The following is a 203,987-nucleotide window of genomic DNA, read 5'->3' as shown; positions in this document are numbered from 1 at the left end:
CACGCTGTTGAGTTCTCAAGGATCGGACGCACCCACACACCCACCCCATCAGGGCAAGAAGCGCAGGGCAACTTCACAATCTTATCTGTCCCGACCAGGCTGTCAAATCGACGCGCCGTGAGGATCAGGACCAGATCCGCTGTCCCGTCTCCGGGGCAACCGTTCTAGCTTATCCGTCTCGGCGAGCTTGTCAAATCGACCATCTCGGCGGGACAACCACGCTCCCCGGGCCTAAGGACCGGTGCCGATCTCACGAGTGAGAAGAGCTTGAGGTGGGTGGTTCGCTGCTTGGAGGGGAGCCAGGCCTTCAGGCCTTCCGCTCAACCGCTTGGGGCGAACAAGTAATAATTTACGTGGATCCCGGGCATCCGGCAAATCAGTCGCGGAGCCCGGGCGTGTCGCCCGTTGTCCGCCGCAGCGCGGCCGCGATCCCGCCCGCATCGTCGAGCTGCTGCGGGGAGAGCGCGTCGACGAACAGCTCCTTGACCGCGCGCAGGTGCGAGACCGAGCCGGCGCGGAACAGCTCCAGGCCGGCGGCGGTGATCGCCACCTCCACGCCGCGTGCCTCCGCCTCGCTCGCGTCCCTCATGATGAGGCCGCGGCCCTCCATCCTCCTCAGGTGATGGGACAGCCTGCTGCGCTCCCACCCCACGGCATCCGCCAGCTCCGAGGAGCGGAGCGTGCGTCGCGGCGCCTCACTGAGGGCGAGCAGCACGGCGTAGTCGCCGGACGACATCCCCGACTCCGACAGCATCCGGCCGTCCAGGGTCCTCCGCAGCGCGTCGGCCGTCTCGATGTACTCGCGCCAGACGCGCAGCTGCGCAGGGGTGGGCGTGGTCCTCGTCCTGTCCGCGGGCATCCGTCCTCCTCGGGAATGGATGGGCCCACCTTACGGTTGGTGCGATTGACACGTCAATCAAACCGGCGTCGCACAGGAAGGTCGGCACATGATGAGCGCCACGGTCGAGGACATCGAGTTCGGGCTGAACTCCTTCGGGGACGTCGCCACCGACGCCGGCCGGGTGATGTCGGATGCCGAGTCCCTGCGACTGCTGGTGGACGAGGCGCAGCTCGCCGAGTCCGTGGGCCTGGACGTCTTCAGCATCGGCGAGCACTACAAGGAGGACTCGGTCGACTCGGCCACGCCTGTGGTGCTGGCCGCCGCAGCGCAAGCGACATCCCGCATCCACCTGGGCACCTCCGTGACCGTGCTGTCCACGCAGGACCCGGTGCGGCTGTATCAGCAGTTCGCCACCGTCGACGGCATCTCCGGCGGCCGCACCGAGATGGTGCTGGGTCGGGCATCCGCCATCGAGTCCTTCCCCCTGTTCGGCTACGACATCGCCGAGTACGAGGAGATCTTCGAGGAGAAGCTCGAGCTGTTCACGCGCCTGATGCGCGAGGATCGGGTGACCTGGTCGGGGAAGTACCGCACCCCGCTGGAAGACGTGCGCCTGCATCCGCGGATGCCGGAGGGCGGCATCCCCGCCTGGATCGGCATCGGCGGCAGCCCCGACTCCGTGATCCGCGCCGCCCGGTACGGCCTGCCCCTGATGATGGCCATCATCGGCGGGCGTCCCGAGCGCTTCGCCGGCCATGTGGAGCTGTACCTGCGCGCCCTCGCCAAGTACGGCCACCGGGAGCTGCCCGTCGCGCAGCACTCCATCGGGCTGATCGCCGACTCGGACGACGAGGCGAAGAACATGCACTGGAAGTACTGGGAGCCGATGGTGCAGCAGCTCAGCAAGGAGCGCGGCTTCTACCCGCCGACGCCGGAGCGCTACGCGGAGGAGGTCGACTCCGGCGCGCTGTACGTCGGCTCGCCCGAGACGGTCGCACAGAAGATGGCGAAGGCGTTCCGTGACAACCACCTCTCCCGCTTCGACCTGAAGTACGACCTGACGCACCTGCCGCGCGCGGCGCGGGAGGACAGCATCCGCCTGTTCGGAGAGAAGGTGGCGCCGCGGGTCCGCGAACTCCTCGCCCAAGACCCGGGGAGCTGGTATCCGACCCGCCGCCCGGTCGCCCAGATCACCAAGGACGGCAGGGCCGTCCATGCCTGACACCACGAATCCCCAGGAGAAGACCATGACCACCATCGGCATCCTCGGCGCCGGCAAGGTCGGCACCGCGCTCGCCCGGCTCGCCGTGGCTGCCGGTCACCGCGTGCTGATCGCCGGCTCGCGCGATCCCCAGCGCATCGCGCTGACCGTGGAGGTCCTGGTGCCGGGCGCGACCGCGGTGCTCGCCGCCGACGCGATCCGCGAGGCGGACATCGTGGTGCTCGCTCTGCCGCTGGGCAAGCACGACTCCCTCGAGGCCGACCTGCTGCGCGGCAAGCTCGTGATCGACACGATGAACTACTGGTGGGAGACCGACGGCATCCGTGACGACCTGAACGATCCCCGCACCTCGACCAGCGAGCTCGTGCAGGAGCACCTCGCGGGCGCGCGCGTGGTGAAGGCGCTGAACCACATGGGCTATCACGACCTCGAGGACGAGGCCCGCCCCGCCGGCGCGCAGGGCCGCAAGGCGATCGCGGTGGCCGGCGACGACGCGGACGACCTGGCGACGGTGTCGGCTCTGGTAGACGCGCTGGGCTTCGATCCGGTGCTGGCCGGCGCGCTCGCGGACGGCGTCGTGCTGCAGCCCGGGTACCCGACCTTCGGCGCGAACGTCACCGCCGGGCAGCTGCGCGAGCTGATGGACGCCGCGGCCGTGCAGCACGGCACGGCGCTGGAGGCCGCGCGGCGTTCGGCCTGAGCCGGGACGGATGCCCTGCGCGGGCGCCCCTGACGGCAGAGCGCGGCCGCCGGCAGGCGCAGCATCCGCGGCCGCCGGCAGGCGCAGCATCCGCTCTTCTGAAGGACACTCGCGGTTCTGAAGGATGCGCGGGCGCCGAGCGTCCTTCAGAACCGCATTCATCCTTCAGAGTTGGCGGGTAGCGAGCACCCGACTTACACCTCTCTCAGCCGCCACGCCCGAATCGAACCGATTCGATCCCTGCACTTCCGGAACTGTAAGCGCTTCCAGTAGCCTGTTCGCATGGCACAGCTCGAGCAGGTCGCATCCCCCGGTTCCGAATGGTGGCGCACGGCCGTCATCTACCAGATCTATCCGCGCTCGTTCGCGGACGCCTCGGGCGACGGCATCGGCGACCTGCCGGGCATCACCGCGCGACTCGACGACCTGAAGAGCCTCGGCGTCGACGCGATCTGGCTGAGCCCGTTCATGACGAGCCCGCAGAAGGACGCCGGCTACGACGTGGCCGACTACCGTGACGTCGACCCGCTGTTCGGCACGCTCGCCGACTTCGACGCCATGCTCGATGCGGCGCACGCCCGCGGCATCCGCGTGATCGTCGACCTCGTCCCCAACCACTCCAGCGACCAGCACGCCTGGTTCCAGCAGGCCCTCAAGGCCGCACCCGGCAGCCCCGAGCGCGCCCGCTACGTGTTCCGCGACGGACGAGGCGAGAACGGCGAACTGCCCCCGAACAACTGGGAGAGCGTGTTCGGCGGCGGCATGTGGGAGCGCGTGACCGAGGCCGACGGCACCCCCGGACAGTGGTACCTGCACATCTTCGACGCCAGCCAGCCGGACTTCGACTGGACCAACGAGGAGGTGCGTGAGGAGTTCCGCAGCATCCTGCGCTTCTGGCTCGACCGCGGCGTCGACGGCTTCCGAGTCGACGTCGCGCACGGGATGGTCAAGGAGGCCGGCCTTCCGGACTACGCGCCCGTGGCCGACGCGGACTCCATGGGCGGCGGCGAGGAGAACGTGCCGTACTGGGGCCAGGACGAGGTGCACGACATCTACCGCGACTGGCACAAGGTGATGGCCGAGTACGACGGCGACCGCGCGCTGTGCGGAGAGGCCTGGCTGCCCACCCTGAAGAAGACCGCTCTCTGGGTGCGCCCCGACGAGATGCACCAGACCTTCAACTTCCCGTACCTGATGACGGAGTGGGATGCTGCGGCGCTGCGCGCCGTCATCCGGGACTCCCTGGACGCCTTCGGCGAGGTGGGCGCTCCGAGCACCTGGGTGCTGTCGAACCACGACGTGATCCGGCACGCCTCGCGCCTGGCGCTGACGGCGGACAGCCCGCAGGGCGACGGCATCGGGCCGAAGTCGAAGGGCAAGCCCGACCCGGCCATCGGGCTCTCCCGCGGGCGTGCGGCGACCACCGTCATGCTCTCCCTCCCCGGTTCGGCGTACGTCTATCAGGGCGAGGAGCTGGGCCTCCCCGAGGCGATGGAGATCCCGGACGAATTCCGCCAGGACCCCACCTGGTTCCGCACGAACGGCGAGCGCTACGGCCGCGACGGCTGCCGCGTGCCGCTGCCGTGGACGGCATCCGGCACGGCGTTCGGCTTCAACGACACCGGCGCGTCCTGGCTGCCGCAGCCGGCCGAGTGGGCGGGCTTCGCCCGGGATGCCGAGGAGCAGGACCCGGCCTCGACCCTGAATCTGTACAAGGCGCTGCTCGCGGAGCGCCGTGCGCGTGCGCTCGGCTCCGGCTCGCTGGTGTGGGACGACGTGGATGCCGCTGCCGTGGCCTTCCACCGGGGCGACCTGCACGTGGTGGCGAACCTGGGCGCCGAGCCGATCGAGCTCGGCGAGGGCGTCACGTTCGTGATCCAGTCCGAGCCGTTCGCCGGCACCGCACTGCCTCCGAACACCGCAGCCTGGTTCACCCGGGCCTGATCCCGTGCGCGAGACTTGCCTTGCGGCGTGAGACGACCGCCCTCCCCGGTGGCCGTCTCACGCCGCAGGGCCGGTCCCGCGGCACCAGAAGAGCAGGAGTGACGACATGGTGAGCATCGACGAGGTCGCCAAGCTCGCGGGGGTGTCGACCGCGACCGTGTCGCGAGCGCTCAGCGGACGGGGACACGTCTCGGCCGGCGCCCGCGATCGCGTGCACGTCGCAGCCGAGACCCTCGGGTACGTCGTCTCCTCGCGGGCGTCGAGCCTGGCATCCGGCCGCACGCAGAACGTCGGCGTGATCGTCCCGTTCCTGGACCGCTGGTTCTTCAGCACGGTGCTCTCGGGCGCGACCAGCGCCCTGATGCGCGCAGGCTACGACATCACGCTCTACAACATCACCGCCGATGCCGCCGTCCGGCGAGAGGTGTTCTCCACGTTCCTGCGTCGCCAGCGCGTGGACGCGGTCGTCGCCGTGTCCATCGAGCTCGACGACGACGAGACCGGCCAGCTGCTCGACCTGGGGCTGCCGGTGATCGCGATCGGCGGCCCGAACCCGCGGCTGCGCACGCTCACCGTCGACGACACCGCGGTCGCCCGCCTGGCGACCGATCACCTGATCGGCCTCGGCCACCGCGACATCGCGCACATCGGCGCGAACCCGGAGTTCGACATCGACTTCCACATCCCGACCCAGCGCCGGCTCGGCTTCGAGCAGGCGCTGACGGATGCCGGGATCACCCCGAACCACGCCTTCCTGGAGCCCGCGGACTTCACCGTCGACGGCGGCTTCCGCGCGGCCAAGCAGCTGCTGGGGCGCCCCGGCCCTCGTCCGACGGCGATCTTCGCAGCATCTGACGAGATGGCGATCGGCGCGATCCTCGCCGCCCGCGATCTGGGCTTCCGGGTGCCGCAGGACCTCTCGATCGTCGGGATCGACGGGCATGAGCTGGGCGAGTTCTTCCAGCTCACGACCGTCGACCAGTTCCCGATGGCGCAGGGCGAGCGCGCCGCGCAGGCGATCCTCGCGCAGCTCGAGGGCGGTGCGGATGCCCCCGGCGGCGAGCTGCCCTACGAGCTGATCGTCCGCGGCACGACCGCGCGAGTGTAATCGCGGGCTGGTCCTGCGTGCGGCGGCGCAGGCGCAGGCGCGACCGCGCCGAGCACTTCGCGCGGAGATGTGCGCTTCCCGCGGACCGAATCACAGCATCCGTCCGCGCGAAGCGCACATTCCCGCGCCAAGCGCACGGGCATACGAGAGCGCGTCGCGGCGCGCGGCGACGACCGCGCGGGGTCAGCGCACGGTGAACCCGGCCCGCAGCAGCGCCTCGTCGCGGGACGACGGGCCGACCAGCAGCTCGAAGTCGCCGGGCTCGACGATCCGGCGACCGCGGGCATCGACGATCGTGCAGTCCGCGACGGGCAGTTCGATGCGCACGCGCTGCGACTCCCCCGGCGCCAACCGCACCTGCCGGTGGGTCTTCAGCTCCTTGTCCGCCCAGCTGACGCTGGTCACGGAGTCGCGCACATAGACCTGCACGGTCTCCAGCACCGGCCGCGAGCCCGTGTTGGTCACCGTCACGTCCGCGGCGAGCGTGTCGTCGGCGCCGAACGAGGCCGAGAGCACGGTCAGCGCTGAGTACTCGACGGTCGTGTACGACAGCCCCTCGCCGAAGGCCCAGGCGGGCGACTGGGTCAGGTCGGCGTAGCGGTGGCCGTGCTGGCCGCGGATCTGGTTGTAGTACGTCGGCTGCTGGCCGACGTGACGCGCGAACGAGATGGGAAGCCGTCCCGAGGGCTCGATGGCACCGGTGATCAGCTCGGCGATCGCGCGGCCGCCCTGCATCCCGGGGTTCGCCGCCCAGATCACGGCGGCGGCCCGAGAGGCGGATGCCGGCAGCACCAGCGGCTTGGAGGCGAGCAGCACGATCACCACCGGTCTCCCGGTGGCGATCAGCGCGTCCAGCAGCGCGTTCTGCCCGCCGATGAGCTCGAGCGTCGCCGTGGATCGCCCCTCGCCCACCAGCTCGATCCGGTCGCCGACGACGGCGACGACGACATCCGCGGCCTCCGCCTCCCGGACGGCCTCGGCGATCAGCCGCTGATCCGGCGGCGTCGGCACCACCAGCGGCGGGCGCGGCTGTCCGTCGGGGAACCTCGCACCGAGCGGGTCGTCAACCAGCGTGAGGATGTCCGCGCCGCGCGCGTGACGCACGGTGAGGCCGTCGACGGCGCGGAGCCCGTCGAGCACGGTGGTGATCATCTCCCGCGGCTGCCCGTCCAGCCAGCCCGCCTGCCCCGAGCCGCCGGCCCAGTCGCCGAGCTGGGTCTGCGCATCGTCGGCGAGCGGACCGACCACGGCGACCCGCAACGGCTCGGCAGCCGGCGGGAGAGGCCCACCAGGCGCAGCCGGCGAGAGCGGGCCACCAGGCGCAGCCGGCGAGATCGGGCCACCAGGTGCAGCCGGCGAGATCGGTAGAGTCCCGTCGTTCTCGAGCAGGACGAGCGAGCGCCGCGCGACCTCGAGGTTCAGGTCGGCGTGCGCCCGGCTGCCGACCACCGCGCCGAGGTGCTCGGACGGCATCCGCGGGTCCTCGAACAGCCCGAGGTCGAACTTGAGAGTCAGGATGCGGCGCACGGCGTCGTCGAACGCGTCCGGCGCGATCAGCCCCTGCTCCACCGCGGCGAGCGCGCCTTCGAAGAACCGTGGCGTCGTCATGATCATGTCGTTGCCGGCCTTCGTCGCGGCCGCGGCGGCGTGCGCGTAGTCGGGCTGCACGTGCTGCTCCCACACCATGCGCCCGACATTGTCCCAGTCGGTGACCAGCGTGCCGGTGTAGCCCCACTCGCCCTTGAGGACGTCGGTGAGCAGCCAGTCGTTCAGCGTGATCGGCACGCCGTCCGTGGTCTGGTAGCCGAGCATGAACGTGCGGCAGCCCTCCCGGGCGACGCGCTCGAACGGAGGCAGGAACCACGAGCGGAGCTTGCGGGGCGAGATGTCGGCCTCGCTGGCATCCCTCCCGCCCTGTGTCTCGGAGTAGCCGGCGAAGTGCTTGGCCGTGGCGAGGACGGCCGTGCGATCCGACAGGCCGTCCCCCTGGTAGCCGCGCACCATCGCCGACGCCAGCTCGCCGATCAGGTACGGGTCCTCGCCGAAGGTCTCGTTCACCCGCCCCCAGCGCAGATCGCGGGCGATGCACAGCACCGGGGAGAAGGTCCAGTGGATGCCCGTGACGGCGACCTCCTCGGCGGTGGCCCTCGCGACGCGCTCGAGCAGATCGGCGTCCCAGGACGCCGCCATGCCGAGCTGGGTGGGGTAGATCGTCGCGCCGGGCCAGAACGAGTGGCCGTGGATGCAGTCCTCCGCCACCAGCAGCGGGATGCGGAGCCGGGTCTGCGCGACGAGGTCGTTCGCCAGCAGGATCCGCTCCGGAGAGGTGTGCAGGATCGATCCCGCGTGGCGGGAACGCACCGCGTCGTCCAGGTCCTCGCGGGCGTCCAGCTGCAGCATCTGCCCGACCTTCTCCTCGAGGGTCATCCTGCTGAGCAGATCCTCCACCCGATCGGCGGTCGGCAGAGCGGCATCCTGATAGGGGTGGGAGGTCAACGTACCGGTTCCTTCGCGTGGTTCTCACCGGGCTGAGCTCCGGCCTCATCGGTGCGGGCGGATGCCGGCTGCGTCCGCACCGAGGTGACGGCGGCGTTCAGATCCAGGCCCTTCTTCCTCATGGCACGAGCGCGCTCCCCCGCGGAGCGGAGCCGCGGGTTGACGTACTCGTCGATGCCGAAGTTGATCAGCGCCAGGGCGACACCGACCAGCGCGATGCACAGGCCGGCGGGCACGTACCACCACCAGTAGTCCGGGAACGCGTTGTTCTGCTGCGCCCAGAACAGGATGGTGCCCCAGTTCAGGTTCGACACCGGGATCACCCCGATGAAGGCGAGCGTCGTCAGCCCCAGCACCGCGGCGGTCATGGTGCCCACGAAGCTGGAGGCGATGATCGCCATGAGGTTCGGCAGCATCTCCACCAGGATGATGCGGTGCAGCGGCTCGCCGTTGGCCCTGGCGGCCTGGATGAAGTCGCGGTTGCGCAGCGACATGGTCTGCGCGCGCAGCACCCGGGCGCCCCACGCCCATCCGGTCAGCCCCAGCACCGCCGCGATGACCCACAGCGGCGGGTCGGCGAACTGCGACGCGATGATGATCATCAGCGGCAGCCCCGGGATGACCAGGAAGACGTTGGACAGCGCCGACAGCGACTCGCTCTTCCAGCCGCGCAGGTAGCCGGCTGTCACCCCGACGACGATCGCGACCGCCGTGGCCATGATCGTCGCCAGGAATCCGACCACGAGCACGCCGCGGGTGCCGTAGACCATCTGGCTGAACACGTCCTCGCCGATGTGGGTCGTCCCCAGCAGGTGCTGGAGCGACGGCGGCTGCAGCGTCTGGTCGAGGTGCTGCGCGGTCGGGTCGTATGGGGCGATCAGCGGCGCGAGGATGGCGACCAGCGTGAAGATCGCGAGGATGACGAGCCCCGTGGCCGACTTGGCGTTGCTGAACATCGCCATCGATGCGGCGAGCTGACTCCAGAACGTCTTCCGCCGCGGCGCCGGGGGCGCGGTGAACGCCTGCTGGGCGATCAGGTTCTGCGTGGGAGCGGTCATGATCAGGCCTCCGTCTGCCGGGTGCGGGGGTCGAGGATCGCGTAGGCGATGTCGGCGAGGATGTTGGCGATCAGCACGGCGAGGACCAGCACGAGGAAGATCCCCTGCATCAGGGCGAAGTCCTTGGCGTTGGTCGCGCTGAGCAGCAGCAGGCCGATGCCCGGGTAGGAGAACACCATCTCCATCACGATCGTGCCGCCGACGATGAACCCGAGGGCCAGGGCGAAGCTCTGGATCTGGGGCAGCACGGCGTTGCGAGCGGCATAGCGCCACAGCACGCGGTTGTCGGGCATGCCCTTCGCCTGGGCGACGGTGACGTAGTCCTCGTCGAGCACAGTGAGCATCATGTTGCGCATCCCGAGCACCCAGCCGCCCAGGGAGACGAGCACGATCGTGATCACGGGGAGCGCGGCGTGCGAGACGACCTGCGAGATGAACTCGCCGTTCCAACCAGGCTCGACGCCCACCTCGTACGCGTGGCCCGCGGGGAACCATCCGAGCAGGGTGGCGAACACCGCGATGAAGATCAGGCCGAGCCAGAAGTAGGGCACGGTGCCGAGGAACGTGGTGATGGGCACCAGCGAGTCGAGCCTGCCGCCCCGCTTCCATCCGATCACGGCGCCGAGCACGGTGCCGATGATGAACGAGATCACGGTCGCCACGCCCACCAGCCCGAGCGTCCACGGCAGCGCCGCGGCGATCGCCTGACCCACCGGCGCCATGCCCGTGGATATCGAGACGCCCAGATCGCCGTGCAGCAGGTTGCCCCAGTAGGTGAGGTACTGCTGCCAGAGCGGGATGGACTTGTCCAGGCCGAACAGGATGCGCAGCGCCTTCTCGGCATCCGGCGTGAGCTGTCCCTGACTGCGCGCCATGTACGCGTCGACCGCGTCGCCCTTCATCAGCCGGGGGAGGAAGAAGTTGATGGTGATCGCCGCCCAGGCCGTGAACGCGTAGAACGCGACGCGACTGGCGATGAACCGCCAGGGCACGCGGATGCCGCCGTGCTCGGCCTTCGTCGCCGTCGTCCCGACCAGTGTCGGGTCGGTCGCCTCCGTGATGGCGGGCTGCTCCGCGGATGCCCGGTCCACCGCCTCCGCCGATGTCTGCTCCGCGCTCATCGTGCGCCTCCTGCCTGTGTCGCGGCGGTCCGGAAGAACTCCTCCGGGTCGGGGGAGGCGGCGCGCAGCTCGCGCGTGTAGGGGTTCTTCGGGTTCAGGATCACGTCGTCTGCCGGCCCGTACTCGACCGCCCTGCCCTGGTTGAGCACCATGATCTCGTCGCTGAAGTGCCGGGCCGTGGCGAGATCGTGCGTGATGTAGAGCACCCCGAGCCCCTGCTCGCGCTGCAGGTCCGCGAGCAGGTTGAGCACGCCCAGGCGCAGGGACACGTCGAGCATCGAGACCGGCTCGTCGGCGACCAGCAGCGCGGGCCGGGATGCCAGCGCACGGGCGATCGCCACGCGCTGGCGCTGCCCGCCGGACAGCTCATGCGGGCGTCGCTCCATCACGGCATCCGGATCGAGCTTCACGCGCTCCAGCAGCCGGCGCACCTCGGCGTCGATCTCGCCGGGCGGGACGACCTTGTCCAGGCGCAGGGGACGCTCGACGTGGTGGCGGATGGAGTGGTACGGGTTCAGCGAGGCGAACGGGTCCTGGAACACCATGCGCAGCTGCTGCCGGTACTTGCGCAGCCCGCGCCCGCCGCGCGGGATGGGCGTGCCGTCGAGCAGCACCTCGCCGTGCGTTGGCGTCTCGAGCTGCGTGAGGATCTTCGCGATCGTCGACTTTCCGCTGCCGGACTGTCCTACCAGTCCGATCGTCTGATGCGAGCGGAGCGTGAAGCTCACATCGTCGAGGGCCCTGATCTGCCCCGATCCGCGGACGTTGTAGATCTTCGTGACGTTCTTGAACTCGAGGGTCGTCATCGCGTCACCACTCCTCTCTCGCCGGTGAGGCGGGGGAACGAGCGCAGCAGGTTCTGCGTGTACTCGTGCCGGGGGTTCGTCCACAGCTCCCTCGCGTCCGACAGCTCGACGATCTCGCCCTCGCGCATCACGGCGATGCGGTCGCTGATCTCCAGCAGCAGGGGCAGGTCATGGGTGATGAACACCACCGAGAACCCGAACTCATGGCGCAGCTGCGAGATCTGCTTGAGGATCTCTCGCTGCACCAGCACGTCCAGGGCGGTCGTGGGCTCGTCCATGACCATCAGCTGCGGTCGCAGCGCGAGGGCCATCGCGATCATGACGCGCTGGCGCATGCCGCCGGAGAGCTCATGCGGGTACGACCGCGCACGCTGAGCGCCCACCTTCACGATCTCCAGCAACTCGTCCACCGCCTCACGGCGCTCACGTCGTCCCATGCGGGGCCGGTGCACCACGAACACGTCGTCGAGCTGCGAGGCGATGGTCGCCACGGGGTTGAGCGCGTTCATGGCGCCTTGGAACACCATGGAGACCTTGTCCCAGCGGAAGCGCCGCATCTGCTCCACGTCGAGCGCGTGCAGGTCGATGTCGGCGCCGTCCTCGTCGTGGAAGACGACGCTGCCGCCGGTGATCACCGCCGGGGGCTTGAGGAGTCTCTGCACGCCGTAGGCGAGCGTGGTCTTGCCGCTCCCGCTCTCGCCGGCGAGACCGATGATCTCGCCGCGGCGGATGTCGAGGGTGACGTGCTTGACCGCCTCGACCGGCGGATCGACGTCGTACACGACCGAGAAGTCGCGTATCGAGAGGAGGGGATCTGTCATGAGGGAGGACCTTCGGCTCGGTGCAGGTCCGGGGCGGGAGAGCCCGCCCCGGGCCTGCGATGACGACTACTTGACCGGCTTCAGGTTCATCAGCACCTGGACGGCGGACGGCTGAGTCGGGTCGGCCGTCGCGTACTGGTCGCTCTCGCTCGGCCAGCCCGTGAACGTGCGGGTGTTGTACTCCGCCAGCTGGGGATGGGTGCCGATCGGGATGGCCGGGACGTCCTCGACGAAGATCTTCTGGATCTTGTTGAGCGCGTCGGTGCGGGCTGCGTCGTCGGATGCCTGGGCGTACTGCTTGAGCAGGGCGGTCGCCTCCGGATTGTCGTAGCGGCCGAAGTTGTCGGAGACCTTGCCGCCCGACGCCTGCTCGAGATAGGCGCCGTTCATGACGTCGTCGTAGATGTGCCACGGGTTGGATCCGGATCCCGACCAGTGCAGTGCCGCATCGAAGTTCCCGGTCGCCATGTTGCTGAACCACGTGTCGGCGTCCGGGGTCGCGACCTTCGCGTCGGCGCCGAGGGTGCTCTTGACCTGGGTCGCCACAAGCTGGATGCCCGTGACGTAGTCGTTCCATCCCTGCGGGTCCTGCAGGGTGAACGAGACCGGGTTGCCGGACGGATCGATCAGGGCGCCGCCCTTCCAGGTGTAGCCGGCGTCGGTGAGGATCTTCTTGGCGCCGTCGACGTCGACGGTGAAGTTCTTGTCCTTGTACTCGGGGGCGATGTACTGGTCGCCGGTGGGCTGCGGGATGCCGGTGACGTTCTTCAGCTCCGGACCGGCGTTGCTGCGCGCCTTCTCGGCGTGCGCCTTGCGGTCGACGACCATGTTGACGGCCTTGCGGAACGCGACGTCGTTGAACGGTGCCTTGGTGGTGTTGACCAGGATCATGTCCGGGCTCAGGACGTTGGCGCCCCAGAACACGTTGTGCTTCGGGTCCTTGTCGACGAAGTTGGTCTGGTAGTCGGTGATGAAGATCTGCGCCCAGTCGGCCTCCTTGCTCTGCAGCGCGCGGAGCAGGCCGGTGTTGTCGTTGTACTCGAGGTACTTGAGGGTCGCCACCGGGACCTTGCCGCCCCAGTAGTCGCTGCGGGCGCTGAGCACGACGCCCTGCGACGAGAAGCTCTTGATCGTGTAGGGCCCGGTGCCGATGGCATCCTTGACCGGATCCTTGGTCGGGTCGGCGATGCCCTTCCACTGGTGCTCGGGGACGATCGGCACCTGGAGGACGTCGCCCTGCTTGACGAACTTCGACTCGCTGAACCTCATCACGACGTCGTCGCCGTCCTTCTCGATGCCGCTCAGCTTCAGGCCGCCGAGATCGAGGGCGGGGGTGTTCTTGATGAGGGTGAAGGTGAAGACGATGTCATCGGCGGTGAACGGCTTGCCGTCGTTCCACTTCACGTCCTTGCGCGGGGTGACCGTGAGCTGCGTGTAGTCGCTGTTCCACTCCACCTTCGAGGCGAGCCACGGCGTGGTCTCGTTCTTGCCGACGGGGTTGACCATGGCGAGGGGCTCGTAGATCATCCGGTCGTACGCCAGCGACATGCCGGAGCCGGTGCCGATGAACGGGTTGTTGATCTGGGTCGAGAGCACACCGGCGCCGTCCGGCTTCGCGACGGTCAGCGACGTGCCGCCACCGCTGGACCCGGCCGAGCCGCTCGACGAGCATCCGGTCAGGGCGAGCGCACTCAGTGCGGCGATCGCAGTGCCTGCGATCAAGTACTTCTTGAGCTTCATTGCTTCTCCTAGGGCACGGTGTCCTGGTGCGAGGGGCGAGCGTCTGCGCTCGTCCTCCGAGTTTCACTTACTGGCGAGAAAGTGAATTGAGGGTAGGTTACCTACTAGTAAGTAAGCTTTCAAGAGAGCATTATCAGACCGTTACACTCGCCCTGAGGAGGACATCGTGCCGAAGGCCACACAGGACACGCCCCGCACCCGGGCGGCGCAGCACAAGCGCATCGAGATCCTGAACGCGGCCGTCGAGATCTTCGGGAGCAAGGGCTCGACCAACGGCACGCTCGCGGATGTGGCCGAGCAGGTCGGACTGACCCACGCCGGCGTGCTGCACCACTTCGGCTCCAAGCAGAGACTGCTGCTCGAGGTGCTGGCGTATCGCGACCAGGCCGACGTCGCCGATCTCGATGACAAGCACATCCCGGGCGGCCTCGAGCTGTTCCTGCACCTCGTGCGCACCGCGTTCGCGAACGAGCGTCGCCCCGGCATCGTGCAGGCCTACACCGTGCTGTCGTCCGAATCGGTGACCGACGACCATCCGGGACGGGAGTACTTCGAGGACCGGTACATCACGCTGCGCCGCGAGGTCACCGAGGCCTTCGAGGTGCTGTGCAGGGCGGAGGGTGTCACCGACTCCGACACGATCGCCCACGCCGCCGCCGCCATCCTCGCGGTCATGGACGGCCTGCAGCTGCAATGGCTGCTGCATCCCGAGATCGTCGACCTCGGTGAGTCCAGCGAGTTCGCGATCACCGCGATCGTCAACGGCGTGCTGCATCCCGGACCCCCGCTGGAGTCCTACCGCCGCTGATCAGGCCGTGCGCGCCGCGGGTTTCGCCCGCGACACGATGAGATGCAGGACCATCGTCGCCGCGAGGACCACCGCGGATGCCGGCACCAACCCGTCGGCGGGAAGTCCGGATGCCAGCAGCGCGCCGCCCAGCATCCCTCCCAGCGCCGAGCCGAGCTGCATGCCGCTGCCGTTCAGCGCCAGCACCAGTGACATCGCGTCGGGGGCCAGGTCACCCAGCCGCGACTGCAGGGCGACCCCGGAGCCGCCGTTGAAGAACGCGCAGCAGAAGAACCAGGCGAACGCCGCGACCGCACCGGCCGCACCCGGGAGCAGCAGCCCCGCGGTGCCGAGCAGCGCGACGACGATCAGGATGCCGACGATCAGCGAGATCACGTGCACCGGGTCGAACCGGTCGGTGGCGCGCCCTGAGACGATGTTGCCGAACAGGCTGACGACGCCGTACCCGAACATGGCCGCGATGATCGCCGGCCCCTCGCCGACCCGCGGCCCGAAGATCAGGGTGGCGTAGGTGAAGCACAGGTAGCTCGCGCACATGATCCCGGTGGCCACGAGGATCGAGCCCACAAGGGCCGGACGGGCCAGCGGCTTCAACGTCTCGCGCAGCGACAACGCCGGCAGATGCAGTCTCGGAACGTTCACCAGGATGCCGATCAGCGCGACGGCGCCGACCCCGGTGACCAGGTACAGCGGCAGCCGCCAGTCCTCCTGGCCGATGACGAGTCCGATCGGAACGCCCAGGGCGGTCGCTGCGAGGAAGCCGCCCAGCACGAACGACAGGGCACGCCCGCGGCGCTCCGGCGCGGTCTTGGCGAGGACGTAGGCGCTCACGACCGCACTCAGCAGCGAGCCGCCGATCGCGGAGAGGATGCGGCCGCCCATCGCCATGGCGTAGTTCACGGACAGCGCGATCACGAGATTGCCCACGACGAACACGGCCAGCGACGCGGAGATGATCCCCTTGCGCTCCCAGGCGCCGGTCAGCGCGCTGAGCACGGGACCCGCCAGCGCCGCGGTGAGCGCGAACACCGCGACGAGCTGCCCGGCGGCGGGCTCGGAGACGTCGAGGTCCTTCGCGATCTGGGGGAGGAGACCCGCCAGGACGTAGCCGTCGATGCCCATCGAGAACGTCGCCATCGCCAGCCAGAGCAGGGCGCCGAATCCGGCGGGGCGGGTCTCATCCTTCGTCACCGATCCATCCTTCCAGAGTCCGGGGCCGTGCCGGCCCGAGCGGATCCTTCGGGACAACGGTCGCCGGCCGAATCGCGCCGGATACGACGAACCGGCCCGCGAGATCTCGCGGGCCGGTTCGTGGCATCGGTTCAGAGCGGGCGGATGTTCATCGCCTGCATGCCCTTGGGGCCACGCTCGGCCTCGAACTCCACCTTCTGGTTCTCGGTGAGCTCCTTGTACCCCGACGATGCGATCGCCGAGAAGTGCGCGAAGAGGTCGGCGGAGCCGTCGTCCGGCGCGATGAAGCCGAACCCCTTCTCCGAGTTGAACCATTTCACAGTGCCAGTGGCCATGTGCTTTCTTCTTCCTGTTGATACGGCCGCCGAGACGGCCGGGTGCGTCCCGGCGGAAAGCCGACGGACGCGGATCGCGCCTCCCGGACGGGAGCGGATGAACGTTGCGGTCGCATGCGCGGTGTCCGCGTGCGAGATGGAATGGGGCGATGGTGACGGTCGCCGAGGTGAGAGATCACCGGGGCCTCCGGATCGGAGGACATGCAACCGTACCACGCGTACCTGCCGCCGAGCCGACCCCGGTGGCTAGGCTCAGCGTCATGAGCATCGACCTCGAAGCGCTGTACATCGACCTCCATCAGCATCCTGAGCTCTCGTTCCAGGAGACCCGTACCGCCGGCATCGCCGCCGGCCATCTGCGCGACCTCGGACTGGAGGTGCACGAAGGTGTCGGCGGAACAGGCGTCGTGGGCGTGCTCGCCAACGGCGAGGGGCCGACCGTATGGGCTCGTGCCGACATGGACGCCCTGCCCGTCACCGAGGAGACGGGTCTGCCCTACGCCTCGGAGGCGACGGGCATCGATCCGGACGGCAACGAGGCCGGCGTGATGCACGCCTGCGGCCACGACATGCACGTGACCGCCATGATCGGCGCGGTCGAGCAGCTCGTGACGGAGCGGGATCAGTGGCAGGGCACGCTGGTCGTCGTGATCCAGCCGGCGGAGGAGCTGGGCGCCGGTGCGCGCGCGATGCTCGACGACGGCGCGCTGGACCGGTTCCCGAAGCCGGACATCGTGCTCGGTCAGCACGTCGGGCCGCTCCCGGCGGGCGCGGTCGGCCTGCGCCCCGGACCGCAGATGTCGGCATCCGACGGGCTGCACGTCGTCCTGCACGGCCAGGGCGGGCACGGCTCGCGGCCGGATTCCACGATCGACCCGGTCGTGATGGCGGCCGCGACGATCATGCGCCTGCAGACGATCGTCTCGCGCGAGGTCGACCCGACGGGCATGGCGGTCGTCACGGTCGGTGCCGTGCACGCCGGCACGAAGAACAACATCATCCCGGCGGAGGCAACTCTGGAGCTCAGCCTGCGCTACCCCGATGACGCGGCCCGCGAGAAGGTGCTGAAGAAGGTCGAGCGCGTGATCCGCGCCGAAGCCGCGGCATCCGGTGCCGAACGCGACCCCGAGATCTCGACGCTGCACACGCTTCCGGCGACGATCAACGACGCGGATGCCACGGCGCGGGCGACCGCGGCGTTCCAGGCGGCGTTCGGCGAGCAGGCCGTGATCGACACCGGCCTGATCACCGGCAGCGAGGACGTGTCCTGGTTCGCACGGGATGCGGGAGTGCCGCTGGTGTTCTGGTTCTGGGGCGGCGTGGACCCGGCCGTCTTCGCGGCGGCCGTGCAGAACGACTCGGTCGACCACGACATCCCGACCAACCACTCACCGTTCTTCGCCCCGGTCATCCACCCGACCATCGAGGTGGGCGTGAAGGCCCTCGTGACGGCTGCGCGGGAGTTCCTGGACTGAGCGAGCGTCGCCTCTGAAGGACGGATGACGTTCTGAAGGAGATCCCAGGCGGCGTCATCCTTCAGAACGTCGATCGTCCTTCAGAAGGGCGCGCCGGATGCCGGGCGTCAGGCCTCGATCACCCGGTGGTTGATCTCGAGGGCCTCGCGGTGCAGGCGCTCCATGCGCAGGTCGAGCTCGCCGGCGGCATCGGCCGCCTCGGTCAGGCTCTGCACCAGGTGGGCGGGAACACGCCCGTCGAACTTGTAGTGGATCTTGTGCTCCAGGCTCGCCCAGAAGTCCATCGCGATGGTGCGGAACTGCACCTCGACGGGAACGGGGATCGCGCCGGTGGACAGGAAGACGGGCACCTCGACGATCGCGTGCAGGCTGCGGTACCCGTTCGGCTTGGGCTCGGCGATGTAGTCCTTCACCATCAGCACGGTGATGTCGTCCTGCCGGGTGAACAGCTCGAACAGGCGGTACACATCCGTGACGAAGCTGCAGGTGACTCGCACGCCGGCGATGTCGGTGATCTCCCGCCGGATGACGTCGAAGTCAGGGTCGATGCCCTTGCGAGCGACCTTCTCGACGATGCCGTCCGGTGACTTCAGCCTGCTCGAGACGTGCTCGATCGGGTTGTAGGCGTGCATGTGGGTGAACTCGTCACGCAGGATCGAGATCTTCGTCTCGACCTCGCGCATGCCGAACTCGTATTCGCGGAGGAAGCGCTGGAACTGATCCCGCAGCTGCTTCGCCTGGGCGATCGCGACCTCGTCGACAGGCACCGTGCTCATGCCCTCGACGTTACGCCGTGCGGTTCGGAATGGGCTGGACGCTGCAGTATCGAGATGGGCCCGGAGACGACGGATGCCGGGGATGCCGCGTCAGCGGCGTCCCCGGCATCCGGAGCAGTGCGTCAGGCCTTCGGCGCAGCCGGGTCGGCGGGAGCCTCGGGCGCAGCCGGAGCCGCCTCGGCGGGGGCCGAGGGAGCCTCAGGAGCGGCGGGAGCGCCCTCGACCGGAGCGGCCGGCGGAACCGGGGCGCCCTGCGCGGCGGCATCCGCCTGCGGGGCGACCGGAGCGTACTGCGGAGCCGCACCGTCGACCGGCGGAACCGGCTGGTAGTTGAGGCTCTGCGCGAGGGCGCCGTGCGTCGACGGGTCGTTGGCGTCGTACGCCAGCGCGGAGCCCTGCTTCTTCACCTTGGAGGCGGCGACGAAGTACTGGATCACGCTGACCACGGTCAGGATGACACCCGCGGCGAGCGGGTACCAGAAGACCGTGTAGCGGAACTCGCCGTTGGCGTCGGGCTTGGCGAACAGCACCTGGAAGAACGGGATGGCGGCGCCGACCACGAACACGGCGGCCCACAGCACGACCATCCAGCGCATCTTCTTCAGCGACGACTGGGAGACCTTGCCCTTCTTGTCGACCTTGGGCTCCAGCAGACCCTGCTGCTTGCGGGTGAGCAGCGCGAAGACCAGCGCGAGCACCAGGATGACGATGGCGACGATGAGCAGGATCAGCCAGACCATGAGCGTGGGGTTCGAGGTGGGCTGGTTCTTCACGTACTCGTTGTACTTGTCGACCGTCGCGCTGTACGCGTCGACGGCGGCACCGAGATCGGCATCGGCCTGCTGCGCGGCGCTCTGGTCCTGTGCGCTGATCGCGTCGGAGAGCGCGCCGGCGGCGGCGGCCATGTCGCCGGCCTCCCCTGCGAACTCCTTGGCGAACGCGGCGCTTCCGCTGTCGGCCTTCTGCGCGACCTTGGTGAACTCGCTCTTGGCGGTCTCGGCGGCGGCCTGGAACTTCTTCGAGGCGGTGGCGATGTCCTCGAGCGGTGCGGACTGGTCGGAGTAGACCGCGCCGAACTCCTCGGCGGCGGTGCTCAGCGCAGAGTCGACCTTGTTCAGGTCATCGGTCGTGTCGGCCATCGCGGGCGCTGCGGCCCCGACGACCATCATCAGGCCCGCGATGACGGCGACCACCGTCAGACGCGCGCGGGTTGCGATTGCAGTCATAGAGAAAGTTCCCCCCTCAGCCCGCAGCGTGCGGGTCGTGTGCGGCGCCGCCCTCCGACGCCCCCGACATTCTAGGAGAAAGCTGAGAGTCTCGGGCAACCCGTTTCCGCCGCGCGCCCTTCCGCTCGGTCAGACCGCGATCGATAGTGCCGCGGTGTAGCCCTTGTCGACTCCCCCGGTCATGGTCGCCACCTGAAGGACACCGCCGTCGTCGCCGAACACCATGTCGCTCTTCAGCGTCACCTGCGAGGCGTTGCGCACGCTCTTCTCGTAGCCTGCCGTGGCGTACACCTTGGCATTGGTCTCCTCGGGCAGCGCGATCTGCGAGGTCTTCACGATCGGTCCGGTGGCGACGGCTGTGGCCACGTCCTGGTAGACCTCGAAGTGGATGTGCGGCCATCGGCCCGAGTAGCAGGCCGGATAGATCGACGTGAAGCGCACCGTGCCCGTGTCATCGGTCTCCTGCACGCCGCGCAGATAGTTCTCGTCCTTGGCGGCATCCGAGTAGAGCGAGTAGTTCCCGTCGCGATCGCAGTGCCACAGATAGACGCCCGCGCCCGCCATCGCCTTGCCGGTGGCCGCATCGCGGACGGTCAGCACCACCTCCAGCGGCACGCCCTTCGCCGTGGTGGTCGACGAGCCGAAGCTGGAACGGATGTCGCTGCGCACGATGCCGGAGTCGTCGAGCACGTTCACCCCGTTGGAGCCGTCGCCGGGGTAGGGCCCTGCGGTCTCGTTCGGGACCTCACCCTCGAGCAGGTCGCCGTCGTCCTCCGCGGCCGGCGCGCCGCCCGGAGCGCCCTGCGGCGGAGCGGCCGATCCGCCCGATCCCGATCCCGTGGACGCGGATGTGGTCGGCGCGCAGGCCGCGAGCAGCGTCGTCGCCGCGATGCCGCCGAAGATGCCCAGCATCCGACGGCGGTCGATCAGGGTGCGGATGTCGTAGACGAGTCCGCGATGGTCCTCATCGATCTCGTGGCCGTTCTCGTCCAGCCAGCGGGGGTCGGTGGTCTCGGTGCTCATGTTCTCGTCCTCTCGTCGGGCGGGCCGCCCACGTTCCGAGGCAACCAGCACGGCCGATGACCGATGCAGGAGGATGCTCAGCGGACGCCGTGAGCAACCTGTGCGAATCGAATGAGCGGCTTCGCAGATCGGGGCTTGCATGGCACTAACTTAAGTCGTTAAGTTAGTGCCATGGACCTCGCCTACGAACTGCACGATCTGGTCCGCACGCTCGACAGATGGGCGGAGCAGATCCTCAGGCCCGAGGGCCTCAGTTACAACCAGTACGTCGCTCTCGTCATCCTCGGCGAGCACCCTGGCGTCACCGGGCGCATCCTCGCGCAGGCCGTCGGCGTCACCGAGGCGGCGGGCAGCGGGATCGTCCGCGCTCTGCTCGCCGACGACCTCATCACCGACCAGGCCGGCCCTCGTACCGGTAACCGTCGAGAGCTTCATCTCACCCCGCGTGGCGTCGACAGGGCCCAGCACTGCGGCCGGCTGCTGGGACGCTCCGTCGACGACAACGCCCGCGCCATCGGCATCGATCCGGCCGCTCTGGCCGCCACCATCCGCGCCCTCCATGACGAGGTCCGCACCGTGCGCGCCCCCTCCGGAAAGGACCGTCCATGACCTTCTTCCTCGCCGCGGCAGCCGCCGTCTGCGGACTCGCCCGCCTCGCGATCTTCGTCAGCCTCCACGTGATCAGGAACGAGTACTCCCCCGTCCGGCACGCGGTCAGCGACTACGCCGTGGGGAGCACGAGAAGACTCAGCAGCATCATGACCTGGGTCACCGTGCCGTTCTGGGGGCTGCTCGCGGCCGCCGTCGCCACGGGCCTGAACGATTGGGCGGATGCCACGGGGATCGCCGTCGCCCTGGCCGTCCTGGCCCTGATCTTCCTGGTGCTGCCGTTCGTCCCCACCGATCTCGAGGGCGAGAAGGCGTCGCTCATCGGGCGCCTGCACTATCTGCTCGCGATCGCCTGGTTCGCCATCAGCTACGCGTGCATGGGCAACTTCACCCGCCTCTTCTCCGCCCTGGTTCCGGAGTGGCTGGCCGTGACGCTCACGGTCATCTCCTGGATCGCCGCCGCCTCCCTGACGGTCAGCGTCATCGTGCTCGTCGTGAAGAAGCTCCGCACGTGGGTGTTCGGGATCTCCGAGCGGGTGTTCATCCTCTCGGTGAACCTGTTCTACCTCGGCGTCGCCGTCGGACTCCTCCTCGTGGGGTGATCAGGCGTCGCGCGAGCGCCAGAGCAGCCAGACGAAGTACGGGGCGCCGATCAGGGCCACGACCAGTCCGGCCGGCAGCTGCGCCGGCGCGAGCACGGTGCGTCCGATGGCATCCGCCGTCCCCACAAGCACCGCACCGAGCACCACCGACACCGGGATCACGCGGCTGTGCCGCGCCCCCACCAGTGCGCGGGCGGCGTGCGGTGCGACCAGGCCCACGAAGCCGACCACCCCGACCGCCGAGACGCTGAGCGCCGCCAGCAGAGCAGCAGCACCCAGCAGACCGAGCCGGGCCCGCTCGAGCCGGACTCCGACCAGTCGAGGCGTGTCCTCGTCCATCGCGACGATGTCGAGCTCGCGACGCTGAGCGATCACGAACGGCAGCGCGACGGCCAGCACGATCGCCAGCGGGATCACCTGCTCCCACAGCCGCCCGTAGGTGGTGCCCGACAGCCAGGTGTAGATCTTCGGTGTGTCCCACGGGTTGGAGCGCAGCAGAACGAACGTGGTCAGCGCCGTCGCTCCGTAGGAGACGCCGATGCCGATCAGGATGAACCTGTCCGCGCTGAGGCCGCCCCTCCACGACAGCGAGTACACGAGCAGGAAGGCGAGCAGCGCACCGGCGATCGCGGCGGCGATCATCCCGAAGGTGGAGGCCGCGACGCTGGTGACCACCAGCACGGCGCCGAGGCCCGCGCCACCCGTGATCCCGAGCAGCCCCGGCTCCGCGAGCGGGTTGCGGCTGACGGCCTGGGTGATGGTGCCGGCCAGCGCGAGAGCGGCACCCGCGACCACGGCGGCGATCACCCGCGGCGAGCGCTCGTCGAGGGCGAAGGAGACCAGAGGCGGCGCCTGGTGCTGCATCCACAGCAGGATGTCGCCGGTGAGCAGCGGCGTGGCGCCCACCAGCATCCCGACCAGGATGACGGCGGCGAGCAGCGCGACGCCGACGGTCAGCACGACGGCGAAGCGGCGGGTGCTGCGCACCCCGAAGCGGATGCCGGGCGGGCGGCGTGTCGGGCCCGCGTCGCGCAGCCGGCGGGCCATCGCGATCAGCACGATCGCGCCGAGGAGGGTGGTCGCGACACCTGTGGGCACCGCGATCGCTCCCTCGGCGCCGATGATCGCGCGGAGCACGGCGTCGGCGCCGATCACGACGATCGCGCCGATGAGTCCGGTCGCCGGGATGAGCAGCACGTGCTTGGTGAGCAGGGGGAAGACGCGGGACAGCAGTCGGGCGAGCACCGGCGCACAGAGGCCGACGAAGCCGATAGGGCCCGCCAGCGTGACCGCGGCGGCGGTCAGCAGCACGGAGAGCAGGATGCCCATCACCCGCGTGGAGCGGATCGGGACGCCCAGGGAGGATGCCGTGTCGTCGCCGAGGGCGAGCACATCGAGGCGCCGCGTCAGCACCAGGGCCAGCGCGATGGCGACCACGATCACCGGCGCCGCGCGCAGGAACGCCTGGATGCCCAGCTGGGACAGGCTGCCGCTGCCCCAGGCGAACAGCCCCTTGGTCTCCTCCTCGAACAGCACCAGCAGCGTGGAGGTGCCGGCCTGCAGCGCCAGGGCCAGTGCGGACCCGGCGAGCACGAGACGGGTGGTCGACGATGCGGCGCCGCCCGCCAGCCCCAGTACGATGCCCGCGGCGGCGAGCCCGCCGGCGAAGGCGACGATGCCGGATGCCCAGAACGGGATGCTCACCCCGAACGCGGTCGCCGCGGTGACCGCGAAGTACGAGCCGGCGGTCACGCCGAGCGTGTCCGGCGAGGCGAGCGGGTTGCGCGCGAGCGACTGCATGAGCAGCCCGGCGACGCCGAGGGCGGCCCCCACCGCGATCCCCGCCGCCAGCCGCGGCATCCGCGAGCCGAACAGCACATCGGTGTCCGCGAACACCGCTCCGCTGGTGCCCTGCGTGAGATGCCACAGTGACACCGCGACCAGGACGACGAGCAGCGCGAGGAGCACGCCCGCCGCGGGCACGGCGCCCCGGCGGGGCGTCACGCCCCCGGCGAGCGTGTCCAGACGCGCCTCGGTCACTTGGTGATGACGGCTACGTACGCGTCGACGATCTGCTCGGCGGAGCGGGGTCCGCCGAAGGTCCAGATGCCCGCGGGGAACGCGTGGATGCGCCCGTCCTTCACGGCGGGGATCGAGGCCCAGGCGGGGTTCTTGGCCGCCGCGTCGATGAAGCTCTCCGAGTCGGGATCGGCCGTTCCGGTGTGCAGCAGCATGGCGTCGCCGACCGTGGTCATGCCCTCGATGTCGGTCTGGCCCAGACCGTAGGCGGGATCGACCTCGCCGGTCCAGGCGTTCTCGAGCCCGAGCCGCTCACCGAGCTCGCCGATCAGCGAGCCCTGTCCGAAGGGGCGCAGGGACACGTTGCCGCCGTCGACCCAGCCGTCGAAGAACACGAAGGGCGCACCTTCCAGGGAGGCACCCGCGACGGCCTTCTCGCCCTCGGCGAGCTTCTTCTCGAACTCGTCCTTGACGACGTCGGCGCGCTCGGTGCGGCCGGTCGCCTGCGCGATCAGGTCGAAGGTCGCGAGCATCTGCTTGATCGGGTCCTTCGCGTCGGCGCCGGTGGTGCTGAGAACCGGGACGCCGTACTTCTCCAGCTGCGTGATGATCGCGTCGTCGCGGGTGCCCGCCTCGACGATCACGAGGTCGGGCTCGGTGGCGAACAGCGCATCGAGGTTGGGCTCCTGACGGGTGCCGACGCTCTTGACGTCCTTCGGCAGCTCCTCGGCGGTGTCCCAGGTGCGGTAGCCGTCGGCATCCGCCACCGCGACCGGCGTGAGGCACAGCGACAGCACGTCCTCGATCTGCTGCCATTCGAGCACGGCGACCTTCGCGGCAGGCTTTTCCAGCTTGACGGTGCGTCCCAGCGCGTCGGTCAGCTCGACCGGCTTGGTGGAGGTGGAGGTGCTGTCGTCGGCGCAGCCGACGCCGCTCGCCGTGGAGGTCTTCGCGTCGGTGGGCGCGGGGGCCGCCGTGGTGGTGCCGCAGGCGGTGAGCGCGAGGGTCAGAGCGCCGAGCGTGGCGAGGGCGGCGAGGGGCTTGTTCATCAGGATGGCTCCGGGATGTCGGGGTCGGGGTCGGGGAATCGGGTACAGGGAAGGTGCGCGGCGATGCTGCTGCGGGAGATCAGACCGAGAGCGCGGCGAGGCCGCGCCGCGCGCGGTCGTGATGCCTGCCGCGCGGAGAGACCCGCACCCGGCCGGTGCGCAGGTCGTGGTCGGCGTCGATGGGCAGTCCGTACACCTCGGTGAGGTTCTCGGACGTGAGCACCTCGTGCGGGAGCCCCGAGGCGTGCACGCGGCCGCGGTGCATGAGCACGACCTCGTCGGCGACGGATGCCGCGTGGCTCAGGTCGTGCAGCACCACGCCCACGGCGGTGCCGCGGTCGGCCAGGTCGCAGATCAGGTCGAGGGTCTCGACCTGATAGCGCAGGTCGAGATGGTTGGTGGGCTCGTCCAGCAGCAGGATGCCGGTGTCCTGCGCGAGGGCGGTGGCCAGCCACACGCGCTGCAGCTCCCCGCCGGAGAGCTCGTCGACGGCGCGCTGCGCCATGTGGTCGAGGCCAGTGAGCTCGAGCGCCTGGGCGACGGCATCCCGGTCGGCATCGGTCATTCCGGCGAACCTCCGGCGATGCGGATGCCGGCCGTAGGCGACGACGTCGCGCACCTCGAGCCCGGAGGGGTGCGGGCGGGACTGCGAGAGCATCGCGACCGTGCGGGCGAACTCCCTGGCCGAGAGTGCCGCAGCGTCGCGCTCACCCCGGTCGTCGACCACGCGGACGATCCCCTCGTCGACCCGGTGCAGCCGGGCCAGGGCGCGCAGCGCCGTGGACTTGCCACTGCCGTTGGGTCCGATCAGAGCGGTGACGACACCGGGGCGCAGGTGCAGCGACACCTCGTGCACCACCCGGTTGCGGCCGTAGCTGAGGGCGAGCGATTCGCCGTGCAGCTCGTCCGTGCGGGCCTCGGATGATTCCTTCGGAGTGGTCACGTTAGGAGAGCCTAACCTATGCTGAAGTGGTGAGCCACCACCCCTACCGGACCTTCCGCACCACCGTCGCCCGCATCCAGAAGCTGACGCCGAGCTTCACGCGCGTCACCCTGACCGGCGACGACCTGGCGCATTTCGGCACAGACGGCCTGGATCAGCGCATCAAGCTGATCATCCCCTTCGCGGACGGCACGATCACCGACGTCGGCCAGTTCGACGAGACCCAGAGCATGACCGAGTGGTACCGGCGCTGGCGCGAACTCCCCGATGAGCAGCGCAATCCGATCCGCACCTACACGATCCGCTCCCCGCGTCCCGCCGACCGCGAGATCGATGTCGACTTCGTGCTGCACGGCACCGAGGGCCCGGCCTCCGCCTGGGCGACGGGTGCCCAGGTCGGCGATCCGCTGTTCGTCGTCGGCCCGGACTCCCGCTCGGGCGAGCAGGGCGGGGGAATCGAATGGAAGCCGGGAGACGCGACCTCCGTGCTGATCGCGGGCGACGAGACCGCCATGCCCGCGATCTGCTCCATCGTCGAATCACTTCCCGCGCACATCACCGGCGAGGTGTGCATCGAGGTGCCGTCCGAAGCGGATGCCCTTCCCCTGACTGCTCCCGAGGGGATCCGTGTGAGCTGGCTGGGCCGCGGCTCGACCGCGCACGGTGTGCGGCTGAGCGCAGCCGTGCACGCCTGGGGGCGCAGGCGCGGCGCATCATCGGCATCCGCTCACGGCGCGGAGCCCATCCACGCGCTCGACGAGGACGACAGGGCAGACGCGTCCGATGAGATCCTCTGGGAGGTTCCCGAGACGGTGTCAGGCGGCGAGTACGCGTGGTTGGCCGGCGAGGCCGGCACGATCACCGCGCTGCGGCGCCACCTGGTGCGCGATCTCGGCATCGACCGTCACTCGATCGCGTTCATGGGCTACTGGCGCCGCGGCCGCGCCGAGGCATCCTGACCTCAGCCGCTCAGCGCGGGGAGCGGGCGTCGGTCAGGTACTGGCCGGAGAGGATGCCGGGCAGTCCACGGCCCCGACGGGTGAAGAAGAACATCACGCACGCGACGAACATCGCGGCGCTCGTCAGCGGCACGGCGATCCCGCCGATCAGCCCGATCGTCGACACCCCGGCCACACCGCCGACCCAGCGCAGCAGACGCGCGACCGGCTGAGGCATCCGCGCTCCGTCATAGCGCAGCTCCACCGCGAGGTCTCCGACCGAGCGGCCGGTCGCCAGGATCGTCGCGAGCCAGAACGCCCCCGCACCGCCCGTGCCGACCAGCTCCGACAGGGTCCCGTCCAGCACGGCGGTCCGATCGCGCACCACGTACTCCAGGAACAGCTGCATCCCCACGCCCAGCGTCGCCGAGACCAGGAAGAAGCCGAGCCCGTCGCAGATCATCGCCAGGGCTCGGCGCCCACGGGTGACGGGGCGCGGCATCCCGGCATCCGCCGCACGGGACAGACCACGGTGCGCCCGAGGCACCACGAGCCCGAAGAGCGAGCCGAGCAGGGCGCCTGTCGTGTTGGTCATCAGGTCGCCGACGTCGAAGAACCGGTACGCGCAGGGATAGATGCCCCAGACCCCGGTCAGCTGCGTGGTCTCGATGAACAGAGACAGGCCGAGGCCCACGAGCAGGGCCGTGATGACACCCCGTCCGCCCAGCACGCGCAGGAAGAAGCCCAGCGGCACGAACAGCAGCACGTTGAACGCGAGCTGCAGGATGCCCGGATGCGTGAGGGGGTTGCCCGGCGCGGCGAGCGCCTGCTGCACGTCCCGCACCACCGACATCGGGTCGGTGATCGCCCCGACGCAGCGGATCGACGAGGGCTCCGGAAGCGGCAGCAGCGTATACGTCCAGATCGCCCAGAAGTAGATGAGCGCGGCCAGCCACATCAGCAGTCGCACCGGGCTGAGCCGCCCGCGGCGACGGTAACTGATCGCCACGAACGGCACGAAGAGGCCGATGCCGACGAGTACGCCGATGCCGATCGCGATCGCTCCGGACATCACCTGCTGGCTCATCGGAATAAAGTCTACGGGCGCCGTGTTGCACGGCCGCTCGCGCAGGCGTATTCTCGCCCGTCGTGGCACACGACGCACGCGAGAACACGGATGCCCCGCAACTCGCCAAACGCATCCTTCTCGGCGACCCGCTGACGACCGAGCAGGTCAACGACCAGCTGCTCCCCAAGCGCATGGCCCTGCCGATCTTCGCGTCCGACGCGCTGAGCTCGGTGGCCTACGGGCCGCAGGAGATGCTGATGATCATGCTGATCGGCGGGACGGCGTTCCTGACGCTCAGCCCGTGGGTCGCGGCGGCCGTCGTGCTGCTGCTGATCGTGGTCGTGCTCAGCTACCGCCAGATCATCAAGGCGTACCCCTCCGGCGGCGGCGACTTCGAGGTGACGCAGAAGAACCTCGGCGAGGTGCCGTCGGTGATCGTCGCTGCCGCGCTGCTCGTCGACTACGTCCTCACCGTCTCCGTGTCGATCGCGTCCGGCGTCGACAACATCATCTCGGCGGTACCAGGGCTGAACCCATGGCGCGTGGAGCTGGCGGTCGGTTTCGTGATCCTGATCGTCATCGTCAACCTGCGCGGCGTGCGCGAGGCATCCACCGTCTTCGCGATCCCGACGTACGTGTTCATCGGCTCGGTGGTCGTGATGATCGGCACCGGACTGGTGCGGATGCTGCTCGGCGACGCCCCTGTGGCGGCGAGCGCGGCGTACACGGTGCAGGCCGAGAGCCTCAGCCAGGCGGCGATGGTGCTGCTGATCCTGCGCGCGTTCTCCAGCGGATGCTCCGCCCTGACGGGCGTGGAGGCCGTATCGAACGGCGTGCCGGCGTTCCGCGTGCCGAAGATCCGGAACGCCAAGACCACCCTGGCGATGATGGGCTCGATCGCCGCGCTGCTGTTCGCCGGCCTCACCGCACTGGCGCTGATCTCGGGCGTCAAGTACGCCGAGAACGCCTGCGACCTGGTCGGCTTCGACTGCTCCAACCCCCAGCCGAGCCTGATGGCGCAGGTCGCATCGGCAACGTTCGGCGCCGGCAGCATCCCGTTCTTCATCATCCAGGCCGCCACCGCGTGCGTGCTGCTGCTGGCCGCCAACACGGCGTTCAACGGCTTCCCGCTGCTGGGCTCGGTGCTGGCTCGCGAGGGCTATGCCCCCAAGGCGCTGAACACCCGCGGCGACCGGCTGGTGTTCTCCAACGGCATGATCCTGCTGGGTCTTGCCGCGGTCGTCGTGCTGGTGGTGTTCCAGGCGAACCTCACCAACCTCATCCAGCTGTACATCATCGGTGTGTTCGTGTCGTTCTCGCTCGGCCAGATCGGCATGGTGCGGCACTGGAGGCGCGTACTGCGCGAGACGCATCACCGACCGCTGAGCGAGGTGGCCACGGAGCGGCGCTCGGCCATCGTGAGCCTGTCCATCAACTCCCTCGGTGCCGTGATGACCGTGAGCGTGCTCATCATCGTGACCATCACGAAGTTCACCCACGGCGCCTGGATGGTGTTCTTCGCCATCCCTGTGCTCGCTCTGCTGATGCTGGGCGTCAAGCGGTACTACCGCGACGTCGAGAAGGAGATCGCGATCGAGGACACGACCCACTTCGGGTCGCGCGGCGACGTCGCGATCGTGCTGGTGAACCGGATGCAGAAGCCGGTCATCAAGGCCCTGGACTATGCGATCGCCGCACGTCACGAGAAGACGATCGCGCTGCACGTCGCCCTCACGCCCGAGGACGGCCAGGTGCTGCAGCGGCAGTGGCAGGAGTACAAGATCCCCGTGCCGCTGGTGATCGTGGACTCCCCGTACCGCACCTTCGCACAGCCGGTCGAGCAGTACATCCGCAAGTACCGCGAGAAGCACGGTCCCGCGGTGGTCACGGTCTACCTGCCGCAGTACATCGTGGGCCACTGGTGGGAGTCGGTGCTGCACAACCGCCGCTCCCGCCGGATGGCCAACCAGCTGATGCTCGTGCACGGGGTCTCGATCACGCTCGTGCCGTGGCTGCTCGACTCGTCCGAGCTCATCTACGGACGCCGTTCGCGCCCGCTTCCGGGCCAGGAGCGCGCCGGCCGGCCGTTCGCCCTGTACGGCGGCGACCAGCGGAGTGGCGAGCGCCGCGTGCACCGGCCCGCTGGGCCCCCGGACCAGGGCTGACGCATCGAGTGCGCCCCTTGCCGTCGAGTGCACCGTTTGCCGACGTCGGCAGGTGGTGCACTCGACGGCATTCGGTGCAGTCGTCGCCGAAGCCCCGGCCGTGAGCACGGCGCATGGATCCGCGGCGGCGCCGTAGGGATTCCGTGAGGATCGCGTCCGACCCCCGCTGACCGGAGTGGGATCGGAACGTGCTCGATCTCATCTACCTCGCGCTGACCGCGCTGGTCTTCGTCCTCATCGGCCTGATCGCCAAGGGGGTGGAGTCGCTTTGACCGCCTTCGCCATCGCCGCGGCGGTCCTCGCCGTCGTGGCCATCGGCTACCTGCTCGTCGCCCTCGTGCGCCCGGGGAGGTTCTGATGAACGACCTCTCGGCCGGCATCCTGCAGGGTGCCACGCTGGTGCTCATCCTGGTGCTGCTGTACCGCCCGCTGGGCGATGCCATGGCGCTGGTCTACACCAGCCCCCGGCACCTGCGCATCGAGCGCGGGCTGTACCGGCTGTTCGGCGTCGACCCCGAGTCGGAGCAGACCTGGCGGGCCTACGCCCGCGGGCTGCTGCTGTTCTCGGTCGGCGGGATGCTGGCGGTGTACCTGCTGCAGCGGATGCAGTCGCTGCTGCCGTACTCGCTCGGGCTGCCGCCCGTGCCACCGGGCCTGGCGTTCAACACCGCGGCATCGTTCGTGGCGAACACGAACTGGCAGTCGTACTCACCCGAGCAGACCGTCGGCTTCGTCGTGCAGACGTCGGGGCTGGCCGTGCAGAACTTCCTCTCCGCGGCGGTGGGCATCGCCGTCGCGATCGCCCTGGTGCGCGGTTTCGCGCGCCGCGGCTCCGGCACCATCGGCAACTTCTGGGTGGACACCACCCGCGGCGCCATCCGGCTGATGCTGCCGATCGCCGTGCTCGGTGCCGTCGCGCTGATCGCCGGCGGTGTGGTGCAGAACCTGACCGGAGTCGCCGACGTGCACACGCTGGCCGGCGGGACCCAGCACATCCCGGGCGGGCCGACCGCCTCGCAGGAGGTCATCAAGCTGCTCGGCACCAACGGCGGCGGATTCTTCAACGCGAACTCCGCCCACCCGTTCGAGAACCCGACGCCGTGGACCAACCTGTTCGAGATCCTGCTGATCCTCGCCATCCCGTTCGCGCTGCCGCGCACCTTCGGGCGGATCATCGGCGACGACCGTCAGGGCTATGCGATCGTGTCGGTGATGGGCGTGCTGTTCCTCGCCTCGACGACGCTGCTGTCGGTGCTCGAGTCGGCGGGCGGAGGCGCGGCCCCGCAGCTGGCGGGCGCGGCGATGGAGGGCAAGGAGCAGCGCTTCGGCATCCTCGGCTCCACGCTGTTCGGCAGCGCGTCGACGCTCACATCGACCGGTGCCGTGGACTCGATGCACGACTCGTACACGCCGCTCGGCGGCATGATGCCGCTGCTGAACATGATGCTCGGTGAGATCGCCCCCGGCGGCGTCGGTTCGGGCCTGTACGGGATGCTCGTGCTGGCCGTGATCGCCGTGTTCGTCGGTGGGCTGCTGGTGGGGCGCACGCCCGAGTACCTGGGCAAGCGCATCGGACAGCGGGAGATGACCCTGGCGAGCCTGTACATCCTGGTCGTCCCGATGCTCGTGCTGGGCGGCGCGGCGCTGAGCTTCGCGATCCCCGGCATCCGCGCGGACGTGGAGAAGACCAGCATCCTGAATCCGGGCGCGCACGGACTGAGCGAGGTGCTCTACGCCTTCACCTCGGCCGCGAACAACAACGGCTCGGCCTTCGCGGGCCTCAACGCGAACACGCCGTGGCTGAACACGTCGCTGGGCGTCGTGATGCTGCTGGGACGCTTCCTGCCGATCGTGCTCGTGCTGGCCCTCGCCGGCGCCCTCGCGCAGCAGCGGAGCGTGCCGGCCACCACGGGCACCCTGCCCACGCACCGCCCGCTGTTCATCGGGCTCCTCCTGGCGGTGGCGATCGTCATCACCGCCCTCACCTACTTCCCCGTGCTCACGCTCGGGCCGCTCGCCGAAGGACTGGTCTGACATGACCCTCACCGACACCCCCGTCCACCACCACGACGACGCGCATCATCCTGATGCGCCCGCGGCACCCTCGCGCGCGTTCGGCTGGCGCCAGCTGATCGCCGCCGTCCCCGGCGCTCTGCGCCGGCTCAACCCCGCGCTCCTGCTGCGCAATCCGGTGATCCTGCTGGTCTGGGCGGGCGCCGCCTTCACCACGGCACTGGCGATCGCCGAACCCTTCCTGCAGGCGCCGATGCCCGGCATCCCGGCGGGCTTCACCTGGGGGATCGCCGTCTGGCTGTGGCTGACCGTGCTGTTCGCCAATCTCGCGGAGTCCGTCGCCGAGGGACGAGGCAAGGCACAGGCCGCGAGCCTGCGCCGCACCCGGACCACCACCACGGCCCGGCGTGTGACGGCGTACGACCCCGCCGACCCGCTGGCAGAGCACGCCTCCACCGAGGAGGTCGCCTCGTCCGAACTGCATCTCGGCGACGTCGTGATCGTCGAGGCCGGCGAGCCGATCCCCGGGGACGGCGACATCGTGGCCGGCATCGCCACCGTCGACGAGTCGGCGATCACGGGCGAGAGCGCGCCCGTCATCCGCGAGTCGGGTGGTGACCGCAGCGCCGTCACCGGAGGCACCCGCGTGCTCTCCGACCGGATCGTCGTGCGCATCACCTCGAAGCCGGGCGAGACGTTCGTCGACCGGATGATCGCGCTCGTCGAGGGCGCGAACCGGCAGCGCACGCCCAACGAGATCGCGCTGAACATCCTGCTCGCGAGCCTGTCGATCGTGTTCCTCGTGGTGGTGCTGGCGCTGAACCCGCTCGCCGGCTACGTCGCCTCGCCGGTCGGCATCCCCGTGCTGATCGCCCTGCTCGTGTGCCTGGTCCCGACCACGATCGGCGCCCTGCTCAGCGCGATCGGGATCGCCGGGATGGACCGGCTGGTGCAGCGCAACGTGCTGGCGATGTCGGGGCGCGCGGTCGAGGCCGCCGGCGACGTGTCCACCCTGCTGCTCGACAAGACCGGCACGATCACCTACGGCAACCGCCGCGCCGACGACGTGCGTCCCGTCGCGGGCACGGACGCCGCAGAGCTGCTGCGTGCAGCCGCACTGTCGTCGCTCGCCGACCCGACCCCCGAGGGCGCCTCCATCGTCGAGCTGGCGGCCGCCCGCAGCATCCGGGTCTCCTCGCCGGAGGGTGCGGTGTCGGTGCCGTTCACGGCGCAGACCCGGATGAGCGGGATCGACCTGCCCGACGGGACGGTCATACGCAAGGGCGCCGGCTCGGCCATCCGCGCCTGGCTGGAGTCGCAGGGAGCGGATGCCGCGGATGCCTCTGCCGAGGCCGCACGCTGCGCCGACGAGATCGCGGCGAGCGGCGGCACGCCCCTGGTGGTGGCGACCGCCGGCCCCTCGAAGGACTCGGCAGCCCCGGCTGCCAGGATCCTCGGCGTCGTCCACCTGAAGGACATCGTCAAGGACGGCCTGCGCGAGCGGTTCGACGAACTGCGGGCGATGGGCATCCGCACCGTGATGATCACGGGTGACAACCCTCTCACCGCCGCGGCGATCGCGAAGGAGGCCGGAGTCGACGACTTCCTCGCGGAGGCGACCCCGGAGGACAAGCTCGCCCTGATCCGCCGCGAGCAGGAGGGCGGCCGGATGGTCGCGATGACCGGGGACGGCACCAACGACGCTCCGGCGCTGGCGCAGGCCGACGTGGGCGTGGCGATGAACACCGGCACCTCGGCGGCGAAGGAGGCCGGCAACATGGTCGACCTCGACTCCGACCCGACCAAGCTGATCGACATCGTGCGCATCGGCAAGCAGCTGCTCATCACCCGCGGTGCGCTCACCACGTTCTCGCTCGCGAACGACATCGCCAAGTACTTCGCGATCATCCCGGCCATGTTCATGACGGCGTTCCCCGGTCTGGGCGTGCTGAACATCATGCAGCTGCACTCCCCGGCATCCGCCGTGCTCAGCGCGATCGTCTTCAACGCGATCGTGATCGTGTTCCTCATCCCGCTCGCACTGCGCGGCGTGACCTATCGTCCGGCCAGCGCGGCGCAGATGCTGCAGCGCAACCTGCTGATCTACGGCCTGGGCGGCGTGATCGCCCCGTTCATCGGCATCAAGCTCATCGACCTCGTCGTGAGCCTCATCCCCGGCTTCTGACCGGGCGAGGAAAGGACTCCCATGTCGAATCTCCGCACCACCGGTCGCACCGCGCTCGTCGCCGTGCGCGCCGTGCTCGTGTTCACCGTGCTGCTCGGCATTCTGTACCCCCTGGCCGTGACCGGGATCGGGCAGCTCGCGTTCCCCGCGCAGGCGAACGGCTCCGTCGTGACCGTCGACGGGAAGGCCGTCGGCAGCGCCCTGATCGGGCAGGCCTTCACCGCCGAGGACGGCACGCCTCTGCCGCAGTACTTCCAGTCCCGGCCCTCGGCGTCCGGCCAGGACGGTTATGACGCGATGGCATCCGGCGGGAGCAACCTCGGCCCCTCCAACCCCGACCTGCTGGCGCAGATCCGGCAGCGCCGCGCCGCGATCGCGGCGTTCGAGGGCGTCGACCCGTCACTGATCCCGCCGGATGCCCTCACGGCATCCGCTTCGGGCCTGGATCCGCAGATCAGCCCGGAGTACGCGCTGCTGCAGGTGCGACGCGTCGCAGACGCGCGCGGGCTGACCGCCGCCGCCGTGCACGCACTGGTGGAGTCTAGGATCCAAGGACGGGACCTCGGATTCCTGGGCGAGCCGCGCGTGAACGTGCTGGAGCTGAACCTCGCCCTCGACCGGCTCTCGAGCAGCGAGGAGGGCTGATGGCACGCGGGCGGCTGCGGGTGCTGCTGGGCGCAGCGCCCGGTGTCGGCAAGACCTACGAGATGCTCGCCGAAGCGCACCAGCTCTCCGCGGCCGGCCGCGATGTCGTGATCGGGATCGTCGAGACCCATGGGCGCTCCGCGACCGCCGGACAGGTGGCAGGACTGGAGACGATGCCGCGGCGCAGCATCCGCCATCGCGACGTGGAGCTGACGGACCTCGACGTCGACGCCGTGCTCGCCCGGGCACCCGAGGTCGCGCTGATCGACGAGCTCGCGCACACCAACGCGCCCGGCTCCCGTAATGCCAAGCGCTGGCAGGATGTGGTTGAGCTGCTGGACGCGGGCATCGACGTGCTGACGACCGTGAACGTGCAGCACATCGAGTCGCTGAACGATGTGGTCGAGAAGATCACCGGGGTGGCGCAGCAGGAGACCGTGCCGGATGCCGTGGTGCGCGCCGCGGATGACATCGAGGTCGTGGATCTGGCCCCGCAGTCCCTGCGCGACCGGCTTTCGGCTGGGCAGGTGTATCCGGCGGAGCGGGTTGATGCCGCGCTGTCGAACTACTTCCGGCTCGGCAACCTCACGGCGCTGCGCGAGCTGGCGCTGCTGTGGCTGGCCGACGAGGTCGACAGCGCGCTGCGCAGTTATCGCGAGGCGCACGGCATCGACTCCGCCTGGCAGACCAGGGAGCGCGTCGTCGTGGCCCTGACCGGGGGTCCGGAGGGCGAGACGCTCATCCGGCGGGGAGCCAGGATCGCAGCCCGCTCGGCCGGCGGCGAGCTGATGGCGGTCCATGTGTCGACCCAGGACGGCCTGCGCACGGTGACCCCCGGCGCGCTCAGCTCCCAGCAGCAGCTCGTCGCCTCTCTGGGCGGCACGTTCCATCAGGTGGTCGGCGACGACATCCCCGCGACCCTGGTCGAGTTCGCGCAGTCGGTCGACGCGACCCAGCTGGTGATCGGGGTGAGCAGGCGCGGCCGGCTCGCCGCAGCGCTCACCGGTCCGGGGATCGGCGCCGGGATCATCCGCAGCTCCGGCGACATCGACGTGCACATCGTCAGCCACTCCGCGGCCGGCGGCCGGCTCACCCTGCCGCGCGTCTCCGGCGGCGCGCTGGGATGGCGCCGCCAGGTGCTCGGCTGGGCGGTCGCCCTGGTCGGCGGACCGCTGCTGTCCTGGCTGCTGTTCTCGCTGCGGACGGAGGAGTCGATCACCTCGGACGTGCTGGCCTACCAGCTGCTGGTGGTGATCGTCGCCCTGATCGGCGGGCTTCGTCCGGCCCTTTTCGCGGCCGTCCTCTCGGGCCTGACCCTGGACTATCTGTTCGTGGTGCCGCTGTTCACGATCACGATCGCCGAGCCCCTGCACGCGCTGGCGCTCGTGCTGTACGTGATCATCGCCGTGCTGGTCAGCATCGTCGTCGACCAGGCGGCCCGGCGGGCACGGGCGGCACGGCGGGCGTCGGCCGAGGCGGAGCTGCTGGCCACCGTCGCCGGCAGCGTGGTGCGTGGGGAGAGCGCCCCGCTGGCGCTGGTGAGCCGCGCCCGCGAGGCGTTCGGGCTGAGCGGGGTGCGGCTGATCGCACCGGACGGGTCGGTGCTCGCCACGGACGGCGAACCGCTGCCGGATCGGGCTCCGGTCCTCGTGCCCGTCGGCGAGCAGCAGGGCGGACCGCGGGCCGTGCTGGAGCTCCACGGCGACGAGCTCGATGCGCCGGCTCGCCGGCTGCTGGATGCGATCGTCGCCCAGCTGGCTGCGGCGATCGAGCACACCGAGCTGACTGCGGCGGCCCGCCATGCCGAGGTGCTGGCCGCCACCGACCAGGTGCGGGCAGCGCTGCTCTCGGCGATCAGCCATGACCTCCGTCGACCGCTGGCCGCGGCGATGGCCGCGATCGGCGGGCTGCGCGGCGCGGGACGGCTCAGCGACGCCGACCGTGGCGAGCTGCTCGCCACCGCGGACGAGAGCCTGTCGGTGCTCACCCGCCTGGTCACCGACCTGCTCGACGTCAGTCGCGTCGAGGCCGGCGTGCTGGCGGTCTCGCTCAGCCCCGTGGACGCCGCGGATGCCGTGCTCTCCGCGATCGACGAGCTGGGCTCGGGCCCGTCCGAGATCGACCTGAACCTCGACCCGGATCTGCCGCCGCTGCTCGCCGACCCCGTGCTGCTGCAGCGCGTGCTGGTGAACGTGATCGCCAACGCGCGCCGGCACTCCCCCGAGGGGAGCCGGATGCTGGTGACCACCAGCAGACTGGGCGCGGTCGCCGAGATCCGCATCATCGATCGCGGCCCCGGGGTCGCCACCGACCGGCAGGAGACCATGTTCGCCCCGTTCCAGCGTCTCGGCGACTCCGACAACACGATCGGGCTCGGCCTGGGCCTGGCCCTCTCCCGCGGATTCACCGAGGGGATGGGCGGTACGCTGACCCCCGAGGACACGCCGGGAGGAGGCCTGACGATGGTCATCGCCCTGCCTGTGGCCCCGTCCGAGCCCGAGGTCGTCTCATGAAGCTGCTGGTCGCCGACGACGACCCGCAGATGGTGCGCGCGCTGCGGATCACGCTCGCCGCGCACGGGTACGAGGTGGTCGCCGCCGTCGACGGCCCCGGCGCGATCGCCGCGGCCGCGCAGACCCATCCCGACATCGTCCTGCTGGATCTGGGGATGCCGCACCTCGACGGCGTGCAGGTGATCCAGGCGCTGCGCGGATGGACCGCCATCCCGATCATCGTCGTCTCGGGCCGAACCGGCTCGGCCGACAAGGTGGAGGCGCTGGATGCCGGCGCAGACGACTACGTGACCAAGCCGTTCCAGATCGACGAACTGCTCGCCCGGCTGCGCGCGCTGTCGCGCCGCGCCGCAGCCGAGTCCGGCGAGGCGACCGTCGCCTTCGGTGACGTGTTCGTCGACCTGTCCGTCAAGTCGGTCACCCGCGCCGGGACGCGCGTGCATCTGACGCCGACGGAATGGCGGATGCTGGAGCACCTCGCCCGGCATCCCGAGGCACTCGTCACCCGGCAGGAGCTGCTGCGCGAGCTATGGGGCTCGGATCAGGTCGCCGACACCGGCTACCTGCGGCTGTACATGTCGCAGCTGCGCAAGAAGCTCGAGGCGGATCCCGCGCATCCGGTGCACCTGCTCACCGAGCAGGGGATGGGCTACCGGCTGGTGCGCTGATCACCCCCGTACGGGGGTGGACGGGTAGCCGGCCCGGGAGCATCCTGATGCGATGAGCAATGGCGCTTCCTATGCATCCGGAACCAGCACGACCCCGCTTCTCGGCCAGACGATCGGCGGGATGCTGCGTGAGACGACGGCCCGCTTCGGCGAGCGAGAGGCTCTGGTGGACTCGGCATCCGGCCGCCGCTGGACCTTCGCGCAGCTGCTGCACGACAGCGAGCGCCTGGCCTCGGCGCTGCGCGAGCTCGGCATCCGCAAGGGCGACCGGGTCGGCATCTGGGCGCCGAACTGCGCCGAGTGGGTGCTGACGCAGTACGCGACCGCGCTGATCGGCGCCATCCTGGTGAACGTCAACCCCGCGTATCGCACGCATGAGGTGAAGTACGTGATCGAGCAGTCCGGGATGGCGCTGATCGTCAGCGCGGTCGAGTACCGCACGTCGAAGTACGCCGAGATGCTCGCCGAGATCGGCTGCGAGCAGACGCTGTTCATCGGCACCGATCGCTGGGATCAGCTGATCGACGCGGCGCCCGCGTTCGAGGACACGGATGCCCTGGCCTTCGACGACCCGATCAACATCCAGTACACGTCGGGCACCACCGGGTTCCCGAAGGGCGCGACGCTGACGCACCACAACATCCTCAACAACGGGTTCTTCGTGGGCGAGGGCATCGCCTACACCGAGCAGGACCGAGTGTGCCTGCCGGTACCGCTGTACCACTGCTTCGGCATGGTGATGGGCATCCTCGGAGCGCACTCGCACGGCGCCGCCGCCGTACTGCCGGCGCCGGGCTTCGACCCCGAGATCACGCTGCAGGTCGTGCAGGATGAGCGCATCACCTCGCTCTACGGAGTGCCGACCATGTTCATCGCCGAGCTGGCCCATCCTCGCTTCGCGGAGTTCGACCTCTCGTCGCTGCGCACCGGGATCATGGCGGGTTCACCGTGTCCGGTTGAGACGATGAAGCGCACCATGACGGAGATGGGCATGCGCGAGGTGGCCATCTGCTACGGGATGACCGAGACCTCGCCCGTGTCGACCATGACCAAGATGGACGACGACGTCGCGGCCCGCACGCAGACGGTCGGACAGGTGATGCCGCACGTCGAGGTCAAGATCATCGATGAGGACGGCCAGGTGGTGCCTCTGGGCGTTCCGGGGGAGCTGTGCACGCGCGGCTATTCGGTGATGCTCGGCTACTGGAACGAGCCCGCGAAGACCGCCGAGGCGATCGACGCAGGGCGCTGGATGCACACCGGCGACATGGCGACCATGGACGAGAACGGACGGCTGCAGGTGGTCGGCCGCATCAAGGACATGGTGATCCGCGGCGGCGAGAACATCTACCCGCGCGAGATCGAGGAGTTCCTGTACTCGCACCCCGACGTGCAGGACGTGCAGGTGATCGGAGTTCCCGACGAGCAGTACGGCGAGGAGCTGATGGCCTGGATCGTGCTGCGGCCCGGCGCTTCCGCGCTGACCGCCGAGGACGTGCGGACGTTCGCGACCGGCAGGCTCGCGCACTTCAAGATCCCCAGGTACGTGCACCTGGTCGACGCGTTCCCCATCACGATCACGGGCAAGGTGCGCAAGGTCGAGATGCGCGAGATGGCCGTGCAGCTGCTGGCCGGGCGCTGAGCGCCGACGGCGGTGTAGGTTCTATGGCGGGCGGCGGCACCGGGGCACCGCCCGGCAGGAGGTGCGGGATGCCGTTGTTCGGATCCTCATTCCACGCGCTGCGCGACCGCAGCGGACTGGACATCGTCTTCGGCGGCATCGCGCGCCCGCGCGCCAACCACTTCGCCATCTCGCACACGCTCGGCGGCCGCACCGATCGGCTGAACGGTCTGGTCATCCGCACCGGTCACGGCCTGGGCGGGCTGGTGATGGCATCCGCCCGTGCGGCGACGGTGCGCGACTACCTCAGCGACGGGCACATCACCCACGCCTACGACGCCGCGGTGGCGGCGGAGCGGATGCGCACGGTCAGCGCCTTCCCGGTGATCGTGAAGGGCGACGTGCGCGGGGTGATCTACGGGGCCACGCGCGATGCCGCGATGCTCACTCCCGAGGCGTCCGCGGCGATGAAGCGCGTCGCCGACGGGTTCGGCTACGACCTGGCCGTGGAGGAGGCGCTGGCGCAGCGCGCGGAGGTCGCGGATGCGGCAGCGCGGATGCGCTCGGGCGAGCACCCGGCCCCCGATCGCGAGTGGGAGGATGTGCGCGTCGCGTTCGCCGAGCTGCGCGAGCTGGCGCAGGACGTCGAGGATGCCGGCATCCGCGCGCGGCTGGATGCCATCCTGCAGCGCATGGCCCATCCGCGATCCGCGGAGGTCGCGCCGTTGTCCGCGCGCGAGGTGGACGTGCTCGCCCTGGTCGCGATGGGCTGCGGCAACGCCGAGATCGGCACGCGCCTGAATCTCGGTGCCGAGACCGTGAAGAGCTACCTGCGCACGGCATCCCGCAAGCTCGGCGCGGCCAACCGGGTCGAGGCCGTACGGCTGGCCCGCGCCGCGGGGCAGCTGCCCTGAGGCGGCGGGACACCACCCAGGTCGCAGTACGTCCTGCTCTCGGCATCCCCCGTCGGTCCGGGTGGCAGTTCGTCCCGCAATCAGAGCGGCCGAGCGGGACGAAGTGCGACCCGGGTATCGCGTGCACTCGGAGAACGCGACGAAGTGCGACCCGGAGCGACCGGCCGCGGCCGCCGCCGGTGGACACGTGAAGGCACATGGCGTGGCAGCGGCGCGGGACCCCGGCGCTACGCTGGCGGAATGGCTTCATTGAGCACCGTCGACTGGCCGATCCGGACCGAGCGGCTGCGGATCCGGCCGCTCGAGGACGCGGATCTCGACGCGGTGTGGAAGTTCCGAGGGCTGCCCGAGGTGAACAGGTGGCTCGGCCGCGCTCCGGCCACACGCGAGAGCTTCGGCGAGACGTACTCCGACCCCGGGCGGCGGGCGATCACCTTCGTGATCGAACTCGCGGATGCCACCGGCGGCGCACCGGCGATCATCGGCGACCTCATGGTCAAGGTGGGGGATGCATGGGCGCAGGCCGAGGTCGCCGCGGAGGCGGAGGGCACCGAGGCGGAGCTCGGCTGGGTGCTCGCGCCCGCGTACGCCGGCCGCGGATACGCCTCCGAGGCGGTCCGCGCGGTCATCGACCTCTGCTTCGGGACGCTCGGTCTGCGCCGCGTGCACGCCGGATGCTTCGCCGCCAACGAGCCGTCGTGGCGGCTGATGGAGCGCCTCGGCATGCGCCGTGAGGAGTTCAGCCGGAAGACTGCCCTGCACCGCTCGGGCGAGTGGATGGACGGCATGAACTACGGGCTGCTGGCCGAGGAGTGGCCGGGCCGCCGCTGACGTCGCCGACCCCGCCACCTCCCGGCGGCGTCAGCGGGCGACCACCCGTTCGGGGCGCAGGTCGAGGCGGCGCAGCGCCTGGGCGTTGAGCGCCACGACGATCGTGGACAGGCTCATCAGCACGGCGCCGACGGACATCGGCAGCACGAACCCGATCGGGGCGAGCACGCCGGCCGCGAGCGGCACCGACATCAGGTTGTAGCCGGCCGCCCACCACAGGTTCTGCTTCATCTTGCGGTAGCTCGCCTGCGACAGCTCGATCACCGAGACCACGGAACGCGGGTCGTCGGATGCCAGGATGACCCCGGCCGAGGCGATGGCCACGTCCGTGCCTGCACCGATCGCGATGCCGACGTCGGCCTGGGCGAGCGCCGGGGCGTCGTTGACGCCGTCGCCGACCATCGCGACCTTCTTGCCCTCGCGCTGCAGCTCGGCGACCTTGGCGGACTTGTCCTCGGGCCGCACGCCCGCGAACACCCGCTCGATACCCAGCTCGCCGGCGACCGAGCGCGCCACGGCCTCGGCGTCACCGGTGATCATGACCACCTCGACGCCGCGCCTGCGGAGCGCCGCCACCGCCTCGCGCGACTCGGCGCGGATCTCGTCCGCGAGCCGCAGCCCGCCGATCACCCGCCCGTCGCGCACGACGTGCAGGATGATCGCACCCTCGGTGCGCCAGCCGGCGGCAACCGGCACCTCGTCGGCTCCGACCTCCTCCAGCAGCCGGGGTCCGCCGACGCGGATCTCGTGCCCGTCGACCGTCGCGGTGACGCCGACGGCCGGCGAGGACGTGAAGCCGGTCGCACCGGCGACGGTCAGGGCGGATGCCGCGCGCACGATCGCCCTGGCCAGCGGATGCTCGCTGTCGGCCTCCGCGGCCGCGGCGAGCGCCAGCACGTCGTCGTCCGACCATCCGTCGACCGGCGCGATACCCGTCACGGTGGGCTCGCCCTTGGTGAGCGTGCCGGTCTTGTCGAACAGCACGGCATCGATGTCGCGCATGGTCTCCAGCGCGAGACGGTCCTTCACCAGCACTCCGGCGCGGGCCGCGCGCTCGGTCGCGATCGAGACGACCAGCGGGATCGCCAGGCCCAGCGCGTGGGGGCAGGCGATCACGAGCACCGTGATGGTGCGGATGACGGCCTCATCCGGCAGGCCGACGAACGTCCAGACCAGTGCGGTGATCACAGCGGCGCCCAGCGCGAACCAGAACAGCCAGGCGGCGGCCCGGTCGGCCAGCCGCTGAGCGCGGGAGCTGGACGCCTGCGCGTCGGCGACGAGCTTGCGGATTCCGGCGAGCGCGGTGTCGTCGCCGGTGGCGGTGACCTCGACGCGCAGCCCGGAATCGGTCGCGACGGTGCCGGCGGTGACGGAGTCGCCGATGGTGCGGCTGACCGTGCGGGACTCCCCCGTGAGCATGGACTCGTCCATGTCGGCGCGACCGTCGACGATCACGCCGTCGGCCGGGATACTGCCGCCGGGGCGCACCCGCACGATGTCACCCACCCGCAGGTCGGCGGGGCTGACGACGGTGATGTCGTCGCCGTCCACCCGCTCGGCTTCGTCGGGCAGCAGGGCCGCGAGCGAGTCGAGGGCCGAGGTGGTCTGCGCGAGCGAGCGCATCTCCAGCCAGTGCCCGAGCAGCATGATCACGATCAGCAGGGCGAGCTCCCACCAGAACTCGAGCTCATGGTGCAGGACGCCCAGGCTCGCGCCCCAAGAGGCGAGGAACGCCACGGTGATCGCCAGGCCGATCAGCAGCATCATGCCGGGCTTGCGCGACCTGAGTTCGGAGACGGCGCCGGTGAGGAACGGTCGCCCGCCCCAGACGTACATGACCGTGCCGAGGATCGGGGCGATCCAGCGCGCCCAGCCGGGGACCTCGTAGCCGAGGATCATCGCGAACATGCCGCTGGACGCGACCACGGGGGCGGCGATCAGCAGGTTGATCCAGAAGAGCCGGCGGAACTGGCCGACGTGGTCGCCGTGTCCGGCGTGGCCCCCGTGACCGGAGTGGTCGCCGTGGCCGGCGTGGTCGCCGTGGCCGGCGTGGTCCCCGTGCCCTGCGTGACCATCGTGGCCCGCGTGCACGCCATGCCCCGCGTGCACGCCGTGCCCCGCGTGCGCACCATGACCGGAGGAGTTCTCAGCCATGGGAGGAGGCTCGTGCTCGGAGGCTCCTCCCATCGAGGAGTTCTCCTCCCGAACGGGCGCGTGACGCATATGCTCGGCGTGGTTGTGCGGGTCCATCGGGGCCTCCTCGGCATCCGGTGCCGGGGGTACCGGCTTCTGATGTCTTCCAACTAAGATACCCCCAGGGGGTATTCCCGACAAGGGTCCCGAAGATGTCGACAGAGGAGGCGCACCATGCAGCGCAGCACCGGCGCGCCCCTGCTGCTGGCGATCGCACTCGGTGTGGTCCTCGGCCTGCTCGGAATGCACACCTTCAGCGCCGACCCGGTGGGACACGGGCCGGGCCTCGTCACCCACGCCGTCGAGGCCGACGACGCCGCCCACGACTCACCCCTGAGTGCAACGGCGCACGGCGAGCCAGGATCCCCCGCGCAGGGCCTCTCGTCCGCCGCACAGCCCGAGCCCTCGCACTCCGGCATGGCCATGACGTGCGTGCTGGCCCTGCTCGCGGGTCTGCTGCTGGCGATCCGCCCCTCGCTCGCGCGGCGTGTGCTGCGCCGCATCCGCTCGGGCGCGGTCCGCAGCAGGGCATCCGCTTCCCGCACAGCGCCACGTCGTCCGCCCTCGCACATCACGCTCTGCATCAGTCGGACCTGAGTCCGGGATGGACGCCGCGCGCGGCGTCACCCCCACGACCCAGACGACAGATACCAAGGAGACTCAGATGCGAATCCGCACACTCACCATCAGCACCATCACGCTCGCCGCGGCCCTCGCGCTGGCCGGATGCTCGGCCCCGTCCGACATGAACGGGATGGATCACGGCTCCTCGAGCACCTCACCCGCGCCGAGCAGTCCGAGCGGCGCCACCGCGGCGGCCCAGGCCGACATCGACTTCGCGATGAACATGATCGCCCACCACCAGCAGGCCGTCGAGATGTCCGACATCGTGCTCGGGAAGGACGGCACCGCCCCGCAGGTGGCCGAACTGGCCGAGCGGATCAAGAACGCCCAGCAGCCCGAGATCGACACCATGCGGGAATGGCTGACCGGGTGGGGGCAGGACCCCGACATGGGCGGGATGGACCACGGCGGCGGGATGATGTCGCCCGACGACCTCGCGGCGCTCGAGGACGCCGACGGCGTCACCGCGTCCCGCCTGTTCCTGGAGCAGATGATCATGCACCACGAAGGCGCCGTCCAGATGGCCCGGAAGGAGCTGGCCGCCGGGAAGGACGCCGACGCCCTGGACCTCGCGCAGCGCGTGGTCGACGATCAGACGGCCGAGATCACCGAGATGCGGAAGATGCTCAACACGCTCTGACACTCGGGCGCACGAAGGGGGCGGGTCGCGATCGCGACCCGCCCCCTTTCGTCGTCGCCCGCTCGGTGACGTCGCTCAGCGGAAGGAGCGCAGACGAAGGCTGTTGCCCACGACGAACACGCTCGAGAAGGCCATCGCCGCTCCCGCGAGCATCGGGTTCAGAAGGCCCAGCGCCGCGAGCGGGATCGCCGCGGTGTTGTACGCGAACGCCCAGAACAGGTTGCCCTTGATGGTGCCGAGCGTGCGGCGCGAGAGACGGATGGCATCGGATGCCGCGCGCAGATCCCCGCGCACGAGGGTGATGTCGGATGCCTGGATCGCCGCATCCGTGCCCGTGCCCATCGCCATGCCCAGATCGGCCTGCGCGAGGGCGGGTGCGTCGTTGACGCCGTCGCCGACCATCGCCACGACGCGGCCCTCGGCCTGGAGCCGCGCCACGACGGCGACCTTGTCCGCCGGCAGCACCTCGGCGATCACCTCGTCGATGCCGACCTGCGCGGCGATGTGCCGGGCGGCGGCCTGGTTGTCGCCGGTCAGCAGCACGGGCGTCAGCCCGAGCGCCTTCAGCTGCGCGACCGCCTCGGCGCTGGTCGCCTTGACCTCGTCGGCGACCACGATCATGCCGCGCGGCACACCGTCCCAGGCGACCAGGATCGCGGTCTGCCCTGCGGACTCGGCATCCGCCTTCGCCGACAGCAGTTCGGCGGACGGATGCACGGACCAGTCCTCCAGCAGCGACAGACGCCCGACGAGCATGGCGCGTCCTTCGACGACGCCCGTGACGCCGCGACCCTCGTGGTTCTGGAACGACTCGACGGGCGGGAGCTCGACGACCGCCCCGTCCGCGGCCGCGGCGGATGCGATGGCCCTGGCGATCGGGTGCTCGCTGGCGTGCTCGATCGCTCCGGCCAGCCGCAGCAGCTCCGGGGCATCCGTGCCCTGTTCGGGCACGACGGAGACGACGGACATCCGGCCCTCGGTGACCGTGCCGGTCTTGTCGAGGACGATCGTGTCGACGCGGCGGGTGGACTCGAGCACCTCGGGGCCCTTGATCAGGATGCCCAGCTGCGCGCCGCGACCCGTGCCGACCAGCAGCGCCGTGGGGGTCGCCAGGCCCAGGGCGCACGGGCAGGCGATGATGAGCACCGCCACCGCGGCGGTGAAGGCCATGGATGCGGGGAAGCCCAGCAGCAGCCATGCGGCGAGCGTCACCAGGGCGATGCCGATGACGATGGGCACGAAGATCCCCGAGATCCGGTCGGCCAGCCGCTGCACCTCGGCCTTGCCGGTCTGCGCGTCCTCGACGAGGCGCGCCATCTGGGCCAGCTGCGTGTCCGCGCCGACCCGGGCGGCTCGCACGACGAGGCGCCCGCCGGCGTTCACGGTGGCGCCGGTCACAGCATCCCCCGCCGACACCTCGACCGGGACGGACTCGCCGGTGATCATCGACCGGTCCACCGCCGACGTGCCGGAGACGACCACGCCGTCCGTCGCGATCTTCTCGCCGGGCCGGACGACGAACTCGTCGCCGACACGGAGCTCGGCGATCGGGATGCGGCGTTCGACCTGGGTTCCTGAGCCCGTCGAAGGGCGGAGCACCGCGACGTCCTTCGCCCCGAGCTCCATCAGCGCGCGCAGCGCCGCCCCCGCCTGGCGCTTGGCGCGCTTCTCGAAGTAGCGCCCGGCGAGCACGAACATCGTCACGCCCGAGGCGACCTCGAGGTAGATGCTCCCGGCGCCGTCGGTGCGCTCGAGCGCGAACGAGAACCCGTGCGTCATGCCCGGCATCCCGGCGGTGCCGAGGAACAGCGCATACAGCGACCACAGGAACGCGGCCGAGGTGCCGAGGCTGATCAGCGTGTCCATGGTGGCCGCGCCGTGGCGCAGGTTCACCCATGCGGCTCGGTGGAACGGCCAGGCCGCCCACACGATCACCGGTGCCGCGAGCGCCAGCGACGCCCACTGCCAGTACGTGAACTGCAGCGCGGGGATCATCGCGAGCAGGATCACCGGCACGCTCAGCACGACCGATCCGATCAGGCGGTGCCGCAGCGCACGCAGCTCGGGACCCTCCGCATCCGGTTCGGCGCCCGCGCCGTCCGCATCGGCGGGCGGCGCGGGCACGGATGCCGTGTAGCCGGCGTTCTCGACGGTGGCGATCAGCAGGGCCGGGTCGAGCGGTCCGTCGACCACGACCTGCGCCTTCTCGGTCGCATAGTTGACGGTGGCCGTCACGCCGTCGATCCTGTTCAGCTTCTTCTCGATGCGCATGGCACAGGACGCACAGGTCATTCCGCCGATCTCGAGATCGATGCGGGACGGCTCTGCGATGGTCATGTCATGCTCCTCGGGTTCGGGCTGGATCGGCGGAATCAGTGTCGTGCGGGCAGGGGTCAGGCGGCGACGGCGCGGTAGCCGGCCTCGTCGACGGCTGCGATCACGGCGTCGGAGTCGACGGCGGATGCCGAGCTGACGACCAGGCGGCCGGTCTGGGCGCTCACGTCGATGCTGTCGACCCCGGCGATCTTCGCGACCTCTTCACGGACGGACATCTCGCAGTGCCCGCAGGTCATTCCGGTCACCTGGAACTCGGTGGTGGTCATGGCGTCTCCTCTGTGTCTCGAGTACCCCCGCAGGGTACTTCCATCAGAGTACTACCAAATACCCCCAGGGGGTATTCCCGCGAGTGCAAGAAGCCTCGGAAGCGAGGCACTCAGGCGCGGTGGCGGGCAGCGGCCTCGGTGCGGCTGGAGGCGCCGAGCTTGCGGAGCACTGCGGAGACGTGCACGCTCACGGTCTTGATGCTGATGAACAGGCGCTCGGCGATCTGCCGGTTGCTCAGGCCCTCGGCGATCAGCTCGAGCACCTGCTGCTCCCGCTCGGTGAGCTCGGATCCGTCGCCCCGGGCCGGCGAGGCACCCAGCCTGCTGGCATCCGCGAACTCCCTCGTCTCCCGTCGCAACCGGGCATGCCCGGTGCGCTCGGCGATCCTCGCCGCCTCGGCCAGCGCCGTGGCGGCCTCGCCCCGATCGCCCTGCACGGCGACGAGAGCCCGCGCCAGCTCGAGCCGCAGTGCCGAGCGGAACATCACGGGCCCATCGATGCGATCCGCCACCGCGATCGCCTCGCGCAGCGAGACGGCGTCGCCGTTCAGCAGACCCTCGACCAGCACACCCCAGTCCTCGAAGTACGCATGGTGCTCGGACCACGCCTCGCGGATCCGCTCGGCGAGAGCACCAGCTCGGGCAGCGTCACCCGTGGCGCGCATGCCCGCCACGATGAGCGCCCCGTCGAGCAGCCGCCGGGCGCTGTGCGCGAGGCGCGGAGTCTCGTGGTCCAGCATCCGCTCGAGAGCCTGCGCGGCGTCGGCGAGCCGTCCCGAGGCGAGCCCGATCGCCATCTCGACGTCGATGATCGAGTACCAGACCTGACGCTCAACCTCGGACGCCGCCAGGAAGGTCGGACGCCACTCCTCCAGAAGCGCGCTCGCCTCGTCGATCCGGCCCCGCCAGATCAGCGCGCGGATGCGGGATGCCGTGGTGTACACCCGGAAGATGCGGAAGCTGCGCAGCGTGAGGTCCTTCGACAGCAGCTCCTCGGCGCGGTCGACCTCGCCCAGCTCGAGCAGCGGCTCGACCATGTTCTCGGTGAGGATCGACCCGCTCGAGCGCTCCAGGCCGAGCTCCTTGGCGTGCTCGACGCCGCGCTCCGCGGCCTTCAGCGCCTCGCGGTAGCGCCCCAGCGTGCTCAGCGAATCGGAGTGGTTGACCCAGTAGCGCAGCTTGGCGTCCGTGTCGCGGGCGTGCTCCCACGACAGCTCGTACAGTTCCAGGCCCCGGTCGACCTCACCGAGATGCAGCCGGCTGCTGGCGATCAGGTTCGCCGCGACCGAGACCACGTTCTCGAAGCCGCCTTCGCGCCCGATCCGCAGCGCCTGCTCGCCGGCATCCACCGCCGCCGCCAGATCCCCCTCGACCATGAGCCGCCCCGCGAGCAGGTTCAGCAGCACCGCGCGAAGCCGCTCGTCCTCGACCCCGTCGTGCATCGCGGCCAGCGCCTGGCGCACGAGACCGGCGGCGCCGGGGCGTCCGCTGTTCTGCACGTACAGCGCCTTGTCGCGGAGGAGCTTCACGCGCACGATCGGCGGCGTGCTGTCGTCGACCTCGTCGAGGGCGAGATTCACGACCGCGATCGCCCGCTCGTCGTGTCCTGCGTTGCGCAGCAGGGACCCGAGACCCTTGAGCAGTTCGAGGTGCGACCGGCCGGCGACCTCCTCGGCATCCGGCACCTGGTCCCACAGCTCCAGCGCGAGCTCGCCGAAGCGGACCGCACTCGAGAACGCGAAACTCGTGCGCGCCCGCTCCGCCGCGGCGATGGCCGCGCCGAGTGCGCGGCGCGCGTCGTGCGCCTGGTGCCAGTGGAACGCGAGCGCCGCCTCGAAGCCGCACTCCCCTCGCTCCGCGCGCCGCTCCAGCGCTTCGGCGTAGGCGCGGTGCAGACGGGAGCGCTCACCCGGCAGCAGGTCGTCATGCACGGCCTCACGCAGCAGCGCGTGCCGGAAGCCGTAGCCCCGGTCACTGCGCACGGCGAGGATCGCCGCGCCGACGGCGGCGCGGATGCCCGCATCGAGCCGGTCGTCGTCGAGCCCCGCGAGTTCCGTCAGCAGATCGTGGTCGACCACGGCATCCGATGCCGAGATCACCCGCACCACGCGCCTGGCGTCCTCGTCGAGGGCGTCGAAGCGCACCAGCAGCACGTCGCGAAGGGAGTCGGGCAGGGGGCCGGATGCCTCGCAGGAGAGCTCTTCGATGAAGAACGGCACGCCCTCGGAGCGCTCCAGCAGCCGGGCGAAGCCGGCGTCATCGGTGGGGCCGTTCAGCGCCTCGACGAGAGCGCGCACCTGCACCGGGTCCAGGCGCTGCACCTCGATGCGCTCCAGCAGCCGGGCGCGCTCCGCCTCGACCAGGAACGTGCGCACGGAGCCGCCGCGGCGCACCTCGTCCACCCGGCAGGTGAACACGAACAGGATGCGGTGGCCGGCGAGAGCGCGCAGCAGGAACGCGAGTGCGGTCAGAGTGGCGTCGTCGGCCCAGTGCAGGTCTTCGACGACGATGACGAGCGGATGCCGCGCGGCGGCCACCTCGAGCACGTTGGCGATGGCCTCGCGCAGCCCCTCGGCACCCGAGGTGCGGTCGGCCGGGGCCGGGCCCAGCTCGGGCAGCAGCACCCGCAGCGCATCCCGGCCGGGACCGGCGGCGTGCGCCGCGTCGTCGCCGAGAGCGGCCAGCGCGGCGCGCAGGATCGCCGGCAGCGGGCCGTACGGCGCCGGCGTGGAGCCGTAGTCCAGGCACCACCCGGCGAGCATCAGCACGTCGTCACCCGCGCGTGCGCGGAACTCGCGCAGCAGCCGCGACTTGCCGATGCCGGCCTCGCCCGCGACCAGCACGGCGGAAGTCTCCCCCGCCATGGCACGACGCAGCGCGGCGCCGAGCAGTTCGAGCTCGGCGTCGCGACCCACCATCTCGGCGGTCGAGGCGATGAGGGACATGCCTTCATCGTGCCATCCGCCGCCGACGTCGGGGGTCGGTGCGGCGGATGCCGTTCGAGCGCCCCGCCCGACGACCTTCCGCGCGGCCGGGGCGGGGGAGGTCGGGGACGCGGCACCTGCTGCGAGGGTCACAGGCGTCTCGCGTCAGGCGTCGGCGAGCGCGCAGCGGGCGCCGGCCGGGCAGTCGGCGCTCGAGGCCGCGGTGCGATGCGCGGCGAGCCGCCGCATCATCCGCCGCCAGACGCCGTCCTTCGCGACGACGCCCGCGCGCTCCGCGATCATGCGCTGACGCTCCGCCAGCTCGGTCGCGCGCTCGAGCTCGAACACGGCGACGCGGTAGGTTCCGAAGGTGTCCAGATTCATGGGATGTCCCCTTTCGATGCATCCCTACACTCCTCGGTAAGGGGGAGCGCGGGCATCGGGAGGAATCCCTATTCCTGCAGGCTCGGCGCCTCAGATCAGATCACGCGCGTCGAGCGCCTGCGCGACGATGCCGTGCACGGCGTCGGGGCCGGGCGAACGGCGGACGGCTGCGCCGATATCCTCCGCGCGCCGGCGGTAGGACGGGTCGTCCAGCACCGCGCGGACCGCGGCGCCGACCTGCGACGGACTCGGCGCATCGGTGCGCAGGTCGATCCCCACGCCGCTCCAGGCGATGCGGGCGCTCACCTCGATCTTGTCCTCGGTGCGCCCGGCGACGACGATGGGCACCCCGCTCTCGAGGGCGTAGTGCACTCCTCCGTAACCCCCGTTCGTGACGAGCGCGTCGGTGAGGGGCAGCAGCCGGTCGTACGGAAGGAAGCTCGCGACTCGCACATTGTCGGGAAGCGGACCGGGGATGGAGTCCACGGGCCGTCCTCCGGTGCTCACGACCACGATCGCATCGGCGCCGGCGAGCCCGGCTGTGGCAGCCGTCACCAGAGCCCAGTCGGAGTTGGCGACGGTGCCCTGCGTCACGTGCACCACCTGCCGCCCCTCCAGGTCGCCCCACCACTCGGGCAGCGAGGCGGTCGAGACGCGCGCACGTGACACCGGGCCCACGAAGTGCACGGTGTCGGGCATTCCGGGACGCGGGTACTCGAACTCCGGCACGGTGAACTGCACGAGCAGATCGGCGCCGGCCGGCCAGTCCAGGAAGAACCGCGTCAGTCCGCGCCCCGTCTCGGCCCGTGCGATCGTGTCGGCGAAGCGCTGCACGGGCGCGAACACGCCCTTCTCAGCCATGGTCGTCAGCACGGCGTTGCGCAGGCGCCCGATCGGACCGGGATGGGGGCGGATGCCGAGGCCGAACGGGGCGACATCAGGATGCTTCAGGGCGAGCGGCACGATACCGAGGTTGACGAGCAGCGGGCGATCCTCGCGGGGCAGGCCGCTCAGCACGGCTGCGGCGGCGAACATCGATTCCGCGAGGACGGCGTCGGTCTGCTCGGCGGCGATCGCCTCGCACACTGCGCGCAATTGGGCGGGGACGGGCTTCAGGAAGATCTCGATCATGTCGTAGCGGATGCCCGCGGGGCCCTTCAGGCCTCGGCGGCCGGGGAAGGCGGCATCCATGTCTCGGTCGTCGTAGTCGGCCTCGGCGGGCAGCGGCAGGAAGTCCGCGCCGGTGGAGAGCACGGCGTCGCGGTATCGGGAGCCGGTGAGGAACCTGACGCGATCGCCCGCGGCGACGAGCGACGAGGCGACTGCCAGCAGAGGTGCGACGTGTCCGTGGACGGGGGTGGCGGCGAGAAGGATGGACGTCATGGTGAAGGCCTCGGCTCAGGGGATATGATCGACTACACCGATGAAGCATTCACCACCTCATCATGGTTGTCAATAGGAAGAACGATGCCCGAATCCCGTACGACCCGCACCTACCGTTCGGAGCTGCGCACCGAGCAGGCCGCCACCACTCGCCGCCGCGTGCTCGACGCCGCCGCCGCGAGCTTCACGGAGGGCGGCTACTCCGGCGTCTCGCTCGCCGAGATCGGACGGCGAGCGGGCGTCTCCGCCGAGACCGTCAAGGCCAACGGGCCGAAGCGCGATCTGCTGCTCGGCGCCTTCGAGCAGGCGTTCGCCGGCGCGGAGGGCGACGCGCAGCTCGCTGACAGCACGGAGGGCGTGCGGATCGCGGCGATCGGCGACGGCGACGCCCTGCTCGCCGCAGCTGCCGGCTTCATCGCCGCTGCGAACGCCCGGACGAGCCTGCTGTGGATCGAGATCCTCAGCGCCGCAGGCGCCGACCCCGTCATCGCCGAGGCGCTCGAGGCGCTGCTCGCACGCCGCATGGCCGATTACCGAGCCACCGTCGAGCTGCTCATCGACCGAGGGATCGCCCCGGCCGACATCGACATCCCCGGCACAGCGGCCGCCCTGTCGTTCCTCTGGTCACCCGAGGGGCATCAGCAGCTCGTCCTGCAGTCTGGCTGGAGCATGCCGCGCTACACGGCCTGGCTGTGCGACGCGGCGCGACGTCAGCTCGCCTGAGAGGCGGTGACGGATGCAGCTGCCAGGCATCCGTCGTCTGAGGAACGTCCTGTCGCGCATCACCTCATGCGACGGCAGAGGAGGGCACCGGATGCGGGTTCGCTCCCGGCATCCGGCGCCCTCCGTCCGCCACGATCAGGCGGGCGCGATCTCGATTCCGCCGTCCTGCCGGTGCGCGGCGCTCCGCCCGGCCTCGACCACGATCGTCACCGCGGCGCGGGCGTCGTCGGTGCCGCGCGCGATGAGCTGATGTGTGCCAGGGGCGAGCCCGGCGATCCGCAGCGTGACCGAACCGGCCCCCTGCGAATCCGTCGTGATAGCACCGCGCGGGCGTCCGGCGCCTTCGACCCCCACGGATACCTCCGAGGATGCGGGGAAGTCCGCCACCGAGACGACGACCTCGTCGCCGACCTTCACCGTGCCGGAACCGAGCGAGACGGTCGGCTCCCCGTCACGGAAGCCGACCTTCCAGCCCTGGGCCTGCAGTCCCTGGAACACCTCGCGCGCCGTGCGGTCGCCGAACGTCGGCGGCTCATGACCGTCGTACACGTCCACGACGATCGGGGCATCCGCTGTGCCGTAGCCCCAGAACGGCGTGTCGGAGCCGGCGCAGGCCGTGCCGGCACGCAGGTGCACGGCGGCGCCCGGCGCGAGCTCGGTCTCGCGGAACTGCTCCAGCGACGAGAACGGACGCGCCTTCGAACCATCACCCGCACGCTCGGCCGTGCAGTCCAGCCACACCTCTGTCAGGCGCCCGGGGTCGGCGTCGAGCGTCGGGTGCAGGGCCAGCTTCGCCAGGGCGAACGGCCCTCGCGCGGAGTCGACGACCAGGCGGAACCGCTGCGCGGTGGTCGGCGCGTCCAGGGTCACGATCCGGCTGACACCGATGGTGCCCGCGGACCCGACCTTCGTCCAGGCGCCGTCGACCTCCGCCTCGATGTGGAACCCGTCGACGGACTGGCCGGCGACGTCGACGCCCTCCGACAGGGTGACTCGGGTGATCGTCTGGGCGGCACCGAGATCGATCGTGAAGGTCGCGGGTGCGCCGTCGCCCTTCCAGGCCGAGCGGCGATCGCCGTCGGTGAGCGCGGCGGACGTCCCGTCGGGGGCCTCCACCGGCACGCCGAGGGCGAGGTCGACCCCGAAGGCCTTGCGACGCTCGGCCGCGAACGAGGCGAGGGCGTCGACGGATGCCGGCGCGAACGACCCGTTCGTGGTGGGCGGGTTGTTCAGCAGCATCACCGAGTTGCGGCCCACCGTGTTCAGGTAGTGGTTCAGCAGCGTCGGGCCGCTCTTGGGCGTGTCGGTCGGGTGTGCGAACCAGCCCTGCGTGAGCTTCATGTCCGACTCGGTGGGCCACCAGTGCAGAGCATCCGCGCCCGCCCTGGCGCCGGAGACGAGCGTGTCGGCCGAACCGACCTGCTCGAACGAGCCTCCGGCGACGACGCCGATCTTGCCGCCGTCCTGCGGCACGTCCACCGCCATCGGCGCCCACTCGTTCTGGCGGGCGGTGCCGGACTCGTTGCCGACCCAGCGCACGTCCCGGCCGCCGACCGCGACGACGGCGTTCGGCTGCAGCTTGCCGATCAGATCGTAGAAGGCCGGGTAGTCGAAGATCTCCTGCTTCTCGGTGTTGCCGTTGGAGCCGTCGAACCACACCTCGTCGATCTGCCCGTACTGGGTGAGGATCTCGTACAGCGAGTTGAGGAAGTACGCCCCGTAGTCGGTCGCGTCGTAGGTGAAGCCGGGCAGATCCTGTCCCGCGCGGTCATCGCCCTGCACGAGGGTGGGGATCGTGCGCGGCGACTTCGGGCTGCCGTTGCCGAAGCGGCCGGTGAGCTCCTCGTGCGAGTCGGCGGGCGACATGTAGAGCCCCACCTTCATCCCGTACTTGCGCGCGGCGTCGGTGAACTCGCGCACCAGGTCGCCCTTGCCGTCCTTCCACGGCGTCGCCGCGATGTCGTAGTCGGTGTAGCGCGAGGGGTACAGCACGAAGCCGTCGTGGTGCTTGAGCGTGAGGATCGCCATGCGGTGACCGGAGTCGCGCAGCGTCTTCATCCAGCCGTCGACGTCGACCTCTCCGGTCGGGTCGAAGCGGGCCGGGTCCTCGGTGCCGTGGCCCCACTCCTGGTCGTAGAACGTGTTGATGCCGAAGTGCAGGAACGCCGTCAGCCCGAGCTCCTGCCAGCGCAGCTGCTGCGGGGTCGGCCGCACCAGTGTGGACTTGGCGATCACGTTGGCGGGGCAGTCGTCGGCCGAGATCGGCACGTAGTTGCCCGGCTCGACGCCCGTCATGTCGGCGCACGGCACGACCGGCTTGAGGGACTGATACTCGAACGCCTGCGCGCTGAACGGCTCAGTGAGCAGGGCGAACCGGGCCCTGTCGAAGGAACCGATGAACGCACGGCCGCCGATCGCCGGCACCTCGTTCCCGAGGGATGCCGTGCTGGTGACGCCCGTGTTGCGGGTTGAGCGCTCGGTGGCGCTCACCCTCGGGAGCTCCTCACCGTCGAGCCACGCGATCACCTCGGCGCCGCCGCCGTCGAGAGGCTGATACGCCAGCGAGAGCACGTGCGCCTTCCCGTTCGCCGGAAGGGCGACGGTGCTCATGTGGTCGACCCAGCTGCCCGAGGCCTTCGAACTGAAGCCGTACTGCAGTCCACCCGCACGGTAGCGTGCCGAGAAGTTGCCGCCGACGGCCACGAGGGTGGCGAGGTCCTTCTGCGCGACGTCGGTCGTGAACTCGAGTTCGGTCACGAACCCGGCGTCCAGGGTGGTTCCCGCGAACGGATCCGCGGATGCCGTGAAGTCGGCCGCCTGTGCGGCACCGGAGAGCACGAGGCGCCCGGACGACACGGTCGCGCCACCTCGCGCCGCGAGCGCGCCGTCGACGATCTCACCCGCGGCGGGCACGTATGCGGTGCCGTCGACGGCACCCGAGAACCCGGCGTTCATCAGGGTCTTCGTGACGGGTGCGGGCTGGTAGGTGTTCTGCGCGGGATCGTAGGCGCTGAGACCCGACGCGACGCGCACGCGGTGCAGGTCTCCGACGTAGCCGCGGCCTGCCGCTGCGGGGTGCACGTCGTTGCCGAATCCGAAGGACGACGCGGCCGATGCGTCGATGCCCGCGGGGGCATCGGCGGTGACCGTGGCGAGGGCGGTGCCGTCGATCGAGACGTGCATCTCGGCTCCGGCCCCCACCCGGATGTACTGCACCGACAGGTCGTGCTCGACCCCGCCGGCGGGTGCCGGGGCGGTGCGGCGGTTCTGCTTCCAGCTTCCACCGGCCTGCGAGTCGAAGCCGTACACGAGCTCGCCCTGCTGGATGCGGACGAACAGGTTGCCGCCCGCGGCGAAGAGCGTGGCCATGTCGCTCTGCGACGCCGCCGGCGTGACGGAGAGCTCGGCGACGAAGCCGCTGGTCGCGCCGGGGTCGGCGAGCGTGAAGGCGGAGGCGTCGAAGCGGATGCCCTGCGTGCCGCCGCCGAGGGTGACGCCGCCGCCGGGGATCTGCTCCTCGGCGCCGTTCATGCGCCGGACGACTCCGCGCATGGTCTCGCCCTCGACGGTCGTGTACGCGGTCGTGCCGACCAGGGAGCCGCCGAAGGCGATGTCGAGATCGTCGGTCTCAGCTGCCGAGGCGGTGAGAGGGGTCACGAGCGCACCGACCACGACGGCGGCGCTGAGCGCGGCGAGCGCGCCGCGCAGAGTACGACGGACCGGTGATCGCCCGTGCTGGTGTGTGAGGGGGACACGCATTCCTTCTGCTCCATTGCGTTAGGGGATGGGGATCACCGCGAACGTAACAGAGATCGGATGTATCAACAATGGAATCTCGTATTTCGGCACAGGAAGTGCACCGAACCGAACACTGACCCGATGTATCCGGTCAGTGCGGCCGGATCACGACCCGACGAACTCTTCGCGCGGGCCGTAGTCGGCGCTCTCGCGGATCTCGACGGTGACGCCGAGGCGGTCGGTGTCGAGCACGACGATCTCGTTCTCGCCCTCGCGCCACAGCGGCCCGGGGGCGTACAGCGTGACCTGCGGGCCGCGCTCCCAGTACCGTCCGAGCAGGAAGCCGTTCAGCCACACCATGCCCTTCGCGGAGCCGGGCAGCGCGATCCACGCGTCGAGCGGGCGCGAGACGGTGACGGATGCCGTGGCCAGGCCGTCCGCTCCGGCGGCGAGCCCCGCCGCGGGCACCGCGTCGCGCGGCAGCATCCGGTGCTCCCAGCCGTGCTGGAACCGGCGGCCGATCAGCACCCCGCCGAGGATGCCCTTGCGCTCACCGGTGAGCGGCCCGTAGTTGATGCGCCCGAGGCTCTCGACGACGATCGTGAGCCGCCCGGCGCCACCGCCCGAGGGCAGCGCCAGGCTCTGCTCGCCGTCGTGCTCGACCGTGCCGAGACGCACGTCGTCGAGGAAAACGGTGGCGCGATCGCGCAGCTCGCGCAGCGTGAGCACCGTGTCGGCCTCGAACACGACATCCGACTCGTAGGCGACCAGGCCGTCCTCCGCACCCAGCTCCTCGTACGGGAGCGGCTGGGGCGCGGTGGCGACGACCGGCTGCGCGCGCACGACGTCGAGCAGCGAGGCGATCGGCACGAGCGGGGCGGATGCGGCGGGCTGGTGCTCCGGAGCATCCGGGACCTCCGGGAGCTCGCCCGCATGGAACGGGGCGAACGCCGCGCGCAGCGCGTGGAACTTGTCGTTCAGCGAGCCGTCCTCGCCGATCGGGGCATCCGAGTCGTACGACGTGATGGTGGGCTGGATGACGCCGTCGTGGTTTGCTCCCGCCCACAGCCCGAAGTTCGTGCCGCCGTGCGCCATGTAGATGCTCACCGACCCGCCGGCATCGAGCAGCTCCTGCACCGTGCCGATCATGCTCTCGGCCGATCGCACGTGGTGCTGCTCGCCCCAGTGGTCGAACCAGCCGCCCCACAGCTCGCTGCACATCAGGTGATGATCGTCACGGCGCAGTTCCTGCGCGAGGGCGACCCCGGTGCCGAACGTGAACGTGCCCATCGCGCCCGGGATGCTTCCGTTGCGCACCATGTCGGCGGTGGTGCCGTCGGCGGTGGTGAGCATCTCGACCATCCCGCGTGAGACGAGCGCATCGCGCTGGTGAGCGAGGTAGGCCTGGTCGCTGCCGTAGGAGCCGTACTCGTTCTCCACCTGGATCAGGCGGATCGGCCCGCCGTGCACGGCCTGCAGCGGTTCCAGCTGCGGGATGAGCGCGTCGAACCACGCATCCACGGCGGCGAGGAAGCCGGCATCCGACGAGCGCAGCGCGCGCGCACTGCCGGACAGCCAGAACGGGATGCCGCCATTGGACCACTCCGCGCAGATGTACGGGCTGGGGCGGACGTAGACGTCCAGGCCGACCTCGCCGGCGATGCGGATGAAGCGCGCGACGTCGCGCCAGCCGGTGAAGTCGAACTCGCCCTCGGCGCGCTCATGGAAGTTCCACGCGATGTACGTGTCGACGGTGTTCGCACCCATCGCCGCGAGGCGGCGCAGCCGGTCCTCCCACTGATCGGGGTGGATGCGGAAGTAGTGCACCGCGCCGGAGAGGATGCGGTGCGGTTCGCCGTCGCGGAAGAGGCGGCCATCGCGCCAGGTGAGCGAGGGGGCGGCGAAGCTGGTCATACGTCTCCTGAGATGCGGATGTTTGCGTTCACACTATCTCATCCAGACCCGGGAACAACCGCGGGATCATGCGGTTGTGCCGCTACCATCGTTCCATGTCACCACGTCGCCCGAGCCCCGATCGGGCCCCCAACCAGCTCGACGTCGCACGTGCCGCCGGGGTCAGCGCGCAGACCGTCTCGCGCGTGCTCTCCGGGCAGCAGAACGTGCGTCCCGAGACGGCCCGGCGCGTGCACGCGGCGGTGGAGACCCTCGGCTACCGCATCCACGCCGCCGCGGCGTCGCTGGCCTCGGGCCGCACCCGCATCCTCGGCATGATCCTCGTCTCGACGGACCGGTACTCCTCCGCCGCGCTCGGCGCCGGCGTGGAGCAGGCGGCCGCCGCGAACGGCTACACGGTCACGATGGCCGCCGTCCCCGACCACGCCTCCACCGACGCGTTCGTGCAGGCCTTCGACCGGCTGGAGCGGCAGGGCGCCGAGGGCATCGTGCTCGGCCTGCCGGTCGAGCTGAACTCCCCGGCGATGCGCATGCGCACCGACCGCACCCCCTCGACGCGCACCGAGCGCGCCTCCCTCGACATGGACGCCCCTCTCATCGTCGACCAGCATGCGATCGCACGGCTGGCCGTCGAGCATCTGCTCGACCTCGGGCACTCCACCGTGTGGCACGTGCCCGCCGACGACTACTGGCTCGAGTCCCGCCAGCGCCGCGAGACCTGGGAGCAGGTGCTCATCGAGCGCGGCATCACGCCGCCGCCGGTGATCCCCGGCGACTGGACGCCCGAGTCCGGCTATCGCGCCGGGCGCACGATCGCCGCGATCCCGGATGCCACCGCCGTGTTCGTCTCCAGCGACGAGATGGCGTTCGGCCTGATCCGCGCGCTGCACGAGGCCGGCCGGCGCGTCCCGGAGGACGTCTCGGTGGTCAGCGTCGACGACATCGCACTGGCGGCCTTCGCCTCGCCTGCGCTGACGACCGTGCGGCAGCCCTTCGAGGGCATGGGCCGCGCCGCCGCGTCGCGCCTCATCGCGCACATCGAGGGCCGCGACCTCGATGACGTTCCCGACCTGCATCCGGAGCTCATCATCCGCTCGTCCACCGCCGCGCCGCGCGCATGACGTGAAGGAGCGGATGCTGCATCCGCAGCATCCGCTCCCCACGACTCACCTGCCGCGTCGGGTCACCGTCACGGTGCGCAGGTGAACTCGGCGTCCGCCCAGTCGGCGTGGTCGTTGCCGTTGCCGTCGCCGCCGTCACCGACGACGAGCTCGACGAACTGACCACCGGTCACGTCGGCCGTGAGGTCGAACGTCTCGCTGGTCGGCTTCATCAGCGGCGAGGTGACGACGGTCCTGCCGTCGACCTTCACCGAGAACACGACCGATCCGCGCGACGTCTGCACGTCGTCGACGCCGACCTTCGCGGTGAAGGCGGTGCAGTTGCCGCCGAGGAAGTACTTCACGTTGCTCGGCGCGTGCGCACCGAGCCCCTTCGCGAAGACCACCCCGTTGAGCGTCAGCGGCGTGCCGTCGCCCTGGCCCTGCTCGCCGTTGGACAGATCGCGCTCGACCGGACCCCAGCCGTTGCTGGAGGTCACCCAGTCGTGATCGCTGGCGTAGACGGTCTTCGTCGGCGGAGCCGGCAGCGTCTTGACCGTCACCGTGCCCGTCGCCGTCCGCGGCCCGATCGGCTCGACCGTGGTGCTGTACGCGCCCTTGACCGTGATGTCGTACGAGCCGTCGGCCTCCGCCGGCGCGTACAGGTTCCACTTCGTGGTCAGCGTGCCCTTGGCGGGCAGCGTCGCCGCCGTCGCCGGGGTCACGGCCTCGGCCGTCCACCCCTCAGGCAGTTCAAGAGACACGGCGAGATCCGAGATCGGGGCGCCCTCGTCCGAGATGAACGTGGTCGTGAACGGCGTGGCCTCGCCCTGCTGGATCACGTCCGCACCGAGCTTTCCGCTCACCTGCGCGCAGGCGGGGATCGCGTCGGACGCTCCGAGGTCCTCGACCAGGAAGTCGTCCAGGATCATGTCCGCACTGCCGCCGCCGATGCGCTCGAGGCCCACGAAGGTGTCACCGCAGGCGCTGGCGTCGATGACCTGCTCGAAACGCGTGGTCTCGTGCACCGCACCGATCGACGTGCGCTGCGTGACCCGGGGCCCGTTCGCCGCGTCGTACCCCGTGACCCAGGCGTACTCGCCCGCGCTCGTCGACTGGTGGTCGAACGACACCCGGTAGCGGTGACCGGCCTGGAACGGCACGGAGTACTCGGAGGTGCGGTACACGATGCCGGAGTTCTCGTCGTGCGCCATGAGCGAGTACTCGCCGTTCAGGATGTTGTCGATCTGGCGACCGTTCCATCCCTTCTGGGTGTAGTCGTTGCGCTTGGCGATGTGCGTGCGCGGGTCGGTGCTGCCACCGGCCGCGCCCTTGTAGAACGGCCCCCATCCGGCGTCGACGTCCTCGAAGTCCTCGCGGGCGATCACATCGCCGCCGAGCTTCGGGGCGGCCGCTGTGATGATCCGCACGTCGTCGATGCGCACGGCGGCGTCGCCCGCGCCGGCGCTGAACGTCAACGTGGGGCGGGTTCCGTCAGCACTCACGGTGAAGGGCACCTTCAGACGCTGCATGGTGGTGCCGTGCCACTCGTCGGCCGCCACGTAGTTCTGCGCGTTGGAGGAGTCGATCGCGATCCCGACGTCCTTGCCGCCTGGCACCTGCACTCCGAGCTTCACGTCGCGGGTCTTGTTCTTGTCGATGCCGACCCACGCGCTGGCGGTGTACTCGCCGGCGGGCAGGGCGCCCAGACGCTGGCTGAGGGATGCCTCGCCGGCACCGATCTTCGCCGCTCGCCGGCCCAGGCCGTCGCGCTCGATCGTGACCTCGCCGGTCGGGCTCCAGGCGTCCAGCGTCGTCTCGTTGAATCCGGGGTCGACCACCGGGGTGCTCTCACCGAAGCGGGTCTTCTTGGGCAGGCTGCTGCCGGCATCCGCCTTCTTGCCCGCCACGAGCACGTAGGGCTGCCCGGCCTTCGCGTCGATCGTGACCTTGCCGTCCACGACCGGAACATCGGCGACCTTGGTGCGACCGCCGTCGCCGAGCGAGAACAACTGCATGGTGGCGTTGCCGGCGAACTGGCTGGTCAGCGTCCACGTGGTGCTGCCGCCCGCGGGGTTGTAGTGGTACAGCTTGTCGACCTTGCCGCCGTCCTTCGAGGCCCACGGCAGCAGGTAGTTCCCGCCGTGCAGCACTTCGGCGCCCCCGACGGTGATCGACCGGCTCGCGGCATCCGTGCCGGTGACCCGCACGCCGTCCTCGAGATCGATCGCCTCATCGGTCCAGCGCGTGATCTCGTGGTGCTGCAGGAACTTCGCCGGAACGTTCGCGGTCCACACGTTCTTCAGGAACCCGTTGAAGTCGTTCTGGTTGGTCCAGCCCTCGAACTCGACGATGTGGCTGGTACCGAGTCGCGGATCGGGGTTCCAGACGTCGGCCTCGGTGTTGTTCACGAAGCGCAGGATCTGCGAGTTGATGCCCTTGTTCGTCGAGCCACCGTAGCTCTCGTCGTTCGCCCAGTGCGACCAGGTGTTGTTGGCGGGCAGCTTGTCGGCCCACTCCGAGCCCACGCGGAAGCCGTGGTCGACCAGCGACTCCTGGATCTTCTTCGCCAGCCATCCGTACTGGTAGTAGACGTCGACGTAGACGAAGTCGAGGTTGTCGTTCGTGGCATCCGCCAGCTCGCCGATGCGCTTGTCGAGCCGACCCGAGTTCGTGTCGAAGCGCTGATCGATGTAATAGGACTGGTCGAGCCAGTTCCAGCCCGGCGACTTCGGGTTCATGATGTCGTCGCTGAACGAGTTCGCCTCGGGGTAGATCTCGGTGGCGTTGATGTGCACGCCGAACGAGGCGTTCCACTTCTTGCCTGCCGCGAGCGCGTCGTTGAGCTCGTCGAGCCCGCCGGCGCGCTCGTTGAAGTTGTCGCCGTAGTCCGTGTTGGCGGAGTCGTGGCCCTCGCTGGTGTAGCCCTTCAGCATCGCGACCTGGCCGAGCCCGTCGGTGTTCAGCGCGATGCGCTTGACGTCGTCGAGCGTGCGCAGGAACGGGTGCGTGGCCTGCGAGGCGAAGTTGAACGGGATGTGCGTGACGACGTTGTCGGGGGTCTGCTCGCCCTTGTACGGGCCCACGCGCAGGTCGCGCAGCGCGATCGCGCCGTCCTGCCAGTCGACGGTGCCGTCGGCGTTCGCGTCGGGGGTGATCGCGACCTTGACCCAGGGCAGCTCCTCGGGTTCGGGTGCCCCCTTGGCGCGATACAGCCACTGGCCGCTCGAGATGCCGACCTCGACGTCGTCGCCGTCCTTGACGGCCTGGCGCCAGAAGTTGCCGGAGTCCTTGTTGGCGGGGCCGCTGGACTCGTCGTACATGGCGTTGGTGGTGAAGGCCGCCGCGAGCCGCGCGGTGTTCGCGATGACGGCGTTCGACGACACCGGCGACGCGTTCAGCGGGGTCTGTGCGTTCACCGGGATGAAGGTGTCGCCCGAGACGGCGCGGTCCACGGAGAGGTTCGCCGCGGCGACGGCCGATCCCTCGTCGGCCGAGGAGACCGTCACGAGGTTCTGTCCCGGGATGCGCAGGGTCGCGACCTTCTTGCCGGGGTCCTGGATGTCGGTGAACTTCAGCGTGACGACGTTCTTCTTCACGCTCAGGCGCGCCGTGAGGCGCACGCCGTCGAGGGCGGTCGGGGTGAGCACGTATTCGACCGTGCTCCCGTCGATCTGGGCGGAGCTCACCGAGACCGGCTGCGGAGTGCCGTTGATCTGGATCGAGGTGAGTGCACTGTCGTTGCCGCGCATGACGGCGCCGCTGGCTCGATCGATGTACTGGACAACCTGCGGGAAGGCGCTGGAGGCTCGCACCTCGAGCACGCCGGTGCGCAGCACCACCTGTCCGTCGCCCACCGCCCACGCGGGGGCCGTACTGAAGGCCGACAGGCCGGCCGCGACGACCGCACAGGTCAGGCCCACCCCCGCCCAGCGTCGTTGCGTTCTCTTCACCCTGGTTCTCCTTCGAATCGGCGTTCGGTCACGATGATCGCAGAAGATGTTTGCGGAAACAACCCTGGACTTCTGGCTATCACTGCGTAGAACGTGTCGACGAACTGCCAGGAATGGATTTACTGTAGAGCGCAAACACTCGGTTCGACGAAACCGCTCCTGACCAGGGGCGGACGCGGGCATTCGACCCTCATGCATCGGATGAATGCGGGGCCAAGACGAGGCACGGGGGCCAAACGGGTTCGTTGATCACCCTAGACATCCGATCAATCGGTGCGTAAGAATGCCACACGATGCCTCATTCCTCGGGCATCACTCCCCGATCGACGACGCTCAGGAGGCATCCGTGCTCGACATTCCGATCTCCCGCCGCCAGGCATTGCAGGTCAGCGGCTTCGCCGCCCTCGCCGCGCTGACTCCGACCTTCCTCGCCGCCCGGCCGGCATCCGCCGCCGTGGGCGCCCCGCACTCCGCAGCATCCGCCGCCCGGTCGCTCCCCCGCCCTCGGCTCTCGCGCTCTGCGCTCTGGTACGGCACGCCGGCCAAGGACTGGGAGTCACAGGCACTGCCCATAGGCAATGCACGTCTCGGCGCGAAACTGTTCGGCGACCCCACCGCCGATGTCGTGCAGTTCAACGAGCAGAGCATGTGGGGCGGCGTGAACGACTACGACAACGCCCTCGCAGGTCAGGGTGACGGCGCCTACGACACCTCGGTGACCGGGTTCGGCTCGTACCGGGACTTCGGCACGGTGACCGTCTCGTTCGGCGGGACCACCACCGTGACGTCACCCGGCGGTCCCTACCGGACCTCGGGTTCGGAGGGCGTGGACCGCAGCTACGACGGCGACTCCCGCACCAAGTGGTGCATCGACGGCCCGCCCGCGCAGGTGCTCTGGCAGGCAGACCTGGCGGACGCGGCCGAGGTCGCCTCGTACAGCCTGACCAGCGCGAACGACGTCCCCACCCGCGACCCGCAGGAGTGGACGTTCCAGGGTTCGGCGGACGGATCGTCCTGGACGACGCTGGACACGCGGACCGGCGCGCCCTTCGAGAGCAGGTTCCAGACCAAGACCTATACCGTGGCGAACCCGGGGACCTACCGGCACTACCGCTTCGTGTTCGTGCCGAAGGCCGGCGTCAGCCACTTCCAGCTGTCCGAGATCGGCCTGGCGGGTGTGGCTCTCGCCGGCGGGGACGGGTGGTACGTCTCGTCTCCGAGCGGGCACGCCGATTCGCTGCTGGGCAGTGTCGACGGCGACGCCGGCACGGTGTGGCAGGTCGGCGACGCCGGGTCGGGAGCCATCTGGCAGGTCGAGTCGGCCACGAAGCGCGCCTTCACCGGCTACACCCTCACCTCCGCGGCCGATGACGCCGCGCCCGATCCGCGGGACTGGACGGTCGCAGGATCCGACGACGGCCTGACCTGGACGACCCTGCATCAGACCACCGGCGAGACGTTCGCCGAACGCGGCCAGACCCGCGCGTTCTCGTTCGCCAACACGAAGGCGTACGCGGTGCACCGCATCGTGTTCACGGGTCCGTCGGCGTTCCGGGTCGCCGGGATCGCCTTCACCGCCGGAGCGTTCAGCACGGCGGGGGCGCGCACGGTCGTCGACTACCGCCGGGCGCTCGACATCGCCGACGGCACGTACAGCACGCACTTCGCCACCACCGGCGGCACGGTGCTGCGCGAGGCGTTCGCGTCGCGTGACGCCGACGTCATCGTGCTGAGGTACTCGACCGATCGCGCCGGATCGCTGAACGCCGACATCGGCATGGTCTCGGCGCAGGAGGCGAGGACGACGGCGGATGCCGCGAAACGGCGCCTGTCGTTCGCAGGAACGATGGCGAACGAGCTGAGCCACGCGGCCGTGCTGCAGATCGCCGACACGGACGGCGAGGTCGCGGCGGCGGGAGACGGGCTGCGCGTGACCGGGGCGACCTCGATCACCCTGCTGCTGGACGCGCGCACCGACTACCTGATGGATGCCGCGAAGGGATGGCGGGGCGCGGCGCCCCTGCCCGGGATCGAGAAGGCCCTGGCCGCGGCATCCGCCCGCTCCTTCGACGAGCTGCGCTCGTCGCACGTCACCGAGGTGTCGGCTCTGATGTCGCGCGCGAAGGTGGACTGGGGCAGCACCGCGGATGCCGTGCTGGCGCTGCCGACCCAGCGACGGCTCACCCGCTACGCAGCGGGCGAGTCCGACCCGACGCTCGAGCAGACCATGTACTCCTACGGGCGCTACCTGCTGCTGAGCTCGTCGAAGCCCGGTGGGCTGCCGGCCAACCTGCAGGGGCTGTGGAACAACAGCAACCAGCCGGCCTGGGCCAGCGATTACCACACCAACATCAACATCCAGATGAACTACTGGGGCGCCGAGACCGCCGATCTGCCGGAGGCGCACGAGGCGCTCGCCGCGTTCATCGAGCAGGTCGCCGTGCCGAGCCGCGTCGCGACCCGGAACGCCTTCGGCGACGTGCGCGGCTGGACGGCGCGCACCTCGCAGAGCATCTTCGGCGGCAACTCCTGGGAGTGGAACACCGTCGCGAGCGCCTGGTACGCGCAGCATCTCTACGAGCACTGGGCGTTCACGCAGGACAAGCGGTACCTGCGCGATCACGCCTACCCGCTGATCAAGGAGATCTGCGAGTTCTGGGAGGACCGCCTCAAGACGCTCCCGGACGGCACGCTGGTGTCGCCGAACGGATGGTCGCCCGAGCACGGGCCCCGCGAGGACGGCGTGATGTACGACCAGCAGATCATCTGGGACCTCTTCCAGAACTACCTCGACTGCGCCGAGGCGCTCGACGTGGACCAGGACTACCGGGCGACGGTGGCCGACATGCAGAGCAGGCTCGCGCCGAACAGGATCGGTAGCTGGGGTCAGCTGCAGGAGTGGCAGACCGACCGCGACGATCCGAAGGACATCCACCGCCACACATCGCACCTGTTCGCCGTCTACCCCGGCCGGCAGATCACGGTGGACGACACCGAGCTCGCCGCGGCCGCGCTGGTGTCGCTGAAGGCACGATGCGGCGAGAAGGAGGGCGTGCCGTTCACCGCCGGCACCGTCTCGGGCGACAGCCGCCGTTCCTGGACGTGGCCCTGGCGCGCCGGCCTGTTCGCCCGCCTCGGCGACGCGGAGCGCGCCGGGATCATGGTGCGCGGCCTGCTCACCTATAACACGCTGCCGAACCTGTGGGCGAACCATCCGCCGTTCCAGCTGGACGGCAACTTCGGCATCACCGGGGCGATCGCCGAGATGCTGCTGCAGAGCCACGAGGGCGCCATCCGCCTGCTGCCGGCTGTTCCGGCGGACTGGGCGGCGAAGGGCTCGTTCACCGGCCTGCGCGCTCGCGGCGGGTACCGGGTGAGCTGCGAATGGCAGGACGGAAGAGTGGTGTCGTACGACGTCGTGGCGGACCGTGCACCGAACATGTCGAACGTCGTCGTCATCGTGAACGGACGGCGCCGCAAGGTCAAGCCCGCCAACCCCAAGGCCGGACAGCCGATGCGCGACCTCGGCCCGGCGAACTGAGTCCGGCGGCACGAGTCCGGCGGCACGGCGTCTCCCCCTCGGGCGCCGTGCCGCCGGACTCAGCTCAAGCGGGCGGGTCCGGTGATCGGGGCTGTCCAGGCGCTCAATGGATCGGCACCCGGGCCGCTGCGATCTCAGCGCCGGTCCGCCGGGCGAAGGTCACGGTGCGCAGCACCGACATCGCGCCGGGATACTCCCCGTACCAGACACCGGTGACCACGCCTGCTCCGTACAGGCCCGGGATGGCGGTGCCGCGTGGCGTGACCACTCGGCCCTCCAGGTCGATGCGGATGCCGCCGTAGCTGAACGTCGACGCCGTCGCCAGGGGATACGCGAAGAACGGGGCCTCCTCGATCGGCAGCGCCCAGTTCGTCTTGTCGATGTCCAGCCCGTGCGTGCGCCGGCCGTCGAGCACCCCGGGATCGAAGTCGCCGTCGCCGACCGCGGCGTTGAACCGCGTGATCTCGTCCTCGAGGGCGGCCGGGTCGACGCCGATCAGTCCGGCGAGCTCGGCGAGGGTGTCGGCTCGGTACGGCTGGATGTCGCTCTGGTTCAGGAACTCCCAGCCCGGGATCCGGGCGGCGCGTGCGTCGAACACGAAGGATGCGGTGGCGTCGTGGTCGCGCCACACAGACCAGGCGAGCGGCGCGTTGAGCGCCTCCGCCGTCGCGGAGCCCTCGTCCACGAATCGCCGGCCGCGGCCGTCAACGATCACGCCGTAGGGGATGCCGAAGATCCCGGCATCCGGCTTGCTCGTCCGCTCGTCGACGAGCTGCACGTGCAGCCGGTCGAACTGGCCCGCCGTCGCCGCGCCGAGCTCGGTCGCCATCCGCAGGCCGTCGCCCGTGTTGAACCGCAGTCCGGGGACCACGTGCCGGATCTGTCCGGCCCGCTGACCGACGTAGCGGGTCACCGCCTCCAGGCTGCCCTCGAACCCGCCGGTCGCGAGAACCACGGCGTCCGCGGCCAGCCGTCGCGTCAGGCCGTCCGGGCCCCGCGCGATCACGCCGTCGACCCGGCCGTCCGCATCCGTCGTGAGGCGCAGGGCCTCGGTGTCGTAGCGGATCTCCACGCCTTCCCGGGCCTCCAGCAACGCGCAGAACGCCTCGACCAGGCTCGCTCCACCGCCCACCATCGCGCCGTAGTCGTTCGCCATCGCGAACGGCGGGCGCTGGTGGGCGATCTGCACGCCGTGCTCCTCGAGCCACGCCACGGTCGCGGCGCCCTCCCGCTCGATCACCCGGAAGTACTCCTCGTCCACATCGGGATGCGAGGTCAGGATGCGCGCGATGACGCCGGGATCGACGACCCCGTCGGTGTCGACGGTCACGTTGACCCAGGACCACCGGGTCGCCCCGCCGCGCTCGGCGCGCGGTGCCCGCTCGAGGAGCACGACCCGCGGGGAGCGGCCGTCACGGTCCACCTCTTCGAGGAACGCCTGCGCGACCGTCAGGCCGCCCGCTCCACAGCCGACGACGAGCAGGTCGAGCGGCGCGGCCTCCTGCGGGACGCTCATTCCCCCTCACCGCCTTCCGGGACGAACGCGAAGACGCGTGCCGGGCCGGCGGTGCCGCCGACGAGCGGCAGCGGCGCGACCACGACCCATGCGCCGGTCGCCGGGAGGGCGTCGAGGTTGCGCAGCGAGGTCAGGCCGTACTTGTCCGATCCGAGCAGGTAGTAGTGGCCGGGGCCGAAGGCCCCAGGATCGTCCTGCGCGTCATCCGCCTCCGGTCCGGCACCGAGACCGTCGATGCCGATCGCCTCGACGCCGAGGCCCGAGACGTTCGGATGCGCCGCCAGCCACTTGGCGGCCTTCAGAGTGAGGCCCGGCCAGACGTTGTCGTTCAGGAATCGCGCCGGATCGTCACCGCGCGCGCTCCAGCCGGTGCGCACGAAGAGCCAGGTGCCCGGCTGGATCCGGCCGTGCTCCGCCTCCCAGCCCTCCAGGTCGGCGACGGTGACGAGGTAGCCAGGGTTCTCGGCGACCTCGGCCGTGCAGTCCAGCACGCCGACCGGACCCACCAGGCGCTCCGGCGGGATCTGGTCGACCGAGCGGCCGTCCCGACCGCTGATCCAGTGCCGCGGCGCGTCGACGTGGGTGCCGGCGTGCTCGCCGAGGGTGATGTCGCTCCAGGACCAGCCGGGGCCGTGCTCGTCGAAGTCGCTCACCGGAGTGAACGAAAGCGCTGCCGTCGGGGCGAAGGGCTCCGGCACGGGGACCACCGGGGTGGACGGGCCCAGTGGCGTGGTCAGATCGACGATGCGCGATCCGAGAAGGGTGGGAATGCTCATGCGTGTGCTCCGTTCGGGGTGATCGGGTGAGGTGTGGTGGTGTCGTCGGCGAAATGCGGGAGATAGGCCCTGACCTCGACCTCGATGAGCATCCCGGGGCCGAGGAACTCGGCGACGTAGCCGCTGCCCACGAAGCCGCGCTCGGGGATCCGCTCGCGGAAGATGTCGTTCAGCGTGCCGAAGTCCTCGGCGCGCGCCAGGGTCGCGTGGATCTCGTAGACGTGCTCGAAGCTCGCGTCGACCGAGTCGAGGACGACGGCGATGTTGTCGAAGGCCAGCTCCGCCTGCGCGCGGAAGTCGTCGGGCAGGCGCCGCTCCTCGACAGGGCCGGTGAGGTTCGTGAGCGCGGATGTGCCGGAGACGGTGAGCCAGGGACCGATGCGCATCGCACGGTCGAAGTGCCCCGCGGGCGGCGCGAGACGGGACGGGTTGATCGCCTCGATGAACGGGCGTGCAGTGCGGATCATGTGGCGCTCCTCGGGTTGATGGTCGGCTGTTCTCGCCTGGATGGGTCCCGCTCGTCGATGACGCGCGTGCGCATGCGCCCGAGCCCGGTGGCTCCGGCCTCGACGACGTCTCCGGGGTGCAGGAAGACCGGCGGATCCTGCTCGAATCCGCACCCCGGCGGGGATCCGGTGAGGATGATGTCGCCGGGCTCGAGCGGGATGCCCGCGCTGACGAAGGCGACGAGTTCGGCGATGCCCGTGATCATCTCCGCGGCCCGTGCCCGCTGGCGCACCGCGCCGTTCACGCTCAGCTCCAGAAGCAGGTCCGCGGGCTGCGGTGTCTCATCCGCCGTCAGCAGCCAGGGCCCGAGCGGGCAGAAGGTGGGGAACCCCTTGGCGCGGGTGAGCTGCAGAGAGAGCGGGTGCGCGAGGCCCGCCCCGAGCGCGATGTCCCGGGCCGACACATCATCTGCCACCACGAACCCCGCCACGTGCGTGAGGGCGCGTTCCGCCGGGACGCGGTGGGCGACCGTGCCGATCACGACGCCGAGCTCGACCTCGTGGTCCAGCGCGGCCGTCTCGGGCGGGCGGACGATGTCGTCGTACGGCCCGCAGACGGCGGTCGGCGGCTTGAGGAACAGCACGGGATCCCCGGCGCGGGTGTCGAGCCCGGCCGCGTGCGCCGGGTAGTTCATGCCGACTCCGACCACGAGACGCGGGACCGGGATGGGCGCGCCGATGCGGCGATCACCGAGGCGCTCCCCCTCATCGCGCAGCCGTGGTTCTGCCAGCCAGCGGGCCAGGTCCGCAAGCCGCTCCAGCACATCGCTCAGTGTCTCGATCCGGGTGCCGTGGCGTGCGGCGAGCGGGCGCAGCGGCATGACCACCGCTTCGGGCGAAAGCGGGCCGTCGGCTCCGGCGTCGTCGATGAGCGCGAACGGCTCCTCTGCGCCGGCGGGCCCGATGCTCAGCAGACGCATGCGCGATGCCTGACCTCGTCGACCATGACTCCTCCTCGTGCCTGTCGTTTCGATGACACTAAGAGGACGAGGACGCTGAGCTCCTCGGCGGATAGGTGCTCTTGGGCCCTGGTTCTTCGTGGATTCGACGAAGGAGTTGCGGGCGTCGGCACTCCGGCCGTTTCGGCGCGCCGCCGATCGACTCAGGGATTCATCGCGGCGGGCCGATCGACAGCATCGAGAGCGCCAGGCCGTCGAAGCGCCGCGGGTCGTGTCCCGTGAGCTCGTGCCACCGATCCAGCCGGTAGGCGACGGTGTTCGGATGCAGCTGCAGAGCCGCCGCGGCCGCAGCAAGGCTGAAGCCCTCGTCCGCGAAGGCTCGCACGGCCTGCGCGAGACCCGGATGCTCCGCGGCGATCGCCTTCGCCTCCCCGTAGAGGGGCGTGAGCCGGGTGCGCGCATCGACCAGTCCCGAATGCAGCCACGCACGCTCGAAGAACGAGACGGACTCCGGCCACGCGACCCGCAGCGCGCGTTCCGCGTCGCCGATGCTGGTCTCGGCCCCCGAGACGCCGGGCCGTTCCAAGCCGACTCCGACGCTGCCGTGGCCGGGCAGCTGCCGGTGGACCTCCTCGGCCACCGCCTGCGGGGACGCGCCCTGGCAGAGCACGATCATCAGCGTTCCGTGCAACCCCGCGTGATTCGTTCCGGGCAGGCGCGCGAGGCCCCTCTGCAGCAGCTCCAGATCGCCCTCCACCCAGGGCGCTGCTTCCGTGCACACGGCGCGGAAGCTGCCCCCGGGGACGAACCCCAGCCGACGGGCGTTCTCCACCGCGTCGCCTTCCGCGGCGTCGCCGGCCCGGACGGATTCGAGAAGGCGCTGACGCAGCACGACCTGACGGCCCTGCGCGCCACCACCTGCGGCCGATGTCTCGGCGACCAGCGCGCTCGCCCGCTGGATCCATGACCACAGCGGATCAGCCAGTTGCACCAGCGTGCCGGCCGAGATCCCCTCGACATGCGCGAGCGCATCCCACACGTCCCGTCCCACGACATGGAACGCCGCGAGGACGTCCTGAACCGGGATGCCGGTGCCCTCGCGGCGCAGCGCCGCGTAGCGGATCACCCTGGCATCCTCAGCCGAGAAGCCGCCCTCCCCGGCGAGCGCGTGCAGCAGTGACTGGATGGTGTCGCGCACGGTTCCCTGGTGCTGTTCCACCGGCACCAGGGCGTATCGGGGGAGCTCCGCGCGCACATGATCTGTGGCGGATGCCGTCAGCGCGCCGATCCCTGCCTCGACCCTGGCGCACGCCTTCTGCACCGCGGTCTGCTTCCTCGTTGTCATGCCTCTCCCGGGCGAAGGGCGATCTCGTCGTGGAATGCAGGTTACTCCGCGGGTTCGAGCAGTCTCGCCCACGGATGCGACCGGGGACCGGTGCCGATGCCGTCCCAGGCCCGGCGACGCTCGGCATCCGGATCCGGAACGTCCGCCGCCCCCGTCTCACGGAACCGGCGCTCGTGCCGCGAACCCCTCACGTATGCCTCCCAGTATGGCCCGGGAGAACCAGTGCGGGCGAAGGCTGCGAGGCAGTCCGCCGCGGCTGTATCCGCAGTCCCGCCGAAGAACGCCGCGACCTCTGCGCCGTGCGGGACTGATCCCGCCGCGTCGGGCACGTCGTAACGGTACACGTGCGTCGCGGCGGCGCCGCCGTCCAGACGCGCCTCGGCGAGACGGAGGCTGCGGATCCGGAACTGGTCGGAGGCGATCGACAGCCAGAGCGCTCCCGGCGGGGAGCCCGGCAGCAGCTCGCGGTACCGCCGCAGGATGCGCGATGCGTCCTCCGGCCTGTCCAGCCCATCCGCGACGAGCCGGCGCAGTGCTTCCGGTGGCAGGTCACGGGACGCTGCCGCCGGATCGGCTCCGAGGGCGATGTGCGACTCGTCGCGTGCCGTCCCGATGATGAGGGGGATGCCTGCTCCGATGCCGGCCCTCGCGGCGGCGGTCGGCACGAGGGGCAGTGGGTCTCGTCCGACGACCGGCGAGAATCGCATGCTGTGCGGACCTGGGACGGCACCCGCGCCGAGGTGCTCCTGCACCTGCAGGAGATCGGCGACGGGAACGCGGCGGAGCCGTTCCGCGAGCTGCTCCGCCGTGCCGTCGAGGCCCAGCGCGTCGGCGACGGCGGTCCTCGTCGCGGCCGCGCGCGACGGATCGTTGAGATCGAACTCGGGGCCGGCCATGATCACCGCCCCGTGCATGAGCTGGGCGGCCGACGGCGTGCTGAGCAGCATCGACGTCTTCCCCCCGCCCCCGGAATGCCCGACCACCGTCACCCGCTCCGGATCGCCGCCGAACGCCGTGATGTGCGACCGGATCCACCGCAGTGCCGCGAGGAGGTCGAGGTGTCCGGCGACGCCGGAGCCGGGCACGCCGACGGGTTCGAGGTCGAGGAACCCGAGGATGCCCAGTCGATGCGTCACCGAGACCACCACGAGGTCGTGCTCCGCGCTCAGCCGGGTCCCATCGCTGTCCGGTTCCAGTGAGGAGCCCGCGAAGTATCCCCCGCCGTGCAGCCACACCACGACCGGACGCCGACCACGGACGGCCGGCGTGACGATGTCCAGGCGAAGACAGTCCTCGCTCATTCCCCGGCTGACATCGGCGAGGGGGCTGAGGGGCTGAGGAGCGATCGGGCCGGGCGCGGAAGCGGACAGGATGCCCGCCCAGGGCTGCACCGGCACCGGGGCGGCGAACCGGCGCCCCCCTACCGGCGCCTCAGCGTAGGGGACGCCGTGGAACCTGAGCACGCCGTCGTCCTGGCGCCCAGCGAGACGACCCGAGGGCGTCGACACCACCAGTTCAGGCACTCGCGCCTCCGTCCGCCACGTCCAGGACATGACGGCCGATCTGCTCCGCGACGCGCTCGGCCTCGGTGTCGAGCAGCCAGTGCCCGCCCTGCTCGAACGCGACCATCCGGTACCCGCCGTGCGCGTACTCCGCGCAGAGCTCCGCCGTGGCCGGGAGCAGGGCGGGCCCCTCGCTGAAGATGTAGAGCGCCGGCACGGTGACCGGCGGGACCTGCGCCATCTCCTCGACCGGGATGAGGTGCCAGGCCACGGCCGCGGCGAGCGCCTCCGGGTCGCGCAGGCGCTCCGTCGTCTCGTCGACGAGCTCCTGGCGCATCCCGGACCCCGCGAGGAACGATCGCAACGCGGCAGCGTCATCGCGCAGCAGCTGCTCGGCGGCGGGGCGGGGCGGACTCATGCTCTCCAGCGCATCCCACGCCCGTCGCTGTTCGGCATCCGTGCGGACGCCGCGCGCGAACGCCGCCGGGTGCGGAAAGCGCAGAGCGGTCAGAGATGCGATCCGGTCGGGATGCGCCGCAGCGGTCGCCCAGCTCTGCAATGCGCCCTGCCCGAAACCGGCCAGGTGCAGGCGGTCGCACCCGAGCGCATCGGCGATGCCGATGACGTCGCCGACCACGGCATCCAGCGTGTACTGATCCAGCGGCACGCGTGCGCCCGGCGAATAGCCGCGCTGGTCGAAGGCGAGGGTCCGGATCCCCTGCTCCGCGAGCAGAGGCGCGACGCGCGCCCAGCTGGCGGCGTGCTGGGGGAAGCCGTGCAGGGCGAGGAGGGGGATCCCGTCCTCGGGACCCCAGGAGAGCGCGCGGAACAGCAGGTCTCCGACGCGGAGGGTCGACGCGCGACCCTCCGCGAGCACCCGGGGCGCCATCATGCGCGGGCCTCGGTCGTGGTGTTCCCAGCGACGATGGCGCTCTCGGCAGGCGCGAGGGACGCGTCATCCGCCGGCCCTTCTGCCGTCCGGCGGGCACGTCGCAGCAGCACCGCGCCGACGATCCCGGCCACGGTCGGCACCGCGATGGCCAGGAACAGCTGCGTGGTGCTGAAGCCGGCAGCGAGCATGGCTCCCCCGGCCCAGCCCCCGCCGAGCCGGCCGATCTGCCCCGCTCCGTTGGCCCACGAGACGCCTGTCGCCTTCGCGCGTGCGGGGTACAGGGCGGTGGCGAGAGTCGGAAGCACGGCATTGGATCCGGCGATGGTGAAGGCGATCGCCGAGATCGCGATGAGGAATCCCGCGATGCCGAGGTCGACCACGGCGAGCAGCACGATCCCGAGGGTGCCGACGCCCCACACCACGGCGAGTACGGAGCGCGGGTCCCAGCGCCTCAGCGCGAATCCGAGACCGAGCTGGCCGAGCAGTCCGCACAGCCCGAACAGCCCGGTGACCAGTGCGGCCACGCCTGCGGTCATGCCGTACTGCTCGACCATGAGCGGCAGATACGTGGCGATGAGGTAGGCGACGCCGAGTCCCACGGCGAAGCAGATCCACGTCAGCAGCGTGGAGGCGAGGTAACGACGTGTGAACAGGGTGCCCACTGCTGTGCCGGCTTCGGCATGGGAGGTGGCGGGGATCGGCTCCTCGAGACGCTCGGCGCGGCGCGGAAGCACCCGGAGAAGGAACGGCACCAGCACGATCGAGAGCACCCCGCTCACGATGACGAGGACGCGCCAGCCTGCGGCGGGGATCACGACGGCCGCCAGCACGCTTCCGAGGATGAACCCGAACGCGCCGCCCGACCACACCAGGCTCACCATGTGCGACCGGGTGCGTCCGGGGACGAGCTCGGACACCTGCGCGATCACGACGGGCACCAGGGCGCCGAGCCCCAGGCATGCCGCGAGCCGCACGATCATCAGCCCGGCCATCCCCGGGACAGCCGCCGTCGCGATCGTGAGCGCCGAGAACTCGAGTGCGCAGACGACGATGACGGGCCGACAGCCGAATCTGTCAGCGAGCGGCCCGGCGAGATAGCCGCCGACCGCGCCCGCCACGACGCTGAGGGTGACGAGGGTGGTGATGTCCTCGATCGATGTGCCCCACTCCTCCATGACGCGAGGGAAGACGAAGCTCGCGACCACGAGGTCGAGGCCTTCGGCCACCATGGCCAGCATCAGGATGAAGAGAGCGGAACGGATCCGGGGTGTTGCAGTCGACGTTGACATGTGAAGCTCCGTGCTCGGGTCGGTCGGCACGAACAGTGCCGTGCACGCACGCTAACGAGCCCGATCTACGCCTCGCATCGGCGATTCCCCAACCCGGACCCGTCGATCCCACAGGAGGTTCAGTCCCCTCTCGCCTACCCTGTTCCCATGTCGATGACCGCCCCTGAAGCCCTCGCCGAGCTCGCAGCGCTGGAGGACCCGAAGGCACGGGCCGTGAACGAGCGCCACGGCGATGCGCACGGTGTGAACCTGTCGAAGATGCGCGGGCTCGCCAAGCGGATCGGGCTGTCGACCGACCTGGCCCGGTCCCTCTGGGAGTGCGACGACGTGGCCGGTCAGCTGCTCGCCCTGCTGATCGCGAAGCCGCGGGAACTCTCGGCCGACGAGATCGACCGGATGCTGCGCAGCACCCGCAGCGCGAAGGCGCACGACTGGCTGGTGAACTACATCGCCAGGAAGTCGCCTCACGCCGAGGATCTGCGGCTGCGCTGGTCGGACGATGCGGACGCCGATGCCCGCGCCGCGCACTGGTCGCTGACCTCGACGCGGGTGCAGAAGACGCCGGACGGCCTGGATCTCGACGCTCTGCTCGACCGCATCGAGCGCGAGCTGAAAGATGCTCCCGAGCGCGAGCAGTGGGCGATGAACGAGACGCTCGCCTACATCGGCATCCATCACCCCGCGCTGCGCGACCGCGCCGTCGCGATCGGCGAGCGGCTGCAGGTGCTCGCCGACTACCCCACCCCGCCGAACTGCACGAGCCCGTTCGCGCCGATCTGGATCGCGGAGATGGTGCGCCGCCAGGGCTGACCCGGCGGGCGCCGCAGTTACGCCCGCAGCGGAGAGCGGCGGGACGAGGGGCGCGACTCGTCGGGAGCGAGGATGCCGAGCAGCTGGACCAGCGTCGACAGCCACAGCAGCACCAGTCCGACGACCACGGCCTCGAGCGCGGCCACCGACAGCATCCGCAGGACGAACGCGAGCACCACCGCGACGGCGATGAGCACCGCCAGCACCACCGTGAGCGCGCGCAGCATCCGCAGCTCCCCCATCAGCACGGTGGTCGCGATCGCCGCTGCGACGATCAGGCCCAGCGTCGCGAACGCGGCGATCGCATGCGGCACCGGCACCTGATCCAGCGGCAGAAGACCGACGGCGGCGAGCGCCAGTCCGGCACCCGACCACGCGACCACGACGACGGCGATGCCGCGCAGCGCGGCGTCGCCCAGCATCCGGTGCAGATCCCGGCCCACGTACGAGCCGGTCGTCGCGATCAGCAGACCCGCGATGATCACCGTGCCGTTGAACGCCCAGCCTCCCGCGCCGATCCCGAGCTGCGAGAAGCTGCGGTCCCACCAGGTCGTGTCGGTGGCGGTGAGCACGGCGAACAGCGTGCCGATCACGAGGAACGAGAACAGCAGCGAGGCGACGTCACGCGTGCTCAGCCGGATGCCGGTGCGGAACGCGAACCTCCCGCCGAGCGCCGACGCCACACCCGCCAGCAGCCCTCCGCCGATCGCCGGCAGCTGCAGGCCCTGCAGCCCGGTCGCCAGCACCTCTCCGGCCAGCAGCACTCCCAGGCCTGCCACGCCGACGAGTGCGAGCGCGACGGCGACCGTGCTGACGTCGGAGACCACCGCCTGCCAGGTGGGCATCGGTGCGGTCTCTCCTGCCCGATGCATCCGGGTGCTCACCGCGAACGCCGCCGCCGCGATGATCCCGGCGACCACGGCGATGGGCATGAGCACTGAGCCGTCGCCGCTGAACGGGCGCGTCCCGCCCCACAGCGCGACGGTGCCGGCGAGCAGGCCCACGGCGAAGCAGACCGCGGTCGCCCACAGCATCCGTCTCTGCTGCCGCAGCATCCGCTCCACGTCCATGACTTCATGCAACCACCACAGGGGGACATCCACGGGGACATAACCTGGGATCATGAGCACCCACATCGGCGCCGCACCCGGCGAGATCGCCCCCATCGTCCTGTTCCCCGGAGACCCGCTGCGGGCGAAGTGGATCGCCGAGAACTTCCTCGACGACGCGCAGCTGTACACCGAGGTGCGCGGGATGCTGGGCTTCACGGGCACCTGGAACGGGCACCACGTGTCGGTGCAGGGATCGGGCATGGGCCAGCCGTCGATGTCGATCTACGCCAACGAGCTGTTCGACTCCTACGACGTGCAGACCATCGTGCGCGTCGGCTCGTGCGGCGGCCTGACCGAGCGCGTGGGCATGCGCGACATCATCATCGCCAACGGCGCCTGCACCGACTCGGGCATCAACCGCACGCGTTTCCACGGGCTCGACTACGCCCCGGTCGCGGACTTCTCGCTGCTGCGCGCAGCGGTCGAGGCCTCGGAGGCGCTCTCGCTGCAGGACCGCACGCACGTGGGCCTGCTCTACTCGAGCGACCAGTTCTACACGACCCGTCCCGAGCTGACCGAGCCGCTCGTCGCGCACGGTGCCCTGGCCGTCGAGATGGAGACCAGCGCGCTGTACACGCTCGCCGCCTACCGGCAGCGCCGCGCCCTGAGCATCTGCACGGTGTCCGACCACCTCGTCACCCACGAGGAGACGACGTCACAGGAGCGCGAGCAGACCTTCGGCGACATGATCGAGATCGCGCTGCGCGCCGCGACCGCCTGAGGGCGGACGTGCGGGCCGCTCGGCTCCGGGCGATCGCCCACGATGTCGGTCGGGGAACCTATGCATCCTGCGCGTCATCGCCCGAGTCGCAGCGCGAGCTCCTCGAGGTGAGGCGGGTTGGCGCCGGCGCGCGACACGGTGATCGCAGCCGACGCGAGCGCGGTGTCCAGGGCGCTCAGCACGGCTTCCCCTCGGACAGGACGTCCCTCCCGGATGAGCCGATCGGTCCCGTCACGGAGCAGCGCGAACAGCAGACCGGACATGAAGGCGTCTCCGGCGCCGATCGTGTCCACGACGGTGACAGGCGATGCGGGGCGCTCGTACCGGACGCCGTCGACGAGAGCGAGCGCGCCCTGCGAGCCGCGAGTGATCACGGCGAAGCGCGTGCCATTGTCGGCGAACTCGCGCAGCACGTCATCCGGTTCGGAGCCTGGACGAAGCCACTCGGCGTCCTCATCACTGAGCTTGACCACCTGTGCCGCCGCGGCGATCGCGAACACGCGGGCCCTGGCCTCATCGGCGGCCCCGATCACGTCGGCCCTGATGTTCGGATCGAAGCTCCGCAGCGTCAGTGCAGGAGCAGCGCGGAACGCGTCCAGCAGTGCGGTCGATCCGGGCTCGCGCAGTGCTCCGATCGACCCCGCGTGGATCAGCGCGAAATCCTCGATCTCGGGAATCGGGATCTCCCCGTGCAGTGCGAAGTCGTACTCGGCCCTGCCCTCGGCATCCAGCCGCACCGACGCGGCCCACGACGCCCCCTCAGCCAGCGTGCGAGCCCCGAGGGGCACGCCGTCGGCGGCGAGGTGAGCACGGATGAGGTCCCCGTGCTCGTCGGCCCCGATGCGGGAGTGCAGTTCTGCCTGCCACCCCAGGCGAGTGAGCCCGACCGAGACGTTCATCGGAGATCCGCCCGCGTGGGCCTGTCCTCCGACGACGACATCGACGAGCGCTTCACCGATGACCGCGATCCGCGTCACGCGTGATGCCCTTCTGCTTCCGCGAGCACCGTCCGGGGGATCTCGGCTGACCACTCCTCCACGAGCATGGCGTCACCGACGGCGACCAGCTCCACGCACGTGATCCGGGTACCGACCAGATCGGTGAGGGCGACGGCGCCGCCATCGGCGAACACCTCGACCGACCCTCGTCCGCTGTCCGCGTTATCGACCCAGATCTCCGCCTCGAAGAGGCCCGGCTCCGCGAGCTGCACGCGCTGCACGCTTCCGAACGCCGAGGACAGGCCCGCCGCCCCCGGGCGCCTGTCCAGACTCAGCGCCCCATCGGCGAATCGCAGAACCGCCGACACGCCACGCGCGTCGCGGAATCGCAGCTCGGCCGCGAGACCGGCACCCGCTCCTCCGGCGGGATGCAGACGCACCCGAAGCCGCGCCTGCGGTGCCAGGTCCAGAGCGAGCGTCGCCCCCGCCGCGACCTCGCGCGGCCATGTCGAACCGCGCGGGTCCGGATCGAGCGGGGTGGTGGCAGGGCCGATCGCCTCCTGGATGAGCCGGACCCGTCCTCCTCGCCGGGAGAGCGAGAGCCGGCGCGCGAGGGTCATGGCACCCCGCTGCGGGCGCTCGGCATCCACCGGCAGTTGTCCCGCGTAGTCCCAGTTGCTCATCCAGGCGATGAGGACCCGGTCCTCGCTGGCCAGGCCCGAGAACGTCACGCCCGCGTAGCAGTCCCGCCCGTAGTCGAGCCAGTCGCATGCCTCGAGCTGCGCGCGAGAGCAGTCCCACCCGTCCCGTGGTGCAGCCGGAGGACCCGGCTCGTCTGGGACGAAGCGCACCCCGTCGAACCGTCCGACCACGTACTGCGTCCCGGATCCTCCGGCGATCCCGCCCGGGTTGAGGCTGATCAGCAGCACCCAGCGCACGTCGTCCGGATCGCCGTCCACGGCGAGCGGGAACAGGTCAGGGCACTCCCACACCCCGCCGGTCGCGCCGCGCGGCCCGTAATCGGACAGGTAGGTCCACGCCTTCAGGTCGTCGGAGCGGTACAGCACGACCCGACGCTCCTGCGCTTCGACGGCGACCATCACCCAGTAGTCGCCGGCCGGCCCCGAATAGCGGAACACCTTCGGATCGCGGAAGTCCGACGATCCGCGGTCGAGCACGGGGTTGCCCGCGTACGACGTCCAGGTGAAGCCGCCGTCCGTGCTCGACGCGATGCCCTGCGCCTGGTGCCGGCCGCGCTGATCAGCGAGGGTGAACACGGCTACGAGAGGCGGCGTGCCCTCCGTGCCGAGCCCGCTGCTGTCGTGCTCGTCGAACACGGCGGAGCCGGAGAAGATCTCATGCTCATCCGTGTGTCGGATGGCGACCGGATGCTCGTCCCAGTCGACCAGGTCGGCGCTGGTGGCATGCCCCCAGCTCATGAAGCCGTGGTCCGCTCCGTTCGGGTTGTACTGGTAGTAGAGGTGGTAGCGACCGTCGTGGAACACGAGTCCGTTCGGGTCGTTCATCCAGTTGCGTGCGGGTCGGAAGTGCATGTCCCTCATTTCCCGCTTCCGGCGGTCAGGCCTTCACGCAGCGGCTTCTGCCCGAAGATGAACACGATCAGGGCGGGGATCATCGAGATAACGACGCCCGCCAGCACCGTCGACACGCTTCCCGTTCCGAGGTTGCCCTGCAGGGTGACCAGACCGAGCGGGAGCGTGAAGTTCTGTTCGCTGATCGTCAGGATCAGCGGCCGGAAGAACTCGTTCCAGTGGTAGTTGAACGCGAGGATCCCCACGATCGCGAGCCCTGGCGTGGCCAGAGGCAGGTAGATGCGGAAGAACGTCCGCCACGGGCCGGAGCCGTCGATCTGCGCGGCCTCGCCGAGCTCGGCAGGCAGGCCCATGAAGTACTGCCGCATGAGGAACGTGCCGAACGCGGTCGGAAGCGCCGGGATGATCAGGGCGAGCAGAGTGTCGGCCACCCCCATCCCGCGCACGAGCATGAACACCGGCACGATGATCACCTGCAGCGGGACCATCATGGTCGCGAGGATCATTCCGAACAGGAGCTTCTTCGCACGGAACTCGTACCGCGCGAACACGTAGCCGGCCATCGCCGCACTGAGCATCTGCCCGGCCGCGATGAGCAGCGTGACGAGCACGCTGTTCCAGATGTACAGCCAGACCGGGATCTTCGCGAAGACGTCGGCGAAGGCCGCGAACCCGAACGAGGTGGTGTGCGTCACCGCGTCCGACGGAGTGAGCGCCGTGATGACGGTCCAGATCACCGGGCCGAGCGTCAGCCCGGTCGCAGCGATCAGCAGGACGAAGGTGCCGATGCGGCCGATGGCGAAGCCGCGTCCGCGCGAGAGAACTGCTTGAGTAGACATGTCTGGCCTCACCCGTAGAAGACGAAACGCTTGCTGAGCTGGAATTGGATGCCGGTGACGAGCATGATCAGCAGCGTCAGGACGATGCCGATCGCGGATGCCCCGCCGAAGTCGAGCTGCCGGAAGGCCGACTCGTAGATGACCATCACGGCGGTGCGCGTCTCGTCGCCGGGGCCGCCCCGTGTGAGCACGTACGGCTGGTCGAAGATCTGCAGCGCGTTGATGATGGCCATGACGGTGGCGACCAGCATCGTCGGGCTGATCAGGGGCAGAGTGATCTGCCTGAACTGAGCCCAGCCCGTCGCGCCGTCGATGGACGAGGCCTCGTACACCTCCTGAGGCACGGCAGCGAGACCGCCGAGGAAGAGCAGGAACGTGAAGCCGAAGTTCTGCCACACGTACACGAGCAGCACGACGACCTTCGCCCCGATCCCGGTCGTCAGCCAGCCCACCTTGCCGATGCCGAGCAGCCCGAGGAACTGGTTCACCAGCCCGAACTCCTGGTTGAACAGGTAGGCCATCACCAGCGACACCGAGGCGGCCGAGAGGATCAGCGGGAAGAACAGCGTCGAGCGGAAGAAGGCCCGCAGCCACGTCGGCATCTTCGACTGCACGAGCACGGCGAGCAGCAGCGCGACCGCGAGCTGCAGTGCGACCGCGACGATGACGAAGCCGATGGTGTTCAGGAACGACACCCGGATCGTGGGGTTCGTCGCAGCCCGTACGAAGTTGTCGAGACCGACGAACTGGGGTGCCGTGATGATGTCCCAGCGGAAGAAGGCCAGCACCACGGAGGCGATGATCGGAATGAAGCTGAAGAGCCCGAGACCGATCACGGTGGGTGCGAGGAAGACCGCGATGAGCGCGCGTCCGCCTCCGCGCTTGGACGCTCCGGTGGCGGCTCCCGGCGCGGTGATGGCGGCGGTCGCAGGGGCTGCGGCGGGTGTGGTGACGGACATCAGCGTCCCTTCAGGGCGAGCTCGAGGTCGCGCTGCATCGTCTCCAGGCCCGCGCGCACTCCGCTGCGGCCGTTGGTGATGGTGCCGACGACGTTCTTGATCAGGGCCTGCTCGATGGCGGCCTGCTGGGGTGGGGCGGGAATCGGTCCCGTGGTGGGGAACTTGTCGAGGGTGTCGTAGAACACCTTCCAGTGGGCGGGGCCCACGCCTGCCCCGTACAGCTCGTCGTTCAGTGAGCGACGGGTCAGCGACGAGTCGGGCTGCGGGTGCGCGGTGCGCATGCCTTCGACCGAGACGCAGTACTTCAGCCATTCCCAGGCCTCGTCCTTGCGGTGCGAGGTCTCCATGATCGCGTACCCGGCCGCCCCGAACTGATGCCGTTGGCTGCGCATCTTCGGGAAGAACGAGACGTCGTAGTCGTCGTTGGCGAAGCCCGCGTCGGCGAGGCCCTTGACCCAGAATCCGCCGGCGGGGGTCATGCCGACCGATCCGCGGGAGAACAGGGCCACGAGCTCGTTGCCGCCTCCCTGTGCCGGGTTGGCCGCGAGCCCTTCGGAGACCATGCGCTGCAGCACCTCGAAGCTCTCGATCGTGCGCTCGTTGAGAGCATCCGCGTTCTGCCAGAGATAGCCGCCTCCGCGCGGCTTCTCGTCCGGGTAGAACTGCTTCCAGAACCAGTCGCCGCCTGCCGCCTTCTCCTCGGTGAGGATGCTCGTGTCATTGATGTAAAGCCAGGGGACGACGCCGCCCCAGAGCCGGTTGTTCCAGAAGTACGGGAGGAACGGCGACTGCCCGGACTTCTTCATCGCCTGCGCGACGCCGAAGAAGTCGTCCACGGTCCAGTGGTCCGAAGGGCGTTCGAGACCGGCCCTGTCCATCGCCTTGGTGCTGTAGTAGACGTTGGCAGCGTTGAAGTTGTCCGGGAGCTGGAACAGGCTCCCCTGGTAGAGGAACGCTTCGACGAGCGACGGATGCACATCGTCGAAGTAGTCCTTCATCTCCGCCGCGTCGCGTCGCACGTAGTCGTCCAGCGGATGCGCCATCCGCGAGGCGAACAGCTGCGCGCCCTCCGTCGCGACGGTGACGACGTCGGGGGAGGTGCCCGCCGCGACCATGGTCAGGATCTTCGCGAAATAGTCACCCCAGTCCGTGCCCTGGATCGCCACGATCCGGACCGGGATGTCCGGATGCTTGCGCTGGAAGCCGTCCACAAGGCTCTGCCGTGCCGCCGCATCCTGCGCCGTGCCCAGCAGCGCGACCGTCAGGGCATCGCTCCCGCGCCCTGGAATGTCCATGCCGGTGAGCCTCGGCCACGAGATCGCCGTGCCGACGATGCCCAGGCCCAGTGCGCCCAGCATCATCCGCCGTGAGATGTCAACCACTTCGTCGCTCCTCTTCGATCGGATGCTGAATTGATTCAGCACTGCATGCTAACAACGCGTTCGACGCGCACGCAAGGGTTTGCTGAATTAATTCAGCAAACCTCGGCCCCGTCGCCTCGAATCGCTATGGTGGGAGGAGAGCTGCGAGTCGCAGCCCGCAGTTCGCGACAGGACGGAGACACGATGTCGGAGCCGCGTCCCGGTCGGCGCCCCACCCTGTCCGATGTCGCCGCGCGCTCGGGCATGTCCAAGGCCGCCGTGAGCATGATCCTCAACGATCGCCCCGGCTCCCGCCTCTCCGCGGAGGCGGCGGCACGCGTGCGCGCAGCCGCCGACGAACTCGGCTATCGACCGAATCCCGCGGCGCAGAGCCTGCGACTCGGCCGCACGGGCACCATCGGCTTCATCTCGGATCAGGTCACGATCACCCGCTACGCGTCGGGCATGATCCGCGGCGTGCTGGAAGCCGCGAAGACGCGCGAGCGGACCGTGCTCATCACCGAGACCGGCGGCAGCGACGACCTGACCGTCGCCGTGCAGGAGATGACCGATCGCCGGGTGGACGGAATCATCATCGGCCTGATGACGGCGCGCATGATCGACGTACCCAAGATCCCCCACGGCGTCCCCGCCGTCCTCGTCAACGGCGTGTCGAGCGCCGATCATCCGAACGTCCTCCCCGACGAGTACGCGGCAGGCGCCGCGGTGGCCGAGCACCTGGTGGAGCGTGGACATCACCGCATCGGGATCATCGGCGACATCCCGCAGGTCGTCGGGGATCCGCGTCGTTCCGCCACCATCGCCGAGCGCTTCGCCGGCCTGGACGATGTGTTCGCCCGAGCCGGGGTCGACATCGCGCGGGTCGACGTCGACGACTGGCGCCCGGAGATCGGATACGAGCAGCTGCACCGCATGCTCGACGCGCACCCCGACCGCACCGCCATCGTCGCCGGAAACGACAACGTCGCCTTCGGCGTGTACCAGGCGATGGCCGAACGCGGTCTGAAGGTCGCCGAGGACGTCTCGGTGATCTCCTTCGACGACGAGGAGCTGGCGAGCTTCCAGCGCCCGGGATTGACGACTGCGCGCCTCCCCTACGAGCAGATGGCCCGTCGCGGCATCGAGATGCTGGTCGGCGAGGCCGAACTCGCGCACGAGCGAGTCCCGATGCCGCTCATCGTGCGCGATTCCGTCCGACGTCTGGGCTGACCGCGCCTCCCGAGCCGGTGGGCCTGAAAGGCCGCGGGGGAGCGAAAGCAGGACCGAGCGACACCGGCCCCCAGGGCGACGCCGCACCCGGCTACCGTTGTCCCATGCGCTTCCACGCCACGCTCCGCTCGGCTCGACGGGCCCCGCTGCTGCAGGTGCTGAAGTCGGCGGCCGCCACGATCGCGGCCTGGCTGATCGCGGGGTGGGTGCTGCCGGGTCCGCTGCCGGTGTTCGCGGCGATCGCCGCCCTGCTGGTCGTGCAGCCGAGCGTGAACCAGTCGCTGTCGAAGGCGATCGAGCGCAGCGCAGGGGTGATCCTCGGCGTGATCATCGCGGTGCTGCTGACGGTGGTGCTGGGCGCGCAGAGCTGGGTCGTGCTGGCCGCCGTCGTCGTCGCGATGCTGGCGGCCTGGGCGATGCGGGCCTCCACCGGCACGGGGAATCAGGTCGCGATCTCGGCCGTGCTCGTGCTGGCCCTGGGCGCCTCGAACCCGGACTACGCCTTCGACCGGATCATCGAGACCCTGATCGGCGCGGCGATCGGCTTCGTGATCAACATCGCGATCGTGCCGCCGGTCCTCACCGCACCCGCCCGGCGTGACATCGGGATGCTGGGGCGCGAGCTCGCGGCATCCCTCGACCGCCTCGCGGAGGCGCTCTCCGCGAACCGCAGCGGTCCGCAGCTGCAGGAGCTGATGCTCGAGGCGCGTCTGCTGCGCCCGATGAAGGATGCCGCGGAGGCCTCGCTCAAGGAGGCCGAGGAGTCACTCGCCCTGAACCCGCGCCGGGGAAGGCACCGCGACGATCTGACCGCGCTGCGCGCCCTGTTCGAGCGCATCTCCCCCGTGGTCACTCAGGTGATCGGCATGACGCGCGCGTACATCGACCACTACGAGGACTCCCTCGCCCAGGACCCCGCCGTGCGCGCGATCGGCGATCAGCTGCGCCGCGCAGGACACGACATGCGACTCGCCGTGCAGACGGCCGACGTCGCCCCGGAACCGGATGCCATGACCTCGACGATCCCGGCGCTGACCACCCCGCTGGTGGTGCGTCCACCGGCATCCGATCATTGGATCCTGGTCGGTTCGCTCATGGAGGATCTGCGCCGCATCCACGGCGAGCTGCGCGACGAGGCCTGAGCACTCGGGAGGAGATCCTGCCGGGGACCTCCCCCCGAGTGCGCCACGCGTCGTCAGTCCGCGAGCCGCCCCACGGCACGCGCGCGGATCAGCACCTGCTGACCGTCGGAGTAGGCCGCGGGCAGCTCCTCGACCGCGACGACCTCGATGGTGGACGACGCGGCGCCCGCGAGGCGCGCCCGCTCCACGGCATCCCGCGACGCATCCTCGCGCGCCGCCCGGCGGCCCGCTTCGGTCCCGTCGACCCGGTAGATCTTCTCGACCTGCCCTGCGACGTCGCCCAGGGCAGCTCCTACGGCGTTGGCCGCCCCGAAGTGATCGGGCCGGATGAGCTCGCTGACTCCGTCCAGCGTCTCGGGCGCGATGATCCCACCACCGCCCACGAGGATCACCGGCACCGGCGCGGCGCTCGGCTTCATCCTGTCGACGCTGTCCTCGAGAAGCGCACGGATGCCGTCCCAGGCGGTTTCGGTGACGGTGTCGTCCACGGCCGGGGCGGCGATCCCGTCGATCTGCGCCGCTCCGATCCGCAGGGCGATGTCGGTCGCGGTGAGCGTGCTGCCGCCGAAGGCCAGACCCTCCTGCAGCAGCCGATAGCCGACGCTGTCGGGCCCGAGGGAGGCACCGCCGGAGCGCACGATCGTGCCGCCGCCGAGTCCGACCGAGAGCACATCCGGCATGCGGAAGTTGGTGCGGATGCCGCCGATCTCCACAGCGTGCGCGGACTGGCGGGGGAAGCCGTCCACGAGCACCCCGATGTCGGTGGTGGTGCCGCCGATGTCGACCACGAGGGCGTCCGTGGCGCCGGACAGGTGCGCCGCACCGCGGATCGAGTTGGTCGGGCCGCAGCCGATCGTGAGCACCGGGAACTCCAGCGCGTAGTCCAGCTGCATCAGCGTGCCGTCGTTCTGCCCGAAGTACGGCGTGGCCGGGATGCCGCGGTCGCGCAGTGCCGCCACGAAGCCGGTGGCCATCTGCTTCAGGGTCTGCATGAGCGCCGCGTTCAGCACGGTCGCGTTCTCTCGCTCGAGCAGCCCGAGCGAGCCGATCCGCGCGGATCGGGACACCGGGACCCCGAGTTCGGATGCGACGATCTCGGCGACGCGCTGCTCCTGGCTCTCGTCGACCGGCGAGAACACGCCGATCACCGCGACGGCGTCGACCTGCCCGCTCATGCTGTCGCATGCCGCTCGGACGGCGTCCTCGTCCAGCGCGGACAGCGTGCGACCGTCCACCTCGAAACCGCCGGCCAGAAGGTGCACGTGCTCGCCGACGGCGCGGCTCAGGTCGTCCGGCCAGCCCTCCAGCGGCGGCACGGCGGTGGTCGCGGGTGCGCCGAGGCGCAGGATGCCGACCTTTCCGAGTCCGCGCCGTTCGACGATCGCGTTGGTGCAGTGCGTGGTGCCGAGCATCGCGTGCGAGATCCGCGCGGGGTCGACTCCGGATGCTGCGAGCACGGCGTCGATGGCATCCGCGACGCCCTCGCCGGTGTCGGCCGTGGTCGGCCGCTTGACGGATGCCAGCACGGCGAGGTCCTCGTCGAGGATGACGGCGTCGGTATTGGTCCCTCCGACGTCGATTCCGATCCGGTACCCGGTCATCGTGCGATCTCCGTTCCTGCGGCGGCGAGCTGCTCCACCGGCGTCCACTCCACGTCGTAGCCGAAGTGCGCGGGCCCCGCGGTCTCGAGCCCGCGCGGCGTGCGCCACTTCTCATGGCAGGGGATCGCGATGATCGCGACACGCGCGCCGTAGCGCACCGCATCCGTCGTCATCGGCATCCCGGTGGCGAGATCCAGCACGGCGATGAGATCGGGTGTCACGGCCGCGAGCGCGCCGTCGCGGCGGGCCAGCAGCATCTCGTTCTGGAAGTCCAGCCGGAAGGTGCTTCCGCGGTCGGCGCCCACGCCGTCGAGCTCGGCGGCACCGCGGGTGAAGCCCCCGTCGACGGCGCGCTGCAGGTCGCGCACCTTGCCGTCGAAGAGCCGGATCGCCCCGAGATCGGTGCACAGCGCGTCGATCCGCTCGTCGTCACGCAACTGGCGCCCCGCTGCATCCCGGCCGCGCAGGATCCCGCCGATGCGCTTGGCGAGCGTGAGGGTCCCGGGGATCGCGCACTCCCGTGCGACCGCCCCGCCGTACGCGTAGTCGATCATGGTGGCGCCGCCGCCCATCTCGACGGTGACGGCGCGGGCGAGCCGCTCCGACCACTCGCCGTTCACAGGGCGGCTGACGACCTCGTTGCCGTGATGGTCGACGAGCACGGTGGTGCCCGGCCCGTACCCGGCGAGATGGTAGGTGACCATCTGCGCCTCCGGGAACGCACGTCCCATCGCATCGCCGTCGACGACGGGGATGCCCGCGACGGCCGCCGCAGCGATGGGGATCATCGAGTTCCCGCCGCCGACCTCGATCGGCATCACCGCGGTGGGCCTGCGCCCCGTACCGCGCTCGATCGCCTCCAGCGCGGCGAGCAGCTCCGACTCGGCCATGATCCGCTCGACGCTTACCGACGGTGCGCCGATCCCGCCGACCGGCACGACGAAGTCCTCGTCCGTCACGTCGGCGACCGTCAGCATCCGCACCGCACCGTGCATGCGGATGAGGCGCTTCGCGATCAGCGAGCCGACATGCGGATCGCCGCCGCCGCCGGTGCCCAGCACCGCCGCGCCGAGCGCGATCTCGTCGACGTCGGCCTCGGTGATCAGCGCGGTCATGCGGCCACCTCGTCCGTCCGGGCATCCGGCACCGCTTGCGCGGCATCCGCTCGCCGTCCACCGCGGACCAGCCACAGCAGGACGTACACGGCGAAGCCGACGAGCAGGCCGTCCAGTGACGAGATCGTCGTGATCGTGAACCAGCCGAAACCGGGCCCGTCCGCCGGGTTCGTGGTCGCGAACGCGACCAGCACGCCGGCGGCCCAGGCGATGATCGACCACGCGTCCACATGCGGCACGGCGGCGCCGTGCGCCCACCGCGCGGTGCGACGTCCGGTCAGGAACGACGCCAGGTAGACGCCGCCGTAGGGCGCGATGAGCGTGCCGATCACCAGGATGAACGAGACGAACACGTCCGCCGCGCCGACGACCCCGATCACGATGCCGATCACGGCGAGCACGGCGGTCACGGTGCGGCGTCCCAGCCTGGATGAGATCGACGAGAATGCGAGGCCGGCCGAGTAGAGGTTGGTGGTGTTCGTGGTCCACTGCGCGAGGATCAGCACGACGACGGCGATGCCGCCCATCCCGAGCGTGAAGTACATCGTCATCAGCTCGGTCTGGTTCAGCACGCGGGCCAGCAGGATCGCCACGACGAGGATGATCGAGTTGCCGAAGAAGAACCCGACGAAGCCGGCCGCCATGGCCTGCTTCGGCGTCTTCGCCCAGCGGGCCATATCGGGAGAGAGCACGACGCCGAGGATGAAGATGCCCATGACCAGCGACACCGCGCCGCCGAACGTGTAGGTGACGTCGACCCGGGCGTCCAGCCCCGCGGTTCCGTGCTGGATGAACGCGACGACCACCCCGACGACCAGCAGCAGGAGCAGCAGCGGCACCGCCAGCGAGCTCAGGCGGTTGATCGAGCGGTAGCCCCAGAACGCGGTGATCGCCATGAGCACGCCGCCGACGGCGTTGAAGAGCTGCACGGGCACGTCGATGCCGGTGAACTCGTGGAAGGCGATCTGGGCGTTCTGTCCGAAGAAGCCGGTCTGCACGGCGAACCAGCCGACCAGGCTGATCGTGATGGCGATGGCCAGCACCGCGCCGCCGATCCGGCCGAACACGGCGCGCGAGATCATCGCGGTGGACAGGCCGGTCGAGGCGCCGACGTAGGTGCAGGCCATGGCCAGCAGTCCGAGCAGCAGCGAGCCGAGCATGGTGGCCCAGATGGCGTCCCAGAACGCCATGCCGGAGGCGAGTTCGATGCCGAGGAACGCGCCGGAGAGATCGATTCCGATCGCGATCCAGACGGCGGCGATCGAAAGCCAGCCCTTGCGCTGATCCTGGGGCACGACGCCGTGCTCGTAGTCGGTGGTTTCCATGAGGGGTCCTTGCTTGATGACGGGTGAGGGGGCTTGATGACGGGTGAGGGGGCTCAGTGACGGGTGAGGGGTTCGGGCCAGGCGCTCGTGGCGCCGGAACGGCGGGGGTAGGTGATGAGACTGCCCGCGAGGCCCATCGCGACGATGGTCTCGAGCATCCGGGTTGCGGCGGCGGAGGGGTCGATGACGGGCACTCCGATCCCCTCGGCCTCGAGCGCGGACTGCACCTGGGCGGCCTGGCCGGCCAGCCCGGTGCAACCGAGCACGATCGCCTGGGCATGGTCGTGCTGCACGGCCTCGCGGGCACGCGCCACCATCGTGCGGAAGGTCGCGTCGGGGTCGTCCTCGAGTTCGAGGACGGGGATCTGCAGCGACCGGACGGATGCCAGCCGCGGCTCGACACCGTACCGGCGGGCCTGGTCGATCATCAGATCGCGGTGGTGCTCGGCGACGGAGATCACCGAGAACCGGTGACCGAGGGTGGCGGCCAGATGCATGGATGCCTCGCACGGGCCGAGCACGGGGATGCCGACGACCTCGCGCGCCGCGTGCACCCCGGGGTCGAGCATGCAGTCCACGGCGATCGCGTCGCACCCCTCGGCGTCCGCCGCCTGGGCGGCGCGCAGCACCCACGGGGTGACGAGCGCCTCGTCGCGCCGGCTCTCGATCGACGGGGTGCCGGCGGGGATGGTCGCGACGGTGACGGTGGTGCCGTCGGATGCCGCGTCCTCGAACATCGCGAGGGTGTCGGGCACCCATGAGGTGGTCGTGGTCGGGTTGATCACGCGCAGGTGCATCAGCGGACGCTCCCCTCGGAGTGCGGACCGCCCGCGGCGAGCGCGCTGCCCTCCGCCGCCGCAGGGCCGAAGTGCACGTCATCCGCGGGCCAGCTGATGGGCTTGGCGTCCGGGGCCGGGTAGCCGACGGCGGAGTGCGACACCCCGAGGCGCACCAGCGTGAGGGCGTGGTGCAGGGCGGCGGAGAGCGGATCGATCACGGGGATGCCCGGGAGCTCGGCGGCCAAGCGATCGGTCAGGCTCGCGAACAGGGTGCAGCCGAGCACGAGAGCGGCCGCCCCGTCCTCGACCGCCGCATGCGCGGCCGCGGTCAGCCGGCGGAGCGTGTCGTTCTCATCCGCTCCGATGCCCAGGACGGGCAGGCCGGCGGCGCGGATCGAGGCGCAGCGGTGCTCGAGGCGGTGGCGCTCGACCATCTCCCGCACGATCGGGATGTCGGCGGCCTCGGTGGTGAGGATGCTGAACCGGTCCGCCACGCACAGAGCCAGGTGCATGCCGGCCTCTGCCGGCCCCACCACGGGAATCCGCACGACCTCGCGGGCGGCGTCGACCGCCGGATCCTCCATGCAGTTGACGACCACGGCATCCGCGCCCGCGGCTTCCGCTCGGATGGCGGCGTCGATGATCCCGGGCGCCGCGAACGCGTCATCCCAGCGGCTCTCGACGGATGCCGTGCCGAAGGCGAGGCTGCGGCGCTCGATGACGGCGCCCGGGATCTCGGGGGCCGGGTCGATGAGCACCTGGCCGTCGAGGACGACGGGGTCGATGATCGTGATGCGCACGACGGGGTGGCGCGAAGAGGGCATGGCACAGGCTTTCGGGGGTGCCTTCCCGTCGCTGCGATGCGGCGGGTCAGGCGGAGAGGAGTGCGGAGAGGTGCCGCCAGGTCTGCTCGAAGCGCTCCGCGTACAGCACGGGGCTGTAGTGGGCGTACTGCAGGAACAGGCCGTCCATGACGACGAACACCAGCGCGGTGAAGCCCTCGGGGTCGCCCCCCGCGAACGCTCCCGTCGTCACGCCGTCGTCGTACGACTGCCTGACGGCTTCGGCGAGGGTCGACTCGGAGTCGAGGAAGATCTCCCGGAGGCTCTGCCCGCTGGGCCCGTTCTCGTCGACGGCGGCACGCATGCTGAACTCGTGCTGCTCGGGGCGATCGCGATAGAAGGTCCCGATGCCGCTGAGCAGATGGCGCAGTCGCGGCAGGGGCGGGAGGTCCGCGCTGGTGCGGACGAGCTCGTCGAAGAACGCAGTGTGCTCTGCGACGACCTCGGCGTAGACCGCCTCGTACAGCGCCTCCTTGCTGGGGAAGTGCGCGTACAGGGAGGGCGTCTTGATTCCGACGGCCTCGGCGATCTCACGAAGACTGGCCTCGGCATACCCCCTGCGCGCGAAGACCGTCCGGGCTTCGGCGAGGATGCGTGCTTTGGTCATGTCCTACCTAACGATCATTAGTTAGGAAGAGAATAGGCGCGTCCGACCCTGCGCGCAACCATCGCGCGGATCTGTTTCAGAAGGGTGCGCTCATCCGAGGCCGCGCAGCACCGCATCGACGGCGAAGCGCAGTTCGACGCCGGCATCCGTGACGTCCTGCCGCTCGGCACCCGCGAGCCGCGGGAAGCGCTCGGCGATCGCCCCGCCCAGCCACGACGGCGACGGCGCCCCCTGAACCGTCCGCTCCAGAGTCGCGTAGGTGCGCACCAGGCCGTCCAGCAGCATCGCGAGCCGAAGAGCGTCGACGGACTCCTCGTCGATCGCACCGACGAGAGCGTCGATCCAGGCGTAGGCGTGCGGCTGCGTGGGCATGCCCGTCGGCGACACCTCGGAGAGCCACGGATGCCGCCCATACCGCGCCGCGAGCAGCTCCACCCACCGGCGGCAGCGGTCCCGCCAGTCGGTGCCGTGGATCGCAGGCACGTCGCCGACGGCGCGATCCACCATCAGCTCGATGAGCGTCGCCTTGTCGTCGACGTAGCGGTACAGCGCGGTCGTGGTCATCTCCAGGCGCGCCGCCACCCGGGCGAGCGAGAGCGCCTCGAGTCCGATCTCGTCGGCGAGCATCACAGCCGCGTCGGCGACCTCGAGCGGACTCCACCGCGCCTTCGGTCCGCGAACAGTGGGCGGATCGATGCCCCAGAGCTGACGCAGCGCCCGATCTCCTTGACTGTGCATGGCGTTCACTGTAACGTATACACATCAGTGAACGACATTCACAGTAAGGGGCAGGGCATGGCGAACATCCTCATCACCGGCGCATCCTCGGGCATCGGCGCGCGCGCCGCCGGCATCCTCGCGGCTCGGGGGCACCGCGTCCATGGCGCCGCCCGCAGCACGGGCGCGATCTCCCGCATCGAGGGCGTGATCCCGGTGGCGCTCGACCTCACCGACGAGAGCTCGATCCGCGACGCCGCTGCCGCGGCATCCACCACCGGCCCGATCGACGTGCTGATCAACTGCGCCGGCTACGGCGAGTTCGGCAGCGTCGAGGAGACCTCGCTGGCCGACGCCCGCGCACAGCTCGAGGTCAACGTGCTCGGCGCCGTCGGGCTGATCCAGGCCGTGCTGCCCAGTATGCGTCAGGCCGGACGGGGGCGGATCGTGAACGTCTCCTCACTCGCCGGCGAGTTCGCGGCACCGCTGGGCGGCTGGTATCACGCCTCCAAGTTCGCTCTGGAGGCACTCTCCGACTCGCTGCGCGGCGAGGTCGCGCGGTTCGGCATCGATGTCACGCTCGTGCAGCCGAGCTACGTCGCGACCGACTGGCACGACACGGCGATGGAGCACCTCGACCACGCCTCCGCGAACGGCCCCTACGCGAGCATGGCCGCGGCGATGCGCCGGTACTTCTCCAGCCCATCACTGGCGAAGCAGATGTCCAGCCCCGCCGACGTCGCCGAGCTGATCGTGAGAGCCGCACTCACCGCACACCCGAGGACCCGCTACCGGATCGGCCCCGGCGCAGGCCTCGCGGTCGCGCTGTCGACGATCCTGCCCGACCGTGCATTCGACGCTCTCACCCGCAAGCAGTTCGGATACGCCTGAGCCGCCCCGGCATGTCGGACGCGCACGTTCGGGAACCGGACGCGAACGTTCGGGAGGAGTTCTCACGGATGGGAGGAGACTCTGCGAGGAATCCCCCTCCCATCACGGAGTTCTCCTCCCGAACGAGCGAGGGACCAGCGGAAATCGACCTCGCGCGCCCGCGCCGAAGCTCGGGGCAGCTCAGGCCGAAGCCCGGGCCACGTGGCTCCTGGCATGCGCGACGGCGGCGCCCAGGTCGTCGAAGAGATGGTTCTGGTGGCGCAGCGAGCGCAGCACGCCGACCCGCTCCGCAAGCTTCAGATGCCGCGGCTGGATGCCCTTCACGAGCACGGTGATGCCGCGGCGCTCCAGGGAGACGATCATGTCGGTGATGACCTGCGCGCCCGTGGCGTCGAGGATCTGCAGCTGCGACATCCGGATGAGGACGACCTCGATGTCGCGCAGCGCGGTGACGCGCTCCAGCATCCGCTCGGCCGCACCGAAGAACAGCGCACCCTCCAGACGGAACAGCGCGATCCGCTCATCGCCCGGCTGCGCCGCACCCGGCAGTTCCTCACGATGCACGCCGCTGGCCTTCGCCAGCTGCCGCAGGGCGAAGAACCCGGCGGCGAGCAGGCCGATCAGCACGGCGTAGATCAGGTCGACGCTCACCGTCACGATCGCGGTGATCACGAACACGACCGCATCGGCCCGCGTGGAGCCCATCACGGCACGCACCGTGGACGGCGCGATCATGCGACAGGACGTGACCATCAGCACCCCCGCGAGCGCGGCGAGGGGGATGTGCGAGACGACGGATGCCCCGACCAGCACCACCGCGAGCAGCAGCAGTCCGTGCACGACGGCGGCGAGGCGGGTGCGCGCGCCGGCGCGGATGCTGACCGCGGTGCGGGCGATGGCGCCCGTGGCCGGCATCCCGCCGAAGAGCCCGGCGGCGATGGATGCCAGACCCTGACCGACCAGTTCGCGGTCGGCGTCGTAGGGACCGGTGTCGGAGATGCTCGCGGCGACGCGGGCGGCCAGCAGCGACTCGATCGCGGCGAGCGCCGCGACCGCGAGCGCGGGCGCCAGCAGGGAGCCCGCGTGCGAGAAGTCGGGCAGTGTCGGCGCCGGCAGACCGGCGGGCAGCTCGCCGATCGCGTCGACCGGCAGTCCGAGCAGCGCCGCGAGGAGGCCGGTGACCACGATCGCGAGCAGCGAGCCGGGGAACTTCGGGGCGAGCGTGAGAGACACCAGCATGATCGCGACGACGATCCCGACGAGCAGCAGCGACCAGCCGAGTTTCGGCCAGGACGCCGTCAGCAGCGACTGCACGGCCGCGACGGCGGCGTTCGTGCTCTCTCCCGGCGTCGTGCCGGTGGCGGTCGGAACCTGCTGCAGGAAGATGATCACCGCGATGCCGAGGGTGAACCCCTCGATGACCGGCCAGGGGATGTAGCTGATCGTGCGCCCGAGACGCAGGACGCCGGCCAGCAGCACCAGAACACCTGCCAGCAGGCAGATCAGCGCGAGTGCTCCTGTGCCCTGGGCGGCCATGATGGGCGCGAGCACCACGACCATCGCCCCGGTCGGACCGGAGACCTGCACGTTCGAGCCACCGAAGACGGCGGCGACGATACCCGCGATGATCGCGGTGACCAGGCCGCTCTCCGCTCCGGCGCCCGAGCTCACACCGAAGGCGAGGGCCAGCGGGAGCGCGACGATGCCGACCGTGATGCCGGCGAGCAGATCGCCCCGCCACGTGCGCGGCAGCGCCGAGTAGTCGGCACGGGACGGAAGCAGGCCGCGCAGCCCGCGCTGGGTCACAATCGCACCGGGATCTCGGGGAGTCCGTCGTGCTCGACGAGCTGCTGCTGTGTGGTCTGCAGGATCTCTCCGAGCAGGGTGCGCGCGACGCGCAGCAGGTCGGCGACCTCGGGATACGCGAGCCGGTAGTAGACCAGGCTGCCGCGGCGCTCGGACACCACCAGCCGGTTGCGTCGCAGCACGGCCAGGTGCTGCGAGACGTGCGAGGCCTCCAGGCCGGTGTCGTCGAGCAGCCCGGACACCGAGACCTCGGGGGATGCCGACAGCACCTCGAGGATGCGGATGCGGATCGGGTGCGCGAGCCCCTTGAACAGGCCGGCCTTCACCTCGTACAGCGGACGGGTCGGGTCGCTCAGCATCCCCTCTCCTCCTCATCGATCGGAATGACGAATTCATCATATCGCGATATGGTGGTCGCATGACCGACGCGCTTCCGCTGTGCCCCGAGTGCTCCAGCGAGCACGCCTACGAGATGGGCGCGCTGCTCGTGTGCCCGATGTGCGGGCACGAGTGGTCACCCTCCGCGACAGACGATGCGGCCGATGCCGCACCCGTCGTCAGGGATGCCGTCGGCAACGTCCTCTCCGACGGGGACACCGTCGTGGTCACGACCACCATCAAGGTGAAGGGCTCACCCCAGGGCATCAAGGCCGGCACGAAGGTCCGGGGCATCCGCCTGATCGACCCGGTGAACGGCCACGACATCGACTGCAAGGTCGACGGCTTCGGCGCGATGCTCCTGAAGTCGTCGCTGGTCAAGAAGGCCTGACGGCGCTTCAGCGCACCGTGATCGTGAAGGTCAGCGGACCTCTGTCCTTCGACGCCTCGCCGCGGAAGCGGTACTCGTAGGTCAGGGTGGTCTCCCCGGCGCCGACCGCATCGAAGGTGACCGTCATGTTCGAGCTCGAGCCCGGCGGCGGATTCGGCTGATCTGAGTCGAAGTCGACCTCCTCGCCACCCAGCACGGCCGGATCCGGTTCCTCGACGAGCACCCACTCCGTGCCGACGGAGGAGTTCACCTCACCGAGATCAACGACCACCTCTTCGCCCACCTTCACCACCGCGGTGGGTTCGTCGGCGTCCACCCTCGTCTGAGCGGCCGCACAGCCCACGAGACCCGCGGCCAGGGCGGCGAGCATCACCGCAATCGCGCCACGTCTCCGCATCCGTCCCCCTCTCGGGCGGCGTGCTCGTCGTCGCCCTGCTCCTGCGAGGATGCCGTGCTCACGCCGCTGCGCCCTCCTGCCGCGCCGCGTGCAGACGAACGCAACACGTGGGGACAACACCCCATCGGCGTCGGCACCACGCCGCCGCTATGCTCCGATCCAGAGGAGGCAAGCCGATGACGATCCCGGAGATCCCGCAGCAGGCGCCCGAGCCCGCGGCACCCACAGCCGCGTCGCAGCGCAGGGCGGGCGGGAACGGCCTGCTGGTGGCACTGTCCGTCGTCTGCGCCGTGCTGCTGCTCGCGACGCTCGGCTTCGGCGCCGGCGCGGCCATCCTGTCCGTGACGAACGTCAGCGCCGCAGCGGACCCCGGCGCGACTCCCACGCCCAAGCCGACCGCGAAGGTCGACCGGGACCGCACGGTGCACGGCATCCCGGTCGATGTCGTGTCCGACATCGACTTCGGCTACTTCTTCATGACCGACACGGATGCCAGGGGCTTCACGTCGCTGTACTCGCAGATCCGCAACCACGACGAGAAGCGCGCCGCCATCGTCTTCTTCGATGTGAGCCTGTATGACGAGGATGCCGTGCTTCTCAGCCGCTGGCCCTCGAGCGTCTACATGCTTCCGGGACAGGTGACGCTCTTCACGGGCGTGACCGTCGGGAACATGCTGGACGTCGCCTCGATCAGGATCGAGCAGACCAGCCTGAAGTACGAGGAGCCGCGGAGCACGGGCACCGTGGTCCTCGATGAGGCCCGCAGCGGCGACAACGGCCTGGTCGGCGGCAAGTACACCTCGACACTCGGCGTCGAGGGCCGAGGGGCGCACGTGTACCTGATCGCCGCCGTCGACAACGAGGTCCTCGGCGTCTGCTGGGACGTCGAGAACATCCCCGCATCCGGCGCGTTCGACTTCCGCTGCACCCTCGAACCCGCCTCACGCGACGAGCCGCAGCCGATCGGCACGCTCCCGGACGACGCCGTGGTCGCCAGCTACTACACCCTGGACACGATCCAATGACCGCGCCGCAGAACGCCTCAGCACCCCGCGACCTCCGGCGCGGCCTCCTCATCGCCCTGAGCATCGCAGCCGTCGTGCTGGTCGCCTCGACGATCACCACCGGCATCCTGCTGTTCGGGATGCTGGGGCAGCGGCCGGCGGCGGCACCAGCGGCATCCGCCTCACCGTCGCCGACCGCGACACGCGAACCGCAGACGGTGCACGGCATCCCCGTCAGCGTCCGTGACACGGCGCTCGAGTTCGGCACCTGGGTGGCGGAGCCGTGGGTCGACGGCGAGACGCGGTTGTTCGCGCCGCTGAGCAACCCCTCCAAGACGCAGGCCGTATCGATCTTCTACGACGTCACGGCATACGACGCGAAGGGACACATCCTCGACCGCACGCTCGCCAGCGCCGACCTGCTGCCGGGCGACGAGGGCGTCTTCTCGTCGTCGAGCCTGAGGGCCGAACCCGATGACATCGCGGAGATCGTGATCGAGCAGACCAGGATCTCCGCCGCGGCATCGCCGTACACGGGCGAGATCAGCGAGCCGCAGGTGACCGCCGACCGTGAGTCCGGGGCCGTCGACTTCGTCATTCCTTCGTCCCTCTCCCCCGACCTCGACCGCCCCTGGGTCGACGTCATCGCCCTCGTCGACGGCGAGATCATCGGCCAATGCGAGGCGGTCACCGCCGAAGGAGCCCGCCCGTTCACCGGAAGGTGCTACCTCCAGCCGACGGCGAAGGGCGTCGCCGAGACCCCGGAGAACCACTTCATGACGTTGCCGGAGAATGCCGAGGTGCGCGCGTTCCTGAGGGTCGAGCTCGAGCTCGAGTGAATCGGTGACGCGGCGGGGGTGAAAGGATCGAGGGGTGACCCTCCTCGATCCCACGACCGTCAACGGCGCCGATGCGGATGCCGTCTACCTGGCGTTCGTGGAGTGGGCGGAGTCCACCGGCATCCGCCTGTACCCCGCGCAGGACGAGGCGGTCATCGAGATCGTCTCGGGTCAGAACCTGATCCTGTCCACGCCCACGGGCACCGGGAAGTCCCTGGTCGCGATCGGCGCCCACTTCGCCGCGCTGACCGAGGGACGCCGCACCTACTACACGGCACCGATCAAGGCGCTGGTCAGCGAGAAGTTCTTCAGCCTGGTCGACGTGTTCGGCGCCGCGAACGTCGGCATGGTCACCGGCGACTCCGCGGTGAACGCCGATGCCCCGATCGTCTGCTGCACGGCCGAGATCCTCGCGAACCTCGCGCTGCGCGAGGGCGCGGATGCCGACGTCGGCCAGGTCGTGATGGACGAGTTCCACTTCTACGGGGACCCCGACCGGGGCTGGGCATGGCAGGTGCCGCTGCTCACGCTTCCTCAGGCGCAGTTCGTGCTCATGTCCGCGACCCTCGGCGACGTCACGGAGCTGGCATCCGATCTGACCCGCCGCACCGGACGGGAGACGGCCGTGGTCACGGGCGTCGAGCGGCCCGTTCCGCTGCACTTCTTCTACGAGACGACGCCGATCCACGAGACCATCGAGGACCTGCTGCACACCGACCGAGCCCCGGTCTACATCGTGCACTTCTCCCAGGCCGCGGCGATGGAGCGCGCGCAGGCGCTCGCCAGCGCGAAGGTCGCGACGCGCGAGCAGCGCGATGCGATCGCCGACCTCATCGGAGGCTTCCGGTTCACGACCGCCTTCGGCAAGACGCTCTCCCGCCTGCTGCGGCTCGGCATCGGCGTGCACCACGCGGGGATGCTGCCGAAGTACCGGCGGCTGGTCGAGCAGCTCGCCCAGCGCGGGATGCTGCGGGTGATCTGCGGCACGGACACGCTCGGCGTGGGCATCAACGTGCCCATCCGCACCGTGCTGCTCACCGCGCTGACGAAGTTCGACGGCCAGCGGATGCGGCAGCTGAACGCCCGCGAGTTCCACCAGATCGCAGGGCGTGCGGGCCGCGCCGGCTTCGACACGGCGGGCACGGTCGTGGCGCAGGCGCCGGAGCACGAGACCGAGAACCTCGCCGCGATCCGCAAGGCCGGCGACGACCCGAAGAAGAAGCGCAAGATCATCCGCAAGAAGGCGCCCGACGGGTTCGTGTCCTGGGGAGAGCCGTCGTTCCAGAAGCTGATCTCCTCCGAGCCCGAGACGCTCACCTCGCACATGCAGATCACCAGCGCGATGATGCTCAACGTCATCGCTCGGGGCGGCGACGCGTTCGGCAATATGCGTGCGCTGGTATATGACAATCACGAGCCCAGGGCGAAGCAGCGCCTCCTCGCTCTGAGAGCGCTCGGCATCTACCGCACGCTGCTCGAATCGGGCGTGGTCGAGAACGGTCCGGACGGTGTCCGGCTCACGGTCGACCTGCAGCCGAACTTCGCTCTCAACCAGCCGCTGTCGCCGTTCGCCCTCGCGGCGTTCGAGCTGCTCGATCCGGACTCGGCGACCTTCGCCCTGGACATGATCTCGATCGTCGAGTCGACCCTCGACGATCCGCGCGCGATCCTCTCGCAGCAGGAGTTCATCGCGCGGGGCGAGGCCGTCGCCGCGATGAAGGCCGAGGGCATCGAGTACGACGAGCGCATGGAGCTGCTCGAGCAGATCACGTGGCCCAAGCCGCTCGAGGAGCTGCTCGCCGCGGCCTTCCAGACCTTCAGCGCCGCCCAGCCGTGGATCCGCGACTTCGAGCTGCATCCCAAGTCGGTGGTGCGCGACATGTACGAGCGTGCCATGTCGTTCGGGGAATACGTCGCCTTCTACAAGACCGCGCGATCGGAGGGCGTGGTGCTGCGCTACCTCTCCGATGCCTATCGCGCGGCCTCCCAGACGATCCCCGAGCACCTCAAGACCGAGGAGCTGCGCGACCTGATCGAGTGGCTCGGCGAGCTGGTGCGCCAGGTCGACTCGAGTCTGCTGGACGAGTGGCAGGAGCTGGTGAGCGGCGTTCTGGTCGATCCGGACGACGAGCCGGTCGTCCCGCCTGCACCCAAGCGGCTCACCGCGAACGTGCGCGCCTTCCGCATCCTGGTGCGCAACGAGCTGTTCCGGCGCGTGCAGCTCGCCGCCCGCGAGGACCTCGAGTCGCTGGATGCCCTGGACCCCGCGTTCGACGGCTGGTCCGACGCCCTCGACGCGTACTTCGCCGAGCACGATGAGATCCTCACCGGGGCGGATGCCCGCGGGTCCGCCCTCCTGCTGATCGAGCAGGGCGCGGAGCAGTGGACCGTGCGGCAGATCCTGGACGACCCCGCCGGCGATCACGACTGGGGCATCTCCGCGACCGTCGACCTGGCGGCATCCGACGAGGCCGGCGAAGCCGTGATCCACGTCACGGGCGTCGACCGGCTCTAAGACGCCGAACGGGTGCCGGAGCAGCTTCGGGGCTCAGCCCGCCTGAAGCCCCAGCAGCACGCAGCCGTTCGCGCCGGCCCAGCCGCCCAGCGTCGCGGGCACGATCGGCGGCACGCGGTGGAACGTCGCCCGCTCGCCGACGAGCCCCTCGGCCAGGGTGACCAGGGCGTGCGGCGCCTGCGCGAGCCCGCCCCCGACCACGATCCGCCCCGGGTCGACGAGGGCGCACAGGGTGAGCAGCGCCTCCGCCAGAGCGGATGCCGCGTGGAACACGATCCCCTGGGCGCGCGCCTCGCCCGCGCCGAACGCGGCCAGCAGTGAGCGGGGACCGCCCTCGCCTCCCGCACTGTTCCAGGCCGTGCGCAGCGCCGGGGCGCCGATGATCGTCTCGAGACAGCCGCGCCGCCCGCAGGAGCACAGCGCGCCGTCCGGCTCGACCGTGATGTGGCCCAGCTCACCGGCGGATCCGTGCGCTCCGGGCACCACGGTGCCATCCACGACGTGGGCTCCCGCGATGCCGGTTCCCAGCGCCAGGACGAAGCTGTCGTCGCTGCCCGCTCCGGCGCCCCAGGTCGCCTCCGCGACGGCGGCCGCATGTCCATCGTTGACCACGTCGACGGGCACGCCGAGCAGTCCTCCCAGACGCTCGCCGAGGTGGCATCCGTCCAGCGACGGGATGTTGGTGGAGCGGATCACGACGCCGTTCGCCTGATCGACCAGGCCGGGGATCGACAGCACGACGCGCTGCAGGGAGCGTTCGCCGCGCACCTGCCGCACGATCTCGGCGAGACCGTCGACGGGGTCGGCCAGCGGAGTGGTCATCCGGTCGCGGAACAGCGGCTCCGGCGGGGTCGAGAGAGGGGATCGGGCGTCGACGAGCAGCGCCTTCACGCTGGATCCGCCGACATCGACACCGAGGACAGCAGGGGATGTCATGCGTGCAGTGCCGCCGCCCTGGCTTCACGGCGCAGCGCCTGCTTGGCGGGATCGGGCACCGGGACCGACCCGAGCAGCCTGCGACTGTACGGGTGCTGCGGGGACAGCAGCACGTCGTCGGCGGAGCCGGTCTCGACGATCTCGCCCTTCAGCATGACCGCGACGCGGTCGGAGATCTCGTGCACCACGGCGAGGTCATGGCTGATGAACAGGCACGCGAAGTGCATCTTCTGCTGCAGATCGCGCAGCACGTCCAGCACCGCGGCCTGCACCGAGACGTCGAGGGCCGAGGTCGGCTCGTCGGCGATGATCAGCTCCGGTTCGAGGGCGATGGCCCTGGCCAGTCCGATGCGCTGGCGCTGTCCTCCGGAGAGCTCATGGGGATACCGGGTGGCGTAGCCGGCGGGCAGTTCCACCGCATCGAGCAGCTCGGCCACCCGCGCCCTGCGCTGTGCAGCACTGGTCGGGAAGCGGCGTCGCTGCACGAGCATCGGCTCGGCGATCGCCTCGCCCACCGTCATCCGCGGGTCGAGACTGGAACCGGGATCCTGGAAGATCGCACCGACCCGCCCCCGCAGCTCGCGCTCCCGGCGTCGCGAGACGCCTCCGCGCCCGATCTGCTCTCCGAAGAGCGTCATCGTGCCGTCGGACAGCGGCAGCAGGCCCAGTGCCGCCCGCCCCAGCGTCGACTTGCCCGAACCGGACTCGCCGACCAGGCCGACGATCTCGCCGGGCGCGATGCTCAGGCTGACGCCGTCGAGCGCCTTGAACGAGCGTCCGCCGCGACGGTACGTCACCGCCGCGGACACGATGTCCAGCACCGGCGCGGGCGTCTGCTCCGCAGCATCCGCGCGAACCGCCGACGGGGCGTCGGGCAGCGTCGGCACGGCGCCGAGCAGCTTCTTCGTGTAGTCCTCACGGGGCGCGGTGAGCACCTCGCGCGTGGTCCCGACCTCGACCATGGTGCCGCGGAACATCACCGCGACCCGGTCGGCGATGTCGGCGACCACGCCCATGTTGTGCGTCACCAGGAGGAAGGCGGTGCCCGACTCCGCCGCCAGCGCACGGATCAGGTCGAGGATCTCGGCCTGCACCGTCACGTCGAGGGCCGTGGTCGGCTCGTCGGCGATGATCAGCTGCGGCTCGCAGGCCAGCGCGATGGCGATCACCACACGCTGCCGCTGCCCGCCGGAGAGCTCGTGCGGGTAGCTCTTCGCGCGTCGCTCCGGGTCGGGGATGCCGACGCGCGCGAGCAGCTCGACGGCGCGCGCCCAGGCGGCGTCCTTGCTGGTCTTGCGGTGGTTGTGGAGCGCCTCGGTGATCTGGTCGCCGATGCGCATGCTCGGATTGAGCGCGGTCATCGGCTCCTGGAACACCATCGAGATCTCGCCGCCGCGGACCGAGTTCATCGCATCCTCGTCGAGACCGAGCAGCTCGCGGCCGGTGAGGCGGATCGAACCGGTCACGGATGCCGTGCGGGGCAGCAGGCCGAGCACGGCCATGGCCGTGACCGACTTGCCCGAGCCGGACTCGCCGACCAGGGCGAGCACCTCGCCCGCCCTCACCTCGAGGTCGATGCCCTTGACCGCCTCGACGGGGCCGTCCTCGGTGCGGAACGACACGGCCAGGCCGGTGATCGACAGCAGTGCGTCGCTCATGCGGCACGCCCCTTCACGTCGAAGAAGTCACGGAGCCCGTCGCCGATGCTGTTGAAGGCGCAGACGGTGAGCACGATGCAGAAGCCGGCGGGGAAGATCAGCCACCAGGCGCCGGCGTAGGTGTAGGTCATGCCGCTGGTCAGCATGGCGCCCCAGTCGGTCGCGGGCTTCTGCAGTCCCATTCCCAGGAACGAGATGTAGGCGACCAGCAGGATCGCGTCGGCGACCTGGAACGTCGCGTTCACCACGATCGTGCCGACCGTGTTCGGCACCACGTGCTTGAGCACCGCGCGGGAGTGCGAACCGCCCATGGCGCGCAGGGCCAGCACGTACTCGCGGGACTTCAGCGAGATCGACTCGGCGCGCACCAGGCGGGCGGGCACCAGCCAGGACACGAGTCCGATCACGCAGATCATCAGCGGCACGCTCGGACGCAGCACCGCCGAGAGGATCAGCAGCAGGAAGGTCGCGGGAATCGCGATCGCCGCGTCCACGATGCGCATCATCACGGTGTCGACGATGCCTCCGACGTACCCGGCGATCGCGCCCCAGAGCGTGCCGATCACGGTGGCGAGCACGCCTGCCGCGAGGCCGATGAGGATCGAGATCTGCCCGCCGGCCATGAGCCGTCCGAGGATGTCGTAGCCGACGTCATCGGTGCCCAGCGGATGCCCCGGAGATCCGGGCGGCAGCATGGTGCTGCGCAGGTCGGTGTGCACCTGATCGGTCGGGTACAGCAGAGGCCCGACGAAGCAGAACAGCAGGAACAGGGCGATGGTCACGATGCCGAAGACCGCGAGCCTGTTGCGCAGGAAGCGCCGCACGCCGCGCTGCCGCGGGCTGAGCGTGCGGGTGGCGAGTGCCACGGTGGAGGTCGGGGAGGGAGTGCTCACGAGAGCTCCTCTCGCGTGCGCGGGTCGAGCAGGGCCTGGATGATGTCGGCCAGCAGGGAGCCGATGACGGTCGCGACGGCGATGATCAGGATGCAGCCCAGCAGCACCGGATAGTCGGACGTCTGCGCCGAGGTCCAGAACAGCAGACCCATGCCCGGGTAGTTGAAGAGGGACTCGACGACGATCATGCCGCCGAACATCACCGGCAGGTAGTAGCCGAGCATCGCGATGACCGGCGTGAGCGAGTTGCGCACCACGTGGCGCGCGACGACCACCGCGACCGGCGTGCCCTTGGCGCGGGCGGTGCGCACGTAGTCCTCGGAGAGGTTGTCGATGGTCGACGACCTCATGTAGCGCGAGAAGGTCGCGATGATGCTGAGCGCGGCCGTGAGGACGGGGAGCACGAGGCCGCCGGGGTTCGCCAGGACGGCGGCGACGCTCTCGCCCTGCGGCGCCTGCGCGGGCAGGATCCGCAGCGACTGCGAGAAGACGATGACAAGGATGAGCCCGAGGAAGAACGACGGGGTCGAGTAGACGATGAAGTTCCACGTGGTCAGCACGTAGTCCGACGTCCTGCCCCGGCGCACCGCCTGGAAGATGCCCATCGGGATGGCGATGATCAGGGCCACCAGCATCGAGATGAGCGCGAGGATCAGCGTCTTGGGCAGGCGCTGCACGATGGCGTCGGAGACAGGCCGGTTCAGCTTGAACGAATCGCCGAGGTCTCCGGTCGCGATCTGCCCGAGGAAGTTGAGGTACTGCTGCCAGACGGGCAGGTCGAAGCCGTGCGCCTTGTTGAAGGCGTCGATCTGGGCCTGGGTCGCCTGCATCCCCAGGATGCCGGTGGCCGGCCCGTCGGGCATGGCGAGGTGGAGCAGCGCGAACACGATCAGTGTCACGAGCAGGATCACGATCAGACCCTGGCCGACCCGCCTCAGCAGGTACCACCAGAATCGGCTGTCGCTCTTCTTCTTCGCAGCCGTCGGCTGCGCTGCGTCCACCACGCTCATGTCCTATCCTTCAGGCTCTGCCGGTCACTTCCAGGACCAGCGCTGCGGCATGAAGTTGCCGCCCGGGTCCTGGGTGCCGATCTCGAGGCCCTTGCGCACGACCGAGACCTGGTACACCGGGTTGGGCATCCACATCACCGGCAGGTCCTTCGCGAGCAGCTCGGAGTACTTCTTGCTCGTCTCGGAGTCGGAGGAGAACATCATCTCCTGGATGAGCGACTCCGCCTCGGCGTTGTAGTACTGGCCGGCGTTCCACTTCGTGTCCTTGGCGAAGAGGCGCTCACCGGTGGCGTACGGGCTGAAGTACCAGCTGCCCGCCGTGCCGAAGAAGACCAGGTCCCAGGTGCACTTGGCGCCCTCAGCGGTCTTGCACTCCTGAGCCTGCGTCAGCACGGTGTCCAGCGGCTTGGCGTCGACGGTCACCTTGACGCCGACCTTGGCCAGCGACGACTGGATCTCGGCCATGGTGTTGTCGGTCTCCTGCGAGCCGTTCTGCGTGGTGATCACGAACTCGGCGAGGTCGCCGGCCGCGATTCCGGCGCCGCACTGGTCTGCACCCTCACCCGGCGCCGCGCACTCGAGCACGCCGTCGGAGTTCTTCTTCCAGCCGTGGTCGGTGAACAGCTGAGCGGCCTTCTTGAGGTCGAACGGGTACGGATTCTTCGCCTGCGCGTCGGAGAGCTGATCCGAGGGCACGGTCTGCGGGATGGGGCCGTAGTCCGGGGTGGCGGCGCCGTGCCAGATCGCGTCGGAGATGGTCTCCTGGTCGATCGAGTGCTGCAGGGCCTGACGCACGTACAGCTGGCTGAACAGGTTCTTGTGCGGTCCCGCGAAGTTGTACGGCATGTACGTGATCGACCAGCCGGCCCACTGCTCGACGCCGTAGCCGAGGTCGGTGAACTGCTTGTCGTTGGTCAGCTGCGACGCGCTGATGTAGCCGTAGTCGACCTCGCCGGAGCGGACGACGTTCATCTCGGCGTCCGCCGAGGTGAACGGCAGGAAGCGCACGTTCTCGATCTGCGCCTTGTCTGCGCCGGTGTACTTCTTGTTGGCGGTCAGCTCGACCAGGCCCGAGTCGGACCAGCTCTTCACGGTGTACGGACCCGAGACGGTCTTCCAGAGCGGGTTCGTGGCGTAGGTCTTCATGTCCTCGGCCTGCGAGAACAGGTAGTCGAACACCTTGACGGCGCCGGCCGGGTCACGGTCGAAGTCGCCGATCTCGCCGTCGTCGCTGGTCTTGTCCCACACGTGCTGCGGCATCGGGTACACCAGGCTCAGCTGGTTGCCCACGAAGTAGTCCTGGTTGTAGACCTTGTCCATCGTGAGCGAGAAGGTCTTGTCGTTGACCGTCGTGAACGAGGTCACGTTGTCGGGGATGTTGCCCTTGGAGTAGCCACCGGTCTTCTCGGCGTTGGCCTTGACCAGGTTGAACCAGAACTCGACGTCGCGCGAGGTCACCGGCTTGCCGTCCGACCAGTCGAGGTCGCCCAGCGTGATGGTGATGGTCTTGCCGTCCTCCGAGAACTCGTAGGACTCGGCGGCCGATCCCTTCTTGTCCCAGCCCATGTCGCCGGACTGCCCGTTGTACTCGAACAGGCGGGGCCACAGCGTCGCCTTGATGGCGCTGTTGTGGGTCGCCATCTTGTCGGGCGCCGAGAGCGGCAGGATCCAGTTCGGGCCGGTGCCGACGGGCAGCGCGTAGCTGACCGTGTCCTTGTCCCCGGCGGAGCCGGCGTCGCCGCTCTGCGCGGCCTGGCAGCCGGTCAGGGCGATCATCGCCACCGCGATCGCCCCGAGCGGGGCGAGCATCCGGCGGCGCAGCGTCTGGGTGCGCATGGAAACCTCCTTGTTCGCGACGTCCGACCTCGACGGTCGTTCGTTCGATGTGTCACGCACTTTGAATTATGAACGAAGCAAGTGCGCGAAACAAAGCCGATGCGTCACGTTTGAATAACACACTTGTTTCGGGTGGCGAAATAACTGTCGATCGGATGCGGTCAGCGCACGATCTCGGCTGTGAGGTCCGGGTCGCTGTCGAACGCGTCGAACGGGAACATCGGCCGCTGGATGCGGTGATGCCCGAGACGCTCGAGGTCCTGGTCCACGCCGCCCGGCGTGAGGGCGAGGGTCCAGCCGCGCTGGATGTCGTACAGCTCCGGCTCCAGGTACCCGATCTTCGTGACGATGATCGCCGCGTTCTGCGCATCGAGCCCGATGGAGGTGAAGTCGCTGACGTCGTGATACGCCTTGCGGTGCTCCGTGATGATCACATGCAGGCCGCCGACGCGGACGACCGCGATGCCGCCGGCATCCGGATCACCCTCGTGCAGGCTGTGCAGCACGCCCTCCACCCGCACCGGTCCGTGCGGACCGTGGTCGATGCGTGCGCCGGCCTCCACCGAGACCGCGTCGCCCACGGCGTGCGTGCGCAGGATGTCGATCGCCCCCTTGTCGAACACGGAGGCGCACAGCGTGACGGGCGAGTCGGGTCCGGTGAGCTCGGGGCGCTGCAGCAGCTGCGCCAGCGTCCAGGTCACGTCTCCGGTGCCACCGGCCCCCGGGTTGTCGCCGGAGTCGCTGATCAGGTAGGGCGTGGTCGCCGAGGAGAGGGCGCGCTCCGCCGCCTCGTCGAGGGTTCCGGGAGGGCCGACGAACTCGAAGTCGTCGCGCACATCCCACAGTGCGCGACCGAGCTCCTCTGCCGCCGCGGTGGTGACGGCCTCGTCGGTGCCGGTCACCACGACGGTGGCGTGGCAGCGCGGCTCGTCCGCCCAGGCGTACCCGATCCAGATCGCCGCGTCGACCACACCCGCGCGGGACTCGACCTCGGGGATGCGGGCGTAGAGGCTCTTCGCGGGCTCCACCCGCGTGCTGGTCTTCTCGCCGGGAAGCAGGATCGGCACCCGCACCCACGCGCGGTGCGGCGCAGTCCCGCTCTCGAGCGTCGTCACGAGATTGCGGAGGGCCCGGTCCCGCGTCTCCCACGCGTCCTCGTGCGGCGCCAGGCGGTAGCAGGTGATGAGGTCGACGTTCTCGACCAGTGCGCGCGAGACGTTGCCGTGCAGGTCCATGGTCGCCGAGACGACCACGTCCGGCCCGATCACCTCACGGATCGCGGCGATCAGGTCGCCCTCCGCGTCGTCCATGCCCACCACGCTCATGGCGCCGTGGATGTCGAGAAGCAGACCGTCCAGCCCGTCCCCCGAGGCGACGATCTCGGCGAGACCGTCGCAGATGCGCCTCTTGATCGACGCATAGGTGTCCGCGAGCACCGCGCCGCCGGGGATCGAGCGCGCGTGATAGACCGGCAGCCACTCGGCCCGATCGGCGAGCTCCCCTTCGCGCAGGGCGTCGTAGCGGTTCACCAGCGCCGCGCCCTCCAGGCGCAGGAAGTCGCGATCACCGGCCCGGTGCGGCGAGAAGGTGCTGGACTCGATGCCCATACCGGCGATGGCGATGCGGGGAAGCGAAGCTGTTTCGGACATACGAAAGAGCTTATTCAATCAGGCGACTGAACTCCGGTCGCTTGAATCGGCATCGGTCAAAGATGCTTCGCTGATCGAACTTTCATCGGGAGGGCGGGGCGACGTCGCGCAGCTCCGCATCGATGCGCGCGGGAGACAGCATGGTCTCCAGCAGCTCCCAGCCGACCCCGCGTGCCCCCGCCAGCGCCCCGGCCCTGCTGACCTCGATCTGCAGCGCATCGGTGGACATCGGCAGGCAGAGGGTGAACAGGGCCTGACGGATGCCTGCGACGAAGGCATCCGCCGTCGCCAGACGCCCGCCGACGACCAGGGCCTGCGGATTGAAGAAGTTGATGATCGTCGCGAGCACCTCGCCTGTGCGCGCGCCCGCCTCGCGCAGCAGAGCGGTCGCGCGCGGATGCGCGTTCTCGGCCAGCGCCAGCACGTCGTCGAGGTTGTCGATGCGCTCCCCGGCCTCCTTCAGCGCGTCGACGATGGCGGAGCCACTGGCCACCACGTCCAGGCAGCCCGCTCGCCCGCAGGAGCAGATCACCGGAGGCGCATCATGCAGGGCGACATGACTGATGTCACCGGCGACGCCGCGGAAGCCGCGGTACACCGCGCCGTCGACCACGATCCCGCAGCCGATGCCGCTCCCGGCCTTCACGAACACCATCTGCTCGAAGGCCGCATCCCTCTCGATGTACTCCCCCACCGCCATCGCATTGGCGTCGTTCTCGATCACGAAGGGCAGGCCCGTGACGGCGCCGAGCACCTCGCCGACGTCGACGCCGTTCCACCCGGGCATCCGGGTCGGCGACAGCAGTCGCGTGGTGCGCGAGTCCACCGGTCCGGGAAGGCTCATCGCGATGCCGGCCAGCGGCATCCCGCCGCTCTCCTCCGCGAGCCGGCGCGTGCTCGCCCACACCTGCGTCACGACGGCCTCCACGCCGTCGAGCAGCGAGACGTTCTCGAACGCCTCGCCCACGATCTCTCCACGCCGGTCGAGCAGCACGATCGTGGCGTGCCGCTCGCCCAGGTCGACGCCCGCGACGACGCTGCCCGCAGCCTTGACCGCCAGGGCCCGGGGGCGGCGGCCCCCGCGTGATTCGCCCTGGCCCACCTCCTCCAGGTAGCCGCTGGCCACCAGCGCGTCCACGCGCAGCGCCACGGTCGATGCGGAGAGACCGGTCATCCGCGCGAGATCCGCGCGCGAGTGCGCCTTCCCACCCCGGACGAGCGCGAACAGCTCGCCCGCCGAATGCGAGGTCTGGCTTGTCGATCGCACGGAGGCCTCCTGCATCTTCGGTCGACGGTCACACAAAGATAGTCCTACTTTGGGGCCATCTGTCGTCGATTTTCCGTCGCCGCGGCGCATCAGCCGGTCGCGTCACGCGACGTCACGTCACTTCTGAAGGACGTTCTCGGTTCTGAAGGAGGTACGAGCGCCTGGCATCCTTCAGAACGTCATCCGTCCTTCAGACGCGCGCTGCCCTCCGGCCGAACCACCCCGGCAGCAGCGGGTCGAACAGCGCCTCAGCCCGCATCCGCCGCAGCAGCGCGTGCGCGCCCAGGCTCGCGGCGATCACGAGCGCTGTGATCAGCAGGGGCTCGATCACCGCAAGGACGGGCCCGCGGTACACCCAGGGCTCGACTCCGCGCAGCATCCGGTCCAGCAGCGCCAGCGGGATCATGTGGATGACGTAGATCGGCAGGGTCCGCCGGCCGATCCAGCGCAGCGGCGCCGCGAGCGGCTCCCACCTGTCGATCAGGGCGCACGCGCTGATGCCCGCGACCACGGCGAGCGCCGACAGCAGGGTCCACACGCCGAACCACTGTCGCGCACCCAGCAGCGACACCACCACCAGGGATGCGACGTAGAGCGCCCCGAGCCCTGCGGCGGTCGCCCAGCTCGCGCGCGCGGCGAAGCGTCGCATCAGCCCCGGCAGGTGCAGGCCCGCCAGGAAGAAGACCACGTTCTGGACGACCTGCCAGAGGTTGCCGCTGTCGGGCAGCAGCCCGGCCGCCGCTACCGCCGACACGAGGAAGCTGAGAGGCAGCAGCACGGCCGTGGGGATGCCGCGACTGACTCTGCCCACGATCAGGTAGAGCGCCAGCGCGAGCAGGTACCAGAGATTGGTCGGGCTGACCGTCAGCTGCAGGAGCAGGCTCCAGGCGTCCGTCGCCCGCGCGGTGTCGAAGTCCGGCCCAGCCGCGGCGAGGGCGAAGGTCTGGATGACGACCCAGAGCAGGTACAGCAGTGCGAGCCGCAGCGCCCGGATGCTGACCCTCGCGCGCGTGGGCGCGAGAACCGCACTCGCCGCGAACATGCCCGAGACCACGAAGAACAGCGGCATCCGCAGTGGCAGCAGCTGCGCGCTGACCACGGTCCACATCTCCGGGATGCCGCCCGCGTCCTCCCACGGCAGATCCGAGCTGTGCTTGACGACGACGTGCCACATCACCACGAGGATGATGCAGATGCCCTTGACCACGTCCGGCCACCCTTCCCTCGCCGGGATGGTCATGAGAGGCATGGTCCCCGCCTGCGTCGTCCCGGCCGCAGCACCTCGGCCCTCGCTGCCGGCCGTCATCCTGCGGCTTCCGCCCCGGCCCGCGCGTTCGCGGACTTCGAGTGCGCGGCCAGTGCCGCCGCCACCAGCCGTCCGGCCAGTTCGCCGTAGCCGACCCCGGCGGCCTGGAACATGCGCGGCACCTGCGAGTGCGCCGTCATCCCCGGCATGGTGTTCACCTCGTTGAGCACCGGGCCGTCCTCCGTGAGGAAGAAGTCGATCCGGGCGACGCCCGCGCAGCCCAGGGCATCGAACATCCGCACCGCCGCCGCGGTGAGCGCCGTGCGCTCCCGCCTGGTCAGGTCGGCGGGCGTCGTGAAGCGGGCGGAGCCGTCGTACTTCGCCGCGGTGTCGAACAGCGCGGAGCCGTCCGCCGCGGCGGCGTGGATCTCCAGCGGCGGCGTCGCCCAGCGCACGCCTCCGGCTTCGCGCAGCACCGAGACGTCGATCTCCCGCCCGCGCACGACCTCCTCGATCAGGATGCGGTCATCGAACCGCGACGCGAGCCACAGCGCATCCTGCAGTTCACCGGCATCCGTGACCAGCGTCACCCCGTGACTCGACCCGGCCGCGACGGGCTTGACGACCACCGGGCTCTCGAACTCCACATCGCCGATGTCGGCGCTGCCGACCAGCACGCCTCGTGCGGTGCGGATGCCGACGGCCTCGGCGACCAGCTTGGTGGCCCACTTGTCCATCCCGATCGCGCCCGCCCGCACGCCCGATCCCACCACCGGGACGCCGGCCAGGTTGCACAGCGCGGCCAGCGAGCCGTCCTCGCCGTTCATTCCATGCAGCACGGGGAATACGACGTCGGCGCGCGCCATCGCCTCCAGCGCACCGCGCAGGGACAGCGCGGGCGACTCCCCCAGCGCGGCGTCGCCGGAGCACCAGCATCCGTCCCTGCCGATCGTGATCTCGTCCACGATGAATCCGGTCTCGCGCAGTGCGGCCGCGACACCCGACGCACCCGCCAGCGACACCTCGTGCTCCGCGCTCTGTCCGCCGCCGATCACCAGCACGCGGGTCATGCGACGGTCCTCGCCACGCGCGCACCGATGCCGGTGACGATCGTGTGCGGGATGGTCCCCGCCCAGTCGCCCCACTCCTGCACGGTCGGGGCGATGCCGCCGGGTCCGAACACGGTCGCGACGCTCCCGCGGGGAAACGACGCATCGCCGGTGTCGACCACGATCTGGTCCATCGACACCCTCCCGATGACGCGATGCCGCCTGCCGCCGATCTCCACGCAGGCCTCGCGGGACAGCTCCCTCGGTATGCCGTCGGCGTAGCCGACCCCCAGCACCGAGATGCGCGTGCGCCGGTCTGCGACATGCGCGCCCCCGTACCCGACCGGGGTACCCGCGTCGACCTCCGCGCTGTGCACCACCGGAGCCGTGAACCGCCCGGCGGGTGCCAGCTCGACCGTGCGCGACGGGTCGATGCCGACCAGCCCCGCACCGACCCGCACCAGGTCGAAGCGCGTGGACGGATCGCTCAGCGCCGCCGAGGTCGCACCGAGATGCGCGATCAGCGGGGCCAGCCCCGCGCGCAGAGCGGTGTCGCGGGCGTGCTGCAGACGCATCACCCACGGCACGTTCGCCCGAGGGTCGGCCAGGTCCGCCTGCGGCAGGTGACCCATCACCCCGACGATGCGCAGAAGCCCGGCGTCCCGTCCGCGGCGTGCGAGTTGCAGCATCCGGTCCCAGTCGCGCACGGGGCAGCCGCCCCGCGCCATGCCGGTGTCCAGGTGCAGATGCACGCGCACGCGCGCCCCCTCGTCGACAAGACCGGCGACCCCGGCGTCGTCGATCAGCTCGGCGAGCTCGTCCACCGACCCGACAGCGACGTCGATCCGGTTCCGCACGGCGGCGACGACGTCGATCCCGGCCGGATGCAGCCAGGCGAGGATCGGCGCCTCGATCCCGCCTCCGCGCAGCACGGCACCCTCGGCCACGTCCGTGACACCGAGCCACTCAGCACCGGCGTCCACGGCGGCACTCGCCACGGCGAGCGCGCCGTGCCCGTACCCGTCGGCCTTGACCACGGCCATGACAGGCCCTCCGGTGCGCATCCGCCGCAGGTTCTCGGCGACGGCACCCCGGATCAGCTGCAGCGTGGGCCCGGCGAAACGCGCGGCGGCCATCGCTTCCGTCCGCCCCTCCTCGATCAGCATGCTCATCGCCTCCGCTCCGTGGGATCGCGCAGCATCCGCGGACACCCTTCAGCCGACGCCTTCGCGCGCAACTCGAAGTGCCAGGGCTCGTTGCCGTAGATCTGGCACAGCCCGAAGGCCGCACCGTGGCGTCCCAGCCATTCGGCCGCCGCCCACGGGCCGATGTCGGCGGCGTCGCCGGAGACGTGCTCGGAGGCGTCGGCGGTCGCCACCCAGCGCGCGGCCTCCTGCGCCGACCCGTACTTCTTCACGGCGTCGGCCAGCAGCCGGTCCTGGAACTCCCGCGACCGCCAGCCGCTGTTGATCCGCAGCTCGACCCCGTCCGCCGACGCCGCGGCAGCGGCGCGACGCAGCGCCGCGAGGAGCTGGGGGTCGAGGTTGGTCACGGCGGGCACGTCGTCCTCCACGCCCGCCGGCCTCCCCTCGGCGATCAGCCCGTCGGCCGCCGTGATGCGCCCGTCGTCGGCGGCGGCCTGCTTCACCGGCACCTCCTGCTGCTGCGCCTGCCCGGCCTGCGAGGGCGGGCTGGTGGAGGCGGACGCCCCGGTCAGGGCCTGCTGCACCACGAAGACCGCGGCGATCAGCGCGACCACCAGGGTGGCGAAAAGAGCGGCGGCCCGTCGGTTGCGTCGGGCCTCGGCGGCAGATGAGTTCATGCTGACCAGTCCACGCGCGCGCCCGTTGCGAGGACGTATGCGCTTTTCGATATGTTCCCGATATGCGCCGGTGCGTAGGATCCTTCACATGCGCGTGCTGATCGTCGAGGACGAGCCCTATCTCGCGGAGGCCATCCGCGACGGGCTCCGTCTCGAGGCGATAGCCGCCGACATCGCCGGCGACGGCGACACCGCACTCGAACTGCTGAGCATCAACTCCTACGACCTGGCGGTGCTCGACCGGGACATCCCCGGGCCCTCCGGCGACGAGGTCGCGGCGTGGATCGTGGCATCCGGCAGCGGCATCCCGATCATGATGCTGACCGCCGCTGACCGCCTGGACGACAAGGTGTCCGGATTCGAGCTGGGCGCCGACGACTACCTCACCAAGCCGTTCGAGCTGCGGGAGCTGGTCATGCGGCTGCGGGCGCTCGATCGGCGTCGCGTGCACGCGAGGCCGCCCGTGCGCGAGATCGCGGGGCTGCGTCTGGACCCGTTCCGGCGAGAGGTCTTCCGGGATGGGAAGTACGTGGCGCTCACGCGCAAGCAGTTCGCGGTGCTGGAGGTGCTCGTGGGCGCCGAGGGCGGCGTGGTGAGCGCGGAGGAGCTGCTGGAGCGCGCCTGGGACGAGAACGCCGACCCGTTCACCAACGCCGTTCGGATCACGGTCTCGGCGCTGCGCAAGCGGCTCGGCGAGCCCTGGGTGATCGCGACCGTTCCCGGCGTCGGCTACCGGATCGACGCCGGCGCATGACCTCCGTGTCCCCTCGCCGCCGCGGGCTCAGCGCGCGGATGAAGCTGACGCTCAGCTATGCCGGGTCGTTCGGGATGGCGGGCGCGCTCATCGTGGCCGCCGGCTGGACCCTGCAGCTGCTGCGCAGCTTCATCCCCACCCTGGACGCGCTGCTGCACACGGCGATCCCGTGGCAGCTGCGGCAGTTCCTGGCCGACTATCTGATCCCGGGATCGGTCGGGATCATCCTCGTGCTTCTCGCGATCGGCTTCCTGTGGGGCTGGTTCGTCGCCGGCCGGATGCTGGCGCCGCTCGAGCGCATCGGGGAGATCGCCCGTCTCGCCGCGCAGGGCGACCTCTCGCGCCGGGTCGCCCTGGAGGGCAGGGGCGACGAGTTCCGCGACCTGGCCGACGTCTTCGACATGATGCTCGACCGCATCGAGGCGCAGGTGGCCGAGCAGCAGCGGTTCGCCGCGAACGCCTCGCACGAGCTGCGCACGCCGCTGGCGATCATGCGCACCCAGCTGGAGGTGGCGCAGGCGGACCCGGATCGAGATGCGGATGCCGTGCTGGCGCGGCTGCACCAGGTGAACGGTCATGCGATCGATCTGACCGAGGCCCTGCTGCTGCTCGCGCGCGCCGACGGGCAGGCGTTCGATCGCGTGCCGGTGGATCTGTCGCTGCTCGCAGAGGAGGCGGTGGAGACGCTGCTGCCTCTGGCCGAGCGTCGCGGGATCGTGATCGAGTCGGCCACCGATCCCGGGTTCGTGGTGGGCTCGCCGACGCTGCTTCAGCAGCTGATCACGAACCTGCTGCACAACGCGGTCGTGCACAACATCCCCGAGAACGGGCGCATCGGGCTGCGGATCTCGACGACCGAGTCCTCGGTGCTGCTCGCGGTCGCCAACACCGGTCCGCACATCCCGGATGCCCTGCTCGCGACGCTCGCGGAGCCGTTCCAGCGCGGCGCGGGTCGCACGCGGCGCACGGACACGCAGCCGCTCGACGCCCCGGGCGAGCAGCGCGGCCTGGGGCTCGGACTGGCCATCGCGCAGAGCATCGTCCGTGCGCATGGCGCGCTGCTGCGCCTCACCGCCCGTCCGGAGGGCGGGCTGCTCGTGGAGGCCTGGCTACCGCGGGCGCGGTGAACCGCAGCATCCGCTTTCCTGCGCCCGCTGGCCCCGGACCATCACCCGGCCGTTCCAGCCCGGCATCCGCCCCTACGCGGCCTCCGTGCCGTCCCGATCTGCGGACCCTGTCGCGATCTGCTGACGGATTCACACGAAAGGTCAGCAGATCGGGGCTCTGTCCGCGGATCGGAACGCTCTCACCGCTGCGCCGGACGGCTCACCAGGGGCTGGGCTCGTAGTCCTTCAGGAACACGCCGTGCAGATCCACGCCGGCCTCGCCCTGCACGATCGGGTCGTACACGCGGGCAGCGCCGTCGACCAGGTCGAGCGGGGCGTGGAACCCCTCCTCGGCCAGACGCACCTTCGTGTAGTGCGGGCGCTCGTCCGTGATCCAACCGGTGTCGACGGCGGTCATCAGGATGCCGTCGGTCTCGAGCATCTCGCCGGCGCTCGTGCGCGTGAGCATGTTCAGCGCGGCCTTGGCCATGTTGGTGTGCGGGTGCCCGGGCCCTTTGTACCGGCGGGAGAACTGTCCCTCCATGGCCGACACGTTCACGATGTACTTGCGCCGGGCGGTCGACGCGGCCATGGCCGGCCGCAGTCGGCTGATCAGCAGGAAGGGCGCCGTCGTGTTGCAGAGCTGCACCTCGAGCATCTCCAGCGGATCGACCTGGTCGACCGACTGCACCCAGCTGTTCACGCGGTTGATGTCGGGCACGAGCCCGCCGGCGTCGATCGCGGTGCCGTCGGCGTGCTTCTCCAGCGACGACGACCCGGGCGCCATGGCGAGCCGGGCGAGATCCTCGGCGGTCAGCGCCTGCCCGCCCTGCTCGGCGACGGTGCCGCCGAGGGCCGCGACCGAGAGCAGCGGATGCGCATCGACCGACGCCTGCAGCGCCTGCGGATGCGGGTCGGCGGTGTGCCCGAAGGTCTCCATCTCGGGCAGCGGCCCGTTCGGGAGCGGCTGCAGCTCGGCATCCGCCAGCAGCGAGTACGCTCCCGGCGAGCGCCGCACGGTCTGCGCGGCGTTGTTGATGAGGATGTCGAGCGGCCCCTGGGCCGCGACCGAGTCGGCCAGCGCGATCACCTGGGCGGGATCGCGCAGGTCGATGCCGACCACCCGCAGCCGGTGCAGCCAATCGGCGGAGTCGGGCAGAGACGCGAAGCGGCGCACCGCGTCGCGCGGGAAGCGCGTCGTGATCGTGAGGTGCGCCCCGTCGCGCAGCAGCCGCAGTGCGATGTGCATGCCGATCTTGGCGCGGCCGCCGGTCAGCAGAGCTCGCTTGCCGGTCAGGTCGGCGTGGGCGTCGCGCTTGGCGTGGCTGAACCGCGCGCAGTCGGGGCAGAGCTGGTGGTAGAAGGCGTCGACGAGCGTGTACGGCTTCTTGCAGATGTAGCAGTTGCGGGGCTTGAGCAGCTCGCCGGCGATCGGGGCGTCGACCACGCTCGTGGCCAGATCGAGCCCGCGGGTCTCGTCGTCGATGCGGTCGGGAGCGCCGGTCGCGGTGCGGGCGACCACGGCCCTGTCGGCCTCGGCGATGGCGTCCCGGATCTCCTTGCGGCGCGCACGCTTGACGGCGCGGAACATCTTGCCGGTGGCCCGGCGGACGGCGATGTAGTCCGGATGCTGCTGATCGACCTGGTCGAGCTCGGCGAGCACCTTCAGCGCGACGGCGAGTTCATCGGGGTCGATGCCGGAGGGCGCGAGCGGCTCGGAAGCATCAGGGGCATCGGTCATTGGGCCGATTCTACCGTCCGGACCTGGGCGCTCCGGAGTGGGGCTGACCGTTGTCGGAACCCCGGCGTATCGTCGGCCGTATGAGCACCACCGGAGTTGCAGAAGAGTCCATCCATCAGGGGATCGTCCCGGGCTACCTGCTCGCGCGACTCGCCCGTTCGAGCCAGTTCACGCACGCGGCCGAAGCCGCACGGCAGACCCTGATCAAGGGGCGCCCGGAGTACCGCGCCACGCTCGAGCTCTCGGTCGACTCCAACGGCGACCTGATCGCGGATGTGCAAGCCGCCCCCTCGCGGACCATCTACGACACCCACAACACCGAGCAGCTCCCCGGCGACAGGGTGCGCGGTGAGGATGACCCGGCCGTGGAGGATGCCGCGGTGAACCAGGCCTTCGACGGGCTGGGCGACACGTTCCGGATGCTGCTGGGAGCGTTCCAGCGCGACTCGCTCGACGGCGGGGGCGCCCCGCTGACCGCCACCGTGCACTACGGCGAGAAGTACGACAACGCGTTCTGGAACGGCTCGCAGATGGTGTTCGGCGACGGCGACGGAGAGGTGTTCACGGGCTTCACCGGGTCGGTCACGGTGATCGGGCACGAGCTCGGCCACGGCGTGATCCAGACGACCGCCGCGCTGGAGTACCAGGGCCAGTCCGGGGCGCTGAACGAGTCGTGCGCCGACGTGTTCGGAGCGCTCACCGAGCAGTACACCAAGGATCAGAGCGTCGACCAGGCGAGCTGGCTGATCGGCGAGGGCATCTTCACCCCGGCCGTGCAGGGCCGGGCGCTGCGCGACATGCTGCACCCCGGCACCGCCTACGACGATGACGAACTGGGCAAGGACCCGCAGCCGGCCGACATGTCGCACTACGTGCGGACCACCGAGGACAACGGCGGCGTGCACATCAACTCCGGCATCCCGAACCGCGCCTTCGCGCTGGCGGCCACGGCGATCGGCGGCAAGGCCTGGGAGACGGCAGGTCTGGTCTGGTACCGCACTCTCACCGGCGGGCTGTCTGCGACCGCCGACTTCACAGAGTTCGCGCAGGCGACCATCACCGCTGCCGCCGACATCGGGGCTAGCGTGGAGACGGCGGTGCGCGACGCGTGGATCGCCGTCGGAGTGGTTGAAGGCGGAGTGATCAAGGATGCCTCAGCAGATCGAGCCCCCGAGTGACGGATCGGATGCCACAGACGATGCGGACCGCATCGTCATCGCCGTGGTGCGCACGGGCGGGATCGCCGGGCTCCGCCGCCGCTGGCGCGTCGAGCCCGATCCGGAGCAGATCCCGGAGTGGGCCGCGCTGGTCGAGCGCTGCCCCTGGGACGAGCATCCGGACCCCTCGGCGGACACCGGTGCCGATCGCTACGTCTGGAGCATCCACGCCGTCATCCACGACACGCAGCACGAGCAGGTGCTGCCGGATGCCCTGCTGCACGGCCCGTGGCGTGAGCTGGTCGACGCCGTCCGCGCCGCCGACACCGACTGAACCCCGCTTCCCGCCCCCACTGAAGGACAGGACCGCATGACTCAGAAGATCGTTCCCAACATCTGGTTCGACCGCAACGCAGGCGAGGCGGGTGAGTTCTACGCCGCGGCGCTGCCGAAGACGAAGGCGCACGTCGCCATGCGCTACCCCGACGAGCTGCCCGCCTCGCAGGCGGGCATGGAAGGGCAGCCGGTGGTGGTCGACGTCGAGGTCGACGGCTTCCATCTCACGCTGATCAACTCGGACGACACGTACCGGCCCACCCCGGCGATCTCGTTCATCCTGAACTTCGATCCGCTGATGTTCGACGGTGACGCGGATGCCGCTCGCGCGGCGCTCGATGCGACCTGGGACGCGCTGTCCGACGGCGGCGCGGCGCTCATGCCGCTCGGCGAGTACCCGTTCAGTCCGCGATTCGGGTGGGTGGCCGACCGGTACGGCGTGAGTTGGCAGCTGATGCTGACGCGGCCCGAGGGCGACCCGCGACCGTTCGTGATCCCGCAGATCATGTTCGCGAACGACGTCGAGGGCAAGGCGCGTGAGGCGGCCGAGCTGTACACGTCGCTGCTGCCGGATGCCGGTGTCGGCACCGTGATCCCCCGTCCGACCGGCGGCGTGATGTTCGGGGAGTTCCGTGTCGGGGAGCAGTGGTTCTCGATCATGGACTCCGACATCCCGCACCGGTTCGGGTTCACCCCGGGAGTCTCGCTCGAGGTGCGCTGCGAGGACCAGGCCGAGATCGATCGACTGTGGGATGCCCTGTCGGCCGTGCCGGAGGCGGAGGCCTGCGGCTGGCTGGTCGACCGGTTCGGGGTCAGCTGGCAGATCGTGCCCGCGAACATCGGCGAGCTGCTGTCCAGGCCGGGCGGCTACCAGCGGATGCTCGGCATGAAGAAGCTGATCATCGCCGACTTCTGATCCGGTTTGTCTATCCTGATCGAGTGAAGCGACTCACCGCCGCCTCGGCTCTCACCGGATTCCTCCTGCTCACCGGATGCTCCGGCACGCCCGCCCCGGACTCGCCCGGCGCCGCTGCATCCGGAGCGCCGTCGCCCTCGGCATCCGCTGCCGCGGCCGCACGACCCGACCCCGCCGGCAGCTGCACGAGCATCGACCTGGACGCCGAGACCGCGACGGGAGCGCAGCTCGGCGCGTGCTTCAGCGACGCGCTGCACGTGCTCGGCACCTTCCGGGCGAAGGTCGATACGGGAGACGAGCTGCAGCAGGCCGAGGTGCGGCTGCGCCCCGACGTCGCGATCCACGGCAAGACCACGGGAGCCGATCCCGACGAGGTCGTCTTCGTCGACGACACCGCGTACAAGAACGACGGCGGCGGCTGGATCAAGGGCGACCCCGGCTCCGACGACCCCGAGAAGATGGTCATCGGCAATGCCGGCCGGCTGCTCGTCGCCGTGTTCGCCGGCGACGTGCTGCGCCAGTCGGTGGAGGCATGCCCGGTGTGGAACCTGCTGCCGGCGAAGGAGAAGATGACCCTTCCGGACGACATGGTCGTGGAGGCCCGCGTGTTCGAGTGCGCCGCTCCCTACGTGATGATCGGCTCGACCATCACCGACAGCCGGCTGCTCTTCGAGCAGGACTGGACGCCCGTGAGCGCGACCTACACGGCGACCGGATTCGGCCAGACCGTGCGCGCCGAGCAGTGGTGGTACGACTTCGGCGCCGATCTGGAGATCACCGCGCCGATCTGAGCGGGCCGGGGCGAGAATGGACGCATGGGACTGTTCTCGCAGAAGCAGGAGGATCCGGGCGCGTGGGCGGCACTGCCCGGAGAACCGCTCGAAGAGAAGGCGAACGAGCACCTCGATGAGGCGCCGACCATGGACCTGATGGACGTCGGGCTCGGGGCGCTCTACACCAGCACGGTCATCCCGGTCGCACCGCCCGCACCCGAGGCATCCGACATCGCGGAGTCCGGCGAGCCCGAGGACTGAGTCGCGCTCAGGATGCCGCACTGCGCGCGGCGGCGAGGAGCGGCGCCACGCCGTACCGGCCGGTGTCGACGGACAGGCGCACGCCGTCGCGGGAACGCACGGTGAGGCGCTCCCGACCGGCGGTCCTCTTCAGCCGGAACGAGGCGATGTCGCGGTAGTCGATGCGCTTCTCGCGGCCGAGAAGGGTGCGGAAGCGCACGGCATCCGAGAACACCTCGAGGTACCAGTTGCGGTAGGCGAGCAGCGCTGCCAGCCCGGCGATGATCACGACCGCCGAGGCGATGCGGGCGGGCAGCAGCTCGGGCGTGAATCGCGACGAGAACGAGGCGAGCGCGAGCAGCGAACCCGCCACGATCAGCACGGCTCCCGCGAGCGGGACGAGCAGCGGCATCCGCTGCCTCCTCGTCCCCGGCTTCGCGGGCGTCACGCGCCGGAAGAAGCGGGCGACGAGGACGACGACCAGCGTGACCACGATGAGGATGATCACGGCTTTGGCGGCGAACCCGGACATCCCTCGACGATACCGACTGTCGGGCCGTGTCGGATCGACGCCCTACGGTTGAAGGATGACGATCATCGCCGCCGCAGACGGCTCCGCGCTGGGCAACCCGGGCCCGAACGGATGGGCCTGGTACATCGACGACGCGAACTGGGCTGCCGGCGGATCGCCGCACGGCACCAACAACCAGGGTGAGCTGCAGGCGGTGCTCGAGCTGCTGCGGGCGACGGCGGGCACCGATGAGAAGCTGCTCGTCCACTGCGACAGCCGGTATGTGATCGACTCCGTCACCAAGTGGATGCCGGGGTGGAAGCGCCGCGGCTGGCGAAAGTCCGACGGCGGCCCGGTGCTGAACCGCGACCTGCTGGAGGGCATCGACGAGGCGCTGCGCGGACGCGACGTGGAGTTCGACTGGGTGAAGGGGCACGCCGGGCATCCGCTCAACGAGGCCGCCGACGAGCGCGCCAACGCCGCGGCGAAGGCGTACCAGCAGAAGCAGGAGCCGAAGCGGGGGCCCGGGTTCACGTCGGCATCCGACGGCGGCGCGGCGCTCGCGGGGGCGATGGCGTTCGAGGCGGATGCCCGGGCGCCTGAGGCGCCCGGGCCGCAGGCCACTGCGCGGACGGCATCGGCGCAGCCGGCATCGGCGCAGCCGGCATCCGGACAGCTCTGGGCCGAGGCATCCGATCTCCTCGACGGTCTGGACGACGCGTCGACGGGGCTTGGAAGCCGCCGCGGGTTCGACCCGGTCGAGTTGACGGTCGCCCTCACGGCCGACGAGCACGCGCGGCTGCGCGACCGAGCGGATGCGCAGGGCGTCTCGCTGCAGGAGGCGCTGCGCCGGCTGATCTGACGCGCACGAGAAGTCCGTGTCAGCACCGATGCCCGCGCGGTCGCGCAGGTCTAGCTTGTGCGCATGAGCGCCAGATTCCCCCGATACGGCCGCACCGCCCGCCTCGCGACCGGCCCCATCCTCCATGCGGATTCCTCCGGATCCGCCGCGGCATCCGCCGCACTCCCGCCCGCCCACCGGGTCCTCGTCCTGATCGTCACCTTCCTCGCAGCCGTACTGTTCGCCGTCGGAGCGGCAGCACCGGCATCCGCCGCCGGCAAGGGCGGAAACGGCGGAGGAGGCAAGCCGGCATCGTCGGTCACCTACTCCGCGCTCGGCGACTCGTACGCCGCCGGTCAGGGAGCGGGGAGCTACCTGAACACGACCTGCTACGTCAGCTCGAAGGGCTATCCCGCGCTGATCGACGCCAGCCGGACGATCACGCTGAACGCCGAGCCCGCCTGCTCCGGAGACTCCAGCCTGGACGTCGTCAGCCGGCAGGTGGCCCTCGTGCCCGCGACGACCACCCGCGTCACGCTGACCGTCGGCGGCAACGACCTGGGCTTCTCGACCGTGATGCAGGACTGCTTCGTGCTGGTCAGCCCGACCGCGTGCGACGCCGACCTGGCGACCGCGAACGCGATGATCAGCGGCGGCACGATCACCTCGCGCATCACGGCCGCCGTGGGCGCGATCCGCACCCGCGCCCCGGGAGCCAAGGTGATCGTGACCGGCTACCCGCGGCTGTTCGCCCCGACGGTCACCCGCGCGTACGCGCAGCAGGTGAACACCAGCACCACGGCGCTGAACGCCGCGATCCGCACCGGCGCGACCGCTGCGGGGGCTGTGTACGTCGACGTCGAGGCGGTGTTCGCCGACCACGGCATCGGGAGCGCGAGCCCATGGATCAATGACTGGAGCTGGTTCAACATCTCAGCCGGCTTCCACCCGAACGCCAGCGGATACGTCGCGTACCAGGGGCGGATCGCACTGGTCTGGTGAGCTCCGGGCCCACCCGATACTGGTGCTGCCAGACTGACAGCATGTGGATCGGGTGGGTGGAGTTCGACATCCTGCTCGGCGACGTGCACTCGCTCAAGCAGAAGCGCAGCGTGATCAGGCCGATCATCGCGGACCTCGCGCGGCGCACCGAGGCGGCGGTGGCCGAGGTCGGCGCGCAGGATCTGCACCGCCGCAGCATGATCGGCGTCTCCGTCGTCGCCACGCACGCCGGTCACGTCCGCGATGTGCTGGATCAGGCCGAGCGGATGCTGGTGGACCAGCATCCGGAGGTCACCCTGCTGTCGGCGCGACGCGGGCTGCACTCCAGCGAGGACTGAGCCCCGCAGCATCCGCGCGCCCATTCCCGCGGCATCCGCTCGCAGAAATGCACAGCTCCGCAGCCGGACCGCGATCCGGCTGCGGAGCTGTGCAGAACTGCGGAGTTACGCGACGGACTCGCCCGCGAGCACTGTCGACTCGAGGCGCTGGTACGACGCCTCCATGCCGTCGGTCATGCCGGTGGCGAGGATCCCGTCGCGGGTGTCCTTGTCGGGGAACTCCATGATCACCGTGATCAGGGTCGCGCCGTCCTCCTCGTAGAAGTTCACGTCGCTGAGGATGTCGGGGCCGTCGGTGCCCTGCATCCGCTCGCTCTGCACGGCACGACGCGGAGCCTCGACGACGAGCATCTCGCCCTCGAACCCGAACGGCTCGCCCTCGTTGTCTCCGACCGGCGCCCACGAGTTGCGGTAGCGGTCGCCTGCCTTCAGGCCGACCTCGCACTCCGTCATCTCCCAGCCGTCGGGGCCGAGCATCCACTGCTTGATCAGGTCGGGCTCGGTGTAGGCGCGCCAGACCAGGTCGCGCGGGCCGTTGACGAGCCGGGTGATGCTGATGTGGGTGTCGTCGATGAACTCGACGGTGGTGCCCTTGCCCTCGGCGTACTCGCGCAGGTCGCGCAGCACGGCGTCGATCTGCGACATGGCCATGCGGGTGCCCTCGATCACGCCCATGGCGATGACCTGCTCGAGCGCCTCGAGCGAGTCGAACCGGCTGGAGGTGACCATGCGCGTGCCGTCAGTGGTCGGCTCGAACGTGAAGTCCATGCGCATCGCGGGCAGGTCGCCGTTGGGCTTGCCCTCGTCGTCGCTGAAGCCGTCGAGCACGCTGAACCGGTGCGGCTCCTCGATCTCGAGGAACTCCCAGTAGGCGCGGTGCCGCTCGCCGTGGGGGCCGGTCATGGCGTAGTCCGCGCGTCCGCCGACGGTGTGGTCCCAGGTGAGGAAGGTGGCGGGCCAGCTCGGCGGACCCCAGAAGCGCTCGAGCTGACGCGGGTCGCTGTAGGCGTGCCACACGCGCTCGATGGGGGCCGCGAACTCGGCGGTGACGGTGAGGGTCAGGTTCTCGGTGTCGGCGTTGATGTCGATCACGGGCATGTCATGCTCCTTGGTTCTTGTCGGTGTCGTGGTTCTTGTCGGTGGGATCGGATGCCGGTGGCACCGCCTCGCTCGGAGGAGGACCGGCCAGCAGATCGTCGAGCCGGGCGATGCGTGCCCGCCAGAGCTCTTCGTATCGGGCGAGGAGCGCCCGCGCGCGGGCGATCATCTCGGGATTGGCGCGGACGAGCCGCTCGCGTCCCTCGGCGCGCTTGACGATGAGCCGTGCCTCTTCGAGCACGGCCACGTGCTTCTGGACTGCGGCGAAGGACATCTCGTAGTCGCGGGCCAGGTCGGAAACCGACTGCTCGCGCTCGATCGTCCGGCGCAGGATGTCGCGCCGGGTCGCCGTCGCCAGTGCATGGAACACACGGTCGATCTCCGCTTCGCTGAGTTCACTTTGTACAACCATTTGGTTGTACGTTATGCGAGGTGGATGGTGGTGTCAAGAGTTTTCTCTACGCTTGAGATGTGGCTGATTCTCGCGGGCGGGTGTGGACGGGCGTCATCAGGGTCGCCCCGTCTCGCGGCGACCACCGTGTTGCGATCCGGGCCGCGGTCAGCGTCGGCGTCCCCCTGCTGATCCTCTGGGCGATCGGGCGGCTCGACCTCAGTATCTACGCCAGTTTCGGTTCTTTCGCGGCGCTCTACGGACGCGGCGACGTCTTCTCGGATCGCCTGCGCATGCAGGCGAGCGCCGGAGGTGTGCTGCTGCTTGCGATGCTCGCCGGCAGCGCGCTGTCGTTCTTCCGCGTGCCGGCGCTTGTCGCCGTCATCGCGGTCGCCGCGGTCGCATCGCTGGTCACGCTGCTCGCCTACGCGATGCGCTGGCATCCTCCTGGGGCGCTCTTCGCGGTGTTCGCGATCGGGGCGACCGCCAGCATCCCCGCATCCGATGCCGCATTCGCGAACGTGCTCGTCGTGGGCGTGGGGAGTGTGCTCTTCGCGCTGCTGGTGACAACGCTGTTCGCGACCGCCAGGGACCGTGCCCTTCCCGAGATCGCCCCCGCTCAGACTCCGCAGCGCATCGGCGGCGTCGCCTGGGAGATGGCCGTCACGGTCGGTGCCGCCACTCTGCTCGCCGGCGCGATCGGACTGCTGCTCGTGGGAACGCACTGGTACTGGGCGATGGTCGGCGCGGCCGCCGCCGTCAGCGGTGCACACGTGAACGCGCGGATCATCCGGGGGATCCAGCGCCTCGTCGGCACCCTGGTCGGAGTTCTGGTCGCCGCCGGCATCCTCGCCCTGCACCTGCCGCCGCTGGCCGTGGTCGCGCTCGCGGTGGTGTTCCAGGCCTGCGCGGAGATGTTGGTGGGCCGCAACTACGGCATCGCGATGGTCTTCGTCACGCCGCTCGCTCTGCTCATGGTGGAGCTCGCCGCGCCGACCTCGGTCGACGCGCTGCTCAGGGATCGGATGCTCGAGACGGTCATCGGCGTCGCGGCGGGAACCCTGATCGCGGTCGTCTCCGCAGCGCTCCGCCGCAAGTAGCCGACTCGCCTCCCCCGCGGTCAGCGTCGCCCGAACACCCCTGGAGCAGCGGCACAGCAGAGACGCACATCAGCTTAGTCTCCAGCGGAGGAACGGTCGCCGGCAGCCAGAAGCGCGAACGTCCTTCAGAAGCGACCCGCAGCTTCAACCCGCCAGCTCGCCCGGAAGAGGCCAGCGCCCCCTGGCCTCCTTGAACCGGATCGCCGCGAGCAGCGGAGACATGTCGTACATCGCCGGGTTCAGGGCGAGCTTGGCTCCGTTCGAAGCCCTGATCCGCAGGTTCGGCTGCCCGTTCGCCTCGGTCATCCTGTAGTCGACGATGTCGCTGTAGACGATCCGATCCTCGCGACCCATCAGCGTGCGGTAGTGCACCGCATCCCGCTCCGGCGCGACGTACCAGTTGCGGTACATCATCAGGAACAGCACCCCGCCGAACAGGATCGCGACCGAGGCGATCCGGAACGCGGTGGGATCGTCGGCATCGCTCGAGGTGAACGCCACCAGCGACATCAGCACGCCGACGCCCAGCAGCATCCAGCCGACGACGGCGACGAGCTTCGGCATCCGCTGCCGGCCCGGATGCTGCTTCGAACGATTCGGATGCCGTCGCATCCACCACACCACCGCGGGGACGAGCCCCACCACCACGATCAGCAGCGCGACCTTGGTGAGTGCGACGGTGCTCATGGTCCGACGGTATCAACGCCGGGACGCCGAACGGCGGAGTCCGATGCTCTCATCGGACTCCGCCTGAGATCGACAGGTCAGTCGGCGTAGGCCGCCAGGCGTCGGGTCGCCGTCGCACTGTGCGCGGCCATCCCCTCCGAGTCCGAGATCACCTGCACCGCGTTCGCGAGCTCCGGGGTCGCGGGCTTGGCGATGCGCTGGTACGTGAGCGGCTTCAGGAAGCGCGAGACCGACAGGCCGGCCGAGTGCTTGGCGCCACCTGCAGTGGGGAGCACATGGTTGGTCCCGGCCATGCCCTTGTCCGAGTACGCGACCGTGCTCCACGGGCCGATGAACAACGAGCCGTAGTTGCGCAGCCGGTCGTGGTACCACTCGTCGTCCGCGGTGATCAGCTCGAGATGCTCGGGAGCGAGGTCGTCCATGAGGGCGGCGGCGGTCTCCCTGTCCTTCGCCACGGTCACCGATCCGTAGTCGCGCCAGGCGGCACCGGCGATCTCGGCGGTCGCGAGGGTCTCCAGTTGCGCATCCACGGCGGCGATGACCGCGCGGCCGTGCTCCTCGGAGGTGGTCACGAGCGCGGCGGGCGAGTTCGGCCCGTGCTCGGCCTGGCCGAGCAGATCGGCCGCGACGATCTCAGGATCGGCGGTCTCGTCTGAGATCACGGCGACCTCGGAAGGACCGGCGAGCAGGTCGATCGCGACCGCGCCGAACAGCTGGCGCTTGGCCTCGGCGACGAAGGCATTGCCTGCACCGACGAGCATGTCGACGGGCAGATCGCCGAGCAGGCCGTACGCCATCGCGGCGAGCGCCTGCACACCGCCCAGCACGAAGACGCGATCGACACCGGAGAGGTGCGCGGCGTAGACGACGGCGTCGTTAGCTCCGCCATCCGGCTGCGGCGGGGTGCACGCGATGACGGTCGGAACCCCTGCGGCCTTGGCGACACCCACGGTCATGAAGGCGCTCGCGGTGAGCGGGAACCGGCCGGCGGGAAGGTAGGCGCCGACGCGGGAGACCGGGATGTACCTGGCGCCGGTCACGAGCCCGGGCACCAGCTCGGTCTCGAAGTCCGCGAGATGCTCGCGCTGCTTGCGTGCGAACGCCTGAGTGCGCTCCGCGCCGAGCTCGATCGCCGCACGGAGGTCGGCGGGCAACCGGTCGCCGCTGGTGGCGATCTGCTGCGCGGACAGCTCGATGTCGCCGCCGTCGTAACGGTCGAGCTTGCGCGCGTAGTCGAGCACGGCATCCATGCCGCGCTTCTGGATGTCACTGAGCATGGCCGACACGGTCTCGATGACCGCGGGGTCGCGCTGCGCGGCAGGGGCGTCGATGAGGGGGGTCTTGAGGTGCTGGAAGGAGCCGGCGAGGCTCTGAAGCACGGGTGAGCTGTAACGCATGTCAGCAGGTTAGGTGGCCGCTAGCGATGGTAAAAGGGAGCAGAACCTGAGTCACGCATAGGGTTTACCATTGGCCATGACCATCGCTCAGCTGAGAGCCTTCCTGCTCGCTCTGGAACTGGGTTCCTTCACCGCTGCCGCCTCCGAACTGGGCATGACGCAGGCCTCGGTGTCGGAGCTCATCGCACGCCTCGAACGCGAGCTGGGCGTGCCGCTTTTCACCCGCGGAGGGCGCCGGCTCGTGCCGACGGCGGCGGCGGTCGAGCTGCGCCCGCATGCCGAACAGGCCATCGGCGCGATCCGCAACGGGGTCGAGACGGTGCGCTCGCTCACCGCCCTGGAGGGCGGCACCTGCACCTTCGGGGTTCTGCGCAACGCTGCGTACTACGCGCTGGCCGATCTCGCCGAGACCTTCCACTACCGCCATCCGAACGTGCGCGTCCGGCTCACCGGCATCAACTCAGCCCTCGTGGCGCGCTCGATCGCCCGCGGCGAGGTCGAGGCGGGCCTGGTCGTGCTCCCCGTGGAGGAGAACGGGCTCAGCATCCGCCCACTGTTCCGTGACGAAGTGCTCTACGCGTCGGCGCAGCGTCCGGCGTCCGCCGGCGCCGTGACGATCGACGAGACGGCCGACGCGAAACTGGTGCTCTACGACGCCTTCGCCGGCTGGGATGACCCCACCCGGCGCCAGCTGCTGGAGCGCGCACGGCTGCGCGGCCTGCAGCTCGAACCGGCGATCGAGGTGGAGCACGTCGAGACGGCGCTGAGCCTGGTCGCATCCGGGGCGGCCGACACGATCGTGTCGCGCACGATCGCCGAGTCGGACGCCTTCCCCGAGGGCATCCGCACCTTCCCCTTCGCCGAACCGATGTACGACACGATCGCGCTCGTGCAGCGCGAAGGCGTGGTGCTGTCGCCGGCGACGCAGCGGCTCGCGGAGCTGGCGGAGCGGATGCTGCTGGAGAGCGTGTCCGAGCACGGCGGGCGGACTCCGCTGGTCTGAGTGCCGCGGATGCCGGACGGCTAGTACAGCTCCGGGCGCCGGTCCCGGAAGAGGTGGTTGTACGGAGGCAGGGACTTGTCGCGGAGGGACTCGAGGTCGAGCTCGGCCATCGCGAAGCGCTCGTCTTCGGCGGCCAGCCAGCCCAGCCCGTCGACCACGGCCGTGCCGCCGGTCCATTCGACGCCGCGCTCGGAACCGTGGTGGTCGGCGATGACGATCGGCATCCGCGACGAGCGCGCCGACCCCATCGCCTGGATCGTCTCCGGCGGATGCTCCCCCGCCGGACGCGGCACGGCCGGCCAGGCCACGGGCAGTGCGAGCACGTCGGCCCCGGCAAGGGCGATCCGGCGCGGCACCTCCGGGAACTCGTCGTCGTAGCAGACCGCCAGGCCGAGGCGCCCGAACGGCGCATCCACCACGGCACCCGCCTCATGACCCGGGGTGAACAGATTCACCTCAGCTCCCCAGAGGTGCGCCTTGCGGTAGTCATGCAGACGCCGATCGCGCGTCAGCGCTGCCGAGGTGTTGTACGGGCCGCCGTCGTCGTCCTCGGCGTAGCCGACGACGGCGACGGCGCTCTCGGACAGGGCATCCTGCAGCAGCCTCCAGCGCGGATCGTCCCGGCGCAGCGCAGCGGCCAGCACCTCGTCGCGATCGGTGAACATGCATCCGCTCGTCGCGAGTTCGGGCAGCACGATCAGACCGGCACCGCGCCGGACGGCATCCCGGATCACGTCGGCGAGCCGGGCCAGGTTCCCGTCGACGTCGCCGATGCGCACCTCGGGCGAGATCGCCGCCACCGTCAGCGTCGTCATGTCAGCATCCTCTCGTGATCGGGGCGCTTCCCGTCCCGCAGGCTGCGGGGGCGAGGGCTCGATCCCACCCGGTGCGGCGCGGGACCGACGCACAGCAGGTGGGAGCGGGACCGGGATCACCCGGCCCCGCTCACCGTCGTCCTGTCAGTCGTCCTCGGTGGCCGTGACCATCACGCCGAGGGGCGCGAGGTAGCCGTTGGGGTCGATGGTGGCGTCCGCCGCGGCGGCTGCCTCGACGACCTCGGGTGCCCACTCCGGGTACACGCGGTCGTCTCCTCCGTTGATCACGAGCACCTCGCCCGCGCCCGACTCGCCGTTCTCGACGCAGGTGAAGGATCGCCAGGCGCCGACGGGCACCGAGAACGAGTCGCCGGGACCGAAGCGCAGAGCCGTCGCCGGGTCGCCGTTGAGCACGACCTCCCATTGACCCGACTTGATCAGCAGGGCCTGGGTCTGCTGCTGGCGGTAGCGCAGCACGCCCTGGCCGGCCTCGGCGCGCACCCACGCGAGGTTGAACGAATGGGGCTCGTGGATCGACGGCACCTGCCGGCGGTTCTGCGTCATGCCGTAGCCGATCACCAGCGCGAGGTCGACCCTGCCGCCGTCCACCGCGGTGCACAGCAGCGCATGCGAGTCGTAGCGCCGGTCGCCCGGCTGCACGACGCGGGAGCGCATCTCCTCGACGGAGTACGAGGTGAGCTCGTCGATGTAGTGCTGCTTCATCGGCGTGATCAGCGGCACGTCCTCCGGCAGCACGTCACCGGCCACGGTGTCGATCAGCTGGTTGTCGGCGGTGAGGTGCAGGCCGTAGGACTCGGCCTCCCGCAGCACCGACGGCCCCCAGATGATGCCGCCGGTGTCGTCGCGCCCCAGCACGGTGTAGAGCACGCCGTCGTCCGGGCCCTCGTTCGTGAAACCGCGGAAGATCCAGGTCGGGATGGAGATGATGTCGCCGTCATGGCTGATGTACTCGCCCTGCTTGCCGTCGACGCCCCACCGCAGCCGGAACTCGCCGCCGAGGTTGACGAACACCTCGGCGGTGAAGTGCAGGTGCAGGTTGTTCGAGATGCCGTTCGGCATGCCGGCGGCGCCGGTGTTGAAGCCGTGCTTCTCGGTCAGGTTGATGTACTGGCTCGAGTTCTGCGAGACGCCCACACCGATGAAGGAGTAGTTCTCCTTCTTGTCGGAGCCGGGGGTGCGGCAGTCGATGAAGGCCGCGTTGCAGGCGACCCAGTCGGACTTGCGGATCGTCCGTCGACCGATCTCGGCCGCGTCGACGATGACGTCGTTCATTTCACTCTCTCCTTGTCGCCCGGGATGCGGGCTGTTCGTTGTCTCAGTAGATGTTCGAAGGGCCGACCGGCTCGTCGCCGCGCATGCCGGCGATCTGCGCGCGCAGGGCGATGTCATCCCACAGCCGCACCTCCTTGACCAGGGCTCCCTGGTGGAAGGTGAACTGCGAGATTCCGAGCACGTCGACGGGCTTGCCGGTGAGCGGGCCGTAGTTCGCACGGCCGTTGTAGTCGCCGGTGAACTTCCAGGTGACCGCCACGCGCAGGCCGGCGTAGCGCACGTCGTAGTTGGTCTGGATGTCGCGGATCTCGAACTGTCCGGCCGGGAACGACTCCAGGAAGCGCAGAAGGGCACGGCGGTACCCCTCAGGGCGGATGATCGTGCGGTCGCCGACGGTGAGGAGCACCAGATCGCGCTGGAAGTAGCGTTCGACCTTCTGCAGGTCGCGGTCGTTCCACACCGTGTTGATCATGTCGATGACCAGTTCGACCTCGCTGCGGTAGTCGTCCGGGCGGGCGCCGGAATCCCCGACGGCGATCGGGTCGGCGGGAGCCGCTTCCGTCCACGAGCCCAGGTATCCGCGGAACGCCTGCGCCCGGGCGAGCTCGTCCAGGTCGGCGCCGCTCCGCAGTGCGCCGGCGAGCGAGTCGCGCACGACCCATTCCTCGACCATGCGACCGCGGCGGTACAGGCAGTTCGCGATGGTGCGGCTGACGCCGATCTCGTTCAGATGTCCGGAGAGCACCAGGTGCGAGCTGAGGAACGCGTCATCACCGCGCGCCTCCCAGATGACGTCCTCGGCCTGACCGGTGCGGTCGGGGGTGTCCGAGATGCGCATCAGGGTGCCCTCGATGACCTCGGCGCGGCTCGTGGAGGTGCCGTAGGCGCCGTGCACGATCGAGTCCGGCTCGTAGTTCTCCCGGATGTAGCTGATGGACCGATCCACCCAGATGAGGTCGGTCACCTCGCGGATGAAGTCGTCGGGGTCCTTGTACGGCTGGTATGCGACCGGGTCGAGAGGCACGCTGTTGCTCCTTTGCTGCTGTCCTTGTCGGCGAACCTCGGAGAGATCGTCGATGTTGGCAGTGTATGCGTATGCACAAAGTGATGCAATAGCCGATCCGAGAACACGCGCTTGTCAGAGCGCGCGAACCTCGGCTCGCGGACGCCGCGCGTCAGCGCGGGCGAGGAGCGGCGACGGTGCTGCGCGGCACGAACGAGGAGGCGAAGGTGATCTCGCTCCGCTCGGCGTCCGGATGCTCGATGCGACGGACGATGAGATCCGCCGCCGCGCGCGCCATGCCGGTGATGTCGTACCCGATCGTGGTCAGGTCGACGATCGGCCAGGACGCCTCGGGCAGGTCGTCGAAGCCGATGATCGACACATCGCCCGGCACCGACAGCCCCGCCCGGCGCGCCGCGTTCAGCGCACCGTAGGCGACCACGTCATTGCCGCAGAACAGCACGGTGGGCGGCTCATCCCCCGCGAGCAGCTCCGCGGCGGCGGCCTCGCCCTCGATCGCCCCGTACGGCGCCCGCCGGACGCAGCTCTCGGCGAGCACCAGCCCCCGCGCGGTCAGCGCGGCCCGGAGAGCGGCTTCGCGCATCTGGGCGGTGCTGGTGTTGGCCGGGCCCAGCACCGCGCCGACCCGGGTGTGCCCCAGCTCGGCGATGCGGTCGACCGCGTCCTGGTAGCCGGCGGCCGGGTCGACCACCGCGGCATCCGCACCCACCAGCGACCCGATGCGGTTGAAGTACACGAAGGGCATGCCGCGGTCGCGGAGCCTCAGCGGCGCGATCGAGTCCACCGTCGCGGTCGCGAGCAGGACGCCGTCCAGCCCGTTGGCGGCCAGTCGTTCCGCGACGGTCTCGTTGTCCGCCGTCTCGGTGTGCAGCATGAGCTGGTATCCGAGCCGCTCGAGCTCACGGTGCACCGGCGCGATGATGTGCGAGTAGAACTGGTTGTCGAGATCCGTGACCAGCAGTCCGATGCGTCGCGTGCGCCCCGACGAGAGCGCTCTGCCCGCTTCGCTGGGCACGTAGCCCAGCAGCTGCGCAGCCTCGCGCACCCTCTTCTTCGTGTCCTCCGACACTCTCGCGTCGTCTCTGAGAGCGCGCGAGACCGTGGGCTGAGACACGCCGGCCAGGCGTGCGACATCGCGGCTCGTGACCACCATGCGGATCCCCCTCCTGTGGTTCCTCGGATTCTAGACCCTTGACCGCAAATGCATACGGGGTCATAATCTCAGCATACGTATGCACTGAGAGGAAGGCCCATGGCCCTGCATCTGAAGTCCGCCCCTACGAAGTCGTTCGCGGACACCGCCCAGCACGATGTCGCCGAAGCCGTCAGCGCTGTCATCGCCGACATCCGCGCGGAGGGCGACACCGCCGTCCGCCGCTACGCGGAGAAGTTCGACCGCTGGAGCCGCGACTCGTACCGCCTCGACGACGAGGAGATCGAGCGCATCATCGGCACCCTCGACCCCCAGGTCATCGCCGACATCGAGTTCGTCCAGGCGCAGGTCCGCCGCTTCGCGCAGGCTCAGCGCGACACCCTCATCGACATCGAGGTCGAAACGCTCCCCGGCGTGATGCTCGGGCAGAAGCACGTGCCCGTCCAGGCCGCCGGCGCGTACATCCCCGGAGGCAAGTACCCGCTGACGGCATCCGCGCACATGACGATCATCACGGCCAAGGTCGCCGGCGTCCCCCGCGTTGTGGCCTGCACGCCGCCGATCCGCGGCGAGATCCCCGCAGCCACCGTCGCCGCCATGAAGATGGCCGGCGCCGACGAGATCTACATCCTCGGCGGCATCCAGGCGGTCGCGGCCATGGCCGTCGGTACCGAGACGATCGCGCCGGTGAACATGATCGCGGGTCCGGGCAACCCGTACGTCGCGGAGGCGAAGCGTCAGCTGTTCGGCGAGGTGGGCATCGACCTGTTCGCGGGGCCCACCGAGATCCTGATCGTCGCCGACGAGACCGCCGACCCGTTCTTCACGGCTGTCGATCTGCTCTCGCAGGCCGAGCACGGACCGGAGTCCCCCGCCGTGCTGGTGACCACCTCGCGCGAGCTCGCCGACCGCGTGATGGAGCTGATCGACCGCATCCTGCCGGAGATGCCGACCAAGGACTACGCCGAAGCGGCGTGGCGCGACTGGGGTCAGGTTATCGTGGCCGACGACCTCGACGAGGCCTACCGCATCGCCGATTCGTTCGCCTCGGAGCACGTGCAGATCTTCACCGCCGAACCGCGCGAGGCGCTGACGAAGATGCACGACTACGGCGCGCTGTTCCTCGGCGAGAACACGTGCGTCTCCTACGGCGACAAGGTGATCGGCACCAACCATGTGCTGCCGACCCTCGGCGCCGCCCGGTACACCGGCGGCCTCTGGGTGGGCAAGTACCTGCGCACGGTCACGTATCAGGAGATCGTCGACACGGCGTCGTCCGCGCAGCTCGGCGACGTGCTCGGCCGCGCCGCACGGGTCGAGCTGTTCGAGGGACATGCCCGCTCCGGCGACGCCCGCGTGTGGCGACACGTGGGCAAGGACTTCGACTGGATCGACGCGGCCCTCGCGACGGCCGACACGGCTCAGGCGACGTCGTGACCTCGCTGCGCGGGCGCACCGCCCTCGTGACCGGCGGCGGCAGCGGCCTCGGCGCCGCGATCGCCACGGCGCTGCATGATGTCGGCGCCGAGGTGGTCGTGGTCGGCCGGAACGGGGCCAGGCTGGAACAGGTCGTCGACCGGCTCGGCGATCGCGCCCGCGCACTCACCTGCGACGTGGCGGATGCCGCATCCGTCGACGCCCTTCGGGAAGCCCTCGACGGGACCGAGATCTCGATCCTGGTCAACAACGCCGGCATCCCCGGGCCCGTCGCGGCGCTCACCGACATCGACCCCGGCGAGTGGGACGAGGTGTTCGACGTGAACGTGCGCGGCACGTTCCTGCTCTGCCGGGCGTTCCTGCCCGGCATGGTCGAGCGCGGCGAGGGGGACGTGATCAACGTGGCATCCGTCTCGGGCAAGCGCCCGCTCGCTCACCGCACCCCGTACTGCGCCTCGAAGATGGCCGTGATCGGGTTGACCTCGACGCTCGCGTTCGAGGTCGGGCCGTCGGGCGTGCGGGTCAACACCCTCTCTCCCGGGCCGGTCGCCGGTCCGAGGATGGAGCGCAACTTCCGTCTCGAGGCGGAGCGCTCCGGGGCGTCGATCGCGGATGCCGAGCAGGCTTTCGTGTCCCGGGCCGCCCTGGGCAGGATGGTCACGGAGACCGAGGTCGGCGCCGCCGTCGTCGCGATGCTGGGGATGCCCGGCATGTGCGGCGCAGACGTCGACCTGTCAGCGGGGATGGTGGCGTGATGGCGATCTCCCTGCGACAGCGCGCCCTGCGCGGCGATCGCCTGATCGGCGTGCTGCTGCGGATGCCGTCCGAGGAGCTCGTGGAGATGTCGGCGGTCGCCGGCATGGACTTCGTGCTCGTCGACTGCGAGCACGGTCCCGCCGATGTGATCGCGCTGCGCCACCACATCGCCCTCGCCTCGGTGCACGGCGTTCCCGTGATCGTGCGCGTCGGGGAGGACGACCCGGGGCAGATCCTGCGCGTGCTCGATCAGGGCGCGCAGGGGGTGCTGGTGCCGCACATCGACTCCCGTGAGCAGGCGGATGCCGTGGTCGCCTCCGCCCTCTACCCGCCGGACGGCACGCGCGGGTTCGCGACCTACAGCCGCGCCGGCCGTTTCGGGACCGTGCCGGCGGCCGAGCATCGCGCCTGGTTCCTGGAGAACACGCTCGTGCTCGGCATGATCGAGTCGCCCGCGGCGGTCGCCGCTGTGCGCGAGATCGCCGGCGCCCACCGCCTGGACGGCCTGATGATCGGCCCGTCCGATCTGGCCGCAGCATCCGGCCCCGCCGATCCCTCGCTGTCCGAAGCGGCCGCGGCGGTGGACGCGGCGCTGCGGGCGGAGGGCCGGCTGCGGATGGACATCGTCGGCGATGCCGCCGCCGCACAGGCCGCGTTCTCGGACGGCGCCCACCTGGTCGTCTACAACCTGGCACATTCGCTCATGAACCACCTCGAGCACCTGGTCGAGGGTCGGCCCTGGCCGCGGCGCACGCCCACCGGCCCGACTCCGACGCAGCCGGATCGGTCGCCGAAGGACTGAGAGCCCGTCGCCGGATGCCCCGTCAGATCCGGCTCTGCCGGCGCCAGTTGCGCACCAGCGAGCCGATCTCGGCGGGGCGTTCGAGCGCCAGCAGATGGCCGCCGTCGATGGAGACCGCGCGGGCATGCGGTGCCGCGCCCGCGATCTCGGCATGGAAGAGCGGCGGACAGATCGCATCCTGCTGACCGCTGACGACGAGCACCGGCGTCGGCAGTCCGCGCAGCCCGGGACGCAGATCCGAGCGCGTCGCCTGCATCCGCAGCTGCGCGCGCAGGACGCCCGCCCCGGTGTCGTCCCCCATGCGGAGCGTGCGCTCGACCAGCTCCGGCCGGGCCGCGGCATCCGGGGAGAGCAGGGCCGGCAGGATGCTGTGCTGCAGCGCGCGCGGGCTCTCTCCGGCGTCCAGTCGATCGAGCCAGTCCTGCCAGGCGCTGCGCTGCGCGTCGGTGGGAGCCTTCGCGTTGGTCGACATCACGCACAGGCCGGCCACCCGCCCGGGCGCCCGCTGGGCGAGCGCCATGCCGACGATCGCACCCAGCGAGAGCCCGACCAGCACGAACCTCGGTGGCAGGTCATCGAGCAGGCGGTCGACCTGGGCGTCGATGTCGGGCACGTCCAGAACGGGGGTGATCGGCTCGTCGAGATCCACGCCCGCCCACAGGTCGGCGGTGCAGTTCATTCCCGGGAGCAGCACCAGGGGGTGCACGGGGTCAGCCCTTCACGGCGCCGTCGCTGAGCCCCGCGACCAGGTACTTCTGCGCGATGAACGCGATCACGAACACCGGGATGGTGAGCAGCATCGACGCCGCCCCGGCCTGTTGCAGCATGGGCAGGGTCTGCCCCAGCTGCGTGGCGATGAACACGGGCACGGTCTTGGACGACGTGTCGGTGAGCACGAGCGCGGTGAGGTACTCCTGGAACGCGAACAGGAACACGAAGATGCCTGCGGTCAGGATTCCGGGGCCCATCAGGGGGATCATCACCCGCCGCAGCATCCCGATCCGGGTGCATCCGTCGATCATCGCCGCCTCGTCCAGCTCCCGCGGGATGTCGGCGAAGAAGTTGCGCAGCAGCCAGATGGTGAAGGGCTGGTTGATCGCCACCAGGGCGATCGCGAGCGCGAAGGTGGTGTCGTAGATGCCGAGGGCACGGCTGATGTCGTACATCGGAAGCACCACGGCGAAGCGCGGCAGAGCGCGGAAGATCAGGGCTAGGACGAGCAGCAGAGCGGACACGTAGCTCGGGTACCGCGACAGCGCGTACGCGGCCGGGATCCCGATCGCCAGCGCGATCACCGTGGACACCACTGCCACGACGATCGTGTTGACCAGGTAGTCGGCGAAGTACGTCGTCTCCCACAGGTCCACGAACGCCTTCAGCGTGGGCTCATAGCCCCACAGCACCGGCGGGTTCGCGAACGCCACGTCGGTCGGCTTGGTCACCGACAGGGTCATCCAGATGAACGGGCTGAGCACCACGACGCAGAGGATCGCGAGGAGGATGCCCGTGATGACCGGGCGCCGCGGGCGCGTGCCGGCACGGCCGCGCACGGCCGGACGGCCGGTGGTCACCGCGCGGGTGGAGAGGTCGAGATCGGGCAGCGTCATCGTTCCGCCTTCGCTTCCTTGAAGATGCCTCTGATGAAGGGGACGAGCATCACCAGGATCAGGATGATCGTGAGCACGTTGATCGCGCTGCCGAGGCCGAGCTTCTGCGCTCCGTCGGCGAAGGCCACGGAGTAGACGTACATCATGATCGACTCGTTGCCGATCGACGCGGCCTGCGGCGACAGGGGGATCAGGTTGTCGAACATGCGCAGGACGTCCATGATCGTGATCAGCGTCACGAAGCCGAGCACCCCGCGGATCGTCGGGATGATCACGCTCAGATGGGTCTGCCAGGCATTCGCGCCGTCGATGGTGGCGGCCTCCCTGAGTTCGGCGGGCACCCCCTGCAGACCGGCGAGGATGATCAGCATCGCGAAGGGCAGCATGTGCCACACCGTGTTGGCGATCACCAGCACGGCATTGGGCACCTGATCGGTGAACCACAGCACCTGCGTGCCGGAGAAGAACCCGATCAGCCGGTTCATCACCCCGCCGAAGTTGTCATCGAACAGCCAGGAGAACGCGACTGCGCCGACGAGGTTGGGGAGCACGTACGAGACGAGCATGATGCCCAGGACGAGCGGGCGGGAGGTGGAGAGCCGGTTGATGCCGGTGGCCACGATGTACCCGAGCACGAGCAGGATGATCGTGGTGATCACCGTGACGACGACGGTGAACAGCGCCGCGCGCCCGAATCGGGCATCCGTCAGCGCCGCGACGAAGTTCTGCAGGCCGACGAACGTCCCCGGGGTGCCGTAGTGCACCTCCTCCAGGCTCCACTGGATCGTGCGCAGCAGAGGCAGCACGAGCAGTCCGCCCATCACGACCAGGCTCGGGAAGAACAGGAGCCAGAACTCACGTGCCTTCATGTAACGCCCTCCTCACGATGCTGCGGCCCGAGCGCGGGCCCGGGCCGCAGCGATCATCATGTCTCGGCTGGTCAGCCGGCGGCCTGCTCGCCCGCGGCCTGCATCTTGGCGAGGCCCTCGTCCACCGAGATCTTGCCGTTGAGGACGTCGACCAGGGTGGGCCGGATCGCATTGGTCACGTCGGCGAGCACCGGCGAGACGATCGGCGGCATCGCGCTGGCCATCGAGTCGTTCGCGGCCTCGCCGTAGGGCGAGTTCTTCGCGGTGACCATGCCCTCTCGCGCCGGGTAGGCGGCGGGGACGGCGGCCTTGGACGCGTCCTCGCTGACGGCGGATGCCATCATCTGGAACAGCATGTCGTGATCGAGCTTCGTGTTGAAGGGGATCGACCATCCGTCGATGGAGAGACGGTTGTACGAGTACTCGGCGTCCGCGGTGAGCTTGGGGGCGCCTGCGAAGCCGAAGTCCGCCGAGAGCTTGGTGTTCTCGGGCTTGGTCAGGTCGATCATGCGACCCGAGAACATGATCGCCATGGCCGCCGTGCCGTTGAACAGCTGCTGCTGCACCTTCGGCTGATCGAAGGTGGTCACCTGCGGGTCCATGTAGGGCTTGAGCGCGAGCAGCGACTCCAGCGCCTGCTTGGCCTCGGGGGTGTTCAGCGTGACCTTTCCGTCGGCCGTGGCGAAGTCGGCTCCGAGCGAGTTCATGGCGGCGCCGTAGCTCGTCGCGACGTCGGCGGTCGCGAGCCAGGGGAGGGCGATGGGGTACTGCATCTTCCCCGCAGCCTTGATCTTCTCGGCCGCCGCGATCATGTCATCGAAGGTCTTCGGCGCCTCAAGCCCGAGCTCCTTGAAGATGTCGGTGCGGTAGGCCATCACGTACATCTGCGCCTGCATCGGGATCGCGTAGAGCTGGCCGTCGTACGACATGCCCGCTCGCATCGACTCGCTGATCTTGTCGAGGCCGTAGTCGGCCGCGTACTTGTCGTAGAGGTCGTTGAGGGGGACGAGCTTCTTGTCAGCCGCGAAGCCGGGGATCACGAAGCCGTAGGTCTCGAGGATGTCGTAGGTGCCGGTGTCGCCCGCGAGGGTCGCAGTGGTCTTGGTCACCTGACCGCCGAAATCGATCGGGTCGTGCTTGAGCGTCACCTTGTCCGTCGTGCAGCTCTTGATCATGGTGTCGGTGAAGGGGTCGATCGCCGAGGAGTTGTATGCGAGGACGTTGACCGTCGTCTTCTCAGCGGGAGCCTTGTACGAGCACGACACCTTCGTCGCGTTCTCGTTGTCGGTGCGCGATCCCGCACCGCACGCGGTGAGAGCGAGCACAGCGCCGATCGCCAGTGCGAGCGCCGGGAGAGCCCGGCTAGTCATCTTTGCCATGCCCTGATGGTATACGTATGCACCGAGGTTAGGAAAGCCTATTTTTCGGAACGCGTCAGATTCTGAATACGTATACGGTCAGCGTCGCCCGAACACCGCATGGAGCAGCGGAACGACCGAGACGCACATGAGCACGATCCCCAGCGGCGGCGCGGCCGCCAGCAGCAGGATGCCGCCGATCAGCAGCCCGCCGAACAGCACGGCCGACACTGCGCGGTGGGCCACCCGGATGATCCGGTCGAGGCGGTTCTCCAGGCTCGAGATGTCGAAGGTGAGGCTTCCGGCATCCAGCCTGTCGAGGGCCGAGTCCACCCGGGCCGGGAGTCGCCACAGGCTCCCGAGGTTGGACACGGTCTGCGCGCCGACGTCCTTGAGCAGCCCTCCGCTCTCGTCGCGCAGCAGGCGCGCGGCGTACGGCTCGACCGGCTCCCAGATGTTGAAGGCGGGGTCGAGGGCGCTGCACAGCCCGGAGGTCAGTGAGACGGCGCGGATCAGCAGCAGCATCCGCTCCGGGAACTGCACCGGCAGCGACCGCATGGTCTCGCCGAACTCCACGCCGAAGTCGGTCAGCTCACGCGGATCGACATCGCGCAGCTCGTTGAAGCCCATGCCGCCGAAGCGCGCGAACAGCACGGTGAGGGCGCGCTCCAGCTCGGCCGTGCGCGCGGAGGGGAGCAGCACGCCGATCTGCTGCGCGGCCGTGACCAGCCCGTGGCTGTCGCGCCCGGCGACCGCGATCACCAGCGTGCGCAGGCCGGCGCGGATGCTCTCGGGCACTTCCGCCATCATCCCGAAGTCGATGAAGGTGAGGCGCCAGGGGCGCCCGCCCGCGTCGCCCTCCACCGGGGTCACGAACACGTTGCCCGGGTGCGGGTCGGCGTGCACGAAGGAGTGCGTGAACACCTGGTCGAGCATCACGTCGCCGAACACCTGCGCGACCTCGGCCGGGTCGATGCCTACCGCGCGCAGTGCGTCGGTGTCGTTGATCTTGATGGCCGTGACGTCCTCGAGCGTGAGCACCTTGCGGGTGGTGCGCTCCCAGACCACCGCCGGCGAGGCGACCCGCGGATCGTCGGCGAAGTTCTCCGCGAAGCGCTCGGCGTTCGCGGCCTCGTGCAGGTAGTCGATCTCCTCGCGGCAGGTCTGCGCGAACTCCTCGACGAGCGCGGGGGCGTCCACGCGGTCACGCACCATGCGCACGCGCTGCGCCCAGCGCGCGACGCGACGCAGCGCCGAGAGGTCGACCGCGACGATCTCGTCGATCCCGGGCCGCTGCACCTTGACGACGACGCGGTCGAGTCCGGTGTCGGCCGCGTCTGTCGCGGCGAGGGTGGCGCGATGCGCCTGTCCGAGGGATGCCGCGGCCAGCGGCGTCTCGTCGAAGGACGCGAAGGCGCGCTCCAGCGGCATCCCGAGTTCGGATTCGGCGGATGCCCGGATCTCGGCGAACGCGACCGCAGGCACTTCGTCCTGCAGGTCGGCGAGCTCGGCGGTCATCTCCGGTGGCAGCACGTCGAGGCGCGAGGAGAGGAACTGCCCGACCTTGATCATCAGGCCGCCGAGGTCGACGGCGAGATCGCGGAAGCGGCGTGCCAGGCGCAGCATCCGCTCGTTTCGTCCGCGGTCGGCGAGACGGATCAGGCCGATGCGCGGAAGGACGAGCTCGAACCACCACACCTGCACGAACACGCGCGCGGCGAACGCCAGGATGCGACGGTAGCGGGCGCGATGCATGGTGCCGTCGGGACCCGGCAGAGCATCAGCCATGCGAGCCCCTTCTGTCGGCGTCACCCCTCGGCGAGGATGGCGTACAGCCTACGCCGGGCGTCTTCGAGCACGGCGACGCCGTCGGCCACCTGATCGGGCGTGCCGGTGCGGGCGAGCTGAGCGGTGGCACTGGCGAGCTCCATGCCCGCCTTCGGCAGGGCTGCGATGTGTCCGCCGGGCCGTCCGCCGACCGACTCCCAGGGTGCAGGCTTGTCGGCCGCCTCCTCGGATGCCGCGACACCGGCGTCCGTGAGCGAGTAGGTCTTGCGTCCGCCCTGCTCCTCCGCGCTGATCAGGCCCTCGTCGGCGAGCTGCTGCAGCGTGGGGTAGACGGATCCGGCGCTGGGCTTCCAGGCGCCGCCGGAGCGCTCGGCGATCTCGGTGATGATCTGGTAGCCGTGCATGGGCCGCTCGGCGAGCAGGCTGATGACGGCCGCGCGCACGTCGCCGCGCGCCATGCGGGAGCCGCCGGTGCGCTGCTCGAACTGCGAGCGCAACTGGTCCATCGCCTCCCAGACGCCGGCGAGCGGGTTGCCAGACCGGTTGCTCGCGCCGAATCCGAAACCACCGGAGGGGAATGATCCGTTCATGATGCCTCCTCAGACTGAACGATGGTTAACGATATGTCGCTAGATGTCGTTCGGCAAGGGCCCTCGGGACATTCTCAGCGCGCGGTCTGCGCGAGCTCCGCCGCCGCGGCATGCAGCGCCTCGACGACGCTCGGCACCACGGCATCCGTGATCCGCGCCGCCGGCCCGGACACCGAGATCGCGGCGGGCTGCCCCAGCCCGGGCACCGCGACGGCGATGCAGCGCACGCCGACCTCCTGCTCGCTGTCGTCGGCCGCGAAGCCGCGGGCGCGCGAGCGGCGCAGGTCGGCGATGAACGCCTCCGCATCCACGAGCGTCTGGGGCGTGAACCGCGGCAGCCCGGTGCGCTCGATCAGCGCGCGCACCTGCGGCTCGGGCATGGTCGAGAGCATCGCCTTGCCGACGCCCGTCGAGTGCGGCAGCACCCGACGTCCCACCTCGGTGAACATCCGCATCCGCTGGCGCGACGGCACCTGCCCCGCGTACAGCACCAGGTCGCCGTCCAGCACGGCGAGGTTCGCGGTCTCGTGGAACGCCTCCTCCAGCCCCGCCAGCAGCGGCATCGCGGCATCCGCCACCTGCGGCACCGCCTGCCGCCCCAGCCCGATCAACCCGGCACCCAGGGCGTAGCGCCGATCCTCCAGCTGACGCACGTACCCCAGCTGGTGCAGCGTGCCGAGCAGGCGGTGCGCCGTCGGCACAGCGAGCCCGGTCGCGGATGCCAGGGATGCCAGCGCCGACTCGCCGCCGACCGCGGCGAGCGCTTCGAGCAGCGCGAAGGCGCGCGCGACGGACTGGACGGAACCGGAGGAGGCAGCAGGCATGGCTTTCACCATACGGAATCGGCGCTCCGAAACTCAACGAGATCTCTACCGTGGACAAAGAGCCCCCAGACCGAAGGAGCGGCACCGTGCCCGACACCACCCTCACCGCCGAGACCACCTACCTCGACCGCGCCGACCTGCGGGTCGCGCGCGAGATCGTCGACTTCGCCGAGACCTCGCTGGCGGATGCCGGACTCGACGCCGACGCGTTCTGGACCGGCGTCTCGGGCATCGTGCACGACCTCGGGCCGCGCAACGCCGCCCTCCTCGAGAAGCGCGCGACGCTGCAGGCCCGCATCGACGAGTACCACCGCGAGAACCCCGGTCGCCCCCAACCGGAGGCGTACCGGGCATTCCTCACGGAGATCGGCTACCTGGCACCCGAGCCCGCACCGTTCGCGATCACCACCGAGAACGTCGACCCCGAGATCGCCACGATGGCCGGCCCGCAGCTGGTGGTGCCGCTGCTGAACGCCCGTTTCGCGCTGAACGCCGCGAACGCCCGCTGGGGTTCGCTGTACGACGCGCTGTACGGCACGGATGCCATCGACCAGACCGGAGAGCTCGCCCCCGGCCGGGACTACAACCCGGCCCGCGGCTCAGAGGTCATCGCCCACGGCCGGACGCTGCTCGACCTGGCCGCCCCCCTCTCGGAGGCTCGCACACCGACACCACCGCCTATCGCGTGGACGCCGAGGGCCTCGTGGTGGAGTCGGCCACGGGCATCCGTCGCCTCGCCGACCCCGAGGCGTTCGTCGGCCACACCGGCGACGCCGAGGCGCCGACCGCGATCCTGCTGCAGCACCACGGGCTGCACCTCGAGATCGTCATCGACCCCGAGGGCGTGATCGGGCGCACGGATGCCGCCGGCGTGCAGGACATCGTGCTGGAGTCGGCGATCACCACGATCGTCGACCTGGAGGACTCCGTCGCCGCAGTGGACGCCGAGGACAAGGCGCTCGGCTACGCGAACTGGCGCGGGCTGATGGACGGCACCCTCAGCGAGGAGGTCAGCAAGGGCGGGCGCACGTTCACCCGCCGCCTGGCCGCCGACCGCACCTACACGGGTCGCGACGGCGCCGAGCTCACGCTCCCGGGACGCTCGGTGCTGTTCATCCGCAACGTCGGTCACCTGATGCGCACGGATGCCGTGCTCGACCGCGACGGCGAGGAGGTGTACGAGGGCATCCTGGATGCGATCATGACCGCGCTCGGCGCCCTGCCCGAGCTGACCGGACCGAACCGGGGCGCGAACAGCCGCGCCGGTTCCATGTACATCGTCAAGCCGAAGATGCACGGGCCGGAGGAGACCGCGTTCGCCGTCGAGCTGTTCGGACGGGTCGAGCAGCTGTTCGGGCTGCCGGAGCGCACGCTCAAGGTCGGGATCATGGACGAGGAGCGCCGCACCTCGGCGAACCTCGCGGCGTCGATCGCTGCCGCATCCGATCGCGTCGTGTTCATCAACACCGGGTTCCTCGATCGCACGGGCGACGAGATCCACACCTCCCTGCACGCCGGCCCCTTCCTGCCGAAGGGCGGCATCAAGAGCCAGCCGTTCATGCAGACCTACGAGGACCGTAACGTGCGCATCGGCCTGGCCGCCGGGCTCGACGGACGCACCCAGATCGGCAAGGGCATGTGGGCCATGCCCGACCTGATGCACGACATGCTCGAGCAGAAGATCGGGCACGTGCGCTCCGGGGCATCCACCGCCTGGGTGCCGTCCCCGACGGCCGCGACCCTGCATGCCCTGCACTACCACCAGGTCGACCCGTTCGCCGTGCGCCCGACGCTGCCTGCCTACGACCCCGCGTCGCTGGACGTGCTGCTGCAGCCGCCGCTGGCGTCCGACGGCGACCTCACGCCCGAGGTCGTCGCGACCGAGCTCGACAACAACGTGCAGTCGATCCTCGGCTACGTGGTGCGCTGGATCGATCAGGGCGTCGGATGCTCGAAGGTGCCCGACATCCACGGCATCGCGCTCATGGAGGATCGCGCCACTCTGCGCATCTCGAGCCAGCTGCTGGCGAACTGGCTGCAGCACGGCGTGATCACTGTCGACCAGGTGGATGCTGCGCTGCAGCGCCTCGCATCCGTGGTGGACGAGCAGAACGCCGGGGATGCCGCGTACGAGCCGCTCGCGTTCGGATCGGATGCCGAGCCGGGCATCGCGTACACCGCGGCGCGGCGCCTGATCCTGGAGGGTGCGACGCAGCCCAGCGGCTACACCGAGCCGCTGCTGCACGCTCTGCGGCGGGCGAAGAAGGCCCAGCAGGCCTGATCCGGCGCGTCGTCCGTTACAGATGTCGACTCAAAGTACGGATGTCGGCCCGGATGCCACCCCTGAGCCGACATCCGTGATCTCGACCGACATCTGTACCCGGACGGATGTCGAGCACGGCCTCAGGCGCGGTCGTGCAGGGTGATCCGGTATCCATCCGGGTCGGCGAGGGTGAAGGTGCGCCCGAAGGGCCCATCGATCGGAGCGGCGACGATCGAGTGACCGTCGGCGACCAGCGCGTCGTGGATCGCCTGCACGTCGGTGGCGTGCAGCCAGACCGCCGCGCCGATTCCCGGGTAAGGAGCGGATGCCAGATCCGTGCCCGGCACGATGTCGCGCAGCGCGAATGCGATCGGGGTCGTCTCGAAGACGACGGCGTGGGGTGGTCCAGCCGGCGAGCGGACCATTCCGAGGTAACGCTCGTAGAACGCCTGCGACGCCGCGAGGTCGCGAACCTGCAGAGAGATGAAGTCGGGTCCGGTGACGGACATGCTGTGCTCCTCAGTTTTGTGTCAGTTATCTGACATGCCCCAATGTATGTCAGAATACTGACATGAGTCAAGCCGCAGACCGGATCGACTTGGAGACGTCCATCGGTTACGCGCTCAAAGAGGCTGCCAGCGCGCTGCGACTGGCGATGGAGACCGTGCTGCGACCGCTCGGGCTGACCATCACCGAATATTCCTGTCTGGAGCTTCTCGCCCAGCATCCCGGGTTGTCGAACTCCGACCTCGCCCGCGGCGCCTTCGTCACGCGGCAGTCGATGAGCGTGCTGCTGCAGGGTCTCGAGCGGGACGGGCTCGTGAGCAGACCCGCCGAGGCGCCGGTCGGGAAGGTGCTGCCGACGCGGCTCACGCCCCAGGGCCGCACGTCGCTCGACGCCGCGAGCGCCGCCGTGCGGGCAGTGGAACTTCGAATGCTGAGCGGAATGACGGCAGACGAGCAGGCGGTCGCGCTCGCCGGCCTGCAGAGCATGATCCGCTCGCTGCGCACCGACGAGTAGGGGCTCACCGCCCGGCGAGCAGCTCCTTCAGCTTCTCGACCTCGTCCGCGGGCATCCCGTACCCGTGCTCCGGGGCCGGATATGCACCCGACCGCACCTCGCGGGCGTACTCCGCGACTCCAGCAAGAGAGGCGGCGCGCACGTCGGCGTACCGCTTGACGAACTTCGCCGCCGGCCCGTCATAGATACCGAGGAGGTCGTGCCACACGAGCACCTGGCCGTCGGCATCCGCTCCGGCACCGATCCCGATCACGGGGATACGGAGGCGCTCGACGAGCAGCGCCGTCACCTCCGAGGGCACCGCCTCGACGACGATCAGCGCGCAGCCGGCCTCCTGCAGGGCGAGGGCGTCGTCGATCACGGCGAGCGCGGCCTCCGCCGTGCGGCCCTGCGCGCGGTAGCCGCCGAGCGCGGTGACGCTCTGCGGCGTGAGGCCGACGTGCCCGACCACGGGGATTCCGGCGGCGGCGATCGCACGCGCCCGCTCGACCGTGGTACCGCCGCGCTCGATCTTGACGAGATCGCAGCCGGCCTCCTTCACGAAGCGCTGGGCGGTCTGCACGGCGAGGGAATCGGATGCCTCGTACGACCCGAACGGCAGGTCGCCGACGAGCAGTGCGCGGGACAGCCCGCGCCGCACGGCCTTCGTGAGCATGAGCATCTCGTCGATCGTGACCGGCACGGTGGAGGGGTATCCGAGTACGGTCATCGCCGCGGAGTCGCCGACCAGCACCATGTCGACGCCGGCCTGCTCGGCGATCTGGGCGCTGGGGTGGTCGTAGGCGGTGACCATGACGATCGGCTCGCGGGCATCCTTCTTCGTCGCCAGGTCGCCGAGGGTCAGGGGGCGCGCGGCGCCCTGCGCGCTCATGACAGGGCCTCGGTGAGCAGCTGATCCACGGCGTCGTCGACCTTGATGATCCGGTTGGAGCGGTCGACGTGCACGACGGTCGGCTCGTAGGTCTGCAGGTCCTTCGCGGAGTAGTCGCCGTAGGAGATGACGATGATCGTGTCGCCGGAGTGCACCAGGCGGGCGGCGGCGCCGTTCACCTGGATCACCCCGGTACCGCGCTCGCCCTCGATCGTGTAGGTCTCGAAGCGCGAGCCGTTGTTCACGTCAACGATCGTCACCTGCTCGTGCTCGAGGATGTCGGACGCGTCGAGCAGGTCGGCGTCGATCGTGATGGAGCCGACGTAGTTCAGGTCGCTGCCGGTGATGGTGGCGCGGTGGATCTTCGACTTCAGCATGGTGCGTCGCATCATTCGCCGCCTCTCTGATGGGCTTCGGGGCGGATGCCGGTGGCGGCCGGCTCCGCGATCAGGATGTGGTTGTCGATCAGGCGTGCGGCGCCCACGCGGGCTGCAACCGCGAGCAGGGCGTCGCGGTCGACGTGGGTGAGCGGGCTGAGGTCGTCGTTCGAGCGCAGCTCGAGGTGGTCGGGTCGGATGCCGGCATCCGCGAGGACCCGTTCCGCCGCGGCCACGATCCTCGCGGCATCCCGCTCGCCACTCGCGTGGAGCTGCGCCGCGGCGTCGAGGGCGTGGTTCAGCGCGGTGGCCTGCTGGCGGGCATCCGCATCGAGGTAGACGTTGCGCGAGCTCATGGCGAGTCCATCGGGCTCGCGGACGATCGGGCACGCCTCGATACGCACATCGAGGTCGAGATCGCGGACGACGCGTCGGATCACGAGAACCTGCTGGGCGTCCTTCTGGCCGAAGAAGGCGACGTCGGGGCGGACGATGCCGAACAGCTTGGTGACGACGGTGGCGACGCCGTCGAAGTGGAAGGCGCCGCGGGAGGCGCCGTCGAGCACCTCGGTGACCTCCGCGACGTGGATGTTCGTGGCGAAGCCGTCGGGGTAGATCTCGGCCGGCTCGGGGGCGAAGAGGATGTCGACGCCCTGCTGCTCGGCGAGCGCGGCGTCGCGGGCCTCGTCCCGCGGGTAGGCGGCGAGGTCCTCGGTGGGGCCGAACTGGGTGGGGTTGACGAACAGCGAGACGACGACGAGGTCGGTCGCCGCGCGCGCGGCGCGCATGAGGGAGAGATGCCCGTCGTGGAAGGCGCCCATCGTGGGGACGAGGCCGACGGTGCGGCCTGCGGCGCGCGCATCGCGGACGGCGGAGCGGACCTCGGGGATGGTGCGGAGGATCTTCATGCGGAGCCCTTCGGGGTCGCGATGGTGCGGGCGCTGTCGCAGAGCTGGTCGAACAGGGCGAGAAGCGCGGGGGCCTGCTCGGAGATCGCCTCGCGCTGGCGGGCGACGGTCTCCTCGTCGCCGCGTGCGATCGGACCCGTGAGGGCTGCGCTCGCCCCGTGGGTCCGCCAGTTCTCGACGGTGCGGGTGACGAGCGGTGCGAGCAGCTCGCGGGCCTGGTCGGAGCGGATGCCGGCGGCCCGGGCGACCTGTTCGGCGGCATCGAGCACGGTGAGCACGAGGTTCGAGGCGATCGACGCGGCCGCGTGGTAGCCGGCGCGGTGCGCGTCGTCGACGTGGAACGGGCGGGCGCCGAGGGCTCGCGCGAGCTGCTCGGCTGCGTGTGCGGCGTGCGGCGTGCGTCCCGCGATGGCGGCGCCGATCCCGAGGAACACCTCAGGAGTCTCGGCGCCGGTGAACGTCTGCAGCGGATGCATGCTGAAGTCGACGTCGTCGAGGGGCGTGGCGCCGGAGACGTGTCCGAGCAAGGTCGCGTGCGGCCGGGCGTTCCTCGCGGCGGTCGCGATCTCGGCATCCGGGACGCAGAGCAGGGCGATGTCGGATGCCGGGACGCTGTCGTCCCGGCCGAGCGGACCCGCCACGGTGAATCCGGCCCGCTTCAGCGCGTTCGCGAGCACGCCGCCGAGACGGCCCGCGCCGATGACGGCGACGGTCGTTCGGGAGATATCGGAGGCGTCCGGAGAGGTGCTCATGACGGGATGAGTATCCGCCTGGCATCGATGTCAGGCAAAATCTGGGATCAATCCGCCACGTTGACTTGCAGTGCTGATTGTTCTTCTGATTCAGAACCACTAATACTGCTTGTCATCTTGATCTCACCGAGATCGCGGCGCAGGCATCCGCCCGTCGCTCACCGCACCAGCGAACGCAGCCTCCGCACCGCGACCGAGAGCGTCGCCAGCCCGGAACCGTCCTGCGCCGTCGCCGCGGCGATGGCCTCGTCGACGGTGCGCCGCGTCGACGCACCGCCCTGCTCCAGCCACGCCTCGATCCGAGCCTCCGGTGCGTCCGCCTCGGTCTGAGCCGCGACCGTCGCGGTCAGCTCGATCATGACGGCGTACAGGTCGTCGCGCATGCTCGCCCGCGCCATCGACCCCCAGCGGTCGGTCTGCGGCAGCGCGGTGATCTTGGTCAGCGTCTGCTCGAACGCCAGCCGCGCGGACAGCGCGAAGTAGAGTCCCGCGACGTCTTCGAGCGTCCAGCCGCGCGTGCGCGCGCACTCCGCGATGTCGAGCAGCGAGAGCACGTCGAGCAGCCCGGCACCGCGCCTGGCCAGCTCGGCAGGGACGCCCGCAGCCTGCAGCTCACTCGTGCGCGACTCGAAGCGCTCCAGATCGACGCCCTGCAGCCACGTGTCGACGTTCGATGACAGGTGCGCGACGGGTTCCCGGAACAGCTCGATCTCAGCGCCGATGTCGACACCGTCGGGCCGATGCTGCACGAACCAGCGGGTGGCGCGGTCGAGGAGGCGGCGGAAGGTGAGGTACAGATCGGTCTGCACGTCGGTCGAGACGACGTTGTCGGTGGCCTCGACCGCGACGACGAAGCCGCGCAGGTCGAAGATCTCGCGCACCGCGACGTACGCGCGGGCGATGTCCTCGCTGGTCGCACCGGTCTCGTCCGCCGCCCGGTAGGCGAAGGTGATGCCTCCACGGTTCACCATCGAGTTCACCACGGTGTTGACGATGATCTCGGTGCGCAGCGGATGCGCATCCAGATCACCGGCGTACGCCTCGCGGATCGGTGCGGGGAAGTACTCGGCGAGCGTGCGCTCGAACCACGGATCGTCGGCCAGGCCGGTGGCGGCGAGGTCGGCCTTGAGCGCCAGCTTCGCATAGGCGACGAGCACCGCGAACTCGGGGCGGGTGAGGCCCTGCTGGTCGGCGATCAGTTCGGCCACCTTCGCCCGGCTGGGCAGGAACTCCAGCTCGCGGTCGAGCTCGTCGCGCTCCTCGAGCCATTCCATCAACCGCTCGTGCACGGGCAGCATGACACCGGCGTTGGCGCGGGAGTTGCCGAGCAGCACGTTCTGCTCGTAGTTGTCGCGCAGCACCTGCACCGCGACCTCGTCGGTCATCGACTGCAGCAGCTCGTTGCGCGCCGGGCGATCGAGCCGCCCCTCGCGCTCGAGGATGCCGAGCAGGATCTTGATGTTCACCTCGCGGTCGGAGGTGCCGACGCCGGCGGAGTTGTCGATCGCGTCGGTGTTGATCCGGATGCCCGCGGATGCCGCTTCGATGCGGCCGCGCTGCGTGACCCCGAGGTTGCCGCCCTCGCCGACCACCCGCAGGCGCAGCTCGCGGCCGTCGACGCGGACGGCGTCGTTGCCGCGGTCGCCGACCTCGGCGTCGCTCTCGTCGCTCGCCTTGATGTAGGTGCCGATGGCGCCGTTCCAGAGCAGGTCGACCGGCGCGAGCAGCACGGCCTTCTTCAGCTCCATCGGGGTCATCTTCGTGACCGCCGGGTCGAGCCGGAGCGCCTCGGCCATCTCGGGTGTGACGGCGATCGACTTCATCGACAGCGGGTACACGCCACCCCCGGCGGAGATCACGCTGCGGTCGAAGTCGTCCCACGACGAACCGGGGAGGTTGAACAGGCGCTCGCGCTCGGCGAACGTCGACTCGGCGTCCGGGTTCGGATCGATGAACACGTGGCGGTGGTCGAAGGCCGCCACCAGCCGGATGTGGCGCGAGCGCAGCATCCCGTTGCCGAAGACGTCGCCCGACATGTCTCCGATGCCGACGACGGTGAAATCCTCGGTCTGCGTGTCCAGTCCGAGCTCGCGGAAGTGCCGCTTGACCGACTCCCAGGCGCCACGGGCGGTGATGCCCATGGCCTTGTGGTCATAGCCCGCCGAGCCGCCCGATGCGAAGGCATCCGCAAGCCAGAATCCGTACTCCTCGGAGATGCCGTTGGCGATGTCCGAGAACGACGCGGTGCCCTTGTCGGCCGCGACGACCAGGTAGGGGTCGTCGCCGTCGTGCCGCACGACATCGGCGGGGGGCACGACGTCGGAGCCGACCCGGTTGTCGGTGAGGTCGAGCAGGCCGCGGATGAACGTGCGGTAGGCGGACTTGCCGGCCTCGAGCCACGCGGCGCGGTCGCCGGGGGCGGGCAGGCGCTTGGCGAAGAAGCCGCCCTTGGAACCGGTCGGGACGATGACGGCGTTCTTCACCATCTGCGCCTTGACCAGGCCGAGCACCTCGGTGCGGAAGTCCTCGCGCCGGTCGCTCCAGCGCAGCCCGCCGCGCGCGACCTTTCCGAACCGCAGGTGCACACCCTCGACTTCGGGCGAGTACACCCAGATCTCGGCCATCGGCAGCGGCTTGGGCAGCCCGGGGACCCGGGCGCAGTCGAGCTTCATCGACACCCACGGCTTGGGCGTGCCGTCGGCCGCGGGCTGGTAGAAGTTGGTGCGCCAGGTCGCCGCGATGACACCGTCGAACGAGCGCAGGATGCGGTCGTCGTCGAGGCTCGCGACCTGATCGAGCCCCTCGAGCAGCTCGGCCTCGGCGGATTCGATCTGCGCGTCGCGGTCGCCCTCGACGGACGGGTCGAAGCGCAGCTCGAACAGGCGCACCAGGGTGGCGGCCAGTCCCGGGTTCGAGACGAGGGCGTTCTCGGTGTACTCCACGGAGAACGCCGACCCTGCCTGGCGCAGGTACATCGCGATCGCCCGCAGGATGACGATGCGCCGCCAGTCGAGGCCGCCGTGCAGCACGAGGGTGTTGAGCCGATCGCTCTCGGCGGCGCCCGTCCAGGTGGCGCTGAACGCGTCTTCGAACGTCGCGCCCCAGGTCGGGTCGATCCACCGGTCCACGCCCTCAGCGGTGAGGCCGAAGTCCGAGACGTGCCACCTCGTGCCGTCGGGGAGGGAGATCGTGTACGGGCGCTCGTCGACGACGTCGACGCCCAGATCGGTGAGCACCGGGAGCACGCGGGTGAGCGGGTACTCCTCCCGGGATGCGAGGGTGAGGACGCGCTTGCCGGGGACGTCCTTCTCGGGCACGTTGAGCCGCACCGCGAACTCCCGCTCGCGCAGCTGCTCGAGCAGGGCGACGTCTCCGACCGCCTCGTCGGGGGTGACCGTCTCCTTGTACACCGCGGGGAAGGCCTGACCGTAGTCGGCGAGCAGGCGGGCGGCCTCGTCGTCGCCGTGGGCGTGGTGCAGGGCGTCGACGAGACCCTCGTCCCATCCGCGCACGGCATCCGCCAGCCTGAGCTGCAGGTCGCCCTCGGCGACGTCGGGCAGGGAGGTGCCGCGCGGCATGCGCACGACGAAGTGCAGCTGGGCGAGCGGCGAGTCGGCCACGCGGGTGGCGTGGTCGACCTGCTCGGCGCCGAACACCTCCCGCAGCACGGCTTCGATGCGCAACCGCACGGGTGTGTTGTAGCGGTCCTTGGGCAGATAGACGAGCACCGAAACGAAGCGGCCGAACTCGTCGCGCCGCAGGAAGGTGCGGGCGCGGCGACGCTCGTTCAGGCGGGTGACCTCGGTGACCACCTTGAGCAGGTGCTCGACGGAGTCCTGGAACAGCTCGTCGCGGGGGTACTGCTCGAGGATTCCCAGCAGGTCCTTGCCGGAGTGCGACATGGGAGCGAATCCCGAGGCGTCGAGCACGGCGCGCACCTTGTCGGCGGCGATCGGCAGGGTCATGACGGATGCCGCGTACGCACCCGACGTGAACAGGCCCAGGAACCGGCGCTCGCCGATGACCTCGCCCGCCTCGTCGAACATGCGTGCGCCGATGTAGTCGAGGTAGACGTCGCGATGCACCGTGGCGCGCGAGTTCGCCTTCGTGATCGTGAGCAGGCGCGGCTCGCGGGCGGTGCGCTGCGCCTCAGGACGCAGGTGGGCGACAGCCGTGGTGGGCTTACGCAGGATGCCGAGCCCGGAGTGCGGGATCGGCACCAGCACGTCCTCGCCGCTGTCGTCGGTCTCCAGGGAGTACTCGCGGTAGCCGAGGAAGGTGAAGTTGTCGTCGGCGAGCCAGCTGAAGAAGTCGACGGCAGGGCCGACGGCGGCGGGATCGGCCGTGGCCGGCGGCGCGGTGCGCAGGTCGGTGACCAGGTCGAGGCAGGCGCGGCGCATCGCGCTCCAGTCGTCGACCGAGGCGTGCACGTCGGCGAGCACCGACAGCAGTCGCTCTGCGAGGGCGTCGCGGCCCTCTTCGGTGGGGACCCGATCGACCTCGAGGTGGATCCACGATTCGAGCGCGCCGCCCCGGGCATCCGTCTCGAGCAGCCTGCCGTCGTCGTCGCGGTGCACTTCGACCAGCGGATGCAGCAGCAGATGCACCGCGAGCCCCTGGGCGGCGAGCGCGGAGGTGACCGAGTCGACGAGGAACGGGGCGTCGTCGGTGCAGATGTCGACGATGGTGCGGCGCGACGTCCAGCCGTGCTCGCTGAGCGTCGGGGTGAAGACCGACACGTTCGTCTCGCCGCGGCCGCGGCGGGCGGCCAGAGCGCGCATCGCGACTGCGGCACCCACGACATCGCGGGCTTCGCGCTCGGCCAGATCGATCGCGTCGAGCCGGGCGATCAGGCGCTCCACGCCGGATCTGACGTCGGGGTCGAGTGCCGCGATGGCGTCTCGGAGTTCGGCGGATTCGACTGCGTTCGCCATGCTGCGCGTTCCCCTTCAGCGGTGGTGCGTGGGTCGTCTTCGACCTCCTGAAAAGCCTACCCGTCGGGGCGGGGGGACAGTGTCCGGGTGCCTCAGCTGCGGTCGTGCAGGAACGCGTCGACCTCGGCCGCGGTGGGCGCGGTCGTCGGCCCTCGGCGGGTGACCTTGATCGCGGCGGCGGCGTTGGCTCGCCGGCAGGCATCCGGCCAGGGGGAGCCGGCCGCGATCGCCGCCAGCAGCGCGCCGGTGTGGGTGTCGCCGGCGCCGTTGGTGTCGACCGGGGTCTGCGGAAAGCCGGGGATGCTGAAGGTCTCGCCGTTCGAGTGCACCGCGCAGCCTGCGGCACCGTCACGCACGACGGCGACCGCGCCTGCGCGCATCAGCGGCGCCAGTGCGCGAGCATGCGCCGCGATCGCCGACTCGGCGTCGGTGCCGGGAGTCACGACATCCAGCACCGACAGCAGGTCGGCGGATTCCTCGGCGTTTCCGGTCCAGACGTCGGTACGCGCCAGCATCCGCTCTCGCACCTCTGCGGGCAGACCGGCGAAGGCTGCGCCCGGGTCGAGCACGACGACCGCCTCGTCCGGCAGGTCGGCGAGCCACGCGAGCAGCGGATCACGGGTCCGGCCGACGGCCAGCGAGTAGCCGGTGACGCAGACCAGGTCGCCGGGCTCGACGCCGGTGGTCGCCAGTGAGTCGACGGTGATGTGGCGCTCGGCGCCGAGTGTCGTGACGAAGGTCCTTTCGGCGGTGAGCTCGACCATCACGACGCACACGCCGGTGTCGCGGTCCGGGACGGGAGGAGCGGATGCCGCGATGCCGTCGGCGGCGAGCACGGCGCGGATGAGGTCGCCGTTCGGGCCCGTGCCGACCGCGCCGGCGTGCACGCACCCGGCACCCAGGCGCGCGGCGGCGAGCAGCACCGTCACCGCGCCGCCCGCGTATCGGTTCGCGGACGAGGCCATGACGTTCTGTCCTCGAGCAGGGAGGTCCGGCACCTCGACGATGAGGTCGACGAGCGCCTGGCCGGTGTGGATCACCCGGGGGGCGGAGCCGCTCTTCCGGTGGGGGTCCGTGGCGTCGGCATCCGTGCGCATGCGGACAGCCTACTGAGCGAGTGGCGGTCGGCCACGGCATCCTGTGCTCCCTCGATGTCCGGACGCGTCGCGGATCGTTCACCCTGCACATCTCACGCCCTCAACCGTGCCCGGTGTGCGCGTTCGCTCAGCACGCCGGCGCCGGTCCTCGGCCGGCTCGACACTCGCGAATCTACGCGGGGAGATCGTTGTCCCCCGCAGTCGCTATAGTTCGATTCAGCCGGTCCTCGCGGACCACGGAGATCTCCCCCGACTCCACGCTCGACGCCCACTGGGAGGGCGCTGATCGGAGTGCGCGGGGACCGGCTCCCTGCGACGCCCGTCGTGGGGCAGGCCGGTGCTCCGCGCACCTTCTCCCAAGGAGATCCGCATGTCCATCCCCAACCCGCCCGCCGGTGCCCCCGCGCCGCAGCTTCCCCCGCCCGTGCCTCCGGTCGGAGTGCAGCCTCCCGCACCGAAGAAGACGAACGTCGTGGCCATGGTGGCGATGATCGTCGCGATCGTCGGCTTCATCTTCGCGTGCATCCCCGGCGCTCTGATCGTCGGCTGGATCCTGCTGCCGATCGCGTTCATCCTCAGCATCGTGTCGCTGTTCCTGAAGGGCGACCGCAAGTGGATGGGCATCGTGGGTCTGATCGTCTCGGTCGTCGGGACGATCGTCGGGTTCATCGTGTTCTTCGCCGTGGTCGCCACGTCGTTCAACAACGCCTTCGGCGGCGGCGAGACGACGGTGTCTCAGCCGGTCGAGAAGCCGGTCGACGACGCGAAGCCCGCGGATGACAAGAAGCCGGCGGAGGCCGCACAGGGTACGCGTGAGAACCCGTACCCGCTGTCGTCGCAGATCAGCAACGACGACTGGACCGTCGTGGTCAACAGCGTCAACACCGACGGCAACCCTGTGGTCGCCGACGCCAACCAGTTCAACGACCAAGCTCCGGCCGGCTCGCACTACGAGATCGTGAACTACACGGTCACCTACAACGGCGGCAAGAAGGGCCTCGCAGCCGAGGTGCAGGTCGCGATGGTCACCAGCGCAGGCAATGTCGTCAACAGCTACGACAACCTCGTGATGCTGAAGGACGGCTTCGGCCTGGACGAGATGTACAAGGGCGCGTCGGCCACCGGTTCGGTGGCGTTCGCCGTGCCCGACGGCGACGCCGCCGTCGTGCGGGTGACGCCCGGTCTGCTCGCGGACGAGGTCTTCGTCAAGCCGTAAGGCGGAGGTGCGCGACCGGTCAACGCCCGGTCGCGCACCCTGCCGCGTTGGTCTTCAGACGAGCTTCTCGAACACCATCGTCGCCTGGATGCGATCGCCACCGCCGAAGCCGGTGCTCCCGGACGACGCGGTCGTGATCGTGTGCAGGCGGTAGCCCAGCGCGGCCTGCCTGTTGATCACGGCTTCCAGCTCGACGAGGTTGCCGGAGCCGCTGCCGAAGAACTTCTCCTTCAGCACGACCTGCAGCACGACGTAGCTCATGCCCTGCGGAGCAGGACGCGGCTGCGCGCCGGCCTCGGCATCCGCTCGGGCCCGATTGATGAACCCGTCCAGACCTGGCTCGTGCGGCGCGGGCGGCTGAACCTGATCGGTCCACTGCTGCCCGTCCCACCACCGCATGGTGCCGGTTCCGTCGTCGTACCAGCCGGCCTGCGTGTCTGCCATCAGAACCCCTCTCTCCGACCCGGTTTCGGGTCGAATGATTGCCACCGTAGCGGCCCCGACCCGCTCCGCAGTGCGGCTGATCCGCCCTCATAGAATGCGAGTGACCGCGCGCCTCCGAGCGCCGTGGCGAAGGAGTAATTCGTGCAGACCGATCTGGCGACGCCGCAACTGATCTTCAACATGCCTCAGCACCTGACAGTGCCGATCTATCAGCGTCCGTACGTGTGGACCGAGGACGAGCAATGGGCTCCCCTGTGGGCCGACATCCGACGCATCACCGAGCACCGGCTCACCGCTCCCACCTCGACGGTGAGTCATTTCCTGGGCGCTGTCGTCACACAGGACGCAGCTGCGGGGCCCGTCGGCGTGCAGGAGTACGAGATCGTCGATGGCCAGCAGCGACTCACGACGCTGCAGCTGGTGCTGGATGCCACCGCAGCCGCGTTCGAAGAACGAGGGCTCACCAGCCTTGCCGGGCAACTCGCGTTCCTCACGCACAACAGCGCGATGTTCACGGGCGGCTCCGACCCAGGTCTGAAACTGCGCCACACCAATCGCGACCGTGTCGCGTTCGACGAAGTGATGCTCGCCGCGCCGCCCATCGACTATCGGAGGCTCGACCACGGCGACTCGCTCATCGCCCGGGCGCATGAGTTCTTCGCCACCCACATCGGCGCGTGACTCGACGGCGATCCTGAGCAGAGTTCGGCACGCGCCGAGGCGCTCGCGATGTCGCTGCAGCTGTCGCTCCAGCTGGTCATCATCCGGCTCACTGCGACGGAGGACTCCCAGGAGATCTTCGAGACTCTGAACGCACGCGGAACCCCTCTCACTGCCGCTGATCTGATCAAGAACTATGTCTTCCAGCGGTTGCGCCTCGAAGGCACGAACACTGCAGACGCATACGCCCGCTGGCCGTTCGAGACCAAGTTCTGGGAGGCGGAGGTCAGCGTCGGCCGCTTTCCGACGACGCGGAGTGCGCTCTTCCTCAGTCAGTGGCTGGTGTCGCAGGTCGGTCGAGAGATCAGCCCACGGTCGACGTTCTCCCGCTTCAAGTTCTTCACCGAGCACGAGACCGAACGCACGATGTCCGAGCTGCTCGACATCATCACCGCACAGGCGAAGCACTATGAAGAGCTGACCAGGCGCGCAGCCGACCCTCACGCCGATCTCGACCGCGTTGCGCTGCACTTCTATCGGATGAGCGTCGCTCAGGTCGAGATCACCAAGGCGATCGCCCTGTGGCTCACGTCTCCGGAGACGAAGTACCGACCGCAGACGATCGCGTCCGTCATCGACCGCGTCGAGAGCTGGATCATGCGACGACGCCTTCTGCGTCTGCAGAGCGGTGACCTCGGGCGCATCGCATCCGAGCTGATCTCGTACGCCCGTAACGCTGCCGACGACGACGTGATCGCCAAGGTGGAGCAGTATCTGACCGGCCTGGTCTCGACGAGCACCTACTGGCCCGGGGATGACGAGGTTCGCTCGTCGCTTCAGCACGTGCACTTCTATCAGCGGTTCTCCCAGCCGATGCAGCGGGTCTTCCTGCAGGCCGTCGAGGACTGGCATCGTGGGTACACCGCAAACGGTCATTCGAAGACCGGCATCCGGGTGCATCGCGCCAAGCAGCAGGTGGAGCACCTTCTGCCGCGCACCTGGCAGACGCACTGGCCGGTCGCGGATGCCGCGGCGGGCGCCGAACGAGATGACAACGTGCACCGTCTCGGCAACCTCACCCTGCTCACGGGGCCACTCAACGCGTCGGTTTCGAACGCGTCATGGCTTGGAGACGGAGGGAAGCGCGCAGAACTCAGGAAGCACGACGTGCTCCTGATGAACCGCGTGGTGATCGATGGCTCTGCCGACGGCTGGGACGAGGTGAGGATAGCGGAGCGGACGGATGCGATGATCACCGCTCTGCTGGAAACGTGGCCTGTACCCGAGAGGCACGAGGGCAAGACTGTCGACCGGTCTGCGCGCTTCAGCAAAGCGACCACCTCCTACGCCGACCTGATCAGCGCCGGGCTGATCGAGGTCGGTGCCGTTCTGGTATGCACCGAAGAACGCTGGCACGACGCGCGCGGCACTCTGCTCGCCGGCGGGCAGATGCTCTACGACGGCAAGACGTACAGCTCACCTGCCGCAGCTGCGAATGCCGTCCGGGGCGGACGCAGCGGCAACGCCTGGTACTTCTGGCGGGTCGAGAACGGCGCCTGGCTGAAGGACCTGCGGGAGGAACTGCTGCGGCGGCAGTGAGCCCCGTCCAGATCTCAGCATTCTGACGCTGGCAGCCTGACATACGGTCCGCGACCATCGCGTTCAGCATCCGCCTCGATTCTCACCCAAGTCGGCTGATCCATGCGTAGCTCGATTTGATCCAGCAAAGGTGGCGCTACGCTGGCTCCGACGAGGCGCAGTTGGTGCCCAAGTAACATGAAGGAGAGCCCGATGGTTCTGCCCCGCATCGTGAGCCTCTTCTCGGGTGCTGGAGGACTTGATCTCGGCTTCCACCTTGAGGGCTACGAGATCGCCTTTGCGGTCGATCGGATGGCGGCCGCCGTGCAGACGCATAAGCGCAACTTCCCGGCGACCATGTCAGTTGCGGCGGACATCACGATCCGGAACGAGGCATCCGGTAGCCTCGCCGTCTTGGACGAGATCGCTAAGGCGCTGAAGGACGGCGAGGCCATCGGAATCATCGGAGGGCCACCGTGTCAGGGATTCTCACGCGCGAACTCTAACTCTCGCGCCGATGACCCCCGAAATCAGATGCCAACCTTCTACCTCGAAATCGTTGAGGCGCTGCAAACGCGCTACGACGTACAGTTCGTGCTCTTCGAGAACGTCATGGGTATCCGCGATGCGAAGCACTCGGTGACATTCCGCGGCATCCTGGCTCGGCTCAAAGAGTTGGAGCTCACGGCAAGTGTTGCCGACCACTCGGCTCTCGACTACGGCGTACCCCAGACACGGAACCGCGTGATCATCTCGGGATTCAAGCACGAGGCAGCCGCTAGCTCATTCAAGCCGAAGACGATCTCTCGCGAGGAAGTCGACTTGACCGTGCGCGGCGCAATTGGTCACTTGCCTCAGCCAGTGTTCTTCTCACGAAGCCTCTCAGCGGACGACATCCCGACGCATCCGAACCATTGGACCATGACTCCCCGATCCAAAAGATTCAACGGCGAGACCGCTGGCCCCGCGCCCACTAGGAGCTTCCGGCGCCTGTCGTGGGACAAGCCAAGTCCCACGGTGGCCTATGGACATCGAGAGATTCATATACATCCGGACGGGGCGCGTCGGCTCAGCATCTATGAGGCAATGCTCCTGCAGGGCTTCCCCAGGTCATTCGTCCTCGAAGGTACTCTCTCACAGCAGGTGGAGCAGGTCTCAAACGCTGTGCCGCCGCCCGTGGCGCGTTCGCTCGCGGCGGCCACCTCGACCGCGCTGACCACGTCGGCGAGTGCCGCCCAGACGGTCGCAGCGTAGCCAGCTCAGCCGTCGTCTCCGTCCAATGTCGACCGTCATCCCTAAAGTGGAAGGACAACGAGCGGGGGAAGCAATGAGTAAGGCGGAGAGTCGGCCTGGGCCGAACGTGCTCCTCAGTCTTGCGGACAACCCTGACTCCACCTCGGTTTGCTCGTCATGGATCGGTCCCATCCTCGCGTTGGGAACGCGGCTTGCGCGGAAGGTTGATGATTTCAACGGTCGACAACTGATCGTTGCTATCTCGGTTCCGAGTCGCGAGTATGCAGCGGCGCTTATTGGTTCCGGTTGGAATCTCGGAAGGCCGCCCGCCCAGGTAACGACCGACCCGTTTACGGTTTTGCGCGCAGCGCTGCCACTGGGCAACTACCGTGCCGTCAACGCGAACCACGTGATTTCAGGTAGGTTCCAGGGCCTCTCCGGGAAGGTGGTGCGGGACAAGCTGCGTGTGGATGTCACACTCGCTGGGCATTGGGTCGTCGACATGTTGGAAGCAGTCGCAGCCACTGGCAAGGATGACCCAGCCGAGCGGATGCCGCGACCGCACATCGGAAGCATCGGTCGCATGACAGGCGTTGACCGAAACTGGGCGCAGCGTCTTGTCGCACCTGCGGCGGACCTCGCAATCGTGGGCACGAAGAGCTGGATTAGCGACGACCTCGAAGCTGTTCTTGCCCGAGGCGATGATCCCGACGGCGACTCATTGGCTACCCTGCTTCTGCCGAGAACTGAGAAATCGGCGACTTGGTTTTCACGCATCTATTCGTCTTCGGGTTTTGCGGACCAACTTCCGCTTCCCGATGACGTAATCCTCACGATCTTGGACGGCCAGGGTGCGATCAGATATCTCAATGATGTTCTAAGCCCGATCGTCGTGTGCGTCTTCGATCGATCCGTTGCTGACGAGAGCGCAGCGGAACAGGTCGTGCAGCTCAGAAACTCGCGCGGGGAGCCGATTGCGTTGTCGACGCAGCTCGGCTGGGTTCCTCCTGCCGGTGTCGAGGCACTCGGATTCACGGTGACACTATGACATCGCGGATCATCGGACTCGATCAGCGATATGCGGCCTCGGCTTCGCTGGTGCGGCATGGCGTCGAGATCATTGCTGTTCGGGACGAACTCAGCGCAAGGTTTGATGCGGCCACCCGCGGCTTGTTCCGACTTATCCAGCGGGATGGGCCCGGCGTCTGGGATCATCTCGCCGGTGCTGCGAAAATGCTGCGCTGGCGCCTCATCACAGACCCGATGCCGATCGAGCTCAATGCTCAGCTCACGACTGCCGCGGGCGAGGTGAGTCGTCAGGCTAGGCGGCTGATCGGAGCCGTCGATGAAGATGCGCTCCTGCGAGAGATCGCTGACGCCGCGGCTGCGCTCTGCACCCGAGCCCCACTCGTGGGCTCCGTACTGCTTGAGTCGCTGACTGAGGTCGGAGTGGACTCGGCAATCGTCGTGACTGCGAGCAGTCGATCGCGAGAAGCCCTAGGCGAATGGCTCGGCCCGCTTGGGGCACGAGTTTTCACGCTCGGCGATCTTGAACGCGCCAACGTTTCCGAGGACATCGCCTACTTCGTCGGTCCACCGCGATTCTTCAAGCCGACGGCGGTCACTGCGCCCCGGACGCTGGAGGTGACATTTATCCTCCCGGCGTGGTTCGGCGATCGCAATATCCCAAGTTCAGCGATCGCGCAATACGCCGAAGGCGGTATCCAGGTTGCCGCTCGTACCGTCGAAGTGGGCGATGCGCTGCCCGCGTCGCCAGAGCCTGCGATGTCGGAGACTGAGCCGATCCCGGAGGAGGACCTCCTCCCACAGCCAGTTTGGGGGACGCGGATGAGTGAGGACCGTGCGCCGAATGCGGACGAGGTGGAAGGGCGCAAGATCCTTCTGTCGGGGAATCGCGCAATCTGGCTTGACGACGATGGTGAGCGCATCCGCGCGCTTGATCCAACACAGCCGCCCGGCGAGCGCGTTGGCTATTCCGAGGTGTCCGCGGTCGCTCCGGGCACGTATCTGCTTCTGCGCGAAGGTGAGGCTGAGCGCGAGTCCCTCCACGCACGAGCATTTACGCGAATCGGCCCTCGCGCGTCAGCAATCCAGGAGTCGCAGGCATCCTGGAAGTCTGTACTGATTGAGCGAATCGGGATCAGAGGCATCCGCGATTCCGAACGCGCCTTGCGCGCGCTCGAGGTTCGCGCGGCCGGCCAGGTCCGCGCCTGGGCATCGCCTCACGTGATCCGTCCACAAAGTGATGGCGATTTCGAGCGGCTCCTCGAGTGGCTGGGGCTACCGGTACAACCGTACTTCGGGCATGCCTCATTGCTGAGACATGAGGTACATCGAGCCACCAGGGAGTTGCGTGACCGGCTGGAGGCAGCGGCGGATGCCGCGGACCTTCGCGAGCTTGAGTGCGTCGGTCATATGACCCTCGACATTGCGGAGCCAGGCTTTCGGGGTATGTTCGTCAGCCGCGTCCTTGCGATCGCGCCATTTACGGAGCTGGTCGCCCGCCACGACGCTCGCGTGCCGTTTGCCGACGAAGGTGCTAAATGGCTCGAATGATTCCGGCCTACTGCACCGAGTCCGCGCCTCCAGGCGAGAAGGCCGTCTTTGCTGCACTGCGAGACGCAGCTGGGACTGAGCACTGGACTGTGCTGCACTCACTTGGGATCGCGCAGCACGAGCGACAGGTCGAGGGCGAGGCAGACTTCGTCATCGTCGCGCCCGACGCTGGTCTGCTGGTGATCGAGGTGAAGTCGCACCTGTCGGTCGCACGTGGCTCCGACGGCACCTGGCGCCTCGGTCAGGACCCTCCGACCCTGCGGGGACCTTTTCAGCAGGCGCAGGAGGCGATGCACAGCATCCGCGACTTCCTCCGGAGCAAACGGGTCGACTTGCGGGATGTCCCGGTCCTGCGCGCGGTGTGGTTCACGGGAGTACGTGCGCGAGCAACCCTGCCCGACTCGCCTGAGTGGCACTCGTGGCAGGTGCTCGATTCGAGCGACCTCGCGACCACAGCTCAAGCGGTTGAACGAGTCATGAGAGAGGGAGCGCAGCACCTCGACGCGATGATCAAGTACTTCGGGTTTGGTGGACATGGCCCCGACCGGGCCACCGCTGATCGGATCGTGGCCACGCTTCGCCCGCGGTTCGAGGTTGTGATGACTGCTGGGGACCGCCGACAAGCGCGAGAGGGTCAGCTCGCACAGTTCGTCGAGGAGCAGTACCACGCACTGGACTCAGCCGCCGACAACAGAGGCGTCTTGTTTACGGGCCCCGCCGGTACAGGCAAGACCTTCCTCGCCGCCGAGTCGGCTCAGCGGGAGGTCGCTCAGGGTCGGACAGGTCGAATTCTGTGCTTCAACCGCCTGCTTGGGCGTAGCCTCCGCGAGAAGCTCACCGATGTCGTGGGACTCCGCGTGGGCACGTTACACCAGGAGATGCTGCGACTCGCCGACTTGAGCGGCCCGCCGATAGACGCAGACAACGACTTCTGGGCGCGAGTCCTGCCCGAGCGGGCCCTTGAGGGCCTTGCTGAGCGGAGCGCGGGCGAGGTCGGGGACTTCCTCATCGTCGACGAGATTCAAGACATCGCGACTGGCCCGTACCTCGACTTGCTCGACTTGCTCGTCAAGGGCGGGCTGCGCGACGGTCGCGTTCTCCTGTTCGGTGACTTTGAACGCCAGGCGATCTATGGCAGCGAGGACGCACGAGAGGTACTTCGCGACCGGTCGCCGCATCTGGCGTCGTTCCGACTGTCAGAGAACTGCCGGAACCTGCCCCGTATCGGGTATCAGGTGAATCTTCTCGGTCACCTGACGCCGGGGTTCAGAGAGTTCCGCCGAACCGACGACGGTATCGATCCGACGATCATCAAGTACGTTCGCCGCGAGGACCAGGCCTCCATACTGCGGAAGGCTATAGGCGATCTGCGTGACGAAGGCTTCGATCTGACAGAGATCGTCGTGCTCAGCCCGCTTGGCGATAGTTCTGTCGCCGCGAGCACATCCGATCCCTGGCTTCGTCAAGTGCTGAGTCCCGCCGACGGGTCGAAGCCGATCAAGGGGCGGCTCCGCTACGCCACCATCCACTCGTTCAAGGGACTCGACGCGCCAGCTGTCATCGTCACTGACCTTGATGGCTCGGTCGGGTCACGCTTCGATGCGCTCGTCTACGTTGGGTTGACACGAGCGACGGATCGCCTGACCACCCTGGTAGAAACGAACACGTTACGGCGACTGGTTGGAGCTGAGACATGAGTGGAATCGAAGCCCGTGAGACCGTTGAGGCGGCCCTACGGCGTGAACTGTTCGGGCCTCTCGACGGTGATCCCGTGCGGGGGCAGCCGCTGACGATCAACGCTGGAGTCGTGCGTTTCGAGACGACGGAGGCGTCCCGGGGCCAGTTCCACGATGCGGACAGCGGCCAGGAGATTCTCACGAGCGGTACCCCACTCAAGCGCTACGGGGTCGGAGTCTTGTTCGCGGGCGCTACCGTCGGCGGCTCAGCGGTGGAGAGCGCTGAAGAGGACGTTTCCGACGCCCTCGACGGAGTCACTGGTATCGCGGTCTCCGAAGACGACCAGATTGGACCGCCTATCGAGATTAGGGGCCGTGTCCGTCACGATGTCGCTGACTCGGACGACTTTGATCTCACGGATGCCAACACGTTCAAGCCGTCGGCGATGGCCATCTCGTTTGAGACTCGCATAGCTGACTCGGGGTCCCTCACCGTTGAGATAGTCGGCGCGAGATACGAGAAGCTGACCGTCCACATCCCAGGTGTCGCCAAACCAATCAATTGGTGGGCGCGACGCCCCTTCGAGGCGGTCGGCACGATCTCGGGTCGTACGGTTCTACGGGAGACGAATCGGCTCAAAGTTGTTGACGTCATGCTACTGAACGGCGAAGCTGTTGTTCCTCTTGCCGTGCGGGTGTTCAGTCGTCCTGTCCCCGGGGCTGGCGATCGGACTCTCCGGATCGTGACCCTCGCAGTCGTCAACGATGCCCCTGGTTCCGGCCCGTCTGCAGCCGTCTTTCAGGTTGGCTTCAAGGTGTCGCCTGTCGGCGACGCTGACATCGTCCCCTATCCGGAGGTCGAGCTGCCCGACCGGGATGAGGAGGAGCGATCACTTGACCTCCTCTACCGGAACCAACGCACCTATGCGATCGGGCATGGCTGTGCAGCCGAGTGGGGGGCAGTCAACGCCGATGGAGTTGTGCCGTTCGTGCAGGCCGCGGCTCTGCCTGCATATGAGGTCGTCAGCCTCTCACCCAACGTGTACCTGTCTGACAATAACGGGAATCCTGTATTCGATGCCGATGGCAAGCGACAGCCGGTGTCTGTGAGCATGGCGGCCCTAGCAAGTGGTAGCGAGAGCGGCGCCGCCCAAGTGGAGCTTGTCCTCAGTCAGTATGAGAAGTGGATCGACCGGCGGGAAGCCGAGATTCCCGAGTTGCTTCCGCGCTATCAGGACGCTGCAAGTGAGCACATGCGTCGAGCACGAGCCGCGCTGACGCGGATGCGAACAGGTTGGAGCCTCGTGGCAGCGAATGATCACGCTGCGCGAGCGTTTCGCTGGGCGAACGAGGCGATGCTACTCCAGCAGGTCCGATCCGGATTCGAGCTGCGCGAGGCCAAACAGAGTGGCGATGGTCGGTGGAGAGTTGAGGGGGCGCACCCCGCAATCACCGTACCGGCTGGCCGGGGATACTGGCGTCCATTCCAGATCGCGTTCCTACTTGCAGTGCTGCCGGAACTCGTGCAACCAGAACGCCAGACTCGCAGCGATGTCGATCTGATCTTCTTCCCCACTGGTGGTGGCAAGACAGAGGCGTATCTTGGCGCAGCCGCCGTCAGTTTGCTCTCCCGGCGGCTCCGCAACCCAGAGGACGCCGGAACAGACACGCTCATGCGATACACCCTGCGTCTCCTCACGGCGCAGCAGTTCCTTCGTGCTGCATCGCTAGTCTGCGTCCTCGAAGACATTCGGGAGCAGAACTCTGGCACCCTCGGTGCTGCTCCGTTTGGAATTGGGGTTTGGCTGGGTGGTAGCTCAACACCGAATACGTGGAAGCAAGCACTTGACAACTTGCGGGCTCTGCGCAAACAGCCCCACGAGCAGAACCTCTTCCTTCTACTGAGGTGTCCCTGGTGCGGCGCGCAGATGGGCCCGCAGGCTAAGAAGGGCGGCGGACAAGAACCGATCGGGTACGAAGAAGCAGCGGGCAAGGTCGTGCTCCGCTGCATTGACGGCGAGTGCAAGTACTCACGCCGTGCTGGCCTGCCGGTCCATGTTGTCGATGACGATATCTATGAAGCACAGCCCTCGATTGTCATCGGAACGGTCGACAAGTTCGCGATGATGGCCTGGCGCCCCAGGGCGAGGAACCTCTTCGGGCTTGACGCGAGTGGCGCGCGAAAGGTGTCTCCGCCCAGCTTGATCATTCAGGATGAGTTGCACTTGATCTCCGGCCCGCTCGGCTCAATGGTCGGAATCTACGAGCCCGTGATCGACGAGCTGTGCACCGATCGCCGCGGCGCGAGTCCTGTGCTCCCCAAGATCATTGCCTCCACAGCGACGGTCAGGCGATATGAGGACCAAATCAAGGGGCTTTTCGGCAGAGAGACCGTCGCGCTATTTCCGCCGCATGGTCTTGAGGAGGGGCAGTCCTTCTTCGCTGAACCCGCGACTTCGGCCGACGGAACCCCGGAACCAGGGCGGCGCTACATCGGTGTGATGAGCGCATCGCTCGGATCAACGCAGACGGTCCAGGTCCGTGTCGCTGCCGCAACCCTCCAGGCAGGGGTGGACATCCCAGAAGAGGACCGAGACGGATACTGGACCAACCTCAACTTCCTTAACTCGCTCCGGGAACTCGGGAATACCGTCTCACTCCTCCAGGCCGACATTCCCGACTATCTCACCGGGCTCCGCCGACGGGATGGGATCGTGCCACGATGGCCTCACCGACAGATGGAACTGACCTCGAGGCGGCGGTCAGACGAGATTCCAAAGGCGATCGAACAGCTCCAGGTGAGGTACGCCCCTGGGAAGGAGCGACAAGATGCTATCGATATCTGTCTCGCCTCGAACATCATCGAGGTAGGCGTGGACATCGATCGGCTGGCGCTGATGACCATCGTCGGGCAACCGAAGACGACGGCGCAGTACATTCAGGTGAGCGGTCGGGTTGGCCGGAAGCCGGAAGTCAGCCCCGGACTGGTTATCACCATTTACGGGGCCGCGAAACCGCGTGACCGCAGCCACTACGAGCGTTTCCGCACATACCATCAACAGCTTTACGCGCAGGTGGAGCCGACATCCGTCACTCCATTTGCTATGCCGGTCCTTCGCAGAGCGCTTCACGCTGTCGCGGTCGCCTATATTCGGCAGACGGCTCCCGAGACACTCGGACCTGACCCGTTCCCTTCAACCGCCTACGACGAGGCCATCCGCCTGTTGCGCGAGCGAGCAGAAATCGCGGAACCCGACGAACTCCAGGTTCTCGATCGTTTTGCGCGAGATCGTGCCCGTCAGTGGGGCGGCTGGGAGCGCACCGAGTGGGACGCCAACCCCCGTACTGGTGATCCGTTGCAGGGGCTCATGCGGTTCGCGGGAACCCTCCCCGATCTCAATAGGCGTGCGACTATCTGGGATGTGCCGACAAGCATGCGGAATGTCGATGCCGAGTGCCGCCTGGAGATCAGTCAGGCGTACCTGTTCGAGGACACGGCCATGGAGGAGACAGTATGAGCACTGGAGCAATGCGCCGAGCGCAGCTAGTGACTCCATTCGGCGTGGGGGCCATGAGCGTGCTTGTGAATGGAACCTCAGTGATCACTGCTGGTCTTGATCACTGGTACGAGACCGGCGACCAAAGCGCTCTCGCGATGGAGGAGTACCAGGAACACGACTGGCGGCTTGAGTCTCGCCTCAAAGTCTCCGAGTTCCGACTGCCACCGGACTATAGGCCGTCAGGCCAGGGCAGCGACTTGCGAAACGTCCGACTTACCGTGCCCGTGTTGCGATTCCCTCGATGGTCGTTCTGCATCTATTGCAAGCGCCTGGAACTCAGCAAGCTCACGATGAAGACGCTCGTCGAGTGCCAGGACAAGGAGCATGCCGACAAGAAATACAAGCCGAAGATGTCGCAGGTTCCGTTCGTGGCAATCTGCGCCCGAGGGCACCTGGACGACTTTCCCTTTGATGAGTGGGTGCATCGATCGGCTAACCCCTCGTGTATGGGCACATTGCGCCTCGTATCACGCGGAGGCGGCGGGCTCGAAGGGCAGGTCGTAACCTGCGATACCTGCAAGCAGGAGCGCTCGCTTCGAGGTGTCACCGAGGCCCGATTCGACAAGAACGGCGAGGAACACACCAATCTCAGTGATCAGCTCGTCTCGCCCGAACAGCCCTATCTCTGCGGTGGGGCCCGGCCCTGGATAGCCCAGCTTGACGGTGTCTGCGATCAACCGATTCGCGGCGCACTGCGCGCCGCCGGAAACGTCTACTTCCCCAAGGTGGAGTCCTCGATCTATCTCCCTCGACGTGAGGGAGCCGTCAGCGAGGAGGTTCATCAGCTGCTCCGACACCCTGCTGTCAGCACGACCTTCAACAACGTGTTTCAGTTGGGTCTTGATGAGGTGTCGGGCGGGCAGCTACGGAAGCTACTGGAGCGAAACGTCCCGCCCGAACTCTTCGCCCCCATTTCGGACGACGAGATACTGGCGGCATACCAAGATCAGTTTGGCATCGGCGAGAGCGGCGAGGAGGAACCAGCTGAGATTCCGGTCGACGCTGAGAGCCTGACGAGCGACGATATCTGGCGGCATCCGGAGTACGTGAAGATTCGTGAGACACCGAAAGACGACTTCCTCGCAGCATCCGACCCGGGTCTTCACGTTGATCTGGAAAACCACGTCGCTCGCGTGAGATCGGTCGATGTGCTTCGGGAGACGCGCGCGCTGCGGGGGTTTACGCGGGTTCGCGACGGCGAGCTGAAGCTAACGGAGGGGAAGGCCATGCTCAGGCGTGCCAGCCTAACCCCAGCGCAGGATTGGCTGCCGGCCTATGTGGTCAAGGGTGAAGGAATCTACTTCGAACTCGATGGGGCCCCGCTTGCAGCCTGGGAGGGGCGCGCGGAGGTCCAGGCACGCGCCCAGCGGATCACTGATCACTACGGATCGGTGGCGGGCCAGCGCGGGCTGCAGGGGCGGACGATTAGCCCAAGATTCGTGCTGCTGCATACGCTGTCGCATCTTTTGATCAACGAGTTGATCTTCGCTTGCGGCTACAGCTCGGCTTCCCTCCGGGAGCGTCTCTACGTCTCTGACTCGGCCGATCGGAACATGGCCGGTGTATTGATCTACACAGCGGCGGGCGATTCGGAAGGGACGATGGGCGGGCTTGTTCGCATGGCACGCCCGGACAACCTTCGACAAGTATTTGCCTCCGCACTGGCGGACGCTCACTGGTGCTCGACTGATCCGGTGTGTATGGATGCAGGCGAGAAGGGGCAAGGGCCGGACTCCTGCAACCTTGCGGCGTGTCACGCCTGTGGGCTCCTCCCCGAGACCAGCTGTGAGGAGTTCAATCGATTCCTTGATCGAGGACTCGTGATCGGCACTCTGGATGACCCGAATTTGGGCTACTTCTCGGACGCGTCCTCTGGCTCAGGTCTTTCGGTTTGATCATGTCCAGCCTGCGCTCACCATGAGTCCTGGGGAATACATGGATCAAGATCTTGAGGTCCAAATGCGAACTATGCCGCGTTTTTCGGCAAGGCCCAGATCAAATGTGCAACCTTCTCCTGATCGGGGAGTGGCCAATACAAGCTCGCCGGGTCCCAGAGGAAGTTAAGTGCACCACACAGCGATAGTTCCTCAAGGAGTTCTCCAGGCGTAAGGATTGACATCCCCAACGGCCGAACCATGGCGCGTGCGCGGAGAACCTTCTTGTCGCGAGTCAGATAGACGTGCGCACCATCAAGCAGCGCAGCTCTGACCATCCGCTGGTCACCCCCGATAGGTATGGCATCGATCGCTGCGTCGACGATCCGAGACGGAAGGGCCACCCTCGGATCCTGACGCCCGTCCCCCTCATGGTAGCCGCCGTGGGTCAGCGCCTTATAGAACTCGAGCCACCCATTGCGGTTGCGCGAAGCACGGTCTGAGCCAACTCGGCCCCGCTTAGAGTCTCGCAATGACTGCCTGAGCATGACGAAATGGATATCTCGTAATACCCAGGTCGCGAGTAACATTTGCAAGGCTTCCAAGTCCTCCCCGTGGTCCTGGGCCGCCGGGTCGACAACCGACTCCCCGCCCCAGAGCCGTTCGCCGTGATCGAAATAGTCGATTACTATGTTCGTATCTAACGCGACCCTTAACGGGCCATATCCACTACGCCCTGCGAAAAGCACATAACTCGACCGGTAATCAAACCCTGGTCCAACCACTCTCGGACGGTGCGGGCGAAGCGGCACTCTTCCAATCATTCCTGCCCGATCGATCATCGTCTGCACGAGTTGTACGCCGCGTGCTTCATTGACGTACATCTCGGCCGTACCGGGGTCCATGACGACCCTGACGCTTTTCATGGCTGAGAGCGTAGTCCGCTCATCTGAAGTTGGTCAGCTCCGTCCTACATCCGCGCGACGGAAGCGCTGAAGGATCGCGGCCCTGCTACCGTCCCCATATGCCCTCCCCCGCAACGCTGCAGGCCCTCCGCACCTTCGTCGCCGAGCGTGACTGGGACCAGTTCCATACACCCGAGAACCTCGCGAAGTCGATCTCCATCGAGGCAGCGGAACTTCTCGAGCTGTACCAGTGGGGCCAGACGCCTGACCAGACGCGCGTCGAGGAAGAGCTTGCCGATGTGCTTACCTACTGCGTGCATCTCGCCAGCCGCCTGAACCTCGACATCGACGAGATCATCCTCAGCAAGCTTGAGAAGACCAACGCGAAATACCCGGTCGAGCTCAACCAGGGCGAGATCAACAAGAGTGCAGAGCCGTGAGCTTCAGCATCCAGCGCATCCGCTTTGACCGGACCCACGTCGATACGTGGAGCGCAACCAACCAAGAACTCACCAACTGGCCCGTCGTCTACGTGCTCGATGGCGCGAGCCGGAGCAAGAAGCTCTACGTCGGCGAGACGATCAGCGCGGACAAGCGCATGCGCCAGCATCTTGCTGGCCCGAAGCGCCAGCAAGACCTCACTGACATCCGTGTCGTCGTCGACGAGCGCTACAACAAGTCGGTCTGCCTCGACCTCGAGTCGCATCTGATCCGCTGGTTCCACGGCGACGGCCGCTACGACATCCTCAACGGCAACGACGGTCTCACCGACGCCCGCTATTACGACCGCGAGCTCTATCGCGAGTCGTTCCATGACGTGTTCGAGGCGCTGCGCGCCGAGGGCCTGTTCAGTCGCAGCATCCCGCAGATCGAGAACAGCGACCTCTTCAAGCTCTCGCCCTTCAAGGCGCTCACCCCCGACCAGGCGATCGCCGTGGAGGACATCGTCTCCGGCATCCTCGAAGACCTGCGCGACCCGACGAGAGCATCGACCCTCGTCGTCGAGGGTGCGCCCGGCACCGGCAAGACGATCATCGCGATCTTCCTCATGAAGCTGCTCGCCGACATCCGCGACTTCCGCAGCCACGACGACGTAGAGCCCGACTCGATCTTCGCCGAGTTCTTCACGCCCGAGAGTGCCGCCCTGCTGCAGGACCTGCGGATGGCGCTCGTCATCCCGCAGCAGTCGCTGCGCCTGTCGGTGAAGAAGGTGTTCAAGAAGACGCCGAAGCTCGACCCCTCGATGGTCCTGACGCCGTTCCAGGTGGGTGAGTCGAGAGACGTGTTCGACGTGGTCCTGGTCGATGAGACGCACCGGCTGAATCAGCGCGCCAACCAGGCGTCCGGTGTGCAGAACAAGAAGTTCGGGCAGATCAACGAGCGACTGTTCGGCGCGGATGCCCCGCACCACACCCAGCTCGACTGGATCAAGGCTCGCAGCAGGTATCAGCTGCTGCTCGTCGACGGCGCGCAGAGCGTGCGCCCGCATGACCTCTCGCCTTCGACCCTCAACGCCGAACTCACCAACGCGAAGAACGCGCACCGGCATTACCCGCTCACCACCCAGATGCGGGTACGGGCCGGCGCCGACTACGTCGAGTACATCCGGATGCTGCTGCGCGGGGCATCCGTCCCCCGCCCCGACCTCGGCGACTACGACCTGCGGTTCTTCGACGACCTCGGCGAGATGCGGCAGGCCATCCGGGAGCGGGACCGAGAGGTCGGGCTGTCGCGGCTGGTCGCCGGATACGCGTGGGACTGGGTCTCGAAGAAGGATCCGTCGGCGTTCGACATCGAGCTCGACGGCGAGCGGATGCGATGGAACAGCGCTGACAAGGACTGGATCAACTCCCCCAGATCCCTCGATGAGGTCGGCTCGATCCACACCGTGCAGGGCTACGACCTCAACTACGCCGGAGTGATCATCGGACCCGACCTGCGCCTATCGTCTTCAGGGGAGATCGTGGCGGATCGCGACGCCTACCGCGACAAGAAGGGCAAGGAGGACACCGGCCATCTCAAGGGCGCCTTCACCGATGCCGATCTGCTGGTGTTCGTCCGCAACATCTACGGCGTGCTGCTCACCCGCGGGATGCTCGGGACGTACGTGTATGTGTGTGACGGGGGGCTGCGGGAGCGGCTGCGGGGACTGCTCAAGTGATGCGAGAGTCTCGCTGTTCTTCGAGACGGGAGGGTGCTCGACTCGCCGCTGTAGCGCTGAGCCCGAGCTACTCGAGGTCGCCGTCAACCGAGGCGAGAACTGCGGCCAATACCTCGGGTGGAATCATTGCGGAGTACACCAGTTGACCAACATCCGGTGTGATGCCGAGAACCTCGCCGGGCTCTATCGCCCAATCATCGGCCGTCATTCCAGGCACCGCGTCCAGGATGATCGCGATCTCCTTCGGATCGAGGAATCCTTCCGCCGAGATTGCCAGATACGTGTCGGCATCTCCCGACTTGACCCAGATGATCAGACGTTGACGACCCGCCGTCGCTTCTACCGGCGCACCGCTGTGCGCCGAATCAGCGATGCCTTCGCGCACCGCCTTCTGCAAAGCAATCACGCCGAGCGCGGCCTGCTCTGCGGTGAAACGCAGGCTGTCAATTTCCTGCGGCAGCAAGTGATCGCTGTTGACCGCGGCTGAGGTCCCCGATGCCGCACGCCGACACTCCGTTTCGAGACTGCCGTAGAAGTCCTGCTCCTTTGAATCCGCGCGCCGAAGACCTCCCGCCACGAGCCACCACTGGTGTGAAACGTCGCAATCGCCTGCCTCGATCCGGCCGCCTGCCCCGCGGTGTTCGCCGACCTTCACCTTGAACCACACGCGATCGCTGATCGCGAGGATCCTCTCAGCCCCACCGGCCGCATGCTCGTCAGGCAAACGTTGCGCCTTCGAAATTAGCTCATGCCCAATCTCGTGAAGCGGCGTATCCAGCGGCGGAAACCGAAGCCCGAGATCGTCCAGGCTCCTTTTCGTCGGTCGCACGCTACTCATGGACCGAGGCTAGTGATGACCTCCGACATGCGATCAGCTGCTGAAGCCGCCCAGTTCGTCGAGCTCCTCTGCGCTCGCGCCGGTGATGAGTTGAACGGCACTCTTGGTGGAACCGTCGAGCGTACGCAACGCATCGAGGGCCGCCTTCTGGATCTCGTCGCGATGGTTCTGAATGTACTCACGCACAGCTACATCGACGACGTCCTTCTTGGACGAGCGCAGGAAGTGAGCAGCGTGGGAGATCAACTCGTCCGTATCGCCGTCCACCTTGATCGGTGCAAGCGCGGTAGCCATGTCATCCCTCCCCCAACTTGAAGTACCAAAGTACCTCAAGTTCCTGAGATGCAGCAGGGCGTCACGCGATCGTTATCGACGCCACCTCAGGGCCCGATCCCCCGAAGCATCACCTCGACCATCCCGTCGACCTTCCCGGCGTCCGTCGGCCCACCCACCAGCGCTGAGTACGAGCCGAGCGCGATCAACTGGTCAGCTACCACCGCAGCATCCACGTCAGCCCGAACGTCCCCGGCGTCGATGGCGCGTGCCAGCCGCAGAACTGTCCACTCGCGAATCGGCGACGCCAGGCGCGCGTTGAGCTTCAGACCGAGCTCGACATCCGTCGCAGTCACCTCGATCAGGGCGCGCGCGAGTGCGATGGCATCCGGGCTCTGCGCAGACAGCACCGCACGCAGGTCGGCGCGCAGATCATCCGTGATCGGCAAGTCGAACGCGAGCAACTCCCCCTCCAGCAGCGCCTCACCCAGGATCGCCGCTTTCGACGGCCACCAGCGGTAGATGGTCTGCTTCGAGACCCCGGCCTCCGCCGCGAGCCCCTCGATCGTGACGGCGGCGTACCCGTCCGCCGCGAGCGCGCGCAGCATCGCCTCCAGCACCGCATGGCGGGCTTTCTCACTGCGAGGACGGGGCACGGGATCAGCGTATCGGGCGTAGAGTGGAATTACTGGACGATGCGTTGCGTTATTCGCTTCGACAGGCTCAGAGACTCGACCAAGGGAACGAGGAAGAAATGGCACTGACCGCGCACTCCACCATCGGCGAGTGGATGAACGACTCCACCGGCGGCCCGCTCATCCGGGGTCTGTTCGAGAAGACCGGCGCCGACCCCGAGCTGCTCACCCCCGTGCTCGGCCTCCCCCTGCAGCAGCTCGTCGCCATGAGCCAGGGCGCCCTGCCGCAGTCGGTCGTCGACGACCTCGTCCGCGCCGCGAACGGCGGCGAGGTCCCCGAAGACACAGCCCCCACCGGCTGGGTCGAGAACATCACCCCGGGGCGCTTCACCGGCAAGACCGTCATCGTCACGGGCGCGGCATCCGGAATCGGGCGCGCCACGGCATCCCGCATCGCCCGCGAGGGTGGACGCGTGATCGCCGCGGACATCTCCGCCGACAAGCTCGACGCCCTCAAGGACGAGCTCCCCGGTATCGTCACCGTCGCCGGCGACCTGACCCAGCAGGACGCGATCGACGCCGTCATCGCCGCCGCGGGCGACCGGATCGACGGGCTCGCGAACGTCGCCGGCATCAACGACGACTTCTCGCCCGCCGGCGAGACCACGGATGCCGTGTGGGACCGCGTCATCGCGATCAACCTCACCGCCCCGTTCAAGCTCATGCGCGCGGTCATCCCCGTCATGGAGAAGAACGGTCGCGGCGCGATCCTCAACGTCTCCAGCGAGGCCGGCCTGCGCGGCAACGCGTCGGGCAACGCCTACACGGCCAGCAAGCACGGCATCATCGGCGTGACTAAGTCGGCCGCGGTCATGTACGGACCGAAGGGCATCCGCGTGAACTCGGTCGCCCCGGGTGGCGTCGCCACCGGCATCCCGATGCCGCCGCACATGTCCGAGTACGGATCCGCCCGCCTCGCCCCGTTCCAGCAGGCGATCCCGAGCGTCGCGACCGCCGAGCACCTGGCGGCGTCCATCACCTTCCTGCTCAGCGACGACGCCGTGAACATCAACGGCGCGATCCTGGCATCCGACGGCGGCTGGTCGGTGCAGTAACACCGCTCCCGGCGTGGATCAGAGATGCACGCCCGGCTGCCCGGAATCGTGCATCTCTGACCCACGTCGGCCCCGGAGCCACGCTTTCACGCACCTTCGGCAGTCTCTCCCAGACTGACCGGGCTCCTGCGAACGAGCATCCGCACCACCGTCCCGACCACCCCGATCACGAGAGCGACGACGACGGGTGCGACGCCGGCGTGCACCATCGGAACGAAGTACTGTGCGATCGCGCGCGGGATCTCCTGCGGGTCGTTCTGGATCGCCCGGATGCCGACCGCGTACGAGATCGAGGTGATCGCGGCCGGCATGACCCACAGGGCCGCCAGCCCGATGACCCACACGCTCAGCCGCCCCCACGGGCGCACCCCGCACCACACCAGCGCGAGACCGACGATCACCGCCGGCAGCCACCGCAGCATGATCGCCAGCCACTCCGGATAGCTGTCGATCGACACGAACACGACGAGGGGTCCGCCGATCCAGTTCGTCACCAGCGGAGCGGCGAGCACCACGGCGAGCGCGCCGAACGCCGGAGACCGTCGTGTCGCGAACAGCAGCCCCAGCTGAGCGAAGAGCAGCCCGACGACGACCACCAGAACCAGCCCGAGCAGGTAGAGCAGCTGCGTGCCGTCCATGAGCATCGCGCCGACCGCCTGCTCCGAGCCGCCGCCGATCCCCAACCGTGCGAGCAGCGCGATGAAGCTCTGCACCGCCGCAGCCAGCTGCGCCAGCAGCACGCCCCATACCGCGGGCCAGACCCGCACTGGAAGCCTGCGGCGCAGCATCCGCACGATCAGCCCCGCGAGCACCCCGCCCAGCACGAGCGTCGCGAACAGTGGGAACACATGGTCGAGATCGAGGGGAAGGAACGCGAACGGCCTGCGGCCGGTCAGGCGCTCGGCAACCCACCGCGTGGGCACCTGGAGTCCCCCACCCGTCAGCCAGCCGGGCACCATCACCACCAGCGCCGCGCCGACGCCGATCAGGAACGACGACCACCGCGACGGCGTCGTCGCCGTGACATAGGGATTCCGCCCATCGGATGCCATGAGGCGAGTGTCCCAGAGGATGCCCGCAGGCGCGACGGGTTCGTCCTCGCCGGACAACGGAGACCATCTGCGCGGCGCGCGGCATGTCACCCCGAGACACGCCGTCCGTCGCTCGAACGGTCCGGGTCCTCCGCGCCGGATGCGAGGCCGCTCGCGCCACGACGCGCCGGTAGACTGGCCGTGCCCCGCCTTCCTCTTCTTCAGGAGCCCGCGTGTCCGCCGAAGCGCCCCAGACCACCCACGTCCCCGACTCCGTCGAGAACGCCATCGCGACCCCTGAGAAGGAGCAGCCGTACGCGGCGCTCGGCCTCAAGGACGACGAGTACGCCCGCATCAAGGAGATCCTGGGCCGCCGCCCCACCTCGGGCGAGCTGGCGATGTACTCCGTGATGTGGTCGGAGCACTGCTCCTACAAGTCGTCCAAGAACTACCTGCGCCGCTTCGGCCAGAAGGTCTCCGACGAGATGAAGCAGCGCCTCATGGTCGGCATGGGCCAGAACGCCGGCGTCGTCGACGTGGGCGAGGGTTGGGCGGTCACCTTCAAGGCCGAGTCGCACAACCACCCCTCCTTCATCGAGCCCTTCCAGGGTGCGGCGACCGGCATCGGCGGCATCGTCCGCGACATCATCTCGATGGGCGCCCGCCCCGTCGCAGTCATGGATGCCCTGCGCTTCGGCGCCATCGACCACCCCGACACGCCGCGCGTCGTGCACGGCGTGACCGCCGGCATCAGCTTCTACGGCAACTGCCTCGGCCTGCCGAACATCGGCGGCGAGACGGTCTTCGACGCCGTCTACCAGGCCAACCCGCTCGTCAACGCGCTCGCCGTCGGCGTGCTCCGCCACGAGGACCTCAAGCTCGCCAACGCCACCGGCGTCGGCAACCTGGTCGTGCTGTTCGGCGCCCGCACCGGCGGCGACGGCATCGGCGGTGCCAGCATCCTGGCATCCGACTCCTTCGACGACGGCGGACCCACGAAGCGTCCGGCCGTGCAGGTCGGCGACCCGTTCGCCGAGAAGGTGCTCATCGAGTGCTGCCTGGAGCTGTACAAGGGCGAGCTGGTCGAGGCCATCCAGGACCTCGGCGCCGCCGGCATCTCGTGCGCCACCAGCGAGCTGGCCGCCAACGGCAACTCGGGCATGCGCGTCTCGCTCGACAACGTGCTGCTGCGCGACCCCACCCTGACCGCTGAGGAGATCCTCATGTCAGAGTCGCAGGAGCGGATGATGGCGATCGTCGCCCCCGAGAAGCTCGACGCCTTCATGGCCGTCGTGCACAAGTGGGAGGTCGAGACCAGCGTGCTCGGCGAGGTCACCGGAGACGGACGCCTCGTCATCGACTGGCAGGGCGAGCGCATCGTCGACGTCGACCCGTCCACCGTCGCGGTCGACGGCCCGGTCTACGACCGCCCGGTCGCCTACCCGACGTGGATCGACGCGCTGCAGGCGGATGCCGCGGAGCTGCTGCCCCGTTCGGATGACGCCGCGACCCTGCGCGAGCAGTTCTTCAAGATCCTCGGCTCGCCGAACCTGGCCGACACCAGCTGGATCACCAACCAGTACGACTACTACGTCGGCGGCAACACCGCCCTCGCCTTCCCCGACGACGCCGGCATGATGCGCGTCGACGAGGAGTCCGGCCTGGGCTTCGCGATCGCCACCGACGCCAACGGCCGCTACTGCCAGCTCGACCCCTACGCGGGCGCGCAGCTGGCCCTGGCCGAGGCGTACCGCAACGTCGCCGTCACCGGCGCGAACCCCACCGCCATCACCGACTGCCTCAACTTCGGCTCCCCCGAGAACCCCGAGGTCATGTGGCAGTTCGGGCAGACCGTCGACGGCCTGGCCGACGGATGCTACGAGCTGGGCACCCCCGTGACCGGCGGCAACGTCTCGTTCTACAACCAGACCGGCGACGTGCCGATCCACCCCACCCCGCTTGTGGGCGTGATGGGCATCATCGAGGACGTCTCCCGCCGCATCCCGTCGGGCTGGCAGGACGAGGGGCAGAACATCTACCTCCTCGGCACCACCTCGACTGAGCTGTCCGGTTCGGCCTGGGCTGACGTCGTGCACGACCACCTCGGCGGTCTCCCGCCGAAGGTCAACCTGGCGCGCGAGAAGGACCTCGCCGGTCTCATCTCCGCCGCCCGCGACGAGTGGCTGATCTCGTCCGCGCACGACCTCTCCGAGGGCGGCCTGGGCCAGGCCCTCGCCGAGGGCGTGATGCGCTTCGGCGTGGGCGCCCGCGTCTGGCTGACCGAGCTCATGGAGCGCGACGGCGTGGATGCCGCATCCGCACTGTTCTCCGAGTCGACCGGCCGCGTGATCGTGACCGTGCCCCGCGAGGACGACGTGAAGTTCCGCGGGCTGTGCGAGGGTCGCGGCTACCCGGTGCTGCGCATCGGCGTCACCGACTCCGAGCCCGCGCTCGAGGTGCAGGACGTGTTCACCGCGACCGTCGCCGAGCTGCGCGAGGCCTCGAAGGCGACCCTGCCGGCGGTCTTCGGACCGACGGTCACCGAGCCGGCGGCCGTGTGACGGGCACGATGAACCGCACCGACGAGGACTACGGCGATCTCGGCGAGCGCCGTAACCGCCGCATCCGCCTGGTCGCCTGGGTGACCATCGTCGCGCTCATCGTCGGCGGCGGTGGCGCGACCGCCCTGACGCTGCTGCTCGGCTGAGACTGCGATGACCAGACGCAAGCGACCCTACAAGAGCACCGCGATCGTGCTCTGGGCGCTCGGCGTGATGCTGACGCTGCCCGCCCTGCTGCCCCTGGCATCCGGCACCCCCGGTGCACAGGCCTTCGCGCCGATCGGCATCTCGATCGGCGTGCTCGTGCTGATCGCCGGTACGCTGCTGTTCTTCACGGGCCCGAAGGAGCCGCTGGAGGACCCCCGGGAGACGCCCGTCGACGACGACTAGCGTCGGATGCCCGCAGGACCCGAGGCCGGTCGCGGATGCCGTTCACCTTCGCCCCTGAAGGGCGTAGCCTCGGCCGGGAACGGAGGCACCATGACCATCCAGATCGCCGACGTCGCCCACGACGCGAACATCGAGGGCCATCTGATCGGCTCGCCCGTCAGCATCATCCGCGAGTACGCCACCACGGCGGGCGGCGGGCCCCGGCTGCACCGGCATCCGTACGCCGAGACGTTCATCATCCATCGCGGGAGCGCCCTGTTCACCGTCGGCGAGGAGCAGCTCATCGGGGTCGGCGGCCAGATCCTGGTGGTCCCGGCTCTCGTGTCGCATCGCTTCGAGGTGCTCGACGGCGGCTACGAGGCCACTCACGTGCATGCGAGCGAGCGATTCATCACCGAGTGGCTGGAATAGCCCGCCCCAGGCTCGCACACGAGGGCCCGGCATCCGATCGACGGATGCCGGGCCCTCGCCGTCTCTGCAGGTGCGCTCAGCCGACCTCGGACTTGCGTCCGCCGGCCTCCAGCGAGTCGCCCGCGGGCAGCTCCTTGTGGCCGCCGAACTGCAGGCGCATCGCGGAGAGCACCTGGTTGGCGAACTGGTCCTCGTCACGCGAGGCGAAGCGCTCGAACAGGGATGCGGCGAGCACGGGCACGGGCACGCCCACGTCGACCGCGGCCTTGACCGTCCAGCGGCCCTCACCCGAGTCGGAGACACGACCGGCGAGTCCGTCGAGCGAGGGGTTCTCGTTCAGCGCGGTCGCGGTCAGATCCAGCAGCCACGACGAGATCACCGAACCGCGGCGCCACAGCTCGGTGACCTTCGCGGTGTCGATGGGGAACTGGTAGTACTCCGGCTCCTCCATCGGGGCGATCTCGGCGGAGTGCTCGGCCTCGCGCACACCGGCATCCGCGTTCTTGAGGATGTTCAGGCCCTCGGCGATCGACGCCATGATGCCGTACTCGATGCCGTTGTGCACCATCTTCACGAAGTGCCCGGCGCCCGACGGGCCGCAGTGCAGGTAGCCCTGCTCCTCGGGGGTGAGCTCGCCGGTGCGACCCGGGGTGCGCTCGATCTCGCCGACGCCCGGCGCGATGGTCTTCAGCAGCGGCTCGATGTGGTTCACCGCAGCATCCGACCCGCCGACCATCAGGCAGTACCCGCGCTCCAGGCCGAACACGCCGCCGCTGGTGCCGGCGTCGACGTACTCGATGCCCTTCTCGCGCAGCGCCTTGGCGCGACGCACGTCGTCGCGGTAGTTCGAGTTGCCGCCGTCGATCAGGATGTCACCGGGCTCGAGCACCTCGGCGATCTGGTCGACGACCTTGCCGGTCAGCGAGGCGGGAACCATCATCCACACGACGCGCGGGGTCTGCAGCTTGGCTGCGAAGTCCTTCAGATCGGATGCCCCGGTCGCACCCTCCGCGGCGAGCGCAGCCACGGCATCCTGATTCACGTCGTAGGCCACGCATTCGTGGCCGTCCTTCATCAGTCGGCGCACGATGTTCGCGCCCATCCGGCCGAGTCCGATCATTCCCAGCTGCATGTCTTCTCCTCGCGTCGTTCCAGCCTTCCCATCATCCTCCCTGCGGCGCGGGTTCGGGAGGAGAACGCACAGAGGGGAGGAGGATGCCATGCCCATCCTCCTCCCCTCACGGAGAAGTCCTCCGCAACGAGAGCGCGGCGATCAGCCCTGGGCGTTCGCCCCGGCGATCAGCTGCTCGATCTGCTCGCGGGTCACCGGGATGCCGGGGAAGCCGACGATGCGCCCGATCGGGAACGAGGCCATCATCTTCTCCATGCCGTCGCCCTCCATCATCGAGGCGCCCGCGGCATCCTGCGGCTCGGCGAGCCCCGCCAGCGCCTGCTGCACGATGGGACCCGCGAACGGGTGCGCCATCACCTCGCCGATCGAGGAGTTCATGTCCAGCGGCAGGCGCACCGCGTCGCCCTCGAGACCGACCGTCGCCGAGGAGCGGATGTCGCGGCTGGACGCCCCGACCTCGATCACGTACTCACCGCCCTCGACCACGAAGCGGTCGACCCGCACGTCCCAGTACGCCAGGTCCTCTCGGCGGATGACCAGCTCGACCGGCACGGTCTCACCGGCCGCGACGGCCACCGACGCGAACGCCTTGAGCTCGCGCGGGGCGCGCTGCACGAGGGAGCCGGGCAGTGAGGTGTACGCCTGCACGATCTCGCGGCCGTCGCGGTCGCCGGTGTTGGTCACCCCCAGCGTCACGACGATGTCGCCGTCGCGCACGGATGCCGTGGCGTCGCCGTAGGCGAACGTCGTGTACGACAGGCCGTGGCCGAACGGGTAGGTGACCTGCAGGTCCTTCGCGTCGTACCAGCGGTAGCCGACCAGCAGCCCCTCGCCGTAGCGGACGTGGCCGAACTCGCCGGGGAAGTTGCCGTAGGAGGGGTTGTCCTCCAGACGCACCGGCACGGTCTCGGTGAGCTTGCCGGAGGGGTTGACCGCGCCGTACAGCACATCGGCGACCGCGCCTCCGCCGGCCTGGCCGAGCAGCCAGGTCTCCACGATCGCCGGCACGCGGTCGGCGAAGGGCAGCGCCACCACGCCGCCGTTGGAGAGCACGACCACCGTGTTCGGGTTCGCGGCGACCACGGCATCCAGCACGGCGAGCTGCTCGGCGGGGAGGTCGATGTGCTCGCGGTCGAAGCCCTCCGACTCCTGCGAGGCGGGCAGCCCCAGGAAGACCACGGCGACCTCGGCGGCGGACGCGGCGGCGACCGCCTCGTCGCACAGGTCGTCGGCGGAACGGCCGGATGCCGCGATCGCTCCGCCCTTGACGGCGAAGCCGGGCGCGTATGACACAGCATCCCCGCCGACCTCGCGGAGCGCGTCGAGCGCGGCGTCCACTCGGGTCGGGTTGATCAGGGACGAGCCCGCCCCCTGGAAGCGGGGCTCGGTGGCGAAGGCGCCGATCACCGCCACCTTCTGCGACGGCACGAGAGGCAGGACGCCGCCCTCGTTCTTCAGCAGCACGATCGAGCGGCCGGCGGCCTCACGGGCCAGCGCGTGATGAGCGACGATGTCGAGGGGACCGTCGACCGCCAGACGCTCCCCGGCGCGGCGCACCAGCTGCAGCGCGCGCGACGCCGCGACGTCGAGCACCTTCTCGTCGAGCTCGCCATTCTGCACGGCGGCGACGAGCTGCGCATCCGTCCGCCCGCCCGAGGCGGGCATCTCCAGGTCGAGACCGGCGGCGATGCCGGCGATGCGGTCGTTGACGGCTCCCCAGTCCGAGACGACCATCCCGTCGAAGCCCCACTCGTCGCGCAGCACGCTGGTCAGCAGCCATGGGTCCTCGCTGGTCCACACGCCGTTGAGCTTGTTGTACGAGCACATCACGGTCCAGGGAGCGGCATCCTTGACGACCCGCTCGAAGCCGCGGAGGTAGATCTCGCGCAGCGGACGCGGGTCGACGTCGCTCGAGGAGCGCATCCGGTCGTGCTCCTGGTTGTTGGCCGCGAAGTGCTTGAGCGAGGTGCCCACGCCCTGCGACTGGATGCCGCGGACGGATGCCGCGCCCAGCATGCCCGAGACGATCGGGTCCTCGGAGAAGTACTCGAAATTGCGGCCGCACAGCGGCGAGCGCTTGATGTTGATGCCGGGGCCGAGCACGACCGCGACGTCCTCGATCGCGGCCTCGACGCCGATCGCCGCGCCCACGCGCTCGATCAGCTCCGGGTCGAAGGACGAGCCGATGCCGACGGCCGGTGGGAAGCAGGTGGCGGGCACGCTGTCGGCGATGCCGAGGTGGTCGCTGGCGCCGGCCTGCTTGCGCAGGCCGTGCGGGCCGTCGGTGACCATGATCGATGGCACGCCGAGGCGTTCGATCGCCTTGGTGGTCCAGAAGTCCGCACCGCTGGTGAGCGAGGCCTTCTCCTCGAGAGTGAGATCGGATGCTTCGGTCATGCCGGTTCCTTCCATGGGGACGTCCATGGCGACGTCGCTGTCATGCGAAAACTATACGACCTTCAATTTCTGGAAATCAACCACTGTTCAGGATTAGGCTCGGGGCGTGGCACGCAGAGGTTCGTACGCGAAGGGCATCGCCCGCCGTGAGGAGATCCTCGACAGCGCCCTCGAGGTGATCGGCCGCGACGGCTACCAGAACGCGTCGCTGCGAGGCATCGCCGCCGAGGTCGGCGTGACCCCGGCCGCGCTGCTGCACTACTTCGGCACCAAGGAGGAGCTGTTCACCGCCGTGCTGCGCCGGCGCGACGAGCGCGACGGCCTCCGCGCCGAGGACGGCAGCGAGGATGCGCGTGAGGGCTTCATCCGCGCCATCCGGCACAACACCGAGGTGCCGGGACTGGTCGAGCTGTTCTCCCGGCTCGCCGTGGACGCCGTCGATCCCGAGCATCCGGCGCACGACTACTTCCTCGAGCGCAACGCGCGCCTGCGTGCGCTCATGTCCGACGCCGTCCCCTCCGCAGCCGGCGCGGCCCTCGACCCCGAGACGCTCGCGCGCGTCATCCAGGCCGTCTCCGACGGGCTGCAGCTGCAGTGGATGATCGAGCCCGAGGTCGACATGGCAGGCATCATCGACCGGCTGATCACCGTACTCGAACGAGCAGGTCAGACCAGCCCTGGCGACGAGTCACCGGATGCCGTGCGCACCGGCACGTCGTAGCCGAACTCTTCACGCAGGAGCGGACCGAGGCGCTCCAGCCGCACCCGCAGCCAGGTGAGGAGCGACAGCCCCGCGACCCACAGGATGAGGATTCCCAGGAGGCCGAGGGTTCTTCCGGAACTTGTGGCGACCACGTCCTCGCCTCGTACGAGCCCCATGCCCGCGTAGGCCGCGAGCGACCACAGGATCATGGTCGCCAGCATCTGATCGCGCAGGTCCCGCGTGAGCGAACGTCCGCGCTCCTGCTCGACCTCGGTCGGCGACCCGCGGAGCACGCCGGGCAGACGAGTGAGCTGGATCCAGCGGGCGAGGTGCAGCACGATCAGCGCGACCACGCACACGGCCGCGAGCACCGCGGCGGCGATGGCGAGCCATGACCAGGCCGGTTCGTGACGGAGTCGCGCCGTCGCGCCGACGCCGACGACGGCGGCGGCCAGGCACCAGCCTGCCGCGGACCGCGCGTTGTCGAGCGGGGTGCTCACCCGGCGAGCGCGGGCGGCGAGCAGGCGACGGTTCTCGCGGGTGTCCGCCAGGATCGTCTCGTCCGCATCGCGCTGCCCGACCGCCCCCGCAGGGAGGCCGGCGAGCACGGGCGCGAGGCGGTGCCGCGTGATGCCGCGGCAGATCAGAACACCGAGCACGGCCAGCACGACGAACCCTGTGCAGCAGAGCATCGCGTCGCGGTAGACGGCATCCGGCTCCTGCGCCCAGAGGATCCCGGAGACGATCGCCGCCAGCGCTCCGGCCCCTGCCACGCAGACCAGCGTCACCTCCAGCGGGAACAGCGACGAAGAGGTCGCCTGCCCGCGGAACTCGACGGCGTTGCGCAGCGGGACCGAACCGGGTGCGGCTCCGCGATACATGCGCATCCGCGCCAGGTTCACGGCCGCGAATGCGGGCCCGAGCATCGCCGAGAAGAGCGCGGCGGCGCCGGCACTGACAGCGAGGATGCTGAGACCGATCGGCTGCAGACCGTCGGATGCCCCGCCCACCACGGCGAGGAGCATGATCACGCAGCTGAGCGCGATGCCGATCCCTCCCGCAGAGGCCGCGGCGATCACGGCATCCGCGATGCTGCGCGACCACACCATGCGCGCCGTCGGCGGCAGCTCCGCGCCTCGTCGTGCCATCGGGTCTCCCCTCCATCCCTCACGCTACTGTGAGTCGATGAGCCGGATCAGTCGCGATGCGCTCGTCTCACGGAGAGCGGATGCCGTCGCTCGCGCCACCTCCGCAGCATCCGCCCTGGCCGAACTCGTGCACGACCGGCTGGACTCGAACGACGATGACGAGCACGACCCGGAGGGTGTTCCCCTGTCATCCGAATGGTCACGGCTGACGGCGCTCTCGGAGGCCGCCGATCTGGAGGTGCGGCAGTTCGACGAGGCGCTGCAGCGCTGGGATGCCGGGACCTACGGCATCTGCGCGTCGTGCGGCAGGCCGATCCCGGAGGGACGACTGGAGGTCAGGCCGTCGGCGGAGCTGTGCGTGCCGTGCGCGGAGAAGGCCGGATGAGGAGGTCCCCGGACATCGTGCGCCTGATCGGCGAGGATGCGGATGTGCGAGCCGTCGCGCGTGATGCCGTGGCCATCCTGCAGGATCGCGACTTCGTCGCACGACTGCGACAGCTGAACGCGGATCGGGTGCGCTGGCTCGCGACCGCAGCCCCGGCGCCCAGGAGATCGGCGCCCTCTGCGACCGCGCAGCGCGGGTCGCGCGTCTATCCGGTCGCGTGGGGCACGCTGCTGGCCATCGCGATGACGGCCGCCCTCATCTTCGCAGTGCAACTGGATGCCCCGACCCGGCGCAACCGATTCCTCGACACCGATCTGAGCATCCGGATCGCTGTGGTCACGGGCCTGATCGCCGTCCTCCTGCTGCTCATCTCCGCGCTCCTGCGCGTGCCGAACCGCTCCTGCGCCCTCATCGGGGAGACCGTCACGGTGCTCATCCTGGCCATCAGCCTGTGGGTGATCGGGTACCGCCTCGTGGTCGGCGTCGACGACAGCCGAGGCTTCACCGGCCAGGATCTCGCCGCCTGGATGCCCTTCGCCGTGCTGATCGCCGTGCTGCTGATCGCCGTCGGACTGCGCTGCGACTTCGCACGCCGACGGATGCCGTCGGAATGGTCGGGCCCGACGTCGGGCCGAGTCACCCCGTCCCGTGAATCAGGTGCGGGGCTGCGCCGGGTGGCCGCTGCGCTCGCGAGCGAAGGCGTGTCACCGGCGCAGCGCAACGAATGGGCGTCGAGACTCGAGGCGCTGCGCCGCCGCGGCACCCCCGACAGGACGATCGATCAAGCACTGACCATGACCCCACGCTCCTGGCTCGCCTGGCTCTGCTACGACGGAGAGATCGAGACCGGCGACGTGCTGACACGCGGCTGAGACGATCCCGCGCCGAACAGGCCGCGGCCGCCCACAGATCGGGGGCCGACACGCCAGATCACGGACTCATTCGCGGGAAACGTCCGAAATGTGGCGTGTCGGCCCCCGGACTGCAACAGGCGGAGAGCCCCGACCCGCCGCCGGGCGTCACTCCCGCGGGATGCGGAACGTCTCGTAGGGCACGCGGCGCACGAGGTCGTCGGCGATCTCGGCCGCATCCTCCTCGGTGAGCCGGTGCGTGACCACCAGCGACGCCAGGTAGCCGGCATCCACCCGCCGGGCCATGTCGTGCCGGGCGGGGATGGAGCAGAAGGCGCGGGTGTCGTCGATGAAGCCCGAGGTCTTCGCGAAGCCGGCGCTGTCGGTGATCGCGCGGCGGTAGCGCTCCATGGCATCCGGGGTGTCGAGGAACCACCAGGGAGCGCCCACGTACACGCTGGGGTAGAAGCCCGCCATCGGCGCCAGTTCCCGCGAGAACGACGTCTCGTCCACCGTGAACAGCACCAGACGCAGCTGCGTACCGGTGCCGAAGTCGTTCAGTGCGCGCCGCAGCGGCTCGGTGTAGGTCATCGGCACCGGCAGATCGTGCCCGGTGTCGGCTCCGAAGCGCCGCAGCGTGGGCACGTGGTGGTTGCGATGGATGCCAGGATGCAGCTGCATCACCATGCCGTCCTCCGACGACATCTCGATCAGGCGGTAGAGGATGTCGCGCCGGTAGGCGGTGCCCTCCTCCGCGGTCGCCTCGCCACGCAGGCCCGCGGCGTGGATGCGCTCGGCCTCGCCCGCGGGGAGCGGCACGGCCCAGGCATCCGGCACCCCGGTGTCGGTCGCGGTGCCGCCGGCCGCGCGGAACCAGGCCCGGCGGGCACGGAGCGCCTCGAGCAGGCCGGCGTACGTGCCGCAGGAGATCTCGGATGCCGCGGCCAGACGCTCCAGCGCGGGAAGCCAACCCGGAGCGGACGGGTCCATGGCACGGTCGGCGCGGAAGGTCGGCAGCACCCTCCCGGTGAAGGTCGGGTCGGCGGCGAGCGCCAGATGGTCGGCGAGGTCGGCGGCCGGGTCGTCGGTGGTGGCGAGCACGTCGACGCCGAAGCGTTCGAACAGCGCACGCGGGCGATACGCATCGTCGGTCAGCAGCTCGGCGATGCGGTCGTACACGGCATCCGCGGTGTCGGCGGTGAGCCGATCGTCGATGCCGAACAGCTCGCTGAGCTGGTACTCGAACCAGTACTGCACCGAGCTGGCACGGAACAGGTGCCAGTTCGCGGCGAGCACCCGCCAGGCCTCCCGCGGGTCGACCGCGGGCTCCCCGGCGGGGGCCTGCACTCCGCCGAGCGAGATCCCCGCGCCGTGCAGCACCCGGGTCACATAGTGATCGCCGGTGAGCAGCAGCTCGGTCGGCGAGGCGAAGGGCCGGTCCTCGGCGAGCAGCGACGCCGGCACGTGCCCGTGCGGCGACACGATCGGGGCGTCGGCGACCCGCCGGTAGAGCTCACGGGCGATGCCGCGGGTGGACGGATCGCCGGGAAGCAGGCGGTCGGGGTGCATCTTGGTGCTGAGCATGAGGTCCTTCTGCGGTCGTGCACGGCGGCGGCGGGGCCGCGCGCCTGGTTGCACGTTACCGGTCATCATCCGAGTTGGCAACCGTTTGCCATTATGATGGGTATCGGGCGTCTCGAAACGGTTCGAAGCGCCGGGAGGGCGGACATGACGGAGCGACCGGATCGGCACCGCGGATCGACCATCGTGCACCTCGGCGTGGGCGCGTTCCACCGGGCGCACCAGGCTTGGTACACGCATCTCGCCTCCACGTCCGACGACCCGTGGAGCATCGTCGCGTTCACCGGGCGCTCCCCCGAGCAGGCGCGTCTGCTGCAGGCATCCGGCGGCAGCTACACGCTGATCACCCGCGGGCCGGACGGCGACCGGTTCGAGCGGATCGACAGCGTCCGCTCCGCCCACGACGGTGCAGACCGACCCGCCTGGGAGCAGGGCGTCGCCGCGCCAGGCACGCGCCTCATCACCCTGACCGTCACCGAGGCAGGGTACCGCGCGGACGCGCACGGGAACCTCGACCTTGCGGATGCTGCGGTCGTCGCCGACCTGCGCGCGGCGCGCAGCGGAGCGGATGCCGCGCTCGCCACGGCCCCGGTGCGCCTGGCCAGCGGACTGGCCGCAAGGCGCTCAGCGGATGCCGGGCCGCTCACCGTGATCAGCTGCGACAACCTGCCGGGCAACGGCGCGATCACCCGCGCGGTCGTGCTGCAGGCCGCGGCCGAGCTCGACCCCGCACTGCCCGCCTGGATCGACGCGAACGTCGGCTTCCGCTCCTCCATGGTCGACCGCATCACGCCCCGCACCGTGCCGGCCGACATCGACGCCGTGGAGCGCGCCACCGGAATCCGCGACGAGGCGGCCGTCGTCACCGAGCCGTTCTCGGAGTGGATCATCGAGCGCGGCTTCACCGGTCCCGACTGGGAGCGCGCGGGCGTGCGCCTGACCGATGACCTCGCGCCCTATGAGCAGCGCAAGCTGCGCATCCTCAACGGCGCGCACTCCCTGCTGGCCTACCGCGGTCTGCTCGCAGGGCACCAGCACGTCGCAGACGCCTTCGCCGATCCGGCGGTGCGCGAACAGGTCGAGGAGTACTGGGTCGCCGCGGCGGACAGCTGCTCACTGCCCAGGCCCGAGCTCGACGAGGCGGTCGACGCCACCCGCGGCCGGTTCGCGAATCCTCGCATCCGCCATGCGCTGGCGCAGATCGCGCTGGACGGAGAGATCAAGCTGCGGCACCGCGTGGTCCCCGTGCTCGCGCACGCCGTGCGCAGTGGCGGGAGCGCGTCGGCGCCGGCATCCGCCATCGCCGCCTGGATGCGGTGGAGCGGAGCATCCGGGCACGCGCTCGACCGGCTCCTGACCGGGCACGACGCCGATGTCGCCGCCGCGATGCGCGCGGCGATCGAGCGCGAGATCCGTAGGCTGGGGGAGATGTCCGCCGGCGCGGTTCCGCGCGCCGGCGCAGTGAGGAGCTGAGGATGGCCGACGACGAGACCGTCGACGCCGCGACGGGCGGGCCCGCGGGCGAGCACGTGCGCCCCGGCGAGAGTGCGACGATCTATGACGTCGCCCGGCTCGCGGGCGTGAACCCGTCCACGGTCTCGCGTGCACTGAACCGTCCCGGACGCGTCAGCGCCGCCACCGAGCGCCGCATCCGCGCCGCCGCCGAAACCCTGCACTACCAGGTGAATCCGATGGCCCGCGCCCTGCCGACCGGGCGCACCTCGATCATCGGGCTGGTGGTCGCCGACATCACGAACCCGGTGTTCTTCGACGTCGTGCGCGGCGCCGAGACCGCTGCGACCCGCGCCGGTTACACCCTGGTGCTGACCGAGTCGGAGGAGTCGGACGAGCGCGAGTACGAGCGCGCCGAGCGGATGCTGCGCATGGTCGACGGGCTGCTGCTGGCCACGCCGCGCATGCCGGACGAGCACATCCGCGCCCTCGCCGGGCAGAAGCAGGTCGCCGTCGTCAACCGCCAGGTGGAGGACGTGCTCTCGGTCGTCCCGGACGCCCAGCACGGCATCGCGGAGGCCGTGCGTCACCTGCGCGGTCTCGGCCACTCGCGCATCGCGTACCTGCCGGGGCCCTCCCTGTCGTGGATGGCGCGGCGCCGCGGCGAGCTGCTCGCCCAGCGCTGCGAGTGGGCGCACATCGAGCTCATCGCGCTCGATTCTGTGGCTCCCACCGTCGCCGGAGGCCGCAGCGCGGCGCGCGCCGCCCGCGACAGCGGCGCGACGGCGGTGGTCGCGTACAACGACCTGATCGCGATCGGCCTGATGCAGGAGCTGGTCGAGACCGGCATCCGCATCCCCGCCGACCTCAGCGTGATCGGCTTCGACGACATCTTCGGCGCCGACTTCACCTCGCCCTCGCTCACGACGGTCAAGTCGCCGCTGCGCGAGGCCGGTGACCATGCGATGACCGCGCTGCTCTCACGGGTCGCCGGCGATGCCGCGCCGTACGTGGGCTTCGACCTCGAGACGACGCTGGTGGTGCGCGGCTCCACAGGTCCGGCTGCCTGACGCCGCCGCTCGGACACGCACCGACCGAGACCTGCGCCGCGGTGTGTCCCAGCAGTGCCGGGTCGCGGGGCGCCGGAGCCACGGCATGTCCCAGCAGTGGCGGGTCACATCGAGGCGGACTCACCAGTTCTGAGACACACGGCGCAGCGCGTCCCACAGGTGGCGCGACGGATGCCCGTGCACCCGCCACTTGTGGGACACCGACGGCGGTCGCCGCGCTGCGGGACACTCAGGACACGCAGCACGGCAACCGCTTGCCAGATCAGTGCGAGAGAGGGCCGACCTCGAATGCCGCGAGCGGGCTGCGACGGGGTGCCGCCATGCTCAGCTCATGGGCTCCGACATCCGCCGTCCCGAGGCGCTGACGACCGTCGATGTCGTCGCGCACCACGGCCCGGTGGTCACGCGTCGCGGCATCCACCGCGGCGCTGCCGGAGCCGATGCGCCACACGTCGTCGGCATCCTTCGCGAGCTTGGGGTCCACGCGGGTGAAGCCGGACGCCGGCATGTCGCCGTCCGGAGCAGCACCCCAGAACAGGTTGCCCGCCCAGGTGAAACCGATCGAGTTCGCCACCTCGCTCAGCGTGCCCGCGTCGCCCTGGAAGATGTTGTCGACGATCACGCAGTCCATCGGCGTGACGGGACGGTGCGTCTCACACGAGATGCCGCCCGCGTTGCCGTAGACCGTGTTCAGGGCGATGTGCACCCGGTCGGCCGCATCGTTCTTCTTGCGCGAGGCCGCCGGCTCGCCCTCGTAGTGATCCCGCTCGGTGCCCGCGCCCAGCACGAACGCCGTGTCGGCGGTCTCGCCGATGTAGTTGTTCACGATCACGTGGTCGTTGCCGTAGATGCGGATGCCGCGCAGGCCGCGGATGATGTGGTTCGACTCCACCCGGTTGCGGTTGCCGTGCCGCAGCACGATGCCGCCGCCGCTGTCGCGGATGGTGTTGTACCGGATGATGTTGTCGCTGGACTTGACCGAGATCGCCTCGGGGTCGCCGTTGCAGCGCTCGAACAGGTTGTACTCGACGATCGCGTGCGCGCTGCTCAGCGCGCGGGGGCTCACGCCCAGGCGGATCGGCTCGCCGCCGTTGTCCCCGGGGAAGGTGTGGTCGCTGAAGTAGTTGTGGTGGATGCGCACGTTCTGCGCCATCTCGGTGCTGCCGGCGCCTTCCACGCCGAGGAAGACGCCGAGCGTCGACTTGCTGTGGAAGTGGTTGTACTCGACGACCGAGTCGTCCGCGCGCACCATCACACACAGCAGGCCCTCGATGTCGGCCAGCTGGAAGTCGTTGCGGCTGAGGGTGATCGACTGGCAGTCCGCCGGCAGCTCGAACGTGGTCGACTGCGTGAAGACGAAGCCGCGCAGCACGAGGTCGTGCGTGCCGCCGAACCGGAAGCTCTCCGCCCCGGTGAACGTGACCCCGCCGATCGACTCCGCCGTGATCATCAGCGGCTTGTTCCAGCGGCCCCCGACGCCCGTCAGATCGATGGGCTCCCCTTCCGGCACGGCGTAGGTGCCGTTCGCGACGATGATCGTCCCGCCCTCGGGAGCGGCGGCGATCGCCGCGCGCAGCTCGGCCAGCGAGGACGCGCGCGAGTACGGTCCGACGCCCGGGAGCATCGGCACGACGCCGGATGCGGCCGGGCCGACGCCGAGCATCGATGCACCGGCGGCCTGGGCGCCGACCACGGCGGTGGCCGCACCGGCCATGGCCGACAGGATGAACGTCCTTCTCTTCATTTCTTCCTCCTCTTCGAGGGGTCGCCGAGGAGACCGCCGGCGGCGGTCTCGGTCCAGGCGACCGGGTTGTGGGGTCAGACGGGGTCGGTCAGGAACAGCTCCACGACGGGGACGGGGGTGTCGGGGCGCTGCACGGGCAGCTGCAGCGTGTAGGTGCCCTCCGGCAGGCCGCCCATCAGGGTGTTCTGCGCAGGGCGGTTCGGGTCGATGTGCACGGGCACCAGCTCCGAGGCATCCGACATCAGCTGCGCGTAGCGCACCTTCCCCGCTAGGCCGGGCAGGTGCAGGTGCTTGAACGGCCAGTCGAACAGGTGCACATACAGGCGGTCGCCGCGCAGCGTGTAGCGCGTGCCGGTGGGCGCCTGCCACGGGGCGGGACCGGCGCCGTGGATCGACCGCGCGTGGTCGTCCATCCAGGCCGCGATCTCGTCGAAGGTGCGCTGCGCGGTGCGGTCGATGCGCCCGCGCCCGTCCGGACCGACGTTCAGCAGCAGGTTGCCGTTCTTCGAGACGCCGTCGATCAGCAGTCGGATGAGCGACTCCGGGCTCTTCACGTCGAGGTTGTCGCGGTCGTAGCCCCAGCTGCCGTTGAGCGTCTGGCATGCCTCCCAGGGCACCTCCACGCCGTCGCGGCGCATCGGCTCGAGCGGCTGGTACTGCTCAGGCGTGACGATGTCGCCCGGGATGCCCATCCTGTCGTTCACGATCACGTGCGGCTGCAGCTCGCGGATGAGGGCCATCAGCCCCTCGGCATCCCAGTCCTCCGCGCCCTTGCCGCCCCAGTAGTCGACGCGGTGCGTGTACGAGAAGTCGAAGAACAGGTAGTCGATGCGCCCGTACTCCGTGAGCAGCTCGCGCACCTGCCCGTGCAGATAGGGCTGGTAGTCGCGCACGTCGCGATCGGCGGTGGCCGCCTTGAACTCCTCGTCGTCGCGCTGCGGGTGCGTGCCGTCGACGGGGAAGGCCTCGTGGTGCCAGTCGATCAGCGAGTAGTAGATGCCCACGCGCAGTCCCTCGGCGCGGCAGGCCTCGACGAACTCGGCCACGGCGTCGCGCCCATACGGCGTGTTCATCACGGTGTAGTCGGTGAGCTTCGAATCCCACAGGCAGAACCCGTCATGGTGCTTCGCGGTGAGAACGACGTAGCCGGCACCGGCCGCCTTCGCGGTGCGCGCCCAGGCGCGCGGGTCGTAGCGGTCGGGGTCGAAGTGCTCGCGGTACGGCTCGTAGTCGGCGTCCGTCATCCGCTCGCGATTCTTCACCCACTCGTGCCGCGCGGCGAGCGAGTACAGCCCCCAGTGCACGAACATGCCGAGGCGCGCCTCGGTGAACCAGGCCATCTCTGCGGCGGATGCCGTCATGCGTGAGCTCCTCGGGTGGTGACGGGGGCGGATGCCGGGATGGGCTCGACGAGCGCGGCGCCGAGCGCCGCCAGCTCGTCGTCGGTCAGGCCGTGCGCGCGCAGGTAGGCGGATGCCGATCCCCAGCGCGCGTCGAGATCGGACAGCGTCTGCGCCATCACCTCGGCGGGGGACTCGGTGGCGAGCATCCAGGCGTGCTGCGACTGCGGATACTTCGCCGCCAGGCGTTCGGACGTGGCACGGCGGTGGCCGGCGGGGATGAGGTCGGCCGTCCGCGCGTAGTCGGCGACCACAGCATTCCGCTCCGCACCGACCGCCGACAGCGCCAGCGCGATCACGACGCCCGTGCGGTCCTTGCCCGCCGTGCAGTGGACGAGCGTCGGCTCGCCAGCCGCGATCACGCGCACGGCATCCACCAGCTGCGCCGACGACTCGGCCAGCAGGTGCGCGTAGATCTCCCCCAGGCTGAAGTCCTGCTCGAAGAACGAGCGGGTGGAGCCGAGGTACAGCGGGAGGCGGGTGATCGGGATGCCGGCCACGGCCGTGGCATCCGCCTGCGCCTCCTCGTCCGACCGCAGGTCGACGATCCGCGCGACGGAGGTCTTCAGGAACATCGCCCCGTCGGCATCCGCGGCCGCGAGATGACCCGACCGGAACAGGCGCCCGGTGCGGATCATCCCGCCCTCGGCCGGGATCCCACCCACGTCGCGGAAGCCGACGACACCCTGCAGCACGACCACGCGTCAGCCCTTCAGCGCGCCCGAGGTGAGACCGCGGGCGAACGAGCGCTGGAACAGCAGGAACACGATCACCGAAGGGGCGAGCGCCAGCAGCGACGCCGCCATCACGACGCCGGGGGTGACCTCGGGCTCGATGCGCAGCGTGCGCAGTGCGAGGGGCAGCGTGTAGGTGGCGCTGGAGGTCGACACGAGCAGCGGCAGCAGGTACTGGTCCCAGATCATGGTGAAGCCGAACACGCCGATCACGCCGAGCGCCGGCTTGCAGAGCGGCACGATGATCTGCGCGAACACCCGCAGCTCGCTGGCGCCGTCGATGCGGGCGGCCTCCTCGAGCTCGAGCGGAACGTCCTTCATGAACTCGGTCATCACCAGGATCGAGAACGCCCAGGCGCCGATCGGCACGATCATGCCGGCGAGCGTCCCCATCAGGTTGATGTGCACGAGGGGCAGATCGGCCAGCAGGATCGACAGCGGCAGCGCCAGGATCTCGTCGGGGAGCATCATCGTCGCGAGGATCGCCACGAGCGCGAGCGCAGAGAACCGGAACCTCTTGCGAGCCAGCGCATAGCCCGCCAGCACCGAGACGACCACCTGCATGAGCAGACCGAAGCCGACCACGAAGAACGAGTTCATCAGGTAGCCGAGCACGCCGAAGTCGACGGCGACCGAGAAGTTCTCCAGCGTCGGACGGTTGGGGATGACGCTGAGCTCGGTGGGGTCGGAGACCTCGCTGAACGCGCCCGAGAGCAGGGCGAGCAGCGGGCCTGCGAACAGCACGACCACGAGGGCGTACAGCACGACCTTCACGCCGATGCCGACGACGGTGCGGCTCTCGGTGAGGCCGAGGGCGGTGTCTGTTCCGACGCTCATGCGTCCTTCTTCTTTCTGAGCAGCAGCTGCACCACGAGGGTCAGCACGAGGGTCGCCAGGAACAGCAGCACGGCACCGGCCGAGCCGACACCCAGCTTCTGCTGCTCGAGTCCCAGCTTGTAGAGCAGGGTCATGATGACCTCGGTCGAGCCGTTCGGCCCGCCGTTGGTCATCAGGTAGACCTCGGTGAACACCCGGAACCCGCGGATCGCGGCGAGGATGAACAGGATCGTGAACACGGGGCGCAGCCCGGGGAGGGTCACGTGCCGGATGCGCTGCCAGCGGCCCGCGCCGTCGATCGTCGCCGCCTCGTAGAGGCCGCGGTCGATGCCGGCGAGCCCGGCGAGGATGATCATCATGTCGTAGGGGCCGCCGCGCCAGATGCCCATCACCATGATCGACCACATCGAGGAGTCGGGGCTGTTGATGAACTCACTGGGGCCCAGGCCGACGAGCCCGATGATGGAGTTCAGGAAGCCGTCCGCAGACGGGTGGTACATGATCCGCCACAGCTCGGCGACCACGGCCATCGGGACGACCACGGGCAGGAAGGCCGCGGAGCGGATGAACGACAGCTTGCGGGTCTGTCCCTCGAGCAGCAGTGCGAGCAGGAAGCCCAGCAGCAGGCATCCCGCGGTCTGGCCGACCGCGAGGATCAGGGTGTTGACCGCTGCGTCGCGGAAGCTGGGCGAGGCGAGGATCGTCTGGTAGTTCTGCATGCCCACGTACTCGTTGCCGAGGTAGGGGCGCACGTTCTCCACCGACATCCCGATGGCCTGACCCATGGGGATGTAGCGGAAGATCAGGAACAGCAGGAGGGCGGGGGCGAGGAACCCCCACGGGACCCACCACTGGCCCTGGACTCGGTGGCGGCGACGCCGCCGGGCCGGCGGCGGGGACGTGTGGGCCCCCGCCGCCTGCTGGGGAGCGTCGGCCGCGGTGGCGGCGTCGGCTGTGTCGATGGTCACTGCTTGAGGATCCCCTGCGTCAGGAGCTCGGCGGTCAGCTTGCCGTCGAGCTTGGTGAGCTCGTCCTTCACGTCGAGCGAGCAGTCGGCGAGAAGGGCGTTGATGGTGTCGGCGCTCATCTGGCGCACCGGGGTCCAGCTGGGGATGGTCGGTGCGTAGTGGCCGCTCTTCTGATAGGCGTCCTGGAAGACAGTCCAGCGTGCGTCGTCACGGACGTCCGAGACCTTCACCTTCTCGTTCACCGGGAGCTGGATGGCGAAGGCATCCGTGCCCTCCATGCCGAACTTCTGCGCCTCGGGGCTGACGTACCAGTCGGCGAAGGCGGTCTGGCCCTTCACGTTCTCGGAGCCCGCCATCAGGTAGACCGTGCCACCCTCCGCGAGCACCGCGGAGTCCTTCGGGCCCTTGGGCGCGGGGACCACCTCGTACTTGTCTGCGCCGAGCACCTTGTCGAAGCGCGGCATCATGTACGGGCCGGTGACGTACATGCCGGCGATGCCGGACTCGAACGCCTCGTTGGTCGGCGGGGTGTCCATGCTCGGGGCACCGGGCTGCACGACGCCGGCCTTGCACTGCAGGTCGCGGAACCATGTGGTGGCCTTGACCGCGGCGTCCGAGGTCATCGCCGGCAGCCACTTGTCGCCGGAGCCGGTGATGAAGTCGCCGCCCGCGGCCCACAGGAAGTTCGAGAAGTACCACGACGCGTACCCGCGCTTCGTCGAACCGGGCACGGCCAGTCCGTAGGTGTCGTTCTTGCCGTTGCCGTCGGGGTCGTTCTCGGTGAACGCCTTGGCGACCTGCTCCATCTCGTCCCACGTCTTCGGCGCCTCGAGACCGAGGTTCTTCAGCCAGTCGCTGCGGATGAGCAGGGCGTTGGCCTGTGCGGAGTAGGGGATGCCATAGGTCTTGCCGTCCACGGCCTTGCCCGCCTTGAGGGCCTGCGGGGTCAGGTCCTTGGAGTTCTTGACGTCCTTTAGGTCGATCTCGCGGAGGATGCCCTGCGACTGCATCGTGCCGAGCTGGCTCACGTCGTTGAGCACGATGTCGGGCAGGTCCTTCTGGCCGGCACGCTGGGCGAGCTTAATCTCGAAGTCGTCGAAGATCGCGGTGACCTCGGCCTTGTAGCCGGTGGCCTTCTCGAAGGCCTCGACCTGACGCTTGGTGGCGGCCTCGCTGGGGCTGCCCGGCGTGGTGCGGGTCCAGATCTCGAGGGTGGCCTTCTCATCCTGCTTGACGCCCGTTCCCCCCGCGCCGCCGGGTGCGGCGCTGGAACAGCCCGCGAGGGCAAGCGTGGCGATGCCGATCAGTGCGGCTGCTTTCATCCTTGTGTGCATGGGGACTCTCTCCGGGTTGGCAAACGCTTGCCACTTTGCAAGACGCTGTTCGCGAATCTAACCTAGGGTCGCGGACACTGTCAACAATTGATCCGATGTCTGGCTCCCCACAATTCGATTCCTGGAGGCATCGTGGCCGAAGAAGATCCTCGCATCCGAGCACGTCTCGTCATGGAGGAACGGCGTCGCGACGACGTCTATCCGGCGGATGCGCTGGCCGCGATCGCCCGCGCCGCACGGTTCGACCAGCCCCCGATCACAGCCGAGCAGCTCTCGCGCGAACCGGACGCCCTGAAGGACGTGGACGTGCTGCTGACCGGCTGGGGCGCGCCGGTCATCGATGCCGAGCTGCTCGCCCGCGCCCCTCGCCTGAAGGCTGTGCTGCACGCCGCGGGCTCGGTCAAGCACATCGTCACCGACGCGTCCTGGGATCGCGGCATCGAGGTCGCCTCGGCCGCCGCGGCGAACGCCGAGCCGGTCGCCGAGCTCACGGCCGCGCAGATCGTGCTCGCCGCACGCGGCGTCGCGGCATCCCGGCGGCTGTACCGCGAGCGCCGCAACCTCTCGGCCGCGCACGCCGCGCACGGCGCGACGGGCCGGACCGTCGGGCTGTGGGCTCTGGGCGAGATCGGCCGGCGGGTGGCGGAGCGGCTGCGCGGCAGCGCGCTCACCGTCCTCGCGCACGACCCGTTCGCGGATGCCGCCCAGGCGGCGTCGCTCGGCGTGACCCTGGTCACCCTGGAGGAGCTGTTCGAGCGGTCGGACGTGGTGAGCCTGCACGCCCCGCTCCTGCCGGAGACCACGGGGATGATCGGGCGCGGGCTGCTGGAGCGGATGCCGCAGGGCGCCGTGCTCATCAACACCGCCCGCGGCGGGCTGATCGACGAGCAGGGTCTGGTGGACGTGCTGCGCCGGCGCCCCGATCTGACGGCCCAGCTGGACGTCACCGTCGTGGAGCCGCCGGCAGCCGATTCGGAGCTGTGGGAGCTGACGAACATCGAGCTCACGCCGCACGTCGCAGGCTCCATGGGCGATGACCGCGGCGCGATGGGAAGGCTGGTCGCGGACGAGCTCGGACGGCTCGCACAGGGCCTGCCCCTGCAGCACCGGGTGGGGCGCGATCAGCTGGCTCGCATGGCCTGAGATTGGCAACCGATTGCCGAACCGGAGGGTCGGCTACGCCCCGCGGTCGGGTCGAGGATCAGACCACGAACGAGGTGCGCAGTCGCTCGATCTCGAGCATCGCCGGCCCCGAGCCGGCGAGGTCCGGTGAGATCAGCTCGACGAGACCACGGATCGGATCCGGACGCGAAAGGCGTCGGCCGATCTCGTCTGCGGCGACGTCGTCGATCGTGCGACCCGCTGCGTGCTCGGTCTCCACGAAGCTGATCCATTCGGCGACGGCCCGAAGGCCTGCGTCGCCGGATCCGCCGTGCTGCCGGTCGAGCATCACCGCTCCGACGACGCGGTCGCGCAGCTTCACGCTGCCGTCGGCCGCGATCTGCCGCAGGTGGTGCGCGATCGAGCGGTTCGTGAACCGTCGCGCCAGGTCGGCACGATACTCGTCGGGCGCCAGGCCGGAGCCCGCCAGATGCCTGGCGTCCAGATCCCACAGCGCCTCCACGGCGCGCACGCACTCGGGGTCCGACATCGCATCCGCCACCGTGATGTGTCCGCGACGGGTCCCCGCATAGGCGAGCAGCGAGTGCGCGCCGTTCAGCATCCACAGCTTCCTGCGCTCGTAGGGCTCGATCCTGTCGACGAAGGTCGCGCCAGCGTCCTCCCAGCGCGGCCGCTCGACCCGGAACACGCCGGACAGGATCCAGCTCGAATAGGACTCCGTCACCACCGGCACCAGATCCGTCACGCCCGTGCGCTCCGTCACCAGGCGCACATCGGCGTCGGTCGTGCGCGGCGTGATGCGGTCGACCGAGGTCCCGATCCAGTCGACGTCGATGCCAGGCAGCCGGCCCACCAGCTCGGCCATGCCGAGCACGGATGCCCGCACAGCCCCGGCGTTGTCCGCGAGGTTGTCGCACGGGATCACCGCGATCGGACCCGCCGATGCTTCCGCCCGACCGAGCAGTGCCCACAGCAGCCGTCCCGGCATCGTGCGCAGGGCGCCGTCGGGGAGATCGCGTCCATCGGCGAGCGCCGCGCGCGTCGTCACGGCATCGGCGAGCACGTCCGCGTCCTGCGCGTCCAGGCGGCGGTCGGCTCCGAGACGGTAGCCCTTCTCGGTGACCGTCAGGGTGACGATCGTCACCTCGGGCCGGCTGACGAGCTCACGCAGCGCGGTGATCTCCGCCGCACCGTGGGTCTGCACGATCGACTCGATCACCTCGAGCCGATCCCCGTCGCCACCGCGTTCGACGAGCGTGTACAGCCCGTCCTGCTCGCCCAGCAGCCGCGCCGCCTCGGGGCCGCGCCCGGTGAACGCGGCGATCCCCCATTCGCCGCCCTCGTCCGCCCTCGCCGTGTACCAGGCCTGATGCGAGCGGTGGAACGCCCCCAGCCCCAGGTGCACGATGCGCACCGGGGGCCGGGGACGTCGACGCACCCGAAGGCGGGGCGGGATCACTTCAGACCCGTGGTGGCGATGCCACGCACCAGATACTTCTGGCCGAAGAGGAAGGCCAGGAACACCGGGACGATCGAGACGATCGACATCGCGAACAGCGGCCCCCACGAGCTCTGACCCTGCGAGTCCAGGAACGCCCGCAGCGCGGGCTGCACGGTGTACGACTCCGGAGAGGTGAGGTAGATCACCTGACTGAAGAAGTCGTTCCACGTCCAGATGAAGGTGAAGATCGCTGTGGTCGCGAGAGCCGGCGTCATCAGAGGCAGCAGGATCTGCCAGAAGGTGCGGAAGTGCCCGCATCCGTCGATCCGGGCCGCCTCATCGAGCTCGCGCGGCAGGCCGCGGATGAACTGCACCATCAGGAACACGAAGAAGCCGTCCGTGGCGAACAGCTTCGGCACGATCAGCGGCAGCACCGTGTTCACCCAGCCGACCGAGTTGAACATGATGTACTGCGGGACGATGATCACCTGCAGCGGGAGCATGATCGTCAGCAGCATGAGCCCGAACATCCACCTGCGGCCCTTGAACGCCAGACGGGCGAACGCGTAGGCGGCCAGCGAGCACGACACCAGGTTGCCGACGATCGCCCCCAGCACGACGAGGGCCGAGTTCAGCAGGTATCGGCCGAAGGGCTGCGAGAGGGCATCCCAGCCCAGCGTGTAGTTCTCGAGAGTGAACCCCTCGAGCGACAGCCCCGGCGTGGTGAAGATCTCCGCCGTGGGGCGGAACGAGCTCACCAGCATCCACACCACCGGATAGAGCATCAGGACGGCGAGCGCCGTCAGCCCGGCGTGCTTGAGCACGGAGCGGATTTTCGCGCCGGTGGTGTCCGCCTTCGAACGCAGCCGGCGCGCCGGCGAGCCGCCTCCCGTGACGATCGCCTCTGTGGCGCTGATCTCAGTCTTCATAGAACACCCACCACTTCGAGAGCCAGAAGTTCAGCGCGGTCACCGCCGCCACGATCAGCAGCAGCAGCCACGCCATCGCCGAGGCGTAGCCCATCTGGAACCCGGGGAACCCCTTCTGATACAGGTACAGCGTGAAGAACAGCGTGGCGTCGGAGGGCCCACCCGTGCCGTTGGAGACGACGAACGCCTGCGTGAAGGTCTGGAAGGCCCCGATCACCTGCAGCACGAGATTGAAGAAGATGATCGGCGAGAGCAGCGGCAGGGTGATCGAGATGAAACGGCGGACCGGCCCGGCCCCGTCCACCTGCGCCGCCTCGTAGTACATCCGGGGCACGTTCCTGAGCCCCGCGAGGAAGATCACCAGCGGCGACCCGAACGTCCACACGTGCAGCAGGATCAGTGTGCCCAGGGCGGTGTCCGGGCTGGCGATCCAGCTCGCGCCCTCGACGCCGAACATGCTCAGCACCTGGTTCACGAGCCCGTCCGCTCCGAACATCTGCCGCCACAGCACGGCGATCGCGACCGAGGCGCCG

General features: G+C 69.5%; 175 protein-coding genes and 1 pseudogene (1 of these 176 cut by a window edge). 73 read left to right on the top strand and 103 right to left on the bottom strand.

Annotated features, from left to right (window positions below):
- Positions 1–376: 376 nt before the first annotated feature.
- On the bottom strand, positions 377–859 hold the full coding sequence (locus MIAR_RS04350; RefSeq protein WP_285631862.1) for a MarR family winged helix-turn-helix transcriptional regulator: 483 nt from the start codon (positions 857–859) through the stop codon (positions 377–379).
- 88 nt (positions 860–947) lie between these two features.
- Between MIAR_RS04350 and MIAR_RS04345 the strand changes: the two genes are divergently transcribed.
- The 4 genes from MIAR_RS04345 (at position 948) to MIAR_RS04330 (ending at position 5,815) form a co-directional block, all read left to right on the top strand.
- Positions 948–2,063: an LLM class flavin-dependent oxidoreductase gene (locus tag MIAR_RS04345; RefSeq protein WP_285631859.1), complete on the top strand. Its 1,116-nt coding sequence runs from the start codon at positions 948–950 to the stop codon at positions 2,061–2,063.
- On the top strand, positions 2,056–2,763 hold the full coding sequence (locus MIAR_RS04340) for an NADPH-dependent F420 reductase (protein ID WP_285631855.1): 708 nt from the start codon (positions 2,056–2,058) through the stop codon (positions 2,761–2,763). Before MIAR_RS04345 ends, MIAR_RS04340 begins: the two co-directional genes overlap by 8 nt.
- 282 nt (positions 2,764–3,045) lie before the next feature.
- Entirely contained in the window at positions 3,046–4,707 is a 1,662-nt protein-coding gene (locus tag MIAR_RS04335) for a glycoside hydrolase family 13 protein (RefSeq protein WP_285631852.1), read from the top strand.
- A 106-nt stretch (positions 4,708–4,813) separates the two neighbouring features.
- A complete protein-coding gene (locus MIAR_RS04330; RefSeq protein WP_285631849.1) occupies positions 4,814–5,815 on the top strand; it encodes a LacI family DNA-binding transcriptional regulator in 1,002 nt (333 codons plus the stop codon).
- 183 nt (positions 5,816–5,998) lie between these two features.
- Here MIAR_RS04330 and MIAR_RS04325 read toward each other — a convergent pair whose 3' ends face one another.
- The 6 genes from MIAR_RS04325 to MIAR_RS04300 form a co-directional block, all read right to left on the bottom strand.
- On the bottom strand, positions 5,999–8,311 hold the full coding sequence (locus MIAR_RS04325; protein ID WP_285631846.1) for an exo-beta-d-1,3/1,6-glucosidase: 2,313 nt from the start codon (positions 8,309–8,311) through the stop codon (positions 5,999–6,001).
- Positions 8,308–9,369, bottom strand: coding sequence for an ABC transporter permease (locus MIAR_RS04320; protein ID WP_425561627.1), 1,062 nt, complete (start codon positions 9,367–9,369; stop codon positions 8,308–8,310). Before MIAR_RS04320 ends, MIAR_RS04325 begins: the two co-directional genes overlap by 4 nt.
- Positions 9,370–9,371: 2 nt before the next feature.
- The gene (locus MIAR_RS04315; RefSeq protein WP_285631843.1) at positions 9,372–10,490 is read right to left on the bottom strand and encodes an ABC transporter permease; all 1,119 of its coding nucleotides are present in this window, start codon (positions 10,488–10,490) and stop codon (positions 9,372–9,374) included.
- A complete protein-coding gene (locus MIAR_RS04310; RefSeq protein WP_285631840.1) occupies positions 10,487–11,296 on the bottom strand; it encodes an ABC transporter ATP-binding protein in 810 nt (269 codons plus the stop codon). Before MIAR_RS04310 ends, MIAR_RS04315 begins: the two co-directional genes overlap by 4 nt.
- On the bottom strand, positions 11,293–12,117 hold the full coding sequence (locus MIAR_RS04305; protein WP_285631837.1) for an ABC transporter ATP-binding protein: 825 nt from the start codon (positions 12,115–12,117) through the stop codon (positions 11,293–11,295). Before MIAR_RS04305 ends, MIAR_RS04310 begins: the two co-directional genes overlap by 4 nt.
- Positions 12,118–12,183: 66 nt before the next feature.
- Positions 12,184–13,857, bottom strand: coding sequence for an ABC transporter substrate-binding protein (locus MIAR_RS04300; protein WP_285631833.1), 1,674 nt, complete (start codon positions 13,855–13,857; stop codon positions 12,184–12,186).
- 166 nt (positions 13,858–14,023) lie between these two features.
- Between MIAR_RS04300 and MIAR_RS04295 the strand changes: the two genes are divergently transcribed.
- A complete protein-coding gene (locus MIAR_RS04295; RefSeq protein WP_285631830.1) occupies positions 14,024–14,665 on the top strand; it encodes a TetR/AcrR family transcriptional regulator in 642 nt (213 codons plus the stop codon).
- Here the strand turns inward: MIAR_RS04295 and MIAR_RS04290 are convergent, their stop codons facing one another.
- Together MIAR_RS04290 and MIAR_RS04285 are read right to left on the bottom strand one after the other, a co-directional pair.
- Entirely contained in the window at positions 14,666–15,856 is a 1,191-nt protein-coding gene (locus MIAR_RS04290) for an MFS transporter (protein WP_285631827.1), read from the bottom strand. It abuts the gene before it with no gap.
- A 131-nt stretch (positions 15,857–15,987) separates the two neighbouring features.
- Positions 15,988–16,191 (bottom strand): cold-shock protein, encoded by a 204-nt coding sequence (locus tag MIAR_RS04285; protein ID WP_285631824.1) that lies wholly within the window; start codon positions 16,189–16,191, stop codon positions 15,988–15,990.
- Between the two features lie 260 nt (positions 16,192–16,451).
- Here MIAR_RS04285 and MIAR_RS04280 point away from each other — a divergent pair, with 260 nt between their 5' ends.
- Positions 16,452–17,666 (top strand): amidohydrolase, encoded by a 1,215-nt coding sequence (locus MIAR_RS04280; RefSeq protein ID WP_285631820.1) that lies wholly within the window; start codon positions 16,452–16,454, stop codon positions 17,664–17,666.
- Positions 17,667–17,773: 107 nt separating this feature from the next.
- Here the strand turns inward: MIAR_RS04280 and MIAR_RS04275 are convergent, their stop codons facing one another.
- From MIAR_RS04275 to MIAR_RS04265, 3 genes are all read right to left on the bottom strand, one after another.
- Positions 17,774–18,442 carry a GTP pyrophosphokinase gene (locus tag MIAR_RS04275; protein ID WP_285631818.1) on the bottom strand — a complete coding sequence of 223 codons (669 nt, stop codon included), beginning with the start codon at positions 18,440–18,442 and terminating at the stop codon, positions 17,774–17,776.
- A gap of 122 nt (positions 18,443–18,564) precedes the next feature.
- Positions 18,565–19,668: a hypothetical protein gene (locus tag MIAR_RS04270; RefSeq protein WP_285631815.1), complete on the bottom strand. Its 1,104-nt coding sequence runs from the start codon at positions 19,666–19,668 to the stop codon at positions 18,565–18,567.
- A gap of 129 nt (positions 19,669–19,797) precedes the next feature.
- Positions 19,798–20,691 carry an intradiol ring-cleavage dioxygenase gene (locus tag MIAR_RS04265; protein WP_285631812.1) on the bottom strand — a complete coding sequence of 298 codons (894 nt, stop codon included), beginning with the start codon at positions 20,689–20,691 and terminating at the stop codon, positions 19,798–19,800.
- A gap of 171 nt (positions 20,692–20,862) precedes the next feature.
- Here MIAR_RS04265 and MIAR_RS04260 point away from each other — a divergent pair, with 171 nt between their 5' ends.
- On the top strand, positions 20,863–21,300 hold the full coding sequence (locus tag MIAR_RS04260) for a MarR family winged helix-turn-helix transcriptional regulator (protein WP_285631809.1): 438 nt from the start codon (positions 20,863–20,865) through the stop codon (positions 21,298–21,300).
- A complete protein-coding gene (locus MIAR_RS04255; protein ID WP_285631806.1) occupies positions 21,297–21,902 on the top strand; it encodes a DUF998 domain-containing protein in 606 nt (201 codons plus the stop codon). The genes MIAR_RS04260 and MIAR_RS04255 overlap by 4 nt, the downstream gene beginning before the upstream one ends.
- On the opposite strand, the gene MIAR_RS04250 is transcribed toward MIAR_RS04255, so the two are convergent.
- From MIAR_RS04250 to MIAR_RS04240, 3 genes are all read right to left on the bottom strand, one after another.
- The gene (locus tag MIAR_RS04250; RefSeq protein WP_285631803.1) at positions 21,903–23,942 is read right to left on the bottom strand and encodes an iron ABC transporter permease; all 2,040 of its coding nucleotides are present in this window, start codon (positions 23,940–23,942) and stop codon (positions 21,903–21,905) included.
- Complete coding sequence (locus MIAR_RS04245) at positions 23,939–24,970, bottom strand: ABC transporter substrate-binding protein (protein WP_285631800.1); 1,032 nt, start codon at positions 24,968–24,970, stop codon at positions 23,939–23,941. Before MIAR_RS04245 ends, MIAR_RS04250 begins: the two co-directional genes overlap by 4 nt.
- A gap of 79 nt (positions 24,971–25,049) precedes the next feature.
- Positions 25,050–25,913 carry an ABC transporter ATP-binding protein gene (locus tag MIAR_RS04240; RefSeq protein WP_285631797.1) on the bottom strand — a complete coding sequence of 288 codons (864 nt, stop codon included), beginning with the start codon at positions 25,911–25,913 and terminating at the stop codon, positions 25,050–25,052.
- Positions 25,914–25,942: 29 nt separating this feature from the next.
- Here MIAR_RS04240 and MIAR_RS04235 point away from each other — a divergent pair, with 29 nt between their 5' ends.
- Positions 25,943–26,872: a siderophore-interacting protein gene (locus MIAR_RS04235; protein ID WP_285631794.1), complete on the top strand. Its 930-nt coding sequence runs from the start codon at positions 25,943–25,945 to the stop codon at positions 26,870–26,872.
- Between the two features lie 10 nt (positions 26,873–26,882).
- On the opposite strand, the gene MIAR_RS04230 is transcribed toward MIAR_RS04235, so the two are convergent.
- The gene (locus MIAR_RS04230; RefSeq protein WP_285631792.1) at positions 26,883–27,938 is read right to left on the bottom strand and encodes a VanZ family protein; all 1,056 of its coding nucleotides are present in this window, start codon (positions 27,936–27,938) and stop codon (positions 26,883–26,885) included.
- Between the two features lie 62 nt (positions 27,939–28,000).
- Between MIAR_RS04230 and MIAR_RS04225 the strand changes: the two genes are divergently transcribed.
- The 10 genes from MIAR_RS04225 to MIAR_RS04180 all read left to right on the top strand — a co-directional run bounded on the left by MIAR_RS04225 (position 28,001) and on the right by MIAR_RS04180 (position 41,475).
- A complete protein-coding gene (locus MIAR_RS04225) occupies positions 28,001–30,085 on the top strand; it encodes an APC family permease (protein WP_425561626.1) in 2,085 nt (694 codons plus the stop codon).
- A 268-nt stretch (positions 30,086–30,353) separates the two neighbouring features.
- The gene (locus MIAR_RS04220) at positions 30,354–30,443 is read left to right on the top strand and encodes a potassium-transporting ATPase subunit F (RefSeq protein WP_285631790.1); all 90 of its coding nucleotides are present in this window, start codon (positions 30,354–30,356) and stop codon (positions 30,441–30,443) included.
- The gene (gene kdpA, locus MIAR_RS04215) at positions 30,443–32,119 is read left to right on the top strand and encodes a potassium-transporting ATPase subunit KdpA (RefSeq protein ID WP_285631787.1); all 1,677 of its coding nucleotides are present in this window, start codon (positions 30,443–30,445) and stop codon (positions 32,117–32,119) included. The genes MIAR_RS04220 and kdpA overlap by 1 nt, the downstream gene beginning before the upstream one ends.
- Before the next feature lies 1 nt (position 32,120).
- On the top strand, positions 32,121–34,283 hold the full coding sequence (kdpB, locus tag MIAR_RS04210; protein WP_285631784.1) for a potassium-transporting ATPase subunit KdpB: 2,163 nt from the start codon (positions 32,121–32,123) through the stop codon (positions 34,281–34,283).
- 21 nt (positions 34,284–34,304) lie between these two features.
- A complete protein-coding gene (gene kdpC / locus MIAR_RS04205; RefSeq protein ID WP_285631781.1) occupies positions 34,305–34,928 on the top strand; it encodes a potassium-transporting ATPase subunit KdpC in 624 nt (207 codons plus the stop codon).
- The gene (locus MIAR_RS04200) at positions 34,928–37,441 is read left to right on the top strand and encodes a DUF4118 domain-containing protein (protein WP_285631778.1); all 2,514 of its coding nucleotides are present in this window, start codon (positions 34,928–34,930) and stop codon (positions 37,439–37,441) included. Before kdpC ends, MIAR_RS04200 begins: the two co-directional genes overlap by 1 nt.
- Entirely contained in the window at positions 37,438–38,109 is a 672-nt protein-coding gene (locus tag MIAR_RS04195; RefSeq protein ID WP_285631775.1) for a response regulator, read from the top strand. Before MIAR_RS04200 ends, MIAR_RS04195 begins: the two co-directional genes overlap by 4 nt.
- A gap of 52 nt (positions 38,110–38,161) precedes the next feature.
- Complete coding sequence (locus MIAR_RS04190; RefSeq protein ID WP_285631772.1) at positions 38,162–39,751, top strand: AMP-binding protein; 1,590 nt, start codon at positions 38,162–38,164, stop codon at positions 39,749–39,751.
- Between the two features lie 68 nt (positions 39,752–39,819).
- Positions 39,820–40,644 carry a LuxR family transcriptional regulator gene (locus tag MIAR_RS04185; protein WP_285631769.1) on the top strand — a complete coding sequence of 275 codons (825 nt, stop codon included), beginning with the start codon at positions 39,820–39,822 and terminating at the stop codon, positions 40,642–40,644.
- Positions 40,645–40,884: 240 nt separating this feature from the next.
- Positions 40,885–41,475 (top strand): GNAT family N-acetyltransferase, encoded by a 591-nt coding sequence (locus tag MIAR_RS04180; protein ID WP_285631766.1) that lies wholly within the window; start codon positions 40,885–40,887, stop codon positions 41,473–41,475.
- Positions 41,476–41,505: 30 nt separating this feature from the next.
- Here MIAR_RS04180 and MIAR_RS04175 read toward each other — a convergent pair whose 3' ends face one another.
- The gene (locus MIAR_RS04175; RefSeq protein WP_285631763.1) at positions 41,506–43,629 is read right to left on the bottom strand and encodes a copper-translocating P-type ATPase; all 2,124 of its coding nucleotides are present in this window, start codon (positions 43,627–43,629) and stop codon (positions 41,506–41,508) included.
- A 213-nt stretch (positions 43,630–43,842) separates the two neighbouring features.
- On the opposite strand from MIAR_RS04175, the gene MIAR_RS04170 reads away from it, so the two are divergent.
- Together MIAR_RS04170 and MIAR_RS04165 are read left to right on the top strand one after the other, a co-directional pair.
- The gene (locus MIAR_RS04170; RefSeq protein WP_285631760.1) at positions 43,843–44,265 is read left to right on the top strand and encodes a DUF6153 family protein; all 423 of its coding nucleotides are present in this window, start codon (positions 43,843–43,845) and stop codon (positions 44,263–44,265) included.
- Between the two features lie 67 nt (positions 44,266–44,332).
- Positions 44,333–44,932: a DUF305 domain-containing protein gene (locus MIAR_RS04165; RefSeq protein ID WP_285631757.1), complete on the top strand. Its 600-nt coding sequence runs from the start codon at positions 44,333–44,335 to the stop codon at positions 44,930–44,932.
- A 75-nt stretch (positions 44,933–45,007) separates the two neighbouring features.
- On the opposite strand, the gene MIAR_RS04160 is transcribed toward MIAR_RS04165, so the two are convergent.
- The 5 genes from MIAR_RS04160 to MIAR_RS04140 form a co-directional block, all read right to left on the bottom strand.
- The gene (locus tag MIAR_RS04160; RefSeq protein ID WP_285631754.1) at positions 45,008–47,269 is read right to left on the bottom strand and encodes a heavy metal translocating P-type ATPase; all 2,262 of its coding nucleotides are present in this window, start codon (positions 47,267–47,269) and stop codon (positions 45,008–45,010) included.
- 56 nt (positions 47,270–47,325) lie between these two features.
- Positions 47,326–47,535, bottom strand: a complete 210-nt coding sequence (locus MIAR_RS04155) for a heavy-metal-associated domain-containing protein (protein WP_285631751.1) — start codon at positions 47,533–47,535, stop codon at positions 47,326–47,328.
- Positions 47,536–47,645: 110 nt separating this feature from the next.
- On the bottom strand, positions 47,646–50,480 hold the full coding sequence (locus tag MIAR_RS04150; protein ID WP_285631748.1) for a helix-turn-helix transcriptional regulator: 2,835 nt from the start codon (positions 50,478–50,480) through the stop codon (positions 47,646–47,648).
- A 144-nt stretch (positions 50,481–50,624) separates the two neighbouring features.
- Positions 50,625–50,843: a hypothetical protein gene (locus MIAR_RS04145; RefSeq protein WP_285631745.1), complete on the bottom strand. Its 219-nt coding sequence runs from the start codon at positions 50,841–50,843 to the stop codon at positions 50,625–50,627.
- A gap of 90 nt (positions 50,844–50,933) precedes the next feature.
- A complete protein-coding gene (locus MIAR_RS04140; protein WP_285631742.1) occupies positions 50,934–52,226 on the bottom strand; it encodes a glycosyltransferase in 1,293 nt (430 codons plus the stop codon).
- Positions 52,227–52,310: 84 nt separating this feature from the next.
- Here MIAR_RS04140 and MIAR_RS04135 point away from each other — a divergent pair, with 84 nt between their 5' ends.
- Positions 52,311–52,949, top strand: coding sequence for a TetR/AcrR family transcriptional regulator (locus MIAR_RS04135; protein ID WP_285631740.1), 639 nt, complete (start codon positions 52,311–52,313; stop codon positions 52,947–52,949).
- Positions 52,950–53,084: 135 nt separating this feature from the next.
- Here the strand turns inward: MIAR_RS04135 and MIAR_RS04130 are convergent, their stop codons facing one another.
- Together MIAR_RS04130 and MIAR_RS04125 are read right to left on the bottom strand one after the other, a co-directional pair.
- Complete coding sequence (locus tag MIAR_RS04130; protein ID WP_285631737.1) at positions 53,085–56,708, bottom strand: alpha-L-fucosidase; 3,624 nt, start codon at positions 56,706–56,708, stop codon at positions 53,085–53,087.
- Positions 56,709–56,852: 144 nt separating this feature from the next.
- A complete protein-coding gene (locus MIAR_RS04125; protein WP_285631734.1) occupies positions 56,853–58,601 on the bottom strand; it encodes a glycoside hydrolase family 35 protein in 1,749 nt (582 codons plus the stop codon).
- Positions 58,602–58,696: 95 nt separating this feature from the next.
- On the opposite strand from MIAR_RS04125, the gene MIAR_RS04120 reads away from it, so the two are divergent.
- Entirely contained in the window at positions 58,697–59,722 is a 1,026-nt protein-coding gene (locus tag MIAR_RS04120) for a LacI family DNA-binding transcriptional regulator (RefSeq protein WP_285631731.1), read from the top strand.
- 68 nt (positions 59,723–59,790) lie between these two features.
- Here MIAR_RS04120 and MIAR_RS04115 read toward each other — a convergent pair whose 3' ends face one another.
- Complete coding sequence (locus tag MIAR_RS04115; protein WP_285631728.1) at positions 59,791–63,654, bottom strand: endo-alpha-N-acetylgalactosaminidase family protein; 3,864 nt, start codon at positions 63,652–63,654, stop codon at positions 59,791–59,793.
- A gap of 346 nt (positions 63,655–64,000) precedes the next feature.
- Between MIAR_RS04115 and MIAR_RS04110 the strand changes: the two genes are divergently transcribed.
- Positions 64,001–67,195, top strand: coding sequence for a glycosyl hydrolase family 95 catalytic domain-containing protein (locus tag MIAR_RS04110; protein WP_285631725.1), 3,195 nt, complete (start codon positions 64,001–64,003; stop codon positions 67,193–67,195).
- 103 nt (positions 67,196–67,298) lie between these two features.
- Here MIAR_RS04110 and MIAR_RS04105 read toward each other — a convergent pair whose 3' ends face one another.
- The 8 genes from MIAR_RS04105 to MIAR_RS04070 all read right to left on the bottom strand — a co-directional run bounded on the left by MIAR_RS04105 (position 67,299) and on the right by MIAR_RS04070 (position 75,920).
- Positions 67,299–68,711 carry an FAD-binding protein gene (locus MIAR_RS04105; RefSeq protein ID WP_285631722.1) on the bottom strand — a complete coding sequence of 471 codons (1,413 nt, stop codon included), beginning with the start codon at positions 68,709–68,711 and terminating at the stop codon, positions 67,299–67,301.
- Positions 68,708–69,487 carry a cyclase family protein gene (locus tag MIAR_RS04100; protein WP_285631719.1) on the bottom strand — a complete coding sequence of 260 codons (780 nt, stop codon included), beginning with the start codon at positions 69,485–69,487 and terminating at the stop codon, positions 68,708–68,710. Before MIAR_RS04100 ends, MIAR_RS04105 begins: the two co-directional genes overlap by 4 nt.
- Positions 69,484–69,954, bottom strand: coding sequence for a RidA family protein (locus tag MIAR_RS04095; RefSeq protein ID WP_285631716.1), 471 nt, complete (start codon positions 69,952–69,954; stop codon positions 69,484–69,486). The genes MIAR_RS04100 and MIAR_RS04095 overlap by 4 nt, the downstream gene beginning before the upstream one ends.
- Positions 69,951–70,913 (bottom strand): fumarylacetoacetate hydrolase family protein, encoded by a 963-nt coding sequence (locus tag MIAR_RS04090; protein WP_285631711.1) that lies wholly within the window; start codon positions 70,911–70,913, stop codon positions 69,951–69,953. The genes MIAR_RS04095 and MIAR_RS04090 overlap by 4 nt, the downstream gene beginning before the upstream one ends.
- Positions 70,914–71,103: 190 nt before the next feature.
- Positions 71,104–72,237 (bottom strand): PucR family transcriptional regulator, encoded by a 1,134-nt coding sequence (locus MIAR_RS04085; RefSeq protein WP_285631708.1) that lies wholly within the window; start codon positions 72,235–72,237, stop codon positions 71,104–71,106.
- Between the two features lie 41 nt (positions 72,238–72,278).
- Entirely contained in the window at positions 72,279–73,760 is a 1,482-nt protein-coding gene (locus MIAR_RS04080) for a carboxylesterase family protein (RefSeq protein WP_285631705.1), read from the bottom strand.
- Positions 73,753–74,631, bottom strand: a complete 879-nt coding sequence (locus tag MIAR_RS04075; RefSeq protein WP_285631702.1) for an alpha/beta fold hydrolase — start codon at positions 74,629–74,631, stop codon at positions 73,753–73,755. The genes MIAR_RS04080 and MIAR_RS04075 overlap by 8 nt, the downstream gene beginning before the upstream one ends.
- Positions 74,628–75,920: an MFS transporter gene (locus tag MIAR_RS04070; protein ID WP_285631698.1), complete on the bottom strand. Its 1,293-nt coding sequence runs from the start codon at positions 75,918–75,920 to the stop codon at positions 74,628–74,630. Before MIAR_RS04070 ends, MIAR_RS04075 begins: the two co-directional genes overlap by 4 nt.
- Positions 75,921–76,067: 147 nt before the next feature.
- On the opposite strand from MIAR_RS04070, the gene MIAR_RS04065 reads away from it, so the two are divergent.
- Complete coding sequence (locus tag MIAR_RS04065; RefSeq protein ID WP_285631695.1) at positions 76,068–76,730, top strand: DNA alkylation repair protein; 663 nt, start codon at positions 76,068–76,070, stop codon at positions 76,728–76,730.
- Positions 76,731–76,747: 17 nt separating this feature from the next.
- Here the strand turns inward: MIAR_RS04065 and MIAR_RS04060 are convergent, their stop codons facing one another.
- A complete protein-coding gene (locus MIAR_RS04060) occupies positions 76,748–77,800 on the bottom strand; it encodes a DUF998 domain-containing protein (RefSeq protein WP_285631692.1) in 1,053 nt (350 codons plus the stop codon).
- Between the two features lie 52 nt (positions 77,801–77,852).
- On the opposite strand from MIAR_RS04060, the gene deoD reads away from it, so the two are divergent.
- On the top strand, positions 77,853–78,563 hold the full coding sequence (deoD, locus tag MIAR_RS04055) for a purine-nucleoside phosphorylase (protein WP_285631689.1): 711 nt from the start codon (positions 77,853–77,855) through the stop codon (positions 78,561–78,563).
- Positions 78,564–78,637: 74 nt separating this feature from the next.
- Here deoD and MIAR_RS04050 read toward each other — a convergent pair whose 3' ends face one another.
- The 5 genes from MIAR_RS04050 to MIAR_RS04030 are packed head-to-tail and all read right to left on the bottom strand — an operon-like array spanning position 78,638 to position 84,234.
- Positions 78,638–79,540, bottom strand: coding sequence for a PfkB family carbohydrate kinase (locus MIAR_RS04050; RefSeq protein WP_285631686.1), 903 nt, complete (start codon positions 79,538–79,540; stop codon positions 78,638–78,640).
- Positions 79,537–81,054 (bottom strand): glycoside hydrolase family 32 protein, encoded by a 1,518-nt coding sequence (locus MIAR_RS04045; protein WP_285631683.1) that lies wholly within the window; start codon positions 81,052–81,054, stop codon positions 79,537–79,539. Before MIAR_RS04045 ends, MIAR_RS04050 begins: the two co-directional genes overlap by 4 nt.
- 5 nt (positions 81,055–81,059) lie before the next feature.
- Entirely contained in the window at positions 81,060–81,893 is an 834-nt protein-coding gene (locus MIAR_RS04040; protein ID WP_285631680.1) for a carbohydrate ABC transporter permease, read from the bottom strand.
- 8 nt (positions 81,894–81,901) lie between these two features.
- Entirely contained in the window at positions 81,902–82,852 is a 951-nt protein-coding gene (locus tag MIAR_RS04035; RefSeq protein WP_285631677.1) for a carbohydrate ABC transporter permease, read from the bottom strand.
- Positions 82,852–84,234 carry an extracellular solute-binding protein gene (locus MIAR_RS04030; protein WP_285631674.1) on the bottom strand — a complete coding sequence of 461 codons (1,383 nt, stop codon included), beginning with the start codon at positions 84,232–84,234 and terminating at the stop codon, positions 82,852–82,854. The genes MIAR_RS04035 and MIAR_RS04030 overlap by 1 nt, the downstream gene beginning before the upstream one ends.
- Before the next feature lie 183 nt (positions 84,235–84,417).
- Between MIAR_RS04030 and MIAR_RS04025 the strand changes: the two genes are divergently transcribed.
- Both MIAR_RS04025 and MIAR_RS04020 read left to right on the top strand, forming a co-directional pair.
- Positions 84,418–85,443: a LacI family DNA-binding transcriptional regulator gene (locus MIAR_RS04025; protein ID WP_285631671.1), complete on the top strand. Its 1,026-nt coding sequence runs from the start codon at positions 84,418–84,420 to the stop codon at positions 85,441–85,443.
- 104 nt (positions 85,444–85,547) lie between these two features.
- The gene (locus MIAR_RS04020; RefSeq protein ID WP_285631668.1) at positions 85,548–86,585 is read left to right on the top strand and encodes an FUSC family protein; all 1,038 of its coding nucleotides are present in this window, start codon (positions 85,548–85,550) and stop codon (positions 86,583–86,585) included.
- A gap of 53 nt (positions 86,586–86,638) precedes the next feature.
- Here MIAR_RS04020 and MIAR_RS04015 read toward each other — a convergent pair whose 3' ends face one another.
- The 7 genes from MIAR_RS04015 to MIAR_RS03985 all read right to left on the bottom strand — a co-directional run bounded on the left by MIAR_RS04015 (position 86,639) and on the right by MIAR_RS03985 (position 93,592).
- Entirely contained in the window at positions 86,639–88,186 is a 1,548-nt protein-coding gene (locus tag MIAR_RS04015) for a hydantoinase/oxoprolinase N-terminal domain-containing protein (protein ID WP_285631666.1), read from the bottom strand.
- Positions 88,183–89,301, bottom strand: a complete 1,119-nt coding sequence (locus tag MIAR_RS04010) for an S-methyl thiohydantoin desulfurase family protein (protein WP_285631662.1) — start codon at positions 89,299–89,301, stop codon at positions 88,183–88,185. Before MIAR_RS04010 ends, MIAR_RS04015 begins: the two co-directional genes overlap by 4 nt.
- Complete coding sequence (locus MIAR_RS04005) at positions 89,298–90,626, bottom strand: cytosine permease (RefSeq protein WP_285631659.1); 1,329 nt, start codon at positions 90,624–90,626, stop codon at positions 89,298–89,300. The genes MIAR_RS04010 and MIAR_RS04005 overlap by 4 nt, the downstream gene beginning before the upstream one ends.
- 53 nt (positions 90,627–90,679) lie before the next feature.
- Positions 90,680–91,423 (bottom strand): aspartate/glutamate racemase family protein, encoded by a 744-nt coding sequence (locus MIAR_RS04000; RefSeq protein ID WP_285631656.1) that lies wholly within the window; start codon positions 91,421–91,423, stop codon positions 90,680–90,682.
- Positions 91,423–92,229 carry an aspartate/glutamate racemase family protein gene (locus tag MIAR_RS03995; protein ID WP_285631653.1) on the bottom strand — a complete coding sequence of 269 codons (807 nt, stop codon included), beginning with the start codon at positions 92,227–92,229 and terminating at the stop codon, positions 91,423–91,425. Before MIAR_RS03995 ends, MIAR_RS04000 begins: the two co-directional genes overlap by 1 nt.
- A 46-nt stretch (positions 92,230–92,275) precedes the next feature.
- A complete protein-coding gene (locus tag MIAR_RS03990; RefSeq protein ID WP_285631650.1) occupies positions 92,276–92,854 on the bottom strand; it encodes a TetR/AcrR family transcriptional regulator in 579 nt (192 codons plus the stop codon).
- 90 nt (positions 92,855–92,944) lie between these two features.
- On the bottom strand, positions 92,945–93,592 hold the full coding sequence (locus tag MIAR_RS03985) for a TetR/AcrR family transcriptional regulator (protein ID WP_285631647.1): 648 nt from the start codon (positions 93,590–93,592) through the stop codon (positions 92,945–92,947).
- Positions 93,593–93,649: 57 nt separating this feature from the next.
- Here MIAR_RS03985 and MIAR_RS03980 point away from each other — a divergent pair, with 57 nt between their 5' ends.
- The gene (locus MIAR_RS03980; RefSeq protein ID WP_285631644.1) at positions 93,650–94,462 is read left to right on the top strand and encodes an SDR family NAD(P)-dependent oxidoreductase; all 813 of its coding nucleotides are present in this window, start codon (positions 93,650–93,652) and stop codon (positions 94,460–94,462) included.
- A 180-nt stretch (positions 94,463–94,642) separates the two neighbouring features.
- Here MIAR_RS03980 and MIAR_RS03975 read toward each other — a convergent pair whose 3' ends face one another.
- Positions 94,643–96,268, bottom strand: a complete 1,626-nt coding sequence (locus MIAR_RS03975; RefSeq protein ID WP_285631641.1) for a SulP family inorganic anion transporter — start codon at positions 96,266–96,268, stop codon at positions 94,643–94,645.
- A complete protein-coding gene (locus tag MIAR_RS03970; protein ID WP_285631638.1) occupies positions 96,265–96,627 on the bottom strand; it encodes an ArsR/SmtB family transcription factor in 363 nt (120 codons plus the stop codon). Before MIAR_RS03970 ends, MIAR_RS03975 begins: the two co-directional genes overlap by 4 nt.
- A gap of 59 nt (positions 96,628–96,686) precedes the next feature.
- Here MIAR_RS03970 and MIAR_RS03965 point away from each other — a divergent pair, with 59 nt between their 5' ends.
- Complete coding sequence (locus MIAR_RS03965; protein ID WP_285631634.1) at positions 96,687–97,037, top strand: zinc ribbon domain-containing protein YjdM; 351 nt, start codon at positions 96,687–96,689, stop codon at positions 97,035–97,037.
- A 7-nt stretch (positions 97,038–97,044) separates the two neighbouring features.
- Here the strand turns inward: MIAR_RS03965 and MIAR_RS03960 are convergent, their stop codons facing one another.
- Positions 97,045–97,434: a protease inhibitor I42 family protein gene (locus tag MIAR_RS03960; RefSeq protein WP_285631631.1), complete on the bottom strand. Its 390-nt coding sequence runs from the start codon at positions 97,432–97,434 to the stop codon at positions 97,045–97,047.
- A gap of 176 nt (positions 97,435–97,610) precedes the next feature.
- Between MIAR_RS03960 and MIAR_RS03955 the strand changes: the two genes are divergently transcribed.
- The 3 genes from MIAR_RS03955 to MIAR_RS03945 are packed head-to-tail and all read left to right on the top strand — an operon-like array spanning position 97,611 to position 101,792.
- Positions 97,611–98,459: a hypothetical protein gene (locus MIAR_RS03955; protein ID WP_285631628.1), complete on the top strand. Its 849-nt coding sequence runs from the start codon at positions 97,611–97,613 to the stop codon at positions 98,457–98,459.
- The gene (locus MIAR_RS03950) at positions 98,456–99,277 is read left to right on the top strand and encodes a hypothetical protein (RefSeq protein WP_285631625.1); all 822 of its coding nucleotides are present in this window, start codon (positions 98,456–98,458) and stop codon (positions 99,275–99,277) included. Before MIAR_RS03955 ends, MIAR_RS03950 begins: the two co-directional genes overlap by 4 nt.
- Positions 99,278–99,311: 34 nt before the next feature.
- On the top strand, positions 99,312–101,792 hold the full coding sequence (locus MIAR_RS03945) for a DEAD/DEAH box helicase (RefSeq protein ID WP_285631622.1): 2,481 nt from the start codon (positions 99,312–99,314) through the stop codon (positions 101,790–101,792).
- Positions 101,793–101,825: 33 nt separating this feature from the next.
- On the opposite strand, the gene MIAR_RS03940 is transcribed toward MIAR_RS03945, so the two are convergent.
- The 11 genes from MIAR_RS03940 to MIAR_RS03890 all read right to left on the bottom strand — a co-directional run bounded on the left by MIAR_RS03940 (position 101,826) and on the right by MIAR_RS03890 (position 115,158).
- A complete protein-coding gene (locus MIAR_RS03940) occupies positions 101,826–102,728 on the bottom strand; it encodes an ROK family protein (protein WP_285631620.1) in 903 nt (300 codons plus the stop codon).
- A complete protein-coding gene (locus MIAR_RS03935) occupies positions 102,725–104,386 on the bottom strand; it encodes an ABC transporter ATP-binding protein (protein WP_285631617.1) in 1,662 nt (553 codons plus the stop codon). The genes MIAR_RS03940 and MIAR_RS03935 overlap by 4 nt, the downstream gene beginning before the upstream one ends.
- Positions 104,383–105,279, bottom strand: coding sequence for an ABC transporter permease (locus tag MIAR_RS03930; RefSeq protein WP_285631614.1), 897 nt, complete (start codon positions 105,277–105,279; stop codon positions 104,383–104,385). Before MIAR_RS03930 ends, MIAR_RS03935 begins: the two co-directional genes overlap by 4 nt.
- Positions 105,276–106,289, bottom strand: coding sequence for an ABC transporter permease (locus MIAR_RS03925; RefSeq protein ID WP_285631611.1), 1,014 nt, complete (start codon positions 106,287–106,289; stop codon positions 105,276–105,278). The genes MIAR_RS03930 and MIAR_RS03925 overlap by 4 nt, the downstream gene beginning before the upstream one ends.
- Positions 106,290–106,313: 24 nt before the next feature.
- The gene (locus MIAR_RS03920) at positions 106,314–108,125 is read right to left on the bottom strand and encodes a peptide ABC transporter substrate-binding protein (RefSeq protein ID WP_285631608.1); all 1,812 of its coding nucleotides are present in this window, start codon (positions 108,123–108,125) and stop codon (positions 106,314–106,316) included.
- Positions 108,126–108,286: 161 nt separating this feature from the next.
- Complete coding sequence (locus MIAR_RS03915; RefSeq protein WP_285631605.1) at positions 108,287–109,774, bottom strand: M81 family metallopeptidase; 1,488 nt, start codon at positions 109,772–109,774, stop codon at positions 108,287–108,289.
- Positions 109,775–109,856: 82 nt separating this feature from the next.
- On the bottom strand, positions 109,857–111,041 hold the full coding sequence (locus MIAR_RS03910; RefSeq protein ID WP_285631602.1) for an ROK family transcriptional regulator: 1,185 nt from the start codon (positions 111,039–111,041) through the stop codon (positions 109,857–109,859).
- 190 nt (positions 111,042–111,231) lie between these two features.
- On the bottom strand, positions 111,232–112,290 hold the full coding sequence (locus tag MIAR_RS03905) for an acyltransferase family protein (RefSeq protein ID WP_285631599.1): 1,059 nt from the start codon (positions 112,288–112,290) through the stop codon (positions 111,232–111,234).
- Positions 112,291–112,343: 53 nt separating this feature from the next.
- The gene (locus MIAR_RS03900; RefSeq protein ID WP_285631596.1) at positions 112,344–113,357 is read right to left on the bottom strand and encodes a D-alanine--D-alanine ligase family protein; all 1,014 of its coding nucleotides are present in this window, start codon (positions 113,355–113,357) and stop codon (positions 112,344–112,346) included.
- The gene (gene alr / locus MIAR_RS03895) at positions 113,354–114,508 is read right to left on the bottom strand and encodes an alanine racemase (RefSeq protein ID WP_285631593.1); all 1,155 of its coding nucleotides are present in this window, start codon (positions 114,506–114,508) and stop codon (positions 113,354–113,356) included. The genes MIAR_RS03900 and alr overlap by 4 nt, the downstream gene beginning before the upstream one ends.
- Positions 114,505–115,158 carry a M15 family metallopeptidase gene (locus MIAR_RS03890; RefSeq protein ID WP_285631590.1) on the bottom strand — a complete coding sequence of 218 codons (654 nt, stop codon included), beginning with the start codon at positions 115,156–115,158 and terminating at the stop codon, positions 114,505–114,507. Before MIAR_RS03890 ends, alr begins: the two co-directional genes overlap by 4 nt.
- A gap of 88 nt (positions 115,159–115,246) precedes the next feature.
- Between MIAR_RS03890 and MIAR_RS03885 the strand changes: the two genes are divergently transcribed.
- Complete coding sequence (locus MIAR_RS03885) at positions 115,247–115,912, top strand: response regulator transcription factor (RefSeq protein WP_285631586.1); 666 nt, start codon at positions 115,247–115,249, stop codon at positions 115,910–115,912.
- The gene (locus tag MIAR_RS03880) at positions 115,909–117,039 is read left to right on the top strand and encodes a sensor histidine kinase (RefSeq protein WP_285631583.1); all 1,131 of its coding nucleotides are present in this window, start codon (positions 115,909–115,911) and stop codon (positions 117,037–117,039) included. Before MIAR_RS03885 ends, MIAR_RS03880 begins: the two co-directional genes overlap by 4 nt.
- Before the next feature lie 199 nt (positions 117,040–117,238).
- On the opposite strand, the gene MIAR_RS03875 is transcribed toward MIAR_RS03880, so the two are convergent.
- Positions 117,239–118,759: an SDR family oxidoreductase gene (locus MIAR_RS03875; RefSeq protein ID WP_285631581.1), complete on the bottom strand. Its 1,521-nt coding sequence runs from the start codon at positions 118,757–118,759 to the stop codon at positions 117,239–117,241.
- A gap of 80 nt (positions 118,760–118,839) precedes the next feature.
- Here MIAR_RS03875 and MIAR_RS03870 point away from each other — a divergent pair, with 80 nt between their 5' ends.
- The 5 genes from MIAR_RS03870 to MIAR_RS03850 are packed head-to-tail and all read left to right on the top strand — an operon-like array spanning position 118,840 to position 122,202.
- The gene (locus MIAR_RS03870) at positions 118,840–119,937 is read left to right on the top strand and encodes a M4 family metallopeptidase (RefSeq protein WP_285631577.1); all 1,098 of its coding nucleotides are present in this window, start codon (positions 118,840–118,842) and stop codon (positions 119,935–119,937) included.
- Positions 119,909–120,250, top strand: coding sequence for a protealysin inhibitor emfourin (locus tag MIAR_RS03865; RefSeq protein ID WP_285631574.1), 342 nt, complete (start codon positions 119,909–119,911; stop codon positions 120,248–120,250). Before MIAR_RS03870 ends, MIAR_RS03865 begins: the two co-directional genes overlap by 29 nt.
- A gap of 36 nt (positions 120,251–120,286) precedes the next feature.
- Complete coding sequence (locus MIAR_RS03860; RefSeq protein ID WP_285631571.1) at positions 120,287–121,168, top strand: VOC family protein; 882 nt, start codon at positions 120,287–120,289, stop codon at positions 121,166–121,168.
- 23 nt (positions 121,169–121,191) lie between these two features.
- Entirely contained in the window at positions 121,192–121,959 is a 768-nt protein-coding gene (locus MIAR_RS03855; protein ID WP_285631568.1) for a hypothetical protein, read from the top strand.
- Positions 121,960–121,983: 24 nt separating this feature from the next.
- Positions 121,984–122,202: a hypothetical protein gene (locus MIAR_RS03850; RefSeq protein WP_285631565.1), complete on the top strand. Its 219-nt coding sequence runs from the start codon at positions 121,984–121,986 to the stop codon at positions 122,200–122,202.
- A gap of 7 nt (positions 122,203–122,209) precedes the next feature.
- Here the strand turns inward: MIAR_RS03850 and MIAR_RS03845 are convergent, their stop codons facing one another.
- Positions 122,210–122,713: a hypothetical protein gene (locus MIAR_RS03845; RefSeq protein ID WP_285631562.1), complete on the bottom strand. Its 504-nt coding sequence runs from the start codon at positions 122,711–122,713 to the stop codon at positions 122,210–122,212.
- A gap of 55 nt (positions 122,714–122,768) precedes the next feature.
- Here MIAR_RS03845 and MIAR_RS03840 point away from each other — a divergent pair, with 55 nt between their 5' ends.
- From MIAR_RS03840 to MIAR_RS03830, 3 genes are all read left to right on the top strand, one after another.
- Positions 122,769–123,554 (top strand): ribonuclease H family protein, encoded by a 786-nt coding sequence (locus tag MIAR_RS03840; RefSeq protein WP_285631559.1) that lies wholly within the window; start codon positions 122,769–122,771, stop codon positions 123,552–123,554.
- A 63-nt stretch (positions 123,555–123,617) separates the two neighbouring features.
- Positions 123,618–124,535, top strand: a complete 918-nt coding sequence (locus MIAR_RS03835) for an SGNH/GDSL hydrolase family protein (protein ID WP_285631556.1) — start codon at positions 123,618–123,620, stop codon at positions 124,533–124,535.
- A gap of 41 nt (positions 124,536–124,576) precedes the next feature.
- Positions 124,577–124,873: a DUF503 domain-containing protein gene (locus tag MIAR_RS03830; RefSeq protein WP_285631553.1), complete on the top strand. Its 297-nt coding sequence runs from the start codon at positions 124,577–124,579 to the stop codon at positions 124,871–124,873.
- A 105-nt stretch (positions 124,874–124,978) separates the two neighbouring features.
- On the opposite strand, the gene MIAR_RS03825 is transcribed toward MIAR_RS03830, so the two are convergent.
- The gene (locus MIAR_RS03825; RefSeq protein WP_285631550.1) at positions 124,979–125,971 is read right to left on the bottom strand and encodes an SRPBCC family protein; all 993 of its coding nucleotides are present in this window, start codon (positions 125,969–125,971) and stop codon (positions 124,979–124,981) included.
- Between the two features lies 1 nt (position 125,972).
- Positions 125,973–126,383: an ArsR/SmtB family transcription factor gene (locus MIAR_RS03820; RefSeq protein WP_285631547.1), complete on the bottom strand. Its 411-nt coding sequence runs from the start codon at positions 126,381–126,383 to the stop codon at positions 125,973–125,975.
- A 59-nt stretch (positions 126,384–126,442) separates the two neighbouring features.
- Between MIAR_RS03820 and MIAR_RS03815 the strand changes: the two genes are divergently transcribed.
- Positions 126,443–127,462 (top strand): FUSC family protein, encoded by a 1,020-nt coding sequence (locus MIAR_RS03815; RefSeq protein ID WP_285631544.1) that lies wholly within the window; start codon positions 126,443–126,445, stop codon positions 127,460–127,462.
- A 144-nt stretch (positions 127,463–127,606) separates the two neighbouring features.
- Here MIAR_RS03815 and MIAR_RS03810 read toward each other — a convergent pair whose 3' ends face one another.
- Both MIAR_RS03810 and hisD (MIAR_RS03805) read right to left on the bottom strand, forming a co-directional pair.
- On the bottom strand, positions 127,607–128,149 hold the full coding sequence (locus MIAR_RS03810) for a hypothetical protein (RefSeq protein ID WP_285631541.1): 543 nt from the start codon (positions 128,147–128,149) through the stop codon (positions 127,607–127,609).
- Positions 128,150–128,226: 77 nt separating this feature from the next.
- A complete protein-coding gene (hisD, locus tag MIAR_RS03805; protein WP_285631539.1) occupies positions 128,227–129,546 on the bottom strand; it encodes a histidinol dehydrogenase in 1,320 nt (439 codons plus the stop codon).
- 76 nt (positions 129,547–129,622) lie between these two features.
- Between hisD (MIAR_RS03805) and MIAR_RS03800 the strand changes: the two genes are divergently transcribed.
- The gene (locus MIAR_RS03800) at positions 129,623–130,549 is read left to right on the top strand and encodes a LysR family transcriptional regulator (RefSeq protein WP_285631536.1); all 927 of its coding nucleotides are present in this window, start codon (positions 129,623–129,625) and stop codon (positions 130,547–130,549) included.
- Positions 130,550–130,569: 20 nt separating this feature from the next.
- Here MIAR_RS03800 and MIAR_RS03795 read toward each other — a convergent pair whose 3' ends face one another.
- The 4 genes from MIAR_RS03795 to MIAR_RS03780 all read right to left on the bottom strand — a co-directional run bounded on the left by MIAR_RS03795 (position 130,570) and on the right by MIAR_RS03780 (position 134,834).
- Complete coding sequence (locus tag MIAR_RS03795) at positions 130,570–131,364, bottom strand: nitrilase-related carbon-nitrogen hydrolase (protein ID WP_285631533.1); 795 nt, start codon at positions 131,362–131,364, stop codon at positions 130,570–130,572.
- 144 nt (positions 131,365–131,508) lie between these two features.
- Complete coding sequence (locus tag MIAR_RS03790; protein WP_285631530.1) at positions 131,509–132,657, bottom strand: cupin domain-containing protein; 1,149 nt, start codon at positions 132,655–132,657, stop codon at positions 131,509–131,511.
- Positions 132,658–132,700: 43 nt separating this feature from the next.
- Complete coding sequence (locus tag MIAR_RS03785) at positions 132,701–133,681, bottom strand: nuclear transport factor 2 family protein (RefSeq protein ID WP_285631527.1); 981 nt, start codon at positions 133,679–133,681, stop codon at positions 132,701–132,703.
- A gap of 151 nt (positions 133,682–133,832) precedes the next feature.
- Positions 133,833–134,834 (bottom strand): LacI family DNA-binding transcriptional regulator, encoded by a 1,002-nt coding sequence (locus tag MIAR_RS03780; RefSeq protein ID WP_285631524.1) that lies wholly within the window; start codon positions 134,832–134,834, stop codon positions 133,833–133,835.
- A gap of 99 nt (positions 134,835–134,933) precedes the next feature.
- Between MIAR_RS03780 and hisD (MIAR_RS03775) the strand changes: the two genes are divergently transcribed.
- Genes hisD (MIAR_RS03775) through MIAR_RS03765 form a run of 3 tightly spaced genes read left to right on the top strand, consistent with a single transcriptional unit; the run spans position 134,934 to position 137,829 of the window.
- Positions 134,934–136,271 (top strand): histidinol dehydrogenase, encoded by a 1,338-nt coding sequence (hisD, locus tag MIAR_RS03775; RefSeq protein ID WP_285631521.1) that lies wholly within the window; start codon positions 134,934–134,936, stop codon positions 136,269–136,271.
- Entirely contained in the window at positions 136,268–137,026 is a 759-nt protein-coding gene (locus tag MIAR_RS03770) for an SDR family NAD(P)-dependent oxidoreductase (RefSeq protein WP_285631518.1), read from the top strand. Before hisD (MIAR_RS03775) ends, MIAR_RS03770 begins: the two co-directional genes overlap by 4 nt.
- Positions 137,026–137,829 (top strand): HpcH/HpaI aldolase family protein, encoded by an 804-nt coding sequence (locus tag MIAR_RS03765; RefSeq protein ID WP_285631888.1) that lies wholly within the window; start codon positions 137,026–137,028, stop codon positions 137,827–137,829. Before MIAR_RS03770 ends, MIAR_RS03765 begins: the two co-directional genes overlap by 1 nt.
- A gap of 22 nt (positions 137,830–137,851) precedes the next feature.
- Here the strand turns inward: MIAR_RS03765 and MIAR_RS03760 are convergent, their stop codons facing one another.
- From MIAR_RS03760 to MIAR_RS03730, 7 genes are all read right to left on the bottom strand, one after another.
- Positions 137,852–138,535, bottom strand: coding sequence for an alpha/beta fold hydrolase (locus tag MIAR_RS03760; RefSeq protein ID WP_285631515.1), 684 nt, complete (start codon positions 138,533–138,535; stop codon positions 137,852–137,854).
- Positions 138,536–138,539: 4 nt separating this feature from the next.
- Positions 138,540–139,436, bottom strand: coding sequence for a carbohydrate ABC transporter permease (locus MIAR_RS03755; RefSeq protein ID WP_285631512.1), 897 nt, complete (start codon positions 139,434–139,436; stop codon positions 138,540–138,542).
- The gene (locus MIAR_RS03750; protein ID WP_285631509.1) at positions 139,433–140,305 is read right to left on the bottom strand and encodes a carbohydrate ABC transporter permease; all 873 of its coding nucleotides are present in this window, start codon (positions 140,303–140,305) and stop codon (positions 139,433–139,435) included. The genes MIAR_RS03755 and MIAR_RS03750 overlap by 4 nt, the downstream gene beginning before the upstream one ends.
- Before the next feature lie 71 nt (positions 140,306–140,376).
- Positions 140,377–141,684, bottom strand: coding sequence for an ABC transporter substrate-binding protein (locus tag MIAR_RS03745; protein ID WP_285631506.1), 1,308 nt, complete (start codon positions 141,682–141,684; stop codon positions 140,377–140,379).
- 78 nt (positions 141,685–141,762) lie between these two features.
- A complete protein-coding gene (locus tag MIAR_RS03740) occupies positions 141,763–143,451 on the bottom strand; it encodes an ABC1 kinase family protein (RefSeq protein WP_285631504.1) in 1,689 nt (562 codons plus the stop codon).
- A 20-nt stretch (positions 143,452–143,471) separates the two neighbouring features.
- Positions 143,472–144,041: a PadR family transcriptional regulator gene (locus tag MIAR_RS03735; protein WP_285631501.1), complete on the bottom strand. Its 570-nt coding sequence runs from the start codon at positions 144,039–144,041 to the stop codon at positions 143,472–143,474.
- A gap of 74 nt (positions 144,042–144,115) precedes the next feature.
- A complete protein-coding gene (locus tag MIAR_RS03730; protein WP_285631498.1) occupies positions 144,116–144,865 on the bottom strand; it encodes an IclR family transcriptional regulator in 750 nt (249 codons plus the stop codon).
- On the opposite strand from MIAR_RS03730, the pseudogene MIAR_RS17515 reads away from it, so the two are divergent.
- Positions 144,760–145,131: pseudogene (locus MIAR_RS17515) on the top strand (hypothetical protein); the annotation flags it as partial. The gene MIAR_RS03730 and the pseudogene MIAR_RS17515 overlap by 106 nt on opposite strands.
- A gap of 419 nt (positions 145,132–145,550) precedes the next feature.
- Positions 145,551–147,146 carry a malate synthase G gene (locus tag MIAR_RS03720; RefSeq protein ID WP_425561624.1) on the top strand — a complete coding sequence of 532 codons (1,596 nt, stop codon included), beginning with the start codon at positions 145,551–145,553 and terminating at the stop codon, positions 147,144–147,146.
- 122 nt (positions 147,147–147,268) lie between these two features.
- On the opposite strand, the gene MIAR_RS03715 is transcribed toward MIAR_RS03720, so the two are convergent.
- Positions 147,269–147,637, bottom strand: coding sequence for a VOC family protein (locus tag MIAR_RS03715; protein ID WP_285631493.1), 369 nt, complete (start codon positions 147,635–147,637; stop codon positions 147,269–147,271).
- A 62-nt stretch (positions 147,638–147,699) separates the two neighbouring features.
- Between MIAR_RS03715 and MIAR_RS03710 the strand changes: the two genes are divergently transcribed.
- Entirely contained in the window at positions 147,700–148,149 is a 450-nt protein-coding gene (locus MIAR_RS03710) for a MarR family winged helix-turn-helix transcriptional regulator (protein WP_285631490.1), read from the top strand.
- Between the two features lie 4 nt (positions 148,150–148,153).
- Here MIAR_RS03710 and panB read toward each other — a convergent pair whose 3' ends face one another.
- The 6 genes from panB to MIAR_RS03680 form a co-directional block, all read right to left on the bottom strand.
- Positions 148,154–149,020: a 3-methyl-2-oxobutanoate hydroxymethyltransferase gene (gene panB, locus MIAR_RS03705; protein ID WP_285631487.1), complete on the bottom strand. Its 867-nt coding sequence runs from the start codon at positions 149,018–149,020 to the stop codon at positions 148,154–148,156.
- On the bottom strand, positions 149,017–149,409 hold the full coding sequence (gene panD / locus MIAR_RS03700) for an aspartate 1-decarboxylase (RefSeq protein ID WP_344289805.1): 393 nt from the start codon (positions 149,407–149,409) through the stop codon (positions 149,017–149,019). The genes panB and panD overlap by 4 nt, the downstream gene beginning before the upstream one ends.
- A complete protein-coding gene (panC, locus tag MIAR_RS03695; protein ID WP_285631480.1) occupies positions 149,409–150,305 on the bottom strand; it encodes a pantoate--beta-alanine ligase in 897 nt (298 codons plus the stop codon). The genes panD and panC overlap by 1 nt, the downstream gene beginning before the upstream one ends.
- On the bottom strand, positions 150,302–151,057 hold the full coding sequence (locus MIAR_RS03690) for a Rossmann-like and DUF2520 domain-containing protein (RefSeq protein ID WP_285631477.1): 756 nt from the start codon (positions 151,055–151,057) through the stop codon (positions 150,302–150,304). The genes panC and MIAR_RS03690 overlap by 4 nt, the downstream gene beginning before the upstream one ends.
- Positions 151,058–151,215: 158 nt before the next feature.
- Positions 151,216–155,991 carry an NAD-glutamate dehydrogenase gene (locus tag MIAR_RS03685; RefSeq protein ID WP_285631474.1) on the bottom strand — a complete coding sequence of 1,592 codons (4,776 nt, stop codon included), beginning with the start codon at positions 155,989–155,991 and terminating at the stop codon, positions 151,216–151,218.
- A gap of 92 nt (positions 155,992–156,083) precedes the next feature.
- The gene (locus MIAR_RS03680; RefSeq protein ID WP_285631471.1) at positions 156,084–157,088 is read right to left on the bottom strand and encodes a PfkB family carbohydrate kinase; all 1,005 of its coding nucleotides are present in this window, start codon (positions 157,086–157,088) and stop codon (positions 156,084–156,086) included.
- Between the two features lie 370 nt (positions 157,089–157,458).
- Between MIAR_RS03680 and MIAR_RS03675 the strand changes: the two genes are divergently transcribed.
- On the top strand, positions 157,459–158,304 hold the full coding sequence (locus MIAR_RS03675; RefSeq protein ID WP_285631469.1) for a hypothetical protein: 846 nt from the start codon (positions 157,459–157,461) through the stop codon (positions 158,302–158,304).
- Between the two features lie 54 nt (positions 158,305–158,358).
- On the opposite strand, the gene MIAR_RS03670 is transcribed toward MIAR_RS03675, so the two are convergent.
- The gene (locus tag MIAR_RS03670; RefSeq protein ID WP_285631466.1) at positions 158,359–158,748 is read right to left on the bottom strand and encodes a DUF2510 domain-containing protein; all 390 of its coding nucleotides are present in this window, start codon (positions 158,746–158,748) and stop codon (positions 158,359–158,361) included.
- Between the two features lie 141 nt (positions 158,749–158,889).
- On the opposite strand from MIAR_RS03670, the gene MIAR_RS03665 reads away from it, so the two are divergent.
- The 8 genes from MIAR_RS03665 to drmB all read left to right on the top strand — a co-directional run bounded on the left by MIAR_RS03665 (position 158,890) and on the right by drmB (position 171,927).
- On the top strand, positions 158,890–159,429 hold the full coding sequence (locus MIAR_RS03665; protein WP_285631463.1) for a DUF262 domain-containing protein: 540 nt from the start codon (positions 158,890–158,892) through the stop codon (positions 159,427–159,429).
- A gap of 48 nt (positions 159,430–159,477) precedes the next feature.
- Positions 159,478–161,007: a GmrSD restriction endonuclease domain-containing protein gene (locus tag MIAR_RS03660; RefSeq protein WP_285631459.1), complete on the top strand. Its 1,530-nt coding sequence runs from the start codon at positions 159,478–159,480 to the stop codon at positions 161,005–161,007.
- A 192-nt stretch (positions 161,008–161,199) separates the two neighbouring features.
- Complete coding sequence (locus MIAR_RS03655; RefSeq protein WP_285631456.1) at positions 161,200–162,240, top strand: DNA cytosine methyltransferase; 1,041 nt, start codon at positions 161,200–161,202, stop codon at positions 162,238–162,240.
- A 25-nt stretch (positions 162,241–162,265) separates the two neighbouring features.
- The gene (locus MIAR_RS03650) at positions 162,266–163,267 is read left to right on the top strand and encodes a hypothetical protein (RefSeq protein WP_285631454.1); all 1,002 of its coding nucleotides are present in this window, start codon (positions 162,266–162,268) and stop codon (positions 163,265–163,267) included.
- On the top strand, positions 163,264–164,796 hold the full coding sequence (locus tag MIAR_RS03645; protein ID WP_285631451.1) for a DISARM anti-phage system protein DrmE domain-containing protein: 1,533 nt from the start codon (positions 163,264–163,266) through the stop codon (positions 164,794–164,796). The genes MIAR_RS03650 and MIAR_RS03645 overlap by 4 nt, the downstream gene beginning before the upstream one ends.
- A complete protein-coding gene (locus tag MIAR_RS03640; RefSeq protein ID WP_285631448.1) occupies positions 164,784–166,493 on the top strand; it encodes a nuclease-related domain-containing DEAD/DEAH box helicase in 1,710 nt (569 codons plus the stop codon). Before MIAR_RS03645 ends, MIAR_RS03640 begins: the two co-directional genes overlap by 13 nt.
- Positions 166,490–169,990, top strand: coding sequence for a helicase-related protein (locus MIAR_RS03635; protein WP_285631445.1), 3,501 nt, complete (start codon positions 166,490–166,492; stop codon positions 169,988–169,990). The genes MIAR_RS03640 and MIAR_RS03635 overlap by 4 nt, the downstream gene beginning before the upstream one ends.
- Positions 169,987–171,927 (top strand): DUF1998 domain-containing protein, encoded by a 1,941-nt coding sequence (gene drmB, locus MIAR_RS03630; protein WP_285631442.1) that lies wholly within the window; start codon positions 169,987–169,989, stop codon positions 171,925–171,927. The genes MIAR_RS03635 and drmB overlap by 4 nt, the downstream gene beginning before the upstream one ends.
- Before the next feature lie 71 nt (positions 171,928–171,998).
- Here the strand turns inward: drmB and MIAR_RS03625 are convergent, their stop codons facing one another.
- Positions 171,999–172,832: a hypothetical protein gene (locus MIAR_RS03625; RefSeq protein ID WP_285631438.1), complete on the bottom strand. Its 834-nt coding sequence runs from the start codon at positions 172,830–172,832 to the stop codon at positions 171,999–172,001.
- A gap of 98 nt (positions 172,833–172,930) precedes the next feature.
- Here MIAR_RS03625 and MIAR_RS03620 point away from each other — a divergent pair, with 98 nt between their 5' ends.
- Positions 172,931–173,251, top strand: coding sequence for a nucleotide pyrophosphohydrolase (locus tag MIAR_RS03620; protein WP_285631434.1), 321 nt, complete (start codon positions 172,931–172,933; stop codon positions 173,249–173,251).
- A complete protein-coding gene (locus MIAR_RS03615) occupies positions 173,248–174,972 on the top strand; it encodes a DUF2075 domain-containing protein (RefSeq protein WP_285631432.1) in 1,725 nt (574 codons plus the stop codon). The genes MIAR_RS03620 and MIAR_RS03615 overlap by 4 nt, the downstream gene beginning before the upstream one ends.
- Positions 174,973–175,039: 67 nt before the next feature.
- Here the strand turns inward: MIAR_RS03615 and MIAR_RS03610 are convergent, their stop codons facing one another.
- The 3 genes from MIAR_RS03610 to MIAR_RS03600 form a co-directional block, all read right to left on the bottom strand.
- Positions 175,040–175,810, bottom strand: coding sequence for a hypothetical protein (locus MIAR_RS03610; protein ID WP_285631430.1), 771 nt, complete (start codon positions 175,808–175,810; stop codon positions 175,040–175,042).
- Positions 175,811–175,843: 33 nt separating this feature from the next.
- A complete protein-coding gene (locus MIAR_RS03605; RefSeq protein ID WP_285631427.1) occupies positions 175,844–176,104 on the bottom strand; it encodes a hypothetical protein in 261 nt (86 codons plus the stop codon).
- Between the two features lie 86 nt (positions 176,105–176,190).
- Entirely contained in the window at positions 176,191–176,739 is a 549-nt protein-coding gene (locus MIAR_RS03600; RefSeq protein ID WP_285631425.1) for a TetR/AcrR family transcriptional regulator, read from the bottom strand.
- A 98-nt stretch (positions 176,740–176,837) separates the two neighbouring features.
- On the opposite strand from MIAR_RS03600, the gene MIAR_RS03595 reads away from it, so the two are divergent.
- On the top strand, positions 176,838–177,833 hold the full coding sequence (locus MIAR_RS03595; RefSeq protein ID WP_285631422.1) for an SDR family NAD(P)-dependent oxidoreductase: 996 nt from the start codon (positions 176,838–176,840) through the stop codon (positions 177,831–177,833).
- A gap of 86 nt (positions 177,834–177,919) precedes the next feature.
- Here the strand turns inward: MIAR_RS03595 and MIAR_RS03590 are convergent, their stop codons facing one another.
- Positions 177,920–178,885 (bottom strand): hypothetical protein, encoded by a 966-nt coding sequence (locus tag MIAR_RS03590; RefSeq protein ID WP_285631420.1) that lies wholly within the window; start codon positions 178,883–178,885, stop codon positions 177,920–177,922.
- A 212-nt stretch (positions 178,886–179,097) separates the two neighbouring features.
- Here MIAR_RS03590 and purL point away from each other — a divergent pair, with 212 nt between their 5' ends.
- The 4 genes from purL to MIAR_RS03570 all read left to right on the top strand — a co-directional run bounded on the left by purL (position 179,098) and on the right by MIAR_RS03570 (position 182,226).
- Positions 179,098–181,425 (top strand): phosphoribosylformylglycinamidine synthase subunit PurL, encoded by a 2,328-nt coding sequence (gene purL / locus MIAR_RS03585; RefSeq protein ID WP_285631417.1) that lies wholly within the window; start codon positions 179,098–179,100, stop codon positions 181,423–181,425.
- Between the two features lie 8 nt (positions 181,426–181,433).
- Positions 181,434–181,571 carry a hypothetical protein gene (locus MIAR_RS03580; RefSeq protein WP_285631414.1) on the top strand — a complete coding sequence of 46 codons (138 nt, stop codon included), beginning with the start codon at positions 181,434–181,436 and terminating at the stop codon, positions 181,569–181,571.
- A gap of 7 nt (positions 181,572–181,578) precedes the next feature.
- Positions 181,579–181,815, top strand: coding sequence for a hypothetical protein (locus MIAR_RS03575; protein WP_285631411.1), 237 nt, complete (start codon positions 181,579–181,581; stop codon positions 181,813–181,815).
- Positions 181,816–181,905: 90 nt separating this feature from the next.
- Complete coding sequence (locus MIAR_RS03570) at positions 181,906–182,226, top strand: cupin domain-containing protein (protein ID WP_285631408.1); 321 nt, start codon at positions 181,906–181,908, stop codon at positions 182,224–182,226.
- Between the two features lie 76 nt (positions 182,227–182,302).
- Here the strand turns inward: MIAR_RS03570 and gnd are convergent, their stop codons facing one another.
- Together gnd and MIAR_RS03560 are read right to left on the bottom strand one after the other, a co-directional pair.
- Positions 182,303–183,358, bottom strand: coding sequence for a phosphogluconate dehydrogenase (NAD(+)-dependent, decarboxylating) (gene gnd / locus MIAR_RS03565; RefSeq protein WP_285631404.1), 1,056 nt, complete (start codon positions 183,356–183,358; stop codon positions 182,303–182,305).
- A gap of 141 nt (positions 183,359–183,499) precedes the next feature.
- Positions 183,500–185,755, bottom strand: coding sequence for a glycoside hydrolase family 3 C-terminal domain-containing protein (locus tag MIAR_RS03560; RefSeq protein WP_285631401.1), 2,256 nt, complete (start codon positions 185,753–185,755; stop codon positions 183,500–183,502).
- Between the two features lie 106 nt (positions 185,756–185,861).
- On the opposite strand from MIAR_RS03560, the gene MIAR_RS03555 reads away from it, so the two are divergent.
- Positions 185,862–186,476 carry a TetR/AcrR family transcriptional regulator gene (locus MIAR_RS03555; protein WP_285631399.1) on the top strand — a complete coding sequence of 205 codons (615 nt, stop codon included), beginning with the start codon at positions 185,862–185,864 and terminating at the stop codon, positions 186,474–186,476.
- Here the strand turns inward: MIAR_RS03555 and MIAR_RS03550 are convergent.
- Positions 186,422–187,606, bottom strand: a complete 1,185-nt coding sequence (locus MIAR_RS03550; protein WP_285631396.1) for a hypothetical protein — start codon at positions 187,604–187,606, stop codon at positions 186,422–186,424. The two genes, MIAR_RS03555 and MIAR_RS03550, sit on opposite strands and share 55 nt — an antisense overlap.
- Positions 187,607–187,643: 37 nt before the next feature.
- Between MIAR_RS03550 and MIAR_RS03545 the strand changes: the two genes are divergently transcribed.
- The gene (locus MIAR_RS03545) at positions 187,644–187,991 is read left to right on the top strand and encodes a TraR/DksA family transcriptional regulator (protein ID WP_285631393.1); all 348 of its coding nucleotides are present in this window, start codon (positions 187,644–187,646) and stop codon (positions 187,989–187,991) included.
- Complete coding sequence (locus MIAR_RS03540) at positions 187,988–188,863, top strand: hypothetical protein (RefSeq protein ID WP_285631390.1); 876 nt, start codon at positions 187,988–187,990, stop codon at positions 188,861–188,863. The genes MIAR_RS03545 and MIAR_RS03540 overlap by 4 nt, the downstream gene beginning before the upstream one ends.
- Before the next feature lie 147 nt (positions 188,864–189,010).
- Here the strand turns inward: MIAR_RS03540 and uxaC are convergent, their stop codons facing one another.
- Positions 189,011–190,426 (bottom strand): glucuronate isomerase, encoded by a 1,416-nt coding sequence (gene uxaC, locus MIAR_RS03535; RefSeq protein ID WP_285631387.1) that lies wholly within the window; start codon positions 190,424–190,426, stop codon positions 189,011–189,013.
- 144 nt (positions 190,427–190,570) lie between these two features.
- Between uxaC and MIAR_RS03530 the strand changes: the two genes are divergently transcribed.
- Together MIAR_RS03530 and MIAR_RS03525 are read left to right on the top strand one after the other, a co-directional pair.
- Positions 190,571–191,896, top strand: coding sequence for a mannitol dehydrogenase family protein (locus tag MIAR_RS03530; protein ID WP_285631383.1), 1,326 nt, complete (start codon positions 190,571–190,573; stop codon positions 191,894–191,896).
- Positions 191,897–191,898: 2 nt separating this feature from the next.
- Entirely contained in the window at positions 191,899–192,945 is a 1,047-nt protein-coding gene (locus MIAR_RS03525) for a LacI family DNA-binding transcriptional regulator (protein WP_285631379.1), read from the top strand.
- 262 nt (positions 192,946–193,207) lie between these two features.
- On the opposite strand, the gene MIAR_RS03520 is transcribed toward MIAR_RS03525, so the two are convergent.
- From MIAR_RS03520 to MIAR_RS03495, 6 genes are all read right to left on the bottom strand, one after another.
- Positions 193,208–194,689: a polysaccharide lyase 6 family protein gene (locus MIAR_RS03520; protein WP_285631376.1), complete on the bottom strand. Its 1,482-nt coding sequence runs from the start codon at positions 194,687–194,689 to the stop codon at positions 193,208–193,210.
- Between the two features lie 74 nt (positions 194,690–194,763).
- Positions 194,764–196,050, bottom strand: coding sequence for an alpha-L-fucosidase (locus MIAR_RS03515; protein ID WP_285631373.1), 1,287 nt, complete (start codon positions 196,048–196,050; stop codon positions 194,764–194,766).
- On the bottom strand, positions 196,047–196,790 hold the full coding sequence (locus tag MIAR_RS03510) for a tyrosine-protein phosphatase (protein ID WP_285631370.1): 744 nt from the start codon (positions 196,788–196,790) through the stop codon (positions 196,047–196,049). Before MIAR_RS03510 ends, MIAR_RS03515 begins: the two co-directional genes overlap by 4 nt.
- Before the next feature lie 3 nt (positions 196,791–196,793).
- Positions 196,794–197,660, bottom strand: coding sequence for a carbohydrate ABC transporter permease (locus MIAR_RS03505; protein ID WP_285631367.1), 867 nt, complete (start codon positions 197,658–197,660; stop codon positions 196,794–196,796).
- Positions 197,657–198,628, bottom strand: a complete 972-nt coding sequence (locus MIAR_RS03500; RefSeq protein WP_285631364.1) for a carbohydrate ABC transporter permease — start codon at positions 198,626–198,628, stop codon at positions 197,657–197,659. The genes MIAR_RS03505 and MIAR_RS03500 overlap by 4 nt, the downstream gene beginning before the upstream one ends.
- A complete protein-coding gene (locus MIAR_RS03495) occupies positions 198,625–199,950 on the bottom strand; it encodes an ABC transporter substrate-binding protein (protein ID WP_285631361.1) in 1,326 nt (441 codons plus the stop codon). Before MIAR_RS03495 ends, MIAR_RS03500 begins: the two co-directional genes overlap by 4 nt.
- Before the next feature lie 144 nt (positions 199,951–200,094).
- Between MIAR_RS03495 and MIAR_RS03490 the strand changes: the two genes are divergently transcribed.
- Positions 200,095–201,105: a hydroxyacid dehydrogenase gene (locus MIAR_RS03490; protein WP_285631358.1), complete on the top strand. Its 1,011-nt coding sequence runs from the start codon at positions 200,095–200,097 to the stop codon at positions 201,103–201,105.
- Between the two features lie 58 nt (positions 201,106–201,163).
- On the opposite strand, the gene MIAR_RS03485 is transcribed toward MIAR_RS03490, so the two are convergent.
- The 3 genes in view from MIAR_RS03485 to MIAR_RS03475 are tightly spaced (at most 41 nt apart) and all read right to left on the bottom strand, a layout consistent with a single transcriptional unit that may run on beyond the window.
- A complete protein-coding gene (locus MIAR_RS03485) occupies positions 201,164–202,498 on the bottom strand; it encodes a mannitol dehydrogenase family protein (protein WP_285631355.1) in 1,335 nt (444 codons plus the stop codon).
- Positions 202,499–202,539: 41 nt separating this feature from the next.
- Positions 202,540–203,454 (bottom strand): carbohydrate ABC transporter permease, encoded by a 915-nt coding sequence (locus MIAR_RS03480; RefSeq protein WP_425561623.1) that lies wholly within the window; start codon positions 203,452–203,454, stop codon positions 202,540–202,542.
- Positions 203,444–203,987 carry the 3' portion of a carbohydrate ABC transporter permease gene (locus MIAR_RS03475; RefSeq protein WP_285631352.1) on the bottom strand. The gene runs 380 nt beyond the window's last position, so only the last 544 of its 924 coding nucleotides appear in the window; its start codon lies off the right edge, out of view — the gene reads right to left on this strand; it ends in the stop codon at positions 203,444–203,446. The genes MIAR_RS03480 and MIAR_RS03475 overlap by 11 nt, the downstream gene beginning before the upstream one ends.

Origin of the sequence: Microbacterium arabinogalactanolyticum (genome assembly GCF_030268005.1) — a bacterium.
Taxonomy (GTDB): domain Bacteria; phylum Actinomycetota; class Actinomycetes; order Actinomycetales; family Microbacteriaceae; genus Microbacterium; species Microbacterium arabinogalactanolyticum.
The sequence above is the reverse complement of the archived record's forward strand: the minus strand, read 5'-3'. Positions and strand labels throughout refer to the sequence as shown.

Coding starts and splice junctions, on each gene's coding strand:
- MIAR_RS03715 (WP_285631493.1), bottom strand. CDS start 147,637: ATGTCCGTCACCGGACCCGACTTCATCTCTCTGCAGGTTCGCGACCTC.
- MIAR_RS03580 (WP_285631414.1), top strand. CDS start 181,434: ATGAACCGCACCGACGAGGACTACGGCGATCTCGGCGAGCGCCGTAAC.
- MIAR_RS04305 (WP_285631837.1), bottom strand. CDS start 12,117: ATGACAGATCCCCTCCTCTCGATACGCGACTTCTCGGTCGTGTACGAC.
- MIAR_RS04100 (WP_285631719.1), bottom strand. CDS start 69,487: ATGAGCATTCCCACCCTTCTCGGATCGCGCATCGTCGATCTGACCACG.
- MIAR_RS03735 (WP_285631501.1), bottom strand. CDS start 144,041: ATGAACGGATCATTCCCCTCCGGTGGTTTCGGATTCGGCGCGAGCAAC.
- MIAR_RS03985 (WP_285631647.1), bottom strand. CDS start 93,592: ATGCACAGTCAAGGAGATCGGGCGCTGCGTCAGCTCTGGGGCATCGAT.
- MIAR_RS03685 (WP_285631474.1), bottom strand. CDS start 155,991: ATGGCGAACGCAGTCGAATCCGCCGAACTCCGAGACGCCATCGCGGCA.
- MIAR_RS03845 (WP_285631562.1), bottom strand. CDS start 122,713: ATGTCCGGGTTCGCCGCCAAAGCCGTGATCATCCTCATCGTGGTCACG.
- MIAR_RS03710 (WP_285631490.1), top strand. CDS start 147,700: ATGAGTCAAGCCGCAGACCGGATCGACTTGGAGACGTCCATCGGTTAC.
- MIAR_RS04245 (WP_285631800.1), bottom strand. CDS start 24,970: ATGAACAAGCCCCTCGCCGCCCTCGCCACGCTCGGCGCTCTGACCCTC.
- MIAR_RS04010 (WP_285631662.1), bottom strand. CDS start 89,301: ATGACCGCGCTGATCACCGAGGCCGACGTCGACGAGATCGCGCTCGGC.
- MIAR_RS03980 (WP_285631644.1), top strand. CDS start 93,650: ATGGCGAACATCCTCATCACCGGCGCATCCTCGGGCATCGGCGCGCGC.
- MIAR_RS04265 (WP_285631812.1), bottom strand. CDS start 20,691: ATGAGCACCGAGACCACCGACCCCCGCTGGCTGGACGAGAACGGCCAC.
- MIAR_RS04180 (WP_285631766.1), top strand. CDS start 40,885: ATGGCTTCATTGAGCACCGTCGACTGGCCGATCCGGACCGAGCGGCTG.
- MIAR_RS03570 (WP_285631408.1), top strand. CDS start 181,906: ATGACCATCCAGATCGCCGACGTCGCCCACGACGCGAACATCGAGGGC.
- kdpB (WP_285631784.1), top strand. CDS start 32,121: ATGACCCTCACCGACACCCCCGTCCACCACCACGACGACGCGCATCAT.
- MIAR_RS04005 (WP_285631659.1), bottom strand. CDS start 90,626: ATGGAAACCACCGACTACGAGCACGGCGTCGTGCCCCAGGATCAGCGC.
- MIAR_RS04075 (WP_285631702.1), bottom strand. CDS start 74,631: ATGATGGCGCCCCGGGTGCTCGCGGAGGGTCGCGCGTCGACCCTCCGC.
- MIAR_RS03680 (WP_285631471.1), bottom strand. CDS start 157,088: ATGCGCACGGATGCCGACGCCACGGACCCCCACCGGAAGAGCGGCTCC.
- MIAR_RS04000 (WP_285631656.1), bottom strand. CDS start 91,423: ATGCACCTGCGCGTGATCAACCCGACCACGACCACCTCATGGGTGCCC.
- MIAR_RS04165 (WP_285631757.1), top strand. CDS start 44,333: ATGCGAATCCGCACACTCACCATCAGCACCATCACGCTCGCCGCGGCC.
- MIAR_RS04065 (WP_285631695.1), top strand. CDS start 76,068: ATGTCGATGACCGCCCCTGAAGCCCTCGCCGAGCTCGCAGCGCTGGAG.
- MIAR_RS04230 (WP_285631792.1), bottom strand. CDS start 27,938: ATGAGCCAGCAGGTGATGTCCGGAGCGATCGCGATCGGCATCGGCGTA.
- panC (WP_285631480.1), bottom strand. CDS start 150,305: ATGAAGATCCTCCGCACCATCCCCGAGGTCCGCTCCGCCGTCCGCGAT.
- MIAR_RS03530 (WP_285631383.1), top strand. CDS start 190,571: ATGACGGAGCGACCGGATCGGCACCGCGGATCGACCATCGTGCACCTC.
- MIAR_RS04310 (WP_285631840.1), bottom strand. CDS start 11,296: ATGACGACCCTCGAGTTCAAGAACGTCACGAAGATCTACAACGTCCGC.
- MIAR_RS04190 (WP_285631772.1), top strand. CDS start 38,162: ATGAGCAATGGCGCTTCCTATGCATCCGGAACCAGCACGACCCCGCTT.
- MIAR_RS03830 (WP_285631553.1), top strand. CDS start 124,577: ATGTGGATCGGGTGGGTGGAGTTCGACATCCTGCTCGGCGACGTGCAC.
- MIAR_RS03825 (WP_285631550.1), bottom strand. CDS start 125,971: ATGCCCGTGATCGACATCAACGCCGACACCGAGAACCTGACCCTCACC.
- MIAR_RS04275 (WP_285631818.1), bottom strand. CDS start 18,442: ATGAGCACGGTGCCTGTCGACGAGGTCGCGATCGCCCAGGCGAAGCAG.
- MIAR_RS03520 (WP_285631376.1), bottom strand. CDS start 194,689: ATGAAGAGAAGGACGTTCATCCTGTCGGCCATGGCCGGTGCGGCCACC.
- MIAR_RS03640 (WP_285631448.1), top strand. CDS start 164,784: ATGGCTCGAATGATTCCGGCCTACTGCACCGAGTCCGCGCCTCCAGGC.
- MIAR_RS03880 (WP_285631583.1), top strand. CDS start 115,909: ATGACCTCCGTGTCCCCTCGCCGCCGCGGGCTCAGCGCGCGGATGAAG.
- hisD (WP_285631521.1), top strand. CDS start 134,934: ATGGCCCTGCATCTGAAGTCCGCCCCTACGAAGTCGTTCGCGGACACC.
- MIAR_RS04280 (WP_285631820.1), top strand. CDS start 16,452: ATGAGCATCGACCTCGAAGCGCTGTACATCGACCTCCATCAGCATCCT.
- MIAR_RS03755 (WP_285631512.1), bottom strand. CDS start 139,436: ATGACGCTGCCCGATCTCGACCTCTCCACCCGCGCGGTGACCACCGGC.
- MIAR_RS03745 (WP_285631506.1), bottom strand. CDS start 141,684: ATGGCAAAGATGACTAGCCGGGCTCTCCCGGCGCTCGCACTGGCGATC.
- MIAR_RS03835 (WP_285631556.1), top strand. CDS start 123,618: ATGAGCGCCAGATTCCCCCGATACGGCCGCACCGCCCGCCTCGCGACC.
- MIAR_RS03790 (WP_285631530.1), bottom strand. CDS start 132,657: ATGAACGACGTCATCGTCGACGCGGCCGAGATCGGTCGACGGACGATC.
- MIAR_RS03590 (WP_285631420.1), bottom strand. CDS start 178,885: ATGGCATCCGATGGGCGGAATCCCTATGTCACGGCGACGACGCCGTCG.
- MIAR_RS03515 (WP_285631373.1), bottom strand. CDS start 196,050: ATGACGGCATCCGCCGCAGAGATGGCCTGGTTCACCGAGGCGCGCCTC.
- MIAR_RS03915 (WP_285631605.1), bottom strand. CDS start 109,774: ATGTCCGAAACAGCTTCGCTTCCCCGCATCGCCATCGCCGGTATGGGC.
- MIAR_RS04015 (WP_285631666.1), bottom strand. CDS start 88,186: ATGACCGGGTACCGGATCGGAATCGACGTCGGAGGGACCAATACCGAC.
- MIAR_RS03505 (WP_285631367.1), bottom strand. CDS start 197,660: ATGAGCGTCGGAACAGACACCGCCCTCGGCCTCACCGAGAGCCGCACC.
- MIAR_RS03625 (WP_285631438.1), bottom strand. CDS start 172,832: ATGAAAAGCGTCAGGGTCGTCATGGACCCCGGTACGGCCGAGATGTAC.
- MIAR_RS04330 (WP_285631849.1), top strand. CDS start 4,814: ATGGTGAGCATCGACGAGGTCGCCAAGCTCGCGGGGGTGTCGACCGCG.
- MIAR_RS04170 (WP_285631760.1), top strand. CDS start 43,843: ATGCAGCGCAGCACCGGCGCGCCCCTGCTGCTGGCGATCGCACTCGGT.
- MIAR_RS03610 (WP_285631430.1), bottom strand. CDS start 175,810: ATGAGTAGCGTGCGACCGACGAAAAGGAGCCTGGACGATCTCGGGCTT.
- MIAR_RS04130 (WP_285631737.1), bottom strand. CDS start 56,708: ATGCGTGTCCCCCTCACACACCAGCACGGGCGATCACCGGTCCGTCGT.
- MIAR_RS04060 (WP_285631692.1), bottom strand. CDS start 77,800: ATGGACGTGGAGCGGATGCTGCGGCAGCAGAGACGGATGCTGTGGGCG.
- MIAR_RS04335 (WP_285631852.1), top strand. CDS start 3,046: ATGGCACAGCTCGAGCAGGTCGCATCCCCCGGTTCCGAATGGTGGCGC.
- MIAR_RS03780 (WP_285631524.1), bottom strand. CDS start 134,834: ATGGTGGTCACGAGCCGCGATGTCGCACGCCTGGCCGGCGTGTCTCAG.
- MIAR_RS03870 (WP_285631577.1), top strand. CDS start 118,840: ATGAGCACCACCGGAGTTGCAGAAGAGTCCATCCATCAGGGGATCGTC.
- MIAR_RS03765 (WP_285631888.1), top strand. CDS start 137,026: ATGGCGATCTCCCTGCGACAGCGCGCCCTGCGCGGCGATCGCCTGATC.
- MIAR_RS04150 (WP_285631748.1), bottom strand. CDS start 50,480: ATGTCCCTCATCGCCTCGACCGCCGAGATGGTGGGTCGCGACGCCGAG.
- MIAR_RS04300 (WP_285631833.1), bottom strand. CDS start 13,857: ATGAAGCTCAAGAAGTACTTGATCGCAGGCACTGCGATCGCCGCACTG.
- MIAR_RS04035 (WP_285631677.1), bottom strand. CDS start 82,852: ATGTCCGTCACCACACCCGCCGCAGCCCCTGCGACCGCCGCCATCACC.
- MIAR_RS03795 (WP_285631533.1), bottom strand. CDS start 131,364: ATGACGACGCTGACGGTGGCGGCGATCTCGCCCGAGGTGCGCATCGGC.
- MIAR_RS03495 (WP_285631361.1), bottom strand. CDS start 199,950: ATGAAAGCAGCCGCACTGATCGGCATCGCCACGCTTGCCCTCGCGGGC.
- MIAR_RS03800 (WP_285631536.1), top strand. CDS start 129,623: ATGACCATCGCTCAGCTGAGAGCCTTCCTGCTCGCTCTGGAACTGGGT.
- deoD (WP_285631689.1), top strand. CDS start 77,853: ATGAGCACCCACATCGGCGCCGCACCCGGCGAGATCGCCCCCATCGTC.
- MIAR_RS03935 (WP_285631617.1), bottom strand. CDS start 104,386: ATGAGCGACGCACTGCTGTCGATCACCGGCCTGGCCGTGTCGTTCCGC.
- MIAR_RS03645 (WP_285631451.1), top strand. CDS start 163,264: ATGACATCGCGGATCATCGGACTCGATCAGCGATATGCGGCCTCGGCT.
- MIAR_RS04185 (WP_285631769.1), top strand. CDS start 39,820: ATGCCGTTGTTCGGATCCTCATTCCACGCGCTGCGCGACCGCAGCGGA.
- MIAR_RS03850 (WP_285631565.1), top strand. CDS start 121,984: ATGGGACTGTTCTCGCAGAAGCAGGAGGATCCGGGCGCGTGGGCGGCA.
- MIAR_RS03890 (WP_285631590.1), bottom strand. CDS start 115,158: ATGAACTCATCTGCCGCCGAGGCCCGACGCAACCGACGGGCCGCCGCT.
- MIAR_RS04270 (WP_285631815.1), bottom strand. CDS start 19,668: ATGACTGCAATCGCAACCCGCGCGCGTCTGACGGTGGTCGCCGTCATC.
- MIAR_RS04040 (WP_285631680.1), bottom strand. CDS start 81,893: ATGTCTACTCAAGCAGTTCTCTCGCGCGGACGCGGCTTCGCCATCGGC.
- MIAR_RS03660 (WP_285631459.1), top strand. CDS start 159,478: ATGTCGCTGCAGCTGTCGCTCCAGCTGGTCATCATCCGGCTCACTGCG.
- MIAR_RS03920 (WP_285631608.1), bottom strand. CDS start 108,125: ATGCGCACCCAGACGCTGCGCCGCCGGATGCTCGCCCCGCTCGGGGCG.
- MIAR_RS04105 (WP_285631722.1), bottom strand. CDS start 68,711: ATGAGCGTCCCGCAGGAGGCCGCGCCGCTCGACCTGCTCGTCGTCGGC.
- gnd (WP_285631404.1), bottom strand. CDS start 183,358: ATGCAGCTGGGAATGATCGGACTCGGCCGGATGGGCGCGAACATCGTG.
- MIAR_RS03925 (WP_285631611.1), bottom strand. CDS start 106,289: ATGAGCGTGGTGGACGCAGCGCAGCCGACGGCTGCGAAGAAGAAGAGC.
- MIAR_RS03655 (WP_285631456.1), top strand. CDS start 161,200: ATGGTTCTGCCCCGCATCGTGAGCCTCTTCTCGGGTGCTGGAGGACTT.
- panD (WP_344289805.1), bottom strand. CDS start 149,409: ATGCGACGCACCATGCTGAAGTCGAAGATCCACCGCGCCACCATCACC.
- uxaC (WP_285631387.1), bottom strand. CDS start 190,426: ATGCTCAGCACCAAGATGCACCCCGACCGCCTGCTTCCCGGCGATCCG.
- kdpA (WP_285631787.1), top strand. CDS start 30,443: ATGAACGACCTCTCGGCCGGCATCCTGCAGGGTGCCACGCTGGTGCTC.
- alr (WP_285631593.1), bottom strand. CDS start 114,508: ATGAGCATGCTGATCGAGGAGGGGCGGACGGAAGCGATGGCCGCCGCG.
- MIAR_RS03740 (WP_285631504.1), bottom strand. CDS start 143,451: ATGGCTGATGCTCTGCCGGGTCCCGACGGCACCATGCATCGCGCCCGC.
- panB (WP_285631487.1), bottom strand. CDS start 149,020: ATGAGCGCGCAGGGCGCCGCGCGCCCCCTGACCCTCGGCGACCTGGCG.
- MIAR_RS03840 (WP_285631559.1), top strand. CDS start 122,769: ATGACGATCATCGCCGCCGCAGACGGCTCCGCGCTGGGCAACCCGGGC.
- MIAR_RS03820 (WP_285631547.1), bottom strand. CDS start 126,383: ATGGTTGTACAAAGTGAACTCAGCGAAGCGGAGATCGACCGTGTGTTC.
- MIAR_RS04045 (WP_285631683.1), bottom strand. CDS start 81,054: ATGCACTTCCGACCCGCACGCAACTGGATGAACGACCCGAACGGACTC.
- MIAR_RS03750 (WP_285631509.1), bottom strand. CDS start 140,305: ATGAAGGCACGTGAGTTCTGGCTCCTGTTCTTCCCGAGCCTGGTCGTG.
- MIAR_RS03950 (WP_285631625.1), top strand. CDS start 98,456: ATGACCGCGCCGCAGAACGCCTCAGCACCCCGCGACCTCCGGCGCGGC.
- MIAR_RS04095 (WP_285631716.1), bottom strand. CDS start 69,954: ATGATCCGCACTGCACGCCCGTTCATCGAGGCGATCAACCCGTCCCGT.
- MIAR_RS03990 (WP_285631650.1), bottom strand. CDS start 92,854: ATGACCAAAGCACGCATCCTCGCCGAAGCCCGGACGGTCTTCGCGCGC.
- MIAR_RS04200 (WP_285631778.1), top strand. CDS start 34,928: ATGGCACGCGGGCGGCTGCGGGTGCTGCTGGGCGCAGCGCCCGGTGTC.
- MIAR_RS04085 (WP_285631708.1), bottom strand. CDS start 72,237: ATGACAACGAGGAAGCAGACCGCGGTGCAGAAGGCGTGCGCCAGGGTC.
- MIAR_RS04025 (WP_285631671.1), top strand. CDS start 84,418: ATGTCGGAGCCGCGTCCCGGTCGGCGCCCCACCCTGTCCGATGTCGCC.
- MIAR_RS04345 (WP_285631859.1), top strand. CDS start 948: ATGATGAGCGCCACGGTCGAGGACATCGAGTTCGGGCTGAACTCCTTC.
- MIAR_RS04285 (WP_285631824.1), bottom strand. CDS start 16,191: ATGGCCACTGGCACTGTGAAATGGTTCAACTCGGAGAAGGGGTTCGGC.
- MIAR_RS04320 (WP_425561627.1), bottom strand. CDS start 9,369: ATGACCGCTCCCACGCAGAACCTGATCGCCCAGCAGGCGTTCACCGCG.
- MIAR_RS03620 (WP_285631434.1), top strand. CDS start 172,931: ATGCCCTCCCCCGCAACGCTGCAGGCCCTCCGCACCTTCGTCGCCGAG.
- MIAR_RS03905 (WP_285631599.1), bottom strand. CDS start 112,290: ATGCCTCTCATGACCATCCCGGCGAGGGAAGGGTGGCCGGACGTGGTC.
- kdpC (WP_285631781.1), top strand. CDS start 34,305: ATGTCGAATCTCCGCACCACCGGTCGCACCGCGCTCGTCGCCGTGCGC.
- MIAR_RS04350 (WP_285631862.1), bottom strand. CDS start 859: ATGCCCGCGGACAGGACGAGGACCACGCCCACCCCTGCGCAGCTGCGC.
- MIAR_RS04140 (WP_285631742.1), bottom strand. CDS start 52,226: ATGACGTCCATCCTTCTCGCCGCCACCCCCGTCCACGGACACGTCGCA.
- MIAR_RS04135 (WP_285631740.1), top strand. CDS start 52,311: ATGCCCGAATCCCGTACGACCCGCACCTACCGTTCGGAGCTGCGCACC.
- MIAR_RS03885 (WP_285631586.1), top strand. CDS start 115,247: ATGCGCGTGCTGATCGTCGAGGACGAGCCCTATCTCGCGGAGGCCATC.
- MIAR_RS03960 (WP_285631631.1), bottom strand. CDS start 97,434: ATGCGGAGACGTGGCGCGATTGCGGTGATGCTCGCCGCCCTGGCCGCG.
- MIAR_RS04160 (WP_285631754.1), bottom strand. CDS start 47,269: ATGACCATCGCAGAGCCGTCCCGCATCGATCTCGAGATCGGCGGAATG.
- MIAR_RS03810 (WP_285631541.1), bottom strand. CDS start 128,149: ATGAGCACCGTCGCACTCACCAAGGTCGCGCTGCTGATCGTGGTGGTG.
- MIAR_RS04125 (WP_285631734.1), bottom strand. CDS start 58,601: ATGACCAGCTTCGCCGCCCCCTCGCTCACCTGGCGCGATGGCCGCCTC.
- MIAR_RS03995 (WP_285631653.1), bottom strand. CDS start 92,229: ATGCCCTCTTCGCGCCACCCCGTCGTGCGCATCACGATCATCGACCCC.
- MIAR_RS03900 (WP_285631596.1), bottom strand. CDS start 113,357: ATGACCCGCGTGCTGGTGATCGGCGGCGGACAGAGCGCGGAGCACGAG.
- MIAR_RS04020 (WP_285631668.1), top strand. CDS start 85,548: ATGCGCTTCCACGCCACGCTCCGCTCGGCTCGACGGGCCCCGCTGCTG.
- hisD (WP_285631539.1), bottom strand. CDS start 129,546: ATGCGTTACAGCTCACCCGTGCTTCAGAGCCTCGCCGGCTCCTTCCAG.
- MIAR_RS03670 (WP_285631466.1), bottom strand. CDS start 158,748: ATGGCAGACACGCAGGCCGGCTGGTACGACGACGGAACCGGCACCATG.
- MIAR_RS04145 (WP_285631745.1), bottom strand. CDS start 50,843: ATGAATCTGGACACCTTCGGAACCTACCGCGTCGCCGTGTTCGAGCTC.
- MIAR_RS03540 (WP_285631390.1), top strand. CDS start 187,988: ATGAGGAGGTCCCCGGACATCGTGCGCCTGATCGGCGAGGATGCGGAT.
- MIAR_RS03970 (WP_285631638.1), bottom strand. CDS start 96,627: ATGCTGAGCGACCCGACCCGTCCGCTGTACGAGGTGAAGGCCGGCCTG.
- MIAR_RS03635 (WP_285631445.1), top strand. CDS start 166,490: ATGAGTGGAATCGAAGCCCGTGAGACCGTTGAGGCGGCCCTACGGCGT.
- MIAR_RS03730 (WP_285631498.1), bottom strand. CDS start 144,865: ATGCCTGCTGCCTCCTCCGGTTCCGTCCAGTCCGTCGCGCGCGCCTTC.
- MIAR_RS04090 (WP_285631711.1), bottom strand. CDS start 70,913: ATGCGTCTGCTGAGCATCGGGCCCGCCGGCGCAGAGGAGCCGTTCGCG.
- MIAR_RS04340 (WP_285631855.1), top strand. CDS start 2,056: ATGCCTGACACCACGAATCCCCAGGAGAAGACCATGACCACCATCGGC.
- MIAR_RS03480 (WP_425561623.1), bottom strand. CDS start 203,454: ATGAAGACTGAGATCAGCGCCACAGAGGCGATCGTCACGGGAGGCGGC.
- MIAR_RS04260 (WP_285631809.1), top strand. CDS start 20,863: ATGGACCTCGCCTACGAACTGCACGATCTGGTCCGCACGCTCGACAGA.
- MIAR_RS03605 (WP_285631427.1), bottom strand. CDS start 176,104: ATGGCTACCGCGCTTGCACCGATCAAGGTGGACGGCGATACGGACGAG.
- MIAR_RS03550 (WP_285631396.1), bottom strand. CDS start 187,606: ATGGCACGACGAGGCGCGGAGCTGCCGCCGACGGCGCGCATGGTGTGG.
- MIAR_RS03865 (WP_285631574.1), top strand. CDS start 119,909: ATGCCTCAGCAGATCGAGCCCCCGAGTGACGGATCGGATGCCACAGAC.
- MIAR_RS03595 (WP_285631422.1), top strand. CDS start 176,838: ATGGCACTGACCGCGCACTCCACCATCGGCGAGTGGATGAACGACTCC.
- MIAR_RS04255 (WP_285631806.1), top strand. CDS start 21,297: ATGACCTTCTTCCTCGCCGCGGCAGCCGCCGTCTGCGGACTCGCCCGC.
- MIAR_RS04315 (WP_285631843.1), bottom strand. CDS start 10,490: ATGAGCGCGGAGCAGACATCGGCGGAGGCGGTGGACCGGGCATCCGCG.
- MIAR_RS03575 (WP_285631411.1), top strand. CDS start 181,579: ATGACCAGACGCAAGCGACCCTACAAGAGCACCGCGATCGTGCTCTGG.
- MIAR_RS03875 (WP_285631581.1), bottom strand. CDS start 118,759: ATGACCGATGCCCCTGATGCTTCCGAGCCGCTCGCGCCCTCCGGCATC.
- MIAR_RS04070 (WP_285631698.1), bottom strand. CDS start 75,920: ATGTCAACGTCGACTGCAACACCCCGGATCCGTTCCGCTCTCTTCATC.
- MIAR_RS03955 (WP_285631628.1), top strand. CDS start 97,611: ATGACGATCCCGGAGATCCCGCAGCAGGCGCCCGAGCCCGCGGCACCC.
- MIAR_RS03965 (WP_285631634.1), top strand. CDS start 96,687: ATGACCGACGCGCTTCCGCTGTGCCCCGAGTGCTCCAGCGAGCACGCC.
- MIAR_RS04120 (WP_285631731.1), top strand. CDS start 58,697: ATGTCACCACGTCGCCCGAGCCCCGATCGGGCCCCCAACCAGCTCGAC.
- MIAR_RS03860 (WP_285631571.1), top strand. CDS start 120,287: ATGACTCAGAAGATCGTTCCCAACATCTGGTTCGACCGCAACGCAGGC.
- MIAR_RS03675 (WP_285631469.1), top strand. CDS start 157,459: ATGTCCATCCCCAACCCGCCCGCCGGTGCCCCCGCGCCGCAGCTTCCC.
- drmB (WP_285631442.1), top strand. CDS start 169,987: ATGAGCACTGGAGCAATGCGCCGAGCGCAGCTAGTGACTCCATTCGGC.
- MIAR_RS03525 (WP_285631379.1), top strand. CDS start 191,899: ATGGCCGACGACGAGACCGTCGACGCCGCGACGGGCGGGCCCGCGGGC.
- MIAR_RS04175 (WP_285631763.1), bottom strand. CDS start 43,629: ATGGCTGAGAACTCCTCCGGTCATGGTGCGCACGCGGGGCACGGCGTG.
- MIAR_RS03650 (WP_285631454.1), top strand. CDS start 162,266: ATGTCGACCGTCATCCCTAAAGTGGAAGGACAACGAGCGGGGGAAGCA.
- MIAR_RS03690 (WP_285631477.1), bottom strand. CDS start 151,057: ATGAGCACCTCTCCGGACGCCTCCGATATCTCCCGAACGACCGTCGCC.
- MIAR_RS04155 (WP_285631751.1), bottom strand. CDS start 47,535: ATGACCACCACCGAGTTCCAGGTGACCGGAATGACCTGCGGGCACTGC.
- MIAR_RS04195 (WP_285631775.1), top strand. CDS start 37,438: ATGAAGCTGCTGGTCGCCGACGACGACCCGCAGATGGTGCGCGCGCTG.
- MIAR_RS03560 (WP_285631401.1), bottom strand. CDS start 185,755: ATGACCGAAGCATCCGATCTCACTCTCGAGGAGAAGGCCTCGCTCACC.
- MIAR_RS03545 (WP_285631393.1), top strand. CDS start 187,644: ATGAGCCGGATCAGTCGCGATGCGCTCGTCTCACGGAGAGCGGATGCC.
- MIAR_RS03940 (WP_285631620.1), bottom strand. CDS start 102,728: ATGACATCCCCTGCTGTCCTCGGTGTCGATGTCGGCGGATCCAGCGTG.